The following is a 230,686-nucleotide window of genomic DNA, read 5'->3' on the forward strand; positions in this document are numbered from 1 at the left end:
ATCTTCTTGTCGAACAACAAAATATACGGACTTTCCAATTCGCAGACCATTTTTTCAGAGTCGGTTACAAAGTAAGGAGAAAGATATCCTCTATCAAACTGCATACCCTCAACAACATCTACATACGTATCTGTTCCTTTGGCTTCTTCAACGGTAATTACACCTTCTTTACCAACTTTTCCAAATGCTTGTGCAATAAGATCACCTATTGTTTCATCGTTGTTGGCAGATATAGAAGCAACCTGCTTTATTTTTTCAGAGGAATCACCAACCTTTTTTGATTGCTTGGCCAAATCGGCAACGATAGCTTCAACAGCTTTATCTATACCTCTTTTTAAGTCCATCGGGTTTGCACCTGCAGCAACATTCTTAAGGCCTTCTTTAACGATAGCTTGAGCTAAAACGGTTGCGGTAGTAGTACCGTCACCTGCCAAATCATTGGTTTTGGAAGCAACTTCCTTTACCATTTGTGCTCCCATATTCTCTAAAGGGTCCGCCAGCTCAATTTCTTTAGCCACGGTAACACCATCTTTAGTTACCTGAGGAGCGCCGAAAGATTTGCTAATAATTACATTTCGTCCCTTAGGTCCCAATGTTACTTTTACTGCGTTCGCCAATGCATCAACACCTCTTTTTAGGCCGTCTCTTGCATCGATATCAAATTTAATTTCTTTTGCCATAATGAATTATGATTTTATTTTCATTCCCACGTTGGCGGGAATCTGTTTTCAGTATTCTAAATAGTTTTTTCGATAAATAAGATTCCTGATGGTACAGGAATGAAGTTAAATGATTGCTAGGATGTCACTTTCGCGCATCATCAAGTAATCCGTGCCTTCTAGCTTTAATTCGGTGCCGGCATATTTACCGTAAAGAACGGTATCACCGACTTTAACAGTTACTTTTTCATCCTTTGTTCCAGGACCAACTGCAACAACTTTACCTTTTTGGGGCTTTTCTTTTGCTGTATCGGGAATATATAATCCGGAAGCGGTTTTGGTTTCAGCTGCCATAGGCTCTATAAGAACTCTATCTGCCAATGGTTTAATGTTAACTTTAGCCATAATTAATATAGTTTATATTGATTTATCGTTTTCCCTTGAGTGGCAGAAATTATGCCATTAGTTAAAAACTGACATATTGTAAAATAAAAATGCCAGCTTGTCATTAAGCTGGCATTTTGTATATGATAAAACTACGTTTTTATAAGCTATCCGTAGGTGTTACTTCCGGGACTATTTCAGGAGCAGCTCCTTCCGGTAAGGTTTCTGGAACCGTTGTCTCTATATCGTCTCCTTGTAGTAATTTAGAATCTACATCGCCAAAATTACCTTTTAATGCTATGTTGGAAGCAAGAATTAATAAGACGAGTATTCCGGCTAACGTCCAAGTACTCCTATCTAAAAAATCACCGGTTTTTTTAACGCCACCAACTACTTGGCTTCCGCCCCCACCAAATGATGAAGATAGCCCCCCACCTTTCGGGTTTTGCACCATCACAACCAATACAAGTAAAAAACAAACTATGATGATAAGTATTAAGAATATGGAAAATGTACTCATTTTTAATCTCTATTTTCTGATTGAATTTTCTCTACCATTTTTAAACGGTCTGCAAAGAAAGCACTTTTTTCCGGATATTTCAAACTTAAAATTTTGTAGGCTTGAATCGCTTTTTTGTACTTTTTCTGTTCAAGATATACCCGTGCTAAGGTCTCGGTCATGAGTTCATAGTTGTCAAAAACACCTGATTTTAAAACGTTTTCAGGAACTCGGATGTTCGTTTTGGGTACTATCTTTGGGTTTTTGGCAATAAACCGATCTATTCTTTCAAATTTTTGTTTTTGATCGGTACGCTGTTCTTTTAAATTTGTGTTCTTTATTTTTTCCGGTTCAGAGGTTTCGTCTTTTTGGTCTATCGGTTTTTTATTGGTTAATTGAAGCCACTCGGTAAACGAAAATTTTTCTTTTTTGTCAAAATCGAGTGGTTCCCCCAGTCCTAGCTTTTTAGAAGTTTCACTGCTCTGCTGTTTGGTTGTGAACAGTTCTGGGTTCAATATCTGTTCCGCATCCTTTTGATCTTGTGGTAGGGGCTTGTCTTCTGATAGTTCTATTAGCGGTTTTTTTTCAACTACATTCTCTTGCTTTGGGGCTGTATGTACCTCTGGTTTTATTTTTGTTTGCGGTGTATACTCCAAAAAATCTTTAGCCGTTATAAAATCGAAAAGTATATCGCGATCGGTGGTATAGGCAGCAGTTGTTTTGAGTGCCTTGTTATATTTGTAACTGTGCAGATTTTTAAGGGCTTTAAGATGCAGCGCCCTCGCAGCTTGAAAATAGGGATACTCCTTTAGAATGTCTTCCAATTGGTTTGTTTTCGCGGGGTCTGCGACCTTTGCGGGATGTTCTAGGAGATAGGTAAAGTCCGTTACTTTCATGTTTGTTAGGCCTTCTTTGTTTTTAGTTACCAGTCTGCCAGCGAGGCATTAAAAATATCTTGTGTTAAACGTTCGAAAATTTCTGTATGCGCTTCACTTTTTATAGCCGCAAGTTGGGTATTTGCAGGATAATCAAAGAAGAACGAAAAGCTTTGGTCAAAATCCGCGTCTTCTTTTGTTCTATTGTAAAACCTGACTTTTACCCGAACGGATAAGCGATTCTGTGCTGCGGTCTGTTGCGCTGTTGCGGACATGGGTGAAATTCGGTATTCGGTTATCTCCCCTTCGTAAAGTAAATCTGCATCTCCGTTATTTACCAAATCTAAACTTGTTTGGTTTAAAATCCTATCCTGTAGGGCCAAGGTAAAATCCCTGTCCATTCCTGGTTCAAAGATGGAACCTGGGCTCTGGGATGCGTAGTTTTGAAAGTAATTAACCTGAAAGGTTGTTGCCGTTCCAACGCTACCGCCGGTGAAGTTGTACACGCCACAACCGTTTAGGCACAAAGCTGAAAAAATAAAAACGATTTGTATTGAAATATTCTTCATTCTTTTTTTTACTTCGAGTTTATAGATCGTACTGTTTGATTTTTCTGTAGAGTGTTCTTTCTGAAATACCAAGTTCGGCCGCAGCCGCTTTTCGTTTTCCTCTATTTCGTTCTAGGGATTTCTTAATCAACTCTATTTCTTTTTCGTGCAAAGATAAGGTCTCTTCTTCCTGTATTTCTTCGGCAAAATGATATTTATCTTCTGGTGAAGGTGCATTGTACGTTTGTTCTTGTTTTGACTCAGGCAACTGTAATACCTCCATTTCGGTTGCATCTTGTGTTTCTATATCGTCGTCGTCGTCACCATAAATTTTCCGTATGAGGTTCTCGTTTTCATCCTGTACTTTTTGCGAGTCGTTATTCTTCAGTAATTCCATCGTCAACTTCTTAAGGTCGTTGAGGTCTCCTTTCATATCGAACAGGACTTTATAAAGAATTTCACGTTCACTACTAAAATCACTTTCGGATTTTGAATTTTTTATGACCGCTGGTAAATTACTTCCCGGGTCGCTAGGCAGGTAACTGTGCAAAGTAGTTGCCGAAATTGCTCTTTTCTCCTCCAAAACCGAAATTTGTTCCGCAATGTTTCTAAGCTGTCGTATGTTTCCAGGCCATCGGTATTTTAACAACAGTGCAATAGCAGCTTCGTCTAGCCGTATGGTTGGCATTTTATATTTCTGACTAAAATCGGAGGCGAATTTTCTAAATAGTAAATGGATATCCTCCTTGCGCTCTCGCAGTGGCGGAATCTGAATTTCTACCGTACTTAACCTATAATATAGATCTTCCCTGAATTTTTCTTTTTTAATGGCCTCGAACATATTTACGTTTGTGGCCGCTACAATGCGTACATCGGTTTTTTGCACTTGTGAGGACCCTACCTTTAAGAACTCTCCGTTTTCCAAAACTCGTAACAAGCGCACCTGTGTTGTCAAGGGAAGTTCGCCTACTTCGTCCAAGAAAATAGTACCGCCGTCCGCTACTTCAAAATAACCACTTCTGGTTTGTGTAGCCCCTGTAAAAGCTCCTTTTTCGTGGCCAAAAAGTTCACTATCGATAGTCCCTTCCGGTATAGCGCCACAGTTTACCGCAATGTATTTGGCATGTTTTCTATGAGACAGGGAATGGATGATTTTAGGGATAGATTCTTTTCCCACACCGCTTTCGCCCGTAACCAGAACGGATATATCTGTTGGCGCAACCTGAATCGCTTTTTCCAGAGCCCTGTTGAGTTTAGGGTCTTGCCCTATAATTTCAAAACGTTGTTTTATGTTTTGTATGGCTTCCATGTTATAGTTGTCTTGTCAATAGTGTAATGCGCTCTAATTAATTATTATCGGAATAACCGATTGCTTTTCCTATCAAGGTTGCCGAGGTGCATGTGTTCATTTGTACGTTTACAAAATCGCCTACCTGATATGCTTCCTTAGGAAAAACTACTACCGTACTTTGTTGGTTTCTACCCATCCATTCGTTTGGGTTTTTTTTCGAAATACCTTCTATTAACACCTCTTGAATTTTTCCTAGATGTTGTTCCGTTCTATATTTGCAATGGCTTCTTTGAAGTGCAATAATTTCCGACAGCCTTCTTTTTTTTGTTGCTTCGGGCACATCATCTTCCATTTTCCTGCCAGCCATGGTTCCTGGTCTTTCGGAATACATATACATATATCCAAAATCATATTTTACATAGTCCAGGGCCTTTAAGGTATCTTGATGGTCTTCCTCGGTCTCGGTAGGGAAACCTGCAATAATATCTTGTGAGATACCACAATTGGGAATTATCGTTCTAATGTTGTCTATAAGCTTAAAATATTCCTCAATGGTATGCAGCCTGTTCATGGCCTTAAGAATACGATTGCTACCGCTTTGCACCGGTAGATGAATATGGTCACAGATATTGCGGTGCTTGGCCATCGTACGAATAACATCCAAAGTCATATCCTGTGGATTGGAAGTTGAAAATCTAATTCGCATTTTGGGTTGTGCCAAGGCTACCATTTCCAATAGGTTCGAAAAATCTACCGCCGTTGCTTTTTGCATGGTGCTTGCCTTGTCAAAGTCTTTTTTGAGACCGCCACCATACCACAAGTAACTATCTACATTTTGACCAAGAAGTGTAATTTCTTTAAATCCCTTTTCCCATAATTCATTTACTTCTTCCAAAATGGATTGGGGATCGCGGCTGCGTTCCCTTCCTCTGGTAAAGGGGACGACGCAAAAAGTACACATGTTGTCGCAGCCCCTGGTGATGGAAACAAATGCAGTGACACCATTGGTGTTTAATCGCACAGGGGAAACGTCCCCATACGTTTCCTCTTTGGACAAGATAACGTTGACGGCATCCCTACCGGAATCTACTTCTTTGATGAGATTGGGTAAATCCTTGTAGGCATCAGGTCCTACAACCATATCTACTATTTTCTCTTCGTCTAGCAGCTTGTCCTTTAAGCGTTCTGCCATACAGCCTAATACGCCTACCTTAAGATGTGGCCTAGTCTTTTTTACTTTATTATATTCCGTTAAACGTTTGCGTATCGTCTGCTCTGCTTTGTCACGAATCGAGCAGGTGTTTACAAGTACCAAATCGGCCTCGTTTAATTCAGTTGTGGTATTAAATCCATCATCGGCAAGTATGGATGCAACCACTTCACTATCAGCAAAATTCATGGCACACCCGTAGCTTTCAATATAGAGTTTGCGTTTGTTTTTGGCCTTCGTGTTTAGTGTCAGGGAAGACCCTTGTTTTGTTTCGTCAATAATTTTTTCCATACCATAACCCGGCTTGTACTTATAAATAGCGGGAAAGCAAAGATACTACTATATTCAAAAATATGACAAGTTGGCAGTTTAATTTAGTGATATTTTATACTTTAGCGGTAATGGCTTGCGTTTAGTTAGACAATCTAAATAAAGACTTACGTGATATGAATTTAGAAACGGTTAATCAAAAAATTTCTAACCGACCTCCCTTGGAGTTTGGAATTATTTTTAGCGCATCCATAGCACTATTTAAGAAAATATGGGTACAAGGGTTTATAACACTCCTACTCACTTTTGTTACGATACTACCATTTTATATAATGATTTACATTCCCATGATAGCTGCAGGAATTACGGATCCCGAACTTTTACGAAGTGAAGATCCGCCAGCCATGGTTATCTTAGGCATGGTTATTTTAATGCCTGTTTTTTTACTTGGAGTAATGACGTTTGGACTTGCTTTGAACGCTGCTTTTATGAAAATTTGCAAACGGAACGATGAAGATGCATCAACGAACGACGATTATTTCTACTTTTTTAAACAAGGCCGTTTGGGTAAAGTTTTTATGTTGGCCTTATTGATGCTGGGTCTTATCATTTTAGGCATGCTGGCCTGTGGTATAGGGATTTTTTACTTGGTAGTTCCACTTTCTTTAATTCCCGCTTTTTTGGCTTTTAATGAAGAACTTTCTGCCATCGAAATGGTAAAAGCGAGCTTTACCCTGGGGAACCGAAACTGGTTGGTCATTTTTGGTTTAGTCATCGTAATGGGGATACTGGCCGAATTAGGAATTCTCTTATGCTGTATAGGTATTTTGTTTACGGCAATGCTAGCCAAAGTTCCTGCCTATTACATGTATAAGGATGGAGTTGGTTTTGAAAAAGAAATGTAACTATCGGTAGCAACTATGTTATACTGTTAAAAATGAAACTAAAAAAGCGGGAATCTCATTTTTAATCCCCGCTTTTTTTAAATCCTATCATCTTATTATTCTGAAGTAATCATTTTTATATCCTCCTTGTCCACTTTTTCATTAATAATCTTAGTTTGCTTTTGAATTAGGGAGTTTAATGTGCTAATTTCTTTGTTCAATTCTTGCGTAGCTTCTTTGAAAAATTGCTGCGCTTGCTGAGTGGGAGGATAATCTCCCCTTTGTGAATCTGCCATTAGAAATGCAATCCTATTATTTATGCGTATTCCATAGTTTAAAGGATCTTGTCTACTTTGGTTTTTGGTCATGTGAATATTGTTTTCAATCACCGATAGTTCTGTTTCGTAATCAGAAATCAATGTTTGCAATCCATCATTTCCCTTTGTCTTCTCCTTTAGATAGTTTAAGTCTTTTTGAATATTTCTAATGGTAATAATTGCTTCGTTTGCCTTGGTTACTTCGTTTCGTACCGAAATTAAAAAGTCAAATTGCTTGTCATAGTCTTCTTGTGAATTGGGTAATCTTGGGTCTTTCACAATGGTAAATGGTTGTTCTTGGGAAGCGCCATTTACGGTTAGTTTTACTTTATAATTTCCCGGTACTGCTTTTGGACCTGTATTGGGCGATGAATAGAAAATCATTCCGTCAAAAGCCTTGAATCCTGGATATCGCATGTTCCATACCATTCTATTGCCGCCCACACTGACTTTTAGTAATTTAGTGGCAGCTGGGTTTAATTTATCTTCCTTGGCATGATTAGCAAAACTTTGAATTACGGTACCGTTGGTCTCTAGAATATCAATACGTACAGTATCTTTTTGATCTAAATTTTTGAGAAAATAGTTTATGATAACACCGTCCGGGTGATTTTCCCCTACCAATTTAGTATCTGGTTTTGACCATCCACCAGATTGGTGCATCCTATAGGAAGTATCCGGTTTGTAAAGATAGAAGTCACTACTTGCAACAGCTGTAGATAGTTGATGCAGAGGTGTTAAGTCATCTATGATCCAAAAACTTCTACCATGCGTGGCTACAATTAAATCATTGTCCCTAACCTGTAAATCACGTATGGCCGTTATGGGAAGGTTTAATTGAAATGGCTTCCAAGAGCTACCATCATCAAAGGAAATATACATACCCCATTCTGTTCCGGCATATAGTAATCCTTTTCGTTCGTGGTCGGTTCTAATTACCCGGGTGTAATCCGTATTTTTTATACCACTGGTGATAAGCTTCCAGTTTTTTCCATAGTCTTCGGTCTTGTATAAATATGGCGTGTAATCCCCGAACTTGTATGAGGTGGCGGCCACGTAAACGGTGCCTTGGTCAAATGGACTAGCGTCAATAGAATTGATCATGTTTAATTTTGGGGACATCGATGCTGGTGGAGTTACGTTATCCCATGTGCTACCATTATCTCGGGTAACATGGATTAGCCCATCGTCGCTACCTGTCCAAATAACCCCTTTTTCAAGGATGGATTCCGTTATTACAAATAGGTTCGAGTAAAACTCCGCACCGGTATTATCTTGTGTAATTGGTCCTCCGGAAGATTTGATTGTTTCGGGCAGTCCTCTGGTCAAATCTGGTGAAATTGTTTTCCAAGACTGGCCTTCATCCGTTGTCATATGCAGGTAATTGGATCCGGCATATAATACATTGGAGTCATGTCTACTAAAGGAAACAGGATAGTTCCAATTGAAACGATATTTCATTACTTCTGCGCCAGATCCAGCCGGATTATCTGGCCATACGTTAGTAGACCTTGCTTGCCCTGTCGTATGATCTAGTCTATTCATGTATCCTTTATAGGTGCCACCATACACCACTTGATTGTTTTTAGGGTCGGGTGCCAAATGTGCACTTTCGCCGCCCGCGGTTGGTTCCCAATCTCGCTCGGTAATAGCATTGCCGGCAGACCGGTGTGATATCCGTAGCGCAGTATTGTCTTGTTGCGCCCCGTAAATCCTATAGGGAAAAATACTATCGGTAGCGACTCTGTAAAACTGTGCGGTGGGTTGGTTGTAATAGGTAGTCCAGTTATTTCCACCGTCATTCGAAACTTGTGCGCCACCATCGTCTGCAATCACCATTCGGTTATTGTTGTTTGGGTCTATCCATAGATCGTGATGGTCTCCATGGGGAGCATTTTTTAATACGAACGTTTTCCCTCCATCGGTAGAAACGCCATAACTCACGTTCATAACAAACAGCTTGTCTACATTTTGTGTGTCTGCATATATGCGTGTATAATACCACGCACGTTGCCGTAAAGCCCTATTTTCATTTATTTTTTTCCAGGTCATTCCGGCATCGTCGGATCTATACAATCCGCCCTCCTCTGCTTCGATCAATGCCCAAACACGATTAGAATCCAATGGTGAAATCGTAATACCAACTATTCCCCAAGGAAATCCCGGTAATCCTGTTCTTGAAGAAATATCTTTCCAAGTATCCCCGCCATCTGTACTTTTGAATAGTTTGCTGTCTTCTCCGCCGCTATCCATTCGATAACCGTTTCTTTTCATTTCCCAAGTGGTAGCATATAGAATTCTACTGTTATTAGGATCCATGATTAGATCACCAGCACCGGCCTTGTCACTAATATATAATATCTTTTCCCAATTTGCTCCGCCATCTTTGGAACGAAAAACACCTCTAGTCTCATTGGGTTTCCATAAATTACCTATGGCAGCAACATATACTACATCTGGATTTTGAGGATGGATTCTTATTCTGGATATATGTTCAGAATCTTTAAGTCCGATAAACTCCCAAGTTTCGCCTGCATCCAAGCTTTTCCAAATCCCTTTTCCAGAAGAAACATTTCCGCGCAAGGTTTGCTCCCCTTCACCAACATAGATAATGTTAGGGTCGGATTCGGAAACGGAAAGGGCACCAATAGAACCTCCAAAGAAACCATCTGAAATATTCTCCCAGGTACTTCCCGCATCTTTAGTTTTCCAAACACCTCCTCCAGCTGTACCCATATAGTACAGATTTGGATTGTTGGTAACACCGGCAACCGTCCCTGCCCTACCACCTCTAAAAGGACCTACTAACCGATATTCCATGCCATTGTATATGGAATCGGGATAACTCAAGGTGTTTTTAGTTCGCTGTGCCTCAATATTTTGTAATGGTAGTAAAAAAAGGAATGATAATAGAGCGGTATAGAATAACTTGTTCATTTTAAAGTTTTTTATGTTGGCGTTTCTAAATGTAGATATTATTTCTATTCTCATCCAAACAAAGTGTTTATTTTTAGGATAGCAAACCTGTTGTGCTTTTTGGTTGCGTTCTTGCAAATAGTTGTCATGTTGATTGGTGATTTCCGACCTTTTTTGTGGAGAAAAAGGAGCATAGCGAAGTAATCTTGCTTTAAGGATGAGTTTCAGATCAATGCCGAAGGGATTACTTGAGGCTATGGGAAAACTTAATTTTTCAATTTGAAAATGATGAAATATACGGAATTGTAATAATGCCGATTGGTAATTATTGCGTACAACGGTTTATCCTATCTATGATTACGCAATCGCTCTTTTGTCAGTTCTTTGATTCTTTTAATTTCTGGCGATAGTAAAGGTGATCGGTTCAATACTTTTATTTTAATGATACGCGCAACCAAGTAGTTAGTTATGTATCTATAAGGTACAACCCAATTAATATTCTAAAAATGAAACGTCCTCTTTCTTTGCTTGTTTTTGTAATGCTATTTAGTTTTTCTTGTGACGACGACGGCCCTTTTGAGGAGTATTTAGTTGCGCGACCTGTTTTGATGGATGCTATAGCTTTTAAAACCGAGGCTATAGCTATTTCGGAACCAACGTCTATAGTGTCTTCTGGTAAAATTTATGCATATAAAAGCTATATTTTTATCAACGACGTTGACCGTGGGTTCCACGTCATAGACAATCAAAATCCTTCAGAACCTAAAAATATCTCCTTTATAAAACTGGAAGGTAACTATGATATTTCTATAAAGGATGATAAGCTATTTGCCGATAGCCATGGAGATTTGGTCATTTTTGATATTTCAGATATCAATAATATCGAACTTTCCACGCGTGTGGAAAACGCCATCTACAATAATGATATCTGGCTTGCTAATCTTGAGTTCCCTCAGGCCGATATTTATGATTATTCCAAAATTGATTATAGCAAGGATATTGTTGTTGGTTGGAAGGTAAAAAGAGAGTTAAGACCTGTTTCCGAATATGAGGCTCAGTTCCGTAACGTAGAATTTGGAGATATGCTTTTTAATACGAACAGCAGTGGCACGCCATCGCAGCCTTCCGTTGGTCAAGGAGGTTCTATGGCTCGGTTTAAGATTGTTGGGTCCTTCCTTTATGTAGTGGATTACAGCAACATCAATATTTTTGACATCTCTAATTTAGAAGCGCCCAAAGTATTGGAGGATGTGCAGGTGGCATGGGATATAGAGACCATATTCAACCAAGGAGAAGTACTGTTTATAGGGGGTAGACAGGGCATGTATATATATGATATAAAGAATCCTGCAAAACCCAAATTTATATCCGAATTTAGGCATGGTACCGCATGCGACCCTGTCGTCGTATCCGGAGAATACGCCTATGTGACCTTAAAAGGAGGGAATTTCTGTGGCAGTACAGAAAGTGGATTGTATGTGGTTGACGTCTCTAATTTGCAAAACCCTGAACTGAAGGTAATTTATCCGATGACGGGTCCAAATGGCCTAGGGATTAAGGATAATCTATTGTTTGTATGCGATGGTAGTGATGGTCTAAAGGTGTTTGACAAAAGTGAATCTCCCAATCTAGTGCAGATAAATCACTTTAAGGATATAGCCGCTTATGATGTTATTCCTTTGGAAAATTCATTATTAATGATTGGTGAAGGAACGTTACATCAATATGAATATGCAAACAACAATATCAGATTGTTAAGTACATTCGATTTGAACTAATAGTCCTTATAAAAGTGGAAAACACCTCTAGATTTAGGGGTGTTTTTTTATGGATAAGGAATGATGTCTGCCTGAAATTAAAAAATTCAACTACTTTTGTTGTTCACTAATACATGATGCATGGCTAAGAATTTAGTAATTGTTGAGTCACCTGCGAAAGCAAAGACCATTGAAAAGTTTCTCGGAAAGGATTTTAAGGTCGAGTCTAGCTTTGGTCATATTGCAGACTTACCTTCCAAGGAGCTGGGTGTAGATGTAGACAATGATTTTAGTCCCAAGTATATTGTAGATAAGGACAAGCAGGCCTTGGTGAAGAAATTAAAGGATTTGGCCAAAAAGGCAGATACGATATGGTTGGCAAGTGATGAAGATAGAGAGGGAGAGGCTATTTCTTGGCACTTGGCCGAAGAGTTAGATTTAGATCAAAAGAAGACAAAACGTATTGTTTTTAATTCGGTAACCAAAAGCGCCATTCAAAAAGCAATTGAAAACCCGAGGGAAATAAATTATAATTTGGTAAATGCCCAACAAGCAAGAAGAGTGTTGGATCGGTTGGTAGGGTATCAGTTATCTCCCGTATTGTGGAAAAAAATAAAACCGGGTTTATCTGCCGGGCGCGTGCAATCTGTTGCTGTGCGTTTGATTGTAGAGCGAGAACGAGACATAGAGGCTTTTACCCCAGAAGGAACATTTAAAATATCAGCTGAATTCCAGACTGAATCAGGGAGTGTCTTTACGGCCAAGGTTGGAAAAAGCTTTGCCACAAAAGAAGAAGCGAACGCTTTTTTAGAAAAAAATATTGGAGCAGCTTTTACCGTAGGCAAACTAGACAAGAAACCCGCTAAAAAATCACCCTCTGCACCGTTTACAACTTCTACCTTACAACAAGAAGCTTCGAGAAAATTATATTTTTCCGTGGGTAGGACGATGCAGGTAGCACAACGTTTATATGAAGCAGGGTTGATTACTTACATGAGAACGGATAGCGTTAATCTTTCTAGCGAAGCTGTAAATGCCGCAAAAGATGCCATAATCAAAAATTATGGTGAAACCTATAGTAAAATCAGAAGTTTTACCGGCAAGTCCAAGGGTGCTCAGGAAGCACACGAAGCTATTAGGCCAACCGAAATGGGCAATTCATCACCATCCTTGGAGCGAGATCAATCCAAATTGTATGACCTAATTTGGAAACGAACCATTGCTTCTCAGATGAGCGATGCCCAATTGGAACGCACCAATGTAAAAATACAAGCAGACAAACACGATGTAGAATTTACTGCCAACGGAGAAGTTATAAAGTTTGATGGTTTCCTTAAAGTATATATGGAAGGTGTGGACGATGAAGATCTTGCAGATGAGCAGGAAGGAATGTTGCCAGCGATGAAGTTGGGTGAGGCACTGCAAAATAATTACATTACAGCTACAGAGCGTTTTTCCAGGCCACCGTACCGATTTACAGAAGCGACTTTGGTGAAGAAATTGGAAGAATTAGGGATTGGAAGACCATCTACCTACGCACCAACGATTTCTACTATAGTAAATAGGGGGTACGTAGAAAAAGGAACCGTAGAAGGTTCCGAAAGAAAATATACCCAATTGATATTGGAATCTGCCAGTATTAAGGAAAAGGGACTATCTGAGATGGTGGGTTCGGAAAAAGGGAAGATGGTACCAACAGATATTGGTATGATCGTTACCGATTTTTTAGTTGCCAACTTCGCAAATATTTTGGATTATAATTTTACGGCCAAGGTAGAACAAGACTTTGATGAAATTGCTGCTGGTGACGAGGATTGGAAAAAAATGATGAAGAATTTCTACAAGGATTTTCATCCAAATGTTTTGGATGTAGAAGAAAATGCAGATCGCGCCAGTGGTGAACGTATTTTGGGAAAAGATCCAAAAAGCGGCAAGCAAGTATCTGTACGTTTGGGTAGATTTGGACCTATGGTGCAAGTGGGAACTGTTGATGATGAGGAAAAACCTACGTTCGCCAGTTTACTGCCAGATCAGTCGCTTACAACCATCACCTATGAGCAGGCTATGGATCTTTTTAAATTACCTCGTAAACTTGGGGTTTATGAAGGCGAAGAAGTTGAGGCGAATGTAGGCAGGTTTGGCCCTTATGTGAAATTTGGAAAAAAGTTCATTTCCATGGAAAAAGAAGACGATCCAATGGAAATCACCATGGACCGAGCTACGGAATTAATCATTGCCAAACAAAAGGCTGATGCTCCAATAGCCCAGTACGAAGATAAAGACGTACAAAAGGGCGTAGGTCGCTTTGGACCCTTTCTTAAGTGGGACGGTATGTTTATTAATGTGAACAAAAAATATGATTTCGACAACCTATCCAACGAAGATATCGTTGAGCTTATAGAGGCCAAAAAGCAAAAAGAAATAGAAAAAGTTGTCCAGAACTGGGAGGAAGAAGGTATTCGAATAGAGAAAGCAAGGTGGGGTCGGCATAACATCATAAAGGGTAAAATTAAGGTTGAGTTGGCCAAATCAGTAGACGCTTCTAAAATGACACTTAAAGAAGCGTCAGCACTCATAGAAAAAAAGACACCTAAGAAAAAAGCCAAAGCGAAGCCAAAAGCAAAAAAGAAGTAGGCTGAGAGCCAAAAGCCAAAAAATAGAACCTTGAACATTAAACTTTAAATCGTATCATGGCCTTTGATTTTTTAGTTCCGGTAGAGGATAAAGTATTAGCGCATTGCGAGTTGTTGCCGGCACAGGCCATAGGCAGAAATACGTTTATACACACCGTTAATGACGGGCTTCCTGTCCTCGCGAATGCAACCGTGGCTATTTTAGGCGTAAAAGAATCTCGCAATGCTTTTGAGAAAAAAATTGAAAAATTAGATGTTTCTGCTATTCGATTAGAATTCTACAAGCTTTTATTAGGTAATTGGAACGCTACCCTAGTTGATTTGGGTGATATAGAGGAAGGGGAATCTGTAGAGGACACCTATTTTGTGGTAAAGGAAATCGTTGCGGGATTGTTAGAAGAAAATATTATTCCTATCATACTCGGAGCAACCCAAGACATTACCTATCCTGCCTATAGAGCTTTTGATGGGATCAAGGATATGATAAACCTTGTTGCAATTGATAGTAGGTTCGATTTTGGAATAGATGACGAGCTTATTTCTTCACACTCCTACATGAGTAAGATTATTACCGACAAACCCAATAATCTATTTAATTTTTCCAATATTGGCTATCAGAGTTATTTCAATGCTCAGGAAGAAGTAGATTTAATGGAACGGTTATTTTTTGATGCCTATAGGCTTGGAGAGATTGCCAATGACCTTTCCTTGGCCGAACCTGCATTACGAAATGCACACATGGTAAGTTTGGATGCACGGGCCATTAAAGCAAGTGAAATTTCATCTTCTGCAAATTTTTCTCCTAACGGATTTACAGGTCGAGAGATTTGTGCCATTGCAAGATATGCAGGAATCAGCGATAAAGTTGCTGTTTTTGGTATCTATGAGATGGAGAACAATGTGCAATCCCAGCAACTCGTAGCACAAATTATATGGTACTTCATAGAAGGTATCAATTACAGAATTATAGAATCACCATATTCAAAGACAGACGATTTTACGAAGTATACCGTTCCTTCGGATGCTGAGGATCTCATTTTCTACAAAAGTCTTTTGACCCAACGATGGTGGGTAGAGGTGCCATCAATTTTCACTTCACATACTAAAGCAAACACACCTGCGTTATTACCATGCACAGAGAAGGATTATTTAGATGCTTGCAATCAAGATATTCCTGAAAGGTGGTTTAAAGCGTATAAGAAAGGCTTTAATTAATTGAAAATAATTTTAAGGGATAAAAGGCATTTATACAATAATTTATTCAAAACGTAGTTTTAGAAGTTAGAATAAATGAACGTAGTTCGCAGTTTGTAACCATAATCGAAATTTAACCTAAAGTATGAAGAAGCTATTGTTATCATCTATAGCGTTTGTTTTTTTGCTCACGAGTTGTGGGTCTAAAACAAAAGGGGAGCTAGTCGGAGTCCAAGGAAAGAAATGGTATCCGGAAAAGCCTTATGGTATGGAACTTATCCCAAGGGGTTCTTTTATCATGGGTAAGAGTGAAGAAGACCAAGCAAAGGTGTTGAACGCTCCTACCAAAACCGTTACGGTTCGTTCTTTTTATATGGACGATACCGAAATAACCAACAGCGAATATCGCCAGTTTGTAGAATGGGTAAAGGATTCCATTGCAAGAACTAAATTGGCCATCCTCGCAGATGATCTAGGCCTTGGCCCGGATGATGGTGGAATCGGTGAATATGCATTTAAAGATGCGGATACTACAAAGTCTTCTGCCTACGACAAGTATATGCTGGATAATTATTCCGGTATGGGAGAAACGGGATACGAAGGAAGAGCCTTGAACAAAGATGTAGATTTAGTGTGGGACGTAAATGATTATCCAGACGAATATTACACCGAAATCATGGTAGATTCATTGTACTTATCCGAAGAGGAGTCTTACAATGGACAAAAAAGTATTGACGTTACCAAACTTAAATATAAGTATAGCTGGATGGATATCGAAGCTGCTGCACGTGCCGCTAAAAGAGGTAATGGAAGTAGAAAAGATTTTATCCGTACAGAGGAATTGGAAATATATCCTGATACCACAGTTTGGATTCGAGATTTTGAATATTCTTACAATGAGCCTATGCATAATGATTATTTCTGGCATGATGCGTACAGTGAATATCCTGTAGTCGGTATTTCCTGGGAACAGGCTAAAGCTTTTTGTAACTGGAGAACCAAGTATAAAAATGATGATCAGAAAAGTCGTGGCAGGCAATTTGTGAATAGGTTTAGATTACCTACGGAAGCTGAGTGGGAATATGCCGCTAGGGGCGGTATCGAAAGTGGTACGTATCCTTGGGGTGGACCATATGTTATTAGTGATACCGGTTGTTTTATGGCAAACTTTAAACCGCAACGTGGAGATTATGCAGCAGATGCAGCTTTGTATACTGTAGAAGCAAAGTCTTACGAACCAAACGATTTCAACTTATATAATATGGCCGGTAATGTTTCTGAGTGGACTAACTCTAGCTACGATCCAAGTGCTTATGATTATGTGTCGACGATGAATCCTAATGGAGGAGATCAGTCCAATACTAGAAAAGTAATTAGAGGTGGTTCTTGGAAAGATGTGGCTTACTTCCTTCAGGTTAGTACCAGGGATTATGAGTATGCAGATTCTGTTCGTAGCTATATCGGTTTTAGAACCGTTCAAGATTACATGGGTGAAGAGGATTCAACACAATAAAAAGTAAGAGTATCAAAAATAAATTCAAATCAAATTTTTAACCAAATCTTTATTATTTAAACCTTAAATTAAATTAAATCATGGCACAGTCAAAAGCAACAAAAAAATTATTCAACATGGCCTACGGGCTAGGAGCGTCAATCGTAATTATTGGTGCATTATTTAAAATCCTTCACTGGGAATTTGGTCCACTTACAGGTGGTTTATTACTAGCGGTAGGACTTATTACAGAGGCACTTATATTTGCAATTAGTGCATTTGAACCCATTGACGACGAGTACGATTGGTCTTTGGTCTATCCTGAATTGGGTGGAGGCGCATCAATGGGCGGTAAGCAAAACCCTGCGGCGGAAATTAAAGAAGCAGAAGGTTCTTTGTCTAAAAAATTAGACGATATGTTAAAAGAGGCTGGTGTAGATGCCAACCTTATGGAGAGCTTAGGTTCTAGCATCAAAAATTTTGAAGGTGCCGCTAAAGGTATTGCACCAACAGTTGATGCGATGGAGTCTACGAAGAAGTATTCTGATGAAATGGTACAAGCTGCCGCTCAGATGGAATCATTGAACAGTCTGTACAAAGTACAATTGGAGAGTGCTAGTAAACAAGCTAGTGTGAACGAACAAGTAGTGCAGAATGCAAGTGCATTAAAAGATCAGATGGCTTCATTGTCCAGTAACCTGTCTTCATTGAACGGAGTGTACGGTGGTATGTTATCTGCAATGAGCAAAAACTAAATTGGATTTTAACCCCAAATTCAAGTATTAATTAAAATCTAATTTCAGAAACATGGCAGGAGGAAAACAATCACCAAGGCAAAAAATGGTAAACCTAATGTATTTGGTTTTCATTTGTATGCTAGCATTAAATATGAGTAAAGAGGTACTCGCGGCATTCGGATTAATGAATGTAAAAATGGAGACTTCAAACTCTAAAACAACAGAAAGTAATAACCAGTTTTTAGCAAGTTTGGAAACAAAGGCGTCTGAAGATAAGGTTAAATACGGCGAAGTATATCAGAAAGCGAATCAAATTAAAGCGATTTCGCAAGAGTACTTTGATTATTTGGAAACGCTTAAGAAGGGTATGTTAGAAGGAGTTGAAGACCCTACGGACTACCAAGTAATGGATAAAGCGGATTATTTGAACCAACACTTTTTCCAAGGAGATAACTTGACAGAAGGTGGGCAGGAATTCATGAAGCGTATCAACGATTACCGCAGCGAAATTACCAAATTGGTTCCAACAGGATTGAAATCTACAGTAGAAGCACGCTTTGAAGTAGGTGACGAAAACGGAAAGGTTGAGCAAAGGGATGGTGCCAAAGTAGATTGGATTGATTACCACTACAAGGATTTTCCATTAATCGCTTCCTTAACTAAGTTAACTGCATTACAGGCAGACATTAAGTCTACTGAAGAAGATGCGCTTAAGTCTATGTTAGAAGGAGAGCTTACGGATCAAGTTTCTTTGAAAAACTTTGCTACATCTTTATTCGCAAGCAAGTCAGCTTTTTATTCGGGTGAAAGCTATGATGGTAAGATTATTATCAGCAAAACTGATAATTCTTCTACTCCCGTAAGAGCAGAATTAACTTTGGACGGGAGAAAATTAGCTGAAGGTAAAGATTATAAGATTGAAGCTGGTGGTGTTAAGATGTTGATTGGTTCTGGTGCTGCTGGTGACCATGAGATAGCTGGTACCTTGTATTTTCAGCAAGATGGTGCCGAGATAGAAGTTCCTGTTAAGAATTCTTTTGCAACAATTTCTAAGCCGAACGCTGCATTGATTGCTGCGGATAAGATGAACGTAGTGTATCGTGGTGTATCTAACCCAATGTCTATATCTATCCCAGGAATACCTAATAACAAGGTGCGTGCGTCTGCTCCGGGTCTTAAGCCGGTAAGTGGTAGTAAGTATGTAATGAACCCTGGAACAGGAAGATCTGTAACGATTACTGCTTCTGGAACATTACCGGACGGTCAAGCCATATCCTCAAAGTCTGAATTTAGGATTAAAGATATTCCAAGACCAGAAGGAACGGTTAGTAGACAAGCAGGTAGCATTAAGCTTCCTAGAAAGAACTTGGAGATTGCAACTATTAGCGCAATATTGGATGATTTTGATTTTGATTTGAACCTAGCAGTAAGCGGGTTTAGTTTCAAAGTTCCTGGTCAGCCTACAATTAGCGTAAAAGGAAGCAAACTGGATTCAAGAGCTAAATCGGCACTTAAAAGAGCAAAAAGAGGAGATGTTGTACAGATATTCGATATCAATGCATATATCACCAATAACAAGAGTTATAGACTTAAAAAAGTATCTCCTGTAGTCGTGGAGATAGCAAACTAGTAAGAATACATAATACCGGGTAACGCTTTTCGTTACCCGGTTATTTTAAAGTAAATCAAACATGAATTGGAAAAATGTTTTTTTAATGGGAGCTTTGGTAGCATTACCGGCATCCATGATGGCACAAGCTAATATCTTAAACGCTAAAAAACCACAGGATGTAGGTGTGCGAACGCAGGCCCAGAAAGACGTGGACAATGATGCTCCTTTGAAATATGGCTATGTGGACGATAGGGATATTCTCTGGTCCAAAACCTTATGGGAAACCATAGATTTGGACGAAAGAGTAAACTTTCCCATGTACTATCCAACAGATACTATTGACATAGGCTCCGATAGAAGATCCTTATATCATGTATTAATGAAAGCGGTTAAAAGCGGTAAATTAGACGCATATGCGGATTCCTATTTTACAGAAAAGAGAAACTACGGAGATCTGTCAGCTGCATTGCAGAAAACGGATACCTTAGATTATGGATATGAGCAAATTAATGCAGGAGAAGAAGTTTCTCAGGAGTTCATTACCAGAAGGGAAATAACAGCTGCGGAAATTGAGGAATATCGTATCAAAGGTATGTGGTATTTTGATAAGCGACAGGGAGAATTAAAATACCGTCTTTTAGGTATTGCGCCTGTAGCCCCGGATGTAAACTTTATGGATGATGACAACCCTGATAAGGTAGAATTGTTCTGGATTTGGTATCCAGATGCACGGGAAGTATTACATGATGCCAAAGTTTTTAACCAACGTAATTCTGCTCAACCCATTTCTTTTGATATGTTGTTGAATGCAAGAAGGTTCAATGCCGTGATTTACAAAGAGGACAATGTGCATGGAGACCGTAAGGTTAGCGATTATATAGCAGATAATGCACTTTTCCAGTTGTTGGAAGCCAAGCGCATCAAAGAGGTTATTCGCGATAGAGAACAAGATATGTGGGCTTATTAAGCCAAATTAGTATTCCAATTCAATAGTATAAAAGCGCTCCGAGAATAATCGGAGTGCTTTTTTTGTACCATCCATTTTGTTTTAGTTCCTACCTTTACACTATGTTAGATTATATTGTGGTAGGTTTAGGTCTCGCAGGTACCGCTTTTTGTGAAACGCTCAGAAAGCATAATAAACGTTTTCTGGTTTTCAACGATAACTCACAGAAAGCTTCGTTGGTAGCTGGCGGACTTTCTAATCCGGTGATTCTAAAACGATTTACCATGGCTTGGAAGGCCAATACGCTAATGCCCATTGCCAACTCTTTTTATGATGAACTGGAACGTACCTTGGGGGTAAAGCTTATTTCCGATTTACCAGTTTACCGGAAATTCGCTTCTGTAGCCGAACAAAACATGTGGTTCGAGGCAGCGGACAAACCAGGTTTAAAGAACTACCTCTCACCTAAATTGGTGCGAAATAGCAATAAAGCCTTGATAGCTTCGTATGATTTTGGGGAGGTACTGCAGGCAAGCAGATTAGATACGAAATTAACGCTAAGAAGTTATACCTCTTTTTTAGAACAGAAAGGCCTGTTAGTTTCAGATTCTTTCGATTATGCGCTGCTAAAACAGAAAGAGGGTCACGTAGTTTATGGTTCACGAACAGCAAAGCATATTGTTTTTGCCGAAGGTTTTGGCTTGCTCCAAAATCCGTTTTTTAATTATTTGCCCATTCAAGGTTCTAAAGGAGAATATCTAATAGTTAAATGCGCTAAACTGAAGGAAATGAACGCCATAAAATCCTCTGTTTTTATGATTCCACTAGGTAATGATTTGTACAAGGTTGGGGCCAACTACGATCGAAACACTTCGAACAGCCTTCCAACGGAGAATACAAAAAAGGAGCTTATGAAAAAATTGGATGGGTTGTTGACTTGCGAGTATGAGGTTGTGGGTCATGAGGCGGGTATTCGACCAACGGTAAAGGATAGAAAACCCCTAGTAGGGCAACATCCAAAATGTGATAGCTTGTTTGTTCTCAATGGTTTTGGTTCTCATGGTATTATGATAGGGCCGTGGGCTGCTGAAAAGTTATTTGCGCGGATAGAAAAAGGAATAACACTACCACAAGAGGTAGATATTAGTAGATATTCAAAGGATTTCGGCGAGGCTTAAGTATTTTGTTTTGTAGTTTTGGAATCGTAAGAGACGAACATATTGATCCAAATATTTCTGGATAACCTCATAATTAAAGGCATAAAGACGACGAGGGTTCCGATAATGGCAATAAAGCTGTTTGTCAATGTGGTGCCAATAATTAGTTTTGTGATTACGAATGCCGCTATTGCAAATGCTATACCCAAGCCATAACTAACATACATGGCTCCATAAAAGAAGGAGGGTTCCATTTTATATTTTAACCCACAAGAGCTACAGCGTTCGTTCATTTTGTAGATTTTTCCTAAATGGTAGGGGTTTTTGTCCAAATACATGCTTTCTTCATTGCACCTAGGGCAAGTTCCTGTTAAAATACTGTAGAGTTTGTTTCCTTTTTTTAACATTTGCAAAACTTTATACAAAGGTACAGTTTTAGGTCATAATTTAAAGTTGTGGATATCGTAAATATCGATTTACGAATTGTTGGAATTAATAGATCTTGAGATAGCATAAGTCTGGTATTGTACTTATGTTAAAGGCATTGATGTCTTACGAAATTGATTAAAAATAAAAGTAAATGCTTAACATACATAATCTTTCCGTCTCGTTTGGTGGTGAATATTTATTTGAGGAGATATCATTTCGGCTAAATGCAGGAAATAGGGTGGGGCTTGTAGGCAAGAACGGCGCTGGTAAGTCTACTTTGTTAAAATTACTTTCTAAGGATATGCCCTTGGATACGGGAACGATAGCAGTTGAAAAGGATATCAAAATAGGATTCTTGCGACAGGATATAGATTTTGTGCAAGGAAGAAGCGTGTTGGAAGAGGCATACCAAGCATTTGAGGAAATAAAGAAACTGGAAGCCAAAATTGATGAGATAAACCACGAATTGGCAGAACGCACCGATTATGAAAGCGAGGGTTACAATCAGCTAATTATAGATTTGAGTGATGTTAGTCATCACTACGAAATATTGGGTGGCTATAATTACCAAGGTGAGACCGAGAAGATTCTTCAAGGACTAGGATTTGATAGAGACGACTTTGACAAGAAGACCGAAACTTTTTCTGGTGGTTGGCGCATGCGAATAGAGTTGGCAAAGTTGTTATTACAAAATAATGATGTGTTGCTTTTAGATGAGCCCACCAATCATTTAGATATCGAATCTATTATTTGGTTTGAGCAATTCCTGAACAATTATACGGGAGCGGTGGTAATCGTATCACACGATAAAATGTTTTTGGATAATGTAACAAATAGAACAATTGAAATATCGCTAGGCCGTATTTACGATTACAATAAGCCATATACACAGTATTTGGTACTGCGAAATGAAATTAAGCAACAACAGTTAAGTGCTCAAAAAAATCAAGAGAAGGAAATTCAACAAGCAGAGCGTTTAATAGAAAAGTTTAGGGCCAAATCTACCAAGGCTTCTATGGCCCAATCCCTTATAAAGAAATTGGATAAAATTGAACGCATAGAAGTTGACGAGGACGATAACAGCGTTATGAATCTTAGGTTCCCTATCTCGGTCACTCCTGGTAAAGTGGTGGTGGAAATAGAGAACCTTTCAAAAAGTTATGGTTCAAAAGATGTGCTTAATTCAATCAATTTATTGATAGAACGGAACAGTAAAACGGCATTTGTTGGCCAGAACGGCCAAGGGAAATCTACTTTGGCCAAGATAATTGTAGGAGAACTAGAACATGAAGGCCGGTTAAAATTGGGGCATAATGTTCAAATAGGATATTTTGCGCAGAATCAGGCAGAATATTTGGATGGCAATAAAACCGTATTGGATACCATGATAGATGCCGCAAATGAATCCAATAGGAGCAAGGTAAGGGATATTTTGGGGTCGTTCCTGTTTCGTGGTGAGGAGGTAGAAAAGTATGTGAAAGTACTCTCTGGTGGAGAGCGCAACCGTTTGGCCTTGGCTAAGATGTTGTTACAGCCTTTTAATGTATTGGTTATGGATGAGCCTACCAACCACTTGGACATCAAGTCCAAAAATGTATTAAAGCAAGCGTGCAAGAATTTTGAGGGTACCTTGATACTCGTGTCGCATGACCGTGACTTTTTACAGGGACTTACCAATAAAGTGTACGAATTTAAGAACAAAGTGATTAGGGAGTATTTGGGAGATGTTGATTTTTATTTGGAGCAGCGCAAAGCGGATGATTTTAGGGCCATAGAAAAAAAGCAAGAACAGCGTGAGGAAAAAAAGGTGGAGAAGAAGAACACGTCTTTTCAAGATCAGAAGAAAATCAAAAGCCTGAACAACCAATTAAGTACTGTAGAAAGTAAAATTTCTAGCTTGGAAAAGGAAATAAAGACCATAGACCATGATTTATTGATGGACTATGACGGAACTATTGCTAAACCAAATTTCTTTGATGGCTACCAAGCAAAAAAAAATAAACTAGAACAGCTCATGGAAAATTGGGAACGGCTTTCTACTGAAATAGAAAGTAAAACTTAATTTCTTTTACCACAGCTTAGGATGTTTTCACCACGTAAAACTAGTATTTCACAACAAACCCACCCCGTTGAACGATAAAGTTTGACGTTTAGGCGTTATAAGTATTAATTTGTAGGATAATTCCTAACTTTTTATCAAATCGTATTTGGTAATCACAAACTAATGACGCATGAAAAAACTATACTCCTTCTTATTTCTGATTTTATTGGTAGCTCATGTAGCTAAAGCTGATGTCTCTAAAAAGGAGAAAAAGGCTTTGATACAATTATACCAAAGCACCAATGGAAACCATTGGGTAAAAAAATGGGACTTAAAAACCGATGTTGCCAATTGGTACGGGGTGCGCGTAGAAAATAATAAAGTGGTTGGTTTACAACTGTTCCGTAATAATTTAATGGGAGTTTTGCCTGAACAAATCGGAGATCTTGAGCATTTAACAACCTTAAACCTGGCCTTTAATTCCATTACAGGGGAGCTGCCCAACACACTTACCCAACTTAAAAATTTGAAAATACTAAAGTTGGAAATGAACAGGATAAAAGGAGAGATTCCAGCGGATATAGGACAAATGGCAAGTTTAGAAGAAATTTCCGCGTTTAACAATTTTTTATCTGGAAGTATACCCGAGAGTATCGGTAAGATTGAAAATCTAAAAGTTTTAAACCTTTCCAGTAATACCCTAAAAGGGGTTATTCCAAGTTCGTTGGGTTCATTGGATAAGTTGGAAACTTTAGGATTATTTGAAAATACCCTAGAAGGAGCTATTCCAGTTGCCATGGGTAATTTAAAAAATTTGAAAGAACTTGTGCTGGCTAATAACGATTTAAACGGGGAAATACCTGCAGAATTTGGTCAGCTCGCTAGTTTAGAGGTGTTTCAAATTCAAAATAATAAGTTCACCTCATTTAAAAACTTGGAAATGTTAGATGAAAGGCAATTTCTTGTTTTCGATTATGATAGGGAAGATAGGGGCATTCAGTTTAAAGATATTAATTTTAGTAAATCTAGAATGGCAGATACTAAATTTGAAGATATAGAAAACTAGTGTAGTTTACATTTTTTAGTTAGTTTGGTTAGAAACGGAGGTGCAAAAAGCACCTCCGTTTTTTTGTCCAAAATGGTATATAAATATCATAAAACCGGTATTTATACGTTATAATTAGGCAATAGCGTAAGCGATAATATGATATTGCAATTGGGGCTATTTACATACTAATCTATTGTTAAAGAAATATTGTTATGAAAACAATTTTAAAGGTCACTATGATCGCCGTTGCACTTTGTGTTTCGTTCGCCCTAAACGCTAACATAACAAAAGAGGAAAAAAAGATTCTTAAAGAGTTCTATGATGCTACGAATGGGTCTAAATGGACGCACACATGGGATTTTAGCAAAAAAGCAGCTACTTGGCACGGTGTGGTGGTTGAGAATAATCATGTGGTAGAAATAAACCTTCATCACAACGGTCTAGAGGGAACTATTCCAAGCTCAATGGGCGACCTAGCTCACTTAAGAGTTCTTAATTTATCGTTTAATAATTTAACAGGTCCTATTCCAATATCGTTGGTGCAGTTGCATTATCTCGAAAAGCTGAAATTAGAAATGAATAGCTTATCAGGGGTTTTGCCAGATGGTTTTAAAAAAGCAAAGAATTTAAAGGAACTTACCCTTTTTAATAATGCATTAGGCGGTATGATCCCAAAGGATATTGGAGAAGCATCCCAACTGAGAATTTTGAATTTATCTAGCAACTATTTCAAAGGTGAATTACCTAAGAGCATTGAGGAATTATCCGAGCTGGAGAGTTTAGAATTGTTTGGAAATAGTTTGGGTGGGGCAATAGTTGCGGACCTAGGAAGGTTAAGAAATCTAAAGGAGCTGGTTTTGTCTTACAATAAATTCGAGGGTCAACTTCCGGAAAGTGTTGCAAATTTATCAAATTTAAAGCTAGTGCAACTTCAAGGAAATAATTTCGATTCTATTAGGGCATTACTAAATTTGAGTTCCAAAAGCTTAGTTAGCTTCGATAGCGACGATACCTTTTTAAATATTAAATTTAGCATCGAAACAGTATCCGGAACAAGAATGGCCAATACAAAGTTTGATGACGTAGAAGAGTAGTACTTTTAAAACTGTAGCACTAGTAATATCTGAAGACTCTCTATTGGGTCTTTTTTTGTTTAATGTTAATTATTTTGTATTAAACATTTTGTGAATAGTTTAACATTGGTTGCAGCTGCAACCAATTTGTTTTTCACTAGTTTCGCTCCGTGTTAAAATCCAACTTTGAAATAGATTTCGAAAATTCAATAGGGCCGTGGTTGGGTAGGACCATGAAAGTGGTTGATTACCACCTACAAGAGGCCTTTGATTCACAAGGATTGGATCTTACCAAGGAACAGATGGTAGTGCTAAAGACATTGCACGGACAAGACGGTATCAATCAGAACGAACTGGCGGGATTAACGTTTAGGGATAAATCTTCTTTGGCACGACTACTCTCCAAAATGGAAGGTAAAAACTATATCAGAAGGGTGCAAAGTGAAGAAGACAAACGAAACAACAACGTATCTATAACAGTAGAGGGAGCCGCCATATTTGAAAGAACAAGACCCATAATACAACGTATAATCGACACCATGGAATACGGTATTGATGAGCATCATAAAACCATGATGATTGACAATCTAAAAAAAATTCAAAAAAATTTTCAAACAAACTAGTATCCAAATAATTATCCAAGCATGAGAAACATTATTTTATCGGTCCTAGGTATCCTACTTATTGTTGGATCCTTTTTTATGGCAAAAGGGATTGTGGACAGTAAGAAGAGTTTTAGGCCCAAAGCCGGGAAAGTGGTTAAAACGGTCTTTACAGAAGTAGTTCAAAATGGGACTGTACCCATAGTAGTAAGCGCAAACGGTAACCTAACCGCCAAACAGAAAGTAGAGCTTTTCACAGAAGTTCAGGGCGTGTTCAATAGGGGCAGCAAGTTATTTAAGGAAGGTCAAGTGTACAGCAAAGGGGAAACGATTATTCGTATAGATGCTTCTGAGTACGCCGCAACCGTGCAGTCGGCCAAAAGCAACCTCTACAACGAACTAACCTCTATAATGCCCGATTTACGTTTGGATTATCCTGAAATATTTCCAAAATGGCAGGAGTACCTTAATGGCTTCGACATGGCGAAGAGTACGCCCTCGTTGCCTGAAATGGTTTCGGAAAGCGAACGTTTCTTTATTTCTGGCCGTGGTATTCTTACTAGTTATTACAATGTAAAAAATTTGGAGCAACGCCTATCAAAATATAGAATAACCGCTCCCTTTACAGGAGTATTGACCGAGGCTTCGGTGACCGAAGGCTCATTGGTTCGCGCCGGGCAAAAATTAGGAGAGTTTATCAACCCAGGAGTATATGAGCTAGAAGTGGCTGTGAGTAAAACCTATTCGGATTTGTTGAAGGTAGGAGAAAGTGTTGCACTAACCACTTTAGACGACCCTAAGGTTTATAAAGGAAAAGTGGCCCGTATCAATGGAAGGGTAGACCAAGCGACCCAGACTATAAAGGCCTTTATAGAAGTAAGCGATGAGAACTTAAAAGAAGGGATGTATTTAGAGGCCAACTTAGATGCAAAAACTGAGGAGAATGCAATCGAGATAGATCGTAATCTATTGATGGAGGGCAATCAAATTTTTGTCGTCCGCGACTCTGTTTTGGATGTTATTAACGTAAATCCGGTTTATTTTTCTAATAAAAGTGTGGTGCTGAAAAACGTTCCGAACGGAACAACCATCATGTCTAAACCGCTTATTGGCGCCTATACCGGTATGGCGGTTAAAAAGTTTACCAACCAACCGGAAAATACACAGGAATAATGCGAAAGTTAATAGAGTATTTTATACGATACCATGTTGCCGTAAACGTAGTTATTATTGCGTTTGCGCTATTTGGTATAGTAGGGGCGTTATCCCTAAAATCATCCTTTTTCCCGCTTACGGATTCTAAGAATATTTCAGTAAGTATAGCCTACCCCGGAGCATCGCCGCAAGAGGTTGAAGAAGGTATCGTTTTAAAGATAGAGGATAACCTTAAGGGTCTTGAAGGAGTCGACCGTGTCACCTCTACGTCTCGTGAGAATAGTGGTAGCATAAATGTAGAGATTGAAAAGGGTCGTGATATAGACTTTATGCTTTTGGAGGTTAAGAACGCTGTGGATCGGGTTCCAACTTTTCCTACGGGCATGGAACCATTAATTGTTTCCAAACTGGAATCCATAAGGCAAACGATTAGCTTTGCCATTAGTGGCGAGGAAATACCATTGGCAACATTAAAAAGTGTAGGGCGACAAATAGAAAACGATCTGAGAGCAATAGATGGTATCTCACAGATAGCTATTACGGGTTATCCGCAGGAAGAGATAGAAATAGCGGTTAACGAGAACAATCTTTTAGCCTATGGTATTTCGTTTACAGAGGTTGCCCAGGCAGTCGGGAACGCTAATATTCTTGTAACGGGAGGTACGATTAAGACCGATGCGGAGGAATATTTGATACGGGCTAATAATAGGTCTTACTACGGGGATGAACTATCCAATATAATTGTTAGGGCAGATGCCTCTGGTAGTACCATTCGTTTAAAAGATGTTGCCGAAGTCCGTGATCGTTTCGCCGAGTCCCCTGATGCTTCCTACTTCAATGGTAATCTTTCTGTAAATACAACGATTACTAGTACTAACACCGAGGATTTGGTAAGTTCTGCAGAAAAGGTAAAGGCGTATGTAAACGAGTTTAACGAAAAGTACAATAATGTACAATTAAATGTAGTATCGGACCTATCTACTACGTTAGTGCAGCGTACGGCGCTGCTCACAGAGAACGCTATTATGGGTATGATTCTCGTACTTATTTTCCTATCACTTTTCCTGAATACTAGATTGGCGTTTTGGGTTGCTTTTGGACTACCAGTAGCTTTTTTGGGAATGTTTGTATTTGCCGGATATTTTGATGTTACCATCAACGTTTTATCTCTTTTTGGAATGATTATCGTAATTGGGATATTGGTGGATGACGGTATTGTTATAGCAGAGAATATTTACCAGCATTATGAAAAAGGTAAAAGTCCGGTACAAGCTGCGGTAGATGGCACTATGGAAGTTCTACCTCCTATAATCTCAGCGATTATAACGACTATTTTAGCGTTTTCGATATTTTTGTTTTTAGATAGTAGGATAGGGGAGTTTTTTGGTGAGGTATCCGTGATCGTAATTCTTACTTTGGCAGTTTCCTTAATAGAGGCATTGATCATATTGCCCGCCCACTTGGCACATTCAAAAGCGCTTCAGCCTCCTGACGAAAAGCCTAAAAAGGGAATTGGCAAAGCCTTTGCCAAATTAAGAATCTTTAACGAATCTGGTGATAGGTTCATGTCTTGGATGCGCGATAAGCTTTACACTCCGGCTATCTTATTTGCGCTTAGAAACAAAATTTTGACTTTTAGTTTCTTTACTGCCGCCCTTATCTTAACCTTAGGGGCTGTTGGAGGAGGTATCATACGAACGGCCTTTTTTCCTAGAATTGCCAGTGACCGAGTTCAGGTAGAGTTGCAAATGCCAAATGGTACAAATGAAAAGGTTACTGACTCCATTATAAGTCTCATTGAAGAAAAGGCAGAAATAGTAAACCAAGAACTTACCGAAAAGTATTTTAAAGGAACGGATAAGGTACTTTTTGAGAATATGATACGCAGAGCAGGTCCCGGTTCGGCTGCGGCTACATTGACCATTAATTTACTGCCAGGAGAAGAAAGACCAGATGAGATTGCCTCGGATATGGTAACCGGTAGGCTTCAAGAATTGATGGGCCCGGTGGCGGGTGTGGAGAGTCTCATCTATGGTTCTGGGGGTAACTTTGGTGGTTCTCCTGTTTCTATCTCACTATTAGGAAACAATATAACAGAGTTGAAAGCTGCCAAAAAGGAGCTTAAAACTGCTCTGGAAAATAATGCATCGCTTAAGGATATTGCCGATAACGATCCTGCTGGTATAAAGGAAATACGTTTGGAGCTTAGGGAGAACGCCTACCTGTTGGGATTAGACCTTAGAAATGTGATGAACCAAGTAAGAGCAGGATTCTTTGGGACCCAGGCGCAAAGGTTTCAGCGCTCTCAAGATGAGATACGTGTTTGGGTGCGCTACGATAGGGATAATAGGTCCTCTATTACGGACTTGGATGAAATGCGTATCGTTACGCCTAGTGGTAGTCGTGTTCCTTTAAAGGAAATTGCAGCGTACAGTATTGAGCGTGGCGATGTCGCCATCAATAGACTGGAAGGAAGGCGGGAGATTCAGGTATCTGCGGATTTAAAGAACCCAAAAGATAGTCCTACCGATATCATGGCAGAAATCCAAAATGTTGTTTTACCAGAAATTTTATCAAAATATCCTACAGTCTCTCCCTCCTTTGAAGGACAGAATAGGGAGGTTGATAAGCTTACAGGTTCTTTAGAAGTAGTAGGATTATCCGTATTGCTTCTTATCTATATCACCATAGCTTTTACGTTTAGAAGTTTTAGCCAACCACTATTATTGTTAATTATGGTTCCATTTAGTTTAACCGCGGTGGCTTGGGGGCATTGGATTCATGATTTTCCTATCAACGTATTATCACTTTTAGGAATTATAGCACTAGTAGGGATTATGGTCAACGATGGCCTGGTACTAATCGGAAGGTTCAATACCAACCTTAGGGAGGGTATGACTTTTGATGCTGCTATTTTGGAAGCGGGTCGTTCAAGGTTTAGGGCTATATTTCTAACTTCGATTACAACGATAGCAGGTTTGGCTCCATTGATGTTGGAGACCAGTAGGCAGGCACAGTTTCTAAAACCAATGGCCATTTCCATTGCCTACGGCATAGGCATTGCAACGGTACTTACTTTATTGCTTTTGCCCTTATTTCTTTCCTTTGGCAATATTTTAAAGGCCAAGAGCGGCACGTTTGGCTCGGGTTATAAAATTACCAAAGAAGAAGTAGAGCGCGCCATTAAGGAAAAAAAGGAAGGGATGCATTTAGAAGGCAAACAATTAGGTATATCCCATGCCAGTACTAAAGAATTACCTGTGCATACGAACAATGGTAGCGAAACAGAAAAGAAATTAGAAGGAACCACAGTAGAATGATAAGATCAAGATCAATCGCCATATTTTTTTTAATGCCATTTACGGTGTTAATGGCACAAGAAGAACTACTTTCTAAAGAAGAAGCCGTTATTAAGGCGTTGGAGAACAATTTTGGTATTCAAGTGGCCAGAAATCAAGTTGAAATTGCAGAGAACAATAGCGATTTGCTCAACTCTGGATTTTTACCTACCCTAACGGGAAACGCGGGTGCCAATTACCAAAGGGACGATTCTACTTTTGAATTTCCTGGACAGTTTATTACGGATCCTGATACAGGTAATCCTGTACCTAGGCCTGATGCCAATTTATATAAAGCCGAAGCACAGCGCTATAATGCAGGATTAGTTGCGAGTTATACCTTGTTTGATGGTCTAGGCAGATTCTACACCTTTAAAAGTTTAAAGGAGCAATATCAGTTAAGTAGTCTTCAGGCACGGGAAACGATAGAAAATACAATCATACAGCTGTTTAGTGTGTATTTTGAGATTGCACGCCTAACAGAGAATAAAAACGTACAGCAGCAAGCTTTAGAAATCTCCAAACAGCGTATTACGCGGTCTGAATATGCTTTTGAATACGGACAAAATACCAAGTTAGATATTTTGAATGCCCAAGTAGATGTTACCAACGATAGTATTAACCTATTGAATACGAATCAACAATTGGCCAATGCGAAGCGTGATCTTAACGTAGTATTGAATCAAGATTTGAACGAAGTATATAGCGTAGATACGTTGATTACCTTTATTCCCAAGTTGAAACTTGATGAATTTATGGCCGAAGCTAGATTGAATAATGTGGCAATACTGCAAACGGAACGAAATTTAGCCATTAATGCATACGATATTAAGGTAAGTACTTCCGGTTACCTGCCAACATTAGACCTTACGGGTTCCTATGGTTGGAATTTAAATCAAAATGCACCAGGAGCATTTTTCCCGGGAGTAAATGTAAACAACGATAGGAATTTTGGACTAGGTGCGCGTTTAACGTGGAACCTTTTTGATGGTGGGGGAACCACGGTTAGGGTGCGGAATGCTAAAATTGCGTACAAAAATCAGGAGTTATTAAAGAAGCAGGTTGCAATGGAAGTAGATCGGGATATTCAAAACGCCATGGCTATTTACGATAACCGACTTAATATCTATAAGATACAGGAGCAGAATGTCCTTACCAATCAGAATAACTTTGAGCGGTCCAGGGAGCAGTTTCAGTTGGGTAGGATTACCTCTATAGAATTTAGACAGGCACAGATAAATCTGTTGAATGCCCAGACCAATAAAAATTTGGCAAAGTATGATGCTAAATTGTCCGAATTACAATTACTGCAGTTAACTGGGCAATTATTAAACGTAGAATTATAAATATCTAACAGACAGATTTATATTTAAATAAATAGAAAATGTACAGCGATAGAACAAAAAAGGAGTTGTTAGAAATTTTGGACCAGTACCACATGCTTACATTTGAGTCACAATTGAGTCTAAACGCCGAACTGGAATCCAGAGGGTTAGTAGTTGATAAGAGTGAACTAGAACTGGCCATTGAGGTTAAGGTTTCCCAAATAAACAACTTAGAATACCTAAATGACCTTGGGTTTGAAGCTAAAACCAACAATGGTATTTTAACTATCACCAGAACTTCAAATGCAGTCTTTGCAGATGTAATAGCGGTTATTTTTGGTGTGTTGGTATTTTTTGTAGGAGTATATGGGGTGGGTTCATTGGTTTCAATGTTCGTGAACGAGGAAGAAATAAATGTTTTTTCCTTGGCAGTAAATTTTGCCATGGCCAGCCTTGTTTTGTTAGGATTCAAGTTTTTTAATGGCATTAAGAGGCTTATCGATTTTGCCGGTTTTAGAGTGTCTAATCAAGATGGAAATATTACATTAAAAAAACGCTATGATCTTAAGTTAGAAGAAATAAAAGAGAAAGCTTCGGAACTGTTTTTAGAAACAGATGAAGAAGAACTTTTATTAAAGCTAGGGAATTATACTATACTTAACTCTAACGCAGAAAATTTAGTTCAAAGACTTACGTTGGAGCAATTGGCCAGTTTGCTTAGAAAAGGATAAACGAAGAATATTGATGTACGAACATTTTTTCCAATGCCCATATTGTTGGGAGGAGATTTCCATGTTGTTGGATACTTCCGTTACAAAACAAACGTACATTGAGGATTGCGAGGTTTGCTGCAGGCCCATAGAGGTTATGGCACAGTTTCAAGGCGATGAATTAGTTGCTTTTGATGCTGCTGATATTGGGCAGTAGGGCTGTTGTTTAAATCAAACATTTTCCACTAGTTTAGAATGAACTTAGTATTTCAACCAGATGTCATCTTTCCGTAAGGGATAAACCGGTTGCTGTTTCAGTTAGAATACAGCTTTAAGCGTTGTTAAACCGTATGCGTGTATTGTTTGTTCTACTTTAATGCAAAAATTCTCTCCCCGGCTTTGCTATTGGATAGTAGGTTTTACAAAATCTTTTATTGATTTTGAAATTTCTCCGGATTTTTTAAAGAATGGTGATTGAAAAATATACGTTATTCAACCAATTTAGATATGCAAATCTAAAAAGGATACCCTATCGCAAAGTTGAACATTAGGTTTTCATCTCCTCCATCAAAGAAGGGGATTCTACTTCTTTCATCCTCTGGTAAATAGGGAACACGCCAAGGCGATGCCACATCCAATCGGATTACAAAACTTTGAATATCTACTCGAAGTCCGAAACCAACACCGACGCCTAACTGACGTGCCCAATCAGAACCAAACGTTCCTTGAGAAACCAGCTCTTCATTAAATATTCTATTTGCTTCTGGTTCATCTGCCGGCAGTTCTATATCGTATGTTAACCACACATTTCCGGCATCTGCGAAGATTGCTCCTTTAAGATACGACCAGATAGGGAATCTATATTCAAGATTAGCTTCAAGTTTTAAATTACCAGATTGATCAAAAAATGAACTCGAATCCTCTCCTACAGAACGGAAAGACCCTGGTCCCAAAGCACGTATGGGAAAGGCACGCACACTATAAGGGCCACCGGAAAAAAACTGTTTTGTGAAAGGTAGCGTTATAGAATTACCATAAGGAAGTCCCCAACCTGCGTACAGCCTACTTACCAGAGTTTGCTCTTTACCCCATTTTAGGTAGTGTCTAAAGTCGGCATCTAATTTAGCATATTGGGCGTATTCAAGACCAAAAACCTGATTTCCTCTATTGCTCAATAGGCTTAGGGTATTCCCGGCAATATCCAGGTTTGTAGAAAAGAAAATAGGTTGGTTCTTGCTTGTATCTACTAACTCATTGTAGGTAAAGTTATAATTGAGTCCAGCTATAAACTGCTGCTCAAAACTATTTCTTAGGAACGGATTTTGTTCTAAAATCGTATCAAATTCTTCTGTAGTGTTCGCTAGGTTAGTATAGCTAATACTGATCGGGTTAAGCTCATGGTATACAAAACGGTTGGCATTCCATGTATAGCCAAAGATACTATTGACCGAGGTTAAAGTGTACAATTTGCTTCGATTCAAAAAATCAACGCCGATTCCGATTTTTGTTTTTGGAACAGAATATTTAAATCTACTTGGAGAGAAGGGAACTAGCCTTGGTAGGATCAATTCTGTTTTTAGGCCACCATTAACACTATTGAGGCCACTGTTGTTGCCCCCGTTCAATTGCGCTTCGTAGGAGAAACTTCCACTGATATTAAGTGTTTCCCCTCCATAAAATAGATTACGATTGCTATACGTTAATGAAATTCCAGGACCTGTAAAACCATTGGATTTTGTGATAGCCTGCAGTTCGGCACGTAACGCGCGTTTTTTTAAAGGTGATAAATAGATGTTTACATTCAAAAGATTGGTACTATCAGTTTTCAAGACTGAATCTGCTTCCTTAAACTGGATATTGGCATATTTGTAGCTTCCGATTGCAGATAAACGGTTACTAGTTAATTTAGAGGCTTCTGCGTCGTACAATTGTCCTTTTTTGAAAAGGATATAGGGCGCTAAGCGTTTAGGTTTAAAAAAATTATCGTCTTGTACGAATTCTATTTCTTTATAGTTTGTACGTAGTTGTTCCGTAGTGTCGTTCGTTATCTTATAGTTTGGGAACACCGTAATTTTATTTAAGGTGTAAGGAACTTTTGCCTTGGCAGGTGTTTCTTTTTTAAACCTTAGAAAAAGGTCAAAACGCTTGTTTTTGTATTGGTTTGTATCTGCTTCAAAAATAAGGAAATCAGGATTGAAATTATAATACCCTTTCTGTTTGAGTTCACGGTCAATACGCTCTCTCTCGAATTTTAATAAAGATAAATCAAAACGATTACCCTGCGTTATAGCCGATTTTTCCAAGGTTCTGTTTATGGCTTGGTATGCTTGTGAACTATCACTTTCTACACTGTAGGTTTGCAATTTATATGGTTGTGGCAGTTTCGTTACGTATGTTATGGATGCCCCTTGGTTACTACTATCAATTTCATGCCCAACAGTGCTATAAAAGTAGCCTTTGTTGTCTAGCCGGTTACGCATTAAATCTTCTATACGCTGCGTGTTCACAGCTGATAAGTAAACAGGTTCTTCACCGAATTTCTTATTAAGCCATTTGGTAACGAATCCTGAGTCACCTTTTTCGACCTTGTAATGATAATAAAGTGGCAGCCTCATGCCAAGAAAAGTGGAGTTTGGTTCTGGTTTCAGCGTAGATAGCAGCTCTGTTCTTGCCTCGCCTATGTTTCCTATACTGTCGTTTTTCTTTATACTAATACTCGCTCCTTCGTATAGTATTTCATTTTCTGGAACAAAACGCTGTATGCCACATGCCTGCACCAGCAATACTAAAAATAGCAGGTGCAGGTATTTACTATTGTTCTTTGGCCTACTCCTCAATTTCATTCTTATTACGTTTAGGAAAATCATTTTTGTTATCTAATTTTTCCTCCGCAGAAAGCGTGTTTTGTTCTACAGGATTAAATAATTCGCTAAATCTATTGAACTCCCTATTGAAGATTAGTGCAAGTCCTGTAACAATTAGTTGTCCGTCTATTACATTTGTATATTCACTTTTGCGATACCCTTTTAAACGGTATCTGCCGTTTTGGGTCAAAAGATACTCCAAACTTACATTGCCTATAATCGGACTTTCTTCTTGTCCTGCCTGTGCGCTACCCTCCACATCTATAGCGCTACCTGCTGTTACAATTAATCGATCGTTGAATAGCTTTTTACTCGCATTAATGTTTAGTTGGGTGCGATCTTGAGCACTTTCACCGGTGTAATCGGTAAAACTATCTAAATCAAAATCTAGTTCAAATCCACTATTGCCCAATACTTTGTCCGAGAAGGTATTTAGCTCGCCCGAAAGCACTTTATTTACGTTATTTCGAGCCAAACCTGCCGCACCACCGCTACTACCATCGCTAACGGTATTCGGAAAAAAACGGTTCAGTGCCAAAAGAGAGAATACTTGCTTGTTTAGTTCTGCTTCCTGTGCGTTCAATTGCTGTACTTTACCATATACCCCGCCCCCTAATTCTCCTTGCGCACTTTCGGGAATTCCTAAATCAAAAGACAATTCGGGAGCGGTAATTTCGCCATCTACGTTTAAATACACCAAAAAGGGCATCACTTGTTGGTATTTTGATGCTAGACCAGCTTCAACGCCCGAGGTTTCGGATGCCATTAAAGGAGCTGCAGATGTTTCTAAGCTATAAATAGCAGTAACGTCCAGTTTTGCGTCTAAAGGGTCGCCTTGCCAGGTAATAGTGCTTCCAGGCTTCATATCGAATTTTCGGGAAACCAGGTTGTACAAACTAGTTTTGTAATAGCCTTTGGCTAGCTCGTAACGTCCCGTGAGCCCTACCATGCCATTTGGGTTCAGGTTCAGGTTTAGTGCTGCCTCTCCTGCCACTTGTAGTACATCATCTGTTTTTTCATCTAGTATTAAGGTAAACGAGGCTTCCTCGGCGATTTCTATAACTAGGTTCGCATCCAAACCAAGAAATAGCGATGGGGTATCGTTTTCCTGATTATTGGTTAGAATGGCATCTGGATTTTCCCGGTTTACGAAAATCACTACACCATCCCGTTCCTCTATATCCAACTGCTCTTCAGGAAGTACGTAGGTAAAATCGGTTACGTCCCTTAGGCGAACCTTACCGTTTAACTTAGGTAAATTTAGATTTCCCTTAAGGGTCACATTGGCGTCAATACTGGCGGTACCATAATATAGCGCATTATCTTTTGCCGTTGAATTCAATAACCCGAATCTTTCAGTTTTAATGTTTAAATCGAAGGATGGGTTCAATGTATTCATAGTGCCAATCTTTCCGTCAATAGTAAAGGAGCTGCCTTTCGCGTCTTTTATTTCAAAGTTGTTGAGCGCAATTGACGTCTCATCTATTTCTACGGTCTCGTTATCTACCTTGAAAGAGGTACTTAGCGCAGTAAAGTCGAGGCTGGTATTGTTAAAAGAAAGATTACCTTCATAAATAGGGTTGTTCAGTGTTCCTTGTAGCTCTATCTGTCCGGATAAAAAACCAGCCGGGTTTTTGACCTCTTCACTAAAAAATCCGATCACAACGGCTGTCTCCAGTTTTTTTAAATCCAAATATAGGTTAAGGCTAGGCCCATTTACAGTTGCCTTGTAGTTGCCGGTAAGGTCCATATCAACTGCACCATCTTTCAGGGCCAAGTCAATGCTATATTTGGAAAGCTCTTGCGAGAAAGCATTTAATGATAGATTGCCGAGTCTATTTTCTAGAATTCCCAAATCATTAATTTTAATTTCCGCAAGGATACCCCCAGCATCAAATGGGTTTTCTGCTATTAAGTTCCCATCCACGATGCCGGTTCCGAGTGATTCATCAGGATTTAAGAGACTTAAAAACGTTTGTAATGTAAAGTTTTTGAAGCGAAGGCCAATATGGTTGGACTTTACAGTTGGTAGGGAATCACTAAGTTCAATTTCTTGATTGTTTCTGGAAAACAGTACATTGGTAAAGCCTAGAAAGTTTTTGGTGTAGGCGATCTGGTTGTTTTTGGGAATAGACCACTGTTTCTTATTTAATAGAAGTTTTTCTGGCTTAATTTGTAAGGTTAGGGTATCGTTACGAAACTGCATTTCAGAGGCAATATGGGCAAGCTTTTCTTGGTCGTCGAACGAAATGAAATCCAACTGTAGTTTTTTGTTGTTAAGTACTCCGTCAAAATATGTCTTTTTTATCAGGAGGGGATCGTAACGCAGGGCATTTATCCCAAAGGAGAATCTTAAATCGTTCGCATCTCCGTTAATGCTTAAATTAAGGCTATCTACGGTACTTCCATTATACGCTGCATAGGGCAAATGGAGTTTGGCCTGCAAGTCTCTCTTGGCCGAATCAAAACTAGCATTCAAGGTTATGGTATCCAAGCGATCTATACCTTTAAAAAACACTTCGGTCAATATTGGTTTTGGTGTAAGATTCGCGTTCAAATTCACCAAAATAGGTTTTGGTTGAGAAGTAAATTCGGCATCATCAGTAAAATAATTTTCAAATTGAATCAATAGTGCTTTGCTGATTTGGTCGGGACTACCATTGGCCTTTAAATCACCGTTAAGAAAATCACTGGTAATATTTGCTTCTGTGGTATTTTTGCCAACGGATGCCAAAATATCGATAGCTCCGGTTTGAAACTGGTTATTTTCGATTACAGATATACCTTCTGTAATTTTACCAGTGATGGTATACGTTTCGGGCGTGCCCAAAAATGACGCCTTTATGTTGGCTCCCACCCGTATATCGTTTTGGGTAATTGCCAAGGCGTTTAAATTTGCACCTATTAAGTCTATGGTGGTTTCAATGTTATAAGGTGAGCTGTCTAATTTCAGCGCTGTTAGAGAGGTAAGGTTTATATTTTTGTCTTTATAGTCTAAAGTAATTTTCCCTGTTCCTTCGTTTATGTTGGCATTAGCAATTCCATCGACAAACAAGTAATCGTTCCAATAAAATTCTGAGATGGTTGCTTTTAAGTTACCCTCAAGGGTTTTTAGGTTCTTACCCTTTAATTTTAAATCAACAGTTAGGGACAAATCCTTAAATTGAGGATTGTTCAGCAAGCTGCCAAGCTGTAAACTATCGACAGTGAAAAGACCCTCTATAAATGGTATGTTGGTTAACCCGCCGCTACCATTAAAGTTAATGTTCCCCATAGAAGACGCCAGGTTTATGCTGGCGTTTAGATTTTTTAGTGATCCTGATGCGGTGCCAAATAATTGTAATTGTTTTGGGATTGTGAAGGTCGGGTCCTTTAGCGCCGTGAATTGATTAAGGTCAGATTGACCTGTGGTAGCTACTATAGAATCAAAATCTACACGAAGAGAATCGATATATGTGCTATTGAAAACAGTTCCTGCTAGTCTAAGGGATGTTCGGGAACCCCAATTTACCGCTGTATTGGTAAGTGTAATCTCATCCAATGTTCCCTTGGCGAATAGCTGCCCTTTAAATGAGTCTTTTGAAATCTTTTTGAATACCTCATTTGTTTTTAGTGCCGGTTCAAATACATACAAATCACTGCTGTCGAAGCTAAAGAAAGGTATATCCAAGTCCACGAGTACATTTTCGGGGGAATCTATTAAACTTTGTACGGAGGAATAATTGAGTATTGCCTTCCCATTAAGACTGCTCCTAGATGTCTTGATAACAAGATTTGATACACGAAGTTCATTTTCATTCAAATCACCTTTTAGGGCCAATTGATTCAGATTTAGGCCGCTGCGCTCTTTAAAGGAAAACTCTTTGACATCTAAGTTGACTTTCCGAGGGGAATATGAAACAGTTTTTGCACTAAATGCTATTTCTGAAAAGTCGAAATTATTAGGGTTAAATTTATGTTGAACCGTATTAATTGCTTTATTATTAAATGAAAACTGATTGTTGTTTAAACTAAGGTTCGTTGCGTCGATAGTATATTTAGGCCAAACAAATTCATTGGCATTATTTGGGGACAATTCTTCCGAACTATTTTTAGTTTCTTCAGGTAACTCAAGCAGCACTTTTGAGTTTTGCAAGGACAATCCATCTATTTCGTAGCTATTCGTGTCTAAATCGATTTTTGGTAATGCTAGGTTAAGTTGCCCAAGGGTAATATCAGCTAACGTCCCGTTAGGAACGGAATGATAATGAGCAGTAACATTTTCCGAAGCTATTTTAGAAAACACCAGTTTTGGAAGTTTGGATGAAGCATCTTCATTACCATCGGGTAGCGGTTTGTTCTGCACATATGAAATTGAACTATTGGTTAATTTTAGCAGATTTACATGAAACAGAAGCTCGGTAATATCTATTGTTTCGAATTGCGCGTATAAGCTGCCAATAGTATTTTTACTAGCAATACCCAATAATGAATCCATGTAATTCACGTTGAAATCGGTAAGGGAAACACTACCGATTTCAACGGATAGTGGCGCTGTGGTATCTTCGGATTGCTTTTGCGCAGGTGCTAAAAACGCATCTAAAAGGAAGGAATAATTAAACGTTTCTGTATGCTTAGATCTGTTGACTTTTGCGACCACTCCATTCCATTCCAATTCACTTATTTTTAATTTATTATCCAAAATAAGGGACGAAATTGCCACATCTGCCTGGAGGTTTTTAGAGTATAAAAGGGTATCTTTTTGTAAATCTTCCAAATACAAACCTTGGATTTCTAAATCGCCCGAAAAAGTGATAAAGAGTTTGTCTACACTAAAATTTGTTCCTGTTTTTTCCGTAACAAAAGAAACAAGCCTGTCTACGATTATATTTTGTCCCCATGGGCTTCTAATGAAAAGAATTAGTAGTATTACAAGAAGGAACAGCCACCCAACCAATTTTAGGGAGCGCTTTAAAAATCTGTTTGTACGTGTTTCTTTTTTCATTACTAAACAGCAAAGGAAGGAATTAATGCCATGTTACGTTTATCTTTTATATTAGATTTAGCTATTTGCTTTATGGTTATTGAATTCGTTACCATTTTAATTAAATGGGTTACAATGTTATTTTAATACTTCTTTATTTGCTTTACTATTAATGGCGGCTGAATTATGCTTCCCTGGTAATAACTAATAATAATTAAGTAGTATATGAGTCTTCCATTGCGTAAAAGAAAAAAAAGAAAAAGGAGAAGATATAATTTATTCATAGTTATTGTACTTCTGATAATTATCATCACAGCGGTACTGGCACACCTGTAATGGCTTATTTAGTACTTTCTATTTGAAAAATTATCGCCTCCTTTTTTAAATCCAATTGTTTAGTAACTCAGATTTTATAGCTTTTTATCTTCTTCATCCTATTTCAATACCATAAATATCGAGCACACGGCTAAAAAGGATTGCCATTATCGCATAAAAAATTGAACTGATGAAACTAAACAAGTATACCTGCCAAAAGCCAATAGGGATAATTGCTAGCTATATCATCCAACCTTCTAATTTGCTCTTAAATTTGAAAGGAAATACTTAAAACTGTAGAAGTACAACTTGCAATCAAAGTAACCTATCTGCCACATTAATTTATTTTTAAGGAATTACAATTCGTTGAAGCCATCATAGGACAACAAAACCTTTGAATCGGATTCTTGAAAGTCTTCAGAAATTTACAGAAATTAATTTAAGTATTGTTAAAATGCACAACGACAAAGGAATATATAAATCGTAATTCTATAGGTTGCACCAATTAAAAAAAACATTTGAATGAGGTTAAATCACGACAGCATTATCAATACATACATCGCTATCTAATGAGAATTTTACTTTCTGAATTTTTGGGAGGGGGGTATGCTTTTAAACAGATAAATGTATCTTTAGTTATATGGATATACTAACTGCTTTCGAAAAGAATAATACTTTCCTTTCAAAGGATTTTAAAGGAATTATAGATGCAGATAAGAAGAATGGAAAAAAAAGCTCTTATTTCCCAGTAGATGAATTGGGTTTTAAATTTTTAATTTCTTTTCATTGGGAAAATGGGGATTTATCCCAGTCAATTACAGTGAGCCCCGATAATCGTATATCAGGTAGAAAATTAACCTTAAATTTTGATTCTCAGTACAAAAGTTTTTGGAGAAGATATATTATTGAAGAATTTAAGGTAGTAAGTGTTGCAATAAGTGGTTTTAATAAAAATGGTACTGAATTAAGTGAGTTATATTTTGGAGACTCAACAAAATCTATTAGTCTTTCAATATCTGAGACTCATGGAAATATACGTATAGAAGGTGCTCTTGAAGTTCAACTTGCGACAGTTAAGTCTCAAACAATTAATATCCAAGATTTAAACAGCTTAAAGCTTATTGATATACTAGGTTTTAGTCCAGGTTTACGCATTTCTCTAAATAATATTCAGAGTATAAATGCATATAATTTACATGCTTTGAAATTAGACCTGACTAAGGATATAATAAGCACAGAAATTATTAAATCGAAAATAGAAACTTTTCAATTGATTAATGTAAAGCTTGATAAAATTCAGCTTGTCGATTCATTTATTGGAAGTTTAACTGTTGATAACGCATTTAAAAAATCAGGTTTTGGGGAAGTTAGTTTTTGTAATACTGAAGTTGGTAAGTCATTTGATTTAAAAGAAGTTGTTGTAGTAGGTCCTCCCCGTAGATTTAATTTTTTCGAGATGTTTTCGAGGAAGAAAGATGGTGTATTTTTTAATATAAAGGATAAAAAATTTAACCCAAGTACTGTCACTGCAAGTGATGTTCAGTGGTTTTATAATGGAATTCAGAGTTCAAAAGAGTACTCTGAAGGAAAAAGAAGAGTAATAAATAAGTTTAAGAATTATCATACTAATAATAATGAAATATTGAACTCTCAGTTATTTCATTCATTTGAAAAAAAATGGTACCGTGAAAATAATCCCTTTAACTTCTCTCTATTTATAGCTTGGTTGTCTAACAACTTTGGACTCTCATTGAAATTACCTTTGGCATGGTTAGTATTTTTCATTTTAATTCAAAGCACAATTTTATTTTTCATTTCTGGCGATTGTCAAGCATTACTAATTGAGAGATGGGGTGTGTTTTTTAATCTTATAAACCCTACTCATAAAACTAGCATTTTTCTAGATGTTTTTAATGGTGATTGCTTACCTTCAAATATTTACACTAATCTTTTACCATTAATTGATAATGTCTTTAGAATTTTAATAGCATTTATGTTATTTCAATTTGCTAATGCATTTCGATATAAATACAAATTGAGATAAGTGATAAGCTTCTAAATAGTAAATTAAATTTTCATCAAAGTTTAATCCATTTTCTGCAAATTTTCTGCACAAAAAAAAGGGTTACACTAAATAATCATGTAACCCTTTGATTTAGAAGTGATGGCACTAGGATTCGAACCTAGGACCGCCTGCTTAGAAGGCAGGTGCTCTATCCAGCTGAGCTATGCCACCATTTATAAATGTGGGTGCAAATGTATTAAAAATTATATCCTTGTAAAACGAAAACGGTTCAAAAAACGCTATTAAATTAAAGGGATGCAAAGCTTGGTATATATCTAATGTTGTTTTCAAAAGTTATTTGAAATGTATTTCCTTGGAAACAAGTTAAATAGGACAGTATAATTTTAAGGTGTAGAAGAACGATTGCTTTCATATCTGTCGTAGTTTTCCCAAATTTCATCCAAAACTTTCAGAAAAATATCAAATTCTGCTTCACTAATGTTCTCTATGCTCATGGCACGGATTTCCTTGATCAGTGGCATCACACGCTGCATTAGCTCGTAGCCTTGAGATGTCATGCTCAGTTTAAAACGTTTTTGATCATCCCTGAAACGGGATTTTTTCAGGAGGCCTTTCTTGCACAAGCCGCTGATTACCCTGGAGGTCGTAGCTCTATTTCTAAAGTTCGTATTGCTTATTTCGGATTGGGAAGCATCGGCACCCAATAGATGTACACGTCTAAGAATTACCCATTGTTCTATGGTAAGATCAATATTGTTTTCGGAAAAAGCAACTATAAAGGTCGCTTGCACTTTTTTTAAAGTGCGGTCCAGATATACCCCAAAACCTTCAGTTCTATCCATAAATAAATGTGCTATGGCTCAAAAATAAGGAGAAAAAACAAAATATTGTTGTTGATGCAACAATATTGAAAATATATAGTAACTTTGGAAGGGATAATTTAGTTCAACCAATGATACAAAAACAGGATACAGATACGCCACATTTTAAAAGTTATATCCTTGAGGATAGCACTTATAAGGGCGGCGGTAAGAAAATAATGATGCCAGAAGGTGTTATGGTCCATAAATTATCCTCTAACGAAAATCCCTTAGGTTTTTCTGATAGGGCAAAGGAGGCAATTATTAATGCCACTAACGAACTAAGCTTATATCCTGATAATACGGATATCAGATTAAGAACGGCATTGGTTAAGGATTTTAATAATGAACTTTCTGCCGATCATTTTGTAACGGCAAATAGCGGGTCGGAGATCATAGATATTATTTCAAAAGTGTTTTTGTCAGAGGGCGATGAAATTATAGTATCCCAACCTTGTTTTTTACCCTATACCGCATTTACCCGATGGATGGGTGCCAAGGCGATAAATGTTCCCATGACGCCTGATTACGATTATAATCTAGATGGTATTGTAAGTGCAATTACATCAAAAACTAGATTGATATTTTTAGCATCGCCAAACAATCCCTCTGGAAATTACATTCCCCATGATGCTCTAAAGAATTTCCTTGACAAACTGCCAACCCATGTAATCGTAATCTATGATGAGGTGTACCGGCATTTTGCAGATGCTGATGACTATACGTCAGCTTTGCCCTTCATTAAGGAGGGCTATAGAATGATTGCCATCAACAGTTTTTCTAAAACCTATGGATTGGCAGGTCTTAGGGTAGGCTATTGCTATGCTCCATTGGAATTAAGCAACTATATTAGAAAGGTCTGCAAACCTTTTTTGTTGTCCTCGCTCGCCCTGGAAGGCGCTATTGCGGCCTTGGAGGATATAGATTTTGTGGAACGTACCGTTGCTCTTGTACAAAAGGAGCGTAAGTATGTGTTGAACGGCTTGCAGGAATTGGGTATTAAACATTGGCCTACCCAAGGTAATTTTGTTTTGATAGATCCTCCTATGGAAGATTTGAAATTTACTTCGGTAATGGAGCAACAAGGTATTATGGTTCGTCCGGTAGGTGTCTTTGGCGCTCCAGGAAGGGTTCGTATTTCTTTTGGGGTAAGAGCGGCGAATAAGGCCATGCTTGCTGCTATTAAAACCGTGTTAAATGATTAAATATTCAGGTATTATTATATAATTTTAAATAACATGTTGCTTGTGCAACAATAAACAAAAAAGATGGATACGACTACCTTACCAAAACTACATGAGAACGCTCAAGACTTTATGCCTATTAACGGTACAGATTATTTAGAGTTGTACGTTAGTAATTCTAAACAGGCGGCTCATTTTTACAAGACCGCTTTTGGATTTCAGTCATTAGCTTATGCTGGCTTAGAAACGGGACTTAAAGATCGTGAGAGTTATGTGGTAGTTCAGGACAAGATTCGTTTGGTGTTAACATCGCCTTTAAAGAGCGGAACGGAAATAGGAAAGCATATAGACGATCACGGCGACGGTGTAAAAGTTGTTGCGTTATGGGTAGATGATGCTACGTACGCCTATAACACTGCCATGGAAAAAGGAGCTAAATCCTACATGGAACCAAAGACAGAAGAGGACAAAGATGGCACCGTGGTTCGTTCAGGAATATATACCTACGGAGAAACTGTCCATATTTTTGTAGAGCGTAAGAATTACAAAGGTACATTTTTGCCGGGCTACAGAAAATGGGAAACGCCAGATTACAATCCTTCATCTACAGGTTTAAAATTTGTAGATCACATGGTTGGTAACGTGGGTTGGAACAGAATGAACGAATGGGTAGATTTCTATGCCAATGTTTTAGGTTTCACACAGATTTTGTCTTTTGACGACAAGGATATTTCTACGGATTTCACAGCGTTGATGAGCAAGGTGATGAGCAATGGGAACGGTAGAATCAAATTTCCGATAAACGAGCCTGCCGAAGGAAAGAAAAAATCACAAGTAGAGGAATATCTCGATTTTTACGAAGGAGAAGGTATTCAGCATATCGCGGTAGCTACCGATGATATCATAAAGACGGTTAGAGAATTAAAAAGTAGGGGAATAGAATTTTTAAAAGTTCCTGACACCTATTATGACGTAGTGCTAGATCGTGTAGGTAAAATTGATGAAGATATCGCTCCCTTAAAGGAATTGGGTATTTTGGTTGATCGCGATGATGAAGGTTACTTGTTACAAATTTTCACTAGACCTGTAGAGCCAAGACCTACAATGTTCTTTGAAATTATTCAGAGAAAGGGCGCACAGTCATTTGGAAAAGGTAACTTTAAAGCACTATTTGAAGCCATTGAGCGCGAGCAAGAGCTTAGAGGTACGTTACATTAAAGCACAGTTTCAGGTTTAATGTTCAAGGTTTCAAGGTTGAAATAATAGTAAGAAGTAAAAAGTAATTAGTAGGAAACATATAGTAAAAAGTAGTCAAAAAGAATTAATACGTAAAAAGTTGGTAGAGAAAGTGTTTGAGTAGTTGTATATATTTCACTTTTCACTTTTCACTTTTCACTTGATTTTGTATTTGAATTTGATTTTTCTGTTTGAACTTGATACTTGAACCTAAAAAATAAAAAATGCCCATATACCACAACTTAGGAAAGTTCCCGCAAAAGCGGCACACACAATTTGAAAAACCAGATGGTAGTTTGTATTATGAGCAGCTGTTTGGTACCATTGGTTTTGACGGTATGTCTTCTTTGCTTTACCATGTTCACCGACCCACACAGGTAAAGGAAATAGGGGAGGCCATAGATATGACACCTAAGATTGCCGTGGCCAAGAACATTGCCTCGCGCAAGCTTGTTGGTTTCGACGTTGCCCCTAAAGATGATTTTCTGGATGCTCGTGAACCCATGATGGTAAATAGTGATGTGCTTATCGGTCTTGCAGCTCCAAGAAAATCCATGACATCCTATTTTTACAAAAACGCCGATGCGGATGAGATGCTCTTTATCCATAAAGGAACAGGAACCCTAAAGACATTCTTGGGAAATATTCCCTTTGAGTATGGCGATTATTTGATTATTCCCCGGGGGATGATTTATCAGATACAATTTGATACGGAGGACAACCGTATTCTGTATTCAGAGTCGGCACACCCTATATATACACCAAAACGGTATCGGAATTATTTTGGACAATTGTTGGAGCATTCTCCCTTTTGCGAGCGCGATTATAAGTTGCCACAAGATTTGCAGACACACGACGAGAAAGGTGAGTTTATAATAAAAATAAAGAAACAGGGCCTATTGCACCATTTGGTCTACGCCACACATCCATTTGATGTCGTGGGCTGGGACGGGTATAATTATCCTTACGGATTTTCAATCCATAATTTTGAACCCATTACGGGGCGTGTCCACCAACCGCCACCAGTGCATCAGACTTTTGAAACAAATGCTTTTGTTATTTGTTCGTTCTGTCCAAGGTTGTATGACTATCACCCAAAATCAATTCCTGCGCCCTACAACCATTCTAATATAGATTCCGACGAGATGCTGTATTATGTGGATGGCGATTTCATGAGTAGAACGGGTATTGGTCCAGGTTATATCTCGTTACACCCATCAGGTATTCCTCATGGTCCCCACCCGGGAACGTACGAAGCCAGTATCGGGAAAACTAAGACCGAAGAGTTAGCGGTAATGATAGATACCTTTAAACCACTTCAACTTACGGAAAATGCAATGAAGATTGATGATGGGAAGTATTTTAAGTCCTGGTTGGATAAAGATTAAGCTATTAAAAAAGGAATTTTACTCTGCGATTGAACTGGGAATATAGATGAAAAAGTTTAAGATTGCTTTAGTATTGATTTTGTTGACGAATATTTATTGTAAGGAAGCAAAAAAATCTCAACTTCAACAGGATAGAATTAATGTGGAGCTACAAACAAAACTGAACACCATTTTACTGAAAGATCAAGGAATCCGGGAACTAATAAGCGAAAATTTAACCGATAGCCGAAAAGCTGAGCTGCTAGCCCAGCTTAATCTTCAAGAAACTGATATTGAAGGTAATCGCATATTTGCCTTAATGCGGCAAATGGATAGTATCAATAGTATTGAAATTGAAAAGATTGTAAAAGAATTTGGATACCCTGGTAAATCATTGGTTGGCGAACCTGCAAACAAAGCCGTTTTCTACGTAATACAACACTCCGATAAAATTGAGGAGTACTTACCCTTAATCAGAAAAGCTGCCGAAAACGGAGATATCGCTAAGACTTCTTTGGCTATGATGGAGGATAGGTATTTAATGAATAAGGGCATTGAGCAAGTTTATGGTACACAGATAAAGGGCCAAGCAAATAAAAACGGGGATTGGATATACTTCTTATGGCCACTTAAAAATCCCGACTCGGTAAATAGTTGGCGAAAACAAGCCGGGTTCAATCAAAGTATTGAAGAATATGTCCAAGAGATGGATGTGGAATATAAATTATACAAGATTAATGAGCTTAAAGATTTATAAAATTAAAAAATAAGATCATGAAAAAACTTACATCTTGGCTGGATATATCGGCCGATTCGGATTTTAGTATATACAACCTTCCTTTTGGTATCTTTTCAAAGAAAAAGAAAGGAAAAACGAGGGCTGGTATTGCCATAGGAAATCAGATAGTGGATTTGGCCGCCTTGGCCCAAGCAGAATTGATAGACGTTTCCCCTTATGTCTTTAGGCAATCGACCTTGAATGAGTTCATTGCCTTAGGAAAGGAAGTAACGAACAAAGTACGTTTGGATGTGCAAAAGCTCTTAGTGGATGAAAATTCGCCCTTAAAGGAAAAACCTGAAATTTTGGTCTCACAAGCCGATGTTCAAATGCATCTTCCCATTCATATTGGCGATTATACCGATTTCTATTCCAGTATAGAACATGCTACCAATGTAGGTAAAATGTTCCGTGATCCCGAGAATGCGCTCTTACCTAACTGGAAACATATTCCGGTGGGCTACCACGGAAGGGCATCTTCTATAGTGGTGAGTGGTACACCTATTAAAAGACCAAAGGGACAAGTAATGCCTAAAGATGCTACAGAACCCGTCTTTAGACCTTCCGCTAGGTTGGATTTTGAACTGGAAATGGGATTCATCACGGGAAAAAACACCCAATTGGGAGATAGTGTGTCAACTGCCGATGCGGATGATTATATTTTTGGCTTGGTACTATTCAATGACTGGTCTGCACGTGATATTCAAAAATGGGAGTATGTGCCTTTGGGCCCTTTTTTAGGGAAGAGTTTTGGTTCTTCCATGTCACCATGGATTGTTACGCTAGAGGCCTTGGCCCTTTTTAAAGTTGCCGGGCCAAAGCAGGACCCTAAAGTATTACCGTATCTAAAATACACAGGAAAAAGCAACTATGATATTCAGTTAGAAGTTGGATTGAAGCCAGAAAAATCCGAAGAGAGTATCGTTAGCACTTCCAATTTAAAGTATATGTATTGGAACATGCAACAACAGTTAGCGCACCATACCATTAACGGTTGTAATATAAATGTAGGTGATGTTATGGCGTCTGGGACAATATCCGGTAAGGATGAAAGTTCCTATGGATCTATGTTAGAAATTTCTTGGGGCGGAACAAAGCCGGTTACCTTAAAAGATGGCGGTACACGTACTTTTATAGAGGATAACGATACGGTAATCATGCGAGGATTTGCTGAAAAGGACGGAATCAAAGTCGGATTTGGTGAAGTGAGCGGTAAAATTTTACCAAGCGATTAATCTAGAATACATAGATGAATAAAAAAATAAAAACCATATCCCCTTCGGATATCTCACAGCCAGAACTGCATAGCTATCTGCTATCAGCAGTGGCACCAAGGCCCATCTGTTTTGCGAGCACGGTAGACAAGGAGGGCAATGTAAACTTAAGTCCCTTCAGTTTTTTTAATGTCTTTAGCTCCAATCCGCCAGTGCTAATTTTTTCCCCTGCCCGTAGTGGTAGAGATGGTAGTATGAAGCATACGCACGAGAATGTTTTGGAAGTGCCGGAAGTTGTTATTAATATCATCAATTATCCTATGGTAGAACAGATGTCGCTCTCCAGTACGGCCTATGACAAGGGCGTAAATGAATTTGTAAAAGCAGGATTTACACAGATAAAGAGTGATGTAGTTGCCCCGCCAAGAGTAGGGGAGGCTCCCGTATCTATGGAATGTACCGTAACCCAGATTATCCCTTTGGCTGACGCCCCCGGTGCCGGAAATCTGATTTTAGCCAAAGTGGAGCGCATGCATATTCAGGAGGAATATTTAGATGCAAACGGACAATTAGATACTCAAAAACTAGATTTGGTAGGCCGTATGGGTGGCAGTTGGTACACGCGATCTAGTGGCGACTCCCTGTTTGAAATACCTAAGCCTTTGCGTACAAAAGGTATTGGGGTAGATAGTCTCCCAGAAGCTGTTGTTAAGAGCACGGTACTTACAGGAAACAATTTAGGGCGTTTGGGTAATTTAGAAAGACTGCCAACCCAGGCGGAAATTGAAACTATTTCTGCTCACCCGAATGTTATTGGTCTACTCGCTGATAACAAAAATGATAAATCAAATTCCAAAGTTCATCAACTTGCCCAAAAATGGTTGGAAGAAGGTAAGGAAGAAGATGCGCTGGCCTTATTGTTTAGTTTTGCATAAACGCCTCCGCTTCAATCTCGACTAAATAACCTTCACCCACAAGCTTTGCCTCCACTAAAGTATTAGCAGGATTAATGCCGTTAAAGCGTTCACCATGTGCCCTAGCAATGGGTTCCCAATCAGCAATGTTATTAACAAAGATCCGTGTGCGTACCACGCTGTCCAATGTGGTTTCAAAAGTCTGCAATACTGCTTCTATTTTATCAATGATAAAGTGGGTCTGTGCTGCGGCATCGGAACCTCCGATCATCTTGCTGCCATGTGTAGCTGTAGATCCAGAGATATGAATCCGGTTCCCTTCTTTTACCGCTCTAGAATATCCGGCATAGGACTCCCATTCCGTTCCGCTAAAAATCTGCTGTCTGGTTTCTGTGATGTTTGTAATCTTAAATGGTTTTGGGATGTCCTCTAAGTGATGGCTTAGATCACCGGAGGCTGTTAAAAAAGGCGGTTTCCTATATTCATCACCACAGTTGCCCGGAATAGGTTGGAGGTTCCTTAGCGCTTCTTTTAGTATGGTAAGATCTTCAGGAGTCAAATGAATCTGTAGCATTTTTTTGTTATCGGTGATATGATTTCTTTCCCCAAGTCTTGCACCTACAATAACGGCGGCCACGTTCGGATTTTCCAACACATATCTAGTGGCAATATTAGCTATGGAAACACCGTGTTTATTGGCTACTGTCTTTACAGTTTTAAGAAGGTTTTGATACTTCTCCCATCCGCCAGCAGCGTCAATAAATCGTTTGTATTTCATTTGTGACCATGTGGTCAGTTCGCCGTCGGAGGGTTCCTTTTTATCAAGCCATTTGTCCGTTAAAAATCCGCCGGCCAAGGTGCCAAACGCAAATAACTTCACCTTATATTCCGCACAAACAGCATTCATTTCTAAAGTTGCCCTTTGATCTAACAACGAATAGCAAATTTGATTGCTTACAATAGGAATACCGCTAGCACAGGCAATTCGCAAATGTGCAGCATCAAAATTGGTTACCCCAATATGTTTTATTAAACCTTCTTCTTGTACCGTTTTTAGATGAAAGAGCCCATCTAACCAGCTTGGGTCCGGATAGTTCCAGGCATGGAACTGCATAAGATCTATGCTGGTTTGTTGCATGCGCTCCAAAGCAGTTTGTACAGCTTTCCGAACGTCTTCCAAGGAAATAGGCCCTGGTTCGGGTACCCATTTGGTGAATAATTGAACCTTGTTGCCTAAAGGATTGGTATTCTTAAATGTTCCCGTTATTATTTCACTAGAACCATAATGATCGGCCATATCAAAGGTGGTGAATCCTTCTTCTACATACGGTTGCATATGTGTTGCAGTGGTTATTGGATCTAAGCTATTGCCATCTCTTTCCATATCGGCAATTTGCCATAACCCGGTAATGATTCGAGATATTTCCAAACCTGCTGCGAGTTTGCTTTTTTCTGTCATATCTTATTCTTCTGGTAGTGTTTTGAAAATCGTATTCGGGTTTATGCCTTTGCGCTTAAGTTGTTTCCATTTCAATAAAAATAACAAGCTTGCCATCCCCATAACAATAAGCCAAATTGGGGTGGAGTGGAAGTACCATTCTTCTATTGTAGAGGTCATATCTTTGTATGTGTGTATTATCAAAAATAGTAAGAGAAAAACTATTCCAAACCATCCAATGATAAGTTGAAGTGACCTACTTTTAAATATTTTGACTCTATCTGCCAGCTGTTTATTCACCTTGGGAAGTGTGATTAGGGTCATGCACATCAATAGGAAATTGACCATCATAGAGGTGACCATAATGTCGATGCCAAGAAAAAAATCGCCTGCAAAGTGAGAGCCAAATACGCCAACACTGGCCATAAGTCCTGCTAATAATAGAGCAACATTGGGCGTGTGGTATTTTTTGTGGATATGAGTTATGAAATTTGGGAAGATGCCGTCTTTTGCCCATGCAAACATTAAACGAGAAACAGAAAGTAACATTGCGGGCAGGTCGTTGATTAATGCAATAGTGGCACCTAATAAAATCGCTATCCCAAGACCGGAAGGCAATACATAGCTGAGAAGGCCTGGTGCGGAAATATCTTTTCTCAACGATTCTTCAGCAATATAGCTCCATGGTATGGTATGGTATACAGCCGAGGCGAAGAGAAAATAGAAAAGACCAACAGAAGTAATGGATAGTAAGATAGCCCTAGGTAATGTTTTTGTTGGATTTTTCGCTTCACCGCCAGCTTGGGCAATGGAATCAAAACCGATAAAGCTAGAAAACAGTAAAGCCGCTGCCGAAAGAAAAATATGCCAATCAAAATTGGCGTCTTCGATAGGAATAAAAGTCCTGTTTTCGCGCGCTTCTAAAGCGGCAATAAAATCCGAGGGAGCGAAATAGTATCCGGCAACAATTACAATGCCTCCTAAGAAAAACATGAGGAACATCATAGGCAGTAGGGTAATCGCATAAGATTTTGCACCTCTACTATTTACCCCAACAAAGCACCAAATAAGTAAAAGCGCCAATGAAATTCTAATCCAACCTTGTTCCAGTGTTCGCGATAGTCCCACCCATCCCAATTCAAAAAAAATATCCCGAATAAAGGGTACGGTGATATATGCGATAACTCCGATAACAATGGAGAGCCCGAACCATTGTGAAAAACTTGCTACAAATCCTAAATAGGGATGCAGTCCTCTGCTTGCATAGATATAACTTCCACCGGCCCTTGGCATGGCCGAGGCGAGAATTCCGTAGGCCAACGCTGCAAAAATAGCGGGTACAGCTGCAAAGGCGAAGGCATATAATACATAAGGCCCAATACCTGGGACATTTTTTTGAATCATAAACGGTACTACGTTTATGGAAGCACCCAACATGGAACACACACCGGTTGCAGTTAAAGCAAGAAGACTTAATTGTCTAGAAAGTTTTGGCGTTTTAGTTAAGCTCATTACAAATAGCAGGTATGCTTAATCGAAAATAGAACGTAAATGTTCCTTGTCTCCCGTTAGTTGCCATTGCCCCAAACTGATAGGGATATTTCCTATGCTATTCAATCCGTCAAAAAAGGATTTGAGTTTAAATTCGGTTCCCTCGCTTTCTAGTTTTCTAGCGTACTCTGCCAAGGCCTGTTCCACTAAATATTTGCCCGTGATATAGCTAGTACCATATCCTGGTTGTCTTAAGTAAAGGTGTTGTTCAAATAGCAAGAGTTCTTTCTCTGTTTTCATCCATCCTCTTGGGGTATAGTTAGAGTGTATTTTTCCAGCTTCTTCCATAGTCATTTCATTTGCGTGGGCATATAACGAGCCAAGTCCACGGGCCGCACGTTGGGCAATCATTATATAAACAATTTCTCGTACGTGCGGACTATCCTCATACAAACCCGCTTGCATAAAAAGTTCTTCAACGGCTGTAGCCATACCTTCGTTTCGCGAATCGAAAATATTATATAACAATGCGTCTTTTCGAATACTGTTTTTATGTGGTTCGTTATCCATACGGGCGAGTTCAAACCAGTGGTAAAAGTGAGAGAAAAGCGGTCTGGGGTCGTAGTGTGCGGTTATCCAGAAAAAATTACGGGTTTCCTTTGGTACAAATTCCCCATAATGCGCCCTTAATGCCGGATCAAAATAATCCTTTACGGTTACAATGTCCTCTTTCTCCAAAAACTCCAGAAGGCTATTTGCCGCTTTTACGTTAAGGAGCTTGTAGGCTTCTGGCGTAGCGGCGTCGGTCAACGGGGGTAGATTTCTATTACGGTGTTCTTCCAGTTTAAGACCTGTCCAAGCTCGCGTAAGTTCTCTTTTTAAAAGTAAAACTTCGTCTTCCCAAGTCAAAGGTACCAAGTGTACGTTTTGTTGATACCAGGTGTAATTGTCCTTGCCAATTCCGGAAGGTCCGGTTTTCGTTGGCGCTTGTTCTTCTAACCAAGTGGCCAAATCTTGGGTAGCCAAAATGGCTTCATCTATTGCTTTTAGAATTTGCCTATCTTTTTCTATGCCTGATTCGTTTTTTAAGTTTTCTAAATCGGATATCTGGGTTTTAATGTCTCGTATACCTGCAATCCAAAGGTCTTTCGCATTCCCTGTTAAATTGATTTTAGCCTGTGCGTTCAAGGTGGGGATTACTTGAAGTTCCGCCAAAAATTGTTTTCTTTTATCCTTGGAAAGCGGAAAATCATACTGCCAGACTTCTAAAACGGCATGGTGCGTTGGTCCTTCGTGAGCCGGTACATCGCTTCGGGAGGTCCAAATGGTTTTGTAAAATGCCGGATCCCGCTCCCACGATTTTAAAATCCGTTGGTTAAAATCATAACCGTTCATCTCGGCTTTTACAATTTGCCAGTCTACTTGTTTGCTTACAGGCCACGATGCTATAGATATAGAGTTTAGGCGTTCTTGAAGTAGCTTAAAATCTGTGCTCCTATTCGTAAAGGTAACCGTGCGGTAGTCAGGTGCTCCTTGGTGCAAAGGTGGTATTTCGAAAGCACGCCAGTCTTTAAATAATTGTTCTAGTTCTTGGTAGGATTCAGTTTTCTCCTGCCCGTAGGAAGAAACGGAACTAAATAGGAATAATATAAAGATCCTAGCGAATGTGTTTATAGAGAATGTCATAGTTCTATTTAAATTTTGCAAAAGATAGGGTATTCAGGTCTCTTTTAAAAGGATATAATTATTTGATGTAGTAATGTAAAAGAGTGTACTACCAACTTTTTAATTTGGCTATTATTTAATTGAAAATGCGTTTTACCATAAACTAGGTAGCCAAAGATTACACCTTACATTAGTCTACGTAGGAATAAAGTTAATAGGTTGTAGGTTTTTATATAAAAATATATCTTTAGCCTCTTTTAAGTTCAACTGTTTCATTAACTCATAGTTCCCTCATGGCTAAAATTGAAATAACTGGTTCTCCCGAGGAACTGGAAAGAGTAAGTACATTTTTAAAGAATAATAATATTAAATTTAAGATTAGGAATGATTTCGGAAATCATTCCAATGAAGATCTTGAAAAGTATAGTCTATTGATGGAAAAGTTCAATTAGGCATCAAAATAATTATTAAAACTAAATTTCAGTTTTATAAATGATTGAAGAAATTGAAATTTTTTGTGTCATTAAAACGATGGAAATAGGAGCTTAATTCTGGTTTTTGTCACAAACATGGATAGACTTTCATTACATGATTGACTATATATCACCAATCAATCAACAAACAGCAACAGATCTTATCATATATCAAGAGAATAGAAAATTATATCTTGTTCTTCCATAGCTTCTACGATGAGCTTTATGTAGGTATTTATGGTTTTATTGAAATTTTTCGGTTCAGTTATATCAATCCCTGCTTTCCAAATGGTTTCACGTTCCTTACCAACGCAAATACAGTAAAGTGCAGTTTCTGCGTGGAATACTGTGTAGTTGTCATAGTAGCTGCCCTCATAAAAAATAGCTTGATGGCTTAAATAGTCATCACTAAATGTGTTAAGAAACCGATCCGTATCGGCAAGCTTAGTGCGTAGTGTTTTTTTATTTTCAGATCCTATAATCTTGGTAAAGAGAATAGCATCAAAATCCTTGTCCAATAATTGTTCCTCAACTTCGCTAAGTTGCTTTTCCGATTGTTCTGTTGTGGTAAAATTAACATCAAACAGGTCTATACTTCTGACGGCTTCTACATTTCTCTTTCGGAATTCGTTCTGTAATTTAGTCTCAAAATCTTCCCTTGCGGACTCATTCTCTGTCATCCCAACGATAAGTACCTTATAGGCATGGAATAAGACTGTATCCGGATCTTTCCAGTTGCTTACAAGTTTTGCGGAGGAACAACTCCACATAAAGCTCACGACTGTTAGTAGTATACTGATTTTTCTCATTAATTCATTTTTAATAAAACGGTGATAAATCTTACTATTTTCTTCTCTACGGTTAACAGATTTCTTAGACTGGTATATCTTTTTAAAAGTTGTTGGTTGGAACGTAAGCTAAAGACTCAAAAAACTGTTTGGCCAACATCTAAAAATAACTTTGGTAGTACTATAAATCCGGTAGTACCATAAACGGAATAGTGATATGAAATCCTATTTTTTTAATGATGGGCTCGATAAACAATCGTTCAATGAATGTGTGTTTGTTCTGCACCATGACCAACATATTCATTTTATGTTTTAACTGAAAGTTGTTGATAGCCGTTATAATCTCTTGGTTACGCACATCATGGAAATTATGGGCGATACCCTTAAGTTTCTTTTCCAGTTTTACTTGATTTTTTAGCTGTTTTTCGTTAAGCTCATAACCGTTGGAAACGTGTAATACTTCAATACTGGAAACATGTTGCTGTGCAATGCTAATTAGCATCTTTAATGGTGCTGTTTTAAAGTCTACTTCATAGTCGGTCGGGAATAAAATTTCCTTAGGTACCTCATAGTCAAAATTGGGCGGTACGGCAATCACGGGGCATTTGGCTCTCTTTATTATGTCAACAGTATTGGTGCCGAACAATATCTCCTTTGCTCCGGTAGCCCCTGTGGTGCCCATCACTATCAAATCTAGCTTTTCGGCGGTTACCATTCTGGTAATTTCACCTGTTAGGGTATTTAAGCTCGCAATACAGCTAAACGTGTGCTTGTCGTTTGCGTGTTCTTTTTGTATTCTTTTTTTTAGTTGAGTTAAATTTTCTACTGCAGCTTCACGTATAACATCTCCGAGACCAATAAGGCCAGGACTCCCTACTAAATATTCTGCATGGTATACCGGTGGCATATACGTATGCAAAAGATAAAACTTGGATTCCATGTCCTTGAATGTTCTTAGAGCATATTTGATAGCCTCATAGGAGTTTTCCGAAAAATCTGTTGGAAGGAGTATACGTAGCATATTCAGTAATTTTATAGATTGAATACTCAAAGCTAGGTGTAATCAGTATAAAAAACCATGATATTGGTCAGTTTATAACATCGTAAATTTTGTAATTTTCAATTTTAATAAAAGCAAAGTATGAAAGGTAAATTTGATACGTTAATAGCATCTGAAACTCCCGTATTGGTAGATTTCTTTGCAGAATGGTGCGGTCCTTGCAAAACGCTTGCTCCCATTTTAAAATCTGTGAAGGACGAGTTGGGCGACGCCGTGAAAATAGTAAAAATCGATGTAGACAAAAATCAGCCTTTGGCCGGTAAATATCAGGTTAGGGGAGTGCCTACAATGATACTTTTTAAAAACGGAAAACAGTTATGGCGAAAGTCAGGGGCATTGCCAAAGCATGAGATTGTTGAGGCGATAAGGGATGTTTCCTAGGGAATAATTACTTCGCTTGATTTTTTGGATGAAGTAAATCCTAGATATAGGATATTATGACAACTAAAATGTGGTTAAAAAAAGTATATACGAAGCCCAAAACTTACAATCCTAACCCTTGCCACGCTAGCGCCGCAGGTCCTAAAACAGCTTCCTCACTAGTAGATTTCGAAAGTATTATGCGGACTTTACCCTTGTAAGCTCCGAATAATGCCGTTTCCATGTGTTTTGTCAGTGGTTTCAAGAATAAGTCTCCAGCCTGACTAAGCCCTCCGGCAATAATAAATGCTTCCGGTTCTAAATGGGCTACGGTATCGGCCATTTTACTGCCTAAAATTTTGGCTGTTCGTTCAAACGCCTCCAATGCTATGCTGTCACCCGAATGCGCTGCCTTGGAAATATCCTTGCCGGTAAGGTCCTCAAAACTATAGGATCGCAGAATTGATTCCGCATTACTCTCGGACAAAAGTTCAAAAACTGTACGTTTGATACCGGTGACGGACGCGTAAGTTTCCAAGCATCCTTTTAGTCCGCAGTTACATTGCCTTCCTTCGGGTACAACGTTTACATGACCTAGTTCCCCTGCCATGCCGTGTTCTCCATAAATAAGTTTTCCTTCATTGATAATGCCGCTACCCAAGCCAGTCCCAAGGGTTAATACAACGAAATTCTTCATGTTTTTACCCTTACCAAAATACAGTTCTCCTAATGCGGATGCATTAGCATCGTTGGTCATAAAAACGGGTCGGTCAAGAAGTTCTTTTACCATTGCTTTTACGGGTACCGTAGATCCCCATTTAAAATTGGGTGGATGTATCATTTGCCCCGTTTTAAAGTTGGCATTGGGTGCACCAATTCCAATGGCTACTATAGAAGAGCTTGAGCCTAAAGAGGTCGTCAAATGTGCTAATTCTTTTTTTAATTGTGCCTTAAAGAGAGCAAAGGCTTGGTTTGCTCCGGTATTAAACAAATTGCTTGCCACTATGTTACCGTTACGGTCTACCATACCTAGTTTAGTAAAGGTGCCGCCAATATCCAGAGCAAAAACTGTTTCTTTTGAAATGTTATCCATGGTCAATATGCTTTAATATCCTGCCAAGAATTCAGCCGTTGTTTTAACATCTAATAGTGTTGGTTAGCTTAATTTAAAAAATACGGTAAATGGCAGCAAAGTTGTTTAGGAATTACCTCATTTAGGAAGTGGCAATACCAATAACGGCACTGTTGTTTGGAAGGCCATATTTTTAACTACCGCCTCATGGGTCAATTTCTCCAAAAAGCTATGCCAGTAATCTATAATAGAGACCATGCCAATGCTTTCGTGCGCTTCAACCTGAGCACGAATTTGGGTAGCTATTTTGTCTTTTTTATTCAGTTCCACAATCTCAAAAGGAATGTCGCCCAAGCGTTCTGTCAGCGTTTTTTTGGCGGTTGTTTTTTGTGGACTTTCTTTTTCAGCTGTTTTAATATGTAAGACACGAATTTTGGAGTTCCAGAGCTTCGCCAGCCGTAACATGGGACGTAATTCATATTTATCGTATACGTGTTCATAACCGGTAGCAAAGAGTAGTTCTTTTGGAACGGCGAACCGATAATTGGCAGGTACTGCAATTATAGGACAGAAATCGATTTTACTAATAATGTCTACCGTGTTACTGCCCATGAAAACACCTTTTAGCCCGCTTGCACCCTGCGTTCCCATTATGACGAACCGGATGCTGTGATCCAGAACGGTTTTACCAATAGCTTTCGGCAGCGAATTTGGCAAGGAAATAGCCTTGAATACGTGCTCCGGATTCTGCTGTTCTCCTGTAATTCTATTGACAACTTTTGCCAATTCTTTTTCAGAGGCTTCTTTTGCAATTTTGAAAAGTTTGGATTCCGAATCGCTAATGCCTGTCTGGAATACGTTTAGGATATAAAACGTGCACAGTTCTTTTTTAAAAAGCTCTGTGGCATACCGCAAGGCGTTGTATGCATTTTCTGAAAAATCGGCAGGAACGAGTACGTTGGTCATGATAGTTTTTTGTCAAGTTGAAAGTAAATGTTTTTTAATCTTTATCTAGGCAATGGCACATGCTTAGTATCAAAATAATCAAAGTTGTCGTCAAGTCGTGTTTGGATTGCGAAAAGATTGTAATAACTGGGCGACATTTTTCCTACATGTACTCAAAAATAGGAGCCGTACAAAGCATAAAAAATGATATTGGTCAGTCGAATACCTTTATTTTAAATTTGAGCGGTAGCGGATTTATAAAGTTAAAGCTTATCTTTTTTAGTTTTGAGCTGGATACGTAATGACAATGAGTCCCTGTTTTCCGTAATTGGACATAATTCTAGCAAAGTTTACTTGGGCTATTTCCACAGCAAGGCATAAATCTGTGTTATGGTTAAAATTTTAGTGCTGTGTGAACTGTTTTTTCTAAAAATGGTAAAACAAAAAGTTGTTACGCCTATAGATTTTTGGTGTCCGATTTTATTAGTTATAGACGGTATTTATCTAATTTAAAAATTAAAAGATTTGAATACTGATTTTTATCATTGCGCGGTTTTAGCTTGCCCACTACATTTAACATCTGTTTGAAAAACGTGGCACTTAATTAAAAGCAGACCCTTAATCCAATATTTGTTGATACACCAGGTGATTATGAAAAGACCATATGCTAATATGTTAGGGAAAAGTTTTTACCAAAAAACGGGAAGTTTGTTTTTTGCTTTTGCCAATGCGGATGGCATAGTACATCCCAAAGAGGTAGCAGTCTTAAAACGGTTGGTTAGGGAGATATGGCTACCCTTAGACGATATAGAGGACGACTATGGCACGGATGCCGCCTTTCAAATAGAAATTGTTTTTGATTGGTTGATGGAGGAAGATAAAGAAAGTGATGATTGTTTTGATGAGTTTAGTGATTTTTACAAAGAGCATACTACTATGTTCACGGAGCCGATTAAAAAACTCATTTTCGAGACCTCTAGTGCTATAGCCAATTCGTTTTCTGGAAAAAACAAGGCGGAACTGATATTGCTAGGTAAGCTAAGCTTACTTTTCACAGGTGCTATATAAAAAAAATCTGTTCCCATTTTTTGGATGGGAACAGACCTTTAGTGGAGTTGTGTAAATCACTTTTAATGACTTGCAAAGGAGTGTTTACGTTTTTCTAGCTGTCTATTTAAATCTTTAACTGTTCCAGCAACCGCTTTCTCAAAATCATCTGTTTTTGTCGACGCGAATATTCGTGGCCCAGGGGCACTTAGTTCAATTTCGCAAATTTTAATATCACCAGTACCACTATGTTCTTGTTTTATGAAAACTTCAGCTTTTATGATCCAGTTGAACTTTTGTGCTAATTTTTCCAGTTTTTTGGTAATAATACCGTTTAAGGATTCACCGGTGGGCATGTGTACATACTGTATGTTTATTTGCATAATTATGATTTTTTAAGGTTTAAACTATTCTTAGGTTGTTGTATCAAGGATTCAAGTTTAGTAACAGGACTAAAATAGGCTGATGTTAGCGGGTATAAAATGATATTTATCAGGTTGGGGCAATACTTTGGGTATATGTAGGTAAAGTATGGCAACCTAAAGGACATGATATTTGTCATGGTTCTTTTTCTACCGCATGAATACCTTAGTACCTCTACAAGATAAAGGAAATGAAAGTAAAAAAGGTAAGTATATCATTTCTTGGATGTACGGTACTCGGGTTCTTTTTAGTAATAGCTTGTGGTTCCGATCAGGAAAAGCGGTTACCGGAAAAAACTACCATTAGGCAATCTGTCTACGCATCGGCAACCGTTCAGCCAGATAGTTTGTATCAAGCCTATGCAAGTGTATCCGGTATTCTAGATGCCAATAGGGTAGCCGAGGGCGATACCGTACAGAAGGGCGATTTGATTTTACAGGTCATTAACACAACTCCGGAGCTGAATACGCAAAATGCAAAGCTGGCCTTAGAATTGGCTACGGCTAATTATAGCGGTGCATCTGGAGTTTTAATGGGCTTGGCCGATCAGATTGCCGCCGCCCGACTTACCCATAAAAATGATTCCATCAACTTCTTTAGGCAAAAACGGCTTTGGGAACAAAATATAGGTTCCAAAATGGAATTTGATAATCTCAAATTGGCTTTTGAACTGTCCGCCACAAACCTATCCCTTCTTATTAATCAATATGAAAGAACAAAAAACGAACTCCTTACGAAAATGCGGCAAGCAGCCAATAACTACAAAACCGCAAAAACGGCAACTTCCGATTTTAACGTAACCAGTAAAATCAATGGTAAGGTATATGCGCTCTATAAAAATCCGGGAGAAATTGTAAGTACAATGGAGCCTTTGGCAGCCATAGGAAGCGCTCATCTTTTTTTAATCGAACTTTTAGTAGATGAGGTAGATATTGTAAACATTAGGACCGGGCAAAAAGTCCTACTTGTGTTGGATGCCTACGCAGCTGCTGTTTTTGAAGCAAAAGTAGGCAAGATTTATCCTAGAAAGAACGAGCGTTCGCAGACCTTTACCGTAGAAGCGTTTTTTGATACACCTCCAGCCGTCCTGTACCCCGGTCTCTCCGGCGAAGCAAATATTATTGTTGCAGAGCAAATTGATGCCCTGGTTATTCCTCGGGACTACCTCATGGAAGGCAATAAAGTACAAACGGAAACAGGTGTCCAAACCCTAATCTTAGGAATTCAGGATTTAGATAGGGTACAAGTGCTGGAAGGTCTGGATACGGAAACCTTTATATTAAAACCACAGCAATGACAAATTGGAAAGTGATTCTGAACATTGCAAAAACCCATTTACTGACCAAAATGAAATCTACGGTCACTGCCACACTGGGGGTAACTTTTGGCATTGGCGCCTACATTACCTTGGTAAGTTTTATGACCGGTCTAAATACCTTATTGGATGATTTGATATTAAACCAGACCCCGCATATCCATATTTATAATGAAATAGAACCCTCTAAACAACAGCCTATTGACTTGTTCAATGATTTTGAGGACGCCCTTAATACGGTTTCTTCCGTAAGGCCAAAACAGGGGCAATTGAAAATACATAATGCAGTCCCTATTTTAAACAAGCTTAAAAATGATAAGAAGGTAAAAGGTGCCACCCCACAATTAAGAGCGCAGATTTTTTATCTGGCAGGATCCATAGAGCTAGGTGGTAGTCTTGTAGGAATAGATATTATGGAAGAAGTACGGCTCTCCAATATAGAGGACTACATTGTTGACGGTACGCCAAAAGCCTTGCGGAATAGTGATAATGGTATACTGCTGGGATATGGTCTGGCAGAAAAAATGTCCTTATCGGTTGGGGATAGGGTGCAGGTCAGTACCGTATCCGGTAGCGTATTTCCGTTGAAAATTGTAGGTATTTATCAAAGCGGGATAGCAGAAGTGGACAACCAGCAAAGCTTTGCCAATTTGAAGACCGTGCAACGCATCTTGGGTGAGGTTAATGGTTACATTACGGATATTAATGTGAAATTGTGGGATATGGATTTGGCAGTTCCAATGGCCAATACCTTGGAGCAGCAGTATGGCGTAAAGGCGATGGATATCAAAGAGGCTAATGCACAATTTGAGACTGGGACCAATATTAGAAATCTTATCACCTATGCTGTCTCCATTGCATTATTGATTGTGGCGGGATTTGGTATCTATAATATTCTGAATATGCTCATTTATGAAAAAATGAAAGATATCGCCATTTTAAAGGCGACTGGCTTTTCTGGCAGCGACGTGCAACTTATTTTTATGAGTCAGGCCATGCTTATCGGCACACTTGGTGGTCTGCTTGGCCTCCTTGTTGGTTTTTTACTTTCTATAGCAATAGACCATACACCTTTTGAGACCGATGCCATGCCTACACTAACCACCTATCCTGTAACATTTGAATTCATGTACTATTTTATTGGTATCGTTTTCGCGTTGATATCTACATTTATTGCGGGTTATTTGCCATCTAAAAAAGCAAAAAATATAGATCCTGTAGAAATTATAAGAGGTACGTAACTCATGGCGCTAGTTTTAACTACAAAACATATAGATAAGTATTTTCACAAGCCTAAGGAGTTTCACGTGCTAAAAAATATTAGTATGGAAGTTGCCCAAGGCGAGTTTGTTTCGGTTATGGGAAAATCCGGTTCGGGTAAATCTACCCTACTGTATATCCTTTCTACTATGGATACCGATTACACCGGCGAACTGTATCTGAATGACTCTCTGGTATCGGGAAGGTCCCAACAGGAACTTGCGCAAATACGCAATAAGAATATTGGTTTTGTTTTTCAGTTTCACTATTTGTTATCTGAGTTCAGTGTTCTGGAAAATGTGATGCTCCCTGCCAAAAAATTGGCCGAAAGGTCACATAAAGAAATTGAATATGATGCTCTGGAAAAACTGGAGATGCTACATATTGGTCACTTAGCACAACAACGTGCCTCTAGAATTTCGGGCGGGGAAAAACAGCGGGTGGCCATTGCTAGAGCCTTGATTAATAAGCCAACAATTTTAATGGGCGACGAGCCCACAGGAAATTTAGATAGCCATAATTCTGAAAATGTATTTGATATTTTTAAACGCTTAAAGGAAGAAGAAGGACTGTCGTTACTTGTTGTTACTCATGACCATGATTTTGCCAAACGTACCGACAGAATTATAGAGATGGAAGATGGCAGGATTTTGTAGCACTAGAAAAATTGTACGGGAAACTGCGGATATTTTATTTGAATAAGAGTGAAGTACGTATCAACTTAAAAATTAAATCCAATGCCAAGACCTAAATCAAAAAAGGAGTTGTTGTCTCAGAGCAATGTTAATTTTAAAGATTTACTTGCTTTTGTAGAAGGCTTACCTGAAGAAAAACAGAATGCGGAATTTCCAGCAAGTTATTTAAACAGGAACGTACGTGATGTACTGGCACACATACATCATTGGCACACCTTGTTTTTGGTTTGGTATGTAGATGGGATGAAGGGAAATAAACCCGAAATGCCAGCAAAGGGATATACTTGGCGTACCGTTCCGGAGCTAAATAGGGAGATATGGAAAATGTATGATGAGACTCCGAAAGACAAGGTTAGAACACTATTAGAAAGTTCTTTTGAAGACGTACAGAGAATTATAAAGGCACACACTAATACTGAACTTTTTGAAAAAAAACACTTTCCGTGGACAGGCAGTACCTCTTTAGGTGCTTATATAGTTTCAGCTACCTCCAGTCATTATGATTGGGGACTGAAACTTATTTCCAAGTGTTTAAAACAGGTTTAAATTTATTAAGTAAATAAGAGATTTTATTTTGCCTATAACTTTGCCTATAACATAAAAAAAGGCTTCCGAGAAATCGGAAGCCCTGTGTTTGTTAGTAGCGGGAACTGGACTCGAACCAGTGACCTTCGGGTTATGAGCCTTGAGGGTGTTGGTGTAATATGGTCTAATATATAGTAAATACTAGTGTTTAAAGGGGTTGGTATTTTTTATAAAACCATAAAATAGTATGTAAAAGCAGTAAATGTTTTACCTATGTTTTACCCTTTTTTATCAACTTTCGAGTATCTTTATTCAAAGATAAAAAATCATGGCCTCAATAAAATTAGTGCTTGTCAAGCACAAAAAAAAAAAGACGGTACTTTTCCTATTGCAGTTCGAGTAATAAAAAATCGAAAACCAAGCTATATTTTTACGGGAAATTACATTCTGGAAAAAAATTGGAATGCTACTGAACGTTGCGTAAAAAAGTCAAATCCTAATTCGACTAGATTGAATAATCTACTTCAAAAAAAGTTGAGTGAAGCCCATGCAAGTGTTCTTGATGCGGAAACCAGTGATCAACGTCTATCCACGAAGCAAATAACCAATAAAGTAAAACGTAAAGGAAATAGAGTTTCATTTTTTGAGGCTGCTGCTGAACGCATTGAGCAAAAGTATAAAGCTGGAACATTTTCTGTTGCGAAATCGGAACTATCTATCCTATGTAACCTAGAGGAGTTTTTGAATTTGAATACCAGCGTTCCAATGGAAACTGCAATTGAGCAGATAAAGGAACGTCGTATAAAACGGATGGTTCAAGGACGTAAACCAGAACATTCGATGGTTGATGACATTAAGGCTTTCGCCAAGAAGAGAACTCTTTCCTTTGAGGAAATTGACACAGCTTTCTTAAATAAGTATAAATCCTTTTGCACTTCATACTTAGGACAAAAAACCCGCACCGTTACGAATCAATTGATTTTTGTTCGAACCCTCTTTAATCAGGTTATTACCTATGGCGAAGTTGATAGAAAGTCTTACCCATTTGCCGGAGAGAAAGAAAAAATCAAAATAACATCGGGTCATAAAATCGGACTAACAAGAGAAGAAGTGTTAAGGATAGAAGATTTGAATTTGCAAGAACGAACAAGTATTTGGCACACTCGTAATGTATGGCTATTTTCATTCTACTTTGCAGGGATAAGAATATCCGATGTGTTGGAGATGAAATGGTCGGATTTTAAAGATGGACGTTTGTTTTATACCATGAATAAAAATGAAAAACCAATTAATCTCAAGGTACCTGAAAAAGCAGACAGTATTATTGACCTCTATAAGAATAGGCGTAAATCTGAGGAGTATATCTTTCCGTTTTTGGATTATGTGAATCCAAAAAGTGAATACGATAAATTCGTAAAAATTAGAAACGCAAGTAGTCTGTTTGATAAATACCTAAAGCGAATTGCTGAGAAGTGTAACATAGAAAAAAACTTGTCGAACCATATTGCTCGTCATACTTTTGGAAATATTGCAGGGGATTCAATTAGTCCTTACATGCTTCAAAAATTATATCGCCATAGCGATCTCAAAACCACGATTGGATATCAAGCAAACTTCATTCATAAGGAAGCTGATGATGCATTAGATGCTGTTATTGATTTTTGAAAAAGTTATCTACAATCTCATATTATATTCGAGATTAGAATGACAAAAAGAGTCGAAGTTCTTAATGTGCTACGGATAAGTTTTTTTTCGGGACGGTCATTTTAAAGAAACTTCTTCCTCAGCCTTTCAAAAGCTAATGTTACTAAAAAGCATTGCTTAAAAATTGTGAAGTTTAATTTAGGTGCCGTCTGACCCCTTTGAAAATTAGGGTTTCGCTAAACTTTCCAATAGTTTATCCTTAGTTATAGACAACTAAACCATTTAATAGACTTTACAAGCAATATTTTAAGTTCAAATATGGGTGGGATTAGACATACTAGTTCAATTAAGTGGAAACAGGTTTTTTGAACGTTAGGATAAAATGTAGTGCCGAAAAATGTTCTATTTTAATGCCTGCTTAGTCTATAAAACAGAGCCAGTTTGTTTATAATATCATGTTTAACGCTAGTAGAGGTAAGTCTTAAAAGTGTTTTTAACCGCGATTGTTTCGTCGTTCATGGATTTATTCTAAAAGCTTTTTGAAGGTAACGTTCTATATGATTTACCAATAATTTTTCCTTTAAAACTACTTTTAGTTTTCTAACTGAGACTTCTCTTTACAGTTGATGATTTTAATGATGATTTTTTCTCGAAAGAGGATAAAATTCTTCCAACAAATCTGAGTTCCACTTTTCATTTTCCCTAAACTGCAATAGGGTGCCACCCCAGACTTGATTCGGTTCTTTGATAGTCTGTTCGATCATGGTTTTGATATGTGGAAACGTAATGGTCCGCAAAGCTTTTCTGGTTGACAACCATTTTACTTGTTAAATTCCCGTAGGTTTTTTAAGTGCTATTTCTTTTGCCTTAGCCGTATAAACATTTCTTAATGATACAGAGCTTGTCCCATTCAACTCCCTTCTTAATAAAAAAACGCCATTCAATACATGGTTCTCAGTTTGTATTCCATAAGTGGACGCGATGCTATCCAATCCCTGTTTTATAGTTTGTCCGGTACTTTGGTAAAGTGCTGGAGTAACCCAAAAATCTGTGTTTTCAATTTTTACAACCAGTAACTCATCTTCTGAATTTACAATCAAAGGCCTTTGGAAGATTGGAACGTCGTTTTCAATTTGAGCAACTGTTTCCTGAAAAAGCGATAAAGCTAAAATTATGATGATTTTATTCATTGTGCCGTATTATTCGTTTACCAAAACCTCGCAAGAATTTCTTGCCCTGCATCACCTAAAACTTCCCCAATCATTTTCACGGCCAAGCACCTACCATTATAGCCGTTGGTCATGACTACCATTATTAGTATTTGTTGTTTCCGTCTTTCAAAGCAGTTCCGATATCAGTTAATGCTAATTTGACCTATTTCTCAGTTCAGCGATTATTTTACTTTCTTTTTCTGTTAGGGTCGGAATATTATATGAATTCCAAAAATCTAAATTGAATTCTTTAGCTTGATTTTCAATGCTTGTACCAATATCCATATTTCTTTTGAATGGATATTCCTTGACATTCTCAATAATGATGTTATTGATGAATAGTTCTTTTTTAGGATACTGGGTAAAAAGCAATTTCTTAGAGTCCAATCCCTTGAAAATTCTCCAAGTATCCTCTTCTTTTTGATACCTCAAGTACATTTTGCCTTTGTATTCTTGATATTCGAAGATGACGTTATAATATACCTGAAGGGCACCGTTGGTAAATCGCCTCCTCCAAGACCTGTTGTTGATGGCTTGTCTAGTCAATTCCATTCGAACAAAAGCGAATGTTTTGGTATCTATATACAAGGTAGCGGTCTGAAAGGGTTTATCGATCCCCGTAATTTTATAAACCAACCGATTATTGTAGGGGAGGATACTATCTATTGCATATTTCCAACCTTTTCTTCCGGTAATGGGACCGTAATCAAATCGGATAAAATCATCTTCGACCAGATCGATGATTGAATTTTTCCGTTCCGAGTTCCCGTTCCAAGGATGCTTTTTGGCAATAAAATTGGTTCTTACCCCAACTAATTCTACTTGAGGTTCACGCTTTACTTGAAGACCTTGGTGGTAAAATTTTGCGGCGCATTCAAGGTATTCAACACAGTTTTCATCTTCTTTTTGGAGGTCCCGTACAAATCCTTCCAAAATATAGGGCTCGGTAGGATAGTTGTTCTTTATTGCATCGTAGGCCCTTTTAACAATCTCTTTGCCTGTGAGCGTTTTTTGTTTGGTCGCCGTGATTTGAACTTCATCGAGTTGATTGACTTGAGATGACAATAAAATTTTTCCATCCCTTGAAAAGGATTCGAGATCTTTTTCCAAACTGGTATACCCCATAGCAGATATTACGATTGGAGTCCCTTTTTGACCAGGGGGAATATGAAAAACAAAATAACCTTCTTCGTTTGAAATGGTGCCGATTGCCTTTCCTTTTAGGTAAATGGAAGCAAAAGCGACCGGTTCGGTAGTTTCTTTATCCAAGATTTGACCTGAAATAGTGCAAAAAGTTTTTTGTCCGGTAGCCACTAGCGAAAACAATAGTAAAATAAAGTAAAAAGCGTTTTTTCGATTCGTATTCATATTTCCAAGACGGAACTTTGATTAATTTGTTACTTGATTTTTCTGTTATTGTTGTTTACTTCTTCAATTTCAGCCAACAATTTTTTAATTCCGTTGTTGTCAATCATATAGGTATCAAAGAAAACGGTCTCTATCGATTTTGTGTTAGTGATATCCTCTAGGGGGTTTTTGGAAAGCAACACCAAATCCGATTCAAAACCAACCTCAATTTTTCCTGTTTTCGTTTTCATGAAATTTGCAGGGGCCGCTGTTGCTGCGTGCATAAGCTGTTCATTGGAAAAGCCAAGTCTAGCTAGGGATTCCAGTTCGTCGTGAAGAGAAAACCCCGGTACTACCCCGGGGACGTTGGTGTCGGTTCCTACTAGAACCGTGGTGTTGTTTTTAGCCAATGCCCTGCACATGATTTGGATGGCCTTTACATAGGCATCGGTAAATATTCTGGATTTTTTCAACCGTTCGGCATCTTGTTTGATTTCAAGGTCTTCGTATTCGTTGTTGCCCGGCAACCAACCTTGCCGCAATCCTGAACCTTCAACAACGCCGGGATTGGCATATTCAAGTGCTAAGGTTTGAATGAAATTATCCAAATCGAATTTCTGTTCGGGTAGGCTCTCCATTAACCAGACCGTTGTTGAAACTGCTATGTTCTTTTCCCGTAGTTTGATGGCAATACTATCCGCGTTCTTTTGTAGGTAGTCTAGATAGCGTTTCTCATCGCCATAGCTTACACCGCCAAAAGCTTCCATCGTACTTTTGGTAATTTCTTCGACATGGGCCACTTGTGATTGCCCGGAAACGTAGAGGCTCTCTAATGGTATGTTATAGGATAAATGCCCTATTACGGGTAGTTCTTGTTTTTTGGCCTCATCGATGATGGCCAAGTAGGTTTCCTCGTTCAGCAGGCTACCCAGCTTCACGGCATCGTAGCCCTCTTTTTTAAATACCGCGATACCTTCCCGAGCGGCTTCAATATTTTGATAGTGAATGGCCCCGCCGTAGTTTTTGCTCATCTCCGCTTGAAAGCCTTTTTGACTTCCTACCTTACTTGAAGCCACGTACATATTCGGACTTATGGCCCCGTTTTCCGCCTCTGTTTTCCATTCCAAATGAGTTTCGGTACCAAACATTTCGGCAATCGAGGTTACCCCATTGGCCAAATAGAGGTATAGGTCGTTCTTACTGTTCAGTAGATGGACATGGGTATCCACCAGTCCGGGGATTAAAAATTGATCGGTGCCATCGATATAGTCGATGCTCGGTTGTAAAATTCCAAGACTATCTATAGCGGCTATTTTGCCGTTTTTCAAAACAAGGTTTCTTGTGACGAAAGCAGCACTATCAGATACATAGATATTTACGTTTTTTATACCAACAGCCTCAAACGTCTCGAAATATGGGGTTGGGTCTATCACTTGAGTTAGGCTACCGGTATGCTTTTTTATTTGATGGGTAGACCATAGGTATTCGCCTCCTAATGCCAATGCAACTAGAAAAACAATTCCTAGTATTATTTTTTTGAGGATACCTTTTTTAAACTTTAATTTCATTTCTTTTCTTCTTTCATGATTATTTCGACAAAACTGCTTAAATCCTTTAAATCTATTTTCGTTTTGAGATACCCGTCCGGCCTTTTCTCTCCCATATCCTGTATTCGATAATTTGGCAAATACTGATTGAAATTCAAGAAAACAAAAGTATCCACTATGCGTTCCTTTAAAGTATGAGGAACTTGATATTTTATATTGATCGCTTCTTCAATTCCAATATGGGTTATTTCGTGAATAATGGTGTTGGCCGGATTATCATAATTTTTGAACTTTCCTTCGGGAGTCGTGAAAATTAATATTGAACCTTCATCTGGATCATAGCTTCCACCAGGGCCATAAAGGGTAAGATTTATCTCATAGTTGTCGAATAGCTTAAAGTTCCAATTCAGTTTTAGCTCTTCTATTTCACGGATCATTTTGTTGATGAGTGCCCGTTCGTTTTCTATTTTTTCAGACCCCTTCAGATAATCCGATCTGTGGTAGATACTGTCTTTAATATAAGTTTTCAACCTTTTATAATCTTCTTCGGATAGTGAATCCTTTTTGGATTTCGCCTTTAGTTCCTCAATCAGCTGACCTTTGGGAAGACTGATTTGATACTTGTTTTCTTCAAAAAATTTGATATCCTGAAGTGTTCTCCAGACGTATTCCGACTCCGATTCTGCCGTTGGAATATGTATCGTGATACGATTTTGGCTTTTTCCGTGGCACGAAAAAAGCAGGTTTATAAGAATTAATAGGTTTATTTTAAGGCTCATTTTTTTGTGGTGTAGCTATGTATAATTTATCAATGTGCTTCTTTATACAGTTCTATAGTCTTCATATATTTTATTGCTCCTGTTAAGGTTTGATCATGCAAAAATCCATTTAATTCTGGGTGGTTTTCATCTATCCAATTTAATAGTTTGGTTCTGTTACTATCCCATTTCGGGTTATCGAAAAAAGCATAATCGGTTATTTCAACCGAAGTTATTTTTCCATCTTCAAATTGAATTGTTTCATTGGTTACCGTAGGTTCCCCATGTAAAAAAAGGATTCGTTGGCACTCTTTTGAAACACGTGCTTTTACCTTGCCGTCCTCTTCTTTTATTTCAAGTATTTTATATTTCGGTTTAAATACGGAATCCCATCTCAATAATTCGGTATAATCCATAATGGAAAAGGCTTTTTCATAATCGATTTCCTTAGTAAGAATACTATGGTTGACAATCGAAGGTAGTTTTGAATAATCGGAAGTGTTCAAAATACCATAGAAATCTTTGGCGATTGCTAGTTTATCCGTTTTATTGTTCTGGTTCTTACAGCATATACAACTCATGAACACCAATACCACTAAGATGATTTTTTTTGTCAACATTTTTTATGGTTTTCTATTTTTTAAAGACCAAGGGGGACATCGTTTTCATTACTTATAGGGAATATAGTTTTCCCACTCCCAAGGCGTATACACATCTCCTATCGTGATTTCCAATAATTCTTTAAATATACTTTCGGCATTATCACTATTGGACATTAACAATACGCCCATATTTTTTTCTGGAAATAATATAGAATAATGTTGAAATCCCTCGCCATGCCCTTCCTTAAATACCGCTTTACCGTGAGGTGTTTTGGTTATCAACCCCCAAGCCATACCATAATTCAATCCTATTTTTTTGTTTTCAGTTGTAGTTTTTAAGGTCTCCGGTCCAAATTGTTTTTTTGAAACAATTTCAATGTTCGGTGAGAACATCATTTCGGTTAGCGGCGAATCTTGAGATTCTAAAGCAAGTATGTGTTCTAAAAATTTTGAGTAGTCAACAGGTGTTGTTTCCATTGAACCTGCGGCACCAGGTTCATCTTCCGTATCTTTTTCTATAGTTTGCTGATCAATGTTATGACCAAGGCAGTAGTTGCTTTCAAAACGATTTTGCCATACATAACTGGTCATATCCATATGTAAAGGATCAAAAATAATTTCTCTAGCCAATTCCTCCAGATTTCTTCCTGTAATTTTTTCGATTACGATTTGTAACAAGCGAATACCTTCACCAGAGTAACTATATTCAGTCCCAGGATCAAAGTAAAAATATATTTTTCCTTCAGGAAAAAATTCTTGTTTTCTAGATATCCATCTCCAATTGGGAAACCCAGTCGTATGGGAAAGACACATTCTTGCTGTTATCCGTTCATATCTTTTATCATCCGCTAGGTCCTTGAAACCTCTCCACTCTTTTTCAAAATACAGCTCCGGGATCGGGGTTTCCAAATAGTCCTGTAAAGGCCTATCCAAATCAATGATGCTGGTTTGTACAAGATTCGCTACTATGTATCCAAAAACGGACTTACTTAGGGAAGCACCGTAAAAAACCTCATTTACGCCAAGGCTATCCTTTTGTTTATAGTTTGAAAACCCGAATGCCTTTTGATAGGCAAGGGTATCTTGATTAAAAATGGAAACTGTTATTCCGGTTAAGTTGGCAGTATCCACCAATTTTTGAATTTTTTGGTTCAATTCTTCGACTGCTATTTTTGAACCGTCCAAACGTTCGATCTGTGCCACTTTTGATTGTGAGCAGCTTGCAAGTAGTATGGTTAAAAGTACTATTGTGGGAATTCTCATTTTTTAATTTTTTTAGTATCATATGGAATATAATTTGACCATTCCCAAGTGGTGTATACGTCGGCAATAGCGAATTCCAGTAATTCTTTATAGATGCTTTCACCATTATCGGAATTGGTCATGATAAGAATACCAATTCCAGAGTCAGGGAACAGGATCGAGTAGTGTTGAAAACCATCTCCATGTCCGCCTTTGGATATGCCTTTGCCATAGGGTGTTTTTAAATAAACCCAACCTAGACCATAGCTTAAGTTTAGGTCGTCATATTTGTTCGTGTTCAATTTGGCATCCGGACCAAAGTTTTTTAAAGAGTTTACTTTAATCTGTGGTTTAAAAACTTCATCGTAAGAAGCCTTACTCAAAATCTTTTGATGGAGAATGGCGGTTAAAAACTTGACATAGTCACGTGCCGTAGTTTCTAAAGTACTCCCAGCTCTTGGTTCATTGTCAGTATCCTTATTGTATTTATTGCCATCTTTCATATGGCCATAGGCAAAATCATTTTCAAACCTTGTTTGCCATTCATAAGAAGAGTTTTTCATTTGTAAAGGTTTGAAAATAAGCTCTTGGGCGAGTTCTTCAAGCCCCTTTCCGGTAATTTTCTCAAGAATAACCTGTAAGTACACAAAGCCTTCGCCGCTATAGCTATATTGCTCACCTGGTGGGGTATTGACCCTTAATTTTCTATCCGCTTCAAAAAATCTCCAATTGGCAAATCCCGTCGTATGGGCCAAGCACATTCTGGCCGTTATCTTATGGTACAAACTATCCGTTTTTAAATCGGAATAATCATCATGCCAACGTGTCAAAGGCTCGTATTCATGTATTGGTTTGGGTAAATAGGATTCTAAGGGAACATCCAAGTCAATAACATTGTCCTCAACTAGTTTCATTACTAAAACACTAAAAACAGCTTTACTTAACGAGGCTCCATATATATTTGTAGCATCTGTGAGCATCTCTTTTTTAGGAAAATCCTTATATCCGAAAGTGTGTTGATAAACTGTTGAATTATCATTAAAAACTGCCACAGCAATTCCGTGTACATCGGCATCCTTGATTAACCGATTGATTTTATTGGTCAAGGAATCCTGGGCTATTTTAGTTCCGTCCAATCGAGTTATCACGTCTCTCTTTTGTGACGTGGCATGTGTACAGACTAACAACATCGATAGAAGCATCACGGAATTTATGGCATTCCTTCCCTTTGAACCCAAAAATGGTATCGATAGCGGATAGTAGCATTTATGTGTTCTAACGACCTTTATTATATTGAATAACATGATAATTACACTAAAAGGGATTACGGCTATAAAGAGAAAGAATCCCCACTTTTCAACGGTCAATAAGGCCACGAAAGAAAGCAAATAAAGCAAGCTCATGCTGATTTGGAAATTGATGATCTTTCTGCCATGGGCTTCATAAACTGAATTGTCTTCCCGTTTATGGATCCATAGAAAGAGTGGAATTAAAATATTGGCGAGCGGAAGAATAAAACCTAAAAATGGAGTACTATGCAGCAACAGCAGCCACTTTTTTTGAATAGCTTCCTCCTTTGGGTTTTCCAACGGTAAAAGATCTTCTACTTGTATCCCCAATGCGGTGGCCAATAGTTTTATGGTCTGAAGGTGCGGGCTTACCTCGCCCTTTTCGATACGTTGTATCGTGCGGACGGTTACCTCTGTTCTTTCCGATAGTTCTTCTTGGGTATATCCTTTTGACTTGCGTTGGTACACCAGATTTTTTGCGATAGTTTTGCTTTCCATGATTTATTGATTTGTTCGGTACAAAGCTATTGCGATTGGTTGGTCTTTAACACGACATTTGGGTGTCACCTAGCTGTCATTTTAATGTTTTATCGATGTTGGTTCGTGGTTTTTCAGGTTATTTCAATTCTTTGCTAGGCTGCGTTTGATAAATTGAATTGACTTCTACCGCCTCCAAAGCGATGTTCTTACCATCATTCTTTATCTTTTGAATTACGGTATGATTCATTTTTTTAAGCTCATCTGAAGAACTAATTGGATTATCATAAAGCATTACATCTGTTAAATATTTCAAATTATAAAGTGGCCATAGATTATCAATTCTGTTGTTTTCAAATACCAACCAACGCAAATGATTGCTGTTTGATAGCGATATGAGTGACGCTATAGTATTGTCTGAAATAAATAGCTTCTTCAACTTGGGAAGTGATTCTAAAACAGAAATATCATCGATATTGTTATTCCTAACATCTAACCATTCAATAGTTGTCATTCCTTCCAAGAAACTGATATCCTTAATATTATTACCTCTCAAAACGAGAACACCAACCTCTTTTAATGTAGAAAGCAAAGTGAAATCCTTAATATTTGTATACATAAGGTTCAACTGTACTAACTTTGGTAGGTTATGTAAGACTTCTATATCTGAAATAGGATTCTTTTCTAGAATAAGTATTTCTAAGTCCTTTAGCCTTGACAGTTCATCAATACTTTGAACATTATTATCGGGAATCCAAATACCATATAAATGGACTAAATCCTTTAGTGGGCTTATGTCATCTAAAGCATTAAAAGCCGCATTAAAGGTCGTAAGGCGTTTCCAATGTCAAGCAACAGAAATGTCTCTAATAGAATTAAAATTAGCGGTAAAATTTATTAATTTTTTAAGGTTATATAAGCTAGAAATATCTGATATCTCGTTTCTATCAATAGAAAGGGACTCCAGTTTTTTTAAAGATTTTATTGGATTTAAGTCTATTATAGCATTGCCATTAACACTTAAGTTCGTTAGCTTAGAAAGTTTTGAAAGCGGACTTAAATCACTAATTTTATTATTATCCAATCGTAAACTTTCAAGGTTTTTAGCGTATTCTAAGCCTTTTAAGTTTGTGATTCCTTTATTTGATAATGATAAACTAGTTAAATGTTCTAAATCTGACACATGAAATTCTCCCGTTGGCTTATCAATGTAATCACGAATAGCTTGTTTTAGATTAGAATCGGAGAATTTTACAATAGGGTCATTTTGCCCAAAAACAACAATGCTCTTTGTTATCAATAAAAGTACAAGTAACTTTTTCATAGTATTTATATTAGGTTTTTTTTATTGATTGAATTTCTTATTGAATAAAAATTTTACCGGCACAAAACTACTGATACGGGCTTGCCATCGCTACGACATTTAAATGTCATTTTTGTGCCATTTCATTATTATAGTGCTATTACTGCAATTCCGATTCATTCTGTTATTTTCCCCGAGCATTTCAATTAACGGATTATGTGATGCTGTATCTGGTTGATTCTCAATAATTATCTTTAATATTTTCCTAGCTTTTTGCTATTTAGCCATAGAGCTTTTTAAAGAAGTTATTTACATCATTTTGGTTCTCCGGAAAGTTATGTACCGCTACTATTTTTTCATCTTCGATTCTCCAAAGCAAACAAGACATAGTATTTAAATTTTCTAGGTGCTCTACATTACTCCAATTACGATGGCAGTCAATAACAAATTTGTCATTTACACCCATAACTATTGGTTCTGCTTTAAACACTCCTTTGTTTAGCTTTTTAAAGAAATCGAGCACTTCTACAATTCCTTTTTTTGTCCCGCTAAGCGGATGTTCTCCTGGAATATGCCATTCGATTTTTTCTGCGAGAATTTTTTTAATTCCTTCTAAATCATTCGCACCGTAAGCTGTAAAGAAGTCATTGACTAGTGTTAGGTTTGGATGGGTTTGTTCCATAAAGTTAAATTTTCCTGAAGTTAATAGTCCTGCGAAAGATTTGTTGACATTACCCAAGACAATAGCTCCCGATGTTATAATTGTCTTTTGAAAGAAGTCACGTCTTTTCATTTATCTATTTATTTTTCACATTCATTTCTGCTTTAAATAAATCAAGGGCTTTTTCAAATGCTTTCTCAGATGTCGTTTTAAAGTCTGGAACAACACCGGTTAATTCCCAATTAGTATTGGTTTTAGCACTTATAGGGGCAGCAACAGAAATGGAAATCTTAAAGTCATGGGGTAAATCAAAAAAATCATTCATATGTGCTGCGCCAGCACTATTTTCACCTACAACAACAGCTTTATTGAAAGCCTGTAACGTATAGGCAAAGTATTCTGCAGCAGAGCCTGTTCTTGCATTTACAAGAATATATAAAGGAGTCCCTATCCTTAGCTTACCGTAAACTAAATCTGAAGTGTAACTTTTGTCCGTACTTGAACCATCAGCAAAATGAGTTGTGTGCAAGTGTTCCGGAGGTCCTTCAAAATAATGATTTAGCATATACTCCATGATACCAGGGTAACCACCTCCGTTATCCCTAAGGTCAATGATTAGTCCTCTGGTTTGCTCCACAATTTTCATAGCGGCTACTACGGTTGCCATGGATCTTTTAGGATGCATAAATTCCACTATTTTGATATACCCTATATTATCTGGTAATACTTGTATATGAGTAAATCCAAAATTCTTGTCAACCTCATCTCTCTTTTCAATTTCTTCCCAGTCTAACTCTTCTTCCGTATCCGTTGATTTTTTTTTACTGACATACAAATGACCGTCATTTCCTAGATCTCTAATATCTTGTGTTAAGGCTTCTACTAGCGCATTGGGATTGGTAAATTTCACATACTTGTTCGGAGTTAAGTTTTGCTGAAATTTTCTTGAAATTTCTTGACCTTTTTCTGGGAATACATAGTGGTCACTAATCAATTTAGGTATCGCTTCAGTGATTTCTATAATCTGCTTTTTTGATAGGCTTTGCGAATAAACTATACTTGTTGAGGAAATAAAAAAAAGAAATACAACAACTATTTTCATTTGAAATTTTTAAGAGTTTGATTGAAATATGATAATTTTTAATGAACAAAATTATCGGTATCTGATGGCTATTCAAATTTATTGTAAAAGGTATCGGAAAGGGTATCATTGGGAACAGTGATACTTACAAATCCGAACTTGTTAAAAAAATGTTTATTTAAAAATTCCCTCTCTTAACTCATTTCCTTTAATGTTATCCACTAAATGCAAATGATTTTTAGACAAAGTCAGTTCTATGTTCTTTTGGATTTTTAGTTTAATATTAAACCGTTAAATACAATCACCCGTTCTTTTGAAATTTAGTACGAATCAATATTGTAAAATTGAAATACCTTTTTGAAAATGGATTTGATGCATTTATCCAATTTTAATTATTTATTTTGAAAACTAAATCCATTTTATCTTTAAAGGATTGTTCTGCTTTGTAAATGATGAAAACTTCCAATAGTCCAGCTAGCATTTGAATTGGAAATCCAGCAGGATTTGTAAAAAGGAAAAAAATACCTGCACTAATTTCAAGCGCCCCAGCTAGCGTACATATAAGACCTAAAGAAGAACGGATTTGAATCAGTGCTATTCCAAAAATAATACTGAGTATACCGAAGACAAAAGAAATACCAAAATGTACAATAATACTGTTAAGCGATTCATTATAAAGCGAAACAACTTCATAGGAAAGAATGAAAATCATTACACAAATCAAGATTTTTGTTACAATTTGCAATATTGATTTGTTCTCTTTGACTCCTATAAAAATAAATCCTTTAATAAAAAAAATGAACGTAAATGCCACTAGTATTTTCACCACCAAATAAGCGTTTTTACTATACTCCAATATTGGCATAAAACTCGAGTCAAGTACTCCCATAAGTTCAGCTTCCTTGACTATTCTTGTAAAATCCATAGGGCCTTCTATTAGCCCTAGCATTAGATATACAATACCTGATATCCACGACAGTTTAAGTAATCTTATATGGTTTATCGCAGGGACTTCATCTTGTTGAAGCACTTCCATATTTAATTCTAGGGCATATAGTATTTTTTCAATCGTATAATTTCTGGGATTCGCTTCTCCGCTTTCAATACGTTGAATAGTTCTAACACTAATTTTAGAACGTTCGACTAAATTTTCCTGCGTTAATCCTTTAGATTTTCTCAGTTCAGCAATTTTCTGTCCCAGATATGGTTGCTTCATTAAAGAATTTATTTTCTTGCAATTTCTCTTTTTTATATAAATCTACAAATTTTATAATAGCATTTATACCCGCCATTTACACGTCGTTCAATTATTGTTCTTTAGGAATAAATAAGATTGGATATATGATTCTTGAAGATTTCTCAAATCAAAGTCTGTAATGTAAAGCGATCTCAAAATAATTTATCCATTTCTTTACTTGGTTCCATTTGATAAATTGAGTTAGCATCTACTAGCTCTAAAGCAATATTTTTTTTATTCTTATTTTTTTTAAGCTCTTCTTAAGAGTTTAATGGATTGTCTCAAAGCATTTCATCAGTTATATTTTTCAAATTATAAATTAGGTAAAAATTATCAATTTCATTATTCTAAAGTTCAACTCACCTTAAATGGTTATTGTTGAAATCTGTTTAAAATTTCCTTACCAGCTTCCCCAAGCGTTTCCCCAATAGCTTTCATTGCCAATCCACGTCCATTATCCCCATTTGTCATTACCACAAGCCCACGTTTACTTTTGGGAAGCAGCACGATCAAAGCATTGACCCCTGTATCGCTACCTGCATTAAATAGTGCATATTCGTCATCGGGAAGATTGTTGAACACAATCCAACCCAAGCCGAAGTCAATCCCTTCTCGGACCTCAGATTGCGGACTTATCATTTCGTTATAAACCGCTTCATCAAGATATTTTTTGTTCAGTACATTGACACCTAAGTTGCCGAAATCTTCTATGGTGGTCAATAGATTATCCGCAGCATTGGCTTCGTATGCCTTTTCATATTCGTAGGCTTTTCCCTCTTTATCATGGGTGCCAACAAAACGTGTACTATCCAGTTCTTTGTTCCAAACCAGATGACTATCCTTCATCCCATTAGGTTTAAAAACCAAGGAATCGGCCAGTTTTTCCAAAGACGTATCGAATTTGCTTTCCAAGGCTTTTCGCAGGTATTCGAACCCTTCACCTGATTACTGGAATTTTGTTCCGGGTTCGAATTGGAAGGCCAGTTTTTTATCCTCGTTCATCCAACGCCAATTGGGTGCAAAGAATAAAACCTAAAAAAGGCGTACTGTGCAAGAGCAACAGCCACTTTTTTTGAATGGCTTCTTCCTTTGGGTTTTCCAACGGTAAAAGATCTTCTACTTCTATTTCCAAGGCAGCTGCCAAGAGTTTAACGGTCTGAAGGTGTGGGCTTACCTCGCCCTTTTCGATACGTTGTATGGTGCGGAGGGTTACCTGTATTCTTTCCGATAGTTCTTCTTGGGTATATCCTTTTGACTTGCGTTGGTACACTAGATTTTTTGCGATAGTTTTGCTTTCCATGATTTATCAATTTGTTTGGTACAAAGCTATTGCCATTGGTTGGTCTTTATCACGACATTTGGGTGTCACCTAGCTGTCATTTTCTTGTTTTATCAGTATTTACCACCTACTTTTCCCCTAGAAGGCCCTCAATAATTTTAGCATCAACCCAATAAATATCCTGATTGCTGGTATAGAAAAAATACTTTCCGTCTTTACTTACAAACGGACAAAGCTCATGGCCTTTACTATTTATCAAAGCGCCCATATTTTTTGACTTAGTCCATGTACCATCCGTGTTTTTAAAACTGATATAGAGATCACCTCGACCTAGGCCATCTGGTCTCGTGGCACAAAAAATAATATAGGATTCCTCTGGGTCTATAAAAACATCGGCTTCATAGGCTGAAGTATTTATAGAGTCGCTGAGTGGAACTGCCTTTTGAAATTCCCTGTCAACAGTTTTTGAGGAATAAATATCAAAGCTGGACCCATTTTTATTGGATGAAAAATACATAGTACCATCGTTGGTAAATGAAATGTAATATTCATCATTCGATGAGTTGATGCTTGGTCCGGCATTTATCGGTTCGGACCATCCACTTTCCATTCTTTCTACATACCAAATATCATAGTCTTTTGAATCGCCACTACCATTTAAAGGTCTTTGGGAAATAAAATAAAGTCTATTCTCGTCAGGGGAAAGAAATGGATCATTAGTACCATAATTCTCTTGTGCTAAAAGTATTTCTGGTTTACTCCAAGTGTTTCCGATAAGTTTAGAATATCGGATCTCCTCCTTCCCATTGACATTTACTCCATAAAAAAACTCGGTTGCATCCTCGTTCAAAACGGATCCAAATTCATATTCGTTTTCGATAGAAATCAAATGGGGAGCAAAAATCTCCGGAGTCGTGGTTGGTGGCTTTTGACCTAGATATTTTAGTTTTTCATCTGCTTGAGTTTGTCCAAATAGAATGATGGACATAGAAAGATTTATTAGTAGTAAGGATAGTCTCCTATGGTTGTATTTCATAGTTGTCCGTTTTAGCACTCTCCATTTATTTTACCATCGAAGGGAGTATATACGCTTCAAATATTTCCCGTGACTGATTCCCTTTTCTATTCCTATAATTTCCTGCGGTTATCACAACTACAGTTTCCAGCTCTGGAATTATAGAAAGAAATTGACCTCCGGCACCTCGTGCTTCAATGGATTCAATTTCTTTTCCATTAACAATATAAGTGTCGTGCCACCATAGATAACCGTACTCATTCTTGTCCTTGTAATCCTGCAATCGACCGTACTTTTTAAAAGATTCCTCAACCCAACTTTCTGGAATAATTTGCTTCCCTTTCCAATTACCTTTATTAAGATAGAGTTGACCGAATTTGAGGAAATCCCTTGGGGTTAAAAGCATACCTCCACCAAAATAGGGTATCTCTTCTGTATTGTCAGTATTCAATACATAATTTGTAATGCCCAATGGTGAAAAAAACTTTTCTTCCATGAAAAGCTCTAATGGTGTATCCAAACGCTCATTTAAACTGACACCAAGCAAAAATGGATTAGCGGATCCATAGTCAGTATAACTGCCAGGGTCCTTTTCCATGGGCGCTTCTAAAACTGTTTTTAACCAATTATCCGATTGTTGGTAGTAATCTTCATAAGCTTTATCATTTACATCTAAACCTGAGCTCATGGTCAACAAGTCTTTAATTGTAATTTTCGACTTCAAAGGATTTTTTGTGTATTGATATTCTTGTGGTATAAAATCATATAGCTTTTGGTCAACACTTCCTATTATCCTGTCATTAATTGCAATACCTATAATGGCGGACGAAATACTTTTAGAAGCAGAACGGGTATCGTGAGGAATGTTGATATTAAAACCATCGAAATATGTTTCGAAAACGAGCTTGTTTTCCTTTGCAATTAATACACTATGGGTATTAATCAATTTTTTGGCGTTTATGCTATCGATTAATTGTTTTAAATTTCTTTTATTGATACCATAGTTCTCAATCTGGGCTGTCTCCCAACCGTCGTCCAATTGTTTAGGCATATTTACTTTATCGGAATTAGCTACGTCATCAGTACTATATTCCCAACCATCTTTAGAAAACCTTAAACTTGTTTTGGCAAGAAAGGCATCGGTTAAAAGTATCTCAAGTTCAATGGTGTTTTTCAGAAACTCAGCTCGAAAATTAAAACCCGCGTTTTGGTCTCGAAATAGAAGTGTATCTCCTTCCTTTTTAAAATCGGTTGCCCAAAACCCTCTGGACCTTTGGTCCCCTAAAAAGGGATAAGCGGCAAGTTTGCCATCTTCCGTATTTTCAACATATAGATTGATATCCTTAGACTGCAGACCATTATCTAACATAAAAGGATTCCAAGATCCAGTGTACTTGTTATCACTTGTTTTGGGAAGGTTAACGTGATAAAAAAATCTTCCAGTTTTAATAAACCCGGTCAGTGCCTGTCCCTCCTGATCAGACATTAAATTGAAAAACAGCTCTTGGTCTAGGTTGAATTGTATATGATCTTTACTGGATGATTCTAAATTTTCATCAATGAGCATTTCATCATTGGCTATGGTTAGATGGTAATTAGCTCCTTCTAATTTCTCTAAGGATACATAAAAGTTGAAACTTTTTTTATTGAGCAAAAACCCAACCCACTCACCTTGATAGTCTTGTATCTCTTTTTGTGCGCAACTGGAAAAAATGAATGACAGTAGCACTATAATTACCGTATGATGTTTAAACATGGTTTTAAGTTTTTTACCAAAAGTAATTCGTTAATACCATTAAGAATTGTATCAGATTAACATTGCCAATTTTCTTTAATTTTTTTCGATACCTACTTGGATTCATATTAAAATAGGATTTAAAAACACGATTGAAATGACTTTGGTCTGAAAAACCTGATTGATATGCAATTTTTGTCAATGAGTTATTTGGGTCAAGAAGAAGAGGAATAGCTTTTTTTAATTTCTGTTGCCTTACATACTCTCCAAGACTTGTGGAGAGATATTTTGGTGCTGCCCTTGAGATATGAACGGGATGTATTCCAAGCTGGTCTGAAAGATATCTCAAGCTAAGATTTGAATTATCGAAATGTAGTAACTCTTTCAGATTATTTATCCAGTCTGGAACATTCTTGACATTATCTTCTTTTAAGCCACCTAATACTTCACAGATTTGTAATAATAGAAGTTCTACAGTGACCTCACTGTATGTATCTGAGCGAATAAATTCATAGTATAACTTAGCGAAAAGAAAATGCACTTGAGGATTTTGAATTAATTGGCTGCCTTCAAATAAGTCCAAATCTATCCCGTTATTATCGAACCATTCTTTTTGAAATTCTAAATGAAAACCATTTGCATTTTCAGAATGTTTAGAACCATAATGAACTTCTTGCCAATTATTGAACATTAAACTTCCTGATGGGCACAGGGTCTTCACTTTCTTATTGCAATCCATCATATCTCCATTCAGAACAAACCAGAAATAGGGATTCTCGTGGTAATGCCAATCTGTTTTATCAGTAAAGTAATTATATCGAGATAATATAATACCATTGAAAGATTTTTCTAAATCTTGTCTTCCATAATACTTTCCTTTGGTCAATATTTTCACTGTTGTTCTTTATTATTTTTTGTTCTCAAATGTTGGAAGAAAAACATCTTTCATTATGGCAAACGGCAATTTATCTTCTTGTGAATTATACGCGCCACCGGTAAACACCGCAACCATTTCCATTTCTGGAAAAATCATAATATACTGACCACCATTTCCGGTGGCCATTTTGGAAATGACCATATCTTCATTTAATTTAAATGGGATGTTCCACCATAGATATCCATAATCGATTCCTGTGATTTTAGTTTTTGGAGTGGTCGATTCCCCGATCCATTTTTCGGAAACGACTTGTGTTCCGTCCCACTTTCCGTTGTTGAGTATCAATTGTCCGACTTTTGCCATGTCCCGTGAAGTCATATACAATCGCTTGGCTGAAGGAATCACTTCTTTGGTGGATGTATGGCCCCAACTTATATTTGAAATGCCTAAAGGTTCGAACAGGTATTTTTCTGCAAATGCATCGATGGTCATTCCCGAGGTTTGACTTATGATTTCCGCCAGCAACAGGGTGCCCATTGAGCAATAATTTGAAACTGTTCCTGGTTCATTGACCATGTGTAGGTCTAGTGTGTATTGAACCCAATCCTTTTTTCGATACACTTTGTCCTCTTGTCCATCAGATTTCTTGTCCCAGTCGTTACAATCAAGTCCGGTCGACATCGTTATTAAATGTCTTATCGTAATTTTATCCTTTCTTTCATCTAGATTTTTTTTGGGCACTTTATTTTTGAGATATTTTGAAATGGGGTCATCAATAGTACCAATGAATCCTTTATCCAATGCAATTCCCAATAAAATGGACCGTATGCTTTTGGTTACTGAACGTAGGTCATGTTGCTTATTCACAGAATGTTCATTGAAATACTCTTCAATAATGATTTGGTTATTTTTTACCAACAAAGCACTGTGCAGTTTATTTTTACCATTCAGCACCTGACTGAATAATTGGTAGATTCTTGTCGTATCTATATTTTGCGATTTCAGATAGTTTGTTTGCCATCCGTCCCCGAGTTCCAATGGTTGTGAATAGGTATAGGTGTTTTGGCCATAAGAAAGTACACTTATGAATAGGATAAAAATTGTTAAGGTTGTATTTATTCTCATAATGGGTAATGGCTCTTGCTTCATAGATTCACTTAGCAAAGTATGTATTTTACAAATTGTTAGTTGCTTTTTTCTTTCTCTCCTATGATTCCAATTAATTGATCCACAGCATCCATATGACCATTAAAGATGTTCTCTCGCGAAAACACCTCTAATCTAACATCAGGTTCAACACCAGAAACCTCATAGAATAGGCCATCTTTATCGACCAATCTTTGATTGGAATACGTGGTATAAAAATTCCCGATTGACTTGCCCAACATACCGGACAGGGTTCCCAAAGTATTCGTGCCGACAAGTTTTACATTCGGTAGCGCATTCATCATCATAGCAAAACCCTCAGCAGCACTTCTACTAATATCGGTCATTAGCACATAAACTGGTTTTGTGAATGCTTTTGAATCAGCAGGATGTAACATGACATCATCTTCGTCATAAAATTCACCATTATTGTAGACTTGACTTTTGTGAGAAAAGACAGGGACTTCTGTGAAATAGCTCGCTATCGTGAGGGCAGTTGCATCATATCCACCAAAATTAAAACTGACATCAATTATGATAGCATCTTTATCTTCAAAGGTTTTTATGATATCCTGCATATAAAAATTAAGGCTGTCTATTTGCTGCTTTCTTGAAAATTCTTTTTTCATAAAACCAGCAAAAGAATGAATGTTGATATAACCAATATTTTCTTTTAAATGGCCCCATTCCAATTTGTCATTTGCTCTTTTTTGTCCGTTTCCTTGCAACAGACTATCCGATATGTTTTTGTAATTGGTCTCAAAGAATACATTGAAATATTCGTTAAGGTCTTTGATTTCAGATTGACTGTTGAAGACCTCTTTAACAATTTCTGCCGATGGCGTTAAGCGATATTGAAGCGTCTTTCCGTCCGCTGAAATAACTTTTGTATGTTGGTCTTTGGTCAGGGTCGCAAATTTTCCCATCGTATTAAAAAGTGTTTCATTGCTCGATGAAATACTGTCCTTGTAATCCTCAAAAAGGACTTGCCAGTCAAGATTTCTTTTCTGACTAAATGCATAGTTTTCCTACATCGTCTCCATATAGAGTTTAAAGAGTTCTTCCGGACTTAGCTTTGTCAATTCAGAAAAACCAATGCTGTTCTCTGGGAGTTTGTCGACTTTGATAAAATCTTTTTTTGTTTGTAAAGTTTGGGTATTATTGCCAAAATCGGTCAAATAAATTCCAAGGGTATCTTCACGAAAGGTAAATTGACTTTGTGAATTTAATAGACCTTCTAAGTAGTCATTTTTCTCTTTGTAGGTAAAGCTTTTGGTATAGCTATATAATACTATACTATCTGTTCTTGCTTCGAGATAATACCCATTTCCAATCGATTTCCATAGTCCCAATATTTTTGGGTTGACGCTATTTTTTTCGTTGAGAAAAGTATATTCAAGTGTATTCTCGGGGATTTTCTCTTTGTTTTGGGAACAATAAGAGAACAAAACAATGATTAATATGTATAAAACTCTTTTCACTTTTTAATAGTCCTTAAAATTGCTATTCCGTCGCTGGTTGAATGATTTCTCGAATCGTCGCCCATCCCGTAGGGCTTTTGTCATATCTTATATAGGTAACCATGGTTCTACCCTTGAAAATGAATGGTTCGCCGCCTTGTTTTGGAGTTCCTTTTATGACAAATCTAGTTTGCTCAATGGCCATATTATCTTGCATTAAAATAGACTCAACGTCATTTTCAATAAATTCCAGGTTGAAATTGTCAAGTGTCCCTGCCAACCCTTCCATGACTTCATCCCTGCCATTTTTAATATCATTATACCCTAGTGCCTTTATTACATCGGGATGGTGCAACGATTTAATCTTTTCAACATCACCCTCGGAAAACGCCTTTCGGATGACTTCTCCGTGGTTCAAGATTTCTTGTTTCCCTTGCTCCTTTTTTGTCCTTTGGATTCTAATAAAAGTGCCTCCGTAAAAATTGCCCGTAGGTTTGTCCTTGGCATCATATTGAATAGACATAAGGTCATATTCGTTGGCATCGACCCATTTGTACGTATATAAACGGTAGGTTCCTTCCGGTTCTCCTTCAAAAGAAATCTTTAAGGTGACATCTCCGTTTTCGTTTACAGTTCCTTTGCCCACTCCGATTCTTGATTCTCCGAAACTGGATAAATGTTCTACTTCCTTGGTTACCGGATTATAAGTCCAAAGGATATGTCCGTTAGGCTCGGGACCATCAATAATGGATATCAAACTATTCTCAGTATTAATTCCTGCCGAAACCGTATGATGTTTTGGAATTTTAATAAGCTCGCTTCCATTTCCCCAGTTTTGTGACCAGTCGTCATTTTTAAGTGTCCATTCGCCAATAAATTTTAAAAACTGGTTCTTTGAGTTCTCATGATTTCCATTTTTAAGTTCTTCATTTGACGCCCTACCATTTAACTCAAAGGAAATGGAGGTTTGCTGCGAGTAAGTGTCCGTTGAATGGATTATCACAAGCAATAGGAAAAGTCTTTTTAAAATGTCCGTTGCACTCATAGTTAAAGTTTATCAGTTTTTATTGTTAGTTGATTTTAATTGCCATATGTTCATTTCCAAGATATTACTTATTACTCGCTCCTTAAACTTTTTCCCGGATTTATATTGGCTGCTTTTATAGCATGAAAGCTAACGGTCAATACAGTAATGGCCAATGCCCCCATAATTGCCATTAAAAACGACGACCAAGAAATATCCATTCGATACTCATAGTTTTGTAACCATCGGCCCATAAAATGATAGGCAATGGGGATTGCGATTATACAAGATATTGAGACCAGAATTATAAAATCTTTAGAGAGCATTTTCCATATGTTCGATGTCGATGCTCCCAAAACCTTTCGTACTCCTATTTCCTTTGTGCGTTGTTCGGCAATAAAGGATGCCAATCCAAAAAGCCCGAGGCAGCTAATTAAAATTGCCAAAAGGGTGAAAACTCCGGCAAGATTTCCCAAACGCTGTTCAGAACGAAACTTTAGGTCATAGTCTTGGTCAACATAACGATAATCAAAATTAGCTGAGGGAACTACGTTCGCGAATACGGCCTTTATCTTTTCAATTGCCGTATCAGTTATTGCGTCAGGCTTGAGTTTAATATGCATGAACTTGACATTATCGTAGTTTATATAGTAGACCGCTGGCTTTACCGGACTAAAGGGTGATTCCATAACCATGTTTTTAGCAACGCCGATAATTGGCAAAGGTTCACTATCGCCGTAAGTAAGAAAGGTTCCTACTGCTTTCTCCAAGCCCATATATTTAACGGCGGCCTCATTGATCACCAGCGCGGAGGAATCTGTAGCCATTTCGCGTGAAAAATCCCTTCCTTCCAAAAGTTCCCATCCTACGGTTTTACCATAATCATGGGTAATGGCCATAAGTCCGAAATTATCTTCCATTTCTGGATCTTTTCCAGGCCAGTTGAATCCTCCTCCACTATTATAAATTGCGATTTGCGGTGAGCGCGATTGAGCCATATTCTCGACGACACCTGTGTTTTGTAATTCAGAGCGTAATAAATCATATTTGCCATCGTAATCCGGATTGTTCATGTTCAAATAAATCAAATCACTACGGTCGTAGCCCACTGGGCGGTCTTTTGTAAACTGTAGCTGTTGATAAACGATAAGTGCTCCGATAGCCAAAATGACCGATATACCAAATTGAAAAACCACCAACGCTTTTCTGGGCAGGGCTGTGTAACGCCCTTCTTTAAAAGTACCCTTCAATACTTTTATGGGTCGGAAAGAAGATAGGTAGAAAGCGGGATAGCTACCGGCAAGTAGCCCTGTTAGTGTTGCAAAAGAAAACGTTGAAGTCCAAAATAGGATATTTCCCCAAGGAATGCCCATATCCTTTCGGGCCAACTCATTGAACAAGGGTAGCGTAATAAAAACCAATATGACGGATAGCACAAGGGCTATCATGGAAACCATTAGCGACTCGCTCAAAAATTGGTTTATCAATTGATTCTTCTTCGACCCCATAGTTTTTCTAACCCCCACTTCCTTGGCCCTTTTTTCGGAACGGGCCGTACTCAGATTCATAAAATTGATACAAGCCAAGACCAAAACAATTATGGCTATTGCTATAAAAAGCCATACGAAAGTAATACGCCCTTTTGAGGGTATTCCTTGTTCAAATTCGGAATACAGGTGCCACTTGTTCATCGGGTATACAAATGGATATACGCCAGCTTCTTTATAACTATCCGCCAATTCTTGGGGAGCATGTTGTTTATAAAACCCTTGTAAATTCGAGTTGATCGCTTCAAAGTTCACTCCGGGCTTTAATTGTACGTACATATTAAAGTACCAGCCATCCCACACCTCTTTAACGCTTTGAAATAGCTCGTCATTTGCTTCGAACAAATTCCAGTTGGCTAGGAATTGCACATCATGAAACTGGGTATTTTTGGGGAGGTCCTTGTAAACACCTTTTACCACGGCATTCATTTCGTTATCGACTTTTATTGATTTATCGATAGGGTTTTCTTTTCCAAATATGGCATATGTGGTAGACTCCGATAATACAACTGAATTCAATTCTTCCAAACTTGTGCGGCTTCCTTTTATCATTTCCAAAGACAGCATGTCCAGCGCTCCCTTTTCGATAAATGTTCCCGTTGCATTGGAAATCACTCCCTTATTTGAAATGTTATGAACCTTGATCCAATCGGCCCTTAGCATATGTTCAAAATAGTCATTGTACTGTTCTTTTAAAACACTTCCAAAAGTGTACATGGTAGCGGGCGTAACTTCTATTTCGCTAGTTTCGTGATTTTTGCTACCATGGTAGATTTGACCGATCCGGCCATGGTTCTTATGGTAATCGTTGAACGTAAAATCATCGACAACCCAAAGCCCGATTAGGATAACGGTTGCCATGCCCAGCGCCAGGCCAAAAATATTAATGGCCGAGTACCCTTTATTTCTTAAAAGATTACGCCAAGCGATTTTTATATGATGATTCAACATAATAGTGGTGTTATATGATTTAAAGTAGAATGAAATAAAGTTAAAACCTGTAGTAATTCTTTCATTAATACCAATGTTCAATATAATAGACGCTTTTTTACCCTAAATAGTTGCTTGCTTAATGAAATTCATAAATATTTTGCTGGCATTTTCATAAATGAAAGTGATACTATTTTAAAATCTCCCCAAAATCTCTTGTCCGGCTTCGCCTAAAACCTTTCCAATCATTTTCATGGCCAAGGCTCTGCCGTTGTCGCCATTGGTCATGACCACAAGCCCCCTTTTACTTTTGGGAAGCAGCACGATCAAGGCATTGACCCCTGTATCACTGCCCGCATTAAATAGTGCATATTCGTCATCGGGAAGATTGTTGAACACGATCCAACCCAAGCCAAAACTTATTCCTTCGCGAACTTCGGATTGCGGACTTATCATTTCGTTATAAATCGAATTTTCAAGATATTTTTTGTTCAGTACATTGACACCTAAGTTGCCGAAATCTTCTATGGTGGTCAATAGATTATCCGCTGCGTTGGCTTCGTATGCCTTTTCATATTCGTAGGCTTTTCCTTCTTTATCATGAGTGCCTGCAAAACGGGTGTTGTCCAATTCTTTGTTCCAAACCAGATGACTATCTTTCATTCCATTAGGCTTAAAGACCAAGGAATCGGCCAGTTTTTCTAAAGAAGTATCGAATTTACTTTCCAAAGCACTGCGTAGATACTCGAACCCTTCGCCGGAGTATTGGAATTTTGTTCCGGGTTCAAATTGGAAGGCCAGTTTTTTGTCCTCGTTCATCCAACGCCAATTGGGGAAGCCTGTTCTATGGGCCAGAACATGCCGTGTGGTCAGCTTTTTATAAAAAGTATCATCTCGCACATCGGGATCTATCCAATAGGTGTCCAGCGACTCGTCCAATTTCCAATTTCCTTTTTGGACCAATTGCAAGGTCAACAAAGTGGTAATGGTCTTGGTCAAAGAGGCGACATCGAAAATGGTGTTGGTCGGCGCTTCAAGATTTCCTAGGATTTTGCCTTCTACCTGAATGGATTTCAATTCGCCGTTTTCGATGATTCCTATACCCATAACTGGGACTTTCATCTCATTCAGTAATTCTTTTATGGTATCCGGATTTGGTATCGTTACGGATGTGTTTTGTTGAGCCCTGGTTTGTAAACCTGCGGCTATGACTATTGCTAATGCTAGAATTTTTTTCATGTTTTCAGTTAATTGCTCTTTTTTAAAAGGGTGTTGATTTCGTTCCATTCCGCTGAATCGTACATTGAATAACTAGCGTCGTTAATGGTCTCAAATCGCCTGTCCCATTTTCGCCAAATAAGCACTTTTACTATTCTTAGACTTAGTTTTTTGCTGTTTTCATCCGGTTGATTAGCTAGTTTAATCGAGGCCTTGTACAGTTGTTCATTACTCAAATCGCCGTAGGCTTGAATCCCTTTTTTAATATTGGAAAGTGCGGAATCTATTTCTTTTGCCTCCAAAAACCCTTCGAACTTGGTATAATTTGACTGCGACTCTTCGAAAACAGTTTTCGCTTCTAGTCGGGCATCTTCTGGGGAAGGCAAACGATAGGCAACACCATGGTAATAGGCATAGACTTCAACGGGTTCAAGCAATCCAAGCGCAAATCTTCTTTGATTGACTTGTGATGGGTTTTCTATGGGATAAGGTGCGTCCCGTCCCATGCTTGCTCCATAGGTTTGTTTTTGCCAGGTTGTCCTTGCTATTCTATCTGTCAATTCCGCAAAATGGTTAGTATCAAAATCACCCTCTTCAACCGCTTTTTTTATGAGGGAAAGACATTTCTCCTTGAAAAAAACGTCAGGATGGTGCTGCGGAATCGCCCAGGCAATCTTGGCCCCGTCTTCCCCAACAAGTTTGTTTCCCGGCCAACCATGAATTTCGATAATACTATCCAATTTGTTCTTGTTGATCTCCCAGCGATTTTCAACGGGCTCGAATAAGCGGTCATCATCTTCGGAAGGAGCTGTACTATCCAATAACGCCCTGTTTTCCTCATATTCGGATAAGGCAGCTTGGTCGGCGGCCCACATTTCTTCCAATACGGCCAGAAGTTTCGGATCCTCTATGGCTTCTAGATATTCTTTTCTTTTCTGTTCGGTCTTGGCAATTAGTGCCTCCCACCTTGAATCGTTTTTTAATGAAGAAAGTTCAGGAATCGAGTGCAATAATCCTGAATCTCTTAATCCTGTTTCAATTGCCTTTTCAATGGCTAAAAACGCTTTATCATCTTCTTCATTTGGGGCATAAATAGTGGCGCATACGAAATAGTTTTCCCAGTTCTTTTTGGGCATGAGGTTCGTGGCTTCAAATAAAAGATCTGCCGACTCCGTATTTCGATTTTTATCCAGCGCTTCATAAGCATCGATTAATTCAATAGCCCATTGCGGGTTTGCAGTTGCCATTTCCTCAGATGCATCCGATTGCCGTGGTTGGGTGCCACTATCCTTGCAATTTAAAAAGAAGCAACTAAGAAAGAGTACTAGTGCAAAGTTCAAGCTAATGGGAGTTTTATTATTTTTCATGATAAGTTTATTCTGTTCTGATAGCCTCCTCGACCACATTCCCACTTTCCCGAACAATAAACTTGACGGTTTTTCCTGAAGCATCCTTTACAAACTCCAAAGTAATGGGAGCTTCTTTGATAAAGAAAAGACTTTCACTTTCCGGATGCAATTGGGCCTTCATCTGTCCCGCATCCATGTGTAAAGTGTTTTCGGCCGATAAAGCAATGATTACCGCACCTGTGTTGGGAGCTTCATATTGTCCCGCATATGTAGAAAGGGTTTCCGCGGAAAGTTTGACTACGGTTTTAGCACTATTCTCCGATACCTGTTGGTGGTCATAACTCAATACCCGGGACATTCTCCATTGTTCGTTTTCCAACTTCCAAACGTGGGTAAATTTTGCTTTTTCGATTAACTTTTCGTCCTTGCCGGTTTCCTTCAGGTAAAAAACATGTTCGCCAGTAATGATTGCTCCGTAGTTATTTAACGGATATACATGCACGCTGCCCTCGACAGCTTTGCGACGCAATCGTACGTTTTCATCGCCGCATAGTCCATTGGCGACCTGATCCAATAATTTGGAGGAGGTGGTTGTAAGTCCACCCTTGTCATGGTAGAATTCCAAATCCCCAGTTAAGAAAGTTTTAAAACTGTCAAGGTCACAGGTGTTGTAAGCCTCCCAGAAATCGGAATCCAATGTTAGAATGGTTTCCTGTAAATTGTCAGGCAAGGCTATTTCCTGCGCCTTTATTTGATGGCTAAAGACTATCCACACTAATAGAATACTGAAGCCAAGCTTTGATTTTAATGTCATGTTGTTGATTTTTGATTGATGAATGATCGGTACTAAATAATAATGATAACTTTTGTAATGATTTGTTACAATAAACCCTGTCAAATTTCAAATTTTATCTCGTCGGAACTATTGAAATCTAACAGGGCCAATACCTATGATTATTGATTAAAACCGTATCGCTCGTAGTCCCGGTGTTCCATATTGGGAAATGTATAGGATACGTCTTCTATGATCTGCGGCAATTCCATTTGGTTGGGAAAAAGTAGCCTCGTCCAATGCGCCATCTGTATTTCCTCTTTCTCCGGTTCCGGCAAAAACTTCCGTAGTCCCGTCAAAACCGACTTTGAATATTTGGTCTTCGTTGATGCCAGTCGCATAGATGTTATCCTCGAAAATCGTCATATAGCCTATGGCAAAACCTTGGGTCAAATCGGGAATGTTGGCTATCAGCGAAACCTCTCCTTCTTGGGTAATCTTCAGAATATCGGCCGTAAAGAAGTTGGCGGCGATGATATTCCCCTCATAGTCCACATCGATCCCTACACAGCCAAAAAGGCGGTCATCGGTGGCCAATACGGATATGGTGCCATCGGGCATTACTTTATGTATTGTTGGCGCAAAGAAATTGGCCGAGTAGATGACATCATAATCATCTTTGGCAAGGCCTGAAGGCCAACCTGCAATTTCGCCCACTTTGGAGGATGTACCGTCGGGAGCAAGTTTGACCAACACACCGGAAACCGCATCGTTATTGTTCTCGGTGTTGAAATACAGATTGCCTTCACTATCCTGAACGCTGCCCATAGGCGCTTCGAAACCATCTGCCTTTACCTCAATGCCATGTTTGGTAATTTCAAAAACTTGGGTCCCATTGTACTTTCCCAGGTCGGCATCGAATACCCCAAAGTTGGAGGCGAAAATAGTTCCATCAGGGGCAACATGTAGCCCGTCGTTGGCAGGAAAATCCTCCCCAATCATGGTCGTTACTTTTTGTCGTTTGGGGACTCCACCAATATAATCCTTAAAACAGGAGGTCAAGGGTAACATGCCTATGCATGCCACTAGCAGTCCGACTTTTCTGAATACATTTCTTTTTTTCATCGTATTAAAGTTTTAATTGTTATGAAGTAAAACTAAGGTTACGATGTTGCGATATCGACACATTGGGTACAACCATACCATCTTCTAGGCTACTTTTTGGTTTTTGACATAGTTACTTGGCGTATCTCCGGTAACACCTTTGAACGCCCTATTGAACGTGGCCTTTGAGTTGAACCCTACGTCCATGGCAAGGGCTAACAGGGTATGTTTTTGATGCTCTTGATTTTCTATTTTCTTAACAAATTCTTCGATGCGATACTTGTTTATATAATCGTAAAATGTCGCTTGATATACTTGGTTCAAAAGCCACGATAAATTATTGGAAGAAGTGTTCAATTTTTCCGCAAGTGCTTTGAGGGTAAGTTCAGGTTGAAGGAATACTTTCTCCTCCATCATAAAGAAGTTAAGTCGCTTTTGAAGTTTCTGGATTTCTTCCGGTTTAAGTCGGTCTTTATCGGATTTGGATTTCTTTTGGAAGGGAATACGGAATATTTCCGGTTGCCGAAGGCTATAGTAGCCTACCACGTAAATGAACAGGGGCGTCGATATCCACATCGTTATATAATTGATATATGCAAAAGGTCTTCTTAGGAAATTCGTTGATAAAAAACTGATTAGCCATAACACTATAAAAATAAACAATGTTGCCAGTAAGAACGTTAAAAATTGAAACACCTTCGGATGGAAGGAAAGCTGTTTTTCCTTTTGGGAAGCATATTCCTGTACCAATAGAAACGTCTTTGTCCAATAAAAAATAAAGGACACGATTCCCGCAGCCTCAACAATGAAGAACATCAGGTTCAAGTTGCCCGATGCATACATCGTATTGAAATCGGCAAGTGGAATGCTCAGCGTCCAGAAGTAATATCCTAGATGTAGCACCGCTGGGGTATAATGGAACCAACTCAATCGAAACTTTGGACTTTCGGAAAAGACCAAACGTCTTACATAGGTGTAAATAAGAGGTCCAAAGAGAAAAATCGTGGTATCGACCAGGACCCCGAATCGCCACACCCAATCTTCGGGAATACGATAGGCGGTAATCCTACCAAAAAGCATTAGAACCGCGCAAAGTAGTAGCCACGAAAGTATACCGTTCGCCGCTTTATTACGGTTATCGAACAATTGTAGTGAAATGGCCAAGAAAAGCCCTTGACTGACCCCAAGGAAAAGGATAATATCTACGTAGTTAAAATTGGCCATGAGTATTGTTGTACAATTCTCGAAGTTAAAACTTATTAGGTTGGGAATGGTATCAATGGGTACGATGATACTTCATGAAATGCCTTATTTACGAATATTCCAGATTGACTTAAGTATTCTTTAAAACGGATGTTTACAAGAGTGAAATAGTTTGAAGAAGTACTTTTTGATCTAGGATGCCTGTTATCATCTCTTTTAATATTCTCGTTAATTCCCTTTTGACGGGACACTTTTTCATCTCTTTACAAAAAGCGACTTTTGTATGGAGTTTTATTTTTTTGGATTGTGCCTTAGGGTGGAAAGGATGGACACAGTATATCTCCCCCGCCGAATTAAAGTGAGTATAGCAATATTTATTGCAAATCCTTTTATGGCCTAGTCTGAAGAGATTCTTTCAGTGGTTCACTTTGACGGTTTTTGCCGCTATGAAGGCGTTGTCGAAATAAATCATAAACTTTAGTTCCCTTCAAACAATATGAGAGTAAGGTTTGCTAACAATAAATAAGTTTTAATTATTGGCTTTTTTAGTCTCTGGTAAAGGAGTTGTTTTGTTAGATAGCTGCTTTACTTTTTGTTTATTATTTACACACTTTTGTAATATGGGAAACAGATTTACCCAGAGTATTTTAGTGGCGGAATCCTTTAATCCGCAACAAATCAAATACTTATATGTTTTTAGGATACTGGCACTGTTTTTTCATTAAATGTTGTGAGTTTAACATGAAAACAAATTTAAAATCACAAGAACATGAAAAAGTTATTTTTAGTTGGAGCCTTGGCTCTCGGAAGTTTATCGGTTATAGCAAATAATTCTGCACTAACTGCGAATGAAGTTGTTACCTTAGATTTACAAGAGGATTTTACTGAAATTTCAGTATCTAAGTTACCTTCGGCCGTTACAGATGCTGTCGCCAAAAGTTACCCTACCGCAACCATTTCGAAGGCGCATATGAATAACAAAAAGCAATATAAGTTAGAAGTAGCCCTTGAGGACGGGACTACGGGAACACTTTATGCTGATGAGGAAGGTAATTGGTTGGACTTATAAAAATATTATAGTTAGTCACTATTAAGTTGGTTTGGTTTGAAAGGGGATGGCGTGTTGCTGTCCCTTTTTATCTTTGAAATTAGTTTGAAGAATAACGTTTTAAGATATTTAACAAAACCGGTCAACTACTTTGGTTAAATCCTACGTACATATTAAGAACCTATATGCTTTCCCATGCCTAAAGTCTTAATTGTTGAAGATGATATTGCTTTTGCACAAATGTTATCGAAGTTTCTGGAACGAAAAGGCTTTACTGTTGAAACAGTCCACACTGGTATTCAAGCAGAAGGTATATTAAAGGAAAACCTTATGGATATTGTACTTACCGATGTAAGACTCCCTGAATATGACGGCACAGCGTTACTTACCAAAGTACCGAATAATACCCAACTAATTATAATGACAGGTTATGCCGAGGTTATCACAGCGGTAAAAGCCATTAAGGAAGGTGCTTATGATTATATAGAAAAGCCCTTTACTCCAGAGCAGATTCTAACAGTGATCCAAGCAGCTTTAAAAAGTGATGGAGGACATACGAAGCAAAACGCTTCATCATTAAAAGAACAGACCAGACCAATAATTTCAACAGGACCATCCCAAGTACCAATGCTTGTCAGTGAGGCTGCTCTAGCTCTGGAGGAACATATTTCTTTGGTAGCCCCGACTGACATGTCCGTTTTGTTAATCGGAGAAAGTGGAACCGGTAAGGAGGTTACAGCAAAAAGAATTCATGAGCTTAGTAATAGGCATAATGGTCCTTTCGTTGCAATAGATTGTGGTGCAATCCCAAAGGAATTAGCATCTAGCGAGTTTTTTGGTCATCTAAAGGGAAGTTTTACGGGGGCTATTAACGATCATGTAGGAAGTTTTGAAGCGGCCCATGGAGGAACGTTGTTTTTGGATGAAGTGGGAAACCTATCATATGGCAATCAGATTCATTTATTAAGGGCGGCACAGGAAAGAAGAATTAAACCCGTTGGCAGTACTACGGAAATATCGGTAGATGTACGCATTATTTCTGCCACTAACGAGGACTTAAAAAGTGCCGTGAAAAATGGAATGTTTAGAGAAGATCTCTATCATCGATTAAACGAGTTTTCTTTACAGATACCTTCTCTGCTCGACAGGTATGGCGATTTGAAAATTCTTGCCACCTATTTTTTAAAAACTGCCAATACCGATTTAAACAGAGAGGTAGTCGATTTTTCAAAGGATGTATGGGAACTCTTTAACAACTATCATTGGCCAGGTAATATTAGGGAGCTTCAAAATGTAATACGGCGTGCTGTCTTGCTAACAAAAGGCAATATGGTGTTGCCGCAAGTGTTGCCCAAAGAAATGAAACAGGCTAATACGTTAAATGGCAAAAGCACTCTTACTAAAGTGGAATTTGAAAAAGAACAAATTTTAAAAGCGCTAAAACGAACCAACTTTAATAAATCCAAAGCAGCAAAGCTGTTGCAGATTACAAGAAAAACCTTGTATAACAGAATTACCCATTATGATTTGGATGTATAACTAAATCATAATTTGCCAATGCATTTATGAGTTGTTCTAAGGCTATATATAGTTCTTGAAACTGATCAGGCCTTACGTAAATGTAATTTGCCGCAGGATTTAATTTTTCCATTTGTTTTAATATAGGTATACAGCTCATGATATCCATTTGGCGGAACATAGGCAACATGCGGTGCGCAATTGCACTTAATTTTTTATGGTTTTGCTGTTGTTGTGCGGTTATCAAGTCCTTCTTGTTTTTAACGGTTTCGTTTTTAAATGTCAGTAAAAGATCTTTAATTGCTTTTGTATCGTTTCCTAAAAATAATTTCACCTTTTCCACTGAGAATAATTCTTCATGCTGAAGACTAACTCCTAATTTTTTAGATGTAGAATCCTGAGTGGTTGTGTGTTCTATTTCGCTAAAACTACTGACAATGTTTAACAGCTCCGTTGCCGTAAAAGGTTTTTTTATAACTGCGGCAAACCCTTTTTCAACTAAAAGGTTTGCTTCTAAATCTTGCCTGCCTGTCATGGCAATGATAACTTGGTTCGTATAATGTGAGTACGGTTCAGACCTCAAATTTTGGATTACGGCATAACCACTTGTTTTAGGCATTTCAATATCGGTAAGGACGAGGTCGTAGGATAGGTTTTTTTGATGTTCGAGTTCGTCAAAATCGTTTAAAAGAATTGTGGAAATATTGGCCTGCCCCAAAAGTTCCCCGATAAGTTGAAGCAAGGTGCTATCGTCCTCAATAACAAGAATGGTTAATGCTTTTTTATTGAAGAGCGTCTCTTGAGTTTTAGTGATCCCCTCATTCTCATCAGCAAATGCGATAGGAAGGTTTAAGGTAAATACACTTCCTATGTTCGGGATGCTTTCTACCTCTATATTGCCACATAAAAGTTCTGATAGTCTTTTTGAAATGGTAAGTCCCAGTCCATATCCTCCCTGTTTTCCGATTGCGTTGTTTTCTACCTGTATAAACTCTGTAAAGACTTTTTTTTGTTGTGCCTCTGTAATACCAACACCGGTATCCGATATACGGATGCTTAAGGTAGTTCCCATATCGGTTTTTTCTGTTATCACTCCTATTTTGATTTCTCCCTCTTTAGTGAATTTATAGGCGTTGTCCAAAATATTGGATAGTATTTGCGTAATTCTGAGCGCATCGCTGAAGATAGGTTCGGCCGGGCTTTCATCAATATCTAAAGTCAGGGAAATGGCACTATTGCCGTGGAACATGGCTATGCTTTCAGCGGTCTCCGTAATGAGCTTGCCTAGGTTAAAAGCGCTGTTTTCCGGAATCATTTTACCCGCTTCTAACTGCGAGAAATCCAATAAGTCCTGCACTAGTTTGTTTACGTATTCAACGGATGATTTTAGCCGTATAAGATGGGCATCCTGCTGTTGGGACAATTCGGATTTCTTTAAAAGTTCCATATACCCGAAAATACTGTTAAGAGGGGTACGTACATCGTGGCTTACCGCCCTAATAAGATGTTCTCTGCTTTTGAGCAAAGACTCCGAGACTTGTTTTTCCTTTTCTAGTTTTTCGCGATACAATTTAGCTTTCAAGAAATCTCTTTTCAGAATAACAACGAATATGCCTACAACCATAAATCCTAAAAACGCCGCCATACCGGCCAAACGAATACTTCGTTTTAGAACAGCCTCTCTTTTAATAATTTCCCCAAAAGTGTTCATCAGGATTTCGTTTTCTAAAGAGGCTAAGATTTGGCGGAGTTGCCTGGAGAGCTCCAAATCGGCCGTGCTGATTGCATATTCCTTTGCAGCTAGGGATTTTTCCGCTAGGGTACTTTCCCTATCCAATTCTTTTAACAAAGCTTTGGATAACCTTAGGATACTGTCAGTTTTTCTCGCTGTTTGAGCATTGGAATCGGTCTGTGGCACGTTTTCGTTCAGATATTGAGCAACTTTTTTTATAGCTTCCTGGGCTTTTGGAGAAAGTGAAGTTAGATTAGGAGCCAAGGCCTCAGGGGTTATTATACCCAATGAGGCTTCCATTTCACTGAATTTGTCCAACGCCCCCGCGATAGCCAAGCTATTCGTATTTTTTGCTTTTAAGGCGAGCAAGTCCTCAATATTTGCCTTTTTTTTGCCAAGTAGCCATTTTAGACTGTCCAACAAATGATGTTGTGCCGAACTTGCCGTCAGCCTTTTCATGCTATCGACAGTAATCTGTACCGAATCTATTTTTAAGGAATATGAAGTGAAATTTTGTTCCTTTTTTGACTGTATGGCTAACTTGGACAAGCTTTCTGCCTCGTGCAATTGCGTTAATAGGGAATTACCTATCAGTAACTTTGTTTCGCTCTTAGCTTCTGTATCGTCAACCAGATAATCCCTTACTTCAACATATACAAAAACAGATACCAGTAGGGCCAATATACCTAGTAGTAAGTAGCTGATGATGATTTTTAAGGTGGATAAGGTTTTTGGACTTCGCATACATTCTATGTACGTAGAAGACTTCGCATTACGTTATGTGGGAATGTTAATTATTTTTCACATGTACGTATTGAATTCGTTGCGGCGGCGAAAATATATTCTAAAGTCACTCTAATTAGTGCGTGGTGTAAATTAAAAAGCAGGTAGCATGGGCGTAATAATTATAGGTGACAAATCGTTGGTACAACGAAACCGTTAAGCAGAGTTAATTAATTACTATGACTATGTTTTTAACCCTGAGCTTAGTTGTAGCACTTAAATTAGACAATCGGTTATAGGTTTCAATAAGTTCAAAAAATACTAAATACTTCAATTTATCAAAGAAAGTTTTTTTTATCTCTTTACTAATTGTTTGATACATCAACATATCTAATGTTAGCGGAATACATATGCTTATGATTTCAGATTATACCTAAGGGAGATATTTACCAACGAGTCTTACCATTAAATCATTCAATTTTTCAACCTCAAACTCTCCAATTGTAGGTTCCAGGTGATCATTACCAACTCCACTATCATCCGTTATAAAGACATAGGTCCCATTTGTCAAAATGGCAAAAGAACGCATTAAATATTCCGTAGACTTATCTATACCAGATGCTGTAATCGGTATTATCTTAATACCTTTTTCCGCAGCTTTTGTTATAGTTGTTTCCAAACTTGAAATGACTTCTTGGTTGTAGTGTGGTGGTGCATCTAACAATAGAAACAGTATGCGTGCGGAAGCATTATCGTTCCACGAATTTTGTGTTATGGCAACATCCATGGCGGAATGAACCGCCTCAGGGAAATCGCCCCCGCCGTCGGCAGATTGGTCTAATATAAAAGAAGTCAGGCTTGTCTCATCTGATGTAAAATTCAAATGACGGGTTACATATTCGTCGCCTTCATCTCTATAAAAAACCGATCCAAAACGCATTTCCAAAAAAGGATTGTTATGTTTTATCCGTTCAATGACATCATTCAGTTCGGCTTTCAAATAATCGATTTCATCCCCCATCGAACCTGTTGCGTCAACCGCAAAATAGATATCGATTATTTTTTTGTTGTCTATAATTTTGTTTAAGCTCACAAGGTTAATACCATTCGAATACTCGACTACATCAACTATCATCTCATCAATATCTTCAAGCTCAATACGAGCATTCAGTCCATTAAGCTCTGAATCGGACCATAAGGTGGCTTTTCCTTTGTTATCCGTTTTGGTTTTCCAAACCTCGATGTCACCGGATAGAAGCGTAATCTTTGCATTTGCAACCAATGATTCATTTCTATCCGTAATCACAAAACTATACCTTTTTATTTCCTTAAGGTTCCATTTGTTTACATCATTATAATACTCCTGATTACTCAATAAATTATTCCAGAAATCCCAATTATCAAGATCGTTCCATTCACCTGCGGTTAAAATCCCTGGTTCGAATTCTCCGTTTGGATTTCCGCTTCCCCAATCGCCTGTACTTGTAGTTGAACCTCCAGAGGTCGATTCCGAAGATGCGGCATCAAGATATAGACCTCCATTAGATTGAGCTGAATCAGGTTCAGTTACCTTATCGAACAAACTTGTTTTGCCACTTGCTGTTTTTTCTTCAATTGTATCTTCATCTGTCGAACAGCTCCACAGTAATGCTACAATTGCAATCGGAACTAATTTAATTATACCGCTTATCCGTATCATAGCATGGTGTTTTATTATAGATGGATAAAAGTAGAGAAGGTTGCGTATAATAAACAAATTTTTAGATATCCTAAACAAGGTCAATGTCATAATATTAATACTTATGTAAAACCATTAGTTAGAAACCCACGCTGTTACTAAAGGGTATTACATGATGGATAAACTTATTTATGATATATACAAATATTAGGAAAGTTGGTCCCTTAAAACTGTACTTTTATGAAACTTCGTAAAAAGCTAACTTTAGAGAACTGGACTAAGGCTTTTTATAGGATACTATGTTATTAGGGTCAGTTTTTTATCCATTCGATTGCACTTTTTGACATTTTTTTATAGTCATGACCTACATTTTTTATAGTGTCCATTTCCCAATTAAATATCCAATTATTTTTGTTTTTTAATTGCTTGTTTGTGTTATAAAAAGTCGTTCCACGTCCAAGTCTATGCGCTCCTTGTTCCATCGCTAAATCCGATGTTCTGAAAGTCCCTAATCTTGGGTCATTATCTAATTCTCCCAATAGAATAACCAATCTTTTATTATAGGATTTTTGTAAATCTGTTCCTGTATTTTGAATACCATACGGGTATTCAAGTTTCTCGTTTGGTAGACTATAAAATCCAGAATTGGCAGCGATAGCTGTCCCTATTCTCGATTCGGGCATTAGCATTACCATTCTATGTACAAATTGTCCACCAGCGGAATGTCCGAAAATATCGTATTGTTGGTTTGAAATGTTGTTTACCGATTTAATATGTTCAAATATGTTTTCAACCACCGTGTATGCCCATTCGCTTTTTGGGTTTTTAGTTCCAAAAAAGGTAAATAAATTTCCCTCTTGATAGTCGTTAGTTGTATATTTTGAGAACTTGTTCTCGAATTCAGGTGCCACTATTAGGAGATTATTTCTATCGGCTAATTCAAGCCAAGCGTTGAGATAGTCATCTGCATTTCGTCCACCGCCGTGCATAACGAAAACTATTTTGTCTTTGTCATTCCAACTTACCGGTTTGTAAGTCCATACCTTAATCGATTTTCTCTCGCTATGTTTATATGCGTAGATAACAAAAGAGTCTATTCCGATATTGATTTTACTGGTTTCTGTGATTTCAGGTCCTTTCGGGAGCACATAAAGGTAAATGTAACCTATAACTGAAAGAAGTAAAAGGATAGAGAAAGTATATAAAATCGTCTTTTTTAAAATTCTAAATTTCTTGTTCATCTTAATTCTCAAACGTTGTTTTAAATTGTCCCTAACAATAGATATATTATCATTGATCATATAACCAATATGCGAACAATAAAAATATGCAATTTAATTCAACGATTATATCAATCACAAAGGTCCTATGAAACAACAAATTAATTAGTCGAAAAACCGCAAGTGAGAACAAATTCTTGAAGTTTAGATTAATGTGGTTTTAAATGTTACTTGGTTACAGGCTTGAAAACTTGGAGTTTCACAAAATTTCTATGGATTATACACCGATAATATGTTATATCGCGTATATTATATGTAATTAAATATTATAATTATGGCGACAATCAGAAAATCATTGACTATTACTACCGCTCAGGAAGAGTGGATAAAGTTGCAAATTGAAAATGGTGGTTTCGCTAACGATAGCGAATACATGCGACATCTAATACGTTTAGATGAAGAACGGAATAGGGATTTTTTAATTACCAAGGCGGCTATACAAGCAGGATATGATAGCGGAATGAGTTCTAAAATTAGGTCTGTTGATGAAATTATTGAAGCTGCAATAGTTCGTAAAAAGAACAGAAATGTCTAGTTATCATTTATCATCGAAAGCAGATGATGATATCGACGATATAGTAGATTATACTTTGGAGACTTGGGGCGAATCACAGATTCATAACTATGTTACCGAGTTATACCAATTTTTACAGACTCTTGCAGATAATCCTGACCTTGGTCGCAGCGCTTCTGAATTTGCGGCACCTTTGAAAAGATATAATTACAAAGCTCATACTATTTTCTACGAACCAACCAGAAAGGGAATATTCGTTGTTCGTATTTTAGGTCAAATACGGGATTTCAAAAGACATCTTTAACCGCTAATTAAGTCGGTTTTTAAAGTTCAATTATAGGTGGGATTAAACATACTAGTTCAATTAAGTAGAAACAGGTTTTATTGAACGTTAGAATAAAATGTAGTGCCGAAAAAGGTTCATTTTACAGGACATAAGGAGATTTCTTTGGTTTCAATGACTTTAAGGACGTTATCTATTGGTCTATTACTTCACTTTATAAAATATCGTCTTTCATTTTGTTCCATACAACAATCAATAAAAGTCCAGCGACCACCATGACCCCGGTCAACCAACTTGCCAATACATAATTACCATATATCCAATTACCTGTCGCGAACATGCAACCATAAACCAAAACAGTCCCCAGAAGCATTGCCAAAATTCCCGTAGGAACCGACCACTTTTCATTGCTTTTTTCGATATTGATACCATCCGTATTTGCGTCATCCAAAACTTTTTTCCAGCCTGGGCCTCCGGGACGGGTTTTTTTATAGAAATCGTTCAAAACTTTTTTATCTTCTGGTTTCGTGACAAAGGTTGCTACAACCCATATAATAGTTGTTATAAGTACAATCGCCGGAAACCTGGCCCATGAAGGAAATATTCCATCAATCATGGATCCTGATTCATTTATGAATCCAAAAAGGGAATCTCCCAAAGAAGAATACGTAAATACCAAACTGACTATAGCCGCAGCGAACATTACCGATATTTCGCTCCATGCATTTATACGCCACCAGAACCATCTTAGAATATAGACCAGACCTGTTCCGGCGCCGAACATTAGCAGGATGTCAAAAAGTTGTTTAGCATTTGTAAGAGATAAAGCCATAACAGCGCTCAACACCATTAAAACTACAGTTGAAATTCTTCCAACACCAACTAATTCTTTTTCGCTAGCAGAAGGTTTTATTTGTTGTTTGTAAAAATCATTTACAATATATGATGAGCCCCAATTCAATTGTGTTGAAATGGTGCTCATATACGCTGCCCCCAAAGAGGCCAAAACTAGTCCCAATAATCCACTTGGTAATTTGGTCAACATTGCCGAATACGCAAGATCATGACCCAACTTGTTTTCCTCTATATTAGGAAATGCCTCTTGAATACTTGCTAAATCAGGATATACAACTAAAGAGGCTAACGCAACTAAAATCCAAGGCCATGGGCGCAATCCATAATGCATGATATTAAAAAAAAATGTAGATGCGATAGCATGATTTTCATTCTTTGCCGCAAGCATACGTTGTGCAATATAGCCTCCGCCACCAGGTTCGGAACCTGGATACCACGAACTCCACCATTGAACTGCTAAAGGGATTATCAAAATAGATATCAAGGCTTCAGTATCTGAAAAATCAGGGAGAATCGATAATTTCCCTACGACATTTTCATGGTTTACCAATTTTGTAATCCCACCAACCTCCGGAATATTAACCAAATAGTAAGCGGCACCAATTGCGCCCACTATTGCCACGAAGAACAAAAGGAAATCAGTATAGACAACTCCTCTAAATCCTCCCACCGCACTAAAGATGACAGTAATTATCCCACCTATAAGAACAGTCTCAATAGGAGTCAATCCTAACATGATTCCTCCTATCTTGATGGCTGCCAGGTTTACAGCTGCCAAAGTTATGATGTTAAAAACGAGACCTAGATATAAGGAACGAAACCCTCGAAGAAATCGTGCGGCTTTACCACCATATCTTAAATTATAAAACTCCATATCGGTAAGGACATTGGACCTACGCCATAGTTTGGCATAAACAAAAACGGTCAAGAGTCCAGTCAATAAAAACGCCCACCAAACCCAATTTCCTGAAACACCATTAGTACGAACTATATCAGTTACTAAATTGGGAGTATCTGTTGAAAAAGTAGTTGCCACCATCGAAAACCCCAACAACCACCATGGCATCGTTCGTCCCGATAAAAAATACTCAGAAGTGTTCTTTCCTGATTTTTTGGAAACATAAATTCCGATTCCTAAAACGATTGAGAAAAATACAATGATGAAGCTGTAATCTAATTTACTTAGTTCCATTGGATGAGAATTGGTAAGTTTTAAAGATAAAATTTTATGAATAGAATGAGGATTTATGTACAATGTAGTTTCAGTTTTTTTGAAACATCACTTTGAAAAGAAACGAATTGAATATCCCCATAAGTTTCATAAAACGGCCAATTGAAGAATCATAAAGAGGGAATCGACAGGGTGCCAAAAAAGGTTCCTTTTATAGGTCAATGAAAATTTTTCGAAAACGTTCTGGCTATGATTTCATAATTGGTTTTATTTATACCGTTATACTTCATGGTTGCCTAAATCAAGTAACTTAATGACATAATCAAATTTTGCCCCAAGCCTTATTGCTAATTTTTTAGACGGCTCATTGGTTGGATTTATGTAATTAACCAGTGAATCAAGTTTCAATTTTGTCAAAGGAAATTCCTTAACGGCAAGACCAGCTTCAACGCAATGACCCTTTCCTTGAGATCCAGGTAACAACCAATAGCCCAATTCAGGCTCGGGCCAAGAATGAGATTTCCATAATCCGATTGTTCCTATTAGATTTTCAGTTTCCTTTTCGGTAATTGCTGGGTTTGAAAACCAATTAAGTTCTTAATGCCCAATATATGTAGATATCAACCTCATGATTATAAAGTGTTTTTAGCTCCTTCGACGTATCTAGCATTATCTTCAACCGAAAAAAATTCAGAAAATATCGGATAATCTGAATTTTTGCATTGTCGAAAAATCAGCCTTTCTGTTTGTACACCAATCATACAAGTTAATTCCTTTATTATCCATCTCTTAGCTCGTTGTCAACAAACGTATATTATAATATACGCACTAAGCGTTCAATGAAAATATAAATTATTGCTGTTATAAAGAATCCAAATACCAATTGAAAGGGTAAAAACTGTTATAAATAAATACCAAATATCCAATTGATAATAAATATCTGAAGGAACACCACTTTCGGCAATCAAAACCAAAGCAACGAGTCCCAAGCGAATCAATCCGTACCCTAACAAAAGAAAGCCCAATGACTTATAGAAGGATTTCCCTTTCATAATTTTAGTGTGCCACAAATAAGCAAATATACCTACCAATAACAGTAGGACAAAAAAAGGGAAATAAGAATATGCAAAAAGATGCTGTACAGCGTTAACTATGATTGGAAGGCAACTAACAACAAATATGGTACGCTGCTTTAACAAACTATTCTTCTTGTAAAATTCTTGAAATGACATTGTTTATATATTTAGTGGTTTTTTCTAAAAAACTAAAATTGACGGTTGCGAAGGTGTCCTGAGGACTATGATAGTAAGGCGTACTATCGTCCATTTCTTCAAAAGGATGTGCTGTAGGATAACCAGCTTCAAGAAATGTTTTATTGTCCGAACCAGCACCACCGATTGTTTTAATTGAGATGTTTACCGCTTTTGCCTCTTTACGATAATAAGGTTCTAGAAAAGGTGCAGGCGATTGTAGGGTGAGTGCTCCGTCACCATCGGCATCCCAACCAATCAGATCGAAAATGTGTACGGAATGAACATCGAGTTTTGTCTTCTGAATCATTTTAACAAATGCCTCACTTCCAATTTCATCATCTTCTTCTTGATCAAAAAAGACAATACTTACATTATACTTTCGATGCCCTAATTTTTGTAGTTCTTTAGCAAGTGCCAAACACAAGGCAACACCACTAGCGTTGTCTATTGCACCAGGCGTATCTCTCTCACTATCAAAATGAGCGCCCAATATAATATGTTTTTCAGTCGCTTTTGTTGAGGGTAATTGACCTATCACATTGATACCCTTGTTAGGCTTGAAAAATATATCCAAAAAATAATTGCTCTGTGCTGTCTGGTATTTATGAAGTTTTGAAGACCATCCAGAAGCTTCGAGCTCATTTGCCAAATATTCAGCGGTTAAAACACGCTCTTCGTAAGTTGCCCTTTGCTTCAAAAAGCGATTTTTAAGAATAGTTTTCTCGCCAGTTAATGTTGCTATAATCTCTTTTTGGTAACTTATGATATTGGTTATAGTGTCTTTTTCTTGTGCTATGCTCGATGAAAACGAGAAAAGCAAACAGCCAATAGTAATAATTTTAAACATAGCCTTTATTTATTTTGTCATTCGCCATTTAGCCCAAGTTTGTAATGTGTTTATGGCAACTTTCTTCCCATTTGAGCTGTTAGTAAGTATGACAATACCATCCTTTTTCTCAAAGTCCATCATAAAACCTGCTTCCCATCCTGTATTTGTACCAGCATGGCCAACCACTTTAATAGGCCCAAAACTGTATGTTGCGTAACCCAAACCATACGCTACCTTTTTAGTTTTGGTTATCGGGATAATGGTTATCATCTCTTTAATAATTTTTTGCGATAACACGGTATTTTTTTTGAATTGTGCTTTCGCGAAATTGGACAAATCTTTAAGCGTTGTATGTAAACCAGCGGCAGCCTTCGCGGTAAATCTTTCCAAGTAGATTTCCTTACTTTCTTTGTTATAAGGTTTTGCGGTTTTTGCTAAAATGTTAGAATCAATATTAAAGCTCGTTCTGTTCATATTAAGTGGTTCAAAAATGTGTTCGTTCATATATTCCTCAAATCTTTGACCTGTGACTTCTTCGATAACTAGCTGCAAGATAGTATAGCCACCACCGGAATACTTAAACTGGCTTTGTGGTTCTATAATTACCTTGACTGGTTCATTTTTCCTTACCGAACCATTCACACCATCAAGAGAGGCTTCTAAAGTTGGTAACTTATCATCAGGATGGAAACCAGGGTATCCGTGCACGGATAATCCGGCACTATGGCTCAAAATTGCTCTAATTGTGACTTTGCTATGGTCAAATTTAGATTCGGGCAGTTTCCATCGTGTAAGATAACTTTCGACAGGTTTATCAAGGTCAAGGTTTCCATCTTCAACCAAGTTCATAATTCCCCAAGCTGTAAACAATTTTGAGATAGAACCAATGTTGAAACCAGTCTTGGTTGATATTTCAATATTATTGGCGACATTGGCGTATCCGTGTCCTCTTTCATAAATAACCTTACCATTTTCAAGAATGGCGACAGCCATACCAGGTACATTATTCTCTTTTAGCAATAACGGAATTTTGGTATCCATCAAATGATCTATTGAAGTCGTTTTACTTGTTTGCGAGGGCTGTGCGTTTAGGCTTAAAGTAGTAGATAGTACACATAGTAATACTGCTAATTTTAAGGTTTTCATTTGATAGAATTTTAAGTTGGATCAAACTTAACATCACAATCGCTTTTCGAATAATAAAATTGACCTATGGTTCATTATAAGATGCAGTCAACACCTTATGAATGACAGATGCCATCCATTTTGGATTTGATGTTGATTATGATTAAAAATCAGTAGTCTGTCAAATAAATTGTTATCGTGTTTTTATTCAAATACCTTTGTGTTGTGTATATAACAGAAAAAAAATATATCTCTTATTTAGTTGCAATAATCCTACTTGTGTGTGGAACTATAGGTATGGTGCACTACAAACAAGTATTGGAAAGTTCAAAGAATACAGTTTATGAGACGTATTTCTTGATTTCTCAGGTCTTATTTTTTTCCGTCATTGGATATTTTTTGGTTTCTTGGGTTTTTAAGTTGGCACAAAATTATAGATTACTCAAAAATGAAAAAATGGAAGCCGAATTGAGTTTGCTTAAAAGTAAGATTGACCCACACTTCTTTTTCAATACATTGAATAATTTATATGGACTGGCCATTGCTAAATCGGACAAAACCCCAGAGGTCATTCAAAAACTGTCTGAAATAATGCGTTACACTATTTATGAGGGCGAGAAGAACCAGACACCGATTAAAAACGAAATCAACTATCTTGAAGAGTACATCGATATCCAAAAAATCAGATATCAGAAAAATGTGGATATACAATTCAAAAAAGAAGTAGTAGATGGTTCGAAATTGGTTGCCCCCTTACTTTTTATCATGCTAGTTGAAAATGCCTTTAAGCATGGAATTGAAAGTCTTACAGAAAATGCTTTTGTCCACATCAATTTGATTCAACAAAGTGATAAGTTAACTTTTGAAGTGACCAATAACTTTGAAATTAAAGCTGAAACCACAAATGGATTAGGTTTAAAAAACCTGAAGAAGCGGTTACATCATCTATATCAAGCTAGGCATAGTTTGGTTTTGAGAAAAGATGAAAATGTATATTACGCAAAAATCACCTTAGGGATAAAATGATTAGATATGCTATAATAGACGACGAGCCCATTGCTCATAATATCATTGAAGAGTTTGCCAAAGAGATTGGTAGCTTAACAAAAGTGGGCAATTGTTACGACGCATTTCAGGCAATAAATTTACTTCAAAAAGAAGAATTGGATTTGTTGTTTTTGGATATAAATATGCCAAAAATAACAGGTTTCGAAATGCTGAAAACACTTAATAACCCACCGAGCGTTATCGTTACCACGGCTTATAAAGAATTTGCCCTTGAAGGTTATGAGTTTCAGGTGTCGGATTACTTGTTGAAACCCTTTACTTTTTCTCGTTTTCTAAAAGCGGTAAATACGATTTTAGAATTCAAAGAGAGAAACTCATCACCAAACGCTACTTCACAAGATTTTATAATCATCAAAGTAGATAAGAAAAAGCACCGTGTTAAAATGTCTGACATCCAATTTATTGAAGCGCAGGGTAATTATTGTAAAGTGGTCACCCAAACAGGCAACCTACTAACCCTTCGCGGTGTATCAGATTTTCAATTAGCATTACCACAGAATTTTTTGCGAGTACATAATTCATTCATCGTAAATAAAGATTTGGTGACTGCTATCGAAGGAAATAGAATCTATATCGATGAAAAGACTATTCCTATTGGTAGGACTTATAAACAGAATATAAATCTGAATTAGAATTAACCTTCTCTTAAAACGGCCGTTTTAAGGGATAATAATGTAAAAGCAGACTTTCTTCGCCAAGGTGTCCCAAATTTGGTCTTTTTTAGTGGTTTCGTTAATTGACGTTTTACGGGACAATTTGAGTTTATAAAATCCACCCTTTTTACAAAGACAATACCGTTTTTATAATTACAACGGATCACGGTCGTGGTACCGACCCCTTAAAAACTTGGAAAAGTCATGGAGGTAAGGTAAAAGGTGCTGGGAGTGTTTGGATGGTGCTCTTTGGAAAGGGAGTTAACGCCATGGGCGAAGTTGCTCATAACAAACAGTTGTACAGTGCCCAGATTGCTCCAACGATTTTAAATATTTTAGGGCTAAAAATAAATGATTCGAAAGAACAGAGCTCGCCTTTAGACCTTACTGTCAATTAGTTCGGATTTTGATAATGGTATGTTCACATTCACTTAACTCAAAATAAGAATCGAGGTAATATTTTTAACTTGAGTTTGAGTTAGTTTTGAATAATTTTATGAAAACCGGTATTCGTCTCGATGCCGGTTTTTTTGTAATACGCATGTCAACTGTTCATATTAAAATTAAAATTATACGATGAAAAAATGGATGTTCTTTCTTTTTTTGATAACAAATAGTGCAATTGGGCAAAGCCTGCCAGATTTCCGGATTCATTCCCATAATGATTATTTGCAAAATGTACCTTTTTGGAAGGCCTATTCGGCAGGTGCCACTTCCATTGAAGCCGATGTTTTTTTGATTGGCGAGGAACTATTTGTGGCACATACGTCACAAGAAATCGATACCCTACGCACATTTGACAAATTATACCTTAATACTTTAAGGGAATCATTAGTACTTGGACTCGAAAGACCAAAAAGCCTTCAATTGCTTATCGATATCAAATCGGAACCCTATTCGACCCTTGATGTACTTATAAGAAAACTGAAAAATCATCCTGAAATTATTAGGAACGAAGCCATTTCGATAGTCATTTCCGGCAATCGGCCAAAACCTTCAGAATATGTGAATTACCCCGATTTTATTTTCTTCGATTATCAAAGTTTGGCGGAAGATATAGACCCTGCCGTTCTAAAAAAAATAGCTTTGGTCAGTTTAAGTTTTAAAAGTCTTACCAAATGGAACGGGAAGGGAAGGTTGACCGCCGAAGACCTTGAAAAAGTATCTATAACGATAAAAAAAGCCCATGGCCACGGCAAGCCTTTCCGTTTTTGGGCGACTCCTGATTCCAAGACTGCTTGGAAGGCCCTTGTACATTTGGGAGTGGATTTTATCAATACCGATATGCCCTTTGAATGTGCGAATTATCTAAACACATTAACCAAAAGGGAATATCGAAATTCTGTTTTTTCAGAAGTCTACCGGCCTACTTTTGCTTCTGACCGAAAAAAGAAAGCTGCCAAAAACATTATTCTGCTGATTGGCGACGGCAACGGCCTTGCACAGATTTCGGCAACCACTTTAGCCAATAAAGGAGAGCTGACCTTGACACAATTACGCAATATCGGATTTATCAAAACACAATCAAGTGATGATTTCACGACAGATTCTGCGGGAGGGGCAACGGCCATTGCTACGGGTCGGAAAGTCCCGAATAGGTCGATAGGTGTCGATGAAAATGGAAATCCGTTACAGAATATTACGGAGAGACTTGTCGAGAAAGGGTTTATTTTAGGTGTTGTGACCAACGATCAGATTACCGGTGCTACACCTTCCTCTTTTTATGCCCATCAAAAAGACCGGGGCATGACCGAAGAAATAAAGGAAGATTTCTTAAAAAGTAAGTTGTCGGTATTTGCGAGTACCGCCGATGACCAATATGAAGGGAAAAACAAAATCGGTACTTTTCAGATGCAGGCCTCCATAGAAGAAATAGGTCAAAGCAAAAAAGAGAACATCGGATTTCTTTTTTCGGAAAGCACAAATCCGACACCGTTGGCGAGTGCGGTAAAAAATGTGCTCACGTACTTGGACAATAAAAATAAGCCGTTCTTTTTAATGGTGGAAGGGGCAAAGATTGATTCCTATGGGCATGCAAACAACATTGGCGGTATTATCGCTGAAAGTATCGCTTTTGACCAAGCAATTGCAGAAACGCTAAAATTTGCCGATACGAATAAAAACACGTTGGTCATCGTTACTGCCGATCATGAAACGGGCGGCCTAACACTTCCACAAGGGAATGTCGCAACTAGCGAAATAGAAGGGGATTTTACGACCGATGACCATACGGGGATTATGGTTCCCGTTTTTGCGTACGGGCCAAGGTCCTATGAATTTCAGGGAGTATATGAGAATAATATGCTTTTTGGTAAAATATTGAACACGCTTGGGGTATCTAACAAATATTGATTTTACACATCAAAATACATACTTTTTTTAAAATATTAGGTGTTTTAACCTCAGGTAACCTTCCCTTAACAAAGCACTACAAACACTACCTTCCGTTAATATAATATTAAAATGTAGTTAACACATAAAAGGGTATCGGTGATTTAGTTTTGTACTTTCTTTAACAAAAAAATAAACTAAAAAAAAGAGCCTGCGTCAACAGGCTCCCTTAAAAAAAAGTATCGAGAATCTCTAAAAACCCAACACTTTATGATGTATTTTAAAAAACAGTTCCCGAAAATTATTCTGGGAATCTCCGTCCTAATTTCAGGAACGCTTTGCGTATCGGCAATGAGCGCAAACGTAAAGATTATTGAAAATGATTCTATTTTCCAAGCCCATGCACAAAAAAAAATTGTTTTACCTGTTCAACAGACCATATCTGGAACTGTAGTCGATGAAATGGGTACGCCACTTCCAGGCGCCACGGTGTTGGAAAAAGGTACTACTAATGGAACAACTACCGATTTTGATGGTAATTTTAACATTGACCTTGCCGGAAGGAACGCAGTCTTGACGGTTTCCTATTTAGGTTATACTACCCAGGAGTTTACCTTGAACGGGCGTACCTCCATAACCGTTCAATTGGAACCCGATGCTACACAGCTTGAAGATGTGGTAGTGGTAGGGTATGGCGTTCAGAAAAAATCCGATATTACCGGTGCTATTGGTTCAGTAAAAAGTGAGAACTTTAATAAAGGGGTTGTGGCGAACCCAGGGCAGCTTTTACAAGGTAAGGTTGCAGGAGTTAACGTAACTAACGTAAGCGGTGAGCCGGGTGCGGCACAGAATATAATTATCAGGGGAGTTGGTAGTTTACGTTCCGGTACTACTCCATTATTTGTGGTTGATGGTTTTATTATTGACAATTCTAGTATTGGCGTAGCGGCAAATTCAAATCCGTTGAACTTTATCAACCCACAGGATATAGCCTCTATAGATGTTTTAAAAGATGCCTCTGCAGCCGCAATATACGGTGCAAGAGCGGCTAATGGCGTAATAGTTATTACTACAAAAAAAGGAAAGGAGGGTAAAACAGAGATGAATTTATCCGTTTCATCTGCATTTTCTACTATTGCTAATCCTGTTGATGTTTTCAGTGCTGCTGAATTTCGTCGCCAAGTACCGGCAGTTGGTGGTGTACTAGAGGATTTAGGAGGGAACACCGACTGGCAAGATAAGTTGACAAGAACTGGCATTTCCAATAACGTTAACTTTTCTATGAGTGGCGGGGTTGTCGATAAGTCCACTTACTTTGTATCCGCTGGTGTAGACGATCAAGAAGGAACGCTGAACAACAGTTCTTTGACCCGTTACTCAGGGAGGATAAATTTGAACCAGAAAGCCCTGCAAGGTCGGTTTAATGTTGATTTAAATTTAACGGCTTCCAGAACGGTAAATGAAAGGCCGGACAATGATGCTATTATAAGTGATATGCTAGAGCTAAACCCAACATTGCCCGCAATGACCAATGGAGAGCCAACTTTTATACCTGGGTTATTGAATCCGCTTCAGCGCAATCGAATTTACATGGATGAAGCAAATAGTAATCGGATTTTGGCCAATATTGCCCCCTCTTTGGAGATTCTAAATGGCCTTGTTTATAAATTAAACCTAGGTGTAGATTACACGTCTACCAACCGTGATGTACAACGAACCCCTTTCGTTTTATTAGAAGGGTTCGAAGATGGTTTTTTGAATACCACCGCCACCATAAATAGTAACACTTTAGTTGAGAATACCTTAACGTATACCTACACCAACGAGAAGCATAGCGTTACAGCGCTCTTAGCCCATTCCTTTCAACATACCATGTTGGAACAAAAGGCATTTGAGTTGGACGGTTTTGCCAATAATGGTATCGAGCCAAGATTTCAAGACCAAATTAGCACCTCTATATTACCAACATCATTAAATTCTCGAGCCTTTAAAGCTGAACTACAGTCTTACTTCGTACGTCTTAACTATGGTTTTACCGATAAATACCTGATTACGGCAACCATGCGCGCCGATGGTTCGTCAAGATTTGGACGAAACAACAAGTACGGGTATTTCCCATCTGTCGCTCTAGGTTGGAATATTCATAAAGAAAAGTTTTTATCGGAGAGCAATGTGGTCAGCAACCTTAAACTTAGGGCAAGTTGGGGTCAAACAGGAAATCAAGACGGTATTCCTAGTAATGTGAGCTTAGCAAGTTTTATTGACTCCAGAACCCAAAACGACACCTACCCTCTAAGTGGAAACGAAGTAACATTAGATGATTATCCTTTTGGAACCGTACCGGTGCGCACAGCTTTCCCTGACTTAAAGTGGGAAGTATCCACACAAACAAATATTGGTCTAGATTTTGGTTTGTTTGGAAACAGGGTTACAGGTACCGTAGATTATTTTAATAAAACGGTTACGGACGTTGTTCTTTTTGCCAATAGAACGGATCCTATTCAACCTACAGAAAGAATATGGACGAATATACCAGAACTAGAGATAGTAAATAACGGAATAGAACTAGCCCTAGATTATAGAGGCACTGTTTCCCGAGATTTCACCTATAACATTGGCGGCAATATTTCATACACGAACAATAAAATTGAAAATTCTCCATTCGCGGTACTTACTACGGGTGCCGCCCAAGGTGCCGGTCAAACTGGTGCTACGATTAATGGGTACATCAATGGTGAGCCAACAGGAACATTTTTTATGAAAGAGTTCGTAGGTATTGGTCCGGATGGCCTTAATCAATTCCGAGATATAAACGGTGATGGGGAATCTCTGGACAATGACAGAATTGCTGCCGGCAGTGCCTTGCCAGATATTATTTATGCCTTTTATTTAAATTTTAATTACAAGAATTTTGATTTGGGTATGAATTTCAATGGAGTATCTGGCAACAAAATCTATAACCATACCGCCATGAGTATTTTTTCTAACAGTCAATTAAGTAGAAATCTAAATACTACGGATTTTGCCATCCAATTTCCAAATGAAGACTTATCTAATTCTAACGAAGTGTCTACACGGTATTTGGAGGATGGGAGTTTCTTACGGTTAAATAATGCCACTTTGGGCTACTCCTTAAGATCAGATGAAATTGGCTTAAGCGATTGGATAAACAATGTCCGATTTACGCTAACGGGGCAGAACTTATTCGTTTTAACGGATTATTCGGGCTTCGACCCCGAAATCAATACAGGCAATAACATTGAGGGTATCCAAACATTTGGTATTGACCGTTTTACCTATCCCTCGCCAAGAACGGTTTTATTAGGTTTAAACATCTCATTTTAAATATAAACGAATTAAAAGATGAAAAATAAAATAATACTTATATCAACGATATTTTACTCCTTCTTAAGTTGGAACTGCACGGATTTAGAGGAAGATAGGTTGGACGAATCTGAATTCGGCGGTCAGGCAGAGACCGTTAGTGGTGTAATTGCGCCAGCTTACGGATATGTGTCCTGGACTTGGAGGCATACCCATTATTATGGTATGCAACTCCTTGCTTCAGATGAGGCTATTTTACCCTTTAGAGGTGGTACGGATTGGTTTGACGGCGGAAAATTTATAGCCACTCATGCCCATACCATAACACCCACTAATGATTTAATAGGGGATAGTTGGAACGAACTTACCACGAATATTTCTAGAACGTTGGCAGCCATAGAAGTGCTTAGGCCACTTTCGGAAGCTGGTGATGTAGAGGCAACGGGAGCATTGCACGAGATGCGAGCTTTAAGAGGCTATTTGAACCTGCTTCTATTAGATGGTTGGGGATTGGTGCTACAAAAAGAAACCTCCGATCAGCTATCACAAGTTTTGAGGGGGCAGGATGCAATCGACTATATTGAGAGTGAACTATTGGCGGTTGTTGACGTAATAAATACGGATAGAGGTCCAGGTAGGATGACGCAGTCTGCGGTCCAAGGATTGTTAGCACGGTTATACCTTAACGCGGCAGTATATCGCGATCCTTATGGCAATCCTGATTTTACCCAAGCGGATATGAGCTCGGTAATTCAATATACGGATGCCATAATCAATTCAGGTAACTTTTCATTATCGGCAGAATATTTTGACCTTTTTAACGATGACAATAACAGTAATCCTGAACTTATTTTTGCCTTAGACCAGCGGGGACAATTGAACAGAGAGCATAGCAGATGGGCTTATTGGCCAATTGCTGGATCAATGTTTCCGAGACCTGAATTTACCGGTGCAGATGGTACGGACGGCCCGGCGATTACCTCGGATTTCTATCAAACATGGATAGAAGCTTATCAAGACGTTGATCCCGCTGATGCGGATGCAAGATTCTATAAACAAAACACCTTGGTGCCCGAGGCGCAACTGCTTGACTTGGCAGGAAGAGCACCCTTATTGGAAACAGAAACCGAGGAAAGCCATTATTGTGTTACCGCAGAAGAATTTGAAATGGACAGAGGTATTCTTCGAGGTATTCAGTGGGGGCCCAGAAAGGGGGATGACGGTACGTTTTTAACCTGCGAAGGTGGCCAGGTTAGAATCTACCCCGTACAGCAGCGGAAAGGAAATGGTCCAGACCGTGACGTTGGCTATGTAGACCATACGGAGGAAATAAATTTTACGAACGAAGGTTCGTTTCATAACACAGGGTTTAGACCATCGAAATATCAATTTAGTCGCACTTCGCCCAACGGAAACAATTTTAGTAGTGTAGATTTGGTGCTGATGCGTTTGGCGGAAATTTACCTAATGAGAGCTGAAGCCAAATTGCGCAGCGGAGATAACGCTGGAGCCTTGGTAGATGTTAATGTGGTACGAACTTCAAGAAATGCAAGACCAGAGCAAACGCCACAAGCATTTTCTAATATAGATTTAGAGACACTTTTTCGTGAACGAGGTTTTGAACTATACTGGGAAGGCTTTAGAAGAACCGACCAAATACGTTTTGGCAAATATGAGGACTCGTGGACGGAAAAAACGGATTCCGACCCAAACAAGAGGCTTTTTCCTATTCCGCAAAGTACGGTAGATGCTGCATCGGGAATCAATGGCTTTTTGGAACAGAATCAAGGGTACTAAGGTAATAAAATAGATTATGTAAACGGCAGGGTTATTACCTTGCCGTTTTTGGTTGTTTGAAAAATCAATAAATCTAAACACCTTTGATGTTTTCAAGCAGCATTACTTTTTGAAACGATAGGTTGACGGCTTCAATTAAGTTGGTCTATCGTCCCTAAATAACATCAAGGAAAGTATTCACTTGCTTTTTTATATGAGCTGGCTAATCCTCCTTAATTTAAAGACTATATCTGTAAGCCTCTTTGTTTTTAAATGCTTGCCAAAGTAATTGTACAATTCCGGAATTCTTAAAGCTTCTCTGCAAAATCATATAATCCCTTGTCAATCATTCTACATCAATAAATATAGGATTAGAGTAGAACCATAATTCATCCCATGGACTTTCGCTTCTTTCATCTTTTTGAGGTTCCAGTTCATTACTATTGGTTCCTCTGATACGGATATAACTTTCTTTATTCACCTTCGAAATCGTGTAGTTTATCTCTCTAAACGCATCATTGACTGTCCAGTCAGAATCTGTGAAACGTGCAATAACCTGTGTAGTAGGATTGTTGTCGCTATTTCGATTGGTAACCGGCCCTCTTACTTCTCCCATTATCAAATCAACACGGCTAACTTCAGGGTTTTGTTTCCATGAGTTGAGGGTATCAGGGTCTTTAAAGCGAATGGTAACCTTTACATCTTCGCCATGGGCAATATGAATTTTACCTCCAATATCGGCAGTATGATGCCCCCCTTCTACCTGCACATAAAGTTCTGAGATTAAATCTCCGAGCGTTACAAAAACGCGGCCATTTCGGATACCGTCTATGACATCGTCGTGATTTTTTTGTGCAAGGACGTAGGTTTTGGAGTATTCGCCAGGCCAAAAATCGCTACCGCCTTCCCGCCAGTGAACATGTGAGTCGGAGTTTGCGGTAATCCACCAACGACGGCCTTCGCCCAACATTGAATCCCAAAACCCACCCAGCTTAGCAGTCATCTGATCAAAACCTCCCATAGTAGGGAATTGTCCATATCCACCCCGTGGTCGTTTACTTAAGGTACTGTCCCGATTTAGGGTAGCAGCTTGGTGACCGGGTGCTCCAGCCATACCTACGGCAATTTCAGGAGCTGTATCGTTCCAGTCTCTAAGTTCGGCAGGATCATCTTTTCCGTACACGCCCAACCCTGATGCAGATCGGGAAGGGTGATTGGCAATAACCACCGGTTTTGTGGCCATTGTATTCATAAATACCAATGCTTCAAGCATTCTGGGTTCAGTATCCCAACTTGGGTCAGATGGGTAAGGTTCTCTTTTATTGAATTGAGATTCTATGCTGTGCAAGTGGGTAGATTCATCATGGGAATGCGGGATAATTAAACTGGAGTGATCAGCACCGGGTGTATCGAATTCCATCCCATAAAACTGAATCACTTCGGGTACAACTTTTCTAGAATACACCAATTCGGGATAGGCCATTTCCAGATTTACTTTACTGTGATTGGGACCGCCATGATCGGTGGTTACCATCCATGAAAGACCATAATATTTAGCCATTAAGGCATTCATGGGTGTTGGATAAATGGCATCCCCTCCTTTAATGGGGGTGGGAGGATCCACTTCATAATCCCAGCCTACACTATATCTGGAATGAATATGATGGTCTCCCGCCAGCCATAATCGGTTGTTTTTGTCCTGTGCCAAAGTTGAATGCTGTAATCCAAGCGTTAGCAACATCATCGATAAAGAAACAAAGGGGGATAGGACTGTAGTTGAGAAAAAGAAACGCATAAGATGGATGGACTAAAACTTTGATTTACATTATGTGATGAAGATAGTATTTTGTTACCACAACTACTTTACCATATCGTTACCCTTTTTAAAATCATTAGATATATACTTGCAACAAAAAACTGGAGGAATTGATGGAACTATTCACGGACGAACTGGACGGGTTCACCAAGGCTTTGGCCAGACTTCAACAGCTGACCAAAACGTGGAGAATCTACTGGAAAATCATTTAAGGCAGGAAAAGGAAAAGACCTTACAACTTCAAGAACCCGTCCACTCATTGAAGGAGTGTTTGTCGATACTATATTTATTTATATCATGGATTATATATTAGCTATTTTTTATTTTTTCACCATAATAAGACTTCTACGGCCTCATCCAGTACTTCTACACCAAACTCACGAACATAAGCCTTTGTGGTTAGAACACTTTGGTGACCTAGTGTTTCCCCAATGACATCGATACTTATCCCTTTCTCGCGAAGGCACATTGCGAAACTATGACGTGCGACGTAGCTCGTTACATTTTTGGTAATACCTGCTTTCGTTGCCAATGTTTTAAGTGCTTTATTGTATTGTGATAGCATCTTATGCTTACGATTTTCGATTTGCATAGGAGTTAGAACATCATGTAGTAAAATTGGAAATACGTAGTTAGTATCTCTTCTGTTTTCGTCGTAATACTTCAAAATCTCCCTTACAGGTGGTACAATCTTAAGGGAAAAATTACCTTGAGTTTTTGCCCTGGCATAAGTAATACGAGTCCGGGTTAAATCTGACCACCTCAGACGCATCATATCCGCAAAGTTCATACCTCTGGTGTAGAAACTGAATAGAAAATAGTTTTTAGCATTGATAAGCTGAACATCTTCTTCGCAATCTATATTTTTGAATAGCTCTATTTCCGCCATAGTCAGGGCATGCTTGATCCGTTTCCCTCTAAGTTTTGATATTTTGTATTTATGGAATGGGTAAAGGTTTTGTTTTATCAAATCTCTACGAATGGCCAGATTGAAAATTGTACGAAGGCTCCTCATGCGAACCGCAATGCCACCATTTGAACCACCTCTACTTCGTAAAAAGACCTCGTACTTATCTAAGAAGGTCACATTGATTTCCCGCATGTGTAATATGGGCTTTTTATAAAATTTTCTTAAGGAACGGATGGTGTCTCTATTGTTTCGAGCATAACCCGTTCGTCCGGATAGTACCAAATCTTTGACTACGGAATCCCAAAATTCGAATAAATCGATTTTACTTCGTTTTGAACCAAAGCGAAAGCGCTGTTCAAATTCATTGAGGGTAAAATCAATATCGTCTATTTCAAATTCTGAGATGATGTTACGTGCTTTGATTTTTATGGTATCCAATAGACGATTATTCTGCATGGCATTCGGATGTCTAGTTTTAAAGCAATGCTCTTTGCTGTCCCAGTTTTCTTTTTTGACTAAAAGTCCTGTTGCTAGAATTTTTTTCTGTCGGTCTTTTAGGACTTGTAGCACGATAGGATATTCTCCGTCTAAATTCGCTCTTGTCTTTAATTTTAGTTTGATACTAACCATGCTTTTTTATTAGAGGGTGAAACATTGGTGAAACAAATTCCATAGTTTCAGAAAGCGCATGAAAACAAGTAAAAACAAAAACCCAACAAATACAAGGGTTCCGAGAGATTGAAGAAAAATGCAAATAAATGATAAGGGAAATATTCGCGCTGTTAATCAGAGGGTCCTTGGTTCGAGCCCAAGAGGGGGAGCTTTAAAATCAGACAGTTACATGAATTTGTAGCTGTCTTTTTTAGTTTTCAGCGTGTTTTCAGCGTGCTTTTTTTTACATCCGAGTAAATTTTCTTTTCCAATTTGGAAAGGTTAAATTATGTAAAGTTGGATAGAAGAAGAATGGCTTAACGAGTAGTTAAACCAGATTGTTTAAAACATAAGACTTAAATCTAGAATCTAGTGCCTTACGATGTGAGAGTTCGAGTCTCTCCTCCTGTACAAAAGGAAAGCCGACTTTTAGGAGTCGGCTTTTTTTATTTAGGAACAACATTTGAATTGTTGGGTTTTCATCTTGAAATAAAGATTGACACAGGTCAAAACCCTTTGAAAACTGGTATTTCACAACGAATTAATATACGGATAGTTAAAATTATATATCCTTTTAATGATAATTGTTTTTAAACACTATTTACGAATTAAACTATTCAACTTGTCTGTCAGCAAGAAGAAACATTCTATGGTTTACACGACAAGGTGTTTGAACGCTTAGGATCAAAACGAAAGGATGCAGCCTCAAAAGGTCTATTGTATTTAGAAAGTCGCTATCCGTGAACTAAATTCATGATTTTGGTTGTATAGGTAAACGTGGGTTTAAATGTTACTTGGTTACAGGCTCGAAAACTTGGAGTTTCACAAAATTTCTATGGATTATACACCAATAATATGTTATATTGCGTATATTATATGTAATTGAATATTGTAATTATGGCGACAATCAGAAAATCATTGACTATTACTACCGCTCAGGAAGAGTGGATAAAGTTACAAATTGAAAATGGTGGTTTCGCGAACGATAGCGAATACATGCGACATCTAATACGTTTAGATGAAGAACGGAATAGGGATTTTTTAATTACCAAGGCGGCTATACAAGCAGGATATGATAGCGGAATGAGTTCTAAAATTAGGTCTGTTGATGAAATTATTGAAGCTGCAATAGTTCGTAAAAAGAAGAGAAATGTCTAGTTATCATTTATCGTCGAAAGCAGATGATGATATCGACGATATAGTAGATTATACTTTGGAGACTTGGGGCGAATCACAGACTAATAACTATGTTACCGAGTTATACCAATTTTTACAGACTCTTGCAGATAATCCTGACCTTGGTCGCAGCGCTTCTGAATTTGTGGCACCTTTGAAAAGATATAGTTACAAAGCACATACTATTTTCTACGAACCAACAAGAAAGGGAATATTCGTTGTTCGTATTTTAGGTCAAATAAGGGATTTCAAAAGACATCTTTAACCGCTAATTAAGTCGGTTTTTAAAGTTCAAATAAAGGTGGGTATAAATGAAATAGTTTAATTAAGTCCAAAAAGATTTATTTAAACTATATAGGTGGTATTTGTCTTGGTCAACTCCAAGTTATTCCTTGGACAATCAAAAGTTGACTACAGTTCCAAAATAGACGGTCCTTTGTTGGAAAAGGGAACTGCTCCTTTCTGTATAATCGAAATTATAAGTGAACTCCCTGATATTTTCTCTATTCAAGACATTATTGATAGTGCCAAATAGTATGATATTCAATTTCTCGGAGACAGGAATCGATTTAGTTAGGCTGAAATCCATAATTCCATAATCGGGCAGCCTTTCTTGATTTTCAGGGGAACTGAATTCCGGTCTGAATACATTCAGATCCGGTTCAAATACGGCTATTGAGAAAGGGCGGTAGTAATTTCCTTGTCTAAAGGAAAAATTAGAATTGCACGTCCAAGAACTATTGATTTTCCAGGCCAGGTTACCCCTTATGAAATAGTCAAGATCAAAGGCTGTAGGAAATTCGATTCCTTCGACATTGGTCGAAGTTCCATCAATCAGGCTGTAGGAAATTTGACCCCTAAGTTTATCGATAATGTTGCCTTCCGCGAATAGTTCCAAACCTATCAGATTATTTTCCAGATTGTTCACCCTAGCCTTCTTAGCAAAGATGGAGGCGGTCATAGTCATATTATTAGCATTCTTATACGAGTAATCAAGGGACAACTGCTCGCTTTCGTTCAAAATAGCTACTCCCTCCATTCCAAAGTCAAATTTGTGATAATTGCCAACGGCCAATGTAAGCGAACTGTTAGAGTTAAGTTTAAACTTGGAGCTTAACTGGCTACTCAGGAAATTTTTTTGAGTACCGGTGGCCAGATTTCCTCTTACTCCACCACCGAAAATCCATTTATTGTTCAGGTAATAGGTGAGGTATGTATATAGTTCAGGTCGTATAAGTTCACTAGTGATATCGATTGACTCGGCTGGGAAATCGGGCCCTTGGGCATAGTCGATAGTATAGAACGTTCCATCGAAACGCTGCTGTCGATAATCATAGGCAAATCCTGATTTAAGCCTGATTTTTCCAAGGGAAACCTTATAGTTCAAAGAGCCAAAGGCATCGAAGTTATTAAGTCTGATATCCGTATCGGCGAATGAAAAATCGGTTTTTGAAAAGCTTAAGCTACTATTGAAGGTGAATTCGTGGTCATTATGTCTTCGCCTTAAGTTGGTAACGGTAAAGTTTCGTTTTTTGCGCTGTTCGAAAAGTGTTAACAATGTGGGCCGTCTATAATTGAAATCATATCCTTCCAACAACGAGTAATTAAAGATCTTTAGAACAGTCTTATCGCTCAGTACATTTAGATAATTTACTCCCAGATCAATAGAACTGAAAGCTTCAATGTCTTGAAGGGCATCTGCATTTATCGCTTTGATCACTCCTGACGGCTGATAATTGTAAAAAGCAGTAATTGACTGTTTTTCGCCTAAAGATCGGCCGATAAGAAATCCATAGCTGGCCAGGGATACCGTGGCAGTATTCAGCGATACCTTTGGCAGTTCCTCTGTGGTTTTTATAGCGACCAGTCCTGAAGTAGTGTTTCCATATTCTAAAGGAGGATTACCTGGAAACACCAATAATTCATCTATAATTGCTGTATTAAAGATACCAAATGTACCTATGCCGTTCAGTTGTGAGAAACGGACAAAGTCATATAGCGGGACATTGTTCAGGAACATTCCGGTCTCCCCTGGACTACTTCCCCTGAAACTTATATTTGCGGATTCATCCAAAGTTGTGCTAGAAGGTAAGGAGTTTACTGCCAGAAGTGGATCGGCCTTCGCACTTGGATTAAGATAGATATCCAGGCGTTCTATTTTTTTATAGGTAAATTCTTCCGCTACTAGCCGCTCCGCAGTAAGTACCACTTCATCCATACTATTGGTCGACATCTGTAATCCTATTTCTATAAACGATTCGCCTAAAAAGGGCATTGATACTTCATTATATCCAACATAGGAAATGATGAGTGTATCACCGTTAATCAATCCCTTTACAGAGAACGTACCGTTTATGTCCGTAGTGGCACCGACTTGCCAATTGCTCTTTACATAAATGTTGGCACCTACCAACGGCTCTTTGGTATCGCTATCTATAACCTTTCCGGTTATGACCTTCTGTGCCATGGCACCAACTGGAAGGAGAAAAAACAATATGTATAGTGAAAAACGCATCTTACTTGTCTATCGAGGGAAGTAGTGAATATTTGACCCACCCAAAGTTGGGCTCTATTTCCAATGCCTTCTCGTATACTTTTTTGGCCATCTCCATTTGGTCGTTGGCCACATAAGCTTGTCCCAGCCAAGCCATGGCATCCAAATATCTCCAGTTCGATTTGATTAGGGCCGCGTCCGCTTCATAAAGTTCGACTGCCTTTTTGAAAGAGGAGAGTGCAAGCTTGATATCCCCCCCGAACATAGCTGGTGTAAATAGTTTAGAAGAACCATAAACCTGCCATACCAAAGGTGATAACGGATCTAGCTTGGTAGCCTCTTGGATATTTGTACTACTTTTTCCACCTAGGAACATGCCTTTATAACTACTATATCCCATTTCCCAGCCATATATAGCTGATAGAATAGCTTTTGCATTTGCAACTTGATAATCGGCTTCTATCAGTTCTTCGATATTGTCCTTGGCCTTTTTAAAATGGTCATCGAATAGGTCTTCGTCTTGATCGACCATAGTCGCCCCCAGAAGACCATGTTGGGCAAGTAATAAATGGTAAAGGTTTTCATTGGTCTTTGCATTTTGATAATTATCCTGTTGTTTGCTTACAAGCTGTTTCCAAAGACTCTTGTTATTGGTAACATAAGCCTGATAAGCCATTTTTTCGGCCTCTGATTGTGCATAGGTGATAAAAGACAAGAATAAAATGGCGAATGTCAATTTTAGCGTGTTCATAAGTTTAGTTTTAATGAATATATTATAATAAAGTAGTTTGTTTTATAAACCATATAGATAAAAAAATTAGTGTTTTAAATACTGCTGGATGTGCTCTACGTATTCCTCGAATGCCTTAATCCCCTTTTTTGTTACCTTACATGTAGTTAGTGGCATATTTCGCTTATACGATTTAGTAACTTCTACATAACCAGCAGTAGATAGTTTACCTATTTGTACGCTCAGATTACCGGCAGTTGCCCCTGTCTTCTCTTTAATGTAAACGAATTCCGCAGACTCAACGCTCATCAATAGTGACATAACAGCAAGCCTTAACTGGGAATGTAAAAGTGGATTCAGAGTGTTGAAATTGCTCATCTAACTATGATTTTTTCAAAAGGTAGCCTGGAATCAGATAACCTATAGTCACTGCAATAGCTGAAACCAATGGAGCGTAACTGTAATCTATTGCAAGTATTACGGCGGAAAACACCCAAAATAAACTGCCTCCATATATCAATGGCTTGAATTTCAATATACAGCCAGTAATAAATGCGCATGTACCAGCCAATATAAGTATTAAGGCGGGAATAAGCTCTCCAAACCGTCCAGAGAAAATAAAGAGTAGTGTACCGAACAAGAAGGACAGCCATACCCACTTTATAAGATCATTTCCATAGGTCTTGACCTTTTCAAATTTAGATGTTCTATAACCATGGATAAAACTAAAGACCCAAGCCGGGATCGCAACCAACCAAATGATATATGGATGCGGATAAGTAGTCAACTCTGCAATGATATATTGACCAAGATTAGCCACCACCACCACCCATCCCCATAACAGAAGATAAAAACTATTCCCTTTGAAATTCACTTTGGTAGTTTGAATCATTTTGGTAATGAGTTCCAAACTTTCCTGATTGGTCATTGTTTTTTCTGGTTCCATTTAGCTAATATAAAGTAGTTTGTATTATAAACCAAATTAAATTTAGTATTTGGTTTACAGTTATTATCGATAACTTTTGTCAAACATGAGGAATGAGATGATCTATTCAAACAAGCGTGTCTTAATCTTGCGTGTAAAGAACGGACATAGTATACCACCACCGGCGGATTAAAGTGAGCATAGTAATATTTATTGTAAACCCTTTTCTAACATAGTCTGAAACGATTTTTTAAGTGGTTCACTTTGACCGTTTTTTATAATTTAAATCCTATCCAAGATAACTTTCCGGTACGACTTCCCAATAGGTAATTTGGTTTCGTTTTGCAGTACTACCTGATTGCCATCAATCAACTTAAGTTGATTAAAATTAATAGCAAAGGATTTATGAATCCTTAAAAAGTTACTCGGTAGTTTCTCCAAAAACTCGGTAAGCGTTTGTGGGGTGAGCACCATAGTGTCCGCAAAAATTTTGATGTAATTGCCATACGCTTCTATATGGGTTATCGCTTTTAAATCAAGCTTAATGATTTTCTTGTCGCTTTTTACAAATAGTGTTTTAGGGATGTCCTCCTCTGAAGTTTCAGGTAGTGTATGGTTGGGTGGAACTAGCTGCTGTACTTTTGAAATTGCCTTTAGAAAACGTTCCAATGAAAAAGGCTTTAAAAGGTAATCGGTTACGGATAACTCAAATCCCTCAACAGCATACTCTGGATACGCGGTAGTAATAATTACGTTGGGCTGTTGCTTCATGGTTTTTAACAGGCTTAAACCTGAAAGCTTTGGCATGTTGATATCTAGAAACAAAATGTCTACGGTATCTTGTTGCAGAACTTCCATGACTTCAAACGCATTGGTACAGCTTGCCGTTAAGGTGAGATAAGGAATATCCGCTACATAGCTTTCTATAATCTGTCGTGCAATGGGTTCATCGTCGGCAATGATGCATTTTAGGGTTTTCATTAGATTTATTTTTGTTCAAACAATTACTCGTTAAGCCAAGTGATGGCATGGTTAATTTGCTTATCATTGGCCATGGTAATATGATGTTGAAATGGTATAGCAACATCGACTCTAACATGTTGGTCGTAACTCTTTTTATTTCGGTCTATAAAAATATCTTGCGAAATAATCATGGCCAACTCATCACTTACTATGTCGTATCCGTTACCCGTAGTGTACCCCGCAGTTTTTTCGCCAATAAATTTTGTATTTGGTCTCCCTTTAAAGGTAATGGCCAGCATTTCACCAGAACTAATCGTATATCTACTCAATAATACAGCAACTTTTTCAGTGGCGGGAATATTGGGTTGGCTATCCATAGCACACGTAAGTCTTGCATAATTATAAAGCTGTGCTTTTTTAATGGTATAATCTCTGATTTCGTTTCGCGAATTAATAGCACCACCAATAAACCCCTCACCAATTAAGGGCGCAAGACCGGAAACCATAGGTTCAATGTTTCCCCCGCCATTATATCGTAAATCAACTATCCATTTATTTACTCCTTTCTCTTTGAGCGTTTTTAGTCCATTTCGAATAAGATCGGCCTGTTTTTTTACATCTCCAGGACCTATGCCAACGACTCTTAAATAACCTACTTTGTTGTCTAAAAGTTGATACGAAAATTTAGCGGAAATATCATTTATAACGCTAGTAAGGAATTCGGTATCTCGTTCTGGATTCTCTGGTTCAAGTTTTCCATTGTAACTAGCAACAATACTATAATCGGTCAACAATCTGAAAGATGCGTGCTTATCCCCTAAACTATTGATTAGAAATTGAAGTCCTTCCTTTAAGTCTCCTACATCTGTTTTGTTCTTTGTTAAGGCAATGAATTCCTGATTGACCTTTTTCCATTTGACCTGATTCGTGTATAGAGAAGTTTCCTTTGCTTTTTGAACAATAGGATGCCATTCAACTTGCTCTTTTTGTGCATAGCCACAAGAACAGAGCAGAAGTAGGGTGAGAAGTTTGATTGACGTTTTCATATCGATTTAATTTTAAAAATTTCTAGCGAAACAGCATATCGAGTGTTTGTTGATTTTGTGATTAACCGATGAGTATCCGGATACATCAATGCCAAGCGTTTTTTTGCATTTTGAAGTCCTATACCGCTCTTCCCTTTTTCTAAATCAGTCTCTTTTGTAACCGTAGTATCCATTGAATTGACGCATTCGAACAAAAGCGAATCGGCTTCGGCCTTTATGCTTATTATGACACTGTTCTGTTCTTTTTTTGCTGCGCTAAAATGTTTGAAGGCATTCTCTACGAATACTATCAATAACATAGGCGCAATTTGACGCGAAGCGAAGTCCCCCGTTTTAGTAAAAACAATTTCGGTCTCGTCCTCTAATCTAATTTTCTCCAACGCAACGTAATTTTCTAAATACATAATTTCTTTTTCCAACGGTACCATTACTTCCTTGGTTTCGTACAGGCTGTAGCGTAACAAATCCGATAGCTTTAGCATTAGGCCAGGCAATTTATCCGATTTTATTACTGAAAGCCCATAAAGGTTGTTTAGGGTATTAAACAAAAAATGAGGATTTAATTGTGCTTTTAACAATTTCAGTTCTGCTTCTTTTTCTTGTTGTCGTCTTGTAAAACTGTCTCGTGCAATTTTTATGGTAGATGCAAAAACAAGGGCCAACACCATAATGCCTAAAAAATTAAAGTACCGGCTCCATGCAAAAGCAACTTCACTTACGTTATTGAGTATTGCTACAGATATACCGGTAAATATTAATGTGTTAGAAAGAAATAAGGCAACGAATTTACCCGTAGATTTTCTAAAAAAGGGCAGGATATATAGGTTATTTACGTACACGGGTGGCGCCAACAAAGCGATAGCGAATAAAGAAGCCAATACCCTATTGTCATTTTGTATCGCCGTCATAAAGATGAGGAACAGAAAAAACCAAATAAAGAGGTTCTGAGCTATTTTATGATCAACAAATGTATCAAGTTTAGACATTTCTTAGGTTTAAGTTGTGAGTCAAAAGTACTTTTTATCGCCATATTACCCATGTTTAAATGTCAAATGCTATTCGTTGGATGACCAACGGCCAGTTTTTCGTGATTTCGGTACTATTTAACGCTTATCATTTAAGACCATACGTTGGTCATTCTTATTTTTAAAAGGGGCAGTTTCATCTCACTTTTGAAGTCTAAACTTTAAAACAATAGATATGAAACCTAAAATTACAATCAGCATCCTTTTAGCGCTACTTCTTAATGTAACGGTATTTTTCTCTCAAGAACCGAACTTAAAGTCAATCGTGACAAAATACCAAAGTTCCTTTAAGGAAAATAATCAGGGTGTAGGAATACTCGTCAAACGGGATAACGAAGTGTATACTACGAGTATTGGAAATCATAATTTAACCGAACAGAGTGTTTTCAACATTGGTAGTGCAACAAAAACGTTTACTTCCATTTTGATTTTACAAGAAGTTGAAAAGGGAAACCTAAAGCTTAACGATACATTAGGTAAATATCTTGACCCTATTCCTAATGTTGATGGCACTTTGACCATAGAACAGTTGCTTGCTCATGAATCGGGATTGGATGAAGTGATCAGTAAGAATATTCAGGATATTTTTTATGCCAAAAGCGATTCTCTTTATCAAGATGATTTGTTGCAACAGGTAAGTGAAAATAATCCTGACATGGTCGGGAAATATGACTACTGTAATACCAATTATTTTTGTTGGGAAGGATTATTGAGAAGCTGACCGACCAAAATTACTTTGATGTAGTTCGTGAGCGTATTATTGAGCCGATTCAATTGCAGAACACCTACCCTTATGTGCACAAAAATCTACCCAATTTGGCAACACCCATGCACGATGATAAAGATGTATCCGAGTTTTTGGACTATAGATATTTTGCCAATGTAGCTTTTGCTGCTGGTAGTGTGGCTTCATCCTTGGTTGATATGGAAGTGTTTTATACAAGCCTTTTTGAAACAGAAAAACTACTAAAAAAGGAAACGTTGGCACTGCTATTGGAATCGGGTAACGACGTTTATGGGCTAGGAATTTTTAAACCGAATCCTAAAGAAGGAAACTACTACGGGCATGGTGGTAACAACATTGGTTACTCTTTTAGAAACGGTTATAACCCTGACACAAAAAATCTTTTTATGATTTTCTCGAACTCTAGAAAAATCCCGCAAAGTAAAGTGATTAACGCAGATTTAATCGCTTTTTCTGACGGGGAACCCATTACCCAATTTTCTGCTATAGATATTGAAAACTTTAAAGACTATACCGGCACCTATCTTTTAGCAGAGGCTAATCTAGAATTCGTAATTCAATTAGATGGTGAGAGTATGTATTTACTGGTTCCTGCACAAGATGCAAAAAGTGAGCTCACGCAAAAAAATGAAACTACCTTAATGGATACCTCCGTTGGTGCAACTTTTAGTATTATCAAGGGTGCTGAAGATCGTTTAAAATTTGAGCAAAATGGATTTTCAACAGAAATAGTAAAGGTGACTTCTCCAAATGCTATCTCTGAACAGAAATAATTTAGGTAAACATCCAAAAACAATACGTATGAAACTTACCGTTACCAATGTGTCAAAACGATACGGAAATTCAACATTCGGACTTAAAGATTTTTCCATAACCATGGAAAACGGAATCTTAGGACTCTTAGGTCCTAACGGTGCTGGAAAATCAACCCTATTAAAGATGATCGCTACCGTAAGTAAGCCTTCCGAAGGTATTATTTGCTTGAACAAAAATAATATCATAAAAGACCCGAATTATATGCGGCAGCAATTAGGGTTTCTGCCTCAAGATTTTGGGGTGTACCCTAACCTCAATGCTTTTGAATTTTTAAAATATATGGCGGCGATAAAAGGGGTAGGAGGGGCCAATATGAATCAACGCATTAAGCAACTTTTAGAAGGGTTAAACTTGATGGAAGCTGCTAAGAAACCAATTGGTTCGTATTCTGGAGGTATGAAGCAAAGGGTAGGTATTGCGCAAGCGCTTCTCAACAATCCCAAAGTGGTGATTTTTGACGAGCCCACAGTAGGATTAGACCCAGAAGAACGGGTTCGTTTTCGGAATTTAATTTCAGATTTAGCAAATGATAGCATCGTAATTCTTTCCTCCCATATCGTATCGGATATCGATACCATTGCGGATAAAGTGGCTATCATGAAAAGCGGTAGTTTGATTACCCATGGGAATCAAGAAGATGTGATAAACCAGATACACGGAAACGTATTTGAAGCCATAATTCCAAAGCTAGATTTGAATGCTTTTAAATTGGAACATACCGTTGTAAGTACAGCACGTAAAGATGAACAATTGACTGTCAGATATCTCAGTGATGAACCTATTGCGAATTCAGTTCCTAAGGAAGCAAATTTAGAGGATGCGTATTTATACCTAACTAAAACCATTTAAGATGAAACATTTTTTAGCTATTGTAAAATATGATTATATACAGCGTACAAGAACGTACTCTTTTTTGATTACTTTATGTGCTAGTTTGGTCATCGCTTATATTTTTTTACCTGCACCGGATGCAGGTTATTCTACCATTAGAATTTCAGATTATGTTGGGCAATATAATTCTTCCTGGGTCGGTTATATAACCGCAATCTTAACTAGCGTTTTTTTATCGCTGATTGGCTTTTATTTAATATCGGGAAGTATAAAAACGGATAATGAAACGAGAATAGGACAGATTATCTCTGCAACACCGATAACGAATTTTACGTATCTGCTCGCGAAAGCTAGTAGTAATTTTTTGTTACTCCTTACGCTTATGGGCATTATCTTTTTAATGAGTATTGGTTTATTTTTTTTATATGGCGATAGTTTCCCATTTGAACCATTACAATTTGTACGGCCATACCTAATCATTGCGGTTCCTACCATGGTTTTTATTTCGGTTTTGGCACTAGTTTTTGAGCTGATTTTTGGAAAATATACCATTGGTCAAAATGCAGTATTCTTTTTTCTTTTCTCCGCTATGATGTTATATAATCCTAAAACCGAGCTACAGCAAGCCTTTGATGTATTTGGCAGTAAGCTGGTTACCCAGCAATTGGAGCAAACGGTAAGAGAGATTAAAAATACTGACAGCAACGAAGCGTTAGGAATAGGATATATAATAAGTAGTAACCAAGAAACAAAACATTTTCAGTTTAATGGAGTTAATTTTTCCGCGCCTTACATTTTAGGTCGTTTAGCACTTATGGTATTAAGTTTTACGGTGTTGTTTTTGGTTTCTCCTTTCTTTCATCGTTTTAATCTAAGGGAAAGAAAAGAAATAATAAAGAAGAAAACCCTATTGGAAAAGCAACCGATTACACAAGTTTTAAGTATAGGTAATTTAGTAGCTATGAGTAAAAACTTTAGTGTTTGGCCATTATTTAAAGTAGAATTTTTAATGCTATTAAGAAAAGGGAAATCTTGGCTATGGCTTTTCAATTGCTCAGGAATTATCTTGTTAGCAGTACTTCCAATTGAGGTTGCCCATCAAATAGTATTGCCAATATTATGGTTTTTACAAGTACATCGATTCTCCGATATTATCACCAAAGAGACCACGAATAGGATGCATTACTTTGCCTTTTCCTCCTACCTGCCAGTACGTCGGTTATTAACTTCTCAATTGAGTTCGGCTGTTGTTCTTATGTTGGGACTTGCACTGCCATTGCTAATACGGTATGCAGTATTCATGAATGTTCAAGCATTATTAAATGTTGTTTTAGGAGGTTTTTTTATTGTGCTTTTAGCTGCTTTTTTAGGTTTGTTGACCAAGGGTAAAAAGCTTTTCGAAATATTATTTTTCTTACTCACCTACGCTAACCTGAATAAGGTTGCATTATTAGATTATTTTGGAGGAATGGTTCAGAACAGTATGCAATTGGGGAGTCTTAGCCTTTTGGTTTTAGTGTTAACGGTAAGTGTTTTATTAATAAGAAGGTTGCAATTAACATGAGGAATATAAACTCATTTTTGCAGGTCACATTTGCGAATTTTATAACATAGCCCACTTTTTTAACTCTAAGGAATTATTTTTTCTGATAATTTTGGTTATTTATATGATAATTCTAGGCTATGCTATATTTAAAAAGTGTCGAATCATCATCTGAATGATTTTATATCTAGCTTATTCTACCGACCCTTTTTAAAAGAGTAGGGAACAATACAAATGCAAATAAGGAAAATAAAAGTAATCAAAGATATCTATGCCTGCTAGTTAGGGTGCATTTAAACGAAACATTATGAATAAATTTTCAATATTCTTTTTAGTATTATTTTTAAGTGTTAGTTGCAAAGCACAAAGGATTCCAACAAAAACGGAAATCGTCGAACATTATGGATTTCAACAAAAATCTATTGAAGCTATCAATGAGGAAATTGTTTTTTATACTTATCAGAAAGGTATACAGGCAAAAACTAAACTCATCGTTTATTTGCAAGGTAGCGACCCAAGTCCACAGTTTTCCTACCGAATTAAAGATGATAAAGTTCAGAAACTCTGCTGGCTTAATGGGGAATTCAATAATATTTCAGAAGAATATTTATATGTAGTGATTGAAAAAATTGGTTTTGAAAAAGTAATAAATGAAGATGAAATTCCAAAACCAAAAATCTACCAAGAAAAGAATTCTTTAGGAAATAGAGTTTCAAGAGCCAATTCTGTTATTGAACACTTAACTTCTAAAAATGATTTTGAGAAAGTAATTGTATATGGTCATTCAGAAGGTGCGCCAGTTGGAGCTAAATTAGCAACCGTAAACAATAAAATAACACATCTAGGCTTTTGGGGTGGAAATGCACTACCCGATTATTTCGATTTTATACTTGAAAATAGAATCGAATTTTATAAAGGCTCAATTTCTGATTCTATAGCACAATCTCTAATTGATAAAACTATTAGCGGATTTAAAAAGGTAGTGAAGGACTCTTTAGATACCAGTGGTAATGGATATACGAATTTGAGATGGTGGTCATATTCGGAACCACCAATTAATAACTTATTAAAATTAGATATTCCAATTTACGTCCAAGTAGCATCATTGGATAAAAGCGCACCAATTGAAAGCAGTTATCTTATTCCATTAGAATTTTCACGATTGAAAAAGTCAAACCTTACTTATAAAGTTTGTGTTGGTTGTGACCACGGGTTTGCTTTAACAAATAAAGATGGAAAAGTTGAACGAAAATGGAAACGAATATTTGAGAACTTTATTAGCTGGACGGAAAAAAACGCACCCTAACAAAGAACCGTCATGAAAAGCCTTAGTCCAGTTCTCTAAAGTTCAAATAAAGGACCGTTTTATTAAACTTCTTAATCAAATCGAATTTCAAATAAATAACGGTTCATTTTATCGGTATAATTTAATAGTTTATTTTTAGAGCTATAATTATACCGTTATGCTATTTGGATATGTAAGGGTCAGTACGAAAACTCAAAACCCCAGTTTACAGATTGATGCACTTTTAAAAGAAGGTGTAGCCGAGAAAAATATCTACCGAGATGTTTCTTCTGGGGCCAAGGCAGAACGCCATGATTTGGATTTGATGATTTCAAAACTTCGGGAAGGAGATACCGTGATTGTTTGGAAACTTGACCGTATTGCAAGGAGTATTTCTCATTTACTAAAATTGGTAGGTCAGTTTGAAAAGCTTGGCGTAAAATTTAAGAGCATCAATGACCCGTTTGTTGATACCACTTCTGCCCATGGTAAATTTATTATCACACTTTTTGGAGCTGTAGCCCAATTGGAACGTGATATTATAATCGAGCGGACTACTGCCGGTCTTAAAAGCGCTAGGAGGCGAGGAATACAATTAGGTCGTAAAAAGGGGCTAGGTAAAGAAGCTAAACAAAAGGCCATGTTGGCTGCAACCTATTACCAAGAGAATAAATTACCCATTATTGACATCATGAAATTGGTAGGTATTAAATCAAAACCGACCTTGTATAAATATTTAGCCATTCAGGGAAGAAGAAATTGTAAGGAATGTGGTATCGTTTTTTGGGATACCGAACAAGAAATGGATACTGCGTTTTGTAAGAAACATTTCAATAAGAAGAAATAAGACTCTTTACAAAAATCGGATTTTGTAAAGAGTAGTGCATTTTTGAATTATATTTTAGGGAGTTCAACAGCAATCGTGAAATTATGGACAAAAGGCGTAATGTAAAGAGTGCTACTTAACGATTGATTTTTAAAAATGTAAGCTATTTTTAATAGCTTCTAATCTTCATTCGTCCATAAATTCCTACTTTTAATCGATTTGTTAATTACTGGCAATAACTAGTCAGTCTTTTAATATTTGTTCTTTAACAGTTTCACGATATTTAATAATTCATTAACTACTGAATTAGTTCAGATTAATGAACAATGCTAGACTAACCAAGAAAATTTAAATTATGACACGGAAAAAGGTAATTTTTATAGCGTTTGCAATTGAAGACGAACGCTCAAGAGATTTTTTAAAAGGTCAATCCTTAAATACAAATTCGCCATTTGAATATATTGATATGTCTGTAAAAGAAGCATATGTTTCTGAATGGAAGGACAAAGTAAGAGCAAGAATAAAAAGGTCAGATGGTGTTATAGTCTTGGTAAGTAAAAATTCATTGAATTCTAGCGGACAAAAATGGGAAATTCAATGTGCTCGAGAAGAAGGTAAACGGATTTTAGGAATATATGCGTACAAAGATGACAGAACCAATATTGTAGGAGTAAATACAAAAGTTTGGACTTGGGAAAACATAAGAGTTTTCATTGATAGCCTATAAAGGATTAATATGTGGCCATTAATTTTAGGTGCTGGAGCAGCACTACTCTTAAATGAACTGTTTGAAGAAAAGCCTAAATCGAATAAGCGGATTTTTATAAGCTTTGCGATTAAGGATGCTAAATATAGAGACCATTTTGTAGCCCAAGCTAAAAAAGGTAATTCACCTTTTTCATTTGTAGATATGTCAGTTAAAAAACCTTGGGATGAGATAATTTGGAAACAGAAGTGCAGAAGCAAAATAAAATCTTGTGATGGCGTGATTGTTTTATTAAGTAAGAATACGTACCATTCAAGTGGAACGAGATGGGAAATAAAATGTGCAAAACAAGAAAATATTCCAATAATAGGAATGCATATTCAAAAAAAATATCAAGGAGCAATTCCACCAGAACTTAAAGGAGAAAAAATAATAATTTGGACTTGGAAGAATTTAGAGAAAGTCATTAGAAAAATTTAGTATGAGAAAAGCTTTAGTTGTAGGAATAAATAATTATCCAACTGCACCTTTAAGAGGATGCATAAATGATGCATCTGCTTTTGGAAACACTCTTGAAGTCAACGGAGATGGTTCACCAAATTTTGACGTTCGATTAATTACCGATGTAGAAACAAAATCTGAATTAAAAGGTCAAATTAGAGAATTATTTGCGGGAGATTCAGAAACCGCCTTATTTTATTTTTCAGGACACGGATTTTTTGATGATTTAGGAGGTGGTTTTATTGTTACACCAGATTATCAGACAAATGACGAAGGAGTGTCTATGGACGAAATTTTGAATATTGCAAATGAGTCTAAAGCAAAAAATCGTGTAATAATTTTAGATTGTTGTCATTCAGGTTCATTTGGTTCACCTCAAATATCTGGTGGTAAAAACGCACAAATTGGAGAAGGAGTTTCAATTCTGACTGCAAGTAAATCTGACGAAGTTTCTTTAGAAATAAATGGTCACGGAGTATTTACGAATTTACTTCTCGATGCACTACAAGGTGGAGCTTCTGACCTACGAGGACATATAACACCAGGAAGTATTTATTCATATATAGACCAAGCTTTGGGACCTTGGGATCAAAGACCAGTATTTAAAACTAATATTACAAGGTTCACATCGTTAAGAACTGTGAATCCACAAGTTCCTTCTGATATTATAAGAAAACTTACAAAATATTTTGAAACCGCAGAAAGCAAATACGAACTTGACCCTTCATTTGAGTTTACCAATGACCCAAAAATTGAACATAATTATGTTGAGCCATATGCTTCAGAAGACAAGGTGGCGATTTTTAAAGAACTTCAAAAACTTGCGAGCGTCGGATTAATTGTACCTGTAGATGAACAACATATGTATTTTGCAGCTATGAATTCTAAATCTTGTAGACTGACTGCATTAGGTTTTCATTATTGGAGACTTGTAAAAGATAAAAGAATATAAAAAAACCACTCATGATGCAAGTATAAGCAATGGCCCAATATCATAGGCCTCACGATGGGCCGCAGCTCGTAATTGAAAGTTGTGGTCCATTTAAATAAACTCTCTTCAAACAAATAAAATGAACGAATATTTAGAAAAATTAAAATACGCAAAATCTGAGTCAGAAGTTGATAGTATCATAAACGAGATAGTTCCTATTTTAAAAAGTCGTGGGATTTCGCCAAGTGAAATAATGATGTATTTCAAAATGGGTGGAAATGATTTTGACTTTGTACCAAAAACTCAAGACCATAGAAGTACAAATTCTAATGCAGGAAAAGCCCAAATAATATTGCAGAAATTAATGGCTAAACTAAAAGAATGATGAATACTGAAACCGATTGGATTTCTGCGATTTCAGGTGCATTGACTACAGTAATTTCTGCTGGAGTTTTATGGGTTGCATATTACCAAATAAAGCAAGTTAAAAAACAATTAAGAGGCTTAACTGAAAATCAAAAGAATAGCACTTTAATGACTGTTTTGGAATTAGAGAGCGAATTAAATAAGAGGAAAGAGAATTTTGATAAAGTAAATTTTGAATTGAGAGAATACAATCTTGAAGTAGAAAATTCAAGAAAGAAACTAAGTAAGGACCTTTTAGAGATTTATAAAGATAAAATTTCCGTAGCTAAAGAGAATTATTTAAATTCTCTAGACCGACTTTCTTATTGTATTATTCACGACTATTTATCAGACAGAGATTGGCGGACTGAATATAGAGATACAATCTTTGAGGCAGTAGATAGTTACAAAGAAAACTACGATGTAAGTTCGAGATACAGGAATACAATTAAGATTTACGACAAATGGAAATGCGAATAATTTTATGGGAGAAGTAAAACAATTTCTGAAAAATTTAGATTTATTGAGCACTTTAATAATTATTGTTCCTTGGGTTTTTGCTTCATTAACATTATTCCTTTCGTACAAAAGCTCTAAAGATACTTCCAAAAATGCAATGCTAAACATCAACAAAACAGTACTTTCTGAAAATAGACAAGCTTGGATTAATACTGTTCGTGAAACTATTTCGGAATATATGAAAGTTCATACAGCTTTGGATAATCAAAGTACCGGACAAAAAGCCACTTCGTTAATTAATGATTTAGTCTATTTACAAACTAAAATTATTTTGCTTTTAAATCCGCTTGAAAAAGAAAGTGAAGAATTAGTTCAGGAAATAGCAAAAATCACCAAGCCAGTTGAAAAGAGAACGGATATAAATACGAATGCGGCAAAAGCTAAAATCCTGGTCTTAACACAAGGAATTCTTAAAAAAGAATGGGAAAGAGTAAAATCAATCAGTTAAAATATGCATCAAAGGAAGTACAGACTTTGCCAAAGTTCAAATAAAGGATAGTCATCGATATTCAAACGAAATTGGTCTTATAAAACCTTACTTTACGAAACTTAAAAAAGAGACGGAAAATGAGACCGCCGTGCTCTAAAAAACTTATTAGTTTGATAGTATTCTCAAACGCCCATTTTATTGGACTGAAAATATTAACATTTTGCCCAGGCAACTATTTGACAAAGTATTGCGTCTATAAGTTTATATGACCAATATTTTAGCGAAATCAGAATGAAAATAACATACTTTTTTTGGATACTTACTTTTTCTCTAAGTTGTCTGGCTCAAGAACGACCCGACGAAAAATATCATGCAGGGTTTACCACAATTCATCTTATAGACTCAACTAGAATATATAAACAAGATACGAACCCATCGGATATATTACATTACAGACCGATAGACGTAGACATGTGGTATCCTTCCAACCTAAAAGGTAAACGACCTCTTTTATTCAACAGTTTGTTCAGTCTATATGAAAAAAGGGCGATTGATTATCAGGATGGTACCGATTTCTCTGGTTTGACAAAAGAATTGGCACAATTTTATGTAGCTGAATTGGGTGTTGGTACAGATGGCCAAAAACTACTGAATGTGAAAACTGATAGTTACCCAAACTTAAAGGGTGTAACAGGCATATTCCCAGTTATTATTTACATGGCGGGCTTTAATGGTATGGGATTTGAAAATTACAAAGTTCTAGAAAATTTGGCCCAAAATGGATATATCGTTCTATCGGTTTCCTCAGTTGGTCGCTACCCTGGCGATATGAACAATACGAAAGAAGATATGTTTGAGCAGGTCTATGATGCCGAGTTCATTTTAAAGCATGCAGTTGGAAGTAAGATGTTCGATATTGATACAACCAACATTGGTGTTCTCGGATGTAGTTGGGGCAGTATGGGTGCTGCCGTTCTTTTGACCAGAAATGAAAATATTAAAGCAATGGTATCTTTCGATGGGACGGAAACACATTACTTTGGAGAAACTGACAATAATATTTACGCCAATGGCGCAGATGGTGAGGAAAATGACCTGGCCATTAAGAAAATCCACGATGATGGTATTTTAAGTCCTGAAAATCAAAATGCTGCCTATCTGTATTTTGAAAGTGGCGACAAGCTAAATGGTTTTACACCTACTACAGAATATAATTACTTTAAAAAAATCAATTCGGATAAATATTATATGCGATTCAAAAATAGTGGGCATTCGTTTTTTGTCTGTATACCATCAATACTAGAAGCAAACAAGAGTTCGATTAGTGTTTATAAACAACTACAGGAGACTACAGTCAGTTTCTTCAATCAAAAGTTGAAAAGCACTGGTGATTTTGAAAAAAGTTGGAAGAAACTGAACACCCTAGATTACACTACGAACCAACCTTATGAACTTAGTGGTAAGAAGGAAACAAGGAGTTCTATGATATCCGGTAAAATACTTAATAAAGAGGGAAAAGAACCTTTGCCATATGTTAACATTGGTATATTGAGCCGCGATACCGGCACAGTCACTAACGCCAATGGCAATTTTGAATTACCATTAACGGATGAATTCAAAAATGATACGATACGTATTTCAATGATTGGTTACAAACCCATCGAAATGTTGGTATCGGATATTGGGGGCAATGAAGAGCCTATAGTTTTTGAAATGACAGAGCAAATAAACGAATTAAATGAAGTGACGGTAACAGCTAAAGCATTTAAGAAAAAAACACTCGGAAACAAGACCGAATCAAAGTTTATAAGTACTGGTTTTAGCTACGACCAACTTGGTGCGGAAATGGGTATCAAGATCAACATTCGGAAAAACCCGACTTTTGTTGACCGATTCAACCTCAATATATCGTATAATAGATTGAGTGCGAAATCAATTTTCAGATTAAATTTCTATAACGTTAGAAATGGCAAACCTGCCGATAACATTTTATCGGATAATATATTTGTGGAAATCGAGCCAAAACAGACAGGTGTAGTTACGGTTGATTTGAAAGCATATGATATTATTTTGACCGATGATGTAGTAGTTGCTCTGGAATGGGTGGATTCTGAAGGCGATAACTACGAGGGCGAGGCCATATTCTTTTCACTTGGTCTTATGACAAATGGTACGATTTATAAAAAATCAAGTCAAGCTAAGTTCAAAAAATTTAGCAGTTTGGGCGTTGGCTTTAATATAGATGTCCGTATTTAGAACGTATTCTTATGTTTTATCACGGTATCGTAAAACCAACCTTTAGAAGGGCAACGCGTGCTTTCCTTTTCAATCCCGAAAATCGGCCGTTTTATAGGGCGGAAATTAGCTGCCTAATTACTCGGCACTAACAAATTAAATGAAAATCATTTTGTTTTATTTGATATATCAAATATATTTATATCAAATAAATAATTATGAATTTAAAAGAACCTACTGATTTAGTCATCTATTCTATCGAAAAGGCTATTAAGACCTACCGGAAGTTTGCCCAAAATAAAATTCGTAAAATCGAGACTAACATAACCGTAGACCAAGCACTTCTGCTTATTCTTTTACAGAGTAGGTCTGAACTAACACAGGTAGAAATGGCAGAAGTGTTGTTTAAAGATTATGCGTCGATTACACGAATGATAGAACTCATGGTAAAGAATGATTACTTGATTAGAAACGAAAACCAAGAGGATAGAAGGCGAAAAGAGTTGATTATTTCTAAAAAAGGAGAAAATCTAATTAAGAAACTCTTTCCGATAATTGAAGACAATAGGAATACTGCTCTAAAAGGACTAAGTCAATCCGAAATTGAGCAGTTAGATTCCCTGTTAAAAAAAATAATAAACAACTGCAAATAAAAATGAAATCTTTAATCCTATCCTGTTTTACGATTATACTGTTAACCGCTTGTCACAATGGCAAAAGAGCAAAATCCGGAACAGATGCTACCTTCAATGTGCCGGTTCAAAACATCCGTGATTATCTTAAAAAAAGAGATAATGAAAATGGATTCAATGGAACTATCCTAATTGCTGAAGATAAAAAGGTACTTCTATCAAAGGGGTATGGTTTTGAAAATGATAAGGAAAAAATGGTGAACAGACCTGAAACCAAATATGGAATGGCATCCATCAGTAAAATGTTTGCGGCGGTTTCAATTATGAAATTAAAGGAGACACAACAACTTAAACTTGATCAAACAATTGGAAGTATCTTACTCGACTACCCCAATGAAGAGGCAAGGGATAATATTACCATAAAACAACTGCTTTCACATACTTCCGGATTGGGAGATTTCTTTACAAAGGAATATTTTGACCGACCAGAAAATAGTGTTGAAACCCTTGATGATTATTTGCCATTTTTTGTGAACGATTCGTTGTCGTTCCGACCTGGTTCTCAGTTTGGTTATAGTAATGCCGGGTTTATCGTATTGGGTTTGATAATTGAAAAAATATCAAATAAGAGCTACACCGAATATATCAAGGAGAACATTTTAGAGCCAGTTGGTATGCTTGATACAGAAGGTGTGGATAGTCCGGCAGGTGGAGGGAAGACTACCGCCCAAGACCTGCACAAGTTTGTTTTGGCACTTAAAGGAGCACGGTTAGTAACAAAGGAATCCTTGAACAGCATGAAAATCAATCATAATGATAATGGATATGGGTATGGACTGACTTTGAATGAAGTAAATGGAACTCAAATCTATGGACATAGCGGTGGAGCACCAGGTGTTTCCGGTGAAGTCGAAATCGTAGAGAATTCCCCTCTTATTATAATCAGTTTATCCAATCGAGGTATAGCGGATGGGCTACTTCAGGTAAATATGTATATGAGGAAAGAGTTTTTTGGTGCAACTCAGGAAATCGAAAGTATTCTAAATACAGAAGATGTAATCGAAGTCGTCAATAAGGTTAACTTCTCTGCCGCCAAAACCAAGCTCAAAGAGTTAGATAAGAATATTTCGGCAAGATTAGCGGTATATCATGCCAATCGATATTTTAAACAAAAGAAATTTGAAAAAGCCATCGACATATTGAGGTTAACTATTGAAGCGTACCCTGATGACTGGAACCTATTCAATTCCCTAGCAGGTTTTTATCTTAAATCTGGGAACAAAGAACTGGCGATTAAAAATTATAGAAAAGTTTTAGAAATAATTCCTGAAAACCAACAAGCAATTGAACAATTAAAAGAACTGGAAAATAACTAAACCTATATTGTTTAACAAATTTTGTCTTAACCTTTAATAAAAGAACAGTACCGTAAATTGAATATTTTTTGATACTAAATGTTAATTTTTAACTTATACCGGAGATTTAAAAAGTTTAAATAAATGACCTCCCCCCCGTTAAACTAAATAGGCCATATTTCAAGATTATTACTTTAGTAAAGTTTAAATAAAGGATTGTTTGACATCTACTTGATATAGAGGCTGCCGCTTTAGATTTACCATAGCCATATCTTTTATATGGGGTCACGGTTTGGATGTAGCTGATGAACAAACGCATCAGGATTTTGATTAACTTACCTTCTATAAATATCAATCGTCGCAATGATTTTCAGGAATTAAGTAAATTTAAATAAAAGGAAAATTGAGATATGCTTTAATTTCATTATTATCGTTAATAGTAACCTTGGATTCACACTGTCAGGATACTAGACAGGAAATGGCCGTTTATAATGTAGGCTTAGGTTCCCTTGTCGGAGGTGTCGGGGCTCTATTGCATAAGAAGAGTAATGAGAAGTTTGGTAAAGTGTTATTAAAAGGTTTGGCACAGGGTGCGTTAGGAGGCTATTTAGTTCATGAAAGCAAAAATCTTGTCGGTAGGATTTCTTCCTCCGGAAGATTAGAATATGGATGGGGAGCTAAATTCACAAATGCCATAGGAACTTCGATTATTGAAAATGCTTCTCAAAATAGAGATTTTTGGGAAAAATTACACCTGCATATAGGCTTTAATAGACTAGAATTTATACCAAGGAAAAATTCAGAGCCAAATATCGAATTATGCCCTTCTCTTTATTCTTTACTGCTTATACAGCTTTTGGCAACAAATTTGAAATTTCCAAATCACTCCAATTGGGAGAGATTATTTATTCAGGCAAACCTACAGGTCCAACGGTGCAAGGTATGGTAGCAGGGGCAGCTTGGGCAAATGTTATCGAATTGAACAGTTTATCAGTAAACGATGCGTCTATAATTTCACATGAACTGATACATGTTTTTCAATACTACGATTTGAATTATTTCAATTCCTTTATATCTACGCCTATTAAAAATCTATCAGAATCCTCTAATTCTTTTAGAAAATTTAATTCAATTTTCTATTTGGACGCACAATTACCTGTATTCGGAGGTCTGTATCTGCTTGAGAATATAAATAGGAAAAATTACTATGACAATTTTTTCGAAAATGAAGCTGGTGTATATTCAAATACTTTAGATTAATGACACGTTTTATACAAGTTTAAGAAAACTTAGCAGTTCTAATTTGTGTAAGCTTACCCTGTTTGAGAAGAATTATTCTTTTGTAACTTCAAAGTTCAAATAAAGGATGATTCAAATACTTAGTTGAAGTAATTTAAGTCTCTCATTAGAAATTATCGCCAAAAAATTGAAATGAAAAAATCAGCTTTACTAGTAATATTATTACTGCCAATATTATGCAGCGCTCAAAAAAAACTTGGTGCTATTATAGGTATTAATAACTCGTCAATTTCTGAGGGCTTTCTGAGTGAAATTTATATAACTGATAAGTTCGGGTTTCATATTGGAGGATTTTACGAAATTGAATTAGATGAAAAATTAATATTCAGACCCAAATTAATGTATTCTCAGCAGGGTAATAGGGATATCTACAGGAATATTAGAACTGAAAGATTGGACTATTTGAATGTACCGCTTGATTTTAAGTTTTTCGATACGACCTATTTATTGGTTGGTCCTCAGATCGGGTTTTTAGTCTCTGATAATAACTCAGTTTTTACTTCTGGACCTAAATCAACATTCGACATCGGAATTAAATTAGGATTGGGACATCGAATCAATGATTTTATTATAGAGGTGAATGTTTATCAAGGAATTAGTAAAGCGGTTCAAAATTTTGACTTTAACAAAGGGACTAATACCGTTATCCAACTAAGTACGGGATATTATATTTTCTAAAGTTTAATTAAACGATGAAAAGAAGTATGTACAAAAAAAGTGTTTTTTCGGTGCGGCTAAGACCAAATCAATTGGGAGTTTATAGGATTGGTTCATATTTATGAACGAAAATTCTTATTTTAGGACACCCCCAAATTTTTCAATCTCAACCTTTTAGTGGTTTTATTAATATGATTATCAAAAGATACCCTAGACTTCTTCTTTTTTTTACAATACTTCTTTTTATTCTTGTGTCTTGTGCTAAAGGGGAAAAAACCAAACACAATCAGAATATTTTTGATGCCATGTCCCCTGGTTACGATTTTATGGAATTTTTGGCGGAAATGGAGAAAAAGGATATTGCCGAAGTTTCTGACAGTATTGATATTAAATTCGGAATTATTGGATTTGAAGCCGTGAAGGACATTCCCTTAATCGTTGGGAATGATACTCTCTCTAGACCGAAAGGCACATTTATGTGGGTCAATCTCAAAAAGTCAGTATCTGTATATCTGCGTGAATTCCAAAGTACTAATGATGCAAATAGTGAATGGCAAGATTTCAATGACCACATTGGTACATATACTGGAATTGACATGGGTGGTGGAGGTACCTTCTATTTAAAATTGGAACCGGAAATACCCTCTAGTCTTAATGCAACTTTCCTTTCCGGTAATAAAATATTTCAAGTTCGAAAACCATTGACTTTTGCCCCATCTGACAGCTTCGAATTCGATGATGCGCAGAATCAAGAAGTCATATCCGCAAATAACGACATGATTGAGGCATTAGATGCTTTAGTGGATATTTTGGTTTTAGAAAGGAACAAGCTTTATAAGCCGGTTAACGGTAAGTCACTGAACGAAAATGAACGCTTGTTCGGTTTTATTAATTTTTGGACAGAGGTAAAATATAATTTTGCCTTTTTTGACCAGGTACCCAATCTGGATTGGCAGAAAGTTCTGTTGGATTATCTCCCCAAAGTAAGAAATGCAACCTCGAATCTAGAATACTATCGGGTTCTTCAAGAAGTATGCGCTCTACTGAACGACGGACATACCAACATTTATTTACCTAGTGAATTACAAAGAAATATTGGTTCGCCCGGAATGAGGATAACTTCCTTAGATGGTTCATTATTTGTTACCAATTGTGACAAGCAACTTGAAGATACCGTTCCATTGGGGTCACAAATCATAGCGGTTAACGGAATTCCTGTTGAAGAGTATATTGAAAAAAATATCAGACCATACATCAGTTCCTCCACCGAACATATCAAACGAAATATGGAAGCATATCAATTGCTTGACGGCAATAGAAGGGATTCGGTTCGAATTGAGATTCGGACACCGGAAAATAGATTGAAACAACTTTCTTTAAGTCGTGAATCATCCGATATTGATTGGGTAGTTCCAGCCGAGCCGTGGGAGCTTTCATCATTCAAGAAAATGGGTGAGATTGCATACGTCTCGCTTAATTCCTTCGATAATGGTCGAATCGTGGAAGAATTTGAAAGTTACTTGGATAGTATTCAATCCTCAAAGGGTTTAATCATTGACCTTAGGAAAAATGGAGGCGGTAATTCGTGGAATGGATATAACATTTTAAAATATCTCACCGATGATCCTATTATAACATCCAAATGGAAAACTAGAGATCACAGGCCTGCGTTTAAGGCTTGGGGCGCCTTTGTTGATGAGGAGTCAGATAATTTAGGCTATTGGGACCTAGAGACCTTGTCTGCGTACAAGGACGATTATTGGTTTGAGAGCGGACCTGACACGATTTATCCAAACGATCGTCTCATCAAATTGCCAACGATTGTGCTTATCGGCAACAACACTGCATCGGCTGCGGAGGATTTTTTGGTTGCCGCCGATCCTCTTCAAAATTTTGAAACCATGGGTGATTATACCTATGGAAGTACTGGACAACCAATGTTCCTTAGGTTGCCTGGTGGCGGTAAAGCCCGCATTTGCACTAAAAGGGACACCTATCCAGACGGACGTGAATTTGTAGGTTATGGGATTCAACCTGACATTATGGTTGCTAAAACCCTTGAGGATTTCTTAAAAGGGGATGATTCAATAATGAGTAAGGCTCTAAAAAGACTATCGAAGCAATAATAAATCAGAATATTAAAGTTCAAATAAAGGATTGAATAATACACTCGTTTTGGCCAAAATGCACTTTGTCAACACTTCAAACATCACACATTTATTAGTTCCATAATAGTTAAATTACCGGAACTACTATAAAGAACGACAAGTGGAACTGTAGAAAAGCAGTTTCTGAACGTAAATAGTTCGTTACGTGTAAGGCCCTTTCAAGGAAGTATTGTTCCATTCCTATTTCACAGACATGATTCCCCGTTTTACAGATTTCTTTTTTGCATTATAGTTCAATGTTCCATTTTTATCCATCAAAAATAGGAACCTATGTTTAGAAACTATATCAAGATTGCTTGGAGGAACCTGGTCCGGAGAAAAGGTCATGCCCTTATCAATATAGGAGGGTTGTGCATAGGTATTACGGTCTGCCTTTTGATTTTTTTGATTGTTCAATTTGAACTGAGCTTCGATAAATACCATACGAACAAAAAACTCATATTTAGGGTACTCACGCAATTTAGCTCAGAAACTGAGAATGAACATTCGACCAACAGCGGTGTACCGTTCGCCCTGCCCCAGGAACTGAAGACGGCCATACCGCAGATAGAGGAAAGTGCCACCGTATTTGCCGCATACGATATCCAGGTTCAAGTACTGGATGAAACGGGCGGTACATCGAAAAAATTCAAGGAAGAAGCGGGAATATTCTTTACTGAGCCCAGTCTTTTCGATATTTTCGATTTTGATTGGTTGGAAGGTAACCAAGCATCCCTAAAAGACCCCGATACCGTTATACTGAGTAAAGAAATAGCCGAAAAGTACTTCGGAACTTGGCAAGAGGCAACAGGAAAGGTGATTAAAGTCAACAACGGACTGTTGCTAAGGGTAACGGGGGTAATCGAAACCGTCCCTGTCAATTCAGACCTACAATTCAAAATAGTGATTTCATATGGCACCGGGTTCACTCGGCAACTGGCGAACTCGGATGATTGGGACAATATCAACGGTAATTTTGGCTGTTATGTGTTGCTAACGGATAAGGCAGCGGAATCCTTGGTAAATACACAACTAGATCTCCTTGCCCTGGAAAAAAAATCAGAGAACAATCAGGACGGTCTTATATTACAATCGTTGGAAGAAGTTCATTTTGATACCGAATCCGGAAATTTTAGTGGAAAAAGTATCAGTACCGAGCTTATTGGTGTGCTTTGGACAATCGCTATCTTCATTTTGTTTATCGCCTGTGTGAACTTTATCAACCTATCGACCACTCAGGCCATGGAACGGACCAAAGAGGTGGGCGTAAGAAAAGTCTTGGGAAGTACAAGGTCGCATTTGAAAATACAGTTTCTCACGGAAACGTTTTTGATAGTTCTATTCGCCATGATTTTCGCAATAGTCTTGACCATTGTATTGCTTGATCCCATCGGGAATATGTTGGACTTACCATTATCCATCAGTATCATAAACGTAGGTCAACTTATTCTATTCTTATTGTTATCCATAGTCTTGGTCACTCTTATGGCCGGGTTCTACCCGTCGGTCGTCCTTTCAAGGTTTAAGGCAGTTGACGCCCTGAAAAGTAGGGTGTTGAAAATAGGTTCAGGCGGTATTTCCCTTCGACGAAGTCTGGTAGTGATTCAGTTCGTCATCGCTCAAGCCCTGATTATAGGTACATTGATAATTTTACGGCAGATGAATTTCTTCATGGACCAATCCGTAGGCTTTGATAAAGATGCCATTATCAATATTTCCCTTCCACAGGATAGTATTTCACTCGGTAAGAGGGAATATTTTCGGAATCGAATCATGGCGGTAAACGGAGTGATCAACGCTAGTTATAGTTCCAATACGCCGCTTGACGAAAATAGGAACCAATGGAGCAGCTTTGTTTATAACAATGCCTCGGATGACACCGACTTCTATTCCATAGTCAAGGCAACCGACCATAATTTTCTGGACACTTACAAAATATCTTTGGTCGCGGGAAGGAACATAAGTTCTTTGCATACGTCCAATGAGTTCTTGGTCAACGAAACCTTGTTGAAAAAGTTGGGGGTTACAGATCCTCAGGAAGCCCTCAATAAGGAAATAGTGTTATGGGAAATTAAAAAGGGTCCTATCGTAGGCGTCATGAAAGACTTTCAGGACCATTCCTTTAAGGATGAAATTTCATCGGTAATACTGTTGCAGGATGAAGATCTATATGGTCAAATCGGCATCAAATTGGCATCCAACCAAACATCGGGGATACTAACGGATATTGAAAATTTATGGAACGATGTATTCCCGAACTATGTGTTCGACCATAATTTTTTGGAAGAAAAGGTTGCCAATTCCTATGAACAGGAGAAACGGCTATCGAATTTATACAGCTTAGCCGCTGGAATAGCAATTTTCTTAAGTGCGTTAGGACTCTTCGGTCTCGCTTCTTTTATGATAATGCAACGAATCAAAGAGGCGGGCATCCGTAAAATATTAGGAGCGACCAAAGAAAACATTGTTTTCCTGTTCTCAAGGGAATTTTTAACCTTGATCGTAATTGCTTTTTGTATGGCTTCCCCACTTGCATTGTATTTCATGGGTAAGTGGTTGGAACAATATGCCTACCGCATTGATATTGGATGGGCTGTTTTTGTTATCGGTGGAATTACGACACTATGTATTGCAATATTGACAGTTGGATACCAAGCAGTGACGGTCGCCAATAGTAGCCCGATAATAAGTTTACGGAACGAGTGATAGGTCACTTGGACCCGAGAATGTGGATTCATATTCCATGTTACGGGTATGATTGCCAAATACACAGATTACATTTCCCAAGGAGTTTATATTTCAAGAGTTTTGGAGAAACAATAAAATTTATATATCATGAAAAAAATGAGAATTAACAAAAGTCGAATTTTGAAATCCTTTACCAGTATATTGATGATTGTTGCGCTAACGATTTTCGTATCCTGTGAAAAAAGTGAAGAATCGTTTATTGAAGTAGATCTATCCATAGATTCCATTTCAGGAACGTATACCAAAGTTAATTCCACCATAGTCAATTCTGACAATGGAACGCCACAGGGATTTGAAACTTTGAAGGCCTTTATCGGGAACGAACTTGAACTATTGGAGGATGGCTCCTTTAACAGCTCAGATGGTGGGGGTGATTGGGGAGTCGAAGGTAGTACACTTTTTCTTTATCCAAAAAAAGGTGTCCCAATGAACTTTGAGCTAAAAAAACAAAATGATGAAACCTTAGATCTGCTTCAGCAGTACAGCTCGTACGATAATTATGCTGAGGGAATCATTGTTTATACTTTTATCAAGAAAGGAAACGGCACAGGGCTTGTTCAAGATTTACTATCTTCAATAGAAATATGGTTTTAGTATTCGAGCACAATTATTAAAACACTTAAGTAGAAAATTGAATCCGGACCATGAATAGACTCAGAACAGCATTTGGCCACCTCGCAATATGGTTTTGCTTACCCTTCATTATTTCTTTCTTTGTCTGGATTTTTTTCCGAAGTGTATTTTCGATAGAAAATAATAGTGTAGATTTTTCGGAAGTGTTTTTGGACAAGGGCAATATCCTGAACAACTTGATTATCCTTGTTATCGGAGCCTTTGGGTTTTATACCGTTTATTATCTTGTGGCACCTTTTTGTTTGGCAAAGTCAAGTTTTACTAAAATACTACTGAGCGTAGCAGGCATAATTTTATTCCCTGCCCTTTTCTTGTACCTAGCAAGTTTTTACTTTCAAGAAATAGACGAAATTTCATTGTTCATTGCTTACCCAATCTTAATACTTTTCACAATTCTAGGGGCTTTGTCCCGTGTTTGGAAATATAGCAGGACCAAAGAGCTGGAGAATGTTCAGTTAGAAAGTAAAACACTTGAAACCCGGCTAAATCTATTAAAAAATCAGATCAACCCACATTTCCTGTTCAACACTATAAACAATATTGACGTGATGATCGAAAGTAATCCTGTAATCGCGTCCGAGTATTTGAAAAAATTGGGGGATTTACTTAGGTTTATGCTCTATCGTGTGAATGATGTGGATATGATTCCTTTAACTGATGAAATCGAATATTTAAGAAAATACATCGATCTTCAAAAAATAAGATCGGTCAACCCTAATTTTGTGAATTTCAATATTACTGGAAATCCAAGTGCTATAACCATTGCACCAATGATTTTCATTGTATTCGTTGAAAATGCCTTTAAACATGTTGGTAACAAAAAAATGGATGGAGCCATTGAGCTTCACTTAGACATAGCTTCCGACTCATTATACTTTAAATGTAAAAATGTACTTAAAAATACTATTGAGGATAAAAACAGGAACGAAGGCGGCATAGGCTTGGTATCGGTTAAACAGCGACTGGATATGATATATAAGGATAATTACGAATTGAACATCCGATCCGATCGCGGCTATTATGAAACAACATTACAAATTGAGCTATCATGATTATAGACTGTATCATAGTTGAGGACGAACCTTTGGCTTTGGAGCGAACAAAAAACTATGTCCAAAAAATTTCGTTCCTGAATTTAGTGGGAGATTTCGATAACGGAATTGATGCATTGGGGTTTATGAAAACCGAACAGGTCCAATTAATCTTTCTCGATATAGAAATGGATGACCTTACCGGCATCGAATTGCTCAAAACCTTGGCAAACCCTCCGAAGGTAATCATTACAACGGCCTACGAGAATTATGCTTTGCAGGGATATGAATTGAATATTACCGACTATCTGTTGAAGCCTTTTAGTTTTGAGCGTTTTTTAAAAGCCGTTGAAAAAACATATGGGATTCTCAGCGCTAAAAGTATAGTTGAAAAAGACTATTTATTTGTCAAGACCGAATATCGGATGCAAAAGATATCATTTAACGATATCCTCTTCATCGAGGGCATGGGGGATTATCGTAATGTCCAGACAGCCGGAAAGAAAATATTGACGTTACAGACCTTTGGAGAGCTGGAGGGTTTTTTGCCAAAGGATAAATTTTGTCGTGTACATAAATCCTTCTTGGTTTCCATCAAGCAAATAGAATTCGTTGAAAGGAACAGAATCAAAATCGCTGACAAAAGAATACCGATAAGCGAAACTTATAAATACCGTTTTTTTGAATTAATAGGGTTTTCTGATAGAAAGTAAGAGTTCTTGTAAAGTCTTTTAAAAGGAACCATTTACGGCACACTAGTTTCTATTTCTTACCTTCATTAAAGAAATACTAAAGTTCAAATAAAGGATGGAATTCAATATCAGTTTTTGCTGTTAATAACGAATGAATTTAACACTTGAGATGGTAGGGGTAGTATTGAACTTGGCTTTTCTTTTTTTTCTTTTAAAGGAAAAAAAGATATGCTGGTTATTTGGAATCCTTGGTTCTCTTGTTAGTATTTACTTGTTTTATATCACTAAGCTATATTCTGAGTGTATTCTCTTCATTTACTATGTTATCATGGGCTTTTATGGCTTCTATCTTTGGAACAGAACCAATAACGATGAAGAGATTCTAAAAATTTCTAAGTGGAGCTTTTCAAGTCACATCAGAATTATAATATTGGGGTTTTTACTTGCTGGACTATTGGGCTATTATTTTGATAATTATAGCGATGCCAAAAAATCTTATCTCGATGCGTTCACAACTGTTTTTAGTTTTTTAGCCACCTATTTAGAAGCGAAAAAAGTATTGAGTACATGGATATTTTGGATTATATTGAATAGTCTAAGTATCTACTTGTATTTTACAAGGGGATTACATATTTACTCAATATTGGCAGTCATATATTTTGTCGTCTCATTTTACGGATATCTTGAATGGAAACGAAAATATAATCAACTGGACTATGGCCTAAAGTCTTTGGGAGACTAAAGTTCAAATAAACGATTTTTTAAATGTTATTCTGGATAATCATATTACTCTTTGTACCGGCTGTGATAACTGCCATATTTGGTTTAATTTCAGAGCGCAAGAAACGTCAAAGAACCTGCAAAAAATGGTTAGAGTATCAAGAAAGAGAAAACAATAAGTTCAAATAAAGGATTGATTACTAATATCGAATTATCATAAAAATATGAGAGAATTTCTATTAGTCTTAATGTCAATTTTATTTATCTCTTGTTCTGGACAGGCGAAAAATGAGTACCTGATTGAGACAAGTGATATTACCAATTTTTGGATAGCTTATGATTCTATTAAAAAGACAAATGACAAGGCTAAAGTATTTAAAGAATTATATCATGATAAGGCAAGTAACTTGTTTAAAGAGCAGCTCGTACTTTCTGGAGACATGCGGAATATTGAAAATTATTTAGAAAGTTTTGAGCAATACCCGAAGTTTTGGGAAAGTTTAAGGAAGCCTACTTTGGATATGCATGAGATTTCAGTTGATATCCATGCAAGCTTTGAAAAAGTAAAACAAGTTTATCCCAAGTTTAAACCGGGAAATGTTTGTGTATTCGTTACCCCAATGGTATTTCAAGGAAGAGCTTATAATAACGAGACAATCATAATGGCAGCAGAAATGAATGCACCGTTGACTGAAATTGATTTAAGCGAATTTGAGGAAGATATGTCTTTTATTTATGCAAATAATATAAGGTCAACCATCATACATGAGACCATCCATTTACAACAGAATTATGAATCTGAAAATGTATTAAGTGCTTGCATTAAGGAGGGTTCTGCAGATTTTTTAACGGAATTATTCTACGGCCAAGCTTTTGTAAGCCCTATGTATGAATTTGGAAGAGAAAATGAAAAATTACTGTGGTCCGAATTCTTAAATGATATGTACTCTGAAGATTGGAGTAAATGGTTGTACGGGTCGAGCAAAACCGATAAGCGGCCAATGGATACGGGCTACTTTGTCGGATACATGATTACTAAGTCTTATTACGAAAAGGCAAAAGATAAAAACATTGCAATTAAAGATATTATTGAGATAAAGGATTTTGATGAATTTCTTAGTACAAGTGGGTACTCAGAAAAGTTTAAATAAAGCATACAAACTATTCTCGAAATATAAATAAGAAGAACTCAAATTTATGGGAATATTCAATTTTAGAAAAAAGAAGGGATTAGAAAATAAATTTCATGAGAACTCTCAACTAATTGGAATCTATAAAATTGATGGAGTTGATTCTGCTAACCTAGTTGAGATAATATTTGATGAGGAAATTTGTGATTTTGATTGCGGAGAGATAACTCAAGAAATAGGAAACCAGAATAAACTTGATTGGCAAACCGCTTACGATGAAAAATATCTTAATGCAGATGGAACAAAGATAATAGGTGATGATTTTGACCAACCAAAAGAACTTGTTTCTTTTAGGATTGTATTTTTCTTTCACTATCTCGATATTTCAAAACCATTAATTTCTCAATATGGTCTGATTAATTTGACGGAGATTAAAGAGTTGCCAGAAAGATTAAAAAAATTAATTGAATATCGAGAAGTTGATTAAAAAACATGTTTACAAAGTTCAAATAAAGGATGAGTGTTCTAAAGTTGAAATAATAATTGTACAGTTTTTGTAACTTTACTTCAAAGTGATAATATGAGTACAGCAGAATTAAACAATACGAGGAAAGAATTGGTTGGTTGGATAAATTCTCTGACCGATGATTCCATATTGGGCTTGCTCAATTCCGTAAAGTTATCTAGCGAGGGTAAAAATACCGATTGGTGGTCAGAACTTACTGAAAGCGATAGAGTAAATATTCTATCTGGAATAAGGGAATATCAACAAGGTGATACCATGTCTTCGCAGGACTTTTGGAATGGTTTGACAAATGGATAAACCTTTTGAAGTAGAATGGACTAGGAGGTCATTGCTAAATGCCCTCTCCATAAAAGATTATTTGGCCAAAAAATTCAGCAAAAAAGAGGTGTTGAAGTTTGAAAAATTGCTTAGGCAATTTGAGTTAACGGTTTCTAATTTCCCATCACTATATCCAGAAACTCAAAGTCCCAAGCTTTTAAGACGAGCTGTTATTCATAAGAATACCACGATATATTATATTTTCGATAAAAACAAAGTTGTGGTAATAGCTATGAAAGACAACCGTCAGAAGTCGGCAAGTTAATAACCAAAGTTTAAATAAAGGATGATTAAAATACTTTATGGAAGTAATTTAAGTCTCTCATTAGAAATTATCGCCAAAAAATTGAAATGAAAAAATCAGCTTTACTAGTAATATTATTACTGCCAATATTATGCAGCGCTCAAAAAAAACTTGGTGCTGTTATAGGTATTAATAACTCGTCAATTTCTGAGGGCTTTCTGAGTGAAATTTATATAAGTGATAAGTTCGGGTTTCATATTGGAGGATTTTACGAAATTGAATTAGATGAAAAATTAATATTCAGACCCAAATTAATGTATTCTCAGCAGGGTAATAGGGATATTTACAGGAATATTAGAACTGAAAGATTGGACTATTTGAATGTACCGCTTGATTTTAAGTTTTTCGATACGACCTATTTATTGGTTGGTCCTCAGATCGGGTTTTTAGTCTCTGATAATAACTCAGTTTTTACTTCTGGACCTAAATCAACATTCGACATCGGAATTAAATTAGGATTGGGACATCGAATCAATGATTTTATTATAGAGGTGAATGTTTATCAAGGAATTAGTAAAGCGGTTCAAAATTTTGACTTTAACAAAGGGACTAATACCGTTATCCAACTAAGTACGGGATATTATATTTTCTAAAGTTTAATTAAACGATAAGTCTACTTAATAGATAGTCATCAATATTCAAACGAAATTAGTCTCATAAAACCTTACTTTATGAAACTTATAAATGAGACGGAAAATGAGACTGACTACGCTCTAACAAAACGATTAGAATGATACTATTGTCAAACAGCCGTTTCAAGGTATTAGAATGTTAATCTACCTCTATGCAGATTAAAGAATAGATTTTACGTCCATTTGATTTATGTTTCATTTCAAAACACTTTTTACTAATTAATTAGTATATCTACTAAATAATTAGTAGTATTGTTTCATAATTAATTTGGATATGAAAAAATTAACGGAAAGGGAGGACCAGATTATGCAAGTTATCTGGCAAAAGGAGGGAATGTTTATCCGAGAAATTTTAGAGGCTCTGCCAAAACCGGAGCCTCATTACAATACAGTAGCGACTATTGTAAAAATTCTGGTCAAAAAGGGATTTTTAGAATCCGAAAAGTTGGGGAATACGGATCGCTATAGTGCTGTAATCCCAATGGAAGCCTATCGCAAGGAACATATAGAGGATATCAAGGAAAAGTATTTCGGGAACTCTTTACCTAAAATGATGGCGCATTTTGCCAAACAGGAACAACTTTCAGATAAGGAAATCGATGAGCTAATCGAGATAATCAAATCAAAAAATAATATGCCATGATATTTCTCGCAAAAACTTCTATCGTAATTATGGTTTTGTTCGCCTTCTACAAGCTACTGCTGGAGCGTGAAAGTTTTTTTGCCGCGAACCGATTATATCTAATGGCCAGTCTATTATTGGCGTTCTCGCTACCGTTCATTTCATTACCAAAATTGGTAGAACATCAAGGCGCGGTTAGTATTTTGTTAGAACGGACAAGCAACGAAAAACCAGCACAGACCGAATTTGAACCGACGGTATTCGAAACAAAGGTTTCAGAAACCGAAAATAAGGAATCGATGGAAAATGGTAATTTCATTTCCTCTTCTCCCAAAAGTGGTTATAGTTTAGGTTTCTGGTTGTTCTTTATTTATATGTTCGGTGTCCTCATATTATCCGCACATCTAATTTTCCAGATTATCAGTATATTTTTAACGGTAACAAAAACAGATGATCGGGTTCAAGATTCGGAGTATACCATACTAAATGTAAGCGATGAGAATGGTCCTCGTTCTTTTTTCAAGTATATCTTCCTAAATCCCAACAATTACAATGCCGAGACCTACGAACAAATATTGGAGCATGAGAAAATTCATGTAGGACAAAAACATTCCATCGACTTGTTGCTCTCCGAAATCGCCGTAATCATTCTCTGGTTCAATCCATTTGTCTGGTGGTTCAGAAAAGATGTCGAGAAAAATATTGAATATCAAACCGATTACCTGCTTTTGCAATCTTCGATTGCGGAGCCACAGAATTATCAAATGAACCTATTGCAAATAGGGGTAGAGCGAAAACCGCTCACAATAGTATCGAATTATAATCAATCATTAATCAAAAAACGAATAATCATGATGAACAGGAAGAAATCGAACGCACACAGCTACTGGAAGTATGCATTTATCGCACCTACATTACTGGTGACATTATTATTGCTCAACCAACCTTTTTCGCTACAAGCACAAGATAAGATCGAATCAACTCAAATGAATGAAGATGAGGAACACAAAAATATTTATGACAATGATTTTGATCAAGATTTGACCCCATTGCTAAGAGCCGCATGGGATGGGAATTTCAAGTTAGTAAAAGAATTGATTGATCAAGGTGCAGACGTAAATTTCCTTCAAGAAGGCGATGGTACTGCCCTGCTATTGGCAATCCGTGGAGAAAATTATAAAATAGCTAGGTTTTTGATTGAAAAAGGTGCCGACCCTAACCTTGGCACCAATGGTGACGGGCATCCACTTTGGTTAGCCGCCAGAAAAGGAGATATAGAACTCGTGCGGCTTCTAATCAAAGAAGGAGCGAATGTAAATACGAAATTCCATGGCGATGGTAGTGCCTTAATCCAAGCCTGTAAAATGGGGAATTTGGAAATGGTCAAGGCTCTTGTGGAACTCGAAGCGGATATCAATATGGGGGTCAAAGGCGACGGAAATCCATTGATCATGGCATCTAAAGGAGGATATATTGAAACGGTCAAGCTCTTAATAGCATTAGGTGCTGACATAAATCAAGAAGTTCCCGGCGATGAAACTCCCTTAATTAATGCCAGTGAACAAGGACACTTGGATGTTGTCAAATTTCTGGTTGAAAAAGGAGCCGATGTTAATAAAGTGTGCACCGAACTTCATAATGGAAAAAAAAGGGTACGAACTGCCTTAAAAATGGCTCAAATAAAGGGTCATACTTCTTTAGTCGAATATCTTAAATCGGCAGGAGCTGAGAATTAACGTTCCAAAATACAGGATCGAGTAATTATCTACAAAATTGAAAATTTTCAACTCATTTAATACTGGTATGAACAAGATATTATGTCTTACAATACTCGCTATGTTCTTATCATTGGGGTGTAGCGAGTCAAAGGATAAACATCGTGAAGAATTGATTAGAAATATGGGGAATGAACTGGTGGGGAAAAAAGGAATGCCACCCGGAATGTCCATAGCAATAATGAAAAGGGGTAATATAGTATTTTCAGAAGGTTTTGGATATGCGGACCTTGAAAACAATAAACTGGTGACGGCCGAGACACAATTTCGTGCTGCATCGGTATCAAAAACAATGACTGCAACCGCCTTGGCCAAATTGGCTCAAGACCATCTTTTAAATCTCGATTTGCCCGTTCAAAACTATGTTCCTGAATATTCAGAAAAACAATACCCGATTTCGTCGAGGCAACTTGCTGGACATATTTCGGGCATACCACATTACTCCTCAACTGATAGTATTCAAAAGCGTTACTATAGTTCCGTAACGGAGTCTTTAAGAGTATTTTCCCATGAGGACCTTCTCAATATTCCCGGTGAAGTATATAATTATTCGACACATGGATATACGCTATTGTCAGCCGTTATTGAGGAGGCTTCAGGGCAAACATTCTTGGATTATATGAAGAACGCAATATTTCACCCTTTAGGAATGCTCAATACTGGACCCGACATGAGAATTGGGGAATCACAAAATATGACAATATTATATGGTCTTGACAAAGAAGAAAAACCGTATAAAATTGAAAACCCCGAGGACCCCAGTTACAAATGGGGTGGTGGTGGCATGATATCAACACCAACTGATTTGGTCAAATTAGGCAATGCCTACCTGAGCGGTTTTATAAAACCTGAAATGGTATCGGAAATGTTCGCAAGCCAAAAATTGAACTCAGGGGAAGAAACGGGAGTAGGTATAGGTTGGCGCCGCAATTGGGACATTGATGGACGCCCGGTTTTTGAACATGCAGGTGCTATGGGAGGGACGAGGAGCATTCTGAGCATTTTTCCCGAAAATAGCCTGGTCGTGGCCATAATGGCCAACACATATAGCCCAGCCTACATTGAAGAAACAGCCCATCTTATGGCTCTTCCATTTCTGAACTCCGCTACTCCAATAGAACAACCTAATGGAGAGTGGGATATTACTCTTAGGACAGTAGATTCTAAGGATAACGAAACCATAAAAAAAGGGATTCTTACACTAAATGGAAAAACTGATAAAATCATCCTTAACCCTAAGGGTTCAGATCAAGTTACTTATCCCTTGTTTTATATGCAATTGGAGAACAACTATGCACTTGTCCATCCTTATGGGCTGCTATACACGGAAATAGACTTGGACAACAATAATATAGAAGGTAATAGTATCCGCTATAGAAGTCCAAGAAATTATCCGCCAGCAAACGAAAAACCGTTTTTATCATTTGGAGGAAAGTGGATTCATAATAATTGATGACCACTTCTTAAAAGATTACAATACAATTTTTTGTGGGTCCTGTAGAACCAACATTGATAGTGGCTGCTGCTTTAATAGTGCTAGGTTAGATTTTATTGGAAATGTAACAACTTAAGAAGTAGCTCGTCTGAGTTTCGTATGAAGATGTCTTTGATTTTATTGTTGGTTTCAGTAATTCTAGGTTCATGTAAAAACGAGCCTGACTACCATTTCAATCAAGTGAATTGGAAACAATTGCATATTTTGACTTGGGGAGCAGGAGAGCCGGTGGTGGTCTTCCTAAATGGTGGTGGAAGTGATTTAGAAGATTTTAGTATAGTTCAGGAAAAAATCGCAAAAATTACCAAGACAATCTCTTATGATAAGCCAGGTATCGGAAAGTCTGAACTTACTGATTCTCCCAGAACATTGGAAAATTTATCTAATGAGTTAAAGGAACTATTGGCCAAGGAAGGGATTGGTAATACTCCGATAATATTTGTCGGACATTCAATGGGGGGTTACGTTGCGCGTTACTATTTGAATCGTTATCCAGATAACATTGTGGGTTTGGTACTTGTTGACCCTGGAAGCGAATATTTAGAAGAAGAGTATCGCAAAATCTCAACTGATGAGGAAAATAGAATAGCGGACAGCACATTGGCAGTTCAAATGAAGCTGATACCGAAGGGATTTCAAATGGAAGTCAAAGCGTATAATTCCCACGACTCGATTTTGAAAACTTTTTTAACAGGAACAGATATCCCCATTATTCTGCTCGAGTCCAATAAAGTGGAAAATGCATCTGACAAAATATTAATTGACCTTCAAAATAAACTGTATAGAGACTTTAAGAAAAAGGTTCCTCAGACCAAGATTATTTCTACTTCACAAAGTGGTCATTTCATACAGTTGGAAGAACCGGAATTGGTGATCGGAGCGATTAAAGAAATACTTTTGCAAGTTAATTAGCTTACTTCGTTAAAATTGTGAATACCGTAACTTGTAATTTTACCGAGTGAATTTTGAGCGAATAAGTGTAAACCGGTACATATATTCCGAAGTATAAGAAGTTACATAAAAACAACCTTTTTCGATACTAATTATCCAATGGTTGTCTTAGACTGCAAATTTCCAAAGTTCAAATAAAGGTTGAAATGACTGTAACAAAATAAAAACGAACTACTCCTTAAGGAAATCCATAGAAAACACTACCATTATGAAAAAAAGAATAAAGGCTGTTGTGTTAATGTCCGCCTTTTTTTTAGCATCTATCATTAGCGCCCAAGAATCCATTTCTCCCGAAGACTTGACCGTGCTCTTAGGAAAATGGACAGGTACTCTTACCTACTCAAATTATAGCGATGGTACGCCCATTACTATGCCTGCGGAATTAAACGTTAAAAAAGGTAAGAACAAATATCAATTGGTCCTTTTTACTAGCTATCCTAATGAACCCAATGCTAATAGCAAGGGCATGATTAAAGTATCAAAAGATGGTGCCATGCTGAATAAAGAACCTGTCATTTCCATAGAACAATTAGAAAACGAAGAAGTACATGTGATTACCGAATACGAAGGAAAAGACAACAACAAGAAGGCACTTATAAAAAACATTTACATCTTAGGAAAAAACAGGTTTGTCATTCGAAAAAAAGTAAAATTTGAGGATAAAAATACTTGGCTTACCAGAAATGAGTACCAGTACACTCGATAGTTCGTAATATGCAGTAAATTATTCTGCAATGAATCTTAATGTGCTATTTAGATACATGGTTTGGTATATTTTAAAAGGAAAATGAAATAGATTCAGAATAGTTCAAATAAAGGATGGCTTTTTTAAGAATCAGCTTTTCTGTTAGAATAGAATATTTTCAAAGCAACTAAGCTTTTATTTACGTCGATAATGAACTTCTGATACAGGTTATTTCTCAATGAATTAGCATGTGGATGGTTTAATTTAAACAACCTCTGTTAAAAGTTTAAGAGAAGGACTATTAACATATTCAACCATGTGAGTTATCTTTTTACTGAAAATCAGTTTGCTTTTCTTATGATTTGGCTTTAACCGAACCTGCTTTTTTCCATCATAATAGTTTGAATTAAAAGAAGATCAACAATAGTAATCGGGCTTGTTAACATCAATACCTGGCATAGAGCAGTGGACTGCGTTGTTTTGATAATGGCACTGATGGTTTTAGAAAATTGGGGACGGCAACACAACTTTGTAGTTATATTAGTATTACCCTAAGAATACATGAATCGGGGAGTAGCGATAGAGGTGGTGCACGGACAAGCAAGATTGGTAATAGAAAGTTGCTCAACCTTCTTTTCTTATGTTACTCTACCACGCACAAGCACAAAAAGGCAGGTTAGGCCGTTTATAGGGGTGTCGAGAACTAGGGGAAGAGCAAGAAACTGGCATTGTTTTGATCAATAAACTACTAAGAAAATGTTGTGCTATTACAAAATCAAGGAGGCCATATGATGAAGATCACGTTTCAATGTTTTCTGTATTATTAGCAAAGAAAGATAATAGGACAAGCCCGAAGAATCAAATATTGGAATTTATGGGCCTCGAGTTAATATGCCCCAGATTAAGGGAGAATTTCTTTTTTTTGTACCTCAGTTCTTTGTTAGCCATACTTATTTCTTTCTAGTTTCCATTCGGTCAATTCCTTGTTCTATTTGTTGTATTCTGTATTTCTCAACTTCACCATTATCATTTAAAAAAAAAGTGTAGCTCACTTCGGGCGAAAAACCATCGACTATGAACTTTGTTTTTGAAACTGGTATTAGTTCTAATTTTACTTGCGGGTTCAAAGGCACCCAGAGAGATTTGTTTTCAAAGATGATTTCTGTTTCATTCCCTTTTTCAGACAGATATATTCCTGCGTATTTCTTTTGAGTTTCATCCATCAGTCTAAAGGTTTTCTCAACATCTAGTCCATACAAGATTTTTTTGGTGTTAGCTATGGGTATTTTTGTTTTACCGGTCGCATTACCATTATTTTGAAGTATGATTATTGTTTTGTCTTTTTCAAAATGTTTTTCTAAATATGTTACGTAACCTGCCCAATCTCCACTATGAAAAACAGTATTCCCATAATTTTCGTGGTCTCTAATAAACCAACCAAAACCATAATTAATAGGTTCCCCAGAATCCAGTTTTGAGTAGGAGTATAGAATTTTTGTATCTTCTTTTGAAAGCAAATTGTTATTAGCTAAACTTCTATCCCATTTATACAAATCTGAGGTTGTTGAATATATTCTTCCCTGTCCGTAAACACCATCAAATGACTTTCCATAATCACTATGTCCAAGATAAGTACCTGTAGAATCTTTTGTATATCCAAGCGCTAAATTTTCAATTTGCAAACTGTCTTTGTAAACAAAAAGGACATTGGTATTATTCATTTCCAAAGGTTTGAAAATATTTTTCTTTAGAAATTCTGCGTAAGTTATTTTAGTTACTCTTTCAATTATAGATGCCAACAATAGATAACCTGTATTGCTATAAGTCCATTTTTCATTAGGTTTAAAAACAATTTCCGGTCTTTCTTTTTCAAATAATTGTATAACATATTCATTTGTAGCTATAATAGATTTATTGCCTTTTTGGTCCAATAAGTTCATATAATCAGGTAATCCTGAAGTATGATGGATTAGATGATTAATTGTAATTCCTTTATAAAAGTTGAGTTCAGGAATATATTTCGTTATTTCGTCATCAAGGGATATTAAATTTTCTTTATCCAACATAAAAATAGCCGTAGCGGTAAATTGTTTAGTTACAGATGCTAAATTGAAAATAGAATTTATGTTTAAATTTCCTTTCTTTTCTCTATTAGCAATTCCGTAGCTTTTTTGAAGAAGAATAGTATCATTTTCCGCAATAAGCACATTTCCGTTAAACTCTCCATATTCAAGCAACTCGCTGTACAAAGAATCTAATTTTTTGGATTTATTTTTGTGAGTTTCATTGAGCTTGAAAGCTCTAGTTGATTCTTTGCAAGATGCGAATACCAATAATATAGTTAAAGCAAAAAAGATTTTTTTCATTGTTCGAATTATTTAATTCTACAAATGTAGAGATAAATATTTAATTCTACAACTGTAGAGATTCAATTGTTTGAACCATTTTTTTATAGTTATAAATAACTTTTTGGCTATGACAAGTAGTGTAAGCTCCCTCTGAAACCGAACTGTTTAAAGGGAGGAGGTCGTTTATTTCTCCTACAACCAACTCATGCTTGAGCTCTAAGCCTATGGGAAGTAAAAAATAGCCATTAAACCATCGTATAGCCAGAGAATCAATGATTTTTTCAACTAAAAAACTACAAAGGAGATTCCTATTTTATATTGCCATAAGCGTGCCTAAGACCGGCCAAAAGGTGAATTCGTCCAAATTAGGGTAATGATGGTCATCTCGAAAAGTAACATCTCAGCTAAATCTTCCAGTTTGATGAATTTCTGAAATGGGGTTAATATTGACCTTTTGATTATAAGGTAACGGATTGGTTGTTTTATTCGAACCTTTTTCGATACTAAGTATCCAATGATTATCTTAGGCTTGCGAATTACAAAGTTTAAATAAAGGATGGAATACCTCGCAAGATAGAAATATAGTAACTTGCAAATAGATAACATTTTTAGGCGCCCTTTTTAAATGAACGAATACGTTACTGTAAAAACTTACATGTTTCCATATGAGCTTTTTATTGATAGGAGTAAGCTCGAATCTTATGGAATTGAATGTTTTGCCAAAGACGAATTTACTGTCCAAGTACATAATTTTTACTCTCAAGCTATTGGCGGCATTCGATTACAGGTTAGGGCTAATGATATTCAAAGGGCTGAAGAAATATTAAAGGATAATCCTGAGTTAAATGAAGACTATGAAGATTCTGAAATTAAATGTCCTAATTGTAATTCTGGAAATGTTACAAAAATTAAACTTAATAGGGTAAGGTCAATCGTTGCTCTTATGCTTATTGGATTGCCGATTCCTTTTCCGGCAAGTAAGTATCAATGCTATAAATGCCACTCTGAATTTAAAGAAGAATAAGGAAAAGGATAAAACCAAAGTTCAAATAAACGATAAGTTAGGGCAAATTGTCGGCGGACCAATATGCAATATATAATCAAATTAAAAATGAAAAAAGGACATTTAAATTGGAATATTCTAGCTGTATTTCTTTTCGTAGCAATGATAATGCAAGGCTGCGATAAAACGGATGATTGTACAAGGATAGATAGGATAGGAGGAGGCCTTCTTCCCGAACAAGATATTGAAGTTCCTTGTGATTTTCCAGAACCCTTGCCCATAGGAATTCTTGATAAAGTAGAGTTTTCAACTGAGTATTAAGTAAGGACACTTTGTTGGTGAACCGAGAATAAATTTAATAGTTCAAATAAAGGATTCTTTACCAGCTAGGATGAAGGCATAAAAAAGCCGATAACAAATATCGGCCTAGACTAGCTAACTCAAACTTAAGAACGTATCCATGAATGGAACTGTAAAGTTACTAGGGCTTAATAGAATGACAGAAAGATATAGTTGACCAAATGGTTACTAAATTGTATTTTCCAAATTCAAATTAAGGATTAATTAGAAATGGATTTATCAGATTTTATTAAGGACGTATATCAAGATTTGCCCATGTTACCTAAGGAATCGCCTCCTTGGAAAATAATCGGCAATCTTGAGATAATGCTTAAAGATTTACTTCCCAAGTTAGAATCAAAAAATTATATGATATCAAATCGTGTGGCGGTTCATAAAACTGCTCTGGTTGAAAATGGAGTAACGCTTAAACCAAACACAATAATTGGACCGCGTTGTACTATAAAGTCCGGTTCATATTTTCGAAATGGCGTTTATTTGGTAAGTGATGTAGTTATAGGTGCAAATTGTGAGATTAAGCAGAGTATCATATTGAAAAATTCAAGTGCAGCACACCTAAACTACATTGGGAACTCACTAATCGGAGAGGACGTCAATTTAGAAGCTGGATCTGTTCTTGCCAATCATTTCAATGAACGAGTAGACAAAAGTATTCGAGTCTTGTTAAAAGGTATGATAGTAGAAACCAATATGGTCAAGTTCGGCTCGTTAATAGGAGATCATTCTAGAATAGGGGCGAATTCCGTACTCAACCCTGGAACTATATTGCAACCGCGATCTATTGTTCCTCGCTTAAAACATATAGACCAATTAAAATAGAACGAAGTTGAAAAGTTCAAATAAAGGATTCCTTTTATCAACCGAGTTAGTCTTAATAATTTACTAGGATACGGTGCAAATAATCACTATATTGCACCATATACACTATTTTATGCAAACTTCTAGAAAGTCAATAACATTTACGGACCAACAGGATAGCTGGATAAAGCTTAGGGTTGAAAAAGGTGATTTCACTAACGATAGTGAATATATCCGTTATTTGGTAAGAAAGGATCAAGCGGAGAATATGAAACTTTTAGAATTAAAGCAAGCCATTGATGAGGGCCTGCAAAGCGGTAGAAGTGCCCTAAAAATCCGGGATATAATCAAGAAGGTGGATAATGGGGAACTATAATTTATCAACTAGAGCTCAATTTGACATTGTTGGTATATATAAACATGGCATCAAGTTTTTTGGCGCAGAGGAGGCTACAAATTATTTAACTCAATTAGAAAGTTTTTTGGAGGAATTAGCAGAACGTCCTGAATTATCTAGAGATGCTTCCCCAATAGCTAACGCTTTGAAATTTTACAATTTCAAAGGTCATGTTATCTATTATTCATTTGATAATCATGAGGAAATATTCGTGGTTAGGATACTCTGCAAAAGAATGAATTTTGAAGAACATCTATAAAGTTCAAACAAAGGATACCTAGCTTTTGAGCGGAGCAGCTGGTAATAATTTTGAAAAATATAGTATGACCACTAAAAAATTAATGATTTTCACTTTTTTAAGCTTTCTATTTACCATAAGTTGTGAAGAAGCAAAAAAACATCGGACTGAATAAATCGTGAATCAACAAATAGATGTTGAACAGGAAAAAGAAGCAATTTTAGAAGCGTTAAATAATGAAACTAAGGCGGCTTTTCAGCGAGACTATGAAGCTTGGAAGGAAAAATGGGTTCACGACTCAAACATAACAAAAATCTATATTGACTTCCCTGAAAGTACTTTTTCCGAATCAGTCGGCTGGAATGAAATAAGCCAATTCGTAAAGGCTTTTATTGAAGATTATCCCGAACCTGAACCTATCCCTAAGTTGTTGGATAAAATAGATGTTCGCCTCTATGATGACGGTGCTTGGGTTACCTACGAACAACAGGATTCCCTTCGCGGACGTAAACGAGAGACTAGGCTCATGGAAAAAGTAAATGGGAATGGAAAATTGCAGATATGCAAACGACTATTTATGGATTCGAAACTAATGAAACCGAATAAAAATTGTTGGCAGGAAACAACAGAGCTAAACAAAAGTTTAAATAAAGAATTATCTCTATACACTTGAAATTTTATTTTTAATTTACCCTTATCAACAGGATAGCATGATTGATGCTATCAAATTGTTGGCTGCAACCTAAAACAACAAAAAGACAATAATGAACTTTCTAATTTCAACAATAACTTTACTTCTATTTTTTTCTTGTGACGGACAGAAACGGAAAACTGTTGAATTAAAAGAACCTAAGGCTTATACGAGTGCTGACATTGTTACAAGCAGTTTAATAGACAAAAATGGAAACCTATGGTTTGGGACATCAACCGAAGGACTTTATAAGTATGACGGAAAAACATTCACGAACTTTAATGAAGAACAAGGTCTTTGTTCTAATCAAATTTGGAGCATTATTGAAGATGACAAAGGAATTATTTGGCTAGCAACAAATGAAGGTTTGTGCAAATACAATGGCAAAACATTTACTCAAATTACACTTCCATACGTTGACACAAGTAGTGAATGGTACAAAAACATTTACCCAACGGTGAACCCAAATCAGGCAAATACAATAATTCAAGACAATAGCGGAATTTTTTGGATTGGGACTTCAGGCGGTGGTGCTTACAAATATGATGGAACAACATTTCAAAATATATTGGCTGAGAAAGGCAGAAAATATGAAGACAGTCTTCATCACAATGTCATACAAAGGATTATGCAGGACAAAAATGGAAACATTTGGTTTGCTTCAATGAGTAATGGCGGAATAACAAAATACGACGGAGAAGCATTCCAAGAGTTCAAAACCGAAAGTGGATTAAGTGATAATATGGTTCGTTATCTCTATCAAGACCAAGAAGGGAATATTTGGATAGGAACAAATGGAAATCGAAATGGCGGTTTGGATAAGTTTGACGGAAAAAACTTTAGAAACTTTAATGAAAGTAATGGTTTGTGCAGTAACAATGTGGCTATAATTTACCAAGCTAAAGACGGTACAATGTGGTTTGGAAGTGATAGAGGTGGCATTTGTTATCTTGAAGATGGCGAATTCATACCAATCAAAGAGTTATCAGAAATATCAATCCGAACAATTATTGAAGATAGAAATAGAAATTTGTGGTTTGGTGGCAGAAAAGGAAATTTGTGGAAATATGATGGAGAGAAATTGACAGATCTAACCCAATTGAAAAATGAATAAAAGGCAGCAGCTGACAATGTATATGAAAAATAGGCGAAACATTAATAAATTAAGGAGCTTTGGCTCGCATCAAAGTTTGTGCTTAACTGAAAGTTTCGTGCTTCGTAATAGCCTACTTTTCATGTACTAAGCGTTGAAAGTTCAGATAAACAATTATTAAATTTGCCTAGCATAGCTCTCTATCAAAAACCTATTCACGCAACCTTTTACCGATAATTACATCTTCTTTGTGAACGTGAATTGGTTATGCGAAATATACTTATTTTAATCCTTGTAGTGGTAACAATAATTTCTTGCTCAAAAGAAAATACCTCGGATGTACGAATCAGACTATCGAACAAAAGCCAATATGATTTTAAGGGTATTACCGTGGATTCGTCAACTGGAACTGTTGATTATGGAGATTTAGAATCTGGTGCCAAGTCTGACTATAAGGTTTTTGAAACGGCCTACAGATACGCCAGTGTCTTCCTGAAAGTCAATGATGAGAAACTTTTTTTACTTGCTAGTGACTTTATAGACATCCCTCTTGAAAATGGGAACTACACTTACGAGCTGCTGATCGACCAGTCAAACGAGTCTAGTGAATTGACCCTAGAGTTAAGATTTGTTGAAGAATAGAATTTCTGGTGAGAATAAATTAACTGTTCACAAAGGACCCGAATCGAGCTCTCCAGTAAATATTATCGGGGCTTAGTAGGTCTGTAAATATTCACTGAACTACTTATAAAATCAGTTGCTAATTTTTAAAAAGGATTTATTTAAGATAACTTCAAATATCCTTAACCATATGGTTTTGTGAAGACAAAAATAAGTACCACATTATAATCGGTAGAATTCATTGTCTATGGTCCTTTTGTGAAGGGCGACTCGTCAAACCATAAAAGTTGTAAGACATTTTATATAAGAACCTTTTTTATTCCTAAGGACAGAACACAAAAACCATAAGTAAGAATACTATAAGAATAAAATCAATGATTATTTATGGTTTTTTGATTTTTAGGCTCTTTAGTTTAAATGCTCAAACAGATAGCTTTGATTCTCAACGAATAAGAATGGCCGTATTAAAAGAGGGGTTAATGGTCTATCCGGAGGTCTTGGCAGCGTCATCAACAAAAAAAGCGAGAAGACTAATCTTAAAACCTTTTTTAACTGATTTTACAAAGGAGCGATTGGAGGTGCTGTCAGTCATATTGGACTTACCATGTCCCATCTCATTGAGTCAAAATAGAATATTGCGTATGCCTGGCCGGCTAGATTCGTCAATGCGATAGGTAGCTCAATAGTTAAAACACATTGTTTTTACCTTTATGTCGATTCTATGTGCGGTGTAAACTGATTATCAAAACTTGAACTTTTAGTTTTTATTGAACAAAACACTTTTTGAGATGTTTCGCGCCCAACACCTGTTTATCCGATCTCCACACCGAATTAACGGGCGATTTGTCGAAATCCAAGGATTTGGACGGATAGAAAACATACCTTATTAGCGTAGAGATTATTTTATGGAAGTGGTCGTTTTACATAAAGAGGCGTTTTACGCCCTGTTCAAAAAGCTGGTCGAACACCTTGAAGCCGACAGGAAGGACACCGAGGACAAATGGATCGATGGCGCGGAGGTGATGTCCATACTCAGGATAAAGTCCACGACCACATTACAAAAATTAAGGGACGAGGGAAAGATCAGGTATTCCCAGCCCCAAAAGAAGATTATCCTTTACGACAGGGAATCCGTTATGGAATATATAGAGAAACATGCCCGGGAAACTTTTTAACCATGGAAGAAGAAATCAAGGTCGACGAAAAATTCAAAAGTGCTTTCAATCTAGGCTACCGTGTGGCGAAGGAACTTAAGCTGAATACCCAAATCCTTAAGGACCAGGAAAAGTTGATGGCAAACAATCCGATGCATATGGGTATGCAACAGTTTATTGACGAAGCTCATCTTTCCAAAAACAAAAAACCGGATAATTCCTTAGAACAGGGCGGAGCGGACGGTGTCAAAAAGAAAAAGGGCAAATCCCGAGGTAGGGGGCCGAGCTTGTAACTGCCGTAAAATGCGATAAAAATCAATGTATTGCCAAGAAGTAAATATCCATTTCTTCTAAAATATCCTCATGGGTAGATGCATCCACCAGAGACAGATCGAATTCACTGGCGAAATTGCATAAGAGTAATTTGAGTTCTTCAAAAGTATCCTCCTCCAATCCACTGGCATTGGGTTCATAAATTTTATAGGCGAGAGACCTGCCAAATTCCATGTCGAATGTCTTTTCAAAATAGGTGTCACATTCAGCTAAGAAGTTCTCGAAGTAACACATGTATTTTTGGTTCAGGCCCCAAAAATATAGAGCGGTAAGTTCATCCTTACCAAAGCCATTTTTGAACCTCCATAGGATTTTGGTAATTGATTGTCGGGTTTCATAAGGCAAGTCAAACCCATAATGATTAACGCTTCTGAACAAGTTCGTAACAGATCCATTGTCCGATTCCGGTTCGAAGGAAAATTCCATCAATAATTTACGTAAAATAGCGTTTTTGAAAAAACCAATAGTAGCCGAACTGACCTCTTTTGTTATGAACATTTTGTCGCTAATACTAATCAAGGCACTCTAAATTTTCAGGTTGTTAGTAGGTTCGGATTTTGATATGACCCAAAGATACCGAGTAAAGATTTGAACCAGGGAGGTCGCATCTTTTTTAACTTTTTTATGAATCGATGCATTCCCAAGCCCCTGCGGAAGTCGCACAACCCTTCCACTCCGATCCTCCCCAAGCGGAAACGCTTCGCCGGTCCGCCCGTGAAGTCTTTCCGTTCCAGTTTTGCACGACACCCTCGGAGCCGCGCAAAAGCACAAGCGGCGGAAAAGCCGCTCGCCCTTTTTTCTCCCTACCCACAAAAAGCTTGAACATTTCCATATTTCCTTCCAATTTTCCAACACCATATAGGACCGCATAAATCCCGAATCCGTACCCATTTGAATTCATATGGTTCGATATGTTTTTAGGAGTTAAAATATTGAAAATAAGATAGTTATAATAAAATTCTATAGCTTATATTTATCTGCCTTTGGCAGATAGCGAGGTGTATTCTAAGTAACTTAGAATCGGCTACTTCTGACGAAGTGTTTTGCTTTAAAAAGCAACGAAAATGGAACAACGGAAAAGAGGCCGAAAACGATTGGGAAAAATGAAACGGTACCACAACGTGATGCTACGGTTCAACGATACGGAATATGAAAGATTGGGGAAGATCTGCGAATCCTATAACTTGGATATTTCGGAACGGGGAACGATAAGTCCGCTGCTTAGAAGATTGGTTTTGCAACAACAGGCCGATAAAAAAGATAGGCTCCCCGATACCTCGAACCTTGCCTACCATATCAACAGGATAGGCAACAACATTAACCAACTGGTCAAGATAGCGCACCACAAGAACCTTAGAAATCCGAATTCGAACCTCGAACGGGAAATTAGGAAGACCAACGAACTGCTTTACTCGCTTATCAAGATAACAATGGAAGAAAGAACGGGATGATAGCAAAGATCATTTATGGCGAAACTTGTACGGGGACATTGAACTATGTCCTCGGGAAAGAGGGTATGCGAATACTCGGTTACGGTAATACGTTTTCCCAAAGCATATCGCCAAAGTTCTTCGGGAGCGTGCTGTACTTTCAGGGACAGCGCAACGCCACCAAGAACCGCTATGCCCATATCAGCCTGAACCTTCCCCACGGCGAACACCTGGATAACGGTACCTTCCTTAAAATCTCCAAAGAGTACATGGAAAATATGGGCTATGGGGAGCAGCCCTACGTCGTGGTAAGGCACAACGATACCAAGCACGAACATGTCCATATCGTGACCACCACGGTAAAAGAAAACGGAAAAGTACTCAAAATCTTCAATAGCCATAGAAGGAGCATAGCGACGCGGCAACACCTGGAAAAAAAGTACGGCCTGAAACCGGCACCTACAACCAAACAGAAAGAACAACTCCCGATATACCGATTGCCCGAACTACAGTTCGGTATGGATGTGCAAAAAGGAACGAAGTATTACTTGCAGGATGTACTGAACGGTATCAACCAAAAATACAAGGTGCGGAGCTTCGAGAAACTGGCAAGACTTGTCAAGCCCTATCACATAGAACTAAGAACCATCATAAATGAATCGGGTAGGATAGGGGTCGCCTACGGACTGAACAATCAAAAGGGCTACCGGACAAGGTTCATCAACGGCTCCGAAGTACACCGAGGGCTTAGCGGCCCGAAACTGCAAAAGGTCTTCGATATCCACTCCAAATCGAAGCTATTGCCGATGCACAGGAAAAGGCTTCTGAAACAGATAGAGACTACCTATGGCCTTTTTCAGACTATCCATCCCCATGACCTAAAAGACGTCCTAAAGGAATATCAGGATATCGACATAAAACTGGACATGCAAGAAGATGTTATCAAGGGGTACACCATGTATGACAAATCAAGATATGTTTTCAGGGAAAGGGAGCTGGGCAAGAACATACGGATGCAGAACCGAAAGGATATTTTCGGGAACGGCAACGAACCCACGCAAATCGATACCGAAAGCAAGCAGTTCAAATTGGAAATTCAAAAAGTGCTAAAAGAGGCATTGACCACTTCCTATCTGAAATCACCCAAACAGAACGGACTGTTCTCGGAAGATGTAATGACCAGGAAATTCGATGACATCGATAAGGACCTATCGGTATCGAAAAATTACAAATTCCTTGAACGTTATATTCCAAGGAGTCAAAAAGGATTGCTGCTTAGGGCTCTGAAGACAGCGTTTCCGATTGTCAGTGAACGATTGTACGAACTAGAAACTAAAAGGGAAAAGAACGCGCTCAAAAACAAATTTAAGCTCATCGGCAAAGTATTGGAGAAACAAATTTTTAATGTTGGCACAAAAGAGGGGAGTGTTCGTCTTTTGTTCCAATCTTTAGGTGTAAAGTATCACAACAATAAGTTGTCCTTTGCCAATTCCAACAAGCATGCAGTTCCCGTTCCTTTGGGCCGTTTGCCCTTCCCCGAGAATATGGAAAAGTTTGTATCCAATGGCTTTGTCCGTCAAAACCATTTGATGCTCGAAATGTTAACGGAACAGTCTTCCGAAAATAGTCCTAAACTATCTGCATCCGCTATTTTCCTGCCTATGATATTTCCGAATCTTTACGAAAAAATGAACCCTGTTTACAAAAAGCAATATGAAAATGTCGCCTTGGCTTCCTATGTAGAAAATGCGGAACGGATGCACGCCCCTTTTGAAAAATCCCCGAAGGACTATATCGCCCTTTTCAATGCGAAGGGGTTTTATTTCGTCAAGGGAGAAAAAGGGTTAGAGGTCAAGTCCATCTATACGGAAAACCAAACAAGTTACCCATTGCCGAAAAGAACGAGCCTTTATTTGAAAACCATTCCCGATTTGAACGTAACATTACAGGGACAACGGACCGTTATCAAAGGACTCGTTGAAGAGGGCAGAAACAACCTTAAAAATCTATGGGCAGGCTATCTTATGGAAAGGGGTGTCTACGATAAGGCCGCCTTTATGCTGGCAAGCGAAAAAGCCTATCCGAACCTCCATCGGGAAATCATACAGCACCACATGGACAACGGGCTTCGCAAATGTTTGAACGAGGTAATGGTTCGTACAACAGATGTCCAACACAAACGCATGTTACGGAAAGGCGTTTATGCCATCAGTTCGTTATTAGGAGGTAGCAGTAGCTCGGAGGAGATGTTCAACGGTTTCAAAGACGAGTTCACGGATTTTACAAAACATTGGCGTAGAAGCAAGGGTATGGGGCTTTCATGATAAAACTCAAAGAGGTGTCTTTGGATAGGAAATCTTGCGCCCTGAAGGGCGCTTTTTGTGGATAGGGAGAAGAATAATTTTGTACTAGTTTAAACTTTTTTGAACTCCTTATTGTATACTTAACTAAGTCGACAAATTTCTAAGCCACTTGAGTAGGAGTGAAGTGTAGCCGAAAACAATAAAATAAAACTATTTCAATTATAACATACGGGATTGGAAGATAAGTATTGGTTTTTATAAATTAATCGAGAATACAAAAATAAATACTAGACGGCTATTTGTTTTACCTATGTTTTACCCTATCAATAAAAAAAGGCTTCCGATTTCTCGGAAGCCCTGTGTTTGCTAGTAGCGGGAACTGGACTCGAACCAGTGACCTTCGGGTTATGAGCCCGACGAGCTACCTACTGCTCTATCCCGCGATATGTACCCCAAAGATAATCAACTTAACATTTCTGCTTTCGGACCATTACACCGACTGAGTTATTTTGGACTGCAAATATACAATGCTTTTGTGCTACAATCAAAACTTAATTTGATAAATATTTCTTAAGTAATCCATTTAAATAATCCCTAAATTACCGGATTAAACTCATTTTTTAACTTACAGATGAATCTAATTAATGAATTCTTGTCGAACATATTGCCCTATACCGAGTGGGTTATGCTTTTTTTAATTATCGGTGGTGGTTTGTTTTTAGTATTTTACTCAAAATTACTACCCTATCGGTATTTTAAACACGCCCTACAGATTACAGGGGGCAAGTATGACGACCCTAAGGACCCAGGCGAGGTAAGCCATCTTCAGGCGCTTTCTTCGGCCGTTGCTGCAACGGTAGGAATGGGGAATATTGCAGGTGTTGCTATTGCTATTTATTTAGGGGGTCCGGGAGTTGTTTTTTGGATTTGGATTACTGCAATAATCGGTATGTGTATAAAGTTTTACTCGTGTAGCTTGTCCATTATGTTTCGTGGTGAAGATTCAGACGGGTCTTTGCAGGGCGGCCCAATGTATTATATTACAAAAGGGATGGGCAAGAAGGCCAAACCCCTCGCTATTTTCTTTTGTATTGCAGGTTTGTTTGGTGTATTGCCAGCCTTTACCACCAATCAGTTTACACAAACCTTGATGAAAGTTATACGGCCCGATGAAGCCTTTATGGTTTTAGGTGATTTTCAATGGAAATTAATCATTGGTGTTGTACTCTCTATTATTACTTCGTTCGTAATTTTTGGTGGACTCAAAAAGATAGCTAAAGTAGCTACGGCAATTGTACCGTTCATGGTTTTGGTCTATTTATTGGCCGTTGTTTATATCCTGTTTACCAATGCATCGGGAATACTACCTTCTTTTAAGTTGATATTTACCGAGGCGTTTAATCTAAAAACAGTTGTTGCAGGTGGACTATGGGGTTTAATTATTATAGGTATTCGAAGGGCGGTCTTCTCAAATGAATCCGGTGTAGGTACCGCACCTATGTTTCATGGGCAGTCTAAAACTAACGAACCTATTCAAGAGGGCTTGGTTGCTATGTTGGGGCCATTTATTGATACCATTATAGTATGTTCCCTTACGGCAGTCGTCATCATCATAAGTGGTGCCCATTTAGAGACAGAAACAAACGGAATTGCGATGACTTTAAACGCTTTTGAAAGTTCTATTCCTTATGGAGGGGTTCTACTAATGATTGTGGTTAGTGCTTTTGCTTTATCTACTTTATTTACCTACTCGTATTACGGGACCAAATGTCTTTCTTTCATCAGCAACGCTAAAATTGGGAAGTATTATAATTGGGTTTACGTGGGTAGTATTACTTTTGCGGCAGTAGCTTCGGTAGATTTGGTCATTAATCTAATCGATTTATCATTTGCGCTTATGGTTATTCCAAATATGATAGCTGTATTGTATTTAGCGCCAAGAGTAAACCAGGCAATGAAAGCCTATTTTTTAAAAGTGAAGCATGAAAGAGCATAAAGCGGGTTTTGTAAATATTATAGGTAATCCTAACGTAGGTAAATCTACGTTGATGAACGCCTTTGTAGGTGAGAAATTATCCATTATAACTTCTAAGGCCCAAACAACAAGACATCGTATTCTGGGCATTGTCAATGGAGACGATTTTCAGATGATTCTTTCCGATACTCCAGGGATTATCAAACCGGCCTACGACTTACAAAGCTCTATGATGGATTTTGTGAAGTCGGCCTTTGAGGATGCAGATGTATTACTGTATATGGTTGAGATTGGAGAGAAAGCATTAAAGGATGAACGGTTTTTTGATAAAATAAAGAATTCTAAAATTCCGGTTTTGCTACTTTTAAATAAAGTAGATACTGCGACCCAAGAATTATTGGAACAACAAGTGCAATATTGGCAAGAGGAATTGCCTACGGTGGAAATACACCCTATATCTGCCCTACAGAATTTTAACATCAAAGGGGTGTTTGAGCGTATTTTAGAATTGTTGCCCACCTCACCTCCATACTATCCAAAAGATCAGTTAACCGATAAGCCAGAACGTTTCTTTGTTAACGAAACGATTCGTGAGAAAATACTATTATACTACAAAAAGGAAATTCCGTATGCGGTTGAAGTGGAGACCGAGGAGTTTTTTGAGGACGAAAAAATCATTCGCATTCGTTCGGTAATTATGGTAGAACGCGATTCCCAAAAAGGTATTATTATCGGCCATAAAGGGAGTGCGCTTAAAAAAGTAGGAGTAGAATCACGAAAAGATTTGGAAAAATTCTTTGATAAACAAGTGCATATAGAATTGTACGTGAAAGTGAACAAGAACTGGAGGAACGATAGTAGACAGCTGAAACGGTTCGGTTATAATAAGTAGAAGCACGTTTATATTTACGATCAACTTGCTCATATTCTTTTGTTTATACTACCTTTGCAGCCAAATTTAGAGGTATGGGAGCTATCGTGGCTATTGTGGGAAGACCTAATGTAGGTAAATCAACATTTTTTAATAGATTAATTCAACGAAGGGAAGCCATTGTTGATGCTGTTAGCGGCGTAACTCGTGATAGGCATTATGGAAAAAGTGATTGGAACGGCAAGGAGTTTTCTATTATTGATACCGGTGGTTACATCTTAGGTAGCGATGACGTTTTTGAAAAGGAAATTGATAAGCAGGTAGAACTAGCTATCGCCGAGGCAGATGCGATTATTTTTATGGTCGATGTAGAAACTGGTGTAACCGGTATGGATGAAGATGTAGCTAAACTTTTAAGAAGGGTAAATAAACCTGTTTTTCTTGCCATAAATAAGGTGGATAATGCCATGCGTCAAGAAGATGCAGTGGAGTTCTATTCCTTAGGACTGGGAGAGTTTTATACGCTTTCCAGTATTAACGGCAGCGGTACTGGAGAGCTGTTGGATGCTTTGGTAGAAAAGTTGCCAGACGTAGAAAAGGAAGAAAGTATATTACCAAGATTTGCAGTAGTCGGAAGGCCAAATGCAGGGAAGTCATCTTTCATCAATGCCCTCATCGGTGAAGATCGATATATTGTAACCGATATTGCCGGAACGACAAGGGATAGTATTGATACAAAGTACAATAGGTTTGGCTTTGAGTTCAATTTAGTGGACACCGCAGGAATCCGAAGAAAATCCAAGGTTAAGGAAGATTTGGAATTTTATTCGGTAATGCGTTCTGTTAGGGCAATAGAACATGCGGATGTTTGTTTGATATTGGTAGATGCAACCCGAGGTTTTGATGGTCAGGTTGCAAATATTTTTTGGTTGGCACAACGTAACAACAAAGGCATCGTTATTCTCGTAAATAAGTGGGATTTGGTCGAGGATAAGGAAACCAATACCATAAAACAATATACACAGCGCATAAAACAAGCTATAGAGCCTTTTGTAGATGTACCTATCTTGTTTATCTCGGTGCTAACAAAACAACGTATTTTTAAAGCTATTGAAACTGCCGTAGATGTCTATAATAACCGTAGCAGGAAAATTATTACTCGTAAATTTAATGAGGTAATGTTGCCTATTATAGAAAACTATCCACCACCTGCATATAAGGGCAAATATGTAAAAATTAAGTTCTGCACACAATTGCCTACTGAGTATCCGCAATTTGCCTTCTTTTGTAACTTGCCGCAATACGTAAGAGAGCCATATAAGCGCTATCTAGAAAATAAAATAAGGGAGGAGTTCGATTTTACAGGAGTTCCGATAACGATTTATATGCGTAAAAAGTAGGAGATTTGAAAGTAAGATTCAATTATAGCTTTAAGTAAAATAGAAGTGAACGTTACGTTTGGTAGCCATATTTATCAAGGAAGTAGAATAGGCGTACCTATGGGTTAGTTTTTACTTCGAGTTTAAATTAGTGATTACTTTTTAAGCTAAAAACCTCCAACAGCGGGTGGGCTTGAGTATCTGTTTGAATTTGACATTATAGCTTAAGTTACCATCCACCGGAAGCACCACCGCCGCCAAATCCGCCGCCGCCAAATCCCCCACCGAATCCGCCACCACCAAAACTACCACCACCAAAGCCTCCTCCGGTTCTTCCACTGCGGCCCATGTTGCTTAGAATAATGACATCCCAAAGGTCTAGTCCACGGTTTTTGCGACCTCCATTTCCGCCTTTGCCACCTTTGTTTCGTTTGGATAGGATAATTAGAATAATAAAGAATATAATGAACGGTAATAAGGTTCTTAGAGGAAAGCCGTCTTCCGTAGTAAAACTACGGTCTTCTTTAAATTCACCATTTAAAACCTTAAAAATAGTGTCGGCACCATCATTGAGTCCGCCGTAATAATCTCCGGTTTTAAACTTAGGTACAATAATATTTTCTATAATTCTACGGGACATGGCATCTGTGAGATTGCCTTCTACACCGTAGCCAGTATTTATAGCTATTTTCCTGTCATCTCTTGCTAAAAGGATTAAAACGCCGTTGTCTTTTCCAGCTTGTCCAATACCCCATTTTTGTCCCCATTGCGCACCAAGGTAGGTGATATTTTCTCCTTTTGTACTGGCGATAATCGCAACTACAATTTGCGTAGACGTACTGTCCGAATAGCGTATCAGCTTCTGTTCTAAAGCATTTTTCTGAACAACGGAGAGAAGATTTATATAATCGTAAACACTGGTTTCCTTTTCGGGTTTCTCCGGTATTTCGAATTGCCCCCAAATAGAGGTAAAAGCCAGTAAAAGTAAAAAGCTGAGACTAGCCTTTAGATATTTCATTGCTTAGTTCGTTTCTGTCGCCATGCTGCCAAGGAAAGTGTTTTTCTAGTTCGGTTCCCGCTTTTAGAACCCCTTGTAGGATACCTTCTTTATAATTTCCTTCTTTAAAATGAGATGCAATAATTTCTTTGGTCGCCTCCCAGAAATTTTCCGGCACCGCTTTATCTATGCCTTTGTCACCACAAATGGCGAATTTTCTATCGTTTACGGCTACATATAACAGTACTCCGTTCTCCTCTTTGGTATTATCCATTTTTAGAAGATGAAAAACTTCCTTCGCTCTGTCATAATGATTTAAACGAGTATGCGATTCTATATGCACCCTAATTTCGCCAGACGTGTTTTTTTCTGCCTCTAAAATAGCCTCTATAATTTCCTGTTCATCGCTAATACTTAAAAAATCTTCGACTCTGGACATGTATGGTTGTTAAAGGTCAAAGTTAACATCCGGTGCTTGTTCAGAACCTGTCTCGGATTTAAAATAGGCAAGTTCATCAAAATTGAAAATTCCTGCTAAAACAGAGTTTGGGAATTTCTTAATATGAAGGTTGTAAGGTTCTACTGTTGCATTGAAACGATCTCTTGCTACGTTAATCCTATTCTCTGTGCCCTCCAATTGTGATTGTAATTCTAAGAAGTTTTGGTTTGCCTTTAAATCCGGGTAGCGCTCTACAGTTACTAAGAGTTTGCTTAGGGCACCGCTTAACCCACTTTGTGCTTGGTTAAATTGTGCAAGTTGTTCCGGTGTAATATTGGTTGGGTCTATGCTTACAGATGTCGCTTTTGCGCGGGCTTCGATGACATCCGTTAAGGTTCCTCGTTCAAAATCTGCAGCTCCTTGTACCGTCTTTACTAAATTCCCTATAAGGTCATTTCTGCGCTGGTACGAGCTTTCTACGTTTGCCCAGGTTTTAGTAGATGTTTCTTTTAGCGCTATAGCTGTATTGTTGAAACCAACGCCCCATTGGTATAGGCCAAAAGCGATTACGCCCAGTACGATTAATGCAATAATTCCTTTTTTCATAATTATAGTGGTTTTGGTTGTTCCTTATAGGGAACACGGTATAGTGTTTATAGTTGATTTTTTATTTTGATAAGCTCTGCCTTCACGCCTTCTAGTTTTTGAATAATATCAAAATTGGAGAGGGTTTTTTGCTTTTCTTCTTTAAGGTGTGTTTTTGCACCATCTAGGGTAAAACCACGTTCTTTTACCAAATGGTAAATGAGTTGAAGGTTTTTGATATCCTGGGGCGTAAATTTTCTATTCCCTTTTGCGTTCTTCTTGGGTTGTAATGCGTCAAATTCCTTTTCCCAAAAGCGGATTAAGGACGTATTAACGCCAAAGGCACGGGCGACTTCCCCAATGCCATAATATCGTTTTTCGGGGAGTTCTATTTGCATTAATCCAGAGATTGATTTTCTTGGTTTGCGTACTTCAACATATTTTCAAATTCCTCAGGCGATAAACTACCATAGTAGAAATTTAACGGGTTAATGCGATCATTATCCTTCCATACCTCATAGTGTAAATGTGGTGCTTCGGAACGACCTGTACTACCAACAAACCCGATAAGGTCCCCTCTTTTAACTTTATTGCCTTTCTTAACGTTGTATTGGCTTAGATGTGCGTACAGGCTTAGGTACCCGTAGCCATGGTCAATTCTAATATGCTTTCCATATCCGGAAGAATTGTTGTCTGCTCTGGTAATTGTTCCATCTCCGGTGGCATAAATAGGCGTTCCTTTGGGCGCCGTAAAATCCATTCCGTAGTGCATTTTTCGTGCTTTTGTAAAGGGATCAGAGCGCCAGCCATAACCAGAAGCCATTCGCGTTAGTTCTTCATTGTTAATGGGCTGTATGGCGGGAATTGCCACTAACAATTTTTCTTTTTCTTCTGCCAACTTGGTAATCTCGTCCAATGATTTGGATTGTATGGCCATCTGTTTTTTTATGATGTCCAAACGCTGTGTAGTGGCAATGACCATATCCGAATTATTAAATCCTTCCAAGGATTTATATCGGTTAACCCCACCGAAACCGGCACGTCGTTGCTCCTCTGGAATAGGATTTGCTTCAAAATAAAGTCTATATATGTTGTTGTCGCGATCTTCTATGTTAACCAGAACGTCTTCGATCTGCTCCATTTTTTTGTTCAGCAACTCAAATTGGAGTTCGTAATTTTTTAGCTCACGTGCCAAAGAAAGTTCCCTTGGCGTATTTATTAGGTTGGTATTCAATAACAATATCAACCCTAAAAGACCAAAGATAAATGACCCTAAAAAGAAAAAGACAATATTGCGGTAGCGTCTAGATTTTTCCGGTTCTATCTTACGGTAAGATAGTGTGTCTGGGTCGTAATAGTATTTTACCTTAGACATGAATAGTTTTTATGTTATTTTTGTGGTTTATTTTTAACATAACAAACAAATATAAAAATTGTTTTCTACAAACAGTTAAAATTTGTAAAAGCTTAGCATTTTAGATGAATTCCAAGGATATACGAAAGCAATTTTTACAATTTTTTGAAGGTAAAGGACATAAAATAGTTCCTTCTGCGCCCATGGTTATCAAAGATGACCCCACCTTGCTTTTTACAAATGCAGGAATGAACCAGTTTAAGGAATATTTTTTGGGTATCTCCGAGCCAAAAGCAACACGTGTATCAGACTCTCAAAAATGCCTTAGGGTTAGTGGTAAACATAACGATTTGGAGGAAGTAGGGAAAGATACTTATCACCATACCATGTTCGAGATGTTGGGTAATTGGAGTTTTGGCGATTATTTTAAGGAAGAGGCCATAACATGGGCATGGGAATTGTTAACCGATGTTCTGAAAATTGACAAGGAGAGCCTTTATGTTTCTGTTTTCCAGGGGAGTGATGATGCCGATACCCTGGATAAGGATAATGAAGCCTATGAAATATGGCGTAAAATTGTTCCCAAGGATAGAATTATCATGGGAAATAAGAAGGACAATTTCTGGGAAATGGGAGACCAAGGACCTTGTGGCCCCTGTTCGGAAATTCATGTAGATATTCGTTCAAAGGAAGAGAAAGCTAAGGTATCTGGTGCGAGCTTGGTCAACGCAGATCACCCTTTGGTTGTAGAGATTTGGAATTTGGTTTTCATGCAATACAATCGCAAAGCAAATGGTAGTTTGGAGCCGTTACCGGCCAAACATGTAGATACGGGAATGGGATTTGAGCGTTTGTGCATGGTGTTACAAAATGTAAAATCCAATTACGACACAGATGTTTTTACCCCCTTGATAAGAGAAATAGAAACGATTACCAATAGCAAGTACGCTAGTCCCAATGATTCGGGAGAGGAGGTAGATATCGCCATTCGCGTAATTGCAGATCATATAAGGGCAGTAGCGTTTTCCATCGCAGATGGCCAATTGCCTAGTAACACCGGAGCGGGCTATGTTATCCGAAGAATTCTAAGGCGTGCCGTGCGCTACGGATTTACATTTTTGGATGCCAAAGAACCATTTATGTTTCGTTTGGTTCCTGTGCTTACCCAAACTATGGGTGATGCTTTTCCAGAATTGAAAGAGCAAAAACAATTGATACAGAATGTCATAAAGGAAGAGGAACATTCTTTTCTTAAAACATTAGATCAAGGATTAATCTTGTTAGATACTATCATAAAGAATTCAAAGGATAAAAAGGTTGACGGTGCAAAGGCATTTGAGCTGTACGATACGTTTGGTTTTCCGATAGATTTGACAGCACTTATACTTAGTGAAAAGGGGTATACGTTGGATGAGGTTGGTTTTGATAATGCCATGCAAAAACAAAAAGACCGTTCCAAATCCGCATCGGAAATATCCAAACAGGACTGGACAATCCTGATTGATGACAAAGAGCAAGAGTTTATTGGTTACGACGTCTTGAAGTCTAATATTCAACTTGTAAAGTATAGGAAAATAACCTCTAAGAAAGATGGGGTACAATATCAGGTTGTTTTTAATTTAACCCCGTTTTATGCAGAAGGTGGTGGGCAAGTAGGTGATAAAGGGTATCTGGAATCTTCTGATGGCGATGTAGTTTATATTATTGACACGAAAAAAGAGAACAACGAAATTGTTCATTTTGTTAAAAATTTACCCAAGAAGTTAGAAGGAACTTTTGAAGCAGTGGTCGATGCCAAGCACAGACAGCTTACCGAGGCCAACCACACAGCTACCCATTTGTTGCACCAAGCCTTGAGGGAAGTTTTGGGGACGCATGTAGAGCAAAAAGGTTCTGCGGTACATTCCAGATACCTCCGTTTTGATTTTTCCCACTTCTCCAAAATGACCGACGATGAGTTAAAACAGGTAGAGGACTTTGTTAATGCACGCATAGCAGGGCAATTGCCCTTAGAAGAAAAACGCAATATTCCTATGCATGAAGCCCTGGAATCAGGTGCAATGGCTTTGTTTGGCGAAAAGTATGGAGATACGGTCCGTACCATTAAATTTGGGCAATCGGTAGAACTGTGTGGCGGTACACATGTCAAAAATACGGGGGATATTTGGCATTTTAAACTTAAGTCCGAAGGTGCAGTTGCGGCGGGAATCCGTCGTATAGAGGCGATTACAAGTGATGCCGTAAAAGAGTATTTTTTTGATAATAACCAATCCTTAGAAGCTATAAAGCAAGTGTTAGGAAATGCACAAGACCCTATAAAAGCAGTATCCGCTCTTCAGCAAGAAAATACGGAATTAAAGAAGCAAGTGGCGCAGTTGTTAAAGGAAAAGGCAAAAAATCTAAAAGGAGATTTAGCAAAAGAGTTAGAAGACATTAACGGCGTACAGTTTTTGGCCAAAAAGATAGATCTGGATGCGGCAGGTATTAAAGACCTCTCTTTTGAAATGGGGCAGAACAGGGATAATCTTTTTATCTTTTTCGCGACCGAACAAAGTGGTAAGGCTTTGCTGTCTTGCTATATTTCCAAGGAGCTGGTAGCCTCGAGGAATCTGAATGCAGGGACGATTGTACGCGAGCTAGGAAAACACATTCAAGGCGGAGGCGGTGGGCAACCGTTCTTTGCTACGGCTGGAGGCAAAAATCCAAACGGTATACAGGAGGCTTTAGAAAAGGCCAGGGACTATATAAGTAAGCAGTAACGGATGGCAGTTCTTTACTACTGCATCAGGTAACTGTTTGCTATAATATAACGACTATGAAACTCCAAACGCAAGTCCCCTTACAAAAAGCGAATAATCCCATAGATTATTCCAGTAAATTAGTATTATTGGGGTCTTGCTTTTCAGAGAACATTGGGGCAAAGTTTGATTATTTTAAATTTCGAACAACACAAAATCCTTTTGGAATCCTGTTTCATCCATTGGCTATTGAAAAGTTGATAACAAGAGCTGTCGAAAAGGAATACTATGGAGAAGAAGAACTATTCTTCCTAAACGATAGATGGCATTGTTTTGATGCGCATTCCAGTTTAAGCGATGTCTCTAAGGAAAAACTCTTGGAAAACCTAAATGACCAACTGGTAAAAACAGAAAAGCAACTTAGGCAAGCGACCCATATCATAATTACACTTGGTACGGCATGGACCTATCAAAAGAAGGAATGCGGTGTATCTGTAGCCAACTGCCATAAAGTACCACAAAAGAAGTTTGACAAACGTCTACTGACCGTAGACGAAATCACGATGAGCTTCCAGCGGATAGTTCATCAAATTGAAACTGTAAATGAAAAAAGTCAAATCGTTTTTACCGTTTCTCCGGTACGTCATCTAAAAGATGGTTTTATCGAAAACCAAAGAAGTAAATCACATATGATTACGGCCATTCATATTTTCATGGCTGATAGCTCTTTAGGTGCTAGGGGGATGTACTTCCCTTCTTACGAAATTATGATGGACGAACTTCGAGATTATCGCTTTTATGGTAATGATATGGTACATCCAAATGAATTGGCCATTAACTATATATGGGAAAGATTTCAGCAGGTTTGGATTTCGGAGACTGCCCATATCACGATGAAAATGGTAGATGAGATACAAAAAGGTTTACGGCATAAGCCTTATGTCGTTGCATCGGAACAACATCAAAAATTTTTGAAGGTGGTAAAGAAAAAAGTAGAAACACTGCAATCGGATTTCCCGTTTATAAGTTTTAAATAGGATTCAAAATCCTTAATAGATGCTCGGTAGTTTAATTGCATAAATATGAGAAAATGATAAAGTCACAGAATCTTAGAACAAAGTTGCTATTACTATTGATAATGACGGGTTTTGGCTTGGTGGGCTGTTCCTCAGATGCTAATAGCGGTATGGGCACAGATGAATTTTTAGAAGCCAGATGGGAAACAGGTGATTTTAGATCATCCCCAGACTTTAATTCAGTTTCCGCATCTAAAATTGAGTCTACCCGCTTTACAACATTACTGGTGCAAGGTTTGGATAATAATGGCGGTGCTGTGGTTATCTCTATATCCGAATATAATGGTACTGGGTCATATGATCTTGGTTTTGAAAATTCCAATGGAACCTCTGCAACGTATGCTACTCCTCTTATCACCTACAGTTCGGTTGCCGGTGAGGGAGGCGTTGGGACAGTATTGATAACCAATGACTTGGAAGGTGTAATTGAGGGGACATTCAATTTTACAGGAATAGAACTAGATGATATAATGTCACCTCTCACTATTCAAGACGGAAGTTTTTTGGCTAGGTTAGAAAATTAAGAATAAACGTAAATGAAAAAGGTTGCCGCGCTAGTTATTTTCGTTTTAGTTGGCTTGCTGGTCTTTAAGACTTGTGAAGACAAAAAAGAATCAAAATCCATACTGGAGGAGAACTCTATGCTTATCCAACAGCAAATTGATAATGTATCTAAGCTAATTGTTACGGAAGGTCATTTTGCGGAAGTATACAACTACAGGGATTCAAAAGAATTATTTGGGCCCTTGGTAACGGCAGATAAAAAAGCGCTGGTGGTGGTTAATGCCGAGGTTTTTATCGCTTACGATTTAACTAAAATAGCGTTTGATCTGGACGAAGCCAATAAAATCCTTTATCTAAAAAACATTCCCGAGCCGGAAATTAAATTAAATCCCGACTTCGAATACTATGATGTTTCTGCAGATTATCTAAATCCTTTTGATGCGGGTGATTACAATCAAATAAAACGAAATGTAACTACTTCTTTGTTAAAAAAAGTAGAAGCATCTAGTTTAAAGAGTAATGCTAAGAATAGATTGCTAAGCGAAATACAAAAATTTTACATTCTTACCAATAGTATGGGTTGGCAATTGGTATATGAGGATGTAGCAATAGACGATTTTAGTAAAGTGAAAATTAAGCCTTGATACTTGTTGGACTATCCATTAAAGAAAGTCCATCATCAATTAGGCGTCCCAAATTTGGATTATTACGTTTTACAAGCTCCAAGTGCTCTTTGATTTCCAATGCAAAACCTGTATCTCCATTGGCAATGGCTAGTTCGTATAACTCTATCGATAATAGCCAGTCTTTTGGAAAATGTTCCTTTACTTCTTTAAAGACTTTATTTCTGGAAATCGTGGTGTTTTTACCTTCCCTAAAATCACGTATTTGCTGGTAGTATAATTCTATTCCATTTATGGAATGGTCTTCATTATTGGAAATGGTTTTGCTTAATTCGTGGTCTATAAGATCGAAACTCTTTACATCTGCAGGGCCATTGAATGCGGAAACGATATGTTCTCCTATGGCCATGTTATAGAGCTCTTTTTCTGATTGAAATAGTATTTTTCCTTGATGGCTTACGGTACAATTCTCAAAAGTAATGAGAATGATCTGCCCTTGCAGGTTCCTGGTCCCAGTTATAATTTTACCACTTACGTTGATTCCGCCAACAAAATCCAAGGAAATAACTTCGCCTTCAAATATGTTATAAGCTTTTAAGTCCCTCGGACTCATTTCCTCAATAGCGATATTTATTCCTTTTAAACGGCCTATGGGTGAGCCAAAACCACTTGCGTGTTTATTTGTGTCTTGCCCCACCAGTTCCTTTTCCCGGAACGACAAGGCAGATTTTCCCGTAGTTTGAAAATACACCGGTTCGCCTTCATGTGCTATTACATATTCAAAATTACCTGAAACCTGAAGCCCTGTGCTAAGTTCTATAGTACCAAGTTCTTTAGAGTGTATCAGTTTTTGAATGCCTTGTAAGCCTCCGGTTCTGAGAGCCATAGTATTGGCAAAATCTTCTAAAACCTGATTTAAAAAGGCAAAATCCGGGGTAACAAATAGTTGCGGCTGCGGTTTGGTGATATCAAAAGCGGTATGGGCCGCCGCTATTGAATAGGGAATTTTTTTAACTTCATCTGTCATACACCAAGCACTTTCTCCAATTGAGGAAAGGAGGCCTGCACCATAGATCTTAGGGTTTTCAATAGTATTTATAAGCCCGTATTCCACTGTCCACCAATGCAGGTTTCTTATGAGCGCCATTTCGCTAGGTTCGCCCATATTTTCTTGTAGCTCGGCAATATGTTTTTCTGCGGTTTCTATTTGTAAAGGGTTTGTTCCCTTGGCTTCTTTAATAATAGAAAGGTGGCGTACCGCTTCATAGAGTTCAAAGTCTTTTGCGCTAGATACGGCCTTGCAGCCAATTTCTCCAAAACGTCTAAGGTATTCCGCATACTCAGGGTTGGCAATGATAGGTGCGTGACCAGCCCCCTCATGAATAATATCTGGTGCTGGCGTGTATTCTATATGCTCCAATTGTCGAATATCTGATGCAATCACTAGCACATTATAGGCTTGAAATTCCATAAATGCAGCAGGAGGAATAAAACCGTCCACAGCTACAGCAGCCCATCCCAAGTCCTTAAGGATACGGTTCATACCGTACATATTGGGAATATGGTCTATAGAAATCCCTGTTTTTTTTAGGCCATCCATGTAAGAAACGTGTGCGACTTGGCTGAGGTAATCCACATTTTTTCGCATCACATAGCGCCAAACCGCTTGGTTTATAGCCGTGTAATCGGCATAGTTTTGTGGCTTTATATACTGTTTTAAATGCTTGGGAAGTTTATCCAATATAGGATTGCTTTCATAGACTGGTAGGTTCATGGGCTAGAGGTTTAAAAGTTTACCATCCTTGTCGTAAAAGGCTTTAAAAGTAAAAGCTGTCGGGGAATCCCCTACTTTTTCATGTAGTTCTAATTTCTCTTTTGCCATTTGTAAGCTAGGCAATTCGCCTGCTGGTAGCCACCAGAGTACAAACTGAGACGTACCCTTCATATCGAACCACTTCTTTTTGTTTCGCAGAAAATAACTATGAACCGAACCGTAAACAAATCCCTTAAAGGAGTCTAAATCTTCCCAAAGACTTATGTTCACGGCCATCATTTCGTCTTTGAAAGGTGTTTCGATATAACTGGCGGACCTGCCTTGTTCGTCTTTCAAACGCCAAACAAACCCGGGACTCTCTTCTGCAAATTTATTTACCGGCTCCAAGAAATCGACGAATTCCTTCATTAATGGGTCCTCCAAATGGGCCTTAAAACGGGCTACGTTTACCTGTGCTAAGTAATGCATATAAACTATTTTATTCTAATAAAGATAGCTATATTGGACTAATTATTATTCGATATATTTATATTTAGAGATAATTCCTATATTTTAACCAAAATATAGGAAATTTATATTTATCCCATAGTATAGAAACTTTTAAACAGGAAAAAGTATGTCAGCACAGTTAGATACGATTGACCGTGGAATTTTAAAAATCTTGGAAACGGATGCGAAAACCGGAGCAAAAACTATTGCAGAACAGTTGGGTTTGACAAAAACTCCCGTATACGAGCGCATAAAAAGATTAGAGAAAGAGGGGTATATAAAGGGATATGTAGCTATTTTGGATACCGATAAAATAGAACGCAGTATAACAGTATTCAGTTTTGTATCTCTTGAGGCTCAGAAGGGTAGCTTCATGGACGATTTTTTAGGGCGGATACAACAATTGGAAGAAATAACGGCCTGTTATGTAGTAGGGGGAGAGTTTGACTTTCTATTAAAGGTTACAGTTAAAAACCTAGATGCTTATTACGACTTTGCGAAGTCTAAAATTGCTAGCCTGCCAAATATTGGTGCCGTAAAAAGTGCTTTCGTACTCAACGAGGCAAAAAATAATCAACGTTTTCCTTTGTTGTAGTTAAAAAAATCCAACAGCAGACCATAAATGATTGTTGTTGGATTTTATTTTTGGAATATGTAGTGCTTTAATTTGCCGCTATCCCGTTAGGAGGATATTGTTCCATTATTTGAGAAACAAACTCTTTTATCCGCTGTTCTTTTTTCTGTATGTTTTTGGTGTTGGCCAGCGTACCTTCGCCTTTTCCTTGCCATACAAGTTGTTTGCTTTTGGTGTCTACCAAGTCAATATATAAAGATCCTTCGGTACTGGTGCTTACCATGCCACCGCCTCCCCAGCCCCAGCCGAGTCCAGGTCCCCAGCCCCAGCCACCAAAACCTCCCCAGCCCCAGCCGCCCATTCCGCCCCAACCAAAATTGTTGTTGTAGACGTCTACGCGTTCCTGTTCTTTGGTGAAAATATTGATGAGGATATCTGGATTTTCAGACTTTACAAAACCTCTAGAAGTCATTTCTTCCTCTATAGCTCGTAGAATTCTTTTTTTGTCCAAATCGGAAATTTGCGCCTTATCTATTCCGGTTTTGTAGAATGCATACGATTTGTATTCATTGAAATTGGCCTGTTGGTCATAATCGGATAGTACGCGTACCGAGTTACAAGAACTAAGGAATACAAGGGCAAGCACTGGTAATAGTAGTAATTTTAAATGTTTCATAGACTTATTTTTTAAATTATCAGGGCCTCTTAATTATACTAAAATAACTTCAATAATCATGCCGAATTTATTGATAACTCACCTATGGTTTACTTTAGGGTCGTATCCATAGGGACAATGCCTACAGCCGCTTTCGCAACAATAACCACGCTTTAAATGAAACTGTTTGGTGAAAACACGATACCCCTCTTCACTCCAATAAAAATCCCCTTCTTCAATTGGTATTATTTCCTTCATCTATCTAAAGCTTATTCTCCGATAAAGTGTCCGACACCTTGGTTGTCAAATTATTTATTTTAGCTACTATTCTGCATTTTTACTAGGCATATAGGAACCTTAAACACATCAATTAGAATAAAGTTACTCGTTTTCTGTTGATAACCTTAATTCAAATTTCAGTTTTATGAGGAAATTAAGGAGTTTACCGGTTTATCGGAATTGTTGGGAAGAAAACCCAGTGTTTTTTTAAATCAAAAATTTAACATTTATCTTTGTTATAATAGCTTATAAATTTGCCTATGATATTGGTTTTCAGACATTTCTTCTATAAAAATTATGTGGGACTCTCTTTATGGCCTTTCATTTTTTTAAAGACCGATGCTCTTAAAGCCGATACCACGCTTATTAATCACGAAAAAATTCATTTACGGCAACAACAAGAATTGTTGATTTTGCCATTCTACCTCCTCTATCTTATAGAATGGGCATTGCGCACCCTATGGTATTTGGATAGTTACCGTGCATATCGGAACATTAGTTTTGAACGTGAGGCATATCAGAAGGAAAACCAACCCGATTACCTTGCCAAACGTAAACCATACAGCTTTATTAAATACCTTTGCAGCTGAAGTAAGACTGTTTGCAGAGCGTTAATCAATTTTTGAATCTTTCCATACTAGAGGAAAAAAATGTTACCCTTGCCCTAAAGCGAGAGGATTTAGTACATCCGAACATGTCCGGAAATAAATACCGAAAGCTAAAATATAATCTACAAGCTGCCAAAGAAAATGGCAGTGTTGCGTTAGTAACGTTTGGCGGGGCTTTCTCCAATCATATTGCGGCGGTGGCTTATGCGGGAAAGAATTGGGGACTAAATACTATTGGTGTCATAAGGGGCGAAGAGCTACAAGAAAACTGGAGCCAAAATCCAACATTGTTGCAAGCGCACAGGAATGGGATGGAGTTTAAATTCGTATCCAGACAAGTGTATAGAGAAAGGGATACCGCCGCATTCATAGCAGAACTAAAGAAACAATTTGGCGATTTTTACTTGGTGCCCGAAGGAGGGACAAATGCCCTTGCAGTTAGAGGTTGTGAAGAGATTCTGATGGAACAGGACAAGGAGTTTGATTTTGTTTGCACCTGTGTTGGCACCGGTGGAACGATTGCCGGCCTTATTAATACGTCCTATGAACATCAAAAAGTACTGGGTTTTCCCGCGCTAAAGGGCGATTTTCTTTCTGATGTGATAACTAAAATTACAACAAGTAATAATTGGAAACTGATTACAGCGTATCATTTTGGAGGTTATGCTAAAATTACGGAGGATCTTGTAAGGTTCATCAACAGTTTTAAATCAGAAACAGGTATACCCTTAGATCCTATTTACACGGGAAAAATGTTATTTGGGTTGTTGGATATGATTAAGAATGATAATTTTGTCAAGGGTTCCAAGATTCTAGCCATTCACACGGGTGGAATTCAAGGGATTAATGGAATGAACATCATGCTGAAGAAGAAAAATTTACCTTTATTAGTTATATGAAGCCCATAACGATTGCTAAATTTAAGGGTTTCCAATACCCAATCCCAGGCGTACAAAGGTGGCTCTAGTAAATTGGTATGCGATAATTTAATTAAATGAAAACAAAATTCTTGCTCTTATTGCTCGTAGGTTTTTGCACCTACTTTACGGGGTGTAAATCAAAAAAATCATATTCCGATTCGTTGCGGACCAAGAATGTCCGTGCCGAACGCCAAAAATCTAAGTCGGATGTTGCCGACACAAAATATAAAGTTGATACCACACTACCCACTGGTAACGGGAGGTTCCAACGTTTTGAAATTAACGACATATCGGAATATATCTCAACCTTTTCCGAGGTAGCCCAACGAGAAATGAAGGCTTACGGTATTCCTGCGAGTATAAAGTTGGCACAGGGGCTTTTGGAAAGCGGTTACGGCCAGGGCGAATTGGCTCAAAAGACCAATAATCATTTTGGAATCAAGTGCCATACCGGTTGGCAGGGGGATTATGATTTTCATGATGATGATGCTAAGGGAGAGTGTTTTAGAAAGTACAACCATCCTATGTATTCTTACCGGGACCATAGCGTGTTCCTTTCCACGCGAAGTAGATACGCTTTTTTGTTCGATTATGATACCACAGATTACAAGAGATGGGCAAATGGACTGCGCAAGGCGGGTTATGCAACGGATAAAAAATACCCCCAAAAGCTGATTTATCTTATCGAAAAGCATCAACTGTATCAATATGATAGCGATATGCCCAAATCTGTTTACGAAAACAACAGACCGGTTATTGCGGAGAATAATGCCGTACATATCGTTAAAAAAGGGGATACGCTCTATTCCTTATCTAAAAGATATTATGTCTCTATTGATGAATTAATGAAAATGAATCATCTAAGGAATGCTAACCTTGCCGTTGGTCAAAAATTGATGGTCAAGACGGCCAAATGAAATCCAAATCATGATATACAAAAGAAGTAGTGCCCTCTTCGCAGAGGCCAAAAAATACATACCCGGAGGCGTCAATTCCCCGGTAAGAGCTTTTAAGGCCGTAGGCGGAGATCCAATTTTTGTAAAAGAAGCAAAAGGTGCCTATTTGTATGATGAAGACGGTAATAAATTAATCGATTATATAGCCTCTTGGGGACCAATGATTTTAGGTCATGCTTACGAACCCGTCATAAATGCGATTATAGATAAGGCCAAAAAAGGCACCTCTTTTGGGATGCCCACCGAGATAGAAACCGAGTTGGCAAAATTGGCTGTGTCCATGGTACCAAACATCGATAAGATACGATTTGTAAATAGTGGCACGGAGGCCTGTATGAGTGCTGTACGTTTGGCACGTGGGTTTACGGGCAAGGATAAGATTATAAAATTTGCTGGATGCTATCACGGACACTCCGATTCTTTTTTAATACAAGCAGGTAGTGGTGCCGTTACATTTGGCAGTCCCAACAGCCCCGGTGTTACCCAAGGTACCGCAAAGGATACCTTGTTGGCGGCGTACAATAATTTGGAAGAGGTAAAAACTTTGGTAAGTGCCAACAAAGGGGAGATAGCCGCTATAATAATCGAGCCAGTTGCAGGGAACATGGGGTGCATTGTTCCTACGGATGAATTCATAAAAGGTTTACGAGAGGTATGCACGGCAGAGGGAATTTTGCTCATTTTTGATGAGGTAATGACCGGTTTTCGTTTGGGCAAAGGCGGTGCGCAAGAGGCACTGGGTATAGATGCCGATATTGTTACTTTTGGGAAGGTCATCGGTGGTGGATTGCCCGTAGGTGCCTTTGCGGCAAAAACCGAGATTATGAATCATTTGGCACCCGATGGCCCTGTATACCAAGCGGGGACCTTAAGTGGAAATCCATTGGCAATGAGCGCCGGGTTAGCTATGCTGACCGAGCTCAATGCAAATACGGATATATTTGAAAGTCTTGCCAAAAAAACTGCGTTTCTACATGAAGGTATTGGCAAGGCCTTGGGGCGTAAAGGAGTCCCGCACCAAATAAACCGTTTTGGAAGTATGATTTCCGTTCATTTTACAGATGAGCCTGTTGTAGATTTTGCATCTTCTGCCAAAGGAAATAATGAGCGTTTTAATGCCTATTTCCACGGCATGCTAAATCAGGGAATATACCTGCCGCCATCTGCATTTGAAAGCTATTTTCTAAACGATGCGCTTAGTTATGCAGATCTGGAGGAAACCATTGAAGCAGTTGTGAAGTTAAAATTTTAGGGGATTGATTCTCCTTTTTGAATGTCTTACAGAAAATTAACACGGAGGCTTCTCCTTATATTTGGAACAGGATTTAGTTATGTTTTAGTTTCCGTTCAAATCCATTAGTCAAGTTAAGGATATTAATAGTTAACAATTGAAAGGAACAGGATACTTAGTGCAGGCAACACTTATTCTACTTTGGTGGTTGGGTCTTACCATAAGTGACGTTTTTTTCAATGCATTTCAGTTCCCGAATATTAGTGTGCAGGCCTTTAATTCTTTTTTTGCACCGGATATTGCCGTAATCGCTTCACTTTCAATACTTCGCTCTTACAAGAATAGTAAAGCACTAGAGTTTATTATTTTGGGCGGGTTCGCATATGGGACACTTTATTGCATCAATGCAGCGCTACTTACCCAAGGGGGTTATCTTTCTACAACGCTAATGACTTTAGGACTGTTTTACAATGTGTTTTTAGTTTTTCAAGATTATATATTTCGGGAATCTGGGTCTACCAGTACTGCGGTAAATGGGTCAAAAACTATAATTCAGATTGTATGTGTTTGGGGTATAACTTTAATTTTTTTTCCATGGATGCTTACGGAGGCCTTCGGCAAAAAATTTATTCCATACAATACAACCTCGCTAGTGTCCGGACTGGTCCTATTAATTATTTCTAGTGCATTAGGTCTTGCTAGCGCTATGATTATGGTTAAACTAGGGAGAGGAACACCTTTGCCCATAAATCAAACCACAAAACTGGTAATTGCAGGTCCATACAGGTATGTGAGAAATCCTATGGCAATTGCCGGACTAGGCCAAGGAATTGCAGTAAGTCTAATTGTAGCCTCGGTTCCAATTTTTATCTATGCCCTTCTTGGCGCAGTTTTATGGCAATGGGTAGTCCGCCCCATCGAAGAAAAAAATATGGCAAAAAGGTTTGAACCCGAATATTCTGAATATAGGAAGAACGTGAGGTGTTGGATTCCTAAAGTAATCAAGCCTTCCAAATAGTCTTTTACGTTGCTATTCGTAACCCAGATGAACTTATGAGTTAATCAAAACTTAATTAAGGTCCATACTCAAAAATAGTAGGGCAGAAATGGTAAAGCTATTGTTGGTTTACTACTATCCTGTTAGCTCATAACTGTTATCTAGTTGCTATGGTGACAATTATTACGCTTTTAAATAGTATTTTTAGGACTACTATCAAACAATCTACAAACCAGCTACAAATGTCGGAAAAACAAAAAAGGGCATCAGCCTATTGGAAAGAGAACGTAAGGTATTTATTCATTCTACTCGCCATTTGGTTTGCGGTATCCTACGGAGCGGGAATCATCTTCAAGGACGCTTTGAACAACATTAGCCTTGGGGGCTTCAAACTCGGTTTTTGGTTTGCACAGCAAGGCAGTATTTATGTATTTGTCATTTTAATTTTTATCTATGTCCACTTAATGAACAAATTGGATAAAAAATACGGCTACGACGAATAATTACCAATCTTAAACCCCAATACCATGAATGATGTTCAAATTTGGACTTACGTCCTTGTCGCCTTGACATTTAGTCTTTACATAGGTATTGCCATTTGGGCCAGAGCAGGTTCTACCAAAGAGTTTTATGTGGCGGGCGGCGGCGTTTCCCCATTGGCCAATGCTATGGCCACCGCTGCGGATTGGATGTCCGCTGCATCCTTTATTTCCATGGCAGGTATTATTGCTTTTTCGGGTTATGATGGCTCTGTATATCTTATGGGATGGACGGGAGGTTATGTGCTGCTTGCGCTCCTTCTTGCACCATACCTAAGAAAGTTCGGTAAATTTACAGTACCCGATTTTATTGGGGATCGTTACTATTCCAATTCTGCTAGAATGGTTGCCGTTTTCTGTGCCTTGCTCGTATCCTTTACCTATGTAGCGGGACAGATGAGGGGCGTAGGTATTGTATTTTCAAGATATTTAGAGGTTGATATAGAAACAGGGGTAATCATAGGTATGGTCATTGTACTTTTCTATGCCGTACTTGGAGGCATGAAAGGTATTACCTATACTCAAGTGGCCCAATATTGTGTATTGATATTTGCGTTTATGGTACCGGCAATTTTTATATCCATTCAAATGACAGGAAACCCTATTCCGCAAATAGGTATGGGTAGTACCGTAAATGATGGTTCGGGGATGTATTTATTGGACAAACTAGACGGACTCTCCACCGAACTGGGTTTTGCGGAGTATACCTCTGGCACTAAAAGTTTAGTAGATGTATTTGCTATTACCTTGGCACTTATGGTGGGTACGGCAGGTCTACCGCATGTAATTGTTCGATTCTTTACCGTTAAGAAAGTTAAGGATGCCCGTAAATCTGCCGGGCTGGCTTTGTTATTGATCGCGATCCTTTACACTACTGCACCGGCTGTGGCTGTTTTTGCTAGAACCAACATGATAGAAACGGTTAGTGGAAAGGATTATGATAGTATGCCGGTTTGGTTTACTAACTGGGAGACAACAGGTTTAATTTCTTTTGATGACAAAAATGGAGACGGCAAAATACAATATGCTGCTGATGCCATGGTAAACGAACTAACGGTAGACCGCGATATTACGGTACTGGCGAATCCGGAGATTGCTAATTTACCGGCTTGGGTTATTGGTCTGGTAGCGGCTGGTGGTTTGGCTGCTGCATTATCTACTGCCGCGGGATTACTTTTAGTGATTTCATCTTCTGTGTCCCATGATTTGGTAAAGAAAATAGTTCTTCCCAATATTTCAGAAAAAGGAGAATTATGGGCTGCCCGTGGTGCTGCTACCGTAGGCGTGGTGATAGCTGGTTATTTTGGTATTAATCCGCCAGGTTTTGTAGCCGCAGTGGTCGCACTTGCCTTTGGATTGGCTGCAGCATCTTTTTTCCCTGCTATCGTATTGGGTATCTTTTATAAGAAAATGAACAAGGAAGGTGCTGTTGCCGGTATGGTCGTAGGTATTTTATTAATGCTTTTTTATATGCTAAAATTCAAGTTCGGTATTTTTGATGGAGGTAAGGAAGCCGTTGCCGGCTTACAAAGTTCTTGGTGGTTTGGTATATCTCCAGAAGGCTTTGGCTCTGTTGCCATGGTTGTGAACTTTGTAGTGTCTATAGTTGTTAATCAATTTACTCCGGAGCCACCTGCCGAGGTACAGGAAATTGTAGAGAATATCAGGATACCTAGTGGTGCAGGAGAAGCATCATCGCATTAATGTTTCATGATTGGTAGCTGGTCGAAAAGAGGGACTATTGGTTTCCAAATTCGATACTTTTATATTTATATTTATATCAAATAATGACGGATACTCATTTCTATAATCAGTTAATAGCATCGAAACTTAAAAAAATCCGACCTATATGAGCAATTATCATATCAAACATTTGGAAGAGTACTATCAAGTATACCGTAAGTCGGTTAGAAATCCTGAAAGTTTTTGGGACGAAATCGCAGAGGAACATTTTCTGTGGCGAAAAAAGTGGGATAAGGTGCTTGAGTGGGATTTTTCAAAGCCAGAGGTGAAATGGTTTCAAGGGGCCCAATTAAATATTACGGAAAACTGTATAGACAGGCACTTGCACATACGCGGAGACAAAACGGCCATTCTTTTTGAGCCCAACGACCCAAAGGAGAAAGCGCAACATATTACCTATAAGCAGCTGATGGAGCGCGTCTGTAAAATGGCAAATGTGCTTAGTGATAAAGGAATAAAAAAGGGGGATAGGGTCGTTATTTACCTTCCCATGATTCCCGAGTTGGCCATAGCCCTTTTGGCTTGTGCAAGAATCGGTGCGGTACATTCCGTTGTTTTTGCAGGATTTTCTTCTACGGCTGTGGCCACTAGGGTTAACGACTGTGGTGCAAAAATGGTGATTACCTCAGACGGTTCTTATCGTGGTAAAAAAACAATCGATTTAAAAGGAATAGTGGATGACGCCATGGACCACTGTCCAGATGTTAAAAATGTATTAGTCGTAAAACGTACCAATTCGAAAGTTAAAATGAAAGAAGGTAGGGATGAGTGGCTCGCACCATTAATGGACGATGCGTATGCCGATTTCCCACCCGAGGTTATGGATGCAGAAGACCCATTGTTTATATTGTACACATCTGGTTCTACAGGTAAACCTAAAGGGATGGTGCATACCACTGCAGGATATATGGTATATACAGCCTATACGTTTAAAAATGTATTTCAATATCGCGAAAATGATGTGTATTGGTGTACTGCCGATATTGGGTGGATAACCGGTCACTCCTATATTGTTTATGGTCCTTTAGCAAATGGAGCAACTACCGTTATGTTCGAGGGCGTGCCTTCATATCCAGATTTTGGGCGTTTTTGGGACGTGGTTCAAAAACATAAGGTGACACAATTTTATACTGCACCAACTGCTATAAGAGCTTTGGCCAAAGAGAATCTTGATTTTGTGAATTCCCATGACCTTTCGAGCCTTAAAGTATTGGGTACTGTAGGAGAACCCATTAATGAAGAGGCCTGGCACTGGTATAACGATCACGTAGGGGATAAGAAATGCCCTATTGTAGATACCTGGTGGCAGACCGAAACTGGTGGTATTTTAATTTCTCCAATACCTTTTTCAACACCTACTAAACCCACCTATGCTACCTTGCCGCTGCCAGGTATACAACCAGCGCTCATGGACGAAAATGGCTCCGAGATTACCGGCAATCAAGTAGATGGTAGGTTGTGTATCAAATACCCTTGGCCATCTATGGCACGTACTATATGGGGCAACCACCAACGCTACAAAGAGACTTACTTTACAGCATTCAAGGATAAGTATTTTACAGGTGATGGAGCCTTGAGGGATGAGGTAGGCTATTACCGTATCACTGGCCGCGTAGATGATGTTATTATTGTTTCTGGTCATAATTTGGGTACGGCACCTATTGAGGACGCCATTAACGAACACCCCGCCGTGGCAGAATCTGCGATTGTTGGTTTTCCTCATGATATTAAAGGAAACGCATTGTATGGGTATGTAATGTTGAAGGAAACGGGCGAGTCTAGAGATCGGGAAAATTTGCAAAAGGAAATAAATCAAATGATTACCGAACATATTGGGCCTATTGCCAAGTTGGATAAGATTCAATTTGTGGATGCGTTGCCCAAAACCCGGAGCGGTAAGATTATGCGACGTATTCTAAGGAAGATTGCATCTAAGGATACCAGTAATCTTGGTGATACATCTACCTTGCTAAATCCTGAAGTAGTGGAAGAGATCATTAAAGATTCTTTGTAACTAACTTTTATTTACCATAACCTAAAAAGTCTGTCTCGTTTCAATAAGTCGTTGAGTGTGGCAGGCTTTATTTTTTCTATTATCCGAAGAAAAGCAATGGCAGTAATATAGGCATCTCCAAGCGCCGTATGCCTATCTTTTTGCGAAATATCGAACGCCTTGGCCATATCGTCCAATGTGCTATGACCATTCGATTCATTTCGCTTTGACCTACTAAGTGTTCTTTGGTATAATCTGGAGGTGTCCAAAGTCTTGTTCCGTAATTTGGGAAGTCCGTTTCGTTTCAATGCTTTGTTCAGCATAGTAACATCGTATAGTGCATGATGTGCTACTAAAACAGCGTTTTCCAGAAGTTGTAAGGTTTTTTTTAAAGCTTCCAATTCCGTAATCGTAGTTTTTTTTCCACCTTTTAAAATCCCATGTATTTTTACCGTTTCCGCATTGTATTTGGTTTGGTCTACAAAAACTTCAAAAGCTTGTTTTGGTCGTATCGATCTATTTTTCAGGATTAAGGCGCCAACGCTAAGTATCCGATCTTCATTCACACTAAAACCGGTAGTCTCGGTATCTAGCACCACAAATTTGTTGTCCTCTATTTTTTGGGGCAATCCATTGTTAAAGGATGCTACATAGTGGTTCCAGAAATCGGGGTATGTCTTTTTTTTGAACATATCAGCGCATTCTGGAGGTCATGAACCTAATAGAGATAACCTCTTGAATATCCTTGATGGAAGAAAAGGTTCTTTTTAGTTTCATTCGTTCCTCTTTGTTAAGTGTTTCCAAAGAAATAAAGCGGCCTGAATCGTTGTGAGCAAGCCCTTGTCTTGTGCGGAATTTTAGAAGTGCCTTACTGGCATAGGAACAGGAGAGATATAATTCTGCGTTATTCGGCTCCAATACAGCCATTTTTTCATAGCGTTGCCACGTATTATTTATTCCTTTTACGTTTTGGGATAGAATAAGTACTCTGGCTGCATCTATCAAAGGCATCAAGGCCCTGCGTTTTAAATCGAAAAAATCTTTGTGTTCACCATCTTGTTCCACTAAAAATTTTCGAAAGAAACCCGAGGGCGATGGGTTCTGCAATGCACCGCTAGCCAAATGTGTAAGGAAAATGGGATAGTTGCTCACTGTTTTAAAAATATGGGAAGAGAGTTCGTCCGTAAGATCTTTATTGCCATATGTAAGATTATAATCAAAGAAAATAGAGGATAAAAGCACTTCGTCCGGTCCTGGATTGGTAATCCATTTTGTAGTAATCCGTTTAAACTCATCTACACTTAAGCACCATTTAGGATTGGAGGCCATCATATCTGCAGGGCAGTAGGCATAACCAATTTTATGTAGGCCTTTTGTAATTAGTTTGGCTAATCGTAAATAGTAATTGCGGGTTTCTTCCATTTTGGCAACTGTAACAGTCGCAAACACTAAGGCATTATCCTGATCGGTGTGCAGGAGTTGTTCACTTCTTCCTTGGCTTCCCATAGCCAACCAAGCAAACTCTGTCGGCGGTGGTGTATCCATCTGTTTTAGCGAGAGCCTTATGACCTGTTTTGTGCAGGCATCGTTTAGCTCGGATATTATTTTGGAGGTAAGGTTCATGGGAATGTTTTGCTCCAAATATCCCTTTAACAAATTCATTACCCCTTTTCGTATAGGTTTTAACTCGTCTATTTGTTGGCAGCGTTTGGTTGCCTTAACCAAAACCGCGGGATTGTTGCCCAATGAAAGCATGATATCATGTTTTGAAAGCACACCAATAGATTTTGTATTGGGCGTTCCGTCTTCGGTAAGCACAAGATGGCTGATACCGCTTTTCATCATGGCCATTTGTGCTTGGGTAATGGTTAAATTGGTCGGATAGGTAATGACGGGAGTGGACATGATAGTTTTAGCCTTGGCCGAAATGGGGACGGTTCCTGTGACCACTTTGTTTCTGAAATCCTTATCCGTAATAATGCCTAAAGGGAGCCCGTCTTTCTCTATTAGCATAGCTCCAATTCCTTTTTTTGACATTTTCTTGGCAATGGTCTGTATTGGTGTTCCTGGGTTGGCACTGGTAATCTTAGAGCTGAACTCAACCGGTTGCACATCTAACAATCGTGACCCGGAGTTGTTTGGGTTAAATTGGGCGCTATCACCCAAAAGTTGCCCTTTATGGCTATTAGAATATGGGTTCCGTGTGTTGGAGGCAAAACTTTCGACCAAAAAACTACCTACGTCAACATTTTCTTTTATAAATGGTTTAAAAAGTGCGATGGGAATAGCATATAAAATACTTTCTTCTTGGGCTTTGGCCTGCAGTTTATAGTTTTCATTCGCCATTAATGGGCGTAAGCCAAAAATATCACCCTCATCACAAATATCTAATGTGATACCGTCCTCCTTACGTATAAGCCCTATGGCGCCTTTGTGAACTACATAAAAAAAAGGATGGGGAGCGGAACCGAATTCAAAAACTACGGCATCTTTTTCCTTATATAAAATTGTGATTTCTGGTGAAAATGCTTGTAATTCTTCTAGTCTTAAATAGGAGAACGGTGGAAATTTCTTTAGAAAATCAGCAATTCTATCTGAAATTGAATTTTGCATGAAATAAGGTACAGAAATAAGTTTTGGCACTAAAATTTTTTCTTTAGAAAATCGATAACTAATTACGTACTAACTTAAAAGTTGTTAATTAAGATAAGGGTTTTTGCTAAGATTTTATTAGTTGAATATGAGTAATTGCCGTGATTCAAGGGTTATTTTAAAATTAAAAAAGCGTCACATTTTTTCAAATGTGACGCTACTAGGGTTGCTGTTTATGGGCTTGATTTTTATTTTGTAGATATGTAGGTGTTAGGGTGAATCACTTTCCTAAAAATTTTGGGCAGGGTATTCAGCAACTAGGGTGGTATCTTTCATTTTACCTCTATCTGTAAACACTTCAGAATTACTTTCTATCGCAGCATAGTACAGTATAGATGCAAGAACAAAACAACTTAGATAGATTAAACTTTTAATTTTATAGGTCATGATTTGGGGTCTTATAATTTAGGGACAAAGATAAAACACACGAGAACCTGTAAAAGTCTATCGTTGTCTAACAGACTTTGATTAATGATGAATGACTGTAAACTGTAGATAAATGGAAACAGTTAACGGATGTACCTTCGCTTGGTTTGTAGTTATTAAAATAAGGTGTTTAACCGTATTGCTTATAACAAAAAAAGCGCGGCTCATGGCCGCGCTCTAGATTGGGTAGAAGTAGGTCTTACTAAATCAAATCTGTTACAAATCGTTGGCCTCGTTATCTGCTACGGCATTTGTTTCTGACATTTCAATTTTTTCTGAAAGTTGATTTTGGTTGTCTTCAATTGTCGCATGATAAAAGACCGAGGCAAAAACAAAACAACTTAGATATATGAGACTTTTTATTTTAGTATTCATGTATTTGGGGGTTTTTAATTACATGATAAAAGTAAGGCGCTTAGAAACGCGAAAAAGCCCATTGTTGTAAAATGGGCTTTTTGTGATGTTAAATCTACTTACGTTGTGGTTTAGGAAAAGCGCTCGTCGGAGATATGTGTATTTGAACGACTTGTCATCAAAAACCTGTGTTATCGGATTTTTATTTTGGCTCCAGAATCATGTCTATTCTTTCCGAACTATCTTGTAAATGATATTTGCTCATTCTGTCGGATGTTTTAGGAACTGCATTTCTGATAGTTCTTTTTAATGCGTTCAGCTCTGCCCTTGCCAAAGAACGAATATCGGACTGACTCGTGTTCACTGCCGTAGATTTCCGATATCCTCCACGGTCTGGTTGTTTACTTTGGTTCTCTGCTGTCATCAAATAAGCTAAACGGTCAATGTGCGCTTTTTGAAGATTTCTTCTGTAGGTATCTATAGCGCTACCCCTTGGAAGTTCTGACCAGATGCCTCTTCTTAGGTCACTCATCATCTCTAATAGGGTATACGCTTCAGAACCATTCGCTATCTCGTTTTCTATTAGTCGGGCCATTTTCCCCAAACTTAAGGTATTGTTCAAGGTTCTAACCTGCATGGAACGAATGCGTTCTACAAAACCTGAATACTGAGTTTTACTAAAAATATCATGATCTAGTAACCATTCGGGCGTTTTGTATAGTTCGTTTTGTAGAAACGTTGCACATTTTTCCTGATGCGCTTTGGGAACGTGGGTATATACGGCTCCTTCTTGGTCATACGTTTTATGGTGTTCGTAAACACCCCCAATATTATTGGAAACATGACCCATATATCTATTTAGCTGAGAGACTATCTGTCCATAAAGCGTTTCTAAATCATCATAGTTTTTTCCATCTTCTTTAGTCCATTCTACTAATTTTGGAACGATACGTTTTAAGTTAGCTATCCCATAGGTACTTGCCTTTACGGCATCGTCTCCTAAATCTTCGGTCTGCGAACTAGGATCTACAACATCTCCCACTTGCTGATGGCCAAAGCGGTATAGCGGGTCTCCGGCGTGTTCTAAAATCCAATTGTCCAACGTCTTTTTTTCTTCTTCGGCAGACATATCCAGTATAGGCTTGTACCCCCATTTAATAGCATATTTGTCGTATACGCCGATGTCTGGCATCAAGGCTACTCCTTCGTCGCCCGGTTGGGCAATGTAGTTAAACCGGGCATAGTCCATAATCGATGGAGCGGTACCATACTTTTTGGTGAAACTTGCTGAGCGCAAGGAATCTACAGGGTATGCTACACTGCTTCCCATATTATGTGGAAGTCCTAATGTATGTCCTACTTCATGGGATGAAACAAAGCGGATCAGCCTGCCCATAACGTCATCCTCAAACGCAACACCTTGGGCGTCTGGATTAATAGCAGCTGTTTGAACAAAATACCAATTTCTGAGTAAGGACATTACATTATGGTACCAGTTGATATCGGACTCTAATATTTCTCCCGTTCTTGGGTCACTCACATGAGGGCCATTGGCATTTGGAATCGGTGATGCTAAATACCTCACCACGGAATACCGAACATCTTCAGGAGACCATTCCGGGTCTTCCTCGACGGTTGGAGGGTCTTTGGCTATGATGGCATTTTTAAAACCTGCAGCCTCAAAGGCAACCTGCCAATCCTCAATTCCTTGTTTTATGAAAGGAACCCATTGTTTTGGAGTAGCTCTATCAACGTAGTATACAATCTGTTTTTTTGGTTCGACTAGCTCACCTCGCTTAAATTTTTCGATATCGGCATCTTTTACTTCTAAGCGCCAACGGTCTAAAAAGGTTATGGTTTTACTTTCCTGTGCATCTAGTCCATAATCTACCTGTCCTCTGGCAAACCAGCCCACGCGACGGTCAAAATACCGTCTTTTCATAGGTTCCGCAGGCAATAAAACCATGGAATTGTTGATTTCAACAGATATAGTACCTAAGCTACTGTTGCTAGGCGGGTTACTTGCTATGTATGTTTTAACGTGCCGTGCCTCTACATTTAGCGGGTAACTCTTTATACTTTCAATGAAGCTCTTATCGCTATCCAAACGAGTTACTTTATATCTTTTTCTATAAAATTCTGGCATTCCCAATGCTTTGGTGTCCTTGTTTAGCATATCGTCCACCTCAATAACAGTAGCGTCTGCATCAGGATTTAGCGAATCTTTTTTAAATGCCTTAATATCAAAGGCAAAAAGAACGGGCTCAAAGTTGGAATTTACCACCGCTTCATGCACGGGTAATGAATCTGCGGCGACAACATCGTGCGAAACCACACGTAGCAGTACTTTTTTATCTCGTTTTTCCCACCGTAGCACTTGTGTATTAATTTTTCCACCTCCAAAACCTATTTTTGAAGCGGTTTTAGAAATACGGCTTACCATTAACATTTCTCTATTGAAAAGTGAATCTGGAATTTCGTAGTAATGTTTATCTTCTACTACATGCACATCAAAAAGGCCAATATCGGTTTTGGCGTCCTTGGTAATGACTTTGTCATAGGGTTTTATAGCGTCTTTATTGGGTTTTTCGGCAGCTTTCTCGGTCTTCTTTTTTTTCTTTTTAAAAAGTTGCGCTTCTGTAGTTTGATAACTAAAGATAAACAGTATTGCGAGTAGGGGAATACGTAGTTTTTTAATCATTTTGACTTTTGTTTGGAATTTTTCAAAGAACCGAAAATTTAGAGAAACAGTTTGTTAATTAAATCATAAGCCTAAGAAGGATTCCTTTATTTAGCTGACTGCAGTTTGCGTTCAAGATTATTGAAACACCATTCTTAAAATTAGAATCGACCTAAAACAGTATCGGAATTATAAATTGAAACATTAAAATTAATAATCCTACAGAAATAAGGTTCAGTATAATGCCAGCTCTAGCCATTTCATGGACCTTAATGTAGCCGCTTGCAAAAACGATGGCATTGGGAGGGGTAGCCATTGGAAGCATAAAAGCACAACTACTGGCCATAGTAACAGGTATTAGCAGATAGAGTATGGGTATTTCCAGACCAATGGCAATACCGGCGACCACTGGTGCAAGCACAGCAACCAGGGCTACATTGCTCATTAATTCTGTCATAAAGAGCATTAGTGTAATGAGCAGTATTGCAGTGATAAATATAGAAATATCACTTGCAGCAATGGTGTTGGCTACGACATCTACGATACCACTTACAGACATACCCTTTGCCAATGCCAAACCACCACCGAAGAGGATAAGGATACCCCAAGCCAGTTTAGAAGTGTCTTTCCATTTAATTATAAAGTCTGCTTCTTTTAAGTTGTACGGAATTGCGAATAAGGATATCGCCGCTAGTATACTGATTACCGTATCTGAAAGTCCCAATTCAGGAAATAGCTTATTGATCAAAGTTCTAAACACCCATAAAAAGATAGTGACACCAAAAATTACCAAGACCATTTTTTCCTTACCGGCCATAGGTCCCAATTTTGCTAATTCTGACTTTATAACAGTTTTACTAGCATTAAATTTTAACTGTTTGTTCGGAAAAAGCCACTTTACCAACACTAGATAGCTTATGGCTATGAGCACTATGGAAAAGGGGAGCCCGAGCACCATCCATTTTAAAAATGATATTTCAATATTATATTCACTTTCCAATAGACCGATTAAGACAGAGTTGGGTGGCGTACCAATTACGGTTGCAATGCCACCTGCATTTGCAGAAAATGCAATGCCCAACATAACGCAAAGGGCAAAGTTTTGGTCACTTTTCGTAAACCCGTCCGCATCGTTGATCAACAAAGCTATGACGGACATGGCAATAGGAAGCATTACCACCGTACTTGCGGTATTGCTAATCCACATGCTCAATGTTGCTGTGGCGATCATGAATCCTAAAACTACCTTGTTAGGCGTGGTACCGGTAATTTTAATAATGTTTAGGGCTATTCGTTTGTGCAAATTCACTTTTTCAAGGGCCAAAGCCATGACAAAACCACCAAAGAAGAGAAATATAATGGGACTGCCATAGTTTGCGCCAACATCGGCGATGGGCATTATCTTAAGTAATGGAAAAAGCAATAACGGTAAAAGTGCGGTAACGGAAATAGAAACAGCATCGGTTATCCACCAAATAATCATCCAAAGGGCTACTGCGATAACTGCATCTCCTTGTGTTGAAAGTAAATCAAAAGGTAGATTAATTATTATTAAAAATAGCACGGGACCTAAGAAAAGCCCTAGCTTACTACTGAATTGCATAGTATTCAATTGGTTGGCCTAAGCTATGTTTTTTATTTTGGTTAAGGAAGTTTTTTGTGGTGCTATTTCTTTTTTAAAATAGGCTTTTGTTTAATATACAATAGAATCCGAAGGAATAGGCGGAAGTTCGTAATTACCATAATCTATTTGTATCTGTCCACCTTTAAGTGTTACCATTCCTTTAGCGTCAGTTTTTGTTCCATAAAGAAATACCTGTTTCAGGTTTGGAAAGTTGGATAGTTCGTCCAGAAATACTGCATCAAATTGTGTACCTGTGAGATTGATGGATTTTAAATGTTCTAGAGTCCCCAGGGCTTGTATAGTGCTACCCGAAATAACTGTATTGTCTAATTTCAAAACTGTTAAATTAGGTAATTGGGCCAATTTTTCAACTATGGTATCCGTCACTTGGGTATTGCCTAAATCAAGTCTGGCGATGTTGTTTTTGACCGAAAGCAAGCTTTCAAAATCGGTATCGGTAAAAGAAGGTTTATTGATGGCGGAAACACTCAGGAAATTAGATGATTTACTGATGAGGTCTACATGAACCCCTGTTTTTTCTAAGGCTGAAATACTGTCTATATGGGCCGCATTTATTTCTCTGTCGGGATAATCATAATCGTGTTTTTTGGGAAAAAAGGAAAGAAAGAGTTCTTTCTGCATCCCGGCGTCCTTAATACTTCCGTTAAAAGGATGGCCGGCATCTATCCAAGCGCCTACCAATTTAATTTCTTCCTTTGTAGGTTGAGTTTTTCCATCGGGCGGCATGTGTTCATCATCCTCCATAGGCAAAGTCATTCTATGGTATAGCTCGCTGTTCTCCGAATTTTGTGTCAACAGTACTTCCCCGTTCTCACCGCCTCTTAAAATAGTCTCTTTCTTATGTAAGAGTAGGCCACCTTTTGTTTTCTTTGGATTATGGCAGCTTACGCATTTGTTGTTCAGAATGGGAGAAATCACTTCTTCATAAATCAAAGCATTCTCCCAAGTAGCTTCGTTCAGCGTAATTTCCTTTTCTTCAAAAGTTTCAAAACCAAAAGCCGATTTGATATTTTTCGGTAAAGGTGCTACTAAGTAGTCCTCGCCATGGGTAATATTTCCACCTTGATGGCCAGTATAGGACAGCAACATAAAAAAAACAATGGAAAATGCCGCTACAGGAATTTTTTTAAAAGTACTGACTGCCTTTAAACCTGCAACCTTTGCATACATTAAAAAGGAAAATAGTGCCGTAGCAATACCTGCCCATAAGTGCCATTTTATAGTATCAAAGGCATAACCTTCGCCCAAATATTGCAGGTAACCGGTGATACAGGCAAAAACCGCACTTATGCCTCCCCACTTATAAATTAACGGAATTGCTTTTTGGTGTTCTTTTTGATTTCGGTCGTACCATTGCAACAAAAGCCCCAATAAAATAAAGCCAATGGGCAGGTGAACGATAAGCGGGTGCAAGCGACCCAAAAGTTGTTTTAAAATCTCCATTTATAAACTACAAATACAAAAACAAAAGTCAAGTTCAAGTTCAAACACAAAATGAGCTATGCGTTTTTCGCCTTTCGCCCTTTGTTTTTTAATTAATATCTACCTCATACGCTCCTTTAATTTCGTCATCATATATACATTTGTTTTCCACTGGTCCGCTACAGGAACCCTTGTGTAGGGCAAGGTGGGCATATAGTCCGCTGGCCCAAATTCTGTTGTAATGGTAAAAACGTCTAGGGTCTGCCATTTTTTGCGGATTACTTTTTCCCAGATATCCAAGTGACGGTCTACCGCTTTTTTCCATTCGGGAGCTTTCGGATCGTTTACTTGTGGGCCTTCGGCATGACCAACTCGGGCATGAATGTGGTGTGAGCGATTTATAGTTTCCGCAAGTTCTGTATCTCGATTTTCCAATAATGATTCGTGCACTACCATCCAATGGCTGATGTCCAATGTTAGTTTAAGGTCGGGAATGGCTTGAATGTATTTATTGGTATCTGGAAGATTATAACTGAACCGACCCCTATGTGTTTCGTGATAAATAGGAATATTGTGTTCTTTAGCTAATTCATTGGCCGCATTTATAAAGGCTTTATTTTGCTTAAAAGTATAAAAGTCACTTCCTGTATGGCAATTGATATAAGCGGGTTTCCAAGCAATTAAAATTTTAAAATGTTCGGTATAGGATTTTAAACTTTCATCAAACGAAACCGACTTGTTGGTACCGTTTAGAAAACCCACCTTTAGGTCATGTTTTTGTAAGGCAGCCCTTAATTCTGCCTGACTTTTTTCATCCGTAGGAAACCAAGTCTCTAATCCGTCATAACCCGCAGCTTTTGTTTTTTCGCAAAAAGCATCCCAAGAGATTTGCCTGCCCCAGTCGGTTTGGTAGAATTCCAGTCTTTTATCTTGAGAATGGGAGGTGAGGGTTAAAAGGGAAATGGTTAAGAGTAAAAGTATTCTCATTTTTGGTTTGGTATTATATTGAGTTTAGGGTTTTTTTGCTGCGGCTTGGATTCTTCCCCTTCCGTTATGCTCGCTGCGCCGGATGCTACCTTGCCTTGCAATTGGAAGGAACTCCTAATATTCCGGTTATTTCAACTTTTCAAAACATTATAAGTCGTTAACATTTAGTTCCCCCTTTCGGGGGTTAGGGGACGTTTACTCTTGGGGTCCTGGGGATTTTTTTACGCCAAAATTTCCTTAATAATTTCTCCTTCCACATCGGTCAATCTAAATGGTCTTCCTTGAAATTCGTGTGTGAATTCTTCATGGTCAAATCCTAAAAGGTGTAGTATGGTCGCATGTACATCATGTACAGATACGCGCCCTTCTATGCCTGAAAACCCAATATCATCCGTTTTTCCGTGTGAGGCTCCTTTTTTGATGCCACCTCCGGCCATCCACATAGTAAAGGCGTCACCATGATGGTCTCTACCTTTATAGGCCATTTTGGTATTACCTCTGTTTTCTTGCATGGGTGTTCTGCCAAATTCCCCGCCCCAAACAATTAGGGTGTCGTCCAATAATCCGCGTTGTTTCAAATCCATGATAAGTGCGGTTATCGGCCTATCTATTTCCCTACATTTGTTCCTGAGCCCTAAATCTATAGAGCCTTCCCTTACGTTCCCATGGGTGTCCCATCCCCAATCAAAGAGCTGTACGAAACGCACGCCGTCTTCTACTAATTTACGAGCTAAAAGGCAATTGTTGGCAAAGGATTCCTTACCAGGCTCTACACCATACATTTGCTTAATATGCTCCGGTTCGCTATTGATGTTCATGACTTCTGGCACCGCAATTTGCATGCGGTAGGCCATTTCATATTGATTTATACGTGCTAAAATTTCAGGATCTGCATATTTGGCGTATTCTTCTTTATTGATTTTATTAATGGCGTCAATGGTGCTTTTCTTTAAATCTCGCGTTATACCGTCAGGATCTTCTATATACAAAACTGGATCACCTTTAGAACGACATTGCACGCCTTGGTATACAGAAGGTAAAAAGCCACTTCCCCATACGCTTTTGCCCGCATCTGGCGTATTTCCTCCAGAGGTTAAAACCACGAATCCAGGTAAATTCTGATTTTCCGAACCAAGTCCGTAAGTGGCCCAGGACCCTATGCTAGGTCTGCCCAAACGAGCACTTCCAGTATGCATAAAGAGCTGTGCAGGGCCATGGTTAAATTGATCGGTATGTACCGCTTTTAAAAATGCAACGTCATCTACCACTTGTTTAAAATGAGGCATAAAGTTAGACACCCAATTACCGGATTCTCCCTCTTGTTTAAATTCTGCCTGTGGCCCCATTAATTTGGGCGTACCTTTAATAAAGGCGAATTTCTTCCCTTCCAACAGCGATTGCGGGCAATCTTGGCCATCATATTTCTGGAGCTCTGGTTTGTAGTCGAACATTTCCAGTTGTGAGGGAGCGCCTGCCATGTGTAAATAAATAACGGATTTTACTTTGGGTGCAAAAGGCGGCGCCAAGGTCGATAACGGATTTAGATCCCGTTCCGAAAACGCAATAGGACCTTTTTTATCCGATTTGCTTAACGGATCACAGCCCATAAAAATAGAGCTAAGCGCTAGGCCACCCATCCCTTGGGCACAACTTTTAATAAAGTGCCTACGCGTTTTTTCCTGTGTTTCGCGGGCCAGTTTTTCCTGGATCAGTCTTTCTACGATGTCTCTCATTTGTCAAGTTTAAGTATCAAGCCCGCCCGCCCTTCATGGAGGGTTAAAGCGTTAATCCTACCTGGCGTAGAAGGGTTTAAATACAAACCTGTTCGCCAAAGGAGGATACAGATAACAAAAGCAAAAACTGGATTTTTGCTAATCGCTTTACTTCTTGCGTTTTTTTACTTCTTATTTATTTTCATCTAACATCTAACATCTAACATCTAACATCTAACATCTAACATTTACCCGCTATTTACGTTTTCGTCAAAAATTCATCCAAATTCATAATAGCGTTTGCAACCATGGTAAGTGCAGCGAGTTCTGCCGTGGGCTGTTCCTCAAAATGAAGGAAAAGTTGTGATGCTTTTTGGTTATTTGTAAATTCTGTCTTGGCGTTTTCATATAGTTCTGTTAGCGCTTCCAATCGGTTCGGTGTAATTTTTCTAAACGTTGCCTGCTCATAACTCTTTATAATACTCTGCGTTACATCATTGACGACGCGGTTGTTTTTGGCCAAATGATACGAAGCTTCTAAATAAACCGGATCGTTCAGAGTTACCAAGGCCTGCAAAGGAGTGTTCGTAACTGTTCTGCGAATCATGCAGACTTCGCGACTTCCGGCATCAAAAGTGAGAAAAGACGGATACGGACTCGTTCGCTTTAAATAGGTGTAAATACCGCGGCGGTAACGGTCTTCGCCTTTGCTTTCCACCCAATCGGCACCGTTGTAAACCGTTTGCCAAACGCCGTCCGGTTGTGGAGGCATTACGCCGGGGCCATACATTTTATCACTCAATATGCCGGCTACTGCCAAAGCTTGATCCCTAATTTGCTCCGCACCCAAACGTATTCTGGGCCCTCTTGCGTAGAGCTCGTTTTCAGGGTCCATTTGGTACATTTCGGGCGTGCTTTCCGATTTTTGGCGGTACGTTCCCGATAAGACTATTTCCCTGATTAAGGCTTTCATGCTCCACTTGTGTTCGTTCATAAAGCGCAGGGCTAGCCAATCTAGTAAATAGGGATGGGAAGGTGCATCGGACTGGGAGCCCATGTCCTCAATAGTAGAAACCAGACCGCGACCATAGATCTGATGCCAAACCCTGTTGACCAAAGTCCTAGCCGTTAGCGGATTTTCTTTGCTCACGATCCATTGGGAAAGCCCTAAGCGGTCTTTGCTCCATGCATCGTTCCACGCATTTAGGCTTTGTGGCGTAGCTGGTTCCACGGTATCGGTCTTTGTCAACCAACTACCACGGTCAAAAACCTGTGTGGTGCGCTGCATATATTCTGGATTTTCCGCTAAAATAGGTACGGTTTCTGTGTTGGTATTCAGTAATTCCAGTAATGCCTTGTTTACGACGGACCATCCCTGTGCTTCTCGGGCGGGCATATCAGGAATAAAACCGACCCAATATAGATTTAAAATATTCTTCTCCGGCGCAATGGCGTCGTTCTGTGCTTCAATGTAGATGTCCGTCTTCTTGTCTATATTTTTCAGCGCGAACTGCGAAGTCGTGTTGTTTTTGGTTTTATCTAAGGTAAACTCTGCCAAGATCGGACCGTTGGCGTCGGTTTGGCGGATAGTTATTTTAGTGCCATCGTAATGTGAACGATAATTTAAGTAGACGTGGCTTGCGTTGTTGGTATAGGCATTGGGGATGATGAGGTTGCCATCGTCCCAAAAAACAACGGAGGCATGGTCATCATACACGCTGCTCTTAAATTGCTTGAAGAAATGGGACTTGTAAACAGGCTCTGTAAACTGTATAAAATCCCGATACGATTTTAAGGTTTCCTTGTCGCCATGTTCCGTCACCCAGTCCAATACTTTATTTACCTGTTTTTGTTGTTCCGTATTATAAAATTTTAGTGTGGGAGATTCATTGGGCGTATCCTCATCGCGGGTATTATTAAAGAACGCCATTAGATTGTAATACTCTTTCTGCTTAAACGGATCGTAGGTATGGCTATGGCATTGCACACAGCCGATTGTAGTGCTCTGCCATACCTCAAAAGTGGTGTTTACCCTGTCTATGACGGTGGCCACGCGATATTCCTCGTCATCGGTTCCACCTTCGTCATTGTTCATAGTGTTTCTGTGAAAGGCAGTGGCGATCAACTGATCTGTAGAAGGTTCCGGAAGCAGGTCCCCTGCCAGTTGCTCTATAGTAAACTGGTCGTATGGCAAATCCCTGTTAAAAGCATGGATGACCCAATCGCGGTATTTCCAGATAGAGCGTCCCATATCTTTTTCATAGCCTTTGGAATCTGCATAGCGCGCAACATCCAACCACCACGTTGCCCATTTTTCCCCAAAAGCTTCTTGAGCCAATAGGCTGTCTACCATGGTTTCATAGCTAATTTCGTTGTCGTTGAATTGTTTCAAAAGCGTTTCGGCTGGGGGTAATCCTATCAAATCCAGCGCCACACGTCTGGCAATACTGTTCTTTTCTGCAAGTGCAGTCGGTGTCAATTGCTTGGCTTCCAAGCGTGCCAGAATAAAATGATCGATATCGTTTTTTATAAAGTCCGACGCTAGTTCCGGTGCAAAATTGGCTTCGGAGGGTTTTGTTGGTACATCTACTTTATCCGGAAGGGAATAGGCCCAATGTTCGCCCCACTCCGCACCTTGGTCTACCCAACGGGTAAGGAGTTCTATTTCCTCATCGGAAAGTTTCGGTTTTTCGTAGGGCATGCGTAGTTCCAGATCGTCTTCGTGCAAACGTTTTATGAATTCGCTGTTGGTGGCATCTCCCGGAATAATGGCTGGTTTTCCATATTCGGTGTTGGCAAAAGCTTCCTCCTCAAAGAGCAAGCTGAAGCCGGCGTTCTTTTTTACCCCACCATGGCAGGTAATGCAGTTGTTATTCAGAATGGGTTTTATTTGTGTACTGAAGTCTACCCGCTCCTTTTTTTGGCACGAGTTAAACAGGCCTAGTGCGAGTGCTAAGCAAAGTACCCTTATTTTATAATAAAATTTAGTGTCCATAGTATTCCGTGCGCTGAAATAGGAAACTTAGCTAATTCTATTTCTTAGTTAGTTCAATGATACGAACTTATACCGGAGATTAAAATAGACAATTTTTACTAAAACATGGATAACTTTAGCCTAATCGCTGTGTTTAAACCATGGATGATATCAATTCCTGCTTTTTTTAACAGTTTTTGATTTATAATACCCTTGACTTCTTTAAACCATAGGTATAAAGAACGAAATCCTTACTGTATAAACAGTCAGGATTAGGTTTTAATGATATTAAATGTACGTATTTTTTGTTCTACCTATTTTGAATAGTAGCTAGGCTTGAAACGTGTACCATGAACAACAAAAAACAGTTAAGAAACCACTTCCACAAACAGGCCGTCATCAGTCTTGTTGACCTTGGTAAGACCATGTTTGGCAAGTGCCTTAATGGATTTATCCCATTTTTTGCCGCTTAAAGCAGATTCTGTTTTTAGTGCTCCTAATTCCATGGAACCTTTTGGCTTTAAAATAGCCATGATTGCTTTCTCCTCATCCGTTAGCTCAACGGCTTTCTTTTCAGGCCGCATTTGCGGAAAGAACAACACTTCCTGTATGGAAGAATTATTGGTCATTAACATCACCAAACGGTCAATACCGATTCCGATACCCGATGTTGGCGGCATTCCATATTCCAAGGCTCGTAAAAAATCCTGATCAATAAACATGGCTTCGTCATCTCCTTTTTCCGAGAGTTTTAATTGCTCCTCAAAACGTTCGCGCTGATCAATTGGGTCGTTGAGCTCAGAATAGGCGTTGGCTAATTCTTTTCCATTAACCATCAATTCAAAACGTTCGGTTAAGGCAGGATTGTCTCGGTGTTCTTTCGTTAAGGGACTCATCTCCTTGGGGTAGTCGGTTATGAAGGTGGGCTGTATGTAAAAGTGCTCACATTTTTCACCGAATATCTCATCTATCAATTTACCAACACCCATGGTTTCATCAACCTCTATGCCTAGTTTTCTTGCCGTTTCACGAAGTTCAACTTCTCCCATTCCCGAAACATCAATACCGGTATGTATTTTTATCGCTTCCAATATTGGAATGCGTGGGTAAGGCGCTTTGAACTCAATTTCATGCTTTCCAACGGTAACTTTAGAGCTTCCAGTGGCATCAACCGCTACTTTTTCTAATAGTTCTTCCGTAGTATCCATCATCCAATTGTAATCCTTATAGGCTACATACAGTTCCATTACGGTAAACTCTGGATTATGGGTGCGGTCCATGCCTTCGTTCCTGAAGTCCTTTGAGAATTCGTAAACGCCATCAAAGCCGCCTACGATCAATCTTTTTAGGTACAATTCATTGGCAATACGTAGGTACAATGGAATGTTCAATGCATTGTGATGGGTTAAAAACGGACGCGCCGCAGCTCCTCCTGGTATGGGCTGAAGTATAGGTGTTTCTACCTCTAAGTAACCCTTGTCGTTATAAAACTGGCGGATACTATTGGTAATTTTGGTGCGTTTAATAAAGGTTTCCTTTACATGCGGATTTACTACAAGGTCAACATAGCGTTGGCGGTAACGTAGTTCTGGATCATTAAATTCGTCGTAGGAGTTGCCTTCTGCATCTTGCTTTGGCAAGGGTAACGGTCTAAGAGCTTTACACAAGATAATATAATCCTTGACCAGAACTGTAATTTCCCCTACTTGAGTCGTAAAAAGCTCGCCTTCAATTCCTATAATATCCCCAAGGTCCAATAATTTTTTAAAGATTTCATTGTATTTGGTGTGGTCGTCCGGCGGACAAATCTCGTCTCTGTTAAAATACACTTGAACGCGGCCCTCACCATCCTGCAATTCCCCAAAGGAAGCTTTTCCCTGAATTTTTTTTCGCATCAACCTACCTGAAATAACAACTTTCTTACCTTCTTCGTAATGCTCTTTTATACTTTTGGAAGTAGCGTCCACAGGCCATAAGGCAGCTGGATACGGGTCTATTCCCATTTCCCGTAATCGTGTTAATTTCTCTCTTCTTACAAGCTCTTGTTCCGTTAATTGCATTGGACGTATTTTAAGGCAGCAAATATACTTAAGAATGGATTAATCTCTTAATAAGGACATCATAAAAGCAAGCGACTTTGGCTCTTATTAATCGAAATGCATGGATTTTGCCTTTTTAGCAATATACCCTTTCCCTTCAATTATTTTTTGTAGATCTTCTTCCAAGGTAGTATTTGGGGATTCTATGATGCGGTTTACTTCTCTTCCATTTTTATAAAGAATAAAAGTAGGAACCCGCAAAATTTGAAGACCCCATTCCTTCCCAGAGGGACTTTGTTTGTATTTTCCTCGTCTGATGTCTAAGGCTATCATCTTTAATTGTGCGTTTGGGAAATTTGCCGTTTCTAAAATTTTAAGAAATCTAGGAACTTCTCGTCTGCTATCCCCGCACCAAGTTCCCAAAAATATTAAAATCTGATATTCAAGGAGGTCTTCTTTCATAGAAGAAATTATGCTGTCGTCCGGTATGTAATTTTTAAGATTATTGAGATACCAGTTAGCATACCCAGGTTGTTTTAAGCCCTTTGTGGTAATCTCACCGATCAGAATTTTTTGACCGTTCTCCAAGCTGATTTCCCGATCGGTGGTTTGGCCAGCAAGAGTTACGCATAGGAAAAAGCTCATTAAACGTAGAAATAAAGTTTTCATAGTCTTGTTTTTAAAATGAAAACCGAAGATGCTACAATAATGCAGGGATAGCGGAGTATTAGGAGGTGTAAATAAGTACTAGACCGGGGGTGGATTTTATTAGTACTTAACTAAAACATATTTTTAAGGTCCGCTCTGCTATCGATGTTTAGCTTTTTGTAGATATTATTGATGTGGGTTTTTACTGTACTTAAGCTAATGAATAAATCTGATGCAATTTCTTTATTCGTTTTATTCTCCTTGATAGCGTTTAGAATGTTTAGTTCCTGTGTGGTTAAGCTTTCCAAGATTTTTTTTTCAACTTGTCGATTTTTAAGCTTTAATCCATAATAACCTGTTAGACCTACAACAAGTAAACCTCCTGCGTACCACATATAGTCGGAATAAGATGTTTTTGAAGTGGAAAGGTCGGATAGCTCAATGGTACTATCTGCCTGGAGTTCCTGTATATATTGTTTGGTAAAACTTCTATTGGGATATGTTGATAACAAGCTTTTTTCCAAATTTTGATAATAATTGTTTGCACCTAAATCATTTAAATAATAAGTATATGTTTCGTTTTTTCTATCCGATAAAAAATCATAGATATAAAGTTCTGCTAGAGGCTCGTTTGCTGCCTTACCGAAGTTTTGTAATCTTAAAAACCATTTGTTTAGGTTTAAGGCTAAAGTCGCTTTGCTGCTATGTTCTAAGAAATCTAGTATCATTTCCTCTTTTAAAGCATCAATTTCTAATAACAGTCCGGATGCGGTATTTGTAGATGCTATGTCACAAAAGGATTGGTTGTTCTGCAATAGCGGAAATAGAATACTATCTCCTTTTTTTGCTATAAACAAAATGCTTTTGCTATTACTACACTCCTTGAAAAAATGAGTCCCTTCTTCGTTACCCTCGTTACAATCATCCGTATGTATGCGATAAATGCTGTTTTGGACTGATAGGTTATCACCCTTAAAACTAAAATTACCATTGTCATCTGCCGAGGTTTTCATTAGGATTTGATCCGAGTAAACACGGGATGATTTTCTGTAATTTTCTACCAACGAAAGATAAACGGTCTTGTTTTTGGTGTCCGGTGAAATTTGACCTGAAAAGGAGTATTGGCTATAACAACCAATTGTAGTAAAGAAAAGAAAGATACATGTTCGAAAGGACGCCATCTATTTTGATTTATTGCTAAATTTAAGCGATTTAATTATAAGGATACTGCGCTTCCAAATTAAATATATCCTGTGCTTCTTGTCTTGGTTTCCCAATCCAGTCTTCTTCAAGATAATACGGGGAGGTATCCCAAATAATGGCGCCTCCAGTTTCTCTTGGGTCCTCGGTAGCTACGAGATAGCTGTTTAATTCAGCGGTTAGCCGGACCAAATCGTCTTTGTACTCATCTAGATATGCTACGTTGTTCAATTGAAAAGGGTCTTTTCTTAGATCAAACAATTCATATTTTGGTCGCTTTAAGAAACCATCTTTATAAAGCTGTTTTACATCTGGTTCTTCTTTGTGCTGCATCATGTATTCTTTGGTAGGACTGTAGTACTGTAACATATGTCCATCGATGTCTGCAAAAAGAGGTGGGTCCCCCGCAGGCCAGCGATTTGGCTCATAATTGTGGATGTATAGAAAGTCATCCGTTCGTATGGCCCGACCGGGATAACCCAAACCACCTTTACGTCCCATGGCATGTCGTTCTCTAGCAACAAAGACACGACTAAAATCTTTGTTGACACGTCCTTCCTTATCGGACATTAGGATATTTTTTAAGCTCCTTGCCGTCATTCTTTCTGGCACTTTTTCTCCAGCAAATTCTAAAAAAGTAGCCGCCAAATCGTTAAGACTCACAAAATCGGTAACGACCCTATTCTCTTTAATACTATTTGGCCATGAGATTATCAGAGGAACCTTTGTTCCAAAATCATATAGATTTCCTAAACCTCTAGGCATCATCCAACCATTATCGCCGCAAACAACAATAATCGTATTTTTTGCCATCCCGTTTTCTTCGAGTAAACGCATCGCTTCCGCTACTTCTTTGTCAAAAGACATTACTGAGGCATAGTAATCAGTAATGTCGGTACGAACTGCTTGTGCGTTTGGAAGGTAGGGTGGGACAAAGACCTTATCTAGGTTTAAACCAAGTTTTTTCCCGGATTCATATTCGAATGGACGATGAGGATTTCTTGAAGATAGAAAATAGCTCCAAGGCTGTTGTCCTTTATTTTTATCTAAAAATTCATTTAGATTGTTAAAGGTTGTACCGGCTGGATTCTTGTTTCTTCCCCCAGATTTGAAATCACCAGGACCCCATCCTTTCCTGTCATGTCCTGTTTGATAGCCAGCCTCCTCAAGAATATCTTGATAGGTTGGAATGGAATCGGGAAGACTGCTCCATAAATTCGCCCCCTCTCCAAGTCTCCATATCTCTTGTCCGGTTAACATAGCTCCTCGAGAAGGGGTACAAGAAGGTGAACCACAGAACGCATTGGTAAACCGCACCCCATTCTTTGCTATTTTATCTATTGCGGGTGTTTTCACAACGCTATCCCCATAACAGCCTAGATGGTCAGCGTATTGGTTGTCAGAAATTAGGACTAAAAAATTTGGTTTGGTTACTTGCGTTTCAGTTTTTTCTTGATCTTGACAGGAATAGAAACCAATAAATGTAAACAGCAAAGCAATAAGGGTGATTGTTTTTTTCATTTTATCCTATAAGTGGTGGCATTACTAAAATAACAAAATATAGTGGTAATCACATTTGTAAGAAAAAGTACTTGGGTTTTACCATATAACTTCAACTCGTCAATTTCTTCTATCGTCTTGGGCGTGTTTTGCAATTAGAAGCCATGAGTTTCAGCCGGTTGTTGGTAACAATCACAGTATAATAAATGCTTATTTTGATTTGCTCCTTAAATTTAAATGATTTTGTAACAATACCTTTATTTTTGCGACATATAAGTACATCAATCAAAATCATCAATCAATGAGTTTCTTACGCGTATTATTGGCAATATTATTTCCACCGCTTGCGGTTATCGGCAAAGGCTGTGGCTCCATCCTTATTGTTTTTTTATTAACCTTGTGTGGTTGGGTTCCTGGCGTAATTGCAGCGCTTGTGATACTGAACAATCCCAACTGATCATTGTATCTTTACAGCAATGAACAAGAAAGTTGCTTTACAGGATTTAGGACTAAAGGATTATAAAGAAACCTGGGACTACCAAGAGGTGCTTTTTCAAAAGACCTTGGCTCTTAAAATAAAGAATAGGCGGGAGGAAGCTAGACTGGAAACGCCGAATCATTTTCTATTCGTGGAACATCCGCATGTCTTTACTTTGGGAAAAAGTGGAGATCTCTCGAATCTTCTGGTAAATGAAAACCAACTTGCGGAAAAAGGTGCAAAATTCTATAAAATAAATAGGGGCGGGGATATTACCTACCACGGCCCGGGTCAAATTGTTGGATATCCTATTTTAGATCTTGACAATTTTTTCACCGATATCCATAAATACTTACGTCTGCTTGAAGAAATGGTTATTCTAACATTGGCAGAATATGGTTTAAAAGCAGAACGTTCCGAAGGGGAAACCGGTGTTTGGTTGGATGTCGGTACTCCTTTTGCCCGTAAAATTTGTGCCATGGGGGTTAGGGCTTCCCGTTGGGTAACCATGCATGGCTTTGCTTTAAATATAAATTCTAATCTAGGCTATTTTGATCTGATGATTCCCTGCGGTATCAAGGGTAAGGCGGTGACTTCTTTAAATATGGAACTCGGTAAAACCGAAGTGGATATGGAAGAAGTAAAGCGAAAACTAATTCGACATTTTGAAATGCTTTTTGAAGCTGAAATTTTAAAACAAAAAACTGAGGTTTAAGCCTCCGTTTTTTGTTTTAAATATGGCAATAAGGTTAATAATCAAGCCCAAAATAATCCATGACGGCGTAATAGTCATTAATATCTACCCCAGCCGATTTTAGTTCTGTTCGAACACTTTCATTATTCGTTTTGCCTGTAATACCCGTAGACGTTGCAATTATTATTTTAAGTTTTATAAAACTTCTTTTTGGCAAAAGCTGGCTGTATGAGGTTCCAGAACGGTAGAAGTAAAGATGATATGATTGGGCGGCCATTTTTACTCTAATATCAGTGTTCAGTGTTTGAATTACACGATCCTGTGAATCTGTTACATTAATTTCGATATTATTTTGAGGTATTTGATACATGGCTCCTTTAGTTGTTATATATCCCAGTATAAGGTCATTATCCAACACTTCTTGGGTAAGTTCGGGTATTTCTTGTATATAATCGTTTGCACTAACTCCCGAATAATCAAATGTCAGTAAGCGCACATTTGCATTGCCATCAGTTCCATTTAGTCCGTCTCGCCCAGCTGGACCCATGGGGCCTATTTCCCCATCCTTTGAGCAAGATGTAAAAGTGAGGGCTATTAGAACAAAGCCCATACCTAAAAATTTCATTGCAGTTTTCATAATTTCTTGTTTTTTATATTTAAAACTCTTTATATATGAGAATGGAAAAGGTTAACCCGGTAGCGCTTAAAAAAAACTTGGTTTAACCGGAGGTTTTTTAATTGATCATCAAAAAATGGGTGTTAATATTCCAATCCAAAATGATCCATAACTTCTACATAGGACATTTTTTTGAAGTCGATTATAGCCTTTTTACCTGTTGTAGTGTTGGAAGGAATGATTACATATCTAAAACGAACCCCCTTCCCATATGCCGGACCGCTTGAGTCCCAGAGGTATTCACGTGTAGTTAGATCAGAATCAGAACGTTCGATAGTAACATATATAGTACGGGACGCATGATTAATGTTCGAATCTACCGATTTTAATATCGTACCGTCCAGAGCGAATACATAATTGGGTAGCAGATAGATATTGGTGTCAGTGTCATAGTACACAAGAATGACGCCATCCTCCATTATATTTGAGCTTATATTTGTTTCAAGTGGTAATGCCTTAAATCTTGGATTGTTAACGCTAAAAGAACTTTCTATAGGTTCAAACCAATCAGAGGCGATTACATTGGCATTGCCATCTTTCCCATCTTGTCCATCAGCTCCGTCAATACCATCTGTTCCAGGAGGTCCTTGAACTCCATCAATGCCATCGATCCCATTAACACCATCAGTCCCATCTTTAGAGCAAGATGTAAACGTGAGTGTAAATAGTACTAAACCCATGGCTAAAAATTTCACTGTAATTTTCATAATTGTATATTTTAACGATTGTTTAGTTTTAATGGTAGTAAACACAAAAGGTTAACATTTGAACCCAAAAAAACCGAGGTGTTAGCCTCGGTTTTTATCTTCTTATTAGTGTTGTAAGCCAAAATATTTCATTACTGCATCATGGTTATTGATATCAACTCCTGCAGATTTTAGTTCATCGCGGAGTGTTTCCATGCTTGATTTTCCGCTTGTCGTGCTTGTTGACTCGGCGATGACGATTTTTAGTTTTCCCAATTCCACACCAACTACCGACATTAAGGTCTGTGTGCCAACTTGATAAAAATGAACCCAGTATTTACCTACAGCAATGTCCGTAGCAACATCATAAAAGCCACCTGTGCCATTCGGCCATACGCTAGCTGGAACAGGATAATAAGTGCCGCTAACACCGTTTTGGAGATATCCAATGATTAAATCATTGTCTATGACTTCCTGAGTAAGTTGAGGCAAATTGTTTGGAATAGATGCTCCTGATTCACTAGAAAGATCAAAAACATAGGTATTCACATTAGCGTTACCATCTGCTCCATTTTCACCATCTGATCCGTCAACTCCATCTGTTCCGTTAGTGCCATCGGCACCTGCAGGTCCTTGCTCCCCTTGGGGGCCCGGGACTCCAAGTGCTTCCCCATCTTCTCCGGCTGGTCCTCGCTCACCTTGTGGCCCTTGAATTCCCTGTTCGCCCTGTTGTCCAGTTAAACCAATAGGGCCCATGTCTCCGTCTTTTGAACAAGATGTAATCGAAATAAACATTGCTATTAATCCTAACACTAAAAATTTTGTTGTTTTCATGATTTTATATTTAAAGATTTCCTTTTTTATGTACTTGAAGTAAAAAGGTTAACATGCTATTTAAAAGAAACCTCGGTGTGGGCCGGGGTTTTCATTTATCAATGGAATAAGGCTATTCTACACTCCAAATAGAACTGGTTAGAATACTTGCCATGGAATTATCCGGTCTATATCCACCAAATATCCAGAGTTGGTCATCAAACACTAAGCTTTCATGACTTTGAAGCCCTTTGTAGAAGGGTGGTTTTCCATCATATTTAAACCAATATTTCATATTTGTGGAATACCAGATATCCCCGTAAAAGGTTCGATTACCTGTGCTGTCCCAACTTTCTCCCCCTATTATCCAAACCTTACCATCAAATGCCGTTGCCGTATGGTTAATCCTGCTATCGAATATGGCCGTTGCAGGATTTTTTTGATACCAATAGCTTCCGTCAGGGCTTGCCCATACTTCATTGGTTAATTCTCCCCCGCGAATTAGACCACCATATACATAGATTAATCCATTGAAGACAACCGTTTTGTAATGGCTTCTAACCGGGAAGGCGTTATCGGTCTCCTTTTTCCAAATTCTCCCGTCCGCAGTAGACCACACTTGCTCGTTTGCCCTGCCATTTCCTAACAAAACAAATAATCGTTTATTGAAGACCACAGAATTGTTTTGGCCAATTTCAGTCAATGGATTTAACGAAGTTACCCTATGCCAATGTTCACCGTCGGACGTGTTCCAAATATCACTTAGAACCTCTCCAGAATTGTTAATGCCTCCTATGAGCCACATTTTGTTTTTGTAAACAAGCAGGGAATGATTGCGACGCTCTGGAAAAAGACCTGAAGTAACAATTGACCAATCCTGACCATTGGAACTTCGCCATACTTCAGAACTTGAGTTCCAAGGAGGTGTATGGCTATTGTCTCCACCAACCAAATAAAGGTAACCGTTAAAATAGGTCATGGAATGGCCCGCAAATCCTCCCATTTTATGTTTGGAGCTTTCAAGATTAAAGTCCAGCGTAATAGTTGGATAAAAGCTGGCCTTTCCTGTTACTACCTTTTCATCCTGTGAATTTGAAGTAGGTTCCAGGTACAGTTCTTCTTTTTGACATGAGGATACCAGTAATAAAAAAGAAATTAAGGCAATCAATTTTAATGCTTTCATGATTTTTGTTTTTATAGATTCAACCTTTCATGTAAAAAATGATAGCTGGTTAACATATCTGAACCAAAAGCCGAAGCTTTTGGCTTTGGTTAAGTTAATTATCCAATTATTACTGTTTTAGCTTTCTTTTTTCTGTAGCTTCCATCACCTTTTTACTAGGGTTCGCTTATTTATGGAAAGACCTTGTTGAAGGTTAACATGCAACGTGTTTTTTTGAATTAAGAACAATTTGGGGTTATGTGTTTGGTAAAATCCTTGCAATAAGAATACTATATGCAGATAAAGGGATTGGATTTACGAGAGGATATATAGGCGATAGGATGTAAAAAATATTAAATTAGCTACGAAGTGTTAACTTTTTACATTCTAGATAATTAAAGTGAAAGAAACGCAAACCGATATAACGTTAGTTGATTTACGACAGGGCTCTGATAAGTTGCTTAAACTGGTGTATGAAGAGAACCGTCCCAAATTTCTCAATTTCGCCCGGCGTTATGGTTTGTCAGGGGAAGAAAATATTGATGTATACCAAGATGCCTATATAATTTTTTACGACAATGTAATGAGCGGCAAATTGGAAACATTGACCAGTAGTATATCGACCTATCTTTTTAGTGTGGGAAAATATTTGATTTTTGACAGGATGCGAAAAAATAAAAAAACAATCAACGAACAATTCGACCTCTCGCTAGTAGGTAAGGAAGACGAGCTTGTAAGCACTTGGGACCTTGAAGAGCCATCTCTCACGACCGAACAGGCCTTGTTGCAAAAACATTTTTCATCCCTAGGAAAACAATGTCAAGAACTGTTGAACCTTTTTTATTATAGGGGCTATACGATTCAGGAAATTATGGAGCATGGCGATTACAATAGCGAAAATGTGGTAAAGGCATCAAAATCTAGATGCCTCAAAACGTTGAAGGAACGTATACAAGAAAATATCCTTTAAAGATGGACAAGGAAAATTTATTACTTAGGTATTTTTCAAATAATCTCACAGAAGAGGAGAATAAGCTGTTCCATAAGTTGTTGGAAACCGATGCGGAGTTTAAAGCCCAATTCAATTTTGAAAATGACTTAAAGCGTGTTATAAAACATACCGAGAATGAACAGTTAAAGGGGAAACTCGCCGGCTTTGAACAGGAAATTTCCAAGGACAAGGAAACCCTAGTAAGAAAATTAAAACCAAATTATCAAAAATGGGCTGTTGCAGCATCTATAGCTTTGTTGATAAGCTTGGGCTGGCTCGCCTACAACACTTTTTCAGGGCCAGACTATGGAGAGCTGTATGCAGCCAATTTCGAAGCTTACCCCAATACCGTTTATACAATTACAAGAAGTGATGGTGACCAGTCGCTGACAAGGGATGCTTTTGCTGCCTATGAGGCCAGTGACTATGAAAAGGCGGTCACTGCTTTTTTGGATTTGAAAACAGAGGGCGCAATAAGTCATACCGACTTTTACCTGGCACAGTCCTATCTTCATTTAGGGAAGAACAAAGAGGCAATAGAGGCTTTGAATCGGGTTATTTTAAGCGATATGGAATTTAAGGCGGAAGCTCATTGGTATCTTGCCCTGGCCTATCTTAAAAGTAAGGATAAGGTAAATGCCATTGTTAATTTAAAGAACCTTATTGAAAATTTTGAATACAAAAAGGAAAAGGCCCAAGCACTGCTAAGAGCATTGGACTAGGTACTTTTTTTTCGGTTTCTGAAGAAGAAAAATAAACCGACAAGTATACTCATCGCACTAATAATCACCAAGGTCAAGGTATTGGATACTGATACTGGAACGGTATTTCCGGAAATCACAAAAGCCGACCAATAGTAGGGATGTGTAAAACCGTTTTGACGGTTTTGGTTCAAAAATTGGACCTGGGCCTTTTGTAGGGCTATATCCTTAGAATCGCCCTGGGATAGATTTTTATAGAAACCGGACATTAATGTGGTGGTACTGGCATCGTTGATCTTCCACAAGGTGCTGGCAATACTTGCTGCTCCACTATAAAAGAAGCCTCGTGCCAAACTAAGAAAGCCTTCGCCGCGTTTAAGATCTCCTAATCCACTTTCGCAGGCACTTAGGGTTACCAGATCGGCATCTAATTGTAGGTTATAGAGATCGGCTACGTAGAGTAGATTCTCTGTAGTGTTACCATTTTGTGAAAAGGCCAAATAGGAAAATTCAGGTGAGGTATCGTCAAAGATAGCGTGTGTGGCCAAGTGTACCATCCCAAAAGAGGATAGTTGGGATTTAAAGTTGCGGAGTGAAGCCTCCTCATCAACATAAGCACGGCCATGGAAAGATGTTAATATCTGCTCCACTTCTTTTTTGTTGTTCGGCAAAGGGAGTAATTTTCCGCGGTCAGCATTGCTCACGTTTACTGTGCCATCAAAACCGGGGGCAAACGCCAAAATAGTCTGTTCTTTAGGTTGCCGCTGTCGCAATTCCGAAAGCAGCGTGGCCGAATTAACGCAGCTGATGGCATGGTTTTCTACCATATAGCTTATGCCTCCGGGATTTGTATTCAAAGCCGCGAAGGGAAGGTAATTTAACAGGCCATCGGGAATAATTATTAGTTTCTTATAATTGCCAGAATTTAAGATCGGTTTTAGTAGAAGTTCATATATTTCATGTGTAGCGCTGCCTAATGCTATTACATCGGATTTGGGATCGGAAAGCATTTGGTAGACTTTTTTAATGTTGCCCTCCAAGTCCACATCAATAGGTATCCGAAACATTTTCTTTTCACTTCCATTCAAAGCAATGGCATATATGGCCTTATTGCCATAGAAATAAGAAATTATAAGTTCGTTTTTGGACAAGGCTTTTTGGGTCTCTTCCAGCGAAACGGTGGCGGTATTGTATTTTAAATCGTAATAATTTTTATAGTCGATTTCCAATTTCCTTACGAGTTGGCGGTATTCTTCCTTAAGGCTAAAAAGAGCATCCTTTTGATCGATCAGGTCTCTTTCGGAATTTTTGATCTGTTTCTCCAAATAGGTGATTTCAGATTTTAACTCACTCTCCCGCTCCAACACATTGCTAGGAATATTTGCAAATTGAGTGGCTTTGGCTCCCAAAAGTGCCTCTAGCAATAAGACCGATTTACTTTTCTCGGAATACTGGAAGGCGATATCTATATAGGAATCGTCAGTGGTTGAAGTATAAAGTTGGTAAGTAGCTTCCAATCCAGCTTCAAATAGAGGAAATGCATTTTCAATAAGGAACAATTGGTCGGCCTTACTTCTAAACGTAGGCTTAAGGGTATCCAGGGTAGTAATACCTAGATTTACTGTTTCTATCGTTGTGTTATAACTATCGGTACTAGCCAAGCTGATTAGGGAAACGGATTTATTTCTTAAGAGTTTTAAGGCTGTGGTTCCCTCTTGACCAAAATCCTCAATTTGACCCAATCCCAGATTATAATTGGATACCGCACGCGCATGTTGTCCGAATACTGCCTGCAACATTGCAGTTTCATTATAAATTAAAGCTACACTCTCATTTTTAGATTTTTTCCATTTATCCTTTTCCAATTTAAGCGCTAAATTTAATTCCTTAAGGGCGGCATCGTAATGATCTAATTTCTGTTCCAATTTTGCCTTTACCCTATGGTGATAGGAAGAAAAATGATGGGTATCGTACAAATGGCCTTCGGCCAATTTTAGATAGAAATGTGCACTATCCGTTTTAAAAAGTTTAAGGTAGTTTTCTGATAGGTTATGGGCCGTTGCAATAATGCCGTTAGTGCCCGATTGGTCTTTAAGGTAGAACCCAAGCGCCCTTTTAAAATAGATATTTGAAATTTCAATTCGCCCTTCCTTGCCGTAGAGCTCGGCCATCAGGCTATAGTTTGTGTTCAAGGAACGAAGATCATTTGGTTTTTTTTGGAGGATATACCTTATGTTCTTATCATAAAACTGTTCGGCAAGGTCATATTTACCTTCTTCGGTGTACATCTTGGCGATAAAGCTATAGGAAACCGACAATAGATCAATAAGGTCTTCATCCATTTCCGAATCGGGTAAGGTCTCCAAGGAATCAATAATTTGCCCAAAAATTTGTCGGGAAGACCTGTAATCGTTAAGCTGAAAATAGTAATTGCCTTTATCGTACAATACTGAATTAATAAAGAGCTGTTTTTCTGGTAGGGAATCCAGATATTCTTTGTGTTCATTAAACAAGGAATCCAAACGATTTAGATTGTCGCTTATTTTGTCAAGGTCATAAAAAGAGCCTGCATGTCTATTAGAAGTAATTAAGGTTTCAAAAACGATTGCCCAGTCCTTGTTTTCAACGGCCAAGCCTTCTATTATCTGGAAATAATGGTAGGCAGAATCCTTGTTTATATAGAGATGCTCGTAAGCCTTTTCAAATAGGCTATCTACT

205 protein-coding genes and 2 tRNA genes (2 of these 207 only partly in view) are annotated in these 230,686 nt (G+C 38.0%); 110 read left to right on the top strand and 97 right to left on the bottom strand.

Annotated features, from left to right (window positions below):
- The 7 genes from groL to miaB all read right to left on the bottom strand — a co-directional run.
- Positions 1-680 carry the 5' end (the start) of a chaperonin GroEL gene (gene groL / locus MS6x_RS12875; RefSeq protein ID WP_482602669.1) on the bottom strand. It extends 955 nt beyond the left edge of the window, so the window shows 680 of its 1,635 coding nt (coding positions 1-680); the start codon lies at positions 678-680; the stop codon falls past the left edge of the window.
- Between the two features lie 105 nt (positions 681-785).
- Positions 786-1,064 (bottom strand): co-chaperone GroES, encoded by a 279-nt coding sequence (locus tag MS6x_RS12880; RefSeq protein WP_482602671.1) that lies wholly within the window; start codon positions 1,062-1,064, stop codon positions 786-788.
- Positions 1,065-1,203: 139 nt separating this feature from the next.
- A complete protein-coding gene (gene secG / locus MS6x_RS12885; RefSeq protein WP_482602673.1) occupies positions 1,204-1,563 on the bottom strand; it encodes a preprotein translocase subunit SecG in 360 nt (119 codons plus the stop codon).
- A 2-nt stretch (positions 1,564-1,565) separates the two neighbouring features.
- Positions 1,566-2,438, bottom strand: coding sequence for a hypothetical protein (locus tag MS6x_RS12890; RefSeq protein ID WP_482602675.1), 873 nt, complete (start codon positions 2,436-2,438; stop codon positions 1,566-1,568).
- 26 nt (positions 2,439-2,464) lie between these two features.
- Positions 2,465-2,986, bottom strand: coding sequence for an LptE family protein (locus MS6x_RS12895; RefSeq protein ID WP_482602677.1), 522 nt, complete (start codon positions 2,984-2,986; stop codon positions 2,465-2,467).
- Positions 2,987-3,005: 19 nt separating this feature from the next.
- Positions 3,006-4,274, bottom strand: a complete 1,269-nt coding sequence (locus tag MS6x_RS12900; protein ID WP_482602679.1) for a sigma-54 interaction domain-containing protein — start codon at positions 4,272-4,274, stop codon at positions 3,006-3,008.
- A gap of 37 nt (positions 4,275-4,311) precedes the next feature.
- Positions 4,312-5,757: a tRNA (N6-isopentenyl adenosine(37)-C2)-methylthiotransferase MiaB gene (gene miaB, locus MS6x_RS12905; RefSeq protein WP_482602681.1), complete on the bottom strand. Its 1,446-nt coding sequence runs from the start codon at positions 5,755-5,757 to the stop codon at positions 4,312-4,314.
- Positions 5,758-5,912: 155 nt separating this feature from the next.
- Between miaB and MS6x_RS12910 the strand changes: the two genes are divergently transcribed.
- Complete coding sequence (locus tag MS6x_RS12910) at positions 5,913-6,641, top strand: hypothetical protein (protein WP_482602683.1); 729 nt, start codon at positions 5,913-5,915, stop codon at positions 6,639-6,641.
- Positions 6,642-6,736: 95 nt separating this feature from the next.
- Here MS6x_RS12910 and MS6x_RS12915 read toward each other — a convergent pair whose 3' ends face one another.
- A complete protein-coding gene (locus tag MS6x_RS12915; RefSeq protein WP_482602685.1) occupies positions 6,737-9,874 on the bottom strand; it encodes a WD40/YVTN/BNR-like repeat-containing protein in 3,138 nt (1,045 codons plus the stop codon).
- A 485-nt stretch (positions 9,875-10,359) separates the two neighbouring features.
- Here MS6x_RS12915 and MS6x_RS12920 point away from each other — a divergent pair, with 485 nt between their 5' ends.
- The 8 genes from MS6x_RS12920 to MS6x_RS12955 all read left to right on the top strand — a co-directional run bounded on the left by MS6x_RS12920 (position 10,360) and on the right by MS6x_RS12955 (position 21,402).
- Positions 10,360-11,631 (top strand): LVIVD repeat-containing protein, encoded by a 1,272-nt coding sequence (locus MS6x_RS12920; protein ID WP_482602687.1) that lies wholly within the window; start codon positions 10,360-10,362, stop codon positions 11,629-11,631.
- A 120-nt stretch (positions 11,632-11,751) separates the two neighbouring features.
- Positions 11,752-14,244 (top strand): type I DNA topoisomerase, encoded by a 2,493-nt coding sequence (gene topA / locus MS6x_RS12925; protein WP_482602689.1) that lies wholly within the window; start codon positions 11,752-11,754, stop codon positions 14,242-14,244.
- Positions 14,245-14,300: 56 nt separating this feature from the next.
- The gene (locus tag MS6x_RS12930; RefSeq protein ID WP_482602691.1) at positions 14,301-15,458 is read left to right on the top strand and encodes a formimidoylglutamase; all 1,158 of its coding nucleotides are present in this window, start codon (positions 14,301-14,303) and stop codon (positions 15,456-15,458) included.
- 124 nt (positions 15,459-15,582) lie between these two features.
- A complete protein-coding gene (gene porK / locus MS6x_RS12935; protein WP_482602693.1) occupies positions 15,583-16,950 on the top strand; it encodes a T9SS ring complex lipoprotein PorK/GldK in 1,368 nt (455 codons plus the stop codon).
- 80 nt (positions 16,951-17,030) lie between these two features.
- Positions 17,031-17,684 (top strand): type IX secretion system motor protein PorL/GldL, encoded by a 654-nt coding sequence (porL, locus tag MS6x_RS12940; RefSeq protein WP_482602695.1) that lies wholly within the window; start codon positions 17,031-17,033, stop codon positions 17,682-17,684.
- Between the two features lie 52 nt (positions 17,685-17,736).
- Entirely contained in the window at positions 17,737-19,296 is a 1,560-nt protein-coding gene (gene porM, locus MS6x_RS12945) for a type IX secretion system motor protein PorM/GldM (RefSeq protein WP_482602697.1), read from the top strand.
- 61 nt (positions 19,297-19,357) lie between these two features.
- Entirely contained in the window at positions 19,358-20,245 is an 888-nt protein-coding gene (gene porN / locus MS6x_RS12950; protein WP_482602699.1) for a type IX secretion system ring subunit PorN/GldN, read from the top strand.
- A 101-nt stretch (positions 20,246-20,346) separates the two neighbouring features.
- Positions 20,347-21,402: an NAD(P)/FAD-dependent oxidoreductase gene (locus MS6x_RS12955; RefSeq protein WP_482602701.1), complete on the top strand. Its 1,056-nt coding sequence runs from the start codon at positions 20,347-20,349 to the stop codon at positions 21,400-21,402.
- On the opposite strand, the gene MS6x_RS12960 is transcribed toward MS6x_RS12955, so the two are convergent.
- Positions 21,399-21,788: a DUF983 domain-containing protein gene (locus MS6x_RS12960; protein WP_482602703.1), complete on the bottom strand. Its 390-nt coding sequence runs from the start codon at positions 21,786-21,788 to the stop codon at positions 21,399-21,401. The genes MS6x_RS12955 and MS6x_RS12960 overlap by 4 nt on opposite strands.
- Positions 21,789-21,961: 173 nt before the next feature.
- On the opposite strand from MS6x_RS12960, the gene MS6x_RS12965 reads away from it, so the two are divergent.
- The 9 genes from MS6x_RS12965 (at position 21,962) to MS6x_RS13005 (ending at position 33,319) form a co-directional block, all read left to right on the top strand.
- A complete protein-coding gene (locus tag MS6x_RS12965) occupies positions 21,962-23,872 on the top strand; it encodes an ABC-F family ATP-binding cassette domain-containing protein (protein WP_482602705.1) in 1,911 nt (636 codons plus the stop codon).
- 169 nt (positions 23,873-24,041) lie between these two features.
- The gene (locus MS6x_RS12970) at positions 24,042-24,917 is read left to right on the top strand and encodes a leucine-rich repeat domain-containing protein (RefSeq protein ID WP_482602707.1); all 876 of its coding nucleotides are present in this window, start codon (positions 24,042-24,044) and stop codon (positions 24,915-24,917) included.
- A gap of 194 nt (positions 24,918-25,111) precedes the next feature.
- Positions 25,112-25,993, top strand: coding sequence for a leucine-rich repeat domain-containing protein (locus MS6x_RS12975; RefSeq protein WP_482602709.1), 882 nt, complete (start codon positions 25,112-25,114; stop codon positions 25,991-25,993).
- Between the two features lie 149 nt (positions 25,994-26,142).
- Positions 26,143-26,595: a MarR family winged helix-turn-helix transcriptional regulator gene (locus MS6x_RS12980; RefSeq protein ID WP_482602711.1), complete on the top strand. Its 453-nt coding sequence runs from the start codon at positions 26,143-26,145 to the stop codon at positions 26,593-26,595.
- Positions 26,596-26,616: 21 nt separating this feature from the next.
- Complete coding sequence (locus MS6x_RS12985; protein ID WP_482602713.1) at positions 26,617-27,747, top strand: efflux RND transporter periplasmic adaptor subunit; 1,131 nt, start codon at positions 26,617-26,619, stop codon at positions 27,745-27,747.
- Positions 27,747-31,049 carry an efflux RND transporter permease subunit gene (locus MS6x_RS12990; RefSeq protein ID WP_482602715.1) on the top strand — a complete coding sequence of 1,101 codons (3,303 nt, stop codon included), beginning with the start codon at positions 27,747-27,749 and terminating at the stop codon, positions 31,047-31,049. Before MS6x_RS12985 ends, MS6x_RS12990 begins: the two co-directional genes overlap by 1 nt.
- Positions 31,046-32,413 carry a TolC family protein gene (locus MS6x_RS12995; RefSeq protein ID WP_482602717.1) on the top strand — a complete coding sequence of 456 codons (1,368 nt, stop codon included), beginning with the start codon at positions 31,046-31,048 and terminating at the stop codon, positions 32,411-32,413. Before MS6x_RS12990 ends, MS6x_RS12995 begins: the two co-directional genes overlap by 4 nt.
- Positions 32,414-32,451: 38 nt before the next feature.
- Positions 32,452-33,123 (top strand): hypothetical protein, encoded by a 672-nt coding sequence (locus tag MS6x_RS13000; protein ID WP_482602719.1) that lies wholly within the window; start codon positions 32,452-32,454, stop codon positions 33,121-33,123.
- A gap of 13 nt (positions 33,124-33,136) precedes the next feature.
- Positions 33,137-33,319: a CPXCG motif-containing cysteine-rich protein gene (locus MS6x_RS13005; protein WP_482602721.1), complete on the top strand. Its 183-nt coding sequence runs from the start codon at positions 33,137-33,139 to the stop codon at positions 33,317-33,319.
- Between the two features lie 298 nt (positions 33,320-33,617).
- Here MS6x_RS13005 and tamL read toward each other — a convergent pair whose 3' ends face one another.
- Together tamL and MS6x_RS13015 are read right to left on the bottom strand one after the other, a co-directional pair.
- Complete coding sequence (gene tamL, locus MS6x_RS13010; RefSeq protein WP_482602723.1) at positions 33,618-35,945, bottom strand: translocation and assembly module lipoprotein TamL; 2,328 nt, start codon at positions 35,943-35,945, stop codon at positions 33,618-33,620.
- Complete coding sequence (locus tag MS6x_RS13015; protein WP_482602725.1) at positions 35,929-40,950, bottom strand: translocation/assembly module TamB domain-containing protein; 5,022 nt, start codon at positions 40,948-40,950, stop codon at positions 35,929-35,931. The genes tamL and MS6x_RS13015 overlap by 17 nt, the downstream gene beginning before the upstream one ends.
- Positions 40,951-41,884: 934 nt before the next feature.
- Here MS6x_RS13015 and MS6x_RS13020 point away from each other — a divergent pair.
- Positions 41,885-43,288: a hypothetical protein gene (locus MS6x_RS13020; protein WP_482602727.1), complete on the top strand. Its 1,404-nt coding sequence runs from the start codon at positions 41,885-41,887 to the stop codon at positions 43,286-43,288.
- Positions 43,289-43,406: 118 nt separating this feature from the next.
- Here the strand turns inward: MS6x_RS13020 and MS6x_RS13025 are convergent.
- Together MS6x_RS13025 and MS6x_RS13030 are read right to left on the bottom strand one after the other, a co-directional pair.
- Positions 43,407-43,480 (bottom strand) — tRNA-Arg (locus MS6x_RS13025).
- Positions 43,481-43,653: 173 nt separating this feature from the next.
- Entirely contained in the window at positions 43,654-44,112 is a 459-nt protein-coding gene (locus tag MS6x_RS13030) for a MarR family winged helix-turn-helix transcriptional regulator (protein WP_482602729.1), read from the bottom strand.
- A gap of 110 nt (positions 44,113-44,222) precedes the next feature.
- Between MS6x_RS13030 and MS6x_RS13035 the strand changes: the two genes are divergently transcribed.
- The 6 genes from MS6x_RS13035 to MS6x_RS13060 all read left to right on the top strand — a co-directional run bounded on the left by MS6x_RS13035 (position 44,223) and on the right by MS6x_RS13060 (position 50,844).
- A complete protein-coding gene (locus MS6x_RS13035; RefSeq protein WP_482602731.1) occupies positions 44,223-45,335 on the top strand; it encodes a pyridoxal phosphate-dependent aminotransferase in 1,113 nt (370 codons plus the stop codon).
- 63 nt (positions 45,336-45,398) lie between these two features.
- On the top strand, positions 45,399-46,532 hold the full coding sequence (gene hppD / locus MS6x_RS13040; RefSeq protein ID WP_482602733.1) for a 4-hydroxyphenylpyruvate dioxygenase: 1,134 nt from the start codon (positions 45,399-45,401) through the stop codon (positions 46,530-46,532).
- A 242-nt stretch (positions 46,533-46,774) separates the two neighbouring features.
- Entirely contained in the window at positions 46,775-47,938 is a 1,164-nt protein-coding gene (locus tag MS6x_RS13045) for a homogentisate 1,2-dioxygenase (protein ID WP_482602735.1), read from the top strand.
- A gap of 46 nt (positions 47,939-47,984) precedes the next feature.
- A complete protein-coding gene (locus MS6x_RS13050) occupies positions 47,985-48,674 on the top strand; it encodes a DUF6624 domain-containing protein (RefSeq protein WP_482602737.1) in 690 nt (229 codons plus the stop codon).
- A gap of 17 nt (positions 48,675-48,691) precedes the next feature.
- Positions 48,692-49,930, top strand: coding sequence for a fumarylacetoacetase (gene fahA, locus MS6x_RS13055; protein WP_482602739.1), 1,239 nt, complete (start codon positions 48,692-48,694; stop codon positions 49,928-49,930).
- A 14-nt stretch (positions 49,931-49,944) separates the two neighbouring features.
- The gene (locus MS6x_RS13060; RefSeq protein WP_482602741.1) at positions 49,945-50,844 is read left to right on the top strand and encodes a flavin reductase family protein; all 900 of its coding nucleotides are present in this window, start codon (positions 49,945-49,947) and stop codon (positions 50,842-50,844) included.
- On the opposite strand, the gene MS6x_RS13065 is transcribed toward MS6x_RS13060, so the two are convergent.
- From MS6x_RS13065 to MS6x_RS13085, 5 genes are all read right to left on the bottom strand, one after another.
- Positions 50,831-52,282: an aldo/keto reductase gene (locus tag MS6x_RS13065; protein ID WP_482602743.1), complete on the bottom strand. Its 1,452-nt coding sequence runs from the start codon at positions 52,280-52,282 to the stop codon at positions 50,831-50,833. The genes MS6x_RS13060 and MS6x_RS13065 overlap by 14 nt on opposite strands.
- A gap of 3 nt (positions 52,283-52,285) precedes the next feature.
- Positions 52,286-53,773 carry an APC family permease gene (locus MS6x_RS13070; protein WP_482602745.1) on the bottom strand — a complete coding sequence of 496 codons (1,488 nt, stop codon included), beginning with the start codon at positions 53,771-53,773 and terminating at the stop codon, positions 52,286-52,288.
- Positions 53,774-53,791: 18 nt separating this feature from the next.
- Entirely contained in the window at positions 53,792-55,438 is a 1,647-nt protein-coding gene (locus MS6x_RS13075) for a hypothetical protein (protein WP_482602747.1), read from the bottom strand.
- 616 nt (positions 55,439-56,054) lie between these two features.
- Positions 56,055-56,699 (bottom strand): hypothetical protein, encoded by a 645-nt coding sequence (locus tag MS6x_RS13080; RefSeq protein ID WP_482602749.1) that lies wholly within the window; start codon positions 56,697-56,699, stop codon positions 56,055-56,057.
- Positions 56,700-56,859: 160 nt separating this feature from the next.
- A complete protein-coding gene (locus tag MS6x_RS13085) occupies positions 56,860-57,699 on the bottom strand; it encodes a universal stress protein (protein WP_482602751.1) in 840 nt (279 codons plus the stop codon).
- 120 nt (positions 57,700-57,819) lie between these two features.
- On the opposite strand from MS6x_RS13085, the gene trxA reads away from it, so the two are divergent.
- Positions 57,820-58,119: a thioredoxin gene (trxA, locus tag MS6x_RS13090; protein WP_482602753.1), complete on the top strand. Its 300-nt coding sequence runs from the start codon at positions 57,820-57,822 to the stop codon at positions 58,117-58,119.
- Positions 58,120-58,222: 103 nt separating this feature from the next.
- Here trxA and MS6x_RS13095 read toward each other — a convergent pair whose 3' ends face one another.
- Positions 58,223-59,191, bottom strand: coding sequence for an ROK family protein (locus MS6x_RS13095; RefSeq protein ID WP_482602755.1), 969 nt, complete (start codon positions 59,189-59,191; stop codon positions 58,223-58,225).
- A 117-nt stretch (positions 59,192-59,308) separates the two neighbouring features.
- Positions 59,309-60,136 (bottom strand): universal stress protein, encoded by an 828-nt coding sequence (locus MS6x_RS13100; protein WP_482602757.1) that lies wholly within the window; start codon positions 60,134-60,136, stop codon positions 59,309-59,311.
- 630 nt (positions 60,137-60,766) lie between these two features.
- Here MS6x_RS13100 and MS6x_RS13105 point away from each other — a divergent pair.
- Complete coding sequence (locus tag MS6x_RS13105) at positions 60,767-61,183, top strand: hypothetical protein (protein WP_482602759.1); 417 nt, start codon at positions 60,767-60,769, stop codon at positions 61,181-61,183.
- Positions 61,184-61,245: 62 nt separating this feature from the next.
- Here the strand turns inward: MS6x_RS13105 and hpf are convergent, their stop codons facing one another.
- Positions 61,246-61,545: a ribosome hibernation-promoting factor, HPF/YfiA family gene (gene hpf, locus MS6x_RS13110; protein ID WP_482602761.1), complete on the bottom strand. Its 300-nt coding sequence runs from the start codon at positions 61,543-61,545 to the stop codon at positions 61,246-61,248.
- Between the two features lie 230 nt (positions 61,546-61,775).
- On the opposite strand from hpf, the gene MS6x_RS13115 reads away from it, so the two are divergent.
- The 5 genes from MS6x_RS13115 (at position 61,776) to MS6x_RS13135 (ending at position 67,045) form a co-directional block, all read left to right on the top strand.
- The gene (locus tag MS6x_RS13115) at positions 61,776-62,882 is read left to right on the top strand and encodes an efflux RND transporter periplasmic adaptor subunit (protein WP_482602763.1); all 1,107 of its coding nucleotides are present in this window, start codon (positions 61,776-61,778) and stop codon (positions 62,880-62,882) included.
- The gene (locus tag MS6x_RS13120) at positions 62,879-64,141 is read left to right on the top strand and encodes an ABC transporter permease (protein ID WP_482602765.1); all 1,263 of its coding nucleotides are present in this window, start codon (positions 62,879-62,881) and stop codon (positions 64,139-64,141) included. Before MS6x_RS13115 ends, MS6x_RS13120 begins: the two co-directional genes overlap by 4 nt.
- 3 nt (positions 64,142-64,144) lie before the next feature.
- Positions 64,145-64,816 carry an ABC transporter ATP-binding protein gene (locus tag MS6x_RS13125; protein ID WP_482602767.1) on the top strand — a complete coding sequence of 224 codons (672 nt, stop codon included), beginning with the start codon at positions 64,145-64,147 and terminating at the stop codon, positions 64,814-64,816.
- Positions 64,817-64,897: 81 nt separating this feature from the next.
- A complete protein-coding gene (locus MS6x_RS13130; protein WP_482602769.1) occupies positions 64,898-65,401 on the top strand; it encodes a ClbS/DfsB family four-helix bundle protein in 504 nt (167 codons plus the stop codon).
- A 252-nt stretch (positions 65,402-65,653) separates the two neighbouring features.
- A complete protein-coding gene (locus MS6x_RS13135) occupies positions 65,654-67,045 on the top strand; it encodes a tyrosine-type recombinase/integrase (RefSeq protein ID WP_482602771.1) in 1,392 nt (463 codons plus the stop codon).
- A gap of 611 nt (positions 67,046-67,656) precedes the next feature.
- On the opposite strand, the gene MS6x_RS13140 is transcribed toward MS6x_RS13135, so the two are convergent.
- The 28 genes from MS6x_RS13140 to MS6x_RS13275 all read right to left on the bottom strand — a co-directional run bounded on the left by MS6x_RS13140 (position 67,657) and on the right by MS6x_RS13275 (position 96,459).
- Positions 67,657-67,839 carry a hypothetical protein gene (locus MS6x_RS13140; protein WP_482602773.1) on the bottom strand — a complete coding sequence of 61 codons (183 nt, stop codon included), beginning with the start codon at positions 67,837-67,839 and terminating at the stop codon, positions 67,657-67,659.
- A 12-nt stretch (positions 67,840-67,851) separates the two neighbouring features.
- On the bottom strand, positions 67,852-68,214 hold the full coding sequence (locus MS6x_RS13145; RefSeq protein WP_482602775.1) for a hypothetical protein: 363 nt from the start codon (positions 68,212-68,214) through the stop codon (positions 67,852-67,854).
- A 174-nt stretch (positions 68,215-68,388) separates the two neighbouring features.
- Positions 68,389-69,603, bottom strand: coding sequence for a carboxypeptidase-like regulatory domain-containing protein (locus MS6x_RS13150; RefSeq protein WP_482602777.1), 1,215 nt, complete (start codon positions 69,601-69,603; stop codon positions 68,389-68,391).
- A gap of 29 nt (positions 69,604-69,632) precedes the next feature.
- A complete protein-coding gene (locus MS6x_RS13155) occupies positions 69,633-71,150 on the bottom strand; it encodes an amidohydrolase family protein (RefSeq protein ID WP_482602779.1) in 1,518 nt (505 codons plus the stop codon).
- Positions 71,147-71,908: a hypothetical protein gene (locus MS6x_RS13160; protein WP_482602781.1), complete on the bottom strand. Its 762-nt coding sequence runs from the start codon at positions 71,906-71,908 to the stop codon at positions 71,147-71,149. The genes MS6x_RS13155 and MS6x_RS13160 overlap by 4 nt, the downstream gene beginning before the upstream one ends.
- A 29-nt stretch (positions 71,909-71,937) precedes the next feature.
- Entirely contained in the window at positions 71,938-72,507 is a 570-nt protein-coding gene (locus tag MS6x_RS13165) for a hypothetical protein (protein ID WP_482602783.1), read from the bottom strand.
- 48 nt (positions 72,508-72,555) lie between these two features.
- Entirely contained in the window at positions 72,556-73,752 is a 1,197-nt protein-coding gene (locus MS6x_RS13170) for a serine hydrolase domain-containing protein (RefSeq protein ID WP_482602785.1), read from the bottom strand.
- Complete coding sequence (locus tag MS6x_RS13175) at positions 73,749-75,518, bottom strand: serine hydrolase (RefSeq protein ID WP_482602787.1); 1,770 nt, start codon at positions 75,516-75,518, stop codon at positions 73,749-73,751. The genes MS6x_RS13170 and MS6x_RS13175 overlap by 4 nt, the downstream gene beginning before the upstream one ends.
- Positions 75,519-75,636: 118 nt before the next feature.
- Positions 75,637-76,116, bottom strand: a complete 480-nt coding sequence (locus tag MS6x_RS13180; RefSeq protein ID WP_482607170.1) for a leucine-rich repeat domain-containing protein — start codon at positions 76,114-76,116, stop codon at positions 75,637-75,639.
- A gap of 228 nt (positions 76,117-76,344) precedes the next feature.
- Entirely contained in the window at positions 76,345-76,821 is a 477-nt protein-coding gene (locus tag MS6x_RS13185; protein ID WP_482602789.1) for a leucine-rich repeat domain-containing protein, read from the bottom strand.
- Positions 76,822-77,080: 259 nt separating this feature from the next.
- A complete protein-coding gene (locus MS6x_RS13190; RefSeq protein ID WP_482602791.1) occupies positions 77,081-77,593 on the bottom strand; it encodes a nuclear transport factor 2 family protein in 513 nt (170 codons plus the stop codon).
- Between the two features lie 4 nt (positions 77,594-77,597).
- Complete coding sequence (locus tag MS6x_RS13195; RefSeq protein ID WP_482602793.1) at positions 77,598-78,563, bottom strand: S41 family peptidase; 966 nt, start codon at positions 78,561-78,563, stop codon at positions 77,598-77,600.
- A gap of 367 nt (positions 78,564-78,930) precedes the next feature.
- Positions 78,931-79,758, bottom strand: a complete 828-nt coding sequence (locus MS6x_RS13200) for a helix-turn-helix domain-containing protein (protein WP_482602795.1) — start codon at positions 79,756-79,758, stop codon at positions 78,931-78,933.
- A gap of 393 nt (positions 79,759-80,151) precedes the next feature.
- Positions 80,152-80,691 (bottom strand): serine hydrolase domain-containing protein, encoded by a 540-nt coding sequence (locus MS6x_RS13205; RefSeq protein WP_482602797.1) that lies wholly within the window; start codon positions 80,689-80,691, stop codon positions 80,152-80,154.
- Between the two features lie 76 nt (positions 80,692-80,767).
- On the bottom strand, positions 80,768-81,079 hold the full coding sequence (locus MS6x_RS13210) for a helix-turn-helix domain-containing protein (RefSeq protein WP_482602799.1): 312 nt from the start codon (positions 81,077-81,079) through the stop codon (positions 80,768-80,770).
- 106 nt (positions 81,080-81,185) lie between these two features.
- The gene (locus MS6x_RS13215) at positions 81,186-82,094 is read right to left on the bottom strand and encodes a TolB family protein (protein ID WP_482602801.1); all 909 of its coding nucleotides are present in this window, start codon (positions 82,092-82,094) and stop codon (positions 81,186-81,188) included.
- Positions 82,095-82,119: 25 nt separating this feature from the next.
- Positions 82,120-83,829 carry a serine hydrolase domain-containing protein gene (locus MS6x_RS13220; protein ID WP_482602803.1) on the bottom strand — a complete coding sequence of 570 codons (1,710 nt, stop codon included), beginning with the start codon at positions 83,827-83,829 and terminating at the stop codon, positions 82,120-82,122.
- A 13-nt stretch (positions 83,830-83,842) separates the two neighbouring features.
- Positions 83,843-84,703: a helix-turn-helix domain-containing protein gene (locus MS6x_RS13225; protein WP_482602805.1), complete on the bottom strand. Its 861-nt coding sequence runs from the start codon at positions 84,701-84,703 to the stop codon at positions 83,843-83,845.
- A 12-nt stretch (positions 84,704-84,715) separates the two neighbouring features.
- Positions 84,716-85,810, bottom strand: coding sequence for a serine hydrolase domain-containing protein (locus MS6x_RS13230; protein ID WP_482602807.1), 1,095 nt, complete (start codon positions 85,808-85,810; stop codon positions 84,716-84,718).
- 59 nt (positions 85,811-85,869) lie between these two features.
- Positions 85,870-86,757 (bottom strand): S41 family peptidase, encoded by an 888-nt coding sequence (locus MS6x_RS13235; RefSeq protein WP_482602809.1) that lies wholly within the window; start codon positions 86,755-86,757, stop codon positions 85,870-85,872.
- Positions 86,758-86,859: 102 nt separating this feature from the next.
- A complete protein-coding gene (locus MS6x_RS13240) occupies positions 86,860-87,312 on the bottom strand; it encodes a hypothetical protein (RefSeq protein ID WP_482602811.1) in 453 nt (150 codons plus the stop codon).
- A 22-nt stretch (positions 87,313-87,334) separates the two neighbouring features.
- Positions 87,335-88,336: a YybH family protein gene (locus tag MS6x_RS13245; RefSeq protein ID WP_482602813.1), complete on the bottom strand. Its 1,002-nt coding sequence runs from the start codon at positions 88,334-88,336 to the stop codon at positions 87,335-87,337.
- Between the two features lie 71 nt (positions 88,337-88,407).
- Positions 88,408-90,813: an FtsX-like permease family protein gene (locus MS6x_RS13250; protein ID WP_482602815.1), complete on the bottom strand. Its 2,406-nt coding sequence runs from the start codon at positions 90,811-90,813 to the stop codon at positions 88,408-88,410.
- 174 nt (positions 90,814-90,987) lie between these two features.
- A complete protein-coding gene (locus MS6x_RS13255) occupies positions 90,988-92,031 on the bottom strand; it encodes a serine hydrolase domain-containing protein (RefSeq protein ID WP_482602817.1) in 1,044 nt (347 codons plus the stop codon).
- A gap of 8 nt (positions 92,032-92,039) precedes the next feature.
- On the bottom strand, positions 92,040-93,377 hold the full coding sequence (locus tag MS6x_RS13260) for a DUF6624 domain-containing protein (protein ID WP_482602819.1): 1,338 nt from the start codon (positions 93,375-93,377) through the stop codon (positions 92,040-92,042).
- Positions 93,378-93,384: 7 nt separating this feature from the next.
- Positions 93,385-94,173, bottom strand: coding sequence for a nuclear transport factor 2 family protein (locus tag MS6x_RS13265; protein ID WP_482602821.1), 789 nt, complete (start codon positions 94,171-94,173; stop codon positions 93,385-93,387).
- Between the two features lie 147 nt (positions 94,174-94,320).
- Positions 94,321-95,256 (bottom strand): NHL repeat-containing protein, encoded by a 936-nt coding sequence (locus tag MS6x_RS13270; RefSeq protein ID WP_482602823.1) that lies wholly within the window; start codon positions 95,254-95,256, stop codon positions 94,321-94,323.
- A gap of 84 nt (positions 95,257-95,340) precedes the next feature.
- On the bottom strand, positions 95,341-96,459 hold the full coding sequence (locus tag MS6x_RS13275) for a helix-turn-helix domain-containing protein (RefSeq protein WP_482602825.1): 1,119 nt from the start codon (positions 96,457-96,459) through the stop codon (positions 95,341-95,343).
- 748 nt (positions 96,460-97,207) lie between these two features.
- On the opposite strand from MS6x_RS13275, the gene MS6x_RS13280 reads away from it, so the two are divergent.
- Both MS6x_RS13280 and MS6x_RS13285 read left to right on the top strand, forming a co-directional pair.
- Positions 97,208-97,507 carry a hypothetical protein gene (locus MS6x_RS13280; protein WP_482602827.1) on the top strand — a complete coding sequence of 100 codons (300 nt, stop codon included), beginning with the start codon at positions 97,208-97,210 and terminating at the stop codon, positions 97,505-97,507.
- 174 nt (positions 97,508-97,681) lie between these two features.
- Positions 97,682-99,025: a sigma-54-dependent transcriptional regulator gene (locus MS6x_RS13285; protein WP_482602829.1), complete on the top strand. Its 1,344-nt coding sequence runs from the start codon at positions 97,682-97,684 to the stop codon at positions 99,023-99,025.
- Here the strand turns inward: MS6x_RS13285 and MS6x_RS13290 are convergent.
- The 3 genes from MS6x_RS13290 to MS6x_RS13300 all read right to left on the bottom strand — a co-directional run bounded on the left by MS6x_RS13290 (position 99,000) and on the right by MS6x_RS13300 (position 104,378).
- Positions 99,000-101,480, bottom strand: coding sequence for a hybrid sensor histidine kinase/response regulator (locus tag MS6x_RS13290; RefSeq protein WP_482602831.1), 2,481 nt, complete (start codon positions 101,478-101,480; stop codon positions 99,000-99,002). The two genes, MS6x_RS13285 and MS6x_RS13290, sit on opposite strands and share 26 nt — an antisense overlap.
- Positions 101,481-101,892: 412 nt before the next feature.
- Positions 101,893-103,158 (bottom strand): vWA domain-containing protein, encoded by a 1,266-nt coding sequence (locus MS6x_RS13295; protein ID WP_482602833.1) that lies wholly within the window; start codon positions 103,156-103,158, stop codon positions 101,893-101,895.
- A gap of 290 nt (positions 103,159-103,448) precedes the next feature.
- Positions 103,449-104,378, bottom strand: coding sequence for an alpha/beta hydrolase family protein (locus MS6x_RS13300; RefSeq protein WP_482602835.1), 930 nt, complete (start codon positions 104,376-104,378; stop codon positions 103,449-103,451).
- Positions 104,379-104,691: 313 nt separating this feature from the next.
- Between MS6x_RS13300 and MS6x_RS13305 the strand changes: the two genes are divergently transcribed.
- Both MS6x_RS13305 and MS6x_RS13310 read left to right on the top strand, forming a co-directional pair.
- Positions 104,692-104,952: a ribbon-helix-helix domain-containing protein gene (locus MS6x_RS13305; RefSeq protein WP_482602837.1), complete on the top strand. Its 261-nt coding sequence runs from the start codon at positions 104,692-104,694 to the stop codon at positions 104,950-104,952.
- On the top strand, positions 104,945-105,235 hold the full coding sequence (locus MS6x_RS13310) for a type II toxin-antitoxin system RelE/ParE family toxin (RefSeq protein ID WP_482602839.1): 291 nt from the start codon (positions 104,945-104,947) through the stop codon (positions 105,233-105,235). The genes MS6x_RS13305 and MS6x_RS13310 overlap by 8 nt, the downstream gene beginning before the upstream one ends.
- Before the next feature lie 193 nt (positions 105,236-105,428).
- On the opposite strand, the gene MS6x_RS13315 is transcribed toward MS6x_RS13310, so the two are convergent.
- The 5 genes from MS6x_RS13315 to MS6x_RS13335 form a co-directional block, all read right to left on the bottom strand.
- A complete protein-coding gene (locus tag MS6x_RS13315) occupies positions 105,429-107,261 on the bottom strand; it encodes a sodium:solute symporter family protein (RefSeq protein ID WP_482602841.1) in 1,833 nt (610 codons plus the stop codon).
- A 258-nt stretch (positions 107,262-107,519) separates the two neighbouring features.
- Positions 107,520-107,810, bottom strand: a complete 291-nt coding sequence (locus MS6x_RS13320; protein ID WP_482607171.1) for a GNAT family N-acetyltransferase — start codon at positions 107,808-107,810, stop codon at positions 107,520-107,522.
- A gap of 266 nt (positions 107,811-108,076) precedes the next feature.
- Positions 108,077-108,292: a hypothetical protein gene (locus MS6x_RS13325; protein WP_482602843.1), complete on the bottom strand. Its 216-nt coding sequence runs from the start codon at positions 108,290-108,292 to the stop codon at positions 108,077-108,079.
- Between the two features lie 148 nt (positions 108,293-108,440).
- Positions 108,441-109,340, bottom strand: a complete 900-nt coding sequence (locus MS6x_RS13330; RefSeq protein ID WP_482602845.1) for a M28 family metallopeptidase — start codon at positions 109,338-109,340, stop codon at positions 108,441-108,443.
- A 9-nt stretch (positions 109,341-109,349) separates the two neighbouring features.
- On the bottom strand, positions 109,350-110,468 hold the full coding sequence (locus tag MS6x_RS13335; RefSeq protein ID WP_482602847.1) for a serine hydrolase domain-containing protein: 1,119 nt from the start codon (positions 110,466-110,468) through the stop codon (positions 109,350-109,352).
- Positions 110,469-110,744: 276 nt separating this feature from the next.
- Between MS6x_RS13335 and MS6x_RS13340 the strand changes: the two genes are divergently transcribed.
- From MS6x_RS13340 to MS6x_RS13360, 5 genes are all read left to right on the top strand, one after another.
- A complete protein-coding gene (locus tag MS6x_RS13340) occupies positions 110,745-111,473 on the top strand; it encodes a sensor histidine kinase (protein WP_482602849.1) in 729 nt (242 codons plus the stop codon).
- Positions 111,470-112,147: a LytR/AlgR family response regulator transcription factor gene (locus MS6x_RS13345; protein ID WP_482602851.1), complete on the top strand. Its 678-nt coding sequence runs from the start codon at positions 111,470-111,472 to the stop codon at positions 112,145-112,147. The genes MS6x_RS13340 and MS6x_RS13345 overlap by 4 nt, the downstream gene beginning before the upstream one ends.
- A 597-nt stretch (positions 112,148-112,744) precedes the next feature.
- Positions 112,745-114,520, top strand: coding sequence for an alkaline phosphatase (locus MS6x_RS13350; RefSeq protein ID WP_482602853.1), 1,776 nt, complete (start codon positions 112,745-112,747; stop codon positions 114,518-114,520).
- 249 nt (positions 114,521-114,769) lie between these two features.
- Positions 114,770-117,844: a SusC/RagA family TonB-linked outer membrane protein gene (locus MS6x_RS13355; RefSeq protein WP_482602855.1), complete on the top strand. Its 3,075-nt coding sequence runs from the start codon at positions 114,770-114,772 to the stop codon at positions 117,842-117,844.
- 18 nt (positions 117,845-117,862) lie between these two features.
- Positions 117,863-119,620, top strand: coding sequence for a RagB/SusD family nutrient uptake outer membrane protein (locus MS6x_RS13360; protein WP_482602857.1), 1,758 nt, complete (start codon positions 117,863-117,865; stop codon positions 119,618-119,620).
- Positions 119,621-119,945: 325 nt separating this feature from the next.
- Here the strand turns inward: MS6x_RS13360 and MS6x_RS13365 are convergent, their stop codons facing one another.
- The gene (locus MS6x_RS13365; protein ID WP_482602859.1) at positions 119,946-121,343 is read right to left on the bottom strand and encodes a hypothetical protein; all 1,398 of its coding nucleotides are present in this window, start codon (positions 121,341-121,343) and stop codon (positions 119,946-119,948) included.
- A gap of 173 nt (positions 121,344-121,516) precedes the next feature.
- On the opposite strand from MS6x_RS13365, the gene MS6x_RS13370 reads away from it, so the two are divergent.
- Positions 121,517-121,627 (top strand): DUF6730 family protein, encoded by a 111-nt coding sequence (locus tag MS6x_RS13370; protein ID WP_482607172.1) that lies wholly within the window; start codon positions 121,517-121,519, stop codon positions 121,625-121,627.
- Positions 121,628-121,743: 116 nt separating this feature from the next.
- On the opposite strand, the gene MS6x_RS13375 is transcribed toward MS6x_RS13370, so the two are convergent.
- Entirely contained in the window at positions 121,744-122,955 is a 1,212-nt protein-coding gene (locus MS6x_RS13375; RefSeq protein WP_482602861.1) for a phage integrase SAM-like domain-containing protein, read from the bottom strand.
- 918 nt (positions 122,956-123,873) lie between these two features.
- Here MS6x_RS13375 and MS6x_RS13380 point away from each other — a divergent pair.
- Positions 123,874-124,134, top strand: coding sequence for a ribbon-helix-helix domain-containing protein (locus MS6x_RS13380; RefSeq protein ID WP_482602863.1), 261 nt, complete (start codon positions 123,874-123,876; stop codon positions 124,132-124,134).
- Entirely contained in the window at positions 124,127-124,417 is a 291-nt protein-coding gene (locus MS6x_RS13385; RefSeq protein ID WP_482602865.1) for a type II toxin-antitoxin system RelE/ParE family toxin, read from the top strand. The genes MS6x_RS13380 and MS6x_RS13385 overlap by 8 nt, the downstream gene beginning before the upstream one ends.
- 135 nt (positions 124,418-124,552) lie before the next feature.
- Here MS6x_RS13385 and MS6x_RS13390 read toward each other — a convergent pair whose 3' ends face one another.
- From MS6x_RS13390 to MS6x_RS13420, 7 genes are all read right to left on the bottom strand, one after another.
- The gene (locus tag MS6x_RS13390; protein WP_482602867.1) at positions 124,553-126,667 is read right to left on the bottom strand and encodes a carboxypeptidase-like regulatory domain-containing protein; all 2,115 of its coding nucleotides are present in this window, start codon (positions 126,665-126,667) and stop codon (positions 124,553-124,555) included.
- Position 126,668: 1 nt separating this feature from the next.
- Positions 126,669-127,397, bottom strand: a complete 729-nt coding sequence (locus tag MS6x_RS13395) for a tetratricopeptide repeat protein (protein WP_482602869.1) — start codon at positions 127,395-127,397, stop codon at positions 126,669-126,671.
- 66 nt (positions 127,398-127,463) lie between these two features.
- Positions 127,464-127,754, bottom strand: a complete 291-nt coding sequence (locus MS6x_RS13400) for a winged helix-turn-helix domain-containing protein (protein ID WP_482602871.1) — start codon at positions 127,752-127,754, stop codon at positions 127,464-127,466.
- 4 nt (positions 127,755-127,758) lie between these two features.
- Complete coding sequence (locus tag MS6x_RS13405; RefSeq protein WP_482602873.1) at positions 127,759-128,322, bottom strand: hypothetical protein; 564 nt, start codon at positions 128,320-128,322, stop codon at positions 127,759-127,761.
- Positions 128,323-128,583: 261 nt separating this feature from the next.
- A complete protein-coding gene (locus MS6x_RS13410) occupies positions 128,584-129,282 on the bottom strand; it encodes a LytR/AlgR family response regulator transcription factor (RefSeq protein WP_482602875.1) in 699 nt (232 codons plus the stop codon).
- Between the two features lie 23 nt (positions 129,283-129,305).
- Positions 129,306-130,310 carry a S41 family peptidase gene (locus MS6x_RS13415; RefSeq protein WP_482602877.1) on the bottom strand — a complete coding sequence of 335 codons (1,005 nt, stop codon included), beginning with the start codon at positions 130,308-130,310 and terminating at the stop codon, positions 129,306-129,308.
- The gene (locus MS6x_RS13420; protein WP_482602879.1) at positions 130,307-131,296 is read right to left on the bottom strand and encodes a sensor histidine kinase; all 990 of its coding nucleotides are present in this window, start codon (positions 131,294-131,296) and stop codon (positions 130,307-130,309) included. The genes MS6x_RS13415 and MS6x_RS13420 overlap by 4 nt, the downstream gene beginning before the upstream one ends.
- 214 nt (positions 131,297-131,510) lie before the next feature.
- Between MS6x_RS13420 and MS6x_RS13425 the strand changes: the two genes are divergently transcribed.
- The 34 genes from MS6x_RS13425 to MS6x_RS13590 all read left to right on the top strand — a co-directional run bounded on the left by MS6x_RS13425 (position 131,511) and on the right by MS6x_RS13590 (position 164,140).
- Complete coding sequence (locus MS6x_RS13425; RefSeq protein WP_482602881.1) at positions 131,511-132,056, top strand: serine hydrolase domain-containing protein; 546 nt, start codon at positions 131,511-131,513, stop codon at positions 132,054-132,056.
- The gene (locus MS6x_RS13430; RefSeq protein ID WP_482602883.1) at positions 132,032-132,853 is read left to right on the top strand and encodes a serine hydrolase domain-containing protein; all 822 of its coding nucleotides are present in this window, start codon (positions 132,032-132,034) and stop codon (positions 132,851-132,853) included. The genes MS6x_RS13425 and MS6x_RS13430 overlap by 25 nt, the downstream gene beginning before the upstream one ends.
- Positions 132,854-132,881: 28 nt before the next feature.
- On the top strand, positions 132,882-133,745 hold the full coding sequence (locus MS6x_RS13435) for an ABC transporter ATP-binding protein (protein ID WP_482602885.1): 864 nt from the start codon (positions 132,882-132,884) through the stop codon (positions 133,743-133,745).
- A 1-nt stretch (position 133,746) separates the two neighbouring features.
- On the top strand, positions 133,747-135,291 hold the full coding sequence (locus MS6x_RS13440; RefSeq protein ID WP_482602887.1) for an ABC transporter permease: 1,545 nt from the start codon (positions 133,747-133,749) through the stop codon (positions 135,289-135,291).
- Between the two features lie 286 nt (positions 135,292-135,577).
- Positions 135,578-136,576, top strand: coding sequence for a hypothetical protein (locus MS6x_RS13445; RefSeq protein ID WP_482602889.1), 999 nt, complete (start codon positions 135,578-135,580; stop codon positions 136,574-136,576).
- 157 nt (positions 136,577-136,733) lie between these two features.
- A complete protein-coding gene (locus MS6x_RS13450; RefSeq protein WP_482602890.1) occupies positions 136,734-137,402 on the top strand; it encodes a recombinase family protein in 669 nt (222 codons plus the stop codon).
- 334 nt (positions 137,403-137,736) lie between these two features.
- Entirely contained in the window at positions 137,737-138,108 is a 372-nt protein-coding gene (locus MS6x_RS13455; RefSeq protein WP_482602892.1) for a TIR domain-containing protein, read from the top strand.
- A 9-nt stretch (positions 138,109-138,117) separates the two neighbouring features.
- Positions 138,118-138,567, top strand: a complete 450-nt coding sequence (locus tag MS6x_RS13460; protein ID WP_482602894.1) for a TIR domain-containing protein — start codon at positions 138,118-138,120, stop codon at positions 138,565-138,567.
- 1 nt (position 138,568) lies between these two features.
- Complete coding sequence (locus tag MS6x_RS13465) at positions 138,569-139,540, top strand: caspase family protein (protein ID WP_482602896.1); 972 nt, start codon at positions 138,569-138,571, stop codon at positions 139,538-139,540.
- A gap of 118 nt (positions 139,541-139,658) precedes the next feature.
- Positions 139,659-139,904 carry a hypothetical protein gene (locus MS6x_RS13470; RefSeq protein WP_482602901.1) on the top strand — a complete coding sequence of 82 codons (246 nt, stop codon included), beginning with the start codon at positions 139,659-139,661 and terminating at the stop codon, positions 139,902-139,904.
- Positions 139,901-140,404 carry a hypothetical protein gene (locus MS6x_RS13475; RefSeq protein ID WP_482602905.1) on the top strand — a complete coding sequence of 168 codons (504 nt, stop codon included), beginning with the start codon at positions 139,901-139,903 and terminating at the stop codon, positions 140,402-140,404. The genes MS6x_RS13470 and MS6x_RS13475 overlap by 4 nt, the downstream gene beginning before the upstream one ends.
- Before the next feature lie 4 nt (positions 140,405-140,408).
- Positions 140,409-140,891, top strand: a complete 483-nt coding sequence (locus MS6x_RS13480; RefSeq protein WP_482602906.1) for a hypothetical protein — start codon at positions 140,409-140,411, stop codon at positions 140,889-140,891.
- A 273-nt stretch (positions 140,892-141,164) separates the two neighbouring features.
- The gene (locus MS6x_RS13485; protein WP_482602908.1) at positions 141,165-143,129 is read left to right on the top strand and encodes a carboxypeptidase-like regulatory domain-containing protein; all 1,965 of its coding nucleotides are present in this window, start codon (positions 141,165-141,167) and stop codon (positions 143,127-143,129) included.
- A gap of 197 nt (positions 143,130-143,326) precedes the next feature.
- Entirely contained in the window at positions 143,327-143,761 is a 435-nt protein-coding gene (locus tag MS6x_RS13490) for a MarR family winged helix-turn-helix transcriptional regulator (RefSeq protein ID WP_482602910.1), read from the top strand.
- Between the two features lie 2 nt (positions 143,762-143,763).
- Positions 143,764-145,116, top strand: a complete 1,353-nt coding sequence (locus MS6x_RS13495; protein WP_482602912.1) for a serine hydrolase — start codon at positions 143,764-143,766, stop codon at positions 145,114-145,116.
- A gap of 798 nt (positions 145,117-145,914) precedes the next feature.
- The gene (locus MS6x_RS13500) at positions 145,915-146,355 is read left to right on the top strand and encodes a hypothetical protein (RefSeq protein WP_482602914.1); all 441 of its coding nucleotides are present in this window, start codon (positions 145,915-145,917) and stop codon (positions 146,353-146,355) included.
- 171 nt (positions 146,356-146,526) lie between these two features.
- Entirely contained in the window at positions 146,527-147,072 is a 546-nt protein-coding gene (locus MS6x_RS13505; protein WP_482602916.1) for an outer membrane beta-barrel protein, read from the top strand.
- Between the two features lie 230 nt (positions 147,073-147,302).
- Entirely contained in the window at positions 147,303-149,177 is a 1,875-nt protein-coding gene (locus MS6x_RS13510) for a S41 family peptidase (protein ID WP_482602918.1), read from the top strand.
- A 312-nt stretch (positions 149,178-149,489) separates the two neighbouring features.
- Positions 149,490-151,904, top strand: a complete 2,415-nt coding sequence (locus MS6x_RS13515; protein ID WP_482602920.1) for an ABC transporter permease — start codon at positions 149,490-149,492, stop codon at positions 151,902-151,904.
- Between the two features lie 129 nt (positions 151,905-152,033).
- Complete coding sequence (locus MS6x_RS13520; RefSeq protein WP_482602922.1) at positions 152,034-152,540, top strand: hypothetical protein; 507 nt, start codon at positions 152,034-152,036, stop codon at positions 152,538-152,540.
- Between the two features lie 50 nt (positions 152,541-152,590).
- Positions 152,591-153,631 (top strand): sensor histidine kinase, encoded by a 1,041-nt coding sequence (locus MS6x_RS13525; protein ID WP_482602924.1) that lies wholly within the window; start codon positions 152,591-152,593, stop codon positions 153,629-153,631.
- Positions 153,628-154,323 carry a LytR/AlgR family response regulator transcription factor gene (locus MS6x_RS13530; protein ID WP_482602926.1) on the top strand — a complete coding sequence of 232 codons (696 nt, stop codon included), beginning with the start codon at positions 153,628-153,630 and terminating at the stop codon, positions 154,321-154,323. Before MS6x_RS13525 ends, MS6x_RS13530 begins: the two co-directional genes overlap by 4 nt.
- A 130-nt stretch (positions 154,324-154,453) precedes the next feature.
- Positions 154,454-155,044, top strand: a complete 591-nt coding sequence (gene pnuC / locus MS6x_RS13535; protein WP_482602928.1) for a nicotinamide riboside transporter PnuC — start codon at positions 154,454-154,456, stop codon at positions 155,042-155,044.
- Positions 155,045-155,246: 202 nt separating this feature from the next.
- Positions 155,247-156,173 (top strand): gliding motility protein GldB-related protein, encoded by a 927-nt coding sequence (locus MS6x_RS13540; protein ID WP_482602930.1) that lies wholly within the window; start codon positions 155,247-155,249, stop codon positions 156,171-156,173.
- 46 nt (positions 156,174-156,219) lie between these two features.
- Positions 156,220-156,639 (top strand): hypothetical protein, encoded by a 420-nt coding sequence (locus MS6x_RS13545; RefSeq protein WP_482602932.1) that lies wholly within the window; start codon positions 156,220-156,222, stop codon positions 156,637-156,639.
- A 93-nt stretch (positions 156,640-156,732) separates the two neighbouring features.
- Complete coding sequence (locus MS6x_RS13550) at positions 156,733-156,975, top strand: hypothetical protein (RefSeq protein ID WP_482602934.1); 243 nt, start codon at positions 156,733-156,735, stop codon at positions 156,973-156,975.
- Positions 156,968-157,261, top strand: a complete 294-nt coding sequence (locus MS6x_RS13555) for a type II toxin-antitoxin system RelE/ParE family toxin (RefSeq protein WP_482602936.1) — start codon at positions 156,968-156,970, stop codon at positions 157,259-157,261. The genes MS6x_RS13550 and MS6x_RS13555 overlap by 8 nt, the downstream gene beginning before the upstream one ends.
- 86 nt (positions 157,262-157,347) lie before the next feature.
- Entirely contained in the window at positions 157,348-157,893 is a 546-nt protein-coding gene (locus tag MS6x_RS13560; protein ID WP_482602938.1) for an outer membrane beta-barrel protein, read from the top strand.
- A 313-nt stretch (positions 157,894-158,206) separates the two neighbouring features.
- The gene (locus MS6x_RS13565; protein ID WP_482602940.1) at positions 158,207-158,575 is read left to right on the top strand and encodes a BlaI/MecI/CopY family transcriptional regulator; all 369 of its coding nucleotides are present in this window, start codon (positions 158,207-158,209) and stop codon (positions 158,573-158,575) included.
- The gene (locus MS6x_RS13570; RefSeq protein WP_482602942.1) at positions 158,572-160,290 is read left to right on the top strand and encodes an ankyrin repeat domain-containing protein; all 1,719 of its coding nucleotides are present in this window, start codon (positions 158,572-158,574) and stop codon (positions 160,288-160,290) included. Before MS6x_RS13565 ends, MS6x_RS13570 begins: the two co-directional genes overlap by 4 nt.
- A 67-nt stretch (positions 160,291-160,357) precedes the next feature.
- Positions 160,358-161,782 carry a serine hydrolase domain-containing protein gene (locus MS6x_RS13575; RefSeq protein ID WP_482602944.1) on the top strand — a complete coding sequence of 475 codons (1,425 nt, stop codon included), beginning with the start codon at positions 160,358-160,360 and terminating at the stop codon, positions 161,780-161,782.
- A gap of 147 nt (positions 161,783-161,929) precedes the next feature.
- Positions 161,930-162,736 (top strand): alpha/beta fold hydrolase, encoded by an 807-nt coding sequence (locus tag MS6x_RS13580; RefSeq protein WP_482602946.1) that lies wholly within the window; start codon positions 161,930-161,932, stop codon positions 162,734-162,736.
- A 247-nt stretch (positions 162,737-162,983) separates the two neighbouring features.
- Positions 162,984-163,481, top strand: a complete 498-nt coding sequence (locus MS6x_RS13585; protein ID WP_482602948.1) for a hypothetical protein — start codon at positions 162,984-162,986, stop codon at positions 163,479-163,481.
- Between the two features lie 488 nt (positions 163,482-163,969).
- Positions 163,970-164,140: a transposase gene (locus MS6x_RS13590; protein ID WP_482602950.1), complete on the top strand. Its 171-nt coding sequence runs from the start codon at positions 163,970-163,972 to the stop codon at positions 164,138-164,140.
- 270 nt (positions 164,141-164,410) lie between these two features.
- On the opposite strand, the gene MS6x_RS13595 is transcribed toward MS6x_RS13590, so the two are convergent.
- On the bottom strand, positions 164,411-165,826 hold the full coding sequence (locus tag MS6x_RS13595; protein WP_482602952.1) for a serine hydrolase domain-containing protein: 1,416 nt from the start codon (positions 165,824-165,826) through the stop codon (positions 164,411-164,413).
- Positions 165,827-166,433: 607 nt separating this feature from the next.
- Here MS6x_RS13595 and MS6x_RS13600 point away from each other — a divergent pair.
- The 10 genes from MS6x_RS13600 to MS6x_RS13645 all read left to right on the top strand — a co-directional run bounded on the left by MS6x_RS13600 (position 166,434) and on the right by MS6x_RS13645 (position 172,456).
- Positions 166,434-166,832 carry a putative signal transducing protein gene (locus tag MS6x_RS13600; protein ID WP_482602954.1) on the top strand — a complete coding sequence of 133 codons (399 nt, stop codon included), beginning with the start codon at positions 166,434-166,436 and terminating at the stop codon, positions 166,830-166,832.
- 87 nt (positions 166,833-166,919) lie between these two features.
- A complete protein-coding gene (locus MS6x_RS13605) occupies positions 166,920-167,132 on the top strand; it encodes a hypothetical protein (protein WP_482602956.1) in 213 nt (70 codons plus the stop codon).
- A 249-nt stretch (positions 167,133-167,381) separates the two neighbouring features.
- On the top strand, positions 167,382-167,990 hold the full coding sequence (locus MS6x_RS13610; protein WP_482602958.1) for a DapH/DapD/GlmU-related protein: 609 nt from the start codon (positions 167,382-167,384) through the stop codon (positions 167,988-167,990).
- Between the two features lie 112 nt (positions 167,991-168,102).
- Positions 168,103-168,345 (top strand): type II toxin-antitoxin system ParD family antitoxin, encoded by a 243-nt coding sequence (locus MS6x_RS13615; RefSeq protein WP_482602960.1) that lies wholly within the window; start codon positions 168,103-168,105, stop codon positions 168,343-168,345.
- Positions 168,332-168,625 (top strand): type II toxin-antitoxin system RelE/ParE family toxin, encoded by a 294-nt coding sequence (locus MS6x_RS13620; protein WP_482602962.1) that lies wholly within the window; start codon positions 168,332-168,334, stop codon positions 168,623-168,625. The genes MS6x_RS13615 and MS6x_RS13620 overlap by 14 nt, the downstream gene beginning before the upstream one ends.
- Before the next feature lie 157 nt (positions 168,626-168,782).
- Positions 168,783-169,277: a hypothetical protein gene (locus tag MS6x_RS13625; RefSeq protein WP_482602964.1), complete on the top strand. Its 495-nt coding sequence runs from the start codon at positions 168,783-168,785 to the stop codon at positions 169,275-169,277.
- A 91-nt stretch (positions 169,278-169,368) separates the two neighbouring features.
- Positions 169,369-170,409 carry a ligand-binding sensor domain-containing protein gene (locus MS6x_RS13630; protein WP_482602966.1) on the top strand — a complete coding sequence of 347 codons (1,041 nt, stop codon included), beginning with the start codon at positions 169,369-169,371 and terminating at the stop codon, positions 170,407-170,409.
- A 246-nt stretch (positions 170,410-170,655) separates the two neighbouring features.
- Entirely contained in the window at positions 170,656-171,030 is a 375-nt protein-coding gene (locus MS6x_RS13635; RefSeq protein WP_482602968.1) for a hypothetical protein, read from the top strand.
- Positions 171,031-171,914: 884 nt separating this feature from the next.
- Positions 171,915-172,184 (top strand): helix-turn-helix domain-containing protein, encoded by a 270-nt coding sequence (locus MS6x_RS13640; RefSeq protein ID WP_482602970.1) that lies wholly within the window; start codon positions 171,915-171,917, stop codon positions 172,182-172,184.
- Positions 172,185-172,186: 2 nt separating this feature from the next.
- Positions 172,187-172,456 carry a hypothetical protein gene (locus MS6x_RS13645; protein ID WP_482602972.1) on the top strand — a complete coding sequence of 90 codons (270 nt, stop codon included), beginning with the start codon at positions 172,187-172,189 and terminating at the stop codon, positions 172,454-172,456.
- A 22-nt stretch (positions 172,457-172,478) separates the two neighbouring features.
- On the opposite strand, the gene MS6x_RS13650 is transcribed toward MS6x_RS13645, so the two are convergent.
- Complete coding sequence (locus MS6x_RS13650) at positions 172,479-172,994, bottom strand: hypothetical protein (protein ID WP_482602974.1); 516 nt, start codon at positions 172,992-172,994, stop codon at positions 172,479-172,481.
- 124 nt (positions 172,995-173,118) lie between these two features.
- Complete coding sequence (locus MS6x_RS13655) at positions 173,119-173,397, bottom strand: hypothetical protein (protein WP_482602976.1); 279 nt, start codon at positions 173,395-173,397, stop codon at positions 173,119-173,121.
- 163 nt (positions 173,398-173,560) lie between these two features.
- Between MS6x_RS13655 and MS6x_RS13660 the strand changes: the two genes are divergently transcribed.
- Together MS6x_RS13660 and MS6x_RS13665 are read left to right on the top strand one after the other, a co-directional pair.
- Positions 173,561-173,947: a MobC domain-containing protein gene (locus MS6x_RS13660; RefSeq protein WP_482602978.1), complete on the top strand. Its 387-nt coding sequence runs from the start codon at positions 173,561-173,563 to the stop codon at positions 173,945-173,947.
- Positions 173,944-176,250 carry a relaxase/mobilization nuclease domain-containing protein gene (locus MS6x_RS13665; RefSeq protein WP_482602980.1) on the top strand — a complete coding sequence of 769 codons (2,307 nt, stop codon included), beginning with the start codon at positions 173,944-173,946 and terminating at the stop codon, positions 176,248-176,250. The genes MS6x_RS13660 and MS6x_RS13665 overlap by 4 nt, the downstream gene beginning before the upstream one ends.
- A 349-nt stretch (positions 176,251-176,599) precedes the next feature.
- On the opposite strand, the gene MS6x_RS13670 is transcribed toward MS6x_RS13665, so the two are convergent.
- Positions 176,600-176,672, bottom strand: a tRNA-Met gene (locus MS6x_RS13670).
- Between the two features lie 188 nt (positions 176,673-176,860).
- On the opposite strand from MS6x_RS13670, the gene MS6x_RS13675 reads away from it, so the two are divergent.
- The 3 genes from MS6x_RS13675 (at position 176,861) to der (ending at position 180,475) form a co-directional block, all read left to right on the top strand.
- A complete protein-coding gene (locus MS6x_RS13675) occupies positions 176,861-178,225 on the top strand; it encodes an alanine/glycine:cation symporter family protein (RefSeq protein WP_482602982.1) in 1,365 nt (454 codons plus the stop codon).
- The gene (era, locus tag MS6x_RS13680) at positions 178,212-179,096 is read left to right on the top strand and encodes a GTPase Era (RefSeq protein WP_482602984.1); all 885 of its coding nucleotides are present in this window, start codon (positions 178,212-178,214) and stop codon (positions 179,094-179,096) included. The genes MS6x_RS13675 and era overlap by 14 nt, the downstream gene beginning before the upstream one ends.
- 74 nt (positions 179,097-179,170) lie before the next feature.
- Entirely contained in the window at positions 179,171-180,475 is a 1,305-nt protein-coding gene (der, locus tag MS6x_RS13685) for a ribosome biogenesis GTPase Der (protein WP_482602986.1), read from the top strand.
- Positions 180,476-180,683: 208 nt separating this feature from the next.
- Here der and MS6x_RS13690 read toward each other — a convergent pair whose 3' ends face one another.
- From MS6x_RS13690 to MS6x_RS13710, 5 genes are read right to left on the bottom strand one after another with little or no spacing between them, the layout of a single operon-like run.
- A complete protein-coding gene (locus tag MS6x_RS13690; RefSeq protein ID WP_482602988.1) occupies positions 180,684-181,472 on the bottom strand; it encodes a TPM domain-containing protein in 789 nt (262 codons plus the stop codon).
- Complete coding sequence (locus MS6x_RS13695) at positions 181,453-181,890, bottom strand: TPM domain-containing protein (RefSeq protein WP_482602990.1); 438 nt, start codon at positions 181,888-181,890, stop codon at positions 181,453-181,455. Before MS6x_RS13695 ends, MS6x_RS13690 begins: the two co-directional genes overlap by 20 nt.
- Positions 181,891-181,899: 9 nt before the next feature.
- Positions 181,900-182,496 (bottom strand): LemA family protein, encoded by a 597-nt coding sequence (locus tag MS6x_RS13700; protein WP_482602992.1) that lies wholly within the window; start codon positions 182,494-182,496, stop codon positions 181,900-181,902.
- A gap of 47 nt (positions 182,497-182,543) precedes the next feature.
- Positions 182,544-182,873, bottom strand: coding sequence for a MerR family transcriptional regulator (locus tag MS6x_RS13705; RefSeq protein ID WP_482602994.1), 330 nt, complete (start codon positions 182,871-182,873; stop codon positions 182,544-182,546).
- Positions 182,873-183,850 (bottom strand): M23 family metallopeptidase, encoded by a 978-nt coding sequence (locus tag MS6x_RS13710; RefSeq protein WP_482602996.1) that lies wholly within the window; start codon positions 183,848-183,850, stop codon positions 182,873-182,875. The genes MS6x_RS13705 and MS6x_RS13710 overlap by 1 nt, the downstream gene beginning before the upstream one ends.
- 104 nt (positions 183,851-183,954) lie before the next feature.
- Here MS6x_RS13710 and alaS point away from each other — a divergent pair, with 104 nt between their 5' ends.
- Genes alaS through MS6x_RS13730 form a run of 4 tightly spaced genes read left to right on the top strand, consistent with a single transcriptional unit; the run spans position 183,955 to position 188,791 of the window.
- A complete protein-coding gene (gene alaS / locus MS6x_RS13715; RefSeq protein WP_482602998.1) occupies positions 183,955-186,588 on the top strand; it encodes an alanine--tRNA ligase in 2,634 nt (877 codons plus the stop codon).
- A 56-nt stretch (positions 186,589-186,644) separates the two neighbouring features.
- The gene (locus tag MS6x_RS13720; RefSeq protein WP_482603000.1) at positions 186,645-187,604 is read left to right on the top strand and encodes a GSCFA domain-containing protein; all 960 of its coding nucleotides are present in this window, start codon (positions 186,645-186,647) and stop codon (positions 187,602-187,604) included.
- Positions 187,605-187,657: 53 nt separating this feature from the next.
- Positions 187,658-188,167 carry a DUF6252 domain-containing protein gene (locus tag MS6x_RS13725; RefSeq protein ID WP_482603002.1) on the top strand — a complete coding sequence of 170 codons (510 nt, stop codon included), beginning with the start codon at positions 187,658-187,660 and terminating at the stop codon, positions 188,165-188,167.
- 12 nt (positions 188,168-188,179) lie between these two features.
- The gene (locus tag MS6x_RS13730) at positions 188,180-188,791 is read left to right on the top strand and encodes a DUF4230 domain-containing protein (protein ID WP_482603004.1); all 612 of its coding nucleotides are present in this window, start codon (positions 188,180-188,182) and stop codon (positions 188,789-188,791) included.
- Here the strand turns inward: MS6x_RS13730 and MS6x_RS13735 are convergent.
- Together MS6x_RS13735 and MS6x_RS13740 are read right to left on the bottom strand one after the other, a co-directional pair.
- The gene (locus MS6x_RS13735; protein ID WP_482603006.1) at positions 188,781-190,544 is read right to left on the bottom strand and encodes an aromatic amino acid hydroxylase; all 1,764 of its coding nucleotides are present in this window, start codon (positions 190,542-190,544) and stop codon (positions 188,781-188,783) included. The genes MS6x_RS13730 and MS6x_RS13735 overlap by 11 nt on opposite strands.
- 3 nt (positions 190,545-190,547) lie before the next feature.
- The gene (locus tag MS6x_RS13740) at positions 190,548-191,012 is read right to left on the bottom strand and encodes a DUF3291 domain-containing protein (RefSeq protein WP_482603008.1); all 465 of its coding nucleotides are present in this window, start codon (positions 191,010-191,012) and stop codon (positions 190,548-190,550) included.
- A 148-nt stretch (positions 191,013-191,160) separates the two neighbouring features.
- Between MS6x_RS13740 and MS6x_RS13745 the strand changes: the two genes are divergently transcribed.
- Complete coding sequence (locus tag MS6x_RS13745) at positions 191,161-191,628, top strand: Lrp/AsnC family transcriptional regulator (RefSeq protein ID WP_482603010.1); 468 nt, start codon at positions 191,161-191,163, stop codon at positions 191,626-191,628.
- Between the two features lie 67 nt (positions 191,629-191,695).
- On the opposite strand, the gene MS6x_RS13750 is transcribed toward MS6x_RS13745, so the two are convergent.
- Together MS6x_RS13750 and MS6x_RS13755 are read right to left on the bottom strand one after the other, a co-directional pair.
- On the bottom strand, positions 191,696-192,283 hold the full coding sequence (locus MS6x_RS13750; protein WP_482603012.1) for a DUF4136 domain-containing protein: 588 nt from the start codon (positions 192,281-192,283) through the stop codon (positions 191,696-191,698).
- A 78-nt stretch (positions 192,284-192,361) separates the two neighbouring features.
- Positions 192,362-192,520: a C1orf53 family protein gene (locus MS6x_RS13755; protein WP_482603014.1), complete on the bottom strand. Its 159-nt coding sequence runs from the start codon at positions 192,518-192,520 to the stop codon at positions 192,362-192,364.
- 281 nt (positions 192,521-192,801) lie between these two features.
- Here MS6x_RS13755 and MS6x_RS13760 point away from each other — a divergent pair, with 281 nt between their 5' ends.
- The 8 genes from MS6x_RS13760 to acs all read left to right on the top strand — a co-directional run bounded on the left by MS6x_RS13760 (position 192,802) and on the right by acs (position 201,549).
- Positions 192,802-193,131, top strand: coding sequence for a hypothetical protein (locus MS6x_RS13760; protein ID WP_482603016.1), 330 nt, complete (start codon positions 192,802-192,804; stop codon positions 193,129-193,131).
- 11 nt (positions 193,132-193,142) lie between these two features.
- Complete coding sequence (locus MS6x_RS13765; RefSeq protein ID WP_482603018.1) at positions 193,143-194,048, top strand: 1-aminocyclopropane-1-carboxylate deaminase/D-cysteine desulfhydrase; 906 nt, start codon at positions 193,143-193,145, stop codon at positions 194,046-194,048.
- A gap of 95 nt (positions 194,049-194,143) precedes the next feature.
- Positions 194,144-194,986 carry a glucosaminidase domain-containing protein gene (locus MS6x_RS13770; RefSeq protein ID WP_482603020.1) on the top strand — a complete coding sequence of 281 codons (843 nt, stop codon included), beginning with the start codon at positions 194,144-194,146 and terminating at the stop codon, positions 194,984-194,986.
- A 10-nt stretch (positions 194,987-194,996) separates the two neighbouring features.
- Positions 194,997-196,277, top strand: a complete 1,281-nt coding sequence (gene hemL / locus MS6x_RS13775) for a glutamate-1-semialdehyde 2,1-aminomutase (RefSeq protein ID WP_482603022.1) — start codon at positions 194,997-194,999, stop codon at positions 196,275-196,277.
- A gap of 136 nt (positions 196,278-196,413) precedes the next feature.
- Positions 196,414-197,274 (top strand): methyltransferase family protein, encoded by an 861-nt coding sequence (locus tag MS6x_RS13780; RefSeq protein ID WP_482603024.1) that lies wholly within the window; start codon positions 196,414-196,416, stop codon positions 197,272-197,274.
- A 221-nt stretch (positions 197,275-197,495) separates the two neighbouring features.
- Positions 197,496-197,756 carry a DUF4212 domain-containing protein gene (locus MS6x_RS13785; RefSeq protein WP_482603026.1) on the top strand — a complete coding sequence of 87 codons (261 nt, stop codon included), beginning with the start codon at positions 197,496-197,498 and terminating at the stop codon, positions 197,754-197,756.
- 24 nt (positions 197,757-197,780) lie between these two features.
- On the top strand, positions 197,781-199,496 hold the full coding sequence (locus tag MS6x_RS13790) for a sodium:solute symporter family protein (RefSeq protein WP_482603028.1): 1,716 nt from the start codon (positions 197,781-197,783) through the stop codon (positions 199,494-199,496).
- 145 nt (positions 199,497-199,641) lie between these two features.
- A complete protein-coding gene (acs, locus tag MS6x_RS13795) occupies positions 199,642-201,549 on the top strand; it encodes an acetate--CoA ligase (RefSeq protein WP_482603030.1) in 1,908 nt (635 codons plus the stop codon).
- Between the two features lie 11 nt (positions 201,550-201,560).
- Here acs and MS6x_RS13800 read toward each other — a convergent pair whose 3' ends face one another.
- From MS6x_RS13800 to MS6x_RS13860, 13 genes are all read right to left on the bottom strand, one after another.
- On the bottom strand, positions 201,561-202,220 hold the full coding sequence (locus MS6x_RS13800; protein WP_482603032.1) for a 3'-5' exonuclease: 660 nt from the start codon (positions 202,218-202,220) through the stop codon (positions 201,561-201,563).
- A gap of 1 nt (position 202,221) precedes the next feature.
- Positions 202,222-204,141: a DUF294 nucleotidyltransferase-like domain-containing protein gene (locus MS6x_RS13805; protein WP_482603034.1), complete on the bottom strand. Its 1,920-nt coding sequence runs from the start codon at positions 204,139-204,141 to the stop codon at positions 202,222-202,224.
- A gap of 681 nt (positions 204,142-204,822) precedes the next feature.
- Positions 204,823-204,981, bottom strand: a complete 159-nt coding sequence (locus MS6x_RS13810; RefSeq protein ID WP_482603036.1) for a hypothetical protein — start codon at positions 204,979-204,981, stop codon at positions 204,823-204,825.
- Positions 204,982-205,162: 181 nt separating this feature from the next.
- Complete coding sequence (locus MS6x_RS13815; protein ID WP_482603038.1) at positions 205,163-207,661, bottom strand: zinc-dependent metalloprotease; 2,499 nt, start codon at positions 207,659-207,661, stop codon at positions 205,163-205,165.
- A gap of 151 nt (positions 207,662-207,812) precedes the next feature.
- Positions 207,813-209,243 (bottom strand): SLC13 family permease, encoded by a 1,431-nt coding sequence (locus tag MS6x_RS13820; RefSeq protein ID WP_482603040.1) that lies wholly within the window; start codon positions 209,241-209,243, stop codon positions 207,813-207,815.
- Between the two features lie 90 nt (positions 209,244-209,333).
- Complete coding sequence (locus MS6x_RS13825) at positions 209,334-210,728, bottom strand: c-type cytochrome domain-containing protein (RefSeq protein WP_482603042.1); 1,395 nt, start codon at positions 210,726-210,728, stop codon at positions 209,334-209,336.
- 99 nt (positions 210,729-210,827) lie between these two features.
- The gene (locus MS6x_RS13830; RefSeq protein WP_482603044.1) at positions 210,828-211,694 is read right to left on the bottom strand and encodes a sugar phosphate isomerase/epimerase family protein; all 867 of its coding nucleotides are present in this window, start codon (positions 211,692-211,694) and stop codon (positions 210,828-210,830) included.
- A 221-nt stretch (positions 211,695-211,915) separates the two neighbouring features.
- The gene (locus tag MS6x_RS13835; protein WP_482603046.1) at positions 211,916-213,427 is read right to left on the bottom strand and encodes a DUF1501 domain-containing protein; all 1,512 of its coding nucleotides are present in this window, start codon (positions 213,425-213,427) and stop codon (positions 211,916-211,918) included.
- 238 nt (positions 213,428-213,665) lie between these two features.
- Entirely contained in the window at positions 213,666-216,401 is a 2,736-nt protein-coding gene (locus MS6x_RS13840; protein WP_482603048.1) for a DUF1553 domain-containing protein, read from the bottom strand.
- 347 nt (positions 216,402-216,748) lie between these two features.
- Positions 216,749-218,440, bottom strand: coding sequence for a lysine--tRNA ligase (gene lysS, locus MS6x_RS13845; RefSeq protein WP_482603050.1), 1,692 nt, complete (start codon positions 218,438-218,440; stop codon positions 216,749-216,751).
- An 87-nt stretch (positions 218,441-218,527) separates the two neighbouring features.
- Complete coding sequence (locus MS6x_RS13850) at positions 218,528-219,088, bottom strand: TlpA family protein disulfide reductase (protein WP_482603052.1); 561 nt, start codon at positions 219,086-219,088, stop codon at positions 218,528-218,530.
- A gap of 110 nt (positions 219,089-219,198) precedes the next feature.
- Positions 219,199-220,248, bottom strand: a complete 1,050-nt coding sequence (locus MS6x_RS13855) for a helix-turn-helix domain-containing protein (protein WP_482603054.1) — start codon at positions 220,246-220,248, stop codon at positions 219,199-219,201.
- Between the two features lie 31 nt (positions 220,249-220,279).
- Positions 220,280-221,788 carry a sulfatase family protein gene (locus tag MS6x_RS13860; protein WP_482603057.1) on the bottom strand — a complete coding sequence of 503 codons (1,509 nt, stop codon included), beginning with the start codon at positions 221,786-221,788 and terminating at the stop codon, positions 220,280-220,282.
- Between the two features lie 280 nt (positions 221,789-222,068).
- On the opposite strand from MS6x_RS13860, the gene MS6x_RS13865 reads away from it, so the two are divergent.
- The gene (locus tag MS6x_RS13865) at positions 222,069-222,224 is read left to right on the top strand and encodes a YqaE/Pmp3 family membrane protein (protein WP_482603059.1); all 156 of its coding nucleotides are present in this window, start codon (positions 222,069-222,071) and stop codon (positions 222,222-222,224) included.
- A gap of 19 nt (positions 222,225-222,243) precedes the next feature.
- On the top strand, positions 222,244-222,960 hold the full coding sequence (gene lipB, locus MS6x_RS13870) for a lipoyl(octanoyl) transferase LipB (RefSeq protein ID WP_482603061.1): 717 nt from the start codon (positions 222,244-222,246) through the stop codon (positions 222,958-222,960).
- 34 nt (positions 222,961-222,994) lie between these two features.
- Here lipB and MS6x_RS13875 read toward each other — a convergent pair whose 3' ends face one another.
- The 4 genes from MS6x_RS13875 to MS6x_RS13890 form a co-directional block, all read right to left on the bottom strand.
- Entirely contained in the window at positions 222,995-223,576 is a 582-nt protein-coding gene (locus MS6x_RS13875; protein ID WP_482603063.1) for a hypothetical protein, read from the bottom strand.
- Positions 223,577-223,698: 122 nt separating this feature from the next.
- Entirely contained in the window at positions 223,699-224,322 is a 624-nt protein-coding gene (locus MS6x_RS13880) for a hypothetical protein (protein ID WP_482603065.1), read from the bottom strand.
- 105 nt (positions 224,323-224,427) lie between these two features.
- Positions 224,428-225,135 (bottom strand): hypothetical protein, encoded by a 708-nt coding sequence (locus MS6x_RS13885; protein ID WP_482603067.1) that lies wholly within the window; start codon positions 225,133-225,135, stop codon positions 224,428-224,430.
- 112 nt (positions 225,136-225,247) lie between these two features.
- Entirely contained in the window at positions 225,248-226,297 is a 1,050-nt protein-coding gene (locus tag MS6x_RS13890) for a Kelch repeat-containing protein (RefSeq protein ID WP_482603069.1), read from the bottom strand.
- A gap of 379 nt (positions 226,298-226,676) precedes the next feature.
- Here MS6x_RS13890 and MS6x_RS13895 point away from each other — a divergent pair, with 379 nt between their 5' ends.
- The gene (locus MS6x_RS13895; RefSeq protein WP_482603071.1) at positions 226,677-227,246 is read left to right on the top strand and encodes an RNA polymerase sigma factor; all 570 of its coding nucleotides are present in this window, start codon (positions 226,677-226,679) and stop codon (positions 227,244-227,246) included.
- Between the two features lie 2 nt (positions 227,247-227,248).
- Positions 227,249-227,989, top strand: a complete 741-nt coding sequence (locus MS6x_RS13900) for a tetratricopeptide repeat protein (protein ID WP_482603073.1) — start codon at positions 227,249-227,251, stop codon at positions 227,987-227,989.
- On the opposite strand, the gene MS6x_RS13905 is transcribed toward MS6x_RS13900, so the two are convergent.
- Positions 227,986-230,686: the 3' portion of a CHAT domain-containing protein gene (locus tag MS6x_RS13905; protein WP_482603075.1), read on the bottom strand. Its footprint extends 77 nt past the window's final position; 2,701 of the gene's 2,778 nt are visible here — the last part of the coding sequence; its start codon lies off the right edge, out of view — the gene reads right to left on this strand; its stop codon occupies positions 227,986-227,988. The two genes, MS6x_RS13900 and MS6x_RS13905, sit on opposite strands and share 4 nt — an antisense overlap.

Source organism: Maribacter sp. MS6 (genome assembly GCF_056839185.1).

Coding starts and splice junctions, on each gene's coding strand:
- MS6x_RS12880 (WP_482602671.1), bottom strand. CDS start 1,064: ATGGCTAAAGTTAACATTAAACCATTGGCAGATAGAGTTCTTATAGAG.
- secG (WP_482602673.1), bottom strand. CDS start 1,563: ATGAGTACATTTTCCATATTCTTAATACTTATCATCATAGTTTGTTTT.
- MS6x_RS12890 (WP_482602675.1), bottom strand. CDS start 2,438: ATGAAAGTAACGGACTTTACCTATCTCCTAGAACATCCCGCAAAGGTC.
- MS6x_RS12895 (WP_482602677.1), bottom strand. CDS start 2,986: ATGAAGAATATTTCAATACAAATCGTTTTTATTTTTTCAGCTTTGTGC.
- MS6x_RS12900 (WP_482602679.1), bottom strand. CDS start 4,274: ATGGAAGCCATACAAAACATAAAACAACGTTTTGAAATTATAGGGCAA.
- miaB (WP_482602681.1), bottom strand. CDS start 5,757: ATGGAAAAAATTATTGACGAAACAAAACAAGGGTCTTCCCTGACACTA.
- MS6x_RS12910 (WP_482602683.1), top strand. CDS start 5,913: ATGAATTTAGAAACGGTTAATCAAAAAATTTCTAACCGACCTCCCTTG.
- MS6x_RS12915 (WP_482602685.1), bottom strand. CDS start 9,874: ATGAACAAGTTATTCTATACCGCTCTATTATCATTCCTTTTTTTACTA.
- MS6x_RS12920 (WP_482602687.1), top strand. CDS start 10,360: ATGAAACGTCCTCTTTCTTTGCTTGTTTTTGTAATGCTATTTAGTTTT.
- topA (WP_482602689.1), top strand. CDS start 11,752: ATGGCTAAGAATTTAGTAATTGTTGAGTCACCTGCGAAAGCAAAGACC.
- MS6x_RS12930 (WP_482602691.1), top strand. CDS start 14,301: ATGGCCTTTGATTTTTTAGTTCCGGTAGAGGATAAAGTATTAGCGCAT.
- porK (WP_482602693.1), top strand. CDS start 15,583: ATGAAGAAGCTATTGTTATCATCTATAGCGTTTGTTTTTTTGCTCACG.
- porL (WP_482602695.1), top strand. CDS start 17,031: ATGGCACAGTCAAAAGCAACAAAAAAATTATTCAACATGGCCTACGGG.
- porM (WP_482602697.1), top strand. CDS start 17,737: ATGGCAGGAGGAAAACAATCACCAAGGCAAAAAATGGTAAACCTAATG.
- porN (WP_482602699.1), top strand. CDS start 19,358: ATGAATTGGAAAAATGTTTTTTTAATGGGAGCTTTGGTAGCATTACCG.
- MS6x_RS12955 (WP_482602701.1), top strand. CDS start 20,347: ATGTTAGATTATATTGTGGTAGGTTTAGGTCTCGCAGGTACCGCTTTT.
- MS6x_RS12960 (WP_482602703.1), bottom strand. CDS start 21,788: ATGTTAAAAAAAGGAAACAAACTCTACAGTATTTTAACAGGAACTTGC.
- MS6x_RS12965 (WP_482602705.1), top strand. CDS start 21,962: ATGCTTAACATACATAATCTTTCCGTCTCGTTTGGTGGTGAATATTTA.
- MS6x_RS12970 (WP_482602707.1), top strand. CDS start 24,042: ATGAAAAAACTATACTCCTTCTTATTTCTGATTTTATTGGTAGCTCAT.
- MS6x_RS12975 (WP_482602709.1), top strand. CDS start 25,112: ATGAAAACAATTTTAAAGGTCACTATGATCGCCGTTGCACTTTGTGTT.
- MS6x_RS12985 (WP_482602713.1), top strand. CDS start 26,617: ATGAGAAACATTATTTTATCGGTCCTAGGTATCCTACTTATTGTTGGA.
- MS6x_RS12990 (WP_482602715.1), top strand. CDS start 27,747: ATGCGAAAGTTAATAGAGTATTTTATACGATACCATGTTGCCGTAAAC.
- MS6x_RS12995 (WP_482602717.1), top strand. CDS start 31,046: ATGATAAGATCAAGATCAATCGCCATATTTTTTTTAATGCCATTTACG.
- MS6x_RS13000 (WP_482602719.1), top strand. CDS start 32,452: ATGTACAGCGATAGAACAAAAAAGGAGTTGTTAGAAATTTTGGACCAG.
- MS6x_RS13005 (WP_482602721.1), top strand. CDS start 33,137: ATGTACGAACATTTTTTCCAATGCCCATATTGTTGGGAGGAGATTTCC.
- tamL (WP_482602723.1), bottom strand. CDS start 35,945: ATGAAATTGAGGAGTAGGCCAAAGAACAATAGTAAATACCTGCACCTG.
- MS6x_RS13015 (WP_482602725.1), bottom strand. CDS start 40,950: ATGAAAAAAGAAACACGTACAAACAGATTTTTAAAGCGCTCCCTAAAA.
- MS6x_RS13020 (WP_482602727.1), top strand. CDS start 41,885: ATGGATATACTAACTGCTTTCGAAAAGAATAATACTTTCCTTTCAAAG.
- MS6x_RS13030 (WP_482602729.1), bottom strand. CDS start 44,112: ATGGATAGAACTGAAGGTTTTGGGGTATATCTGGACCGCACTTTAAAA.
- MS6x_RS13035 (WP_482602731.1), top strand. CDS start 44,223: ATGATACAAAAACAGGATACAGATACGCCACATTTTAAAAGTTATATC.
- hppD (WP_482602733.1), top strand. CDS start 45,399: ATGGATACGACTACCTTACCAAAACTACATGAGAACGCTCAAGACTTT.
- MS6x_RS13045 (WP_482602735.1), top strand. CDS start 46,775: ATGCCCATATACCACAACTTAGGAAAGTTCCCGCAAAAGCGGCACACA.
- MS6x_RS13050 (WP_482602737.1), top strand. CDS start 47,985: ATGAAAAAGTTTAAGATTGCTTTAGTATTGATTTTGTTGACGAATATT.
- fahA (WP_482602739.1), top strand. CDS start 48,692: ATGAAAAAACTTACATCTTGGCTGGATATATCGGCCGATTCGGATTTT.
- MS6x_RS13060 (WP_482602741.1), top strand. CDS start 49,945: ATGAATAAAAAAATAAAAACCATATCCCCTTCGGATATCTCACAGCCA.
- MS6x_RS13065 (WP_482602743.1), bottom strand. CDS start 52,282: ATGACAGAAAAAAGCAAACTCGCAGCAGGTTTGGAAATATCTCGAATC.
- MS6x_RS13070 (WP_482602745.1), bottom strand. CDS start 53,773: ATGAGCTTAACTAAAACGCCAAAACTTTCTAGACAATTAAGTCTTCTT.
- MS6x_RS13075 (WP_482602747.1), bottom strand. CDS start 55,438: ATGACATTCTCTATAAACACATTCGCTAGGATCTTTATATTATTCCTA.
- MS6x_RS13080 (WP_482602749.1), bottom strand. CDS start 56,699: ATGAGAAAAATCAGTATACTACTAACAGTCGTGAGCTTTATGTGGAGT.
- MS6x_RS13085 (WP_482602751.1), bottom strand. CDS start 57,699: ATGCTACGTATACTCCTTCCAACAGATTTTTCGGAAAACTCCTATGAG.
- trxA (WP_482602753.1), top strand. CDS start 57,820: ATGAAAGGTAAATTTGATACGTTAATAGCATCTGAAACTCCCGTATTG.
- MS6x_RS13095 (WP_482602755.1), bottom strand. CDS start 59,191: ATGGATAACATTTCAAAAGAAACAGTTTTTGCTCTGGATATTGGCGGC.
- MS6x_RS13100 (WP_482602757.1), bottom strand. CDS start 60,136: ATGACCAACGTACTCGTTCCTGCCGATTTTTCAGAAAATGCATACAAC.
- MS6x_RS13105 (WP_482602759.1), top strand. CDS start 60,767: ATGAAAAGACCATATGCTAATATGTTAGGGAAAAGTTTTTACCAAAAA.
- hpf (WP_482602761.1), bottom strand. CDS start 61,545: ATGCAAATAAACATACAGTATGTACACATGCCCACCGGTGAATCCTTA.
- MS6x_RS13115 (WP_482602763.1), top strand. CDS start 61,776: ATGAAAGTAAAAAAGGTAAGTATATCATTTCTTGGATGTACGGTACTC.
- MS6x_RS13120 (WP_482602765.1), top strand. CDS start 62,879: ATGACAAATTGGAAAGTGATTCTGAACATTGCAAAAACCCATTTACTG.
- MS6x_RS13125 (WP_482602767.1), top strand. CDS start 64,145: ATGGCGCTAGTTTTAACTACAAAACATATAGATAAGTATTTTCACAAG.
- MS6x_RS13130 (WP_482602769.1), top strand. CDS start 64,898: ATGCCAAGACCTAAATCAAAAAAGGAGTTGTTGTCTCAGAGCAATGTT.
- MS6x_RS13135 (WP_482602771.1), top strand. CDS start 65,654: ATGTTTTACCCTTTTTTATCAACTTTCGAGTATCTTTATTCAAAGATA.
- MS6x_RS13145 (WP_482602775.1), bottom strand. CDS start 68,214: ATGAATAAAATCATCATAATTTTAGCTTTATCGCTTTTTCAGGAAACA.
- MS6x_RS13150 (WP_482602777.1), bottom strand. CDS start 69,603: ATGAATACGAATCGAAAAAACGCTTTTTACTTTATTTTACTATTGTTT.
- MS6x_RS13155 (WP_482602779.1), bottom strand. CDS start 71,150: ATGAAATTAAAGTTTAAAAAAGGTATCCTCAAAAAAATAATACTAGGA.
- MS6x_RS13160 (WP_482602781.1), bottom strand. CDS start 71,908: ATGAGCCTTAAAATAAACCTATTAATTCTTATAAACCTGCTTTTTTCG.
- MS6x_RS13165 (WP_482602783.1), bottom strand. CDS start 72,507: ATGTTGACAAAAAAAATCATCTTAGTGGTATTGGTGTTCATGAGTTGT.
- MS6x_RS13170 (WP_482602785.1), bottom strand. CDS start 73,752: ATGAGAATTCCCACAATAGTACTTTTAACCATACTACTTGCAAGCTGC.
- MS6x_RS13175 (WP_482602787.1), bottom strand. CDS start 75,518: ATGGAAAGCAAAACTATCGCAAAAAATCTGGTGTACCAACGCAAGTCA.
- MS6x_RS13180 (WP_482607170.1), bottom strand. CDS start 76,116: ATGTATACAAATATTAAGGATTTCACTTTGCTTTCTACATTAAAAGAG.
- MS6x_RS13185 (WP_482602789.1), bottom strand. CDS start 76,821: ATGAAAAAGTTACTTGTACTTTTATTGATAACAAAGAGCATTGTTGTT.
- MS6x_RS13190 (WP_482602791.1), bottom strand. CDS start 77,593: ATGAAAAGACGTGACTTCTTTCAAAAGACAATTATAACATCGGGAGCT.
- MS6x_RS13195 (WP_482602793.1), bottom strand. CDS start 78,563: ATGAAAATAGTTGTTGTATTTCTTTTTTTTATTTCCTCAACAAGTATA.
- MS6x_RS13200 (WP_482602795.1), bottom strand. CDS start 79,758: ATGAAGCAACCATATCTGGGACAGAAAATTGCTGAACTGAGAAAATCT.
- MS6x_RS13210 (WP_482602799.1), bottom strand. CDS start 81,079: ATGGAAAGCAAAACTATCGCAAAAAATCTAGTGTACCAACGCAAGTCA.
- MS6x_RS13215 (WP_482602801.1), bottom strand. CDS start 82,094: ATGAAATACAACCATAGGAGACTATCCTTACTACTAATAAATCTTTCT.
- MS6x_RS13220 (WP_482602803.1), bottom strand. CDS start 83,829: ATGTTTAAACATCATACGGTAATTATAGTGCTACTGTCATTCATTTTT.
- MS6x_RS13230 (WP_482602807.1), bottom strand. CDS start 85,810: ATGAGAATAAATACAACCTTAACAATTTTTATCCTATTCATAAGTGTA.
- MS6x_RS13235 (WP_482602809.1), bottom strand. CDS start 86,757: ATGGGAAAATTTGCGACCCTGACCAAAGACCAACATACAAAAGTTATT.
- MS6x_RS13245 (WP_482602813.1), bottom strand. CDS start 88,336: ATGAGTGCAACGGACATTTTAAAAAGACTTTTCCTATTGCTTGTGATA.
- MS6x_RS13250 (WP_482602815.1), bottom strand. CDS start 90,813: ATGTTGAATCATCATATAAAAATCGCTTGGCGTAATCTTTTAAGAAAT.
- MS6x_RS13255 (WP_482602817.1), bottom strand. CDS start 92,031: ATGAAAAAAATTCTAGCATTAGCAATAGTCATAGCCGCAGGTTTACAA.
- MS6x_RS13260 (WP_482602819.1), bottom strand. CDS start 93,377: ATGAAAAATAATAAAACTCCCATTAGCTTGAACTTTGCACTAGTACTC.
- MS6x_RS13265 (WP_482602821.1), bottom strand. CDS start 94,173: ATGACATTAAAATCAAAGCTTGGCTTCAGTATTCTATTAGTGTGGATA.
- MS6x_RS13270 (WP_482602823.1), bottom strand. CDS start 95,256: ATGAAAAAAAGAAATGTATTCAGAAAAGTCGGACTGCTAGTGGCATGC.
- MS6x_RS13275 (WP_482602825.1), bottom strand. CDS start 96,459: ATGGCCAATTTTAACTACGTAGATATTATCCTTTTCCTTGGGGTCAGT.
- MS6x_RS13280 (WP_482602827.1), top strand. CDS start 97,208: ATGAAAAAGTTATTTTTAGTTGGAGCCTTGGCTCTCGGAAGTTTATCG.
- MS6x_RS13285 (WP_482602829.1), top strand. CDS start 97,682: ATGCCTAAAGTCTTAATTGTTGAAGATGATATTGCTTTTGCACAAATG.
- MS6x_RS13290 (WP_482602831.1), bottom strand. CDS start 101,480: ATGCGAAGTCCAAAAACCTTATCCACCTTAAAAATCATCATCAGCTAC.
- MS6x_RS13295 (WP_482602833.1), bottom strand. CDS start 103,158: ATGATACGGATAAGCGGTATAATTAAATTAGTTCCGATTGCAATTGTA.
- MS6x_RS13300 (WP_482602835.1), bottom strand. CDS start 104,378: ATGAACAAGAAATTTAGAATTTTAAAAAAGACGATTTTATATACTTTC.
- MS6x_RS13305 (WP_482602837.1), top strand. CDS start 104,692: ATGGCGACAATCAGAAAATCATTGACTATTACTACCGCTCAGGAAGAG.
- MS6x_RS13310 (WP_482602839.1), top strand. CDS start 104,945: ATGTCTAGTTATCATTTATCATCGAAAGCAGATGATGATATCGACGAT.
- MS6x_RS13315 (WP_482602841.1), bottom strand. CDS start 107,261: ATGGAACTAAGTAAATTAGATTACAGCTTCATCATTGTATTTTTCTCA.
- MS6x_RS13325 (WP_482602843.1), bottom strand. CDS start 108,292: ATGAAAGGGAAATCCTTCTATAAGTCATTGGGCTTTCTTTTGTTAGGG.
- MS6x_RS13330 (WP_482602845.1), bottom strand. CDS start 109,340: ATGTTTAAAATTATTACTATTGGCTGTTTGCTTTTCTCGTTTTCATCG.
- MS6x_RS13335 (WP_482602847.1), bottom strand. CDS start 110,468: ATGAAAACCTTAAAATTAGCAGTATTACTATGTGTACTATCTACTACT.
- MS6x_RS13340 (WP_482602849.1), top strand. CDS start 110,745: ATGGTGCACTACAAACAAGTATTGGAAAGTTCAAAGAATACAGTTTAT.
- MS6x_RS13345 (WP_482602851.1), top strand. CDS start 111,470: ATGATTAGATATGCTATAATAGACGACGAGCCCATTGCTCATAATATC.
- MS6x_RS13350 (WP_482602853.1), top strand. CDS start 112,745: ATGAAAAAATGGATGTTCTTTCTTTTTTTGATAACAAATAGTGCAATT.
- MS6x_RS13355 (WP_482602855.1), top strand. CDS start 114,770: ATGATGTATTTTAAAAAACAGTTCCCGAAAATTATTCTGGGAATCTCC.
- MS6x_RS13360 (WP_482602857.1), top strand. CDS start 117,863: ATGAAAAATAAAATAATACTTATATCAACGATATTTTACTCCTTCTTA.
- MS6x_RS13365 (WP_482602859.1), bottom strand. CDS start 121,343: ATGATGTTGCTAACGCTTGGATTACAGCATTCAACTTTGGCACAGGAC.
- MS6x_RS13375 (WP_482602861.1), bottom strand. CDS start 122,955: ATGGTTAGTATCAAACTAAAATTAAAGACAAGAGCGAATTTAGACGGA.
- MS6x_RS13380 (WP_482602863.1), top strand. CDS start 123,874: ATGGCGACAATCAGAAAATCATTGACTATTACTACCGCTCAGGAAGAG.
- MS6x_RS13385 (WP_482602865.1), top strand. CDS start 124,127: ATGTCTAGTTATCATTTATCGTCGAAAGCAGATGATGATATCGACGAT.
- MS6x_RS13390 (WP_482602867.1), bottom strand. CDS start 126,667: ATGCGTTTTTCACTATACATATTGTTTTTTCTCCTTCCAGTTGGTGCC.
- MS6x_RS13395 (WP_482602869.1), bottom strand. CDS start 127,397: ATGAACACGCTAAAATTGACATTCGCCATTTTATTCTTGTCTTTTATC.
- MS6x_RS13400 (WP_482602871.1), bottom strand. CDS start 127,754: ATGAGCAATTTCAACACTCTGAATCCACTTTTACATTCCCAGTTAAGG.
- MS6x_RS13405 (WP_482602873.1), bottom strand. CDS start 128,322: ATGGAACCAGAAAAAACAATGACCAATCAGGAAAGTTTGGAACTCATT.
- MS6x_RS13410 (WP_482602875.1), bottom strand. CDS start 129,282: ATGAAAACCCTAAAATGCATCATTGCCGACGATGAACCCATTGCACGA.
- MS6x_RS13415 (WP_482602877.1), bottom strand. CDS start 130,310: ATGAAAACGTCAATCAAACTTCTCACCCTACTTCTGCTCTGTTCTTGT.
- MS6x_RS13420 (WP_482602879.1), bottom strand. CDS start 131,296: ATGTCTAAACTTGATACATTTGTTGATCATAAAATAGCTCAGAACCTC.
- MS6x_RS13425 (WP_482602881.1), top strand. CDS start 131,511: ATGAAACCTAAAATTACAATCAGCATCCTTTTAGCGCTACTTCTTAAT.
- MS6x_RS13435 (WP_482602885.1), top strand. CDS start 132,882: ATGAAACTTACCGTTACCAATGTGTCAAAACGATACGGAAATTCAACA.
- MS6x_RS13440 (WP_482602887.1), top strand. CDS start 133,747: ATGAAACATTTTTTAGCTATTGTAAAATATGATTATATACAGCGTACA.
- MS6x_RS13445 (WP_482602889.1), top strand. CDS start 135,578: ATGAATAAATTTTCAATATTCTTTTTAGTATTATTTTTAAGTGTTAGT.
- MS6x_RS13450 (WP_482602890.1), top strand. CDS start 136,734: ATGCTATTTGGATATGTAAGGGTCAGTACGAAAACTCAAAACCCCAGT.
- MS6x_RS13455 (WP_482602892.1), top strand. CDS start 137,737: ATGACACGGAAAAAGGTAATTTTTATAGCGTTTGCAATTGAAGACGAA.
- MS6x_RS13460 (WP_482602894.1), top strand. CDS start 138,118: ATGTGGCCATTAATTTTAGGTGCTGGAGCAGCACTACTCTTAAATGAA.
- MS6x_RS13465 (WP_482602896.1), top strand. CDS start 138,569: ATGAGAAAAGCTTTAGTTGTAGGAATAAATAATTATCCAACTGCACCT.
- MS6x_RS13470 (WP_482602901.1), top strand. CDS start 139,659: ATGAACGAATATTTAGAAAAATTAAAATACGCAAAATCTGAGTCAGAA.
- MS6x_RS13475 (WP_482602905.1), top strand. CDS start 139,901: ATGATGAATACTGAAACCGATTGGATTTCTGCGATTTCAGGTGCATTG.
- MS6x_RS13480 (WP_482602906.1), top strand. CDS start 140,409: ATGGGAGAAGTAAAACAATTTCTGAAAAATTTAGATTTATTGAGCACT.
- MS6x_RS13485 (WP_482602908.1), top strand. CDS start 141,165: ATGAAAATAACATACTTTTTTTGGATACTTACTTTTTCTCTAAGTTGT.
- MS6x_RS13490 (WP_482602910.1), top strand. CDS start 143,327: ATGAATTTAAAAGAACCTACTGATTTAGTCATCTATTCTATCGAAAAG.
- MS6x_RS13495 (WP_482602912.1), top strand. CDS start 143,764: ATGAAATCTTTAATCCTATCCTGTTTTACGATTATACTGTTAACCGCT.
- MS6x_RS13500 (WP_482602914.1), top strand. CDS start 145,915: ATGCCCTTCTCTTTATTCTTTACTGCTTATACAGCTTTTGGCAACAAA.
- MS6x_RS13505 (WP_482602916.1), top strand. CDS start 146,527: ATGAAAAAATCAGCTTTACTAGTAATATTATTACTGCCAATATTATGC.
- MS6x_RS13515 (WP_482602920.1), top strand. CDS start 149,490: ATGTTTAGAAACTATATCAAGATTGCTTGGAGGAACCTGGTCCGGAGA.
- MS6x_RS13520 (WP_482602922.1), top strand. CDS start 152,034: ATGAAAAAAATGAGAATTAACAAAAGTCGAATTTTGAAATCCTTTACC.
- MS6x_RS13525 (WP_482602924.1), top strand. CDS start 152,591: ATGAATAGACTCAGAACAGCATTTGGCCACCTCGCAATATGGTTTTGC.
- MS6x_RS13530 (WP_482602926.1), top strand. CDS start 153,628: ATGATTATAGACTGTATCATAGTTGAGGACGAACCTTTGGCTTTGGAG.
- pnuC (WP_482602928.1), top strand. CDS start 154,454: ATGAATTTAACACTTGAGATGGTAGGGGTAGTATTGAACTTGGCTTTT.
- MS6x_RS13540 (WP_482602930.1), top strand. CDS start 155,247: ATGAGAGAATTTCTATTAGTCTTAATGTCAATTTTATTTATCTCTTGT.
- MS6x_RS13545 (WP_482602932.1), top strand. CDS start 156,220: ATGGGAATATTCAATTTTAGAAAAAAGAAGGGATTAGAAAATAAATTT.
- MS6x_RS13550 (WP_482602934.1), top strand. CDS start 156,733: ATGAGTACAGCAGAATTAAACAATACGAGGAAAGAATTGGTTGGTTGG.
- MS6x_RS13555 (WP_482602936.1), top strand. CDS start 156,968: ATGGATAAACCTTTTGAAGTAGAATGGACTAGGAGGTCATTGCTAAAT.
- MS6x_RS13560 (WP_482602938.1), top strand. CDS start 157,348: ATGAAAAAATCAGCTTTACTAGTAATATTATTACTGCCAATATTATGC.
- MS6x_RS13565 (WP_482602940.1), top strand. CDS start 158,207: ATGAAAAAATTAACGGAAAGGGAGGACCAGATTATGCAAGTTATCTGG.
- MS6x_RS13570 (WP_482602942.1), top strand. CDS start 158,572: ATGATATTTCTCGCAAAAACTTCTATCGTAATTATGGTTTTGTTCGCC.
- MS6x_RS13575 (WP_482602944.1), top strand. CDS start 160,358: ATGAACAAGATATTATGTCTTACAATACTCGCTATGTTCTTATCATTG.
- MS6x_RS13580 (WP_482602946.1), top strand. CDS start 161,930: ATGTCTTTGATTTTATTGTTGGTTTCAGTAATTCTAGGTTCATGTAAA.
- MS6x_RS13585 (WP_482602948.1), top strand. CDS start 162,984: ATGAAAAAAAGAATAAAGGCTGTTGTGTTAATGTCCGCCTTTTTTTTA.
- MS6x_RS13595 (WP_482602952.1), bottom strand. CDS start 165,826: ATGAAAAAAATCTTTTTTGCTTTAACTATATTATTGGTATTCGCATCT.
- MS6x_RS13600 (WP_482602954.1), top strand. CDS start 166,434: ATGAACGAATACGTTACTGTAAAAACTTACATGTTTCCATATGAGCTT.
- MS6x_RS13605 (WP_482602956.1), top strand. CDS start 166,920: ATGAAAAAAGGACATTTAAATTGGAATATTCTAGCTGTATTTCTTTTC.
- MS6x_RS13610 (WP_482602958.1), top strand. CDS start 167,382: ATGGATTTATCAGATTTTATTAAGGACGTATATCAAGATTTGCCCATG.
- MS6x_RS13615 (WP_482602960.1), top strand. CDS start 168,103: ATGCAAACTTCTAGAAAGTCAATAACATTTACGGACCAACAGGATAGC.
- MS6x_RS13620 (WP_482602962.1), top strand. CDS start 168,332: ATGGGGAACTATAATTTATCAACTAGAGCTCAATTTGACATTGTTGGT.
- MS6x_RS13630 (WP_482602966.1), top strand. CDS start 169,369: ATGAACTTTCTAATTTCAACAATAACTTTACTTCTATTTTTTTCTTGT.
- MS6x_RS13635 (WP_482602968.1), top strand. CDS start 170,656: ATGCGAAATATACTTATTTTAATCCTTGTAGTGGTAACAATAATTTCT.
- MS6x_RS13640 (WP_482602970.1), top strand. CDS start 171,915: ATGGAAGTGGTCGTTTTACATAAAGAGGCGTTTTACGCCCTGTTCAAA.
- MS6x_RS13645 (WP_482602972.1), top strand. CDS start 172,187: ATGGAAGAAGAAATCAAGGTCGACGAAAAATTCAAAAGTGCTTTCAAT.
- MS6x_RS13650 (WP_482602974.1), bottom strand. CDS start 172,994: ATGTTCATAACAAAAGAGGTCAGTTCGGCTACTATTGGTTTTTTCAAA.
- MS6x_RS13655 (WP_482602976.1), bottom strand. CDS start 173,397: ATGAATTCAAATGGGTACGGATTCGGGATTTATGCGGTCCTATATGGT.
- MS6x_RS13660 (WP_482602978.1), top strand. CDS start 173,561: ATGGAACAACGGAAAAGAGGCCGAAAACGATTGGGAAAAATGAAACGG.
- MS6x_RS13665 (WP_482602980.1), top strand. CDS start 173,944: ATGATAGCAAAGATCATTTATGGCGAAACTTGTACGGGGACATTGAAC.
- MS6x_RS13675 (WP_482602982.1), top strand. CDS start 176,861: ATGAATCTAATTAATGAATTCTTGTCGAACATATTGCCCTATACCGAG.
- era (WP_482602984.1), top strand. CDS start 178,212: ATGAAAGAGCATAAAGCGGGTTTTGTAAATATTATAGGTAATCCTAAC.
- der (WP_482602986.1), top strand. CDS start 179,171: ATGGGAGCTATCGTGGCTATTGTGGGAAGACCTAATGTAGGTAAATCA.
- MS6x_RS13690 (WP_482602988.1), bottom strand. CDS start 181,472: ATGAAATATCTAAAGGCTAGTCTCAGCTTTTTACTTTTACTGGCTTTT.
- MS6x_RS13695 (WP_482602990.1), bottom strand. CDS start 181,890: ATGTCCAGAGTCGAAGATTTTTTAAGTATTAGCGATGAACAGGAAATT.
- MS6x_RS13700 (WP_482602992.1), bottom strand. CDS start 182,496: ATGAAAAAAGGAATTATTGCATTAATCGTACTGGGCGTAATCGCTTTT.
- MS6x_RS13705 (WP_482602994.1), bottom strand. CDS start 182,873: ATGCAAATAGAACTCCCCGAAAAACGATATTATGGCATTGGGGAAGTC.
- MS6x_RS13710 (WP_482602996.1), bottom strand. CDS start 183,850: ATGTCTAAGGTAAAATACTATTACGACCCAGACACACTATCTTACCGT.
- alaS (WP_482602998.1), top strand. CDS start 183,955: ATGAATTCCAAGGATATACGAAAGCAATTTTTACAATTTTTTGAAGGT.
- MS6x_RS13720 (WP_482603000.1), top strand. CDS start 186,645: ATGAAACTCCAAACGCAAGTCCCCTTACAAAAAGCGAATAATCCCATA.
- MS6x_RS13725 (WP_482603002.1), top strand. CDS start 187,658: ATGATAAAGTCACAGAATCTTAGAACAAAGTTGCTATTACTATTGATA.
- MS6x_RS13730 (WP_482603004.1), top strand. CDS start 188,180: ATGAAAAAGGTTGCCGCGCTAGTTATTTTCGTTTTAGTTGGCTTGCTG.
- MS6x_RS13735 (WP_482603006.1), bottom strand. CDS start 190,544: ATGAACCTACCAGTCTATGAAAGCAATCCTATATTGGATAAACTTCCC.
- MS6x_RS13740 (WP_482603008.1), bottom strand. CDS start 191,012: ATGCATTACTTAGCACAGGTAAACGTAGCCCGTTTTAAGGCCCATTTG.
- MS6x_RS13745 (WP_482603010.1), top strand. CDS start 191,161: ATGTCAGCACAGTTAGATACGATTGACCGTGGAATTTTAAAAATCTTG.
- MS6x_RS13750 (WP_482603012.1), bottom strand. CDS start 192,283: ATGAAACATTTAAAATTACTACTATTACCAGTGCTTGCCCTTGTATTC.
- MS6x_RS13755 (WP_482603014.1), bottom strand. CDS start 192,520: ATGAAGGAAATAATACCAATTGAAGAAGGGGATTTTTATTGGAGTGAA.
- MS6x_RS13760 (WP_482603016.1), top strand. CDS start 192,802: ATGATATTGGTTTTCAGACATTTCTTCTATAAAAATTATGTGGGACTC.
- MS6x_RS13770 (WP_482603020.1), top strand. CDS start 194,144: ATGAAAACAAAATTCTTGCTCTTATTGCTCGTAGGTTTTTGCACCTAC.
- hemL (WP_482603022.1), top strand. CDS start 194,997: ATGATATACAAAAGAAGTAGTGCCCTCTTCGCAGAGGCCAAAAAATAC.
- MS6x_RS13785 (WP_482603026.1), top strand. CDS start 197,496: ATGTCGGAAAAACAAAAAAGGGCATCAGCCTATTGGAAAGAGAACGTA.
- MS6x_RS13790 (WP_482603028.1), top strand. CDS start 197,781: ATGAATGATGTTCAAATTTGGACTTACGTCCTTGTCGCCTTGACATTT.
- acs (WP_482603030.1), top strand. CDS start 199,642: ATGAGCAATTATCATATCAAACATTTGGAAGAGTACTATCAAGTATAC.
- MS6x_RS13800 (WP_482603032.1), bottom strand. CDS start 202,220: ATGTTCAAAAAAAAGACATACCCCGATTTCTGGAACCACTATGTAGCA.
- MS6x_RS13805 (WP_482603034.1), bottom strand. CDS start 204,141: ATGCAAAATTCAATTTCAGATAGAATTGCTGATTTTCTAAAGAAATTT.
- MS6x_RS13810 (WP_482603036.1), bottom strand. CDS start 204,981: ATGAATACTAAAATAAAAAGTCTCATATATCTAAGTTGTTTTGTTTTT.
- MS6x_RS13815 (WP_482603038.1), bottom strand. CDS start 207,661: ATGATTAAAAAACTACGTATTCCCCTACTCGCAATACTGTTTATCTTT.
- MS6x_RS13820 (WP_482603040.1), bottom strand. CDS start 209,243: ATGCAATTCAGTAGTAAGCTAGGGCTTTTCTTAGGTCCCGTGCTATTT.
- MS6x_RS13825 (WP_482603042.1), bottom strand. CDS start 210,728: ATGGAGATTTTAAAACAACTTTTGGGTCGCTTGCACCCGCTTATCGTT.
- MS6x_RS13830 (WP_482603044.1), bottom strand. CDS start 211,694: ATGAGAATACTTTTACTCTTAACCATTTCCCTTTTAACCCTCACCTCC.
- MS6x_RS13835 (WP_482603046.1), bottom strand. CDS start 213,427: ATGAGAGACATCGTAGAAAGACTGATCCAGGAAAAACTGGCCCGCGAA.
- MS6x_RS13840 (WP_482603048.1), bottom strand. CDS start 216,401: ATGGACACTAAATTTTATTATAAAATAAGGGTACTTTGCTTAGCACTC.
- lysS (WP_482603050.1), bottom strand. CDS start 218,440: ATGCAATTAACGGAACAAGAGCTTGTAAGAAGAGAGAAATTAACACGA.
- MS6x_RS13850 (WP_482603052.1), bottom strand. CDS start 219,088: ATGAAAACTTTATTTCTACGTTTAATGAGCTTTTTCCTATGCGTAACT.
- MS6x_RS13855 (WP_482603054.1), bottom strand. CDS start 220,248: ATGGCGTCCTTTCGAACATGTATCTTTCTTTTCTTTACTACAATTGGT.
- MS6x_RS13860 (WP_482603057.1), bottom strand. CDS start 221,788: ATGAAAAAAACAATCACCCTTATTGCTTTGCTGTTTACATTTATTGGT.
- MS6x_RS13865 (WP_482603059.1), top strand. CDS start 222,069: ATGAGTTTCTTACGCGTATTATTGGCAATATTATTTCCACCGCTTGCG.
- lipB (WP_482603061.1), top strand. CDS start 222,244: ATGAACAAGAAAGTTGCTTTACAGGATTTAGGACTAAAGGATTATAAA.
- MS6x_RS13875 (WP_482603063.1), bottom strand. CDS start 223,576: ATGAAAACTGCAATGAAATTTTTAGGTATGGGCTTTGTTCTAATAGCC.
- MS6x_RS13880 (WP_482603065.1), bottom strand. CDS start 224,322: ATGAAAATTACAGTGAAATTTTTAGCCATGGGTTTAGTACTATTTACA.
- MS6x_RS13885 (WP_482603067.1), bottom strand. CDS start 225,135: ATGAAAACAACAAAATTTTTAGTGTTAGGATTAATAGCAATGTTTATT.
- MS6x_RS13890 (WP_482603069.1), bottom strand. CDS start 226,297: ATGAAAGCATTAAAATTGATTGCCTTAATTTCTTTTTTATTACTGGTA.
- MS6x_RS13900 (WP_482603073.1), top strand. CDS start 227,249: ATGGACAAGGAAAATTTATTACTTAGGTATTTTTCAAATAATCTCACA.